This window comes from Xanthobacter nonsaccharivorans, assembly GCF_043194755.2.
Lineage (GTDB): Bacteria > Pseudomonadota > Alphaproteobacteria > Rhizobiales > Xanthobacteraceae > Xanthobacter > Xanthobacter autotrophicus_G.
Window position 1 is genome coordinate 4,990,001 of sequence record NZ_CM195526.1, and the last position, 226,621, is coordinate 5,216,621.

Annotated in this window: 203 protein-coding genes and 1 other RNA gene (2 of these 204 cut by a window edge); 109 read left to right on the forward strand and 95 right to left on the reverse strand. The window is 69.6% G+C overall.

Translation table 11 applies throughout. The annotated features are described in order from the left end of the window. The 3 genes from V5F59_RS22845 to V5F59_RS22855 form a co-directional block, all read left to right on the forward strand. Positions 1-1,808 carry the 3' portion of a M23 family metallopeptidase gene (locus V5F59_RS22845; protein WP_393982719.1) on the forward strand. Its footprint begins 214 nt before the window's first position, so only the last 1,808 of its 2,022 coding nucleotides appear in the window; its start codon lies off the left edge, out of view; the stop codon is at positions 1,806-1,808. A gap of 229 nt (positions 1,809-2,037) precedes the next feature. Continuing rightward, a complete protein-coding gene (locus tag V5F59_RS22850; RefSeq protein ID WP_393982720.1) occupies positions 2,038-2,952 on the forward strand; it encodes a hypothetical protein in 915 nt (304 codons plus the stop codon). Positions 2,953-3,040: 88 nt separating this feature from the next. Continuing rightward, the gene (locus tag V5F59_RS22855; protein ID WP_393982721.1) at positions 3,041-3,961 is read left to right on the forward strand and encodes a hypothetical protein; all 921 of its coding nucleotides are present in this window, start codon (positions 3,041-3,043) and stop codon (positions 3,959-3,961) included. Between the two features lie 94 nt (positions 3,962-4,055). On the opposite strand, the gene V5F59_RS22860 is transcribed toward V5F59_RS22855, so the two are convergent. The 4 genes from V5F59_RS22860 to clpB form a co-directional block, all read right to left on the reverse strand. Continuing rightward, complete coding sequence (locus tag V5F59_RS22860) at positions 4,056-4,475, reverse strand: DUF2267 domain-containing protein (RefSeq protein ID WP_393982722.1); 420 nt, start codon at positions 4,473-4,475, stop codon at positions 4,056-4,058. 103 nt (positions 4,476-4,578) lie between these two features. Next, the gene (gene map, locus V5F59_RS22865; RefSeq protein ID WP_393982723.1) at positions 4,579-5,343 is read right to left on the reverse strand and encodes a type I methionyl aminopeptidase; all 765 of its coding nucleotides are present in this window, start codon (positions 5,341-5,343) and stop codon (positions 4,579-4,581) included. Further along, positions 5,340-5,552 carry a ParD-like family protein gene (locus tag V5F59_RS22870; protein ID WP_393982724.1) on the reverse strand — a complete coding sequence of 71 codons (213 nt, stop codon included), beginning with the start codon at positions 5,550-5,552 and terminating at the stop codon, positions 5,340-5,342. Before V5F59_RS22870 ends, map begins: the two co-directional genes overlap by 4 nt. Before the next feature lie 214 nt (positions 5,553-5,766). Beyond that, entirely contained in the window at positions 5,767-8,406 is a 2,640-nt protein-coding gene (gene clpB, locus V5F59_RS22875) for an ATP-dependent chaperone ClpB (RefSeq protein WP_393982725.1), read from the reverse strand. Positions 8,407-8,765: 359 nt separating this feature from the next. Here clpB and V5F59_RS22880 point away from each other — a divergent pair, with 359 nt between their 5' ends. The 7 genes from V5F59_RS22880 to V5F59_RS22910 all read left to right on the forward strand — a co-directional run bounded on the left by V5F59_RS22880 (position 8,766) and on the right by V5F59_RS22910 (position 13,416). Next, positions 8,766-9,572, forward strand: a complete 807-nt coding sequence (locus V5F59_RS22880; protein ID WP_393982726.1) for an MOSC domain-containing protein — start codon at positions 8,766-8,768, stop codon at positions 9,570-9,572. A gap of 37 nt (positions 9,573-9,609) precedes the next feature. After that, positions 9,610-9,999 (forward strand): lysozyme inhibitor LprI family protein, encoded by a 390-nt coding sequence (locus V5F59_RS22885; protein WP_393982727.1) that lies wholly within the window; start codon positions 9,610-9,612, stop codon positions 9,997-9,999. Between the two features lie 56 nt (positions 10,000-10,055). Continuing rightward, positions 10,056-10,775 (forward strand): pyrimidine 5'-nucleotidase, encoded by a 720-nt coding sequence (locus V5F59_RS22890; protein ID WP_393982728.1) that lies wholly within the window; start codon positions 10,056-10,058, stop codon positions 10,773-10,775. A gap of 78 nt (positions 10,776-10,853) precedes the next feature. Beyond that, positions 10,854-11,027, forward strand: a complete 174-nt coding sequence (locus V5F59_RS22895) for a hypothetical protein (protein WP_393982729.1) — start codon at positions 10,854-10,856, stop codon at positions 11,025-11,027. Then, entirely contained in the window at positions 11,027-11,869 is an 843-nt protein-coding gene (locus V5F59_RS22900; protein ID WP_393982730.1) for a GNAT family N-acetyltransferase, read from the forward strand. The genes V5F59_RS22895 and V5F59_RS22900 overlap by 1 nt, the downstream gene beginning before the upstream one ends. A 60-nt stretch (positions 11,870-11,929) precedes the next feature. Next, entirely contained in the window at positions 11,930-12,637 is a 708-nt protein-coding gene (locus V5F59_RS22905) for a TerB family tellurite resistance protein (RefSeq protein ID WP_393982731.1), read from the forward strand. Beyond that, complete coding sequence (locus tag V5F59_RS22910; RefSeq protein WP_393982732.1) at positions 12,634-13,416, forward strand: N-acetylmuramoyl-L-alanine amidase; 783 nt, start codon at positions 12,634-12,636, stop codon at positions 13,414-13,416. The genes V5F59_RS22905 and V5F59_RS22910 overlap by 4 nt, the downstream gene beginning before the upstream one ends. A gap of 3 nt (positions 13,417-13,419) precedes the next feature. Here V5F59_RS22910 and V5F59_RS22915 read toward each other — a convergent pair whose 3' ends face one another. From V5F59_RS22915 to V5F59_RS22960, 10 genes are all read right to left on the reverse strand, one after another. After that, complete coding sequence (locus V5F59_RS22915) at positions 13,420-14,436, reverse strand: KpsF/GutQ family sugar-phosphate isomerase (RefSeq protein WP_393982733.1); 1,017 nt, start codon at positions 14,434-14,436, stop codon at positions 13,420-13,422. 53 nt (positions 14,437-14,489) lie between these two features. Further along, positions 14,490-15,104 (reverse strand): LbetaH domain-containing protein, encoded by a 615-nt coding sequence (locus V5F59_RS22920; RefSeq protein WP_393982734.1) that lies wholly within the window; start codon positions 15,102-15,104, stop codon positions 14,490-14,492. Positions 15,105-15,107: 3 nt separating this feature from the next. Then, positions 15,108-15,812, reverse strand: coding sequence for a DUF1045 domain-containing protein (locus V5F59_RS22925; protein WP_393982735.1), 705 nt, complete (start codon positions 15,810-15,812; stop codon positions 15,108-15,110). A 37-nt stretch (positions 15,813-15,849) separates the two neighbouring features. After that, entirely contained in the window at positions 15,850-16,491 is a 642-nt protein-coding gene (locus V5F59_RS22930) for an MBL fold metallo-hydrolase (protein ID WP_393982736.1), read from the reverse strand. A 96-nt stretch (positions 16,492-16,587) separates the two neighbouring features. Further along, the gene (locus V5F59_RS22935; protein WP_393982737.1) at positions 16,588-17,418 is read right to left on the reverse strand and encodes an alpha/beta hydrolase; all 831 of its coding nucleotides are present in this window, start codon (positions 17,416-17,418) and stop codon (positions 16,588-16,590) included. 76 nt (positions 17,419-17,494) lie between these two features. Then, on the reverse strand, positions 17,495-18,832 hold the full coding sequence (locus V5F59_RS22940; RefSeq protein ID WP_393982738.1) for a DUF3422 family protein: 1,338 nt from the start codon (positions 18,830-18,832) through the stop codon (positions 17,495-17,497). A gap of 198 nt (positions 18,833-19,030) precedes the next feature. Further along, the gene (locus tag V5F59_RS22945; RefSeq protein ID WP_393982739.1) at positions 19,031-19,303 is read right to left on the reverse strand and encodes a GCG_CRPN prefix-to-repeats domain-containing protein; all 273 of its coding nucleotides are present in this window, start codon (positions 19,301-19,303) and stop codon (positions 19,031-19,033) included. A 31-nt stretch (positions 19,304-19,334) separates the two neighbouring features. Further along, positions 19,335-19,817 (reverse strand): Spy/CpxP family protein refolding chaperone, encoded by a 483-nt coding sequence (locus V5F59_RS22950; RefSeq protein WP_393982740.1) that lies wholly within the window; start codon positions 19,815-19,817, stop codon positions 19,335-19,337. 181 nt (positions 19,818-19,998) lie between these two features. Then, positions 19,999-22,554: an ABC transporter permease gene (locus V5F59_RS22955; protein ID WP_393982741.1), complete on the reverse strand. Its 2,556-nt coding sequence runs from the start codon at positions 22,552-22,554 to the stop codon at positions 19,999-20,001. After that, positions 22,554-23,279, reverse strand: coding sequence for an ABC transporter ATP-binding protein (locus V5F59_RS22960; protein WP_393982742.1), 726 nt, complete (start codon positions 23,277-23,279; stop codon positions 22,554-22,556). Before V5F59_RS22960 ends, V5F59_RS22955 begins: the two co-directional genes overlap by 1 nt. Positions 23,280-23,466: 187 nt before the next feature. On the opposite strand from V5F59_RS22960, the gene V5F59_RS22965 reads away from it, so the two are divergent. Together V5F59_RS22965 and V5F59_RS22970 are read left to right on the forward strand one after the other, a co-directional pair. Then, positions 23,467-24,033: an arylesterase gene (locus tag V5F59_RS22965; protein ID WP_393982743.1), complete on the forward strand. Its 567-nt coding sequence runs from the start codon at positions 23,467-23,469 to the stop codon at positions 24,031-24,033. 175 nt (positions 24,034-24,208) lie between these two features. Further along, a complete protein-coding gene (locus V5F59_RS22970) occupies positions 24,209-24,514 on the forward strand; it encodes a hypothetical protein (RefSeq protein WP_393982744.1) in 306 nt (101 codons plus the stop codon). Positions 24,515-24,724: 210 nt separating this feature from the next. On the opposite strand, the gene V5F59_RS22975 is transcribed toward V5F59_RS22970, so the two are convergent. Then, positions 24,725-26,722, reverse strand: coding sequence for a cytochrome c (locus V5F59_RS22975; protein WP_393982745.1), 1,998 nt, complete (start codon positions 26,720-26,722; stop codon positions 24,725-24,727). Positions 26,723-26,886: 164 nt separating this feature from the next. On the opposite strand from V5F59_RS22975, the gene ligA reads away from it, so the two are divergent. The 3 genes from ligA to V5F59_RS22990 all read left to right on the forward strand — a co-directional run bounded on the left by ligA (position 26,887) and on the right by V5F59_RS22990 (position 30,249). Continuing rightward, entirely contained in the window at positions 26,887-29,025 is a 2,139-nt protein-coding gene (gene ligA, locus V5F59_RS22980) for an NAD-dependent DNA ligase LigA (RefSeq protein ID WP_393982746.1), read from the forward strand. A 49-nt stretch (positions 29,026-29,074) separates the two neighbouring features. Then, positions 29,075-29,445, forward strand: an RNA gene (gene rnpB / locus V5F59_RS22985) — RNase P RNA component class A. Between the two features lie 51 nt (positions 29,446-29,496). Continuing rightward, complete coding sequence (locus tag V5F59_RS22990; RefSeq protein WP_393982747.1) at positions 29,497-30,249, forward strand: DUF429 domain-containing protein; 753 nt, start codon at positions 29,497-29,499, stop codon at positions 30,247-30,249. Positions 30,250-30,261: 12 nt separating this feature from the next. On the opposite strand, the gene gyrB is transcribed toward V5F59_RS22990, so the two are convergent. The 3 genes from gyrB to V5F59_RS23005 all read right to left on the reverse strand — a co-directional run bounded on the left by gyrB (position 30,262) and on the right by V5F59_RS23005 (position 33,889). Further along, positions 30,262-32,703 (reverse strand): DNA topoisomerase (ATP-hydrolyzing) subunit B, encoded by a 2,442-nt coding sequence (gyrB, locus tag V5F59_RS22995; RefSeq protein ID WP_393982748.1) that lies wholly within the window; start codon positions 32,701-32,703, stop codon positions 30,262-30,264. A gap of 53 nt (positions 32,704-32,756) precedes the next feature. Continuing rightward, on the reverse strand, positions 32,757-33,506 hold the full coding sequence (gene queC, locus V5F59_RS23000; RefSeq protein WP_393982749.1) for a 7-cyano-7-deazaguanine synthase QueC: 750 nt from the start codon (positions 33,504-33,506) through the stop codon (positions 32,757-32,759). Positions 33,507-33,589: 83 nt separating this feature from the next. Beyond that, the gene (locus V5F59_RS23005; RefSeq protein ID WP_393982750.1) at positions 33,590-33,889 is read right to left on the reverse strand and encodes a BolA family protein; all 300 of its coding nucleotides are present in this window, start codon (positions 33,887-33,889) and stop codon (positions 33,590-33,592) included. A 219-nt stretch (positions 33,890-34,108) separates the two neighbouring features. On the opposite strand from V5F59_RS23005, the gene V5F59_RS23010 reads away from it, so the two are divergent. From V5F59_RS23010 to V5F59_RS23035, 6 genes are all read left to right on the forward strand, one after another. Then, the gene (locus V5F59_RS23010) at positions 34,109-34,732 is read left to right on the forward strand and encodes a J domain-containing protein (RefSeq protein WP_393982751.1); all 624 of its coding nucleotides are present in this window, start codon (positions 34,109-34,111) and stop codon (positions 34,730-34,732) included. 103 nt (positions 34,733-34,835) lie between these two features. Beyond that, the gene (gene cobS / locus V5F59_RS23015; protein ID WP_393982752.1) at positions 34,836-35,819 is read left to right on the forward strand and encodes a cobaltochelatase subunit CobS; all 984 of its coding nucleotides are present in this window, start codon (positions 34,836-34,838) and stop codon (positions 35,817-35,819) included. Between the two features lie 87 nt (positions 35,820-35,906). Further along, positions 35,907-37,811, forward strand: coding sequence for a cobaltochelatase subunit CobT (gene cobT, locus V5F59_RS23020; protein ID WP_393982753.1), 1,905 nt, complete (start codon positions 35,907-35,909; stop codon positions 37,809-37,811). Then, on the forward strand, positions 37,808-38,812 hold the full coding sequence (locus V5F59_RS23025; protein ID WP_393982754.1) for an esterase-like activity of phytase family protein: 1,005 nt from the start codon (positions 37,808-37,810) through the stop codon (positions 38,810-38,812). The genes cobT and V5F59_RS23025 overlap by 4 nt, the downstream gene beginning before the upstream one ends. A gap of 223 nt (positions 38,813-39,035) precedes the next feature. Then, on the forward strand, positions 39,036-40,031 hold the full coding sequence (locus V5F59_RS23030; protein WP_393982755.1) for an SPFH domain-containing protein: 996 nt from the start codon (positions 39,036-39,038) through the stop codon (positions 40,029-40,031). 5 nt (positions 40,032-40,036) lie between these two features. Beyond that, the gene (locus V5F59_RS23035) at positions 40,037-40,483 is read left to right on the forward strand and encodes an NfeD family protein (protein WP_393982756.1); all 447 of its coding nucleotides are present in this window, start codon (positions 40,037-40,039) and stop codon (positions 40,481-40,483) included. A gap of 136 nt (positions 40,484-40,619) precedes the next feature. Here the strand turns inward: V5F59_RS23035 and V5F59_RS23040 are convergent, their stop codons facing one another. The 4 genes from V5F59_RS23040 to V5F59_RS23055 form a co-directional block, all read right to left on the reverse strand. Then, positions 40,620-43,349, reverse strand: coding sequence for a bifunctional diguanylate cyclase/phosphodiesterase (locus V5F59_RS23040; protein ID WP_393982757.1), 2,730 nt, complete (start codon positions 43,347-43,349; stop codon positions 40,620-40,622). A gap of 125 nt (positions 43,350-43,474) precedes the next feature. Continuing rightward, positions 43,475-46,114, reverse strand: coding sequence for a TIGR02302 family protein (locus V5F59_RS23045; protein ID WP_393982758.1), 2,640 nt, complete (start codon positions 46,112-46,114; stop codon positions 43,475-43,477). Between the two features lie 197 nt (positions 46,115-46,311). Further along, entirely contained in the window at positions 46,312-47,130 is an 819-nt protein-coding gene (locus V5F59_RS23050) for an RluA family pseudouridine synthase (protein WP_393982759.1), read from the reverse strand. Beyond that, positions 47,090-47,656 carry an O-acetyl-ADP-ribose deacetylase gene (locus tag V5F59_RS23055; protein WP_393982760.1) on the reverse strand — a complete coding sequence of 189 codons (567 nt, stop codon included), beginning with the start codon at positions 47,654-47,656 and terminating at the stop codon, positions 47,090-47,092. The genes V5F59_RS23050 and V5F59_RS23055 overlap by 41 nt, the downstream gene beginning before the upstream one ends. A gap of 179 nt (positions 47,657-47,835) precedes the next feature. Here V5F59_RS23055 and V5F59_RS23060 point away from each other — a divergent pair, with 179 nt between their 5' ends. Beyond that, on the forward strand, positions 47,836-48,381 hold the full coding sequence (locus V5F59_RS23060) for a hypothetical protein (protein ID WP_393982761.1): 546 nt from the start codon (positions 47,836-47,838) through the stop codon (positions 48,379-48,381). 162 nt (positions 48,382-48,543) lie between these two features. Here the strand turns inward: V5F59_RS23060 and V5F59_RS23065 are convergent, their stop codons facing one another. Together V5F59_RS23065 and V5F59_RS23070 are read right to left on the reverse strand one after the other, a co-directional pair. Further along, positions 48,544-49,584, reverse strand: coding sequence for a patatin-like phospholipase family protein (locus tag V5F59_RS23065; protein ID WP_393982762.1), 1,041 nt, complete (start codon positions 49,582-49,584; stop codon positions 48,544-48,546). Positions 49,585-49,609: 25 nt separating this feature from the next. Then, positions 49,610-50,392, reverse strand: coding sequence for a 3-hydroxybutyrate dehydrogenase (locus V5F59_RS23070; RefSeq protein ID WP_393982763.1), 783 nt, complete (start codon positions 50,390-50,392; stop codon positions 49,610-49,612). 209 nt (positions 50,393-50,601) lie between these two features. On the opposite strand from V5F59_RS23070, the gene V5F59_RS23075 reads away from it, so the two are divergent. From V5F59_RS23075 to V5F59_RS23090, 4 genes are all read left to right on the forward strand, one after another. Next, complete coding sequence (locus V5F59_RS23075) at positions 50,602-51,111, forward strand: Fur family transcriptional regulator (protein ID WP_393982764.1); 510 nt, start codon at positions 50,602-50,604, stop codon at positions 51,109-51,111. A gap of 91 nt (positions 51,112-51,202) precedes the next feature. Next, the gene (gene ispG, locus V5F59_RS23080; RefSeq protein WP_393982765.1) at positions 51,203-52,522 is read left to right on the forward strand and encodes a flavodoxin-dependent (E)-4-hydroxy-3-methylbut-2-enyl-diphosphate synthase; all 1,320 of its coding nucleotides are present in this window, start codon (positions 51,203-51,205) and stop codon (positions 52,520-52,522) included. 106 nt (positions 52,523-52,628) lie between these two features. Further along, positions 52,629-53,453, forward strand: coding sequence for a DUF2076 domain-containing protein (locus V5F59_RS23085; RefSeq protein WP_393982766.1), 825 nt, complete (start codon positions 52,629-52,631; stop codon positions 53,451-53,453). A gap of 212 nt (positions 53,454-53,665) precedes the next feature. Further along, the gene (locus V5F59_RS23090) at positions 53,666-54,031 is read left to right on the forward strand and encodes a helix-turn-helix domain-containing protein (protein WP_393982767.1); all 366 of its coding nucleotides are present in this window, start codon (positions 53,666-53,668) and stop codon (positions 54,029-54,031) included. 185 nt (positions 54,032-54,216) lie between these two features. Here V5F59_RS23090 and V5F59_RS23095 read toward each other — a convergent pair whose 3' ends face one another. The 4 genes from V5F59_RS23095 to V5F59_RS23110 all read right to left on the reverse strand — a co-directional run bounded on the left by V5F59_RS23095 (position 54,217) and on the right by V5F59_RS23110 (position 60,300). Then, the gene (locus V5F59_RS23095) at positions 54,217-54,492 is read right to left on the reverse strand and encodes a hypothetical protein (protein ID WP_393982768.1); all 276 of its coding nucleotides are present in this window, start codon (positions 54,490-54,492) and stop codon (positions 54,217-54,219) included. A 359-nt stretch (positions 54,493-54,851) separates the two neighbouring features. After that, entirely contained in the window at positions 54,852-55,295 is a 444-nt protein-coding gene (locus tag V5F59_RS23100) for a Crp/Fnr family transcriptional regulator (protein WP_393982769.1), read from the reverse strand. A 57-nt stretch (positions 55,296-55,352) separates the two neighbouring features. Further along, positions 55,353-58,055, reverse strand: a complete 2,703-nt coding sequence (locus V5F59_RS23105; RefSeq protein WP_393982770.1) for a hypothetical protein — start codon at positions 58,053-58,055, stop codon at positions 55,353-55,355. 64 nt (positions 58,056-58,119) lie between these two features. After that, entirely contained in the window at positions 58,120-60,300 is a 2,181-nt protein-coding gene (locus tag V5F59_RS23110) for a CHASE2 domain-containing protein (RefSeq protein ID WP_393982771.1), read from the reverse strand. Positions 60,301-60,525: 225 nt separating this feature from the next. Between V5F59_RS23110 and V5F59_RS23115 the strand changes: the two genes are divergently transcribed. From V5F59_RS23115 to mraY, 7 genes are all read left to right on the forward strand, one after another. Next, complete coding sequence (locus tag V5F59_RS23115; RefSeq protein WP_393982772.1) at positions 60,526-60,999, forward strand: division/cell wall cluster transcriptional repressor MraZ; 474 nt, start codon at positions 60,526-60,528, stop codon at positions 60,997-60,999. Next, positions 60,996-62,033 carry a 16S rRNA (cytosine(1402)-N(4))-methyltransferase RsmH gene (gene rsmH, locus V5F59_RS23120; protein ID WP_393982773.1) on the forward strand — a complete coding sequence of 346 codons (1,038 nt, stop codon included), beginning with the start codon at positions 60,996-60,998 and terminating at the stop codon, positions 62,031-62,033. The genes V5F59_RS23115 and rsmH overlap by 4 nt, the downstream gene beginning before the upstream one ends. A gap of 5 nt (positions 62,034-62,038) precedes the next feature. Then, positions 62,039-62,644, forward strand: coding sequence for a cell division protein FtsL (gene ftsL, locus V5F59_RS23125; RefSeq protein ID WP_393982774.1), 606 nt, complete (start codon positions 62,039-62,041; stop codon positions 62,642-62,644). 259 nt (positions 62,645-62,903) lie between these two features. After that, entirely contained in the window at positions 62,904-64,601 is a 1,698-nt protein-coding gene (locus V5F59_RS23130; protein WP_393982828.1) for a peptidoglycan D,D-transpeptidase FtsI family protein, read from the forward strand. A gap of 91 nt (positions 64,602-64,692) precedes the next feature. Further along, positions 64,693-66,171 (forward strand): UDP-N-acetylmuramoyl-L-alanyl-D-glutamate--2,6-diaminopimelate ligase, encoded by a 1,479-nt coding sequence (locus tag V5F59_RS23135; RefSeq protein WP_393982775.1) that lies wholly within the window; start codon positions 64,693-64,695, stop codon positions 66,169-66,171. Further along, on the forward strand, positions 66,168-67,607 hold the full coding sequence (locus V5F59_RS23140) for a UDP-N-acetylmuramoylalanyl-D-glutamyl-2,6-diaminopimelate--D-alanyl-D-alanine ligase (RefSeq protein WP_393982776.1): 1,440 nt from the start codon (positions 66,168-66,170) through the stop codon (positions 67,605-67,607). Before V5F59_RS23135 ends, V5F59_RS23140 begins: the two co-directional genes overlap by 4 nt. A gap of 7 nt (positions 67,608-67,614) precedes the next feature. Beyond that, the gene (mraY, locus tag V5F59_RS23145) at positions 67,615-68,700 is read left to right on the forward strand and encodes a phospho-N-acetylmuramoyl-pentapeptide-transferase (protein ID WP_393982777.1); all 1,086 of its coding nucleotides are present in this window, start codon (positions 67,615-67,617) and stop codon (positions 68,698-68,700) included. Positions 68,701-68,781: 81 nt separating this feature from the next. On the opposite strand, the gene V5F59_RS23150 is transcribed toward mraY, so the two are convergent. After that, on the reverse strand, positions 68,782-68,997 hold the full coding sequence (locus V5F59_RS23150; protein ID WP_393982778.1) for a YgaP family membrane protein: 216 nt from the start codon (positions 68,995-68,997) through the stop codon (positions 68,782-68,784). A 186-nt stretch (positions 68,998-69,183) separates the two neighbouring features. On the opposite strand from V5F59_RS23150, the gene murD reads away from it, so the two are divergent. The 6 genes from murD to V5F59_RS23180 all read left to right on the forward strand — a co-directional run bounded on the left by murD (position 69,184) and on the right by V5F59_RS23180 (position 77,796). Beyond that, positions 69,184-70,734, forward strand: a complete 1,551-nt coding sequence (gene murD, locus V5F59_RS23155) for a UDP-N-acetylmuramoyl-L-alanine--D-glutamate ligase (protein ID WP_393982779.1) — start codon at positions 69,184-69,186, stop codon at positions 70,732-70,734. Positions 70,735-70,871: 137 nt separating this feature from the next. Further along, positions 70,872-71,774 carry a TIGR01459 family HAD-type hydrolase gene (locus V5F59_RS23160; RefSeq protein ID WP_393982780.1) on the forward strand — a complete coding sequence of 301 codons (903 nt, stop codon included), beginning with the start codon at positions 70,872-70,874 and terminating at the stop codon, positions 71,772-71,774. 118 nt (positions 71,775-71,892) lie between these two features. Continuing rightward, a complete protein-coding gene (locus V5F59_RS23165) occupies positions 71,893-72,843 on the forward strand; it encodes a bifunctional riboflavin kinase/FAD synthetase (protein WP_393982781.1) in 951 nt (316 codons plus the stop codon). A 73-nt stretch (positions 72,844-72,916) separates the two neighbouring features. After that, positions 72,917-74,167 carry an aminotransferase class I/II-fold pyridoxal phosphate-dependent enzyme gene (locus V5F59_RS23170; RefSeq protein WP_393982782.1) on the forward strand — a complete coding sequence of 417 codons (1,251 nt, stop codon included), beginning with the start codon at positions 72,917-72,919 and terminating at the stop codon, positions 74,165-74,167. Between the two features lie 15 nt (positions 74,168-74,182). Next, the gene (locus V5F59_RS23175) at positions 74,183-76,666 is read left to right on the forward strand and encodes an FtsK/SpoIIIE family DNA translocase (RefSeq protein ID WP_393982783.1); all 2,484 of its coding nucleotides are present in this window, start codon (positions 74,183-74,185) and stop codon (positions 76,664-76,666) included. Positions 76,667-77,001: 335 nt separating this feature from the next. Beyond that, on the forward strand, positions 77,002-77,796 hold the full coding sequence (locus V5F59_RS23180) for an outer-membrane lipoprotein carrier protein LolA (RefSeq protein ID WP_393982784.1): 795 nt from the start codon (positions 77,002-77,004) through the stop codon (positions 77,794-77,796). A gap of 48 nt (positions 77,797-77,844) precedes the next feature. On the opposite strand, the gene recR is transcribed toward V5F59_RS23180, so the two are convergent. Then, complete coding sequence (gene recR, locus V5F59_RS23185) at positions 77,845-78,450, reverse strand: recombination mediator RecR (RefSeq protein ID WP_393982785.1); 606 nt, start codon at positions 78,448-78,450, stop codon at positions 77,845-77,847. Positions 78,451-79,335: 885 nt separating this feature from the next. Here recR and V5F59_RS23190 point away from each other — a divergent pair. Beyond that, on the forward strand, positions 79,336-79,800 hold the full coding sequence (locus V5F59_RS23190; RefSeq protein ID WP_393982786.1) for a Ros/MucR family transcriptional regulator: 465 nt from the start codon (positions 79,336-79,338) through the stop codon (positions 79,798-79,800). 135 nt (positions 79,801-79,935) lie between these two features. Here V5F59_RS23190 and V5F59_RS23195 read toward each other — a convergent pair whose 3' ends face one another. From V5F59_RS23195 to mnmE, 5 genes are all read right to left on the reverse strand, one after another. Next, a complete protein-coding gene (locus V5F59_RS23195) occupies positions 79,936-80,856 on the reverse strand; it encodes a ParB/RepB/Spo0J family partition protein (RefSeq protein WP_393982787.1) in 921 nt (306 codons plus the stop codon). A gap of 73 nt (positions 80,857-80,929) precedes the next feature. Further along, positions 80,930-81,772 carry a ParA family protein gene (locus tag V5F59_RS23200; protein WP_393982788.1) on the reverse strand — a complete coding sequence of 281 codons (843 nt, stop codon included), beginning with the start codon at positions 81,770-81,772 and terminating at the stop codon, positions 80,930-80,932. After that, positions 81,769-82,503, reverse strand: coding sequence for a 16S rRNA (guanine(527)-N(7))-methyltransferase RsmG (rsmG, locus tag V5F59_RS23205; RefSeq protein ID WP_393982789.1), 735 nt, complete (start codon positions 82,501-82,503; stop codon positions 81,769-81,771). Before rsmG ends, V5F59_RS23200 begins: the two co-directional genes overlap by 4 nt. A gap of 57 nt (positions 82,504-82,560) precedes the next feature. Then, positions 82,561-84,429: a tRNA uridine-5-carboxymethylaminomethyl(34) synthesis enzyme MnmG gene (gene mnmG / locus V5F59_RS23210; protein WP_393982790.1), complete on the reverse strand. Its 1,869-nt coding sequence runs from the start codon at positions 84,427-84,429 to the stop codon at positions 82,561-82,563. Positions 84,430-84,553: 124 nt separating this feature from the next. Continuing rightward, on the reverse strand, positions 84,554-85,849 hold the full coding sequence (mnmE, locus tag V5F59_RS23215) for a tRNA uridine-5-carboxymethylaminomethyl(34) synthesis GTPase MnmE (RefSeq protein ID WP_393982791.1): 1,296 nt from the start codon (positions 85,847-85,849) through the stop codon (positions 84,554-84,556). A gap of 131 nt (positions 85,850-85,980) precedes the next feature. Between mnmE and V5F59_RS23220 the strand changes: the two genes are divergently transcribed. Then, the gene (locus V5F59_RS23220; protein WP_393982792.1) at positions 85,981-87,993 is read left to right on the forward strand and encodes a thioredoxin domain-containing protein; all 2,013 of its coding nucleotides are present in this window, start codon (positions 85,981-85,983) and stop codon (positions 87,991-87,993) included. Between the two features lie 190 nt (positions 87,994-88,183). Here V5F59_RS23220 and dnaQ read toward each other — a convergent pair whose 3' ends face one another. From dnaQ to V5F59_RS23245, 5 genes are read right to left on the reverse strand one after another with little or no spacing between them, the layout of a single operon-like run. After that, positions 88,184-88,900: a DNA polymerase III subunit epsilon gene (gene dnaQ / locus V5F59_RS23225; protein WP_393982793.1), complete on the reverse strand. Its 717-nt coding sequence runs from the start codon at positions 88,898-88,900 to the stop codon at positions 88,184-88,186. Between the two features lie 14 nt (positions 88,901-88,914). Further along, complete coding sequence (gene coaE / locus V5F59_RS23230; protein ID WP_393982794.1) at positions 88,915-89,514, reverse strand: dephospho-CoA kinase; 600 nt, start codon at positions 89,512-89,514, stop codon at positions 88,915-88,917. Positions 89,515-89,518: 4 nt separating this feature from the next. Continuing rightward, complete coding sequence (locus V5F59_RS23235) at positions 89,519-90,367, reverse strand: shikimate dehydrogenase (RefSeq protein WP_393982795.1); 849 nt, start codon at positions 90,365-90,367, stop codon at positions 89,519-89,521. Further along, positions 90,364-90,963 carry a Maf family protein gene (locus V5F59_RS23240; protein ID WP_393982796.1) on the reverse strand — a complete coding sequence of 200 codons (600 nt, stop codon included), beginning with the start codon at positions 90,961-90,963 and terminating at the stop codon, positions 90,364-90,366. The genes V5F59_RS23235 and V5F59_RS23240 overlap by 4 nt, the downstream gene beginning before the upstream one ends. Before the next feature lie 12 nt (positions 90,964-90,975). After that, positions 90,976-91,830 (reverse strand): pyruvate, water dikinase regulatory protein, encoded by an 855-nt coding sequence (locus tag V5F59_RS23245; RefSeq protein ID WP_393982797.1) that lies wholly within the window; start codon positions 91,828-91,830, stop codon positions 90,976-90,978. 339 nt (positions 91,831-92,169) lie between these two features. On the opposite strand from V5F59_RS23245, the gene hemE reads away from it, so the two are divergent. From hemE to V5F59_RS23290, 9 genes are all read left to right on the forward strand, one after another. Continuing rightward, complete coding sequence (gene hemE / locus V5F59_RS23250; RefSeq protein WP_393982798.1) at positions 92,170-93,216, forward strand: uroporphyrinogen decarboxylase; 1,047 nt, start codon at positions 92,170-92,172, stop codon at positions 93,214-93,216. Positions 93,217-93,242: 26 nt separating this feature from the next. Continuing rightward, positions 93,243-93,668 carry a protoporphyrinogen oxidase HemJ gene (hemJ, locus tag V5F59_RS23255; protein WP_393982799.1) on the forward strand — a complete coding sequence of 142 codons (426 nt, stop codon included), beginning with the start codon at positions 93,243-93,245 and terminating at the stop codon, positions 93,666-93,668. A gap of 249 nt (positions 93,669-93,917) precedes the next feature. Continuing rightward, on the forward strand, positions 93,918-95,189 hold the full coding sequence (gene rho, locus V5F59_RS23260) for a transcription termination factor Rho (protein WP_393982800.1): 1,272 nt from the start codon (positions 93,918-93,920) through the stop codon (positions 95,187-95,189). A 529-nt stretch (positions 95,190-95,718) separates the two neighbouring features. Next, positions 95,719-96,279, forward strand: a complete 561-nt coding sequence (locus V5F59_RS23265) for a NifU family protein (RefSeq protein ID WP_393982801.1) — start codon at positions 95,719-95,721, stop codon at positions 96,277-96,279. 101 nt (positions 96,280-96,380) lie between these two features. After that, positions 96,381-97,064: a tRNA (adenosine(37)-N6)-threonylcarbamoyltransferase complex dimerization subunit type 1 TsaB gene (tsaB, locus tag V5F59_RS23270; protein WP_393982802.1), complete on the forward strand. Its 684-nt coding sequence runs from the start codon at positions 96,381-96,383 to the stop codon at positions 97,062-97,064. Further along, positions 97,061-97,531, forward strand: a complete 471-nt coding sequence (gene rimI, locus V5F59_RS23275; RefSeq protein ID WP_393982803.1) for a ribosomal protein S18-alanine N-acetyltransferase — start codon at positions 97,061-97,063, stop codon at positions 97,529-97,531. Before tsaB ends, rimI begins: the two co-directional genes overlap by 4 nt. A gap of 125 nt (positions 97,532-97,656) precedes the next feature. Beyond that, positions 97,657-98,040: a Fur family transcriptional regulator gene (locus V5F59_RS23280; protein WP_393982829.1), complete on the forward strand. Its 384-nt coding sequence runs from the start codon at positions 97,657-97,659 to the stop codon at positions 98,038-98,040. Then, complete coding sequence (olsA, locus tag V5F59_RS23285; RefSeq protein WP_393982804.1) at positions 98,037-98,918, forward strand: lyso-ornithine lipid O-acyltransferase; 882 nt, start codon at positions 98,037-98,039, stop codon at positions 98,916-98,918. The genes V5F59_RS23280 and olsA overlap by 4 nt, the downstream gene beginning before the upstream one ends. 72 nt (positions 98,919-98,990) lie before the next feature. Beyond that, the gene (locus tag V5F59_RS23290; protein WP_393982805.1) at positions 98,991-99,857 is read left to right on the forward strand and encodes an SDR family oxidoreductase; all 867 of its coding nucleotides are present in this window, start codon (positions 98,991-98,993) and stop codon (positions 99,855-99,857) included. 3 nt (positions 99,858-99,860) lie between these two features. Here V5F59_RS23290 and trmB read toward each other — a convergent pair whose 3' ends face one another. From trmB to V5F59_RS23340, 10 genes are all read right to left on the reverse strand, one after another. Further along, complete coding sequence (gene trmB / locus V5F59_RS23295) at positions 99,861-100,547, reverse strand: tRNA (guanine(46)-N(7))-methyltransferase TrmB (protein ID WP_393982806.1); 687 nt, start codon at positions 100,545-100,547, stop codon at positions 99,861-99,863. A gap of 85 nt (positions 100,548-100,632) precedes the next feature. Further along, positions 100,633-101,826: a methionine adenosyltransferase gene (gene metK / locus V5F59_RS23300; protein WP_393982807.1), complete on the reverse strand. Its 1,194-nt coding sequence runs from the start codon at positions 101,824-101,826 to the stop codon at positions 100,633-100,635. Positions 101,827-101,961: 135 nt separating this feature from the next. Further along, positions 101,962-102,369: a helix-turn-helix domain-containing protein gene (locus V5F59_RS23305; protein ID WP_393982808.1), complete on the reverse strand. Its 408-nt coding sequence runs from the start codon at positions 102,367-102,369 to the stop codon at positions 101,962-101,964. Positions 102,370-102,467: 98 nt separating this feature from the next. After that, positions 102,468-104,114, reverse strand: a complete 1,647-nt coding sequence (lnt, locus tag V5F59_RS23310) for an apolipoprotein N-acyltransferase (RefSeq protein ID WP_393982809.1) — start codon at positions 104,112-104,114, stop codon at positions 102,468-102,470. Positions 104,115-104,118: 4 nt separating this feature from the next. Further along, a complete protein-coding gene (locus tag V5F59_RS23315; RefSeq protein ID WP_393982810.1) occupies positions 104,119-105,093 on the reverse strand; it encodes a hemolysin family protein in 975 nt (324 codons plus the stop codon). Between the two features lie 23 nt (positions 105,094-105,116). Next, positions 105,117-105,635 carry an rRNA maturation RNase YbeY gene (gene ybeY / locus V5F59_RS23320; RefSeq protein WP_393982811.1) on the reverse strand — a complete coding sequence of 173 codons (519 nt, stop codon included), beginning with the start codon at positions 105,633-105,635 and terminating at the stop codon, positions 105,117-105,119. Between the two features lie 3 nt (positions 105,636-105,638). Continuing rightward, positions 105,639-106,679, reverse strand: coding sequence for a PhoH family protein (locus V5F59_RS23325; RefSeq protein WP_393982830.1), 1,041 nt, complete (start codon positions 106,677-106,679; stop codon positions 105,639-105,641). A 104-nt stretch (positions 106,680-106,783) separates the two neighbouring features. Beyond that, positions 106,784-108,181, reverse strand: coding sequence for a tRNA (N6-isopentenyl adenosine(37)-C2)-methylthiotransferase MiaB (gene miaB / locus V5F59_RS23330; RefSeq protein ID WP_393982812.1), 1,398 nt, complete (start codon positions 108,179-108,181; stop codon positions 106,784-106,786). A 304-nt stretch (positions 108,182-108,485) separates the two neighbouring features. Further along, positions 108,486-109,637: a tRNA epoxyqueuosine(34) reductase QueG gene (queG, locus tag V5F59_RS23335; RefSeq protein ID WP_393982831.1), complete on the reverse strand. Its 1,152-nt coding sequence runs from the start codon at positions 109,635-109,637 to the stop codon at positions 108,486-108,488. Continuing rightward, entirely contained in the window at positions 109,634-110,323 is a 690-nt protein-coding gene (locus tag V5F59_RS23340; RefSeq protein ID WP_393982813.1) for a glutathione S-transferase family protein, read from the reverse strand. Before V5F59_RS23340 ends, queG begins: the two co-directional genes overlap by 4 nt. Positions 110,324-110,709: 386 nt before the next feature. Here V5F59_RS23340 and V5F59_RS23345 point away from each other — a divergent pair, with 386 nt between their 5' ends. Then, a complete protein-coding gene (locus V5F59_RS23345) occupies positions 110,710-111,516 on the forward strand; it encodes an undecaprenyl-diphosphate phosphatase (protein WP_393982814.1) in 807 nt (268 codons plus the stop codon). A 21-nt stretch (positions 111,517-111,537) separates the two neighbouring features. Here the strand turns inward: V5F59_RS23345 and V5F59_RS23350 are convergent, their stop codons facing one another. After that, positions 111,538-111,735, reverse strand: coding sequence for a DUF1674 domain-containing protein (locus tag V5F59_RS23350; protein WP_393982815.1), 198 nt, complete (start codon positions 111,733-111,735; stop codon positions 111,538-111,540). 149 nt (positions 111,736-111,884) lie between these two features. Between V5F59_RS23350 and secB the strand changes: the two genes are divergently transcribed. The 15 genes from secB (at position 111,885) to V5F59_RS23425 (ending at position 125,224) form a co-directional block, all read left to right on the forward strand. Beyond that, a complete protein-coding gene (gene secB / locus V5F59_RS23355) occupies positions 111,885-112,367 on the forward strand; it encodes a protein-export chaperone SecB (RefSeq protein ID WP_393982816.1) in 483 nt (160 codons plus the stop codon). Positions 112,368-112,588: 221 nt separating this feature from the next. Beyond that, on the forward strand, positions 112,589-114,217 hold the full coding sequence (locus V5F59_RS23360; protein ID WP_393982817.1) for a sensor histidine kinase: 1,629 nt from the start codon (positions 112,589-112,591) through the stop codon (positions 114,215-114,217). Further along, a complete protein-coding gene (locus V5F59_RS23365) occupies positions 114,214-114,912 on the forward strand; it encodes a response regulator transcription factor (protein WP_393982818.1) in 699 nt (232 codons plus the stop codon). The genes V5F59_RS23360 and V5F59_RS23365 overlap by 4 nt, the downstream gene beginning before the upstream one ends. Positions 114,913-115,372: 460 nt before the next feature. Then, complete coding sequence (gene pqqA, locus V5F59_RS23370) at positions 115,373-115,450, forward strand: pyrroloquinoline quinone precursor peptide PqqA (RefSeq protein ID WP_081437156.1); 78 nt, start codon at positions 115,373-115,375, stop codon at positions 115,448-115,450. 51 nt (positions 115,451-115,501) lie between these two features. Further along, positions 115,502-116,401 carry a pyrroloquinoline quinone biosynthesis protein PqqB gene (pqqB, locus tag V5F59_RS23375; protein ID WP_393982819.1) on the forward strand — a complete coding sequence of 300 codons (900 nt, stop codon included), beginning with the start codon at positions 115,502-115,504 and terminating at the stop codon, positions 116,399-116,401. Next, the gene (gene pqqC, locus V5F59_RS23380; protein WP_393982820.1) at positions 116,398-117,207 is read left to right on the forward strand and encodes a pyrroloquinoline-quinone synthase PqqC; all 810 of its coding nucleotides are present in this window, start codon (positions 116,398-116,400) and stop codon (positions 117,205-117,207) included. The genes pqqB and pqqC overlap by 4 nt, the downstream gene beginning before the upstream one ends. 59 nt (positions 117,208-117,266) lie before the next feature. Continuing rightward, positions 117,267-117,479, forward strand: a complete 213-nt coding sequence (gene pqqD, locus V5F59_RS23385; RefSeq protein ID WP_393982821.1) for a pyrroloquinoline quinone biosynthesis peptide chaperone PqqD — start codon at positions 117,267-117,269, stop codon at positions 117,477-117,479. Further along, positions 117,476-118,645 carry a pyrroloquinoline quinone biosynthesis protein PqqE gene (pqqE, locus tag V5F59_RS23390; RefSeq protein ID WP_393982822.1) on the forward strand — a complete coding sequence of 390 codons (1,170 nt, stop codon included), beginning with the start codon at positions 117,476-117,478 and terminating at the stop codon, positions 118,643-118,645. Before pqqD ends, pqqE begins: the two co-directional genes overlap by 4 nt. Next, positions 118,642-119,373 (forward strand): porin family protein, encoded by a 732-nt coding sequence (locus V5F59_RS23395; RefSeq protein WP_393982823.1) that lies wholly within the window; start codon positions 118,642-118,644, stop codon positions 119,371-119,373. The genes pqqE and V5F59_RS23395 overlap by 4 nt, the downstream gene beginning before the upstream one ends. Further along, a complete protein-coding gene (locus V5F59_RS23400) occupies positions 119,354-119,707 on the forward strand; it encodes a hypothetical protein (RefSeq protein ID WP_393982824.1) in 354 nt (117 codons plus the stop codon). The genes V5F59_RS23395 and V5F59_RS23400 overlap by 20 nt, the downstream gene beginning before the upstream one ends. Before the next feature lie 311 nt (positions 119,708-120,018). Next, entirely contained in the window at positions 120,019-121,338 is a 1,320-nt protein-coding gene (locus V5F59_RS23405) for a formylmethanofuran dehydrogenase (RefSeq protein ID WP_393982825.1), read from the forward strand. Next, positions 121,335-122,984 (forward strand): formylmethanofuran dehydrogenase subunit A, encoded by a 1,650-nt coding sequence (locus V5F59_RS23410; protein ID WP_393982826.1) that lies wholly within the window; start codon positions 121,335-121,337, stop codon positions 122,982-122,984. Before V5F59_RS23405 ends, V5F59_RS23410 begins: the two co-directional genes overlap by 4 nt. Before the next feature lie 26 nt (positions 122,985-123,010). Further along, entirely contained in the window at positions 123,011-123,925 is a 915-nt protein-coding gene (gene fhcD, locus V5F59_RS23415) for a formylmethanofuran--tetrahydromethanopterin N-formyltransferase (protein WP_393982832.1), read from the forward strand. 19 nt (positions 123,926-123,944) lie between these two features. Beyond that, the gene (locus tag V5F59_RS23420) at positions 123,945-124,751 is read left to right on the forward strand and encodes a formylmethanofuran dehydrogenase subunit C (protein WP_393982827.1); all 807 of its coding nucleotides are present in this window, start codon (positions 123,945-123,947) and stop codon (positions 124,749-124,751) included. Between the two features lie 71 nt (positions 124,752-124,822). Continuing rightward, positions 124,823-125,224, forward strand: a complete 402-nt coding sequence (locus tag V5F59_RS23425; RefSeq protein ID WP_509211143.1) for a c-type cytochrome — start codon at positions 124,823-124,825, stop codon at positions 125,222-125,224. A gap of 209 nt (positions 125,225-125,433) precedes the next feature. On the opposite strand, the gene V5F59_RS23430 is transcribed toward V5F59_RS23425, so the two are convergent. The 6 genes from V5F59_RS23430 to V5F59_RS23455 all read right to left on the reverse strand — a co-directional run bounded on the left by V5F59_RS23430 (position 125,434) and on the right by V5F59_RS23455 (position 133,174). Next, the gene (locus V5F59_RS23430; protein WP_393978630.1) at positions 125,434-126,453 is read right to left on the reverse strand and encodes a hydantoinase/oxoprolinase family protein; all 1,020 of its coding nucleotides are present in this window, start codon (positions 126,451-126,453) and stop codon (positions 125,434-125,436) included. Then, the gene (locus V5F59_RS23435; protein ID WP_393978632.1) at positions 126,450-127,409 is read right to left on the reverse strand and encodes an ATP-grasp domain-containing protein; all 960 of its coding nucleotides are present in this window, start codon (positions 127,407-127,409) and stop codon (positions 126,450-126,452) included. The genes V5F59_RS23430 and V5F59_RS23435 overlap by 4 nt, the downstream gene beginning before the upstream one ends. A 62-nt stretch (positions 127,410-127,471) precedes the next feature. Next, positions 127,472-128,365: a RimK family alpha-L-glutamate ligase gene (locus V5F59_RS23440; protein WP_393978634.1), complete on the reverse strand. Its 894-nt coding sequence runs from the start codon at positions 128,363-128,365 to the stop codon at positions 127,472-127,474. Position 128,366: 1 nt separating this feature from the next. Continuing rightward, on the reverse strand, positions 128,367-129,362 hold the full coding sequence (gene mch / locus V5F59_RS23445; protein ID WP_393978636.1) for a methenyltetrahydromethanopterin cyclohydrolase: 996 nt from the start codon (positions 129,360-129,362) through the stop codon (positions 128,367-128,369). Between the two features lie 96 nt (positions 129,363-129,458). Next, complete coding sequence (locus V5F59_RS23450; RefSeq protein ID WP_393978638.1) at positions 129,459-130,352, reverse strand: methylene-tetrahydromethanopterin dehydrogenase N-terminal domain-containing protein; 894 nt, start codon at positions 130,350-130,352, stop codon at positions 129,459-129,461. 356 nt (positions 130,353-130,708) lie between these two features. Continuing rightward, positions 130,709-133,174 carry a TonB-dependent receptor gene (locus V5F59_RS23455; RefSeq protein ID WP_393978640.1) on the reverse strand — a complete coding sequence of 822 codons (2,466 nt, stop codon included), beginning with the start codon at positions 133,172-133,174 and terminating at the stop codon, positions 130,709-130,711. Positions 133,175-133,557: 383 nt separating this feature from the next. Between V5F59_RS23455 and V5F59_RS23460 the strand changes: the two genes are divergently transcribed. The 9 genes from V5F59_RS23460 to V5F59_RS23500 all read left to right on the forward strand — a co-directional run bounded on the left by V5F59_RS23460 (position 133,558) and on the right by V5F59_RS23500 (position 142,497). Next, on the forward strand, positions 133,558-134,571 hold the full coding sequence (locus V5F59_RS23460; protein ID WP_393978642.1) for an ABC transporter substrate-binding protein: 1,014 nt from the start codon (positions 133,558-133,560) through the stop codon (positions 134,569-134,571). Continuing rightward, positions 134,568-135,329 (forward strand): ABC transporter permease, encoded by a 762-nt coding sequence (locus V5F59_RS23465; RefSeq protein WP_393978644.1) that lies wholly within the window; start codon positions 134,568-134,570, stop codon positions 135,327-135,329. Before V5F59_RS23460 ends, V5F59_RS23465 begins: the two co-directional genes overlap by 4 nt. Beyond that, complete coding sequence (locus V5F59_RS23470) at positions 135,298-136,041, forward strand: ABC transporter ATP-binding protein (protein WP_393978646.1); 744 nt, start codon at positions 135,298-135,300, stop codon at positions 136,039-136,041. The genes V5F59_RS23465 and V5F59_RS23470 overlap by 32 nt, the downstream gene beginning before the upstream one ends. 41 nt (positions 136,042-136,082) lie before the next feature. Further along, positions 136,083-137,057, forward strand: coding sequence for a quinoprotein relay system zinc metallohydrolase 2 (locus V5F59_RS23475; RefSeq protein ID WP_393978648.1), 975 nt, complete (start codon positions 136,083-136,085; stop codon positions 137,055-137,057). Positions 137,058-137,406: 349 nt separating this feature from the next. Beyond that, complete coding sequence (gene xoxF5, locus V5F59_RS23480) at positions 137,407-139,215, forward strand: lanthanide-dependent methanol dehydrogenase XoxF5 (RefSeq protein ID WP_393978650.1); 1,809 nt, start codon at positions 137,407-137,409, stop codon at positions 139,213-139,215. 326 nt (positions 139,216-139,541) lie between these two features. After that, on the forward strand, positions 139,542-140,012 hold the full coding sequence (locus V5F59_RS23485) for a c-type cytochrome, methanol metabolism-related (RefSeq protein WP_393979737.1): 471 nt from the start codon (positions 139,542-139,544) through the stop codon (positions 140,010-140,012). Further along, entirely contained in the window at positions 140,002-140,904 is a 903-nt protein-coding gene (locus tag V5F59_RS23490) for a substrate-binding domain-containing protein (protein ID WP_393978652.1), read from the forward strand. The genes V5F59_RS23485 and V5F59_RS23490 overlap by 11 nt, the downstream gene beginning before the upstream one ends. Positions 140,905-140,960: 56 nt before the next feature. Further along, the gene (locus tag V5F59_RS23495) at positions 140,961-141,494 is read left to right on the forward strand and encodes a PQQ-dependent catabolism-associated CXXCW motif protein (RefSeq protein ID WP_393979739.1); all 534 of its coding nucleotides are present in this window, start codon (positions 140,961-140,963) and stop codon (positions 141,492-141,494) included. 130 nt (positions 141,495-141,624) lie between these two features. Further along, on the forward strand, positions 141,625-142,497 hold the full coding sequence (locus V5F59_RS23500; protein ID WP_393978654.1) for a quinoprotein dehydrogenase-associated SoxYZ-like carrier: 873 nt from the start codon (positions 141,625-141,627) through the stop codon (positions 142,495-142,497). A 49-nt stretch (positions 142,498-142,546) separates the two neighbouring features. Here V5F59_RS23500 and V5F59_RS23505 read toward each other — a convergent pair whose 3' ends face one another. The 5 genes from V5F59_RS23505 to pedA1 all read right to left on the reverse strand — a co-directional run bounded on the left by V5F59_RS23505 (position 142,547) and on the right by pedA1 (position 147,163). After that, complete coding sequence (locus tag V5F59_RS23505) at positions 142,547-143,176, reverse strand: hypothetical protein (RefSeq protein ID WP_393979741.1); 630 nt, start codon at positions 143,174-143,176, stop codon at positions 142,547-142,549. Further along, positions 143,176-143,967, reverse strand: coding sequence for a lanthanide ABC transporter permease protein PedC (gene pedC, locus V5F59_RS23510; RefSeq protein ID WP_393979743.1), 792 nt, complete (start codon positions 143,965-143,967; stop codon positions 143,176-143,178). The genes V5F59_RS23505 and pedC overlap by 1 nt, the downstream gene beginning before the upstream one ends. Positions 143,968-144,049: 82 nt before the next feature. Further along, entirely contained in the window at positions 144,050-144,841 is a 792-nt protein-coding gene (gene pedB / locus V5F59_RS23515) for a lanthanide ABC transporter ATP-binding protein PedB/LutE (RefSeq protein WP_393978656.1), read from the reverse strand. A 37-nt stretch (positions 144,842-144,878) separates the two neighbouring features. Continuing rightward, on the reverse strand, positions 144,879-145,892 hold the full coding sequence (locus tag V5F59_RS23520) for a YVTN family beta-propeller repeat protein (RefSeq protein WP_393978658.1): 1,014 nt from the start codon (positions 145,890-145,892) through the stop codon (positions 144,879-144,881). Between the two features lie 41 nt (positions 145,893-145,933). After that, entirely contained in the window at positions 145,934-147,163 is a 1,230-nt protein-coding gene (pedA1, locus tag V5F59_RS23525) for a lanthanide ABC transporter ABC transporter substrate-binding protein PedA1 (protein ID WP_393978660.1), read from the reverse strand. A gap of 231 nt (positions 147,164-147,394) precedes the next feature. On the opposite strand from pedA1, the gene V5F59_RS23530 reads away from it, so the two are divergent. The 3 genes from V5F59_RS23530 to V5F59_RS23540 are packed head-to-tail and all read left to right on the forward strand — an operon-like array spanning position 147,395 to position 149,440. Further along, complete coding sequence (locus tag V5F59_RS23530) at positions 147,395-147,856, forward strand: DUF3280 domain-containing protein (protein WP_393978662.1); 462 nt, start codon at positions 147,395-147,397, stop codon at positions 147,854-147,856. 43 nt (positions 147,857-147,899) lie between these two features. Then, on the forward strand, positions 147,900-148,436 hold the full coding sequence (locus tag V5F59_RS23535; protein ID WP_393978667.1) for an SRPBCC family protein: 537 nt from the start codon (positions 147,900-147,902) through the stop codon (positions 148,434-148,436). Further along, positions 148,436-149,440, forward strand: coding sequence for a YVTN family beta-propeller repeat protein (locus V5F59_RS23540; RefSeq protein ID WP_393978669.1), 1,005 nt, complete (start codon positions 148,436-148,438; stop codon positions 149,438-149,440). The genes V5F59_RS23535 and V5F59_RS23540 overlap by 1 nt, the downstream gene beginning before the upstream one ends. A gap of 191 nt (positions 149,441-149,631) precedes the next feature. Here V5F59_RS23540 and fae read toward each other — a convergent pair whose 3' ends face one another. Further along, positions 149,632-150,138, reverse strand: coding sequence for a formaldehyde-activating enzyme (gene fae, locus V5F59_RS23545; RefSeq protein ID WP_393978671.1), 507 nt, complete (start codon positions 150,136-150,138; stop codon positions 149,632-149,634). A gap of 497 nt (positions 150,139-150,635) precedes the next feature. Between fae and V5F59_RS23550 the strand changes: the two genes are divergently transcribed. The 3 genes from V5F59_RS23550 (at position 150,636) to mutS (ending at position 154,844) form a co-directional block, all read left to right on the forward strand. After that, a complete protein-coding gene (locus tag V5F59_RS23550) occupies positions 150,636-150,842 on the forward strand; it encodes a hypothetical protein (RefSeq protein ID WP_393978673.1) in 207 nt (68 codons plus the stop codon). 100 nt (positions 150,843-150,942) lie between these two features. Continuing rightward, positions 150,943-151,878, forward strand: a complete 936-nt coding sequence (htpX, locus tag V5F59_RS23555; RefSeq protein WP_393978675.1) for a zinc metalloprotease HtpX — start codon at positions 150,943-150,945, stop codon at positions 151,876-151,878. Positions 151,879-152,060: 182 nt separating this feature from the next. Beyond that, positions 152,061-154,844 (forward strand): DNA mismatch repair protein MutS, encoded by a 2,784-nt coding sequence (gene mutS, locus V5F59_RS23560; protein WP_393978677.1) that lies wholly within the window; start codon positions 152,061-152,063, stop codon positions 154,842-154,844. 13 nt (positions 154,845-154,857) lie between these two features. On the opposite strand, the gene lysA is transcribed toward mutS, so the two are convergent. The 3 genes from lysA to argH all read right to left on the reverse strand — a co-directional run bounded on the left by lysA (position 154,858) and on the right by argH (position 158,006). After that, on the reverse strand, positions 154,858-156,126 hold the full coding sequence (gene lysA / locus V5F59_RS23565; RefSeq protein ID WP_393978679.1) for a diaminopimelate decarboxylase: 1,269 nt from the start codon (positions 156,124-156,126) through the stop codon (positions 154,858-154,860). Between the two features lie 78 nt (positions 156,127-156,204). Further along, positions 156,205-156,516 carry an LPS translocon maturation chaperone LptM gene (gene lptM / locus V5F59_RS23570; protein ID WP_393978681.1) on the reverse strand — a complete coding sequence of 104 codons (312 nt, stop codon included), beginning with the start codon at positions 156,514-156,516 and terminating at the stop codon, positions 156,205-156,207. Positions 156,517-156,614: 98 nt separating this feature from the next. Next, positions 156,615-158,006 carry an argininosuccinate lyase gene (gene argH, locus V5F59_RS23575; RefSeq protein WP_393978683.1) on the reverse strand — a complete coding sequence of 464 codons (1,392 nt, stop codon included), beginning with the start codon at positions 158,004-158,006 and terminating at the stop codon, positions 156,615-156,617. Positions 158,007-158,022: 16 nt separating this feature from the next. Between argH and tlpA the strand changes: the two genes are divergently transcribed. The 5 genes from tlpA (at position 158,023) to V5F59_RS23600 (ending at position 165,529) form a co-directional block, all read left to right on the forward strand. Next, a complete protein-coding gene (tlpA, locus tag V5F59_RS23580) occupies positions 158,023-158,805 on the forward strand; it encodes a thiol:disulfide interchange protein TlpA (RefSeq protein WP_393978685.1) in 783 nt (260 codons plus the stop codon). Between the two features lie 283 nt (positions 158,806-159,088). Beyond that, the gene (wecB, locus tag V5F59_RS23585) at positions 159,089-160,246 is read left to right on the forward strand and encodes a non-hydrolyzing UDP-N-acetylglucosamine 2-epimerase (RefSeq protein WP_509211144.1); all 1,158 of its coding nucleotides are present in this window, start codon (positions 159,089-159,091) and stop codon (positions 160,244-160,246) included. Between the two features lies 1 nt (position 160,247). After that, on the forward strand, positions 160,248-162,491 hold the full coding sequence (locus tag V5F59_RS23590) for a hypothetical protein (protein ID WP_393978689.1): 2,244 nt from the start codon (positions 160,248-160,250) through the stop codon (positions 162,489-162,491). 19 nt (positions 162,492-162,510) lie between these two features. Then, on the forward strand, positions 162,511-164,625 hold the full coding sequence (locus V5F59_RS23595) for a glycosyl transferase family protein (protein WP_393978691.1): 2,115 nt from the start codon (positions 162,511-162,513) through the stop codon (positions 164,623-164,625). A 34-nt stretch (positions 164,626-164,659) separates the two neighbouring features. Further along, positions 164,660-165,529 carry an alpha-amylase family protein gene (locus V5F59_RS23600; protein WP_393978693.1) on the forward strand — a complete coding sequence of 290 codons (870 nt, stop codon included), beginning with the start codon at positions 164,660-164,662 and terminating at the stop codon, positions 165,527-165,529. 19 nt (positions 165,530-165,548) lie between these two features. On the opposite strand, the gene purH is transcribed toward V5F59_RS23600, so the two are convergent. The 3 genes from purH to V5F59_RS23615 all read right to left on the reverse strand — a co-directional run bounded on the left by purH (position 165,549) and on the right by V5F59_RS23615 (position 170,500). Next, positions 165,549-167,138 (reverse strand): bifunctional phosphoribosylaminoimidazolecarboxamide formyltransferase/IMP cyclohydrolase, encoded by a 1,590-nt coding sequence (purH, locus tag V5F59_RS23605; RefSeq protein WP_393978695.1) that lies wholly within the window; start codon positions 167,136-167,138, stop codon positions 165,549-165,551. 130 nt (positions 167,139-167,268) lie between these two features. Continuing rightward, positions 167,269-169,080 (reverse strand): heparinase II/III family protein, encoded by a 1,812-nt coding sequence (locus V5F59_RS23610; protein ID WP_393978697.1) that lies wholly within the window; start codon positions 169,078-169,080, stop codon positions 167,269-167,271. A 55-nt stretch (positions 169,081-169,135) separates the two neighbouring features. After that, positions 169,136-170,500, reverse strand: coding sequence for an RsmB/NOP family class I SAM-dependent RNA methyltransferase (locus V5F59_RS23615; RefSeq protein WP_393978699.1), 1,365 nt, complete (start codon positions 170,498-170,500; stop codon positions 169,136-169,138). Between the two features lie 180 nt (positions 170,501-170,680). Here V5F59_RS23615 and V5F59_RS23620 point away from each other — a divergent pair, with 180 nt between their 5' ends. Both V5F59_RS23620 and V5F59_RS23625 read left to right on the forward strand, forming a co-directional pair. Further along, the gene (locus V5F59_RS23620; RefSeq protein ID WP_393978701.1) at positions 170,681-171,976 is read left to right on the forward strand and encodes an adenylosuccinate synthase; all 1,296 of its coding nucleotides are present in this window, start codon (positions 170,681-170,683) and stop codon (positions 171,974-171,976) included. A 39-nt stretch (positions 171,977-172,015) separates the two neighbouring features. Further along, complete coding sequence (locus V5F59_RS23625) at positions 172,016-173,332, forward strand: hypothetical protein (protein ID WP_393978703.1); 1,317 nt, start codon at positions 172,016-172,018, stop codon at positions 173,330-173,332. A 135-nt stretch (positions 173,333-173,467) separates the two neighbouring features. Here V5F59_RS23625 and V5F59_RS23630 read toward each other — a convergent pair whose 3' ends face one another. From V5F59_RS23630 to V5F59_RS23650, 5 genes are all read right to left on the reverse strand, one after another. Continuing rightward, positions 173,468-174,802, reverse strand: a complete 1,335-nt coding sequence (locus tag V5F59_RS23630) for an EAL domain-containing protein (RefSeq protein WP_509211145.1) — start codon at positions 174,800-174,802, stop codon at positions 173,468-173,470. 192 nt (positions 174,803-174,994) lie between these two features. Then, on the reverse strand, positions 174,995-177,715 hold the full coding sequence (locus V5F59_RS23635; protein WP_393978707.1) for a bifunctional acetate--CoA ligase family protein/GNAT family N-acetyltransferase: 2,721 nt from the start codon (positions 177,713-177,715) through the stop codon (positions 174,995-174,997). A gap of 80 nt (positions 177,716-177,795) precedes the next feature. Next, entirely contained in the window at positions 177,796-178,185 is a 390-nt protein-coding gene (locus tag V5F59_RS23640; protein WP_393978709.1) for a response regulator transcription factor, read from the reverse strand. Positions 178,186-178,364: 179 nt separating this feature from the next. Then, positions 178,365-179,012: a response regulator FixJ gene (gene fixJ / locus V5F59_RS23645; protein ID WP_393978711.1), complete on the reverse strand. Its 648-nt coding sequence runs from the start codon at positions 179,010-179,012 to the stop codon at positions 178,365-178,367. Continuing rightward, entirely contained in the window at positions 179,005-180,522 is a 1,518-nt protein-coding gene (locus tag V5F59_RS23650) for a sensor histidine kinase (protein ID WP_393978713.1), read from the reverse strand. Before V5F59_RS23650 ends, fixJ begins: the two co-directional genes overlap by 8 nt. Positions 180,523-180,697: 175 nt before the next feature. On the opposite strand from V5F59_RS23650, the gene V5F59_RS23655 reads away from it, so the two are divergent. Then, the gene (locus V5F59_RS23655; protein WP_393978715.1) at positions 180,698-181,360 is read left to right on the forward strand and encodes a helix-turn-helix domain-containing protein; all 663 of its coding nucleotides are present in this window, start codon (positions 180,698-180,700) and stop codon (positions 181,358-181,360) included. A gap of 215 nt (positions 181,361-181,575) precedes the next feature. Here V5F59_RS23655 and hemN read toward each other — a convergent pair whose 3' ends face one another. The 11 genes from hemN to V5F59_RS23710 all read right to left on the reverse strand — a co-directional run bounded on the left by hemN (position 181,576) and on the right by V5F59_RS23710 (position 197,570). After that, positions 181,576-182,955 (reverse strand): oxygen-independent coproporphyrinogen III oxidase, encoded by a 1,380-nt coding sequence (hemN, locus tag V5F59_RS23660; RefSeq protein WP_393978717.1) that lies wholly within the window; start codon positions 182,953-182,955, stop codon positions 181,576-181,578. Between the two features lie 97 nt (positions 182,956-183,052). Continuing rightward, positions 183,053-186,442, reverse strand: coding sequence for a bacteriophage N4 adsorption protein A (locus V5F59_RS23665; RefSeq protein ID WP_393979745.1), 3,390 nt, complete (start codon positions 186,440-186,442; stop codon positions 183,053-183,055). A 275-nt stretch (positions 186,443-186,717) separates the two neighbouring features. Then, on the reverse strand, positions 186,718-187,728 hold the full coding sequence (locus V5F59_RS23670; protein ID WP_393978719.1) for an alginate O-acetyltransferase AlgX-related protein: 1,011 nt from the start codon (positions 187,726-187,728) through the stop codon (positions 186,718-186,720). Then, positions 187,725-188,807: an alginate O-acetyltransferase AlgX-related protein gene (locus V5F59_RS23675; protein WP_393978721.1), complete on the reverse strand. Its 1,083-nt coding sequence runs from the start codon at positions 188,805-188,807 to the stop codon at positions 187,725-187,727. The genes V5F59_RS23670 and V5F59_RS23675 overlap by 4 nt, the downstream gene beginning before the upstream one ends. Positions 188,808-188,820: 13 nt before the next feature. After that, entirely contained in the window at positions 188,821-190,206 is a 1,386-nt protein-coding gene (locus V5F59_RS23680; RefSeq protein WP_393978723.1) for an MBOAT family O-acyltransferase, read from the reverse strand. A gap of 9 nt (positions 190,207-190,215) precedes the next feature. After that, the gene (locus V5F59_RS23685) at positions 190,216-190,923 is read right to left on the reverse strand and encodes an alginate O-acetyltransferase AlgF (RefSeq protein ID WP_393978725.1); all 708 of its coding nucleotides are present in this window, start codon (positions 190,921-190,923) and stop codon (positions 190,216-190,218) included. 167 nt (positions 190,924-191,090) lie between these two features. Then, complete coding sequence (locus tag V5F59_RS23690; RefSeq protein WP_393978727.1) at positions 191,091-191,996, reverse strand: hydroxymethylglutaryl-CoA lyase; 906 nt, start codon at positions 191,994-191,996, stop codon at positions 191,091-191,093. Beyond that, complete coding sequence (locus V5F59_RS23695; protein ID WP_393978729.1) at positions 191,996-193,996, reverse strand: acetyl/propionyl/methylcrotonyl-CoA carboxylase subunit alpha; 2,001 nt, start codon at positions 193,994-193,996, stop codon at positions 191,996-191,998. Before V5F59_RS23695 ends, V5F59_RS23690 begins: the two co-directional genes overlap by 1 nt. Beyond that, on the reverse strand, positions 193,993-194,769 hold the full coding sequence (locus V5F59_RS23700) for an enoyl-CoA hydratase/isomerase family protein (RefSeq protein WP_393978731.1): 777 nt from the start codon (positions 194,767-194,769) through the stop codon (positions 193,993-193,995). The genes V5F59_RS23695 and V5F59_RS23700 overlap by 4 nt, the downstream gene beginning before the upstream one ends. A 259-nt stretch (positions 194,770-195,028) precedes the next feature. Beyond that, positions 195,029-196,636 (reverse strand): carboxyl transferase domain-containing protein, encoded by a 1,608-nt coding sequence (locus V5F59_RS23705; protein WP_393978733.1) that lies wholly within the window; start codon positions 196,634-196,636, stop codon positions 195,029-195,031. Between the two features lie 244 nt (positions 196,637-196,880). After that, positions 196,881-197,570: a TetR/AcrR family transcriptional regulator gene (locus V5F59_RS23710; RefSeq protein ID WP_393978735.1), complete on the reverse strand. Its 690-nt coding sequence runs from the start codon at positions 197,568-197,570 to the stop codon at positions 196,881-196,883. Between the two features lie 516 nt (positions 197,571-198,086). On the opposite strand from V5F59_RS23710, the gene V5F59_RS23715 reads away from it, so the two are divergent. From V5F59_RS23715 to V5F59_RS23750, 8 genes are all read left to right on the forward strand, one after another. Continuing rightward, entirely contained in the window at positions 198,087-198,914 is an 828-nt protein-coding gene (locus tag V5F59_RS23715; protein WP_393979747.1) for an ABC transporter ATP-binding protein, read from the forward strand. Positions 198,915-198,936: 22 nt separating this feature from the next. After that, positions 198,937-200,886: a long-chain fatty acid--CoA ligase gene (locus V5F59_RS23720; protein WP_393978737.1), complete on the forward strand. Its 1,950-nt coding sequence runs from the start codon at positions 198,937-198,939 to the stop codon at positions 200,884-200,886. A gap of 232 nt (positions 200,887-201,118) precedes the next feature. Then, on the forward strand, positions 201,119-202,012 hold the full coding sequence (locus V5F59_RS23725) for a branched-chain amino acid ABC transporter permease (RefSeq protein ID WP_393978739.1): 894 nt from the start codon (positions 201,119-201,121) through the stop codon (positions 202,010-202,012). Between the two features lie 4 nt (positions 202,013-202,016). Then, entirely contained in the window at positions 202,017-203,087 is a 1,071-nt protein-coding gene (locus V5F59_RS23730; protein ID WP_393978741.1) for a branched-chain amino acid ABC transporter permease, read from the forward strand. A 63-nt stretch (positions 203,088-203,150) separates the two neighbouring features. Continuing rightward, the gene (locus tag V5F59_RS23735; protein WP_393978743.1) at positions 203,151-204,431 is read left to right on the forward strand and encodes an ABC transporter substrate-binding protein; all 1,281 of its coding nucleotides are present in this window, start codon (positions 203,151-203,153) and stop codon (positions 204,429-204,431) included. Positions 204,432-204,639: 208 nt separating this feature from the next. Then, positions 204,640-205,476: an ABC transporter ATP-binding protein gene (locus V5F59_RS23740; RefSeq protein ID WP_393978745.1), complete on the forward strand. Its 837-nt coding sequence runs from the start codon at positions 204,640-204,642 to the stop codon at positions 205,474-205,476. Between the two features lie 223 nt (positions 205,477-205,699). After that, positions 205,700-206,944, forward strand: coding sequence for a phenylacetate--CoA ligase family protein (locus tag V5F59_RS23745; RefSeq protein ID WP_393978747.1), 1,245 nt, complete (start codon positions 205,700-205,702; stop codon positions 206,942-206,944). A gap of 104 nt (positions 206,945-207,048) precedes the next feature. Further along, complete coding sequence (locus V5F59_RS23750; RefSeq protein ID WP_393978749.1) at positions 207,049-207,333, forward strand: hypothetical protein; 285 nt, start codon at positions 207,049-207,051, stop codon at positions 207,331-207,333. A gap of 172 nt (positions 207,334-207,505) precedes the next feature. Here V5F59_RS23750 and aceB read toward each other — a convergent pair whose 3' ends face one another. The 5 genes from aceB to V5F59_RS23775 all read right to left on the reverse strand — a co-directional run bounded on the left by aceB (position 207,506) and on the right by V5F59_RS23775 (position 214,156). Then, positions 207,506-209,116, reverse strand: a complete 1,611-nt coding sequence (gene aceB, locus V5F59_RS23755; RefSeq protein ID WP_393978751.1) for a malate synthase A — start codon at positions 209,114-209,116, stop codon at positions 207,506-207,508. Between the two features lie 93 nt (positions 209,117-209,209). Then, positions 209,210-209,845, reverse strand: a complete 636-nt coding sequence (gene thiE, locus V5F59_RS23760; protein WP_393978753.1) for a thiamine phosphate synthase — start codon at positions 209,843-209,845, stop codon at positions 209,210-209,212. Positions 209,846-210,002: 157 nt separating this feature from the next. Next, the gene (glcF, locus tag V5F59_RS23765; RefSeq protein WP_393978755.1) at positions 210,003-211,322 is read right to left on the reverse strand and encodes a glycolate oxidase subunit GlcF; all 1,320 of its coding nucleotides are present in this window, start codon (positions 211,320-211,322) and stop codon (positions 210,003-210,005) included. A 73-nt stretch (positions 211,323-211,395) separates the two neighbouring features. After that, entirely contained in the window at positions 211,396-212,607 is a 1,212-nt protein-coding gene (gene glcE / locus V5F59_RS23770) for a glycolate oxidase subunit GlcE (protein ID WP_393978757.1), read from the reverse strand. Positions 212,608-212,647: 40 nt separating this feature from the next. Further along, positions 212,648-214,156 (reverse strand): FAD-linked oxidase C-terminal domain-containing protein, encoded by a 1,509-nt coding sequence (locus V5F59_RS23775; protein WP_393978759.1) that lies wholly within the window; start codon positions 214,154-214,156, stop codon positions 212,648-212,650. Between the two features lie 159 nt (positions 214,157-214,315). On the opposite strand from V5F59_RS23775, the gene V5F59_RS23780 reads away from it, so the two are divergent. The 3 genes from V5F59_RS23780 (at position 214,316) to V5F59_RS23790 (ending at position 216,384) form a co-directional block, all read left to right on the forward strand. Next, the gene (locus tag V5F59_RS23780; protein WP_393978761.1) at positions 214,316-215,263 is read left to right on the forward strand and encodes a LysR family transcriptional regulator; all 948 of its coding nucleotides are present in this window, start codon (positions 214,316-214,318) and stop codon (positions 215,261-215,263) included. A 112-nt stretch (positions 215,264-215,375) separates the two neighbouring features. Then, on the forward strand, positions 215,376-216,086 hold the full coding sequence (locus tag V5F59_RS23785; RefSeq protein ID WP_393978763.1) for an AzlC family ABC transporter permease: 711 nt from the start codon (positions 215,376-215,378) through the stop codon (positions 216,084-216,086). Beyond that, on the forward strand, positions 216,076-216,384 hold the full coding sequence (locus tag V5F59_RS23790; protein WP_393978765.1) for a branched-chain amino acid transport AzlD family protein: 309 nt from the start codon (positions 216,076-216,078) through the stop codon (positions 216,382-216,384). The genes V5F59_RS23785 and V5F59_RS23790 overlap by 11 nt, the downstream gene beginning before the upstream one ends. A gap of 281 nt (positions 216,385-216,665) precedes the next feature. On the opposite strand, the gene V5F59_RS23795 is transcribed toward V5F59_RS23790, so the two are convergent. Next, the gene (locus tag V5F59_RS23795) at positions 216,666-217,355 is read right to left on the reverse strand and encodes a thioesterase domain-containing protein (protein ID WP_393978767.1); all 690 of its coding nucleotides are present in this window, start codon (positions 217,353-217,355) and stop codon (positions 216,666-216,668) included. Positions 217,356-217,676: 321 nt separating this feature from the next. Here V5F59_RS23795 and V5F59_RS23800 point away from each other — a divergent pair, with 321 nt between their 5' ends. Beyond that, a complete protein-coding gene (locus V5F59_RS23800) occupies positions 217,677-217,913 on the forward strand; it encodes a hypothetical protein (protein WP_393978769.1) in 237 nt (78 codons plus the stop codon). A gap of 9 nt (positions 217,914-217,922) precedes the next feature. On the opposite strand, the gene V5F59_RS23805 is transcribed toward V5F59_RS23800, so the two are convergent. From V5F59_RS23805 to V5F59_RS23820, 4 genes are all read right to left on the reverse strand, one after another. Beyond that, positions 217,923-218,606: a LutC/YkgG family protein gene (locus V5F59_RS23805; RefSeq protein ID WP_393978771.1), complete on the reverse strand. Its 684-nt coding sequence runs from the start codon at positions 218,604-218,606 to the stop codon at positions 217,923-217,925. After that, positions 218,603-220,051 carry a LutB/LldF family L-lactate oxidation iron-sulfur protein gene (locus tag V5F59_RS23810; RefSeq protein ID WP_393978773.1) on the reverse strand — a complete coding sequence of 483 codons (1,449 nt, stop codon included), beginning with the start codon at positions 220,049-220,051 and terminating at the stop codon, positions 218,603-218,605. Before V5F59_RS23810 ends, V5F59_RS23805 begins: the two co-directional genes overlap by 4 nt. Continuing rightward, the gene (locus V5F59_RS23815; RefSeq protein WP_393978775.1) at positions 220,048-220,863 is read right to left on the reverse strand and encodes a (Fe-S)-binding protein; all 816 of its coding nucleotides are present in this window, start codon (positions 220,861-220,863) and stop codon (positions 220,048-220,050) included. Before V5F59_RS23815 ends, V5F59_RS23810 begins: the two co-directional genes overlap by 4 nt. A gap of 144 nt (positions 220,864-221,007) precedes the next feature. Beyond that, positions 221,008-221,322 (reverse strand): hypothetical protein, encoded by a 315-nt coding sequence (locus V5F59_RS23820; RefSeq protein WP_393978777.1) that lies wholly within the window; start codon positions 221,320-221,322, stop codon positions 221,008-221,010. A 248-nt stretch (positions 221,323-221,570) separates the two neighbouring features. On the opposite strand from V5F59_RS23820, the gene V5F59_RS23825 reads away from it, so the two are divergent. The 8 genes from V5F59_RS23825 to V5F59_RS23860 form a co-directional block, all read left to right on the forward strand. Then, positions 221,571-222,014 (forward strand): host attachment protein, encoded by a 444-nt coding sequence (locus tag V5F59_RS23825; RefSeq protein ID WP_393978779.1) that lies wholly within the window; start codon positions 221,571-221,573, stop codon positions 222,012-222,014. Positions 222,015-222,098: 84 nt separating this feature from the next. Next, positions 222,099-222,605, forward strand: a complete 507-nt coding sequence (locus V5F59_RS23830; RefSeq protein ID WP_393978781.1) for a TspO/MBR family protein — start codon at positions 222,099-222,101, stop codon at positions 222,603-222,605. A gap of 131 nt (positions 222,606-222,736) precedes the next feature. Beyond that, the gene (locus V5F59_RS23835; protein ID WP_393978783.1) at positions 222,737-222,931 is read left to right on the forward strand and encodes a twin transmembrane helix small protein; all 195 of its coding nucleotides are present in this window, start codon (positions 222,737-222,739) and stop codon (positions 222,929-222,931) included. A gap of 10 nt (positions 222,932-222,941) precedes the next feature. Further along, a complete protein-coding gene (locus V5F59_RS23840; RefSeq protein WP_393978785.1) occupies positions 222,942-223,520 on the forward strand; it encodes a cob(I)yrinic acid a,c-diamide adenosyltransferase in 579 nt (192 codons plus the stop codon). A gap of 106 nt (positions 223,521-223,626) precedes the next feature. Beyond that, a complete protein-coding gene (locus V5F59_RS23845) occupies positions 223,627-224,358 on the forward strand; it encodes a rhomboid family intramembrane serine protease (RefSeq protein ID WP_393978787.1) in 732 nt (243 codons plus the stop codon). Between the two features lie 132 nt (positions 224,359-224,490). Beyond that, the gene (locus V5F59_RS23850; protein ID WP_393978789.1) at positions 224,491-225,240 is read left to right on the forward strand and encodes an electron transfer flavoprotein subunit beta/FixA family protein; all 750 of its coding nucleotides are present in this window, start codon (positions 224,491-224,493) and stop codon (positions 225,238-225,240) included. Then, positions 225,240-226,193 (forward strand): electron transfer flavoprotein subunit alpha/FixB family protein, encoded by a 954-nt coding sequence (locus tag V5F59_RS23855; RefSeq protein ID WP_393978791.1) that lies wholly within the window; start codon positions 225,240-225,242, stop codon positions 226,191-226,193. Before V5F59_RS23850 ends, V5F59_RS23855 begins: the two co-directional genes overlap by 1 nt. A 200-nt stretch (positions 226,194-226,393) precedes the next feature. Beyond that, a protein-coding gene (locus tag V5F59_RS23860; protein ID WP_393978793.1) for a 3-hydroxybutyryl-CoA dehydrogenase crosses the window boundary here: on the forward strand, positions 226,394-226,621 show its 5' end (the start). Its footprint extends 654 nt past the window's final position; the window shows 228 of its 882 coding nt (coding positions 1-228); it begins with the start codon at positions 226,394-226,396; its stop codon lies off the right edge, out of view.

Below are 226,621 nucleotides of genomic sequence, written 5' to 3' on the forward strand. Positions count from 1 at the left end.
TCGCGCTCATGCCCGAAAAGGTCCGCAACGTCATCCGCGGCGCCCTTGCCCTGGGCGAGCGGCCGGTGAACTCGGCGCGCAAGGGCGATCGCATGTCGCTGCTCGGCGACGCGCCGTCCGCCCGCCAGACCTTCCGCGTCTCCACGGCCACCAAGGTGGGCGATCGCGAGATCATCAAGGTTCGCCCGTTCACGCGGGTGTCCGCCAACCTGGCCATGAGCACCACCTCGGTCTCGGCCAACGTCCCGCGCTTCAACCCGGCGCAGCTCGTCAGCGATTCGGTGAACAAGGAAGAGGCCACGCCCCAGGCCGAGCCCACCGGCGAGGTCACCGTGGTGATGCGCGACCTGGGTGGACTTTCTCAGAGCGCCCGGTTCGGCGCCTCCAGCCCCATGGAAAGCGTGCTGATCAAGGTGCGCGAGGTGGCTGAGCTCTCCCGCGTGCAGCCGGGCAATCCAACGCCCCAGCCGGCGATGGCCGGTACCGCGCCCATCGCGCCCGGCGGGCAGATGCTGTCCTATGCCAACGCATCGGCGCCCCTCGGGGCGGGCCTGCCCCAGCCGATCCTTTCCGGCGTGCCGCATGCCGCCCAGCCCGACAACATCAGCTTCGTGCCGAAGACCTCCGATGAAACCCTCGGCGGCAACGAGTGGAGCGACGCCACCGTGGTGGTGAAGAAGGGTGACACCATCTCCTCCATCCTGCTCGACAACGGCGTATCGAAGGAAGATGCGCGAGCGGTGGCCGCAGCCTTCGGCCGCGGCCGCGACGGCAGCGTCAAGGACGGCCAGCGCATCCGCATGCTGCTGCAGGAAGAGAACAAGAAGGTGCGTCCCTACAAGGTCTCGCTCTTCAGCGACCTGGGGCACGAGGCCACCGTGGCCCTCACCGACCGCGACGAGTTCGTCGCCGCGCAGGAGCCATCCGAGCCGGAGGTCGCCGGCGTATCGGAGGAATCCGACGACGACAGCGGGCCCGGCATCCGGCTCTACGAGAGCATCTACGAGACCGCCCTGCGCAACGACGTGCCGCGCGCCGTCATCGCCGATATCATCCGTGTCTATTCGTTCGACGTGGACTTCCAGCGCCGCGTGCGCTCCGGCGATAATTTCGAGGTTCTGTTCTCGGACGATGCCGGCGCGTCCAACGAGGTGCTCTACGCCGCCCTCACGGTGAACCGGGAGACCCGCCGCTACTACCGCTTCCAGACCTCCGACGACGGCGTCATCGATTATTATGACGATGACGGGAAGAGCGCGAAGAAGTTCCTGGTCAGAAAGCCGCTCGCGGGCGGCATCATGCGCTCGCCCTTCGGCTATCGACGCCATCCGATCCTCGGCTATTCCAAGCTGCACACGGGCGTGGACTGGGCGGACTCCATCGGCACGCCCATCTATGCCGCCGGCAACGGCACCATCATCTATGCCAACTGGAAATCGGGGTACGGCAAGCATACCGAGATCCAGCACGCCAACGGCTATGTCAGCACCTATTCGCACCAGTCGGGCTTCGCCCGCGGCATCCGCGAGGGCGTGACGGTGCGCCAGGGCCAGCTCATCGGCTATATCGGCACCACCGGCCTCTCCACCGGGCCGCACCTCCATTACGAGGTGAAGATCAACGGCAACTTCGTCGATCCCATGCGCATCAAGCTGCCGCGCGGCCGGGCGCTGGACGGCCGGTTCCTCGCCGACTTCAAGCGGGAGCGCGAGCGCATCGATGCCTTGCTGAACCATGCCCCGGTGCCGCCCAAGGTGGCCAGCAGCTCCGGCTCCTCCGGCGGCAAGACCAAGGCCGCCAGCAACTGAGGCCAGCGGGCATCGCCCGTTGGTTCAAGCCGGCGCCGGGGGGCCCTCCTCGGCACCGGCAGGGAGCCGCAACGGCGGCATCAGCCGCACGCCACCGGAATACCGCACGCGGCAACCCGTCCGGGAGCCGCGGGAAGTCTTGGGCGCGGCCCCTATGTCCTGTTCGTGAAGTTGTGGCAAGAATGCCGGTCTCGCCTTGGGTCAAGGCCAAGCTTCACGAGCGCCCAGAATGAACCGGATCGCCCAACGCCTCGCCTGCGCCGTCTTGTTGGCGGCCACGCTTCCCCTCGCCGCCATGGCGGGGCCGGAGGAGGACTATGTCGCCGCCCGCGACAAGGCCGTCGCCGCATCGCTTGCCGCCGCCAAGGCCGGCAAGAGTTCCGATGAAGCCGTCGCCAAGCGCGAGGAAGCCGCCCTGAAGGACCTCGGCAAGCGCATGGCCGCCGTTCTCGGCCCGCTGAAGTTCAAGGGCCTCGGCACGCCCACCTATACCCTGCAGGTGCTTTCCTACAGCGAGACGGAGCCGGTCGCCCAGCTCGACGGCCTCTCCTTCGCCAACAAGGATTTCACGAGCCGCATCATCGTCACCCCGGAAGGCGTGTTCCAGGGTTGGCTCGCCGCCCGCGCCAAGGACAAGGAAGCCCCGGTGGGCTTCGCCGGCGGGCTGAAGCCGGCGGTCACCACCGACTATTTCTACAACAACGCCCTCTCCTTCGACGGTGGCGGCTACACGCCTTATGTGGCGCTTCCCGTGGCCGCGGTGCCGGGCGAGACCGCCTTCGCCATGCTCGGCCTCTATTCGGATGACGTCCCGGGCAATGCTGCGCCCGGCGATCTCGCCATCGTCCGCATCGCCGATGGCAGGGCCATGGTCGGCACCACCCAGGCCAAGCTGGACATCAAGCCCATCGCCGCCTGCGACGCCATCTGGAAGCCCTACACCGCCAAGGCGGATGCCCTGCGCAGCGCCGTGGAGAAGGAGAACAGGGAGAACGACCCGCGCTGGGACGAGATCTCCAAGACCGAGGGCGATGGCTCGGACGCCTACCGGGCCTGCTTCGCCAAGGAAGCGCCGAACCAGCCCTTCTTCGCCGCCGCGGTGAAGCAGGCCGAGGCCTTCCTCGCCACCGCGCGGGGCAAGTGAGCGCCCTGGCCTCCGCTGCCGAGGACGGCGATACCTTTTGCCATTGCCGGCCGAGGCTCCCCCGCGCCAACGATCCCGGAGACCTGACATGAGCCGCCCTGACCGACGCCGCTCGAGCGGATGCGCCCTTCTGCTCGCCGTGGGGATGGCCCTGGCACCGGCCGCCCTCGCCGGGGCGGCGCCGGCGGACGACTATATCGCGGCGCGGGACAAGGCCATGGCGGCGCTGGCCGATGCGGAAAAGGCCGGCGCCACCCCCGAGGATCTGGAAAAGCGCGACGCCGCCGCCCGCAAGACGCTGGAGCAGAAGATGAGCGCGCTGCTCGGCCCGCTCCGCTTCAAGGGGCTCACCGCCGCTTTCTCCCCCGGAACCCTGCTCGACGGCAATATCGAGTCCGGCGGGCCGGACGGCCTGCTGTTCGCCGACAAGGACTTCGCCACCCGCCTGCTGGTGTCGCCGGAGCCGGTGTTCGCCAACTGGCTGGCCGGGCGCGCCAAGGAGCAGCACGCCGCCCCGGCCCTCGGCCAGGGGATCGCGGCGGCAGCGGCGACGGAGGATTTCTACACCCTCGCCATCGGCGCCGAGGCCGCCTTCTCCCGCTACATGGAGCTGCCGCTGACCGCCCCCGAGGGCGAGACCGCGCTGGCCGCCCTCGGCCTGTTCAGCCAGGACGTGGCCGGAAACACGCTGCCCGATGCCGTGGTGATCACCCGCGTGGCCAACGGGCGGGTCGCGGTGGGCACCACCACGGTGAAGCTCGGCATCAAGTCCCTCCCCGTCTGCGACAAGGTCTGGAAGGCAACGACCGCCAGGGCCGAAGCGCTGCGCACCGCCGCGCAGAAGACGAAGAAGGAGGATGATCCGCGCTGGGAGGAGGCGAACAAGGCCGAGGGGGACGCCTGGGTCGCCTATCGCGCGTGCTTCGCCAGGGAGGCCCAGGGCCAGCCTTTCCTCGCCGCCGCCGTCAAGGGCGCCGAGGCCCTGCTCGCCACCGCCCGCGGCAACTGATCGATCCGCCGGGGTCCCCGCGCGGGCTTGCCGGGCGCCGCGCTGTCCCCGGCAGGCGGGTTCAATCCCCAACGCCTTCTGCCTGCGGCGCCCGTCACACCGCCCAGAAGGCGGCCGCACCCTCGGGCAAAGTGGCGAGGACGCGGTCGAGCCTTGCCTCATCCATGTTCCGCCGCAGGGCCCCCGCCACATCGGCGATGGCGGTATCCGGCGCGAAATTGTGGTGCCGGCGCAGGTCCTGCACCTCGACCGTCAGCGCCGCGCGATCCGCGAACGCCCGCCGCGGCTCCGCCGGATCCCAATCCGCCACGAAGATCGCCCGCAGCACCGGCGGCAGCACCCCGGCAAAGCGGATCGCCTCCGCCACCGACAACCGCCGCCGGAACACAAGCAGCACCCCCTCCGCCATGGTGTAGGCCTGATTGCGCGTGCCCAGCCCCGCCGCGTCCCGCGCATCGGCCAGGAAGCGCTCGAAATCCTCGGTGGCGTGCTGGAGGTCCAGGGGGATGGGCATGGGGGCCGGGGGTTGGGGGCGGAGAGGCACGGTAGGGGATGGCCCAAAGAGGGCTTTCGAGTTCCAGCCCATGAAAGTCCGTTCGGGGTCGTATTGCGGACGTCTAGGGCCGTGCTTCGTCCGGACGCAACGTTAACACGCGGACGCCGTCACGGGTGACCGCGACCGTGTGTTCGAACTGTGCGGAAAGCTTCCCGTCCGCGGTGACGACGGTCCATCCGTCGTCCTCTGTTCGGACCGTCCTACGCCCCTGGTTCAGCATGGGCTCGATCGTGAAGACCATGCCCTCCCGCAAAGTAAGGCCAGTTCCCGGCTGTCCGAAATGAAGCACTTGTGGCGCCTCGTGCATCTCGCGCCCGATGCCATGACCGCAGTATTCCCGCACGACCGAATAACCGTTCTGCTTTGCATGCCGCTCGATGGCGGAGCCGATGTCGCCGAGCCTGGCGCCTGGACGCACCGCGCGGATGCCCTTCCACAGGGCCTCATAGGTGGTGCGAACGAGCCGCTTGGCAGTGGGCGCCACATTCCCGATGAGGAATGTCTTGCTGGAATCCGCGATATAGCCCCCCTTCTCGAGCGTGATGTCGAAATTGACGATATCGCCGTCCTGCAAGACGTCATCCCTCGACGGCACGCCGTGGCAGACGACGTTGTTCCTCGAGCTGTTCAGCGCAAAACCGTAGCCGTACTGGCCCTTGCTGGCGGGCCGGGCTTCGAGCTGACCGACGATGAACGCCTCGACGAGGTCGTTGACCTGCAGGGTGGTCAATCCGGCGAGGGGCCGCCCATCCAGGTGCGCGAACACCAACGCGAGCAGACGGCCCGACTCCGCCAGGAGCTCAACCTCGGCCGGCGTCTTCGTCATGGAGCCACAGCCTCGGAAACAGGGGCGTCGACGCCCGCATCCTTCAACTCACGCGCCACCAGCTCCTGGAAAGTGAGGCCCGGGTTCAGCTCGCAGAGCATGCCGATCCTGATCCAGAACGCCGCCTGGGCATTGATCGACCGATAGGACACCTTGCTCGCCCGGCGCAGCTGCTCGTGCAGCTCGTCCTCGATATTTACGATTCCCACTGCGAGCCCTCGAATATACGATTCATATACGCCTCATATACGCGAACTTGAGGCGCGACAAGCGGTCCGCCGGCGGCCGCGTTGTGCTGAACGTCCGCTCGGGGTCGCGCACAGGGCATAACTCCGGACCCAAAATCCCACCAAAACAAAAAGCCCCCGGCGCATCACGCCGGGGGCCATTCTTCTCACCGAAGCTTCCGCCCCGGCCCTCGTCTCACGCCGCCTGGTCCACCTTCGCCGCCTCGCTGGCGAAAGTCAGGTGCCCGCCCTCCAGGCCCACCTTCACCTTGGCGCCGTCCAGGATCTCGCCGCCGAGGATCTTCTCGGCCAGGGGGTCCTGCACCAGCTTCTGGATGGTGCGCTTCAGGGGGCGCGCGCCATAGGCGGGGTCGTAGCCCTTTTCGGCGAGGAAGTGCCGCGCCTCGGGGGAGAGCTCGATGGTGATCTTGCGATCCTCCAGCAGCTTGCGCAGCCGGCCCATCTGGATATCGACGATGGTGTCCATCTGCTCCCGCTTCAGGCGGTGGAACATGACGATCTCGTCGATCCGGTTGATGAACTCGGGGCGGAAGTGACGCCGCACCGCGCCCATCACCATGTCGTAGGCCTCCTCGTCCGACACCACCTGGTCGCCCTCGTGGCCCGGCACCTTGAAGCCCATGGGCTGGCGGGGGTCGGCCAGGAACTCGGCGCCGAGGTTGGAGGTCATGACGATGAGCACGTTGCGGAAGTCCACCGTGCGGCCCTGCCCGTCCGTCAGCCGCCCGTCGTCGAGCACCTGCAGGAGGACGTTGAACACGTCCGGATGCGCCTTCTCCACCTCGTCGAACAGCACCACCTGATAGGGCCGGCGGCGGACCGCCTCGGTGAGCGCGCCGCCCTCGTCATAGCCCACGTAGCCGGGAGGGGCGCCGATGAGGCGGCTCACGGAATGCTTCTCCATGTATTCCGACATGTCGATGCGCACCATGGCCGTCTCGTCGTCGAACAGGAATTCGGCGAGCGCCTTGGTCAGCTCGGTCTTGCCGACGCCGGTGGGGCCCAGGAACAGGAACGAGCCGATGGGCCGGTTCGGGTCCTGAAGGCCGGCGCGGGCGCGGCGCACGGCGGTGGACACGGCGGCCACCGCCTCCGCCTGGCCGACCACGCGCTTTGCCAGCTCCAGCTCCATGCGCAGCAGCTTCTCGCGCTCGCCCTCAAGCATCTTGTCCACCGGCACGCCGGTCCAGCGGGAGACCACGCCGGCGATGTGGCCGGGCGTCACCGCCTCTTCCACCATGCCGCCGTTGGCGCCGGCCTTCTCGATCTCGGCAAGCTTCTTCTCCAGCTCCGGGATCACCGAATAGGTGAGCTCGCCGGCCTTCTGGTACTCGCCCTGCCGCTGCGCGGTGGCGAGGTCCGCCCGTGCCTGGTCGAGCTTGGCCTTGACGGTGGTCGCCTCGCCCAGCTTCTCCTTCTCGGACTTCCACTTGGAGGTGAGGACGGACGCCCGCTCCTCAAGGTCGGCCAATTCCTTCTCGGAACGCGCGAGGCGGTCCTTGGAGGCGGTGTCGGTCTCCTTCTTGAGGGCCTCCTGCTCGATCTTGCGGCGCATGATCTCGCGGTCGAGGCTGTCCAGCTCCTCGGGCTTGGAATCCACCTGCATGCGCAGGCGCGAGGCGGCCTCGTCCACGAGGTCGATGGCCTTGTCCGGCAGGAAACGGTCGGTGATGTAGCGGTTGGACAGCACCGCCGCCGAGACGAGGGCCGAGTCGGTGATGCGCACGCCGTGGTGCAGCTCGTACTTCTCCTTCAGGCCGCGCAGGATGGAGACGGTATCCTCCACCGTGGGCTCGGAGACGAAGACGGGCTGGAAGCGGCGGGCCAGCGCCGCATCCTTCTCCACGTGCTTGCGATACTCGTCGAGCGTGGTCGCGCCGACGCAGTGCAGCTCGCCGCGGGCAAGGGCGGGCTTCAGCAGGTTGGAGGCGTCCATGGCGCCGTCGGTCTTGCCGGCGCCGACCAGGGTATGCATCTCGTCGATGAACAGGATGATGCCGCCTTCCGCGCTCTCGACTTCCGAAAGCACGCTCTTCAGGCGCTCCTCGAACTCGCCGCGATACTTCGCGCCGGCGATCAGGGAACCCATGTCGAGGGCGAGCAGGCTCTTGTTCTTCAGGCTCTCGGGCACGTCGCCATCGACGATGCGGCGGGCGAGGCCCTCCACGATGGCGGTCTTGCCGACGCCGGGCTCGCCGATCAGCACGGGATTGTTCTTGGTGCGGCGCGCCAGCACCTGGATGGTGCGGCGGATCTCCTCGTCGCGGCCGATGACCGGATCGAGCTTGCCGTCCCGCACGGCCTGGGTCAGGTCGCGGGCATATTTCTTCAGGGCGTCGTAGGCGTTCTCGGCGGTGGCGGTGTCCGCGGTGCGGCCCTTGCGCAGGGCCTCGATGGCCGCGTTCAGGGTCTGCGGCGTCACGCCGGCCTTGGCCAGCAGCTTGCCGGCGTCGGTGTCCTTCTCGATGGTCAGGGCAAGCAGCATCCGCTCGACCGTGACATAGCCGTCACCGGCCTTCTTCGCCGCCTGCTCGGCGGTCTCAAACACCTTCGCCAGTTGCTGGCTGAGATAAACCTGCCCCGAACCGCCCTGGACCTTTGGCAGCTTCTTCAGGGCAGCTTCCACTTCGGCTCGCACCAGCGTGGGATTTCCGCCCGCACGCTGGATGAGACCGGAGCAAAGACCTTCGGGATCGTCCATCAGCACCTTGAGAAGGTGCTCCGGGGTGAACTGCTGGTTCCCCTCCCGCACCGCCAACGACTGGGCGGACTGGACGAAGCCACGTGCACGCTCGGTATAGATTTCGAAATTCATGCCTCTCCTCCTTCTCGCGCCCGGTACCTTCTTCACGAAGCGTAGGGGGCACGGTGGGACACGGTCCCGGCATCCCCGGCTACCGCCACGCAAGCTGGACAAGCCTGCGCCTCGGCTCATGTGGGAACGGCTTGGCAGGGAGGGAAGAGGGGCGGCGCGGATTTTGCGTGTGCCCTCAAGCCCCCCAAACGATCCCCTGTCGCCTCGCCCGGCCTTCCCGCTGGAAGCAGCTCGCAGCCTGCACCGGCGGCCGCGCCCGCGCATTGATCCAGCACGCGTCCCGGCGCCTGCCGGATCCCCCTGCCTTGACCCCGCCGCCGTCCGGTGGGACGCGTGGGACACCCGAACCGAGGAGCCCCATGCCTGGCCCTGCCCCCGCCCCCGGATCCGCCCTGCCCCCCGCCGAGGTCGCCGCTCTCTACCGCCACCCGGTGAAGGGCCTTTCCCCCGAACCCCTCGACGCGGTGGAGCTGACGGCGGGCGCCTTTTTCCCGGACGATCGCATCTATGCGGTGGAGAACGGGTCGAGCGGCTTTGATCCCGCCGCCCCCGCCTACCGGCCGAAGACCGCCTTCCTCATGCTCATGCGAGACGCCCGCCTCGCCGGCCTCTCCTCGCGCTACGACGGGACCACCACCACGCTCACGCTGGAGCTGGAGGGCCACGAGGTGCTGCGCGCGAACCTCTCCACCGCCGAGGGCCGCGCCGAGGTCGAGGGCTTCCTCACCTTCTTCATGGGCGAGGCGGCGCGTGGTCCCTTGAAGCTGCTCACCGCGCCGGAAGGCTTCCGCTTCACCGATTCCCTCCGCTCCGGCTTCCTCTCCTTGCTCAATCTCGACAGCGTGCGCGACCTCTCCGCCCGCATGGGCGCCGAACTCGACCCCCGGCGCTTCCGCATGAACCTGCACCTCTCCGGCTGGCCTGCCGGTGCGGAGCTGGAGCTTGCGGGGGCGCGTCTCACCGTGGGGGAGGCGGAGATCGCCATCCTCAAGCGCACGGAACGCTGCGCGGCGGTGAACGTGAACCCTGAGACCGCTGCCCGAGACCTCAACGTGGTCAAGGGCTTGATGGTGTCCTACGGGCATGCGGACTGCGGCATTTACGCCAAGGTGACGCGATCGGGCCGCGTGCGCGTCGGCGATCAAATTGCTGTCGCATCCGCGTGAATCATCTCGGACGGGATTCCCCTGGAGAGCGCCTGCGATGAACCGTCCGCCCCACACCCCCGCCGTCCGCTTGCGTGCCCTCTTCCTCGCCCTCGCCCTCGCCCTGTCGGTTCCCGCAGCGGGCGCCGCCCTGCCGGCCCATGCCGCGAGCTTCGGCTGCCTGGAAGCGGCGGGCGAGGACGAGGCCACCATCTGCAAGGACTGCACGCTGGCCCAGCAGGACGTGAAGATGGCGACGCTCTACGGCGTGCTCACCAAGCTCATCGGCATGGGCCAGCGGGGCGTGGTGCAATATGAGCAGCAGGTCTGGCTGAGGCATCGTGCCGAGTGCAAGACTGACCGCGCCTGCCTGGCGAAGGCCTATGACACGCGCATCGGCCAGCTCGAGGACGCCTTGAACAACATCTATTCCCGCGGCCCCTTCTGAGGCATGCTGCGGCGATCCCGGCGGGCTGCGCAGCCCGCCTTCAGATCTGGCGATTCATGAGCCCCCTGAGCCATTTCGAGGCGGTGGACACCTGGGTGTTCGACCTCGACAACACCCTCTACCCCGCCCACCACGACCTCTGGACGCAGATCGACGCCCGGATGAAGGGCTACATCTCCGACCTGCTCGGCATCGCGCCGGAAGAGGCCTTCCGCATCCAGAAGGACTATTACCGCCGCTATGGCACCTCGCTGCGCGGGCTCATGATCGAGCACGGGGTGGAGCCGGATGCCTTCCTCGCCCATGTGCATGACGTGGATCTGACAGGGCTCGACGCGTCCCCCCGCCTCGCCGCGGCCATCGAGGCGCTGCCAGGGCAGAAGCTGGTCTATACCAACGGCTCCGAGCGCCACGCCCGCAACGTGCTGGAAAAGCTGGGCATAGATGCGCACTTCGCCGCCGTGCACGACATCGTCGCCGCCGAGTTCCACCCCAAGCCCACCGAAGAGGCCTACCAGCGCTTTCTCCGCGCGCATGGCGTGGACCCGGTGCGGGCCGCCATGTTCGAGGACCTCGCCCGCAATCTGGAAGTGCCCCACCGCCTCGGCATGATCACCGTGCTGGTGGTGCCGCACGGAGAGGTGATCGCCGCCCGCGAGAGCTGGGAGTTCGAGGGCCGCGAGGACGCCTATGTGGACCACATCACGGAAGACCTCGCCGGCTTCCTGGAGACGGTTGCGCACGACGCGCCCGCGCCCGGCGCCGGCATGACATAGGACGGGCGAGCGGATCCACCTCCGGATACGACGGGGCGCCCCGGCGCGGAACGCGGCCGGCGGATTGGGGAGGCTGCGATGGATCAGGTGAGCATCCAGTACCAGAGCAGGACCGGCAACTGGACCACGGTGATGGTGGTGCAGAACCTTTCGCCCAACATCGCCATCGGCATGCAGTCGGCGGCGCGGGCCAATCCCGGCTGCCGGGTGCGGGCGGTGGATTCCGCGGGCCGCGTGGTGGACATCCTGTGATGGCCGCCGGCACCCCCCGCATCCGCCCCCTCACCCCGGCCGAGGTGGACATCGCAGTGGAATGGGCCGCCCGCGAGGGCTGGAACCCGGGCCTTGCGGATGCGCGCGCCTTCCTCGCCCAGGATGCCGGCGCCTTCCGGGGCCTGTTCCTGGACGATGAGCTCGCCGCGACCCTCTCCGCCACCACCTACGCCGGGGGCTTCGCTTTCGTCGGCTTCTACATCTGCCGGCCGGACCTGCGAGGGCGGGGTCTGGGCTACGCCTTGTGGCAGGAGACCTTCGCCGGGCTGGCAGGAACGGTGGGCCTCGACGGGGTTCTGGCGCAGCAGGAAAATTACGCCCGCTCCGGCTTCGTGCTCGCCCACCGCAACATCCGCTATGGCGGGCCGGCACCGGCGACCCCGCCCGATGCGCGCGCCACCCGCATCACGCCCGCGCACTATCCTCAGGTCGCGGCGCTGGACCGGCGCTGCTTCGGCTTCGCTCGCCCGGACTTCCTCACCGCCTGGCTTGACCCGCCCCACGGGCGGGCGCTGATGCTGGCGGAAGACGACCTCGTGAAAGGCTATGGCGTGGTGCGCCGCTGCCGGGAGGGGCACAAGATCGGCCCCCTGTTCGCGACCGACGCCCGATCGGCCGAAGCCCTGTTCGGAGCGCTCGCCGCCGAGGCCCAGGGTGGCCCGGTCTTCCTCGACGTGCCCGAGCCCAATGCCGCCGCCCGCGCGCTGGCGGACGCGGCCGGGCTCGCCCCCGTGTTCGAGACGGCGCGCATGTATCGCGGGCCGGCGCCGGACCTGCCGCTGCAGGACATCTTCGGCATCACCACCTTCGAGCTGGGCTGATCCGCCTTGCCTCCGCCGCACCCCGCCGCTACCTGAAGCGCCACGGCAACGGAGGCACAGGTGGCATACGGACTGATCGGCGGGGCGGGCGTGGGGCTCGTCCTGGGGGGCCCGCTCGGGGCGCTGCTGGGCGCGCTCGCGGGGCATGCCCTCGACCGCCTGCTGCTCGCCCCGGCCCCGAAGCCCGCCGCCTTCTCGGTGGCGCTCATCGCCCTCTCCGCCAAGATGGCGAAGGCCGACGGCGTGGTGGTGCCGGCGGAGGTGGAGGCCTTCCGCGAGGTGTTCGACATCCCGCCCGAGGATCTCGACGCCGTCGCCCGTCTCTTCAACCTCGCCAAGCAGGACACCGCCGGCTTCGAGGCCTATGCCCGGCAGGTGGCCGAGATGTTCGCCGACGACGAGGACACCCGCGAGGACCTGCTCGACGCCCTGTTCCACGTGGCGAAGGCCGACCACGCTGTGCACGAGAAAGAGCTGGCCTTCCTCGCGGAGGTCAGCCGCATCCTCGGCTTCTCCGGCGCCGCCTATGCCCGCATCGAGGCGCGGCATGTGCGCCGGCCGGACGATCCCTATGCCGTGCTCGACCTCGGCCCCGGCGCCAGCGACGCCGAGGTGAAGGCCCGCTGGCGCGCCTTGGTGGCGAGCCACCATCCCGACCGGATCGCCGCCCGGGGCCTGCCGCCCGCCGCCCTCAGGCTCGCCAACGACCGGGTGGCAGCCCTGAACGCCGCCTATGACCGCATCACCCGGGAAAGGGCGCTGCCGTGACCGACGCAGGTCCCCTCTCCATCCCCGACAGCGCGCTGGTGGACGAGATCGTCCCTTCCCCCAATTTCGGGGCGCGTCGCTCTGCCGTGGACATGCTGGTCCTGCATTACACCGGCATGGCCAGCGCAGGCGCGGCCATCGACCTCCTGCGCACGCCGGCGGCTGAAGCTTCCTGCCACTATGTGGTGCGCGAGGACGGATCGGTGGTGCAGATGGTGGCCGAGGCGGCACGCGCCTGGCATGCCGGGCTCTCCTCCTGGGAGGGCATCTCCGACACCAATTCCCGCTCCATCGGCATCGAGATCGTCAATGGCGGCCACGATTTCGGCCTGCCGCCCTTTCCCGCCGCGCAGGTCGCCGCGGTCATCCGCCTGTCGGCCGACATCATAGCCCGCCACGCCATCCGCGCCGACCGGGTGCTCGCCCATTCGGACGTGGCGCCGGGCCGCAAGCGCGATCCGGGCGAGGCCTTTCCCTGGGCCGCGCTCCATGACGCGGGCATCGGCCACCTGGTGCCGGAATCGAAGGCCGCGGGCGGGCGCTTCTTCATGCTGGGGGACCAGGGGCAGCCGGTGGCCGCGCTCAAGGGCATGCTCGCCCTCTACGGCTACGGCATCGCCCTCGACGACGTCTATGACGCGGCGACGCAGGACGTGGTGGCCGCCTTCCAGCGCCATTTCCGCCCCTCCAGGGTGGACGGCGTGGCGGACGCCTCCACCATCCTCACCCTGCGGGAGCTGATCGCCACACGGCCGGCAGACGCGCCGGCGGCGGGATGACGCTCAGATGATGCCGGTCAGCAGCAGATCGTGGATGTGCAGCACGCCCACCGGCGCCCGGCCGTCCACCACCATGAGGGCGGTGATCTTGCGGCTGTTGAGCACGTTCAGCGCCTCGGAGGCGAGCTGGTCCGGCCGCACGGTGCGCGCGCCGCGGGTCATGATCTCGTCCACGCTGCGGGCGGTGAGGTCATTGGCCATGTGGCGGCGCAGGTCGCCGTCGGTGACGATGCCGACGAGGCCGCCGGCCTCGTCCACCACGCCCACGCAGCCGAGGCCCTTGGCGCTCATCTCCACCAGCGCGCCGCCCATGAGGGTGCCCGCCTTCACCACCGGCACCTGATCGCCGGAGCGCATCACGTCGCGCACGAACTTCAGGCTGGCGCCGAGCTTCCCGCCCGGATGGAGCTGGCGGAAATCCAGCGCGGTGAAGCCGCGGCTCTGCAGCAGGGCCACCGCCAGCGCGTCGCCCAGCGCCAGCTGCATCACCGTGGAGGTGGTGGGGGCGAGGCCGTGGGGGCACGCCTCCTGCGACACCGGCAGGGTGAGCACCACGCTCGCCGAGGAGGCGAGCGCGCTCTCCGCATTGGAGGTGAAGGCGATCAGCGGCACGTCGAAGCGCCGCGAATACTCCACGAGGTCGCGCAGCTCCACCGTCTCGCCCGACCAGGAGAGGGCGACGATCACGTCGTCCGTGGTGATCATGCCCAGGTCGCCGTGGCTCGCCTCGGCGGGGTGGACGTAATGGGCGGGGGTGCCGGTGGAGGCCAGCGTCGCGGCGATCTTGCGCGCCACGTGCCCGCTCTTGCCCATGCCGGTGACGATCACCCGCCCATGGGAATTCTGGATGGTGGCCACGGCCACGTCGAAGGCCGAGCCGAGTGGCCCGGCCATGGCCTCGGCGAGGGCCTGCAGGCCGGCCTTCTCCGCCTCAAGGGTCGCAAGGGCGGAAACCACCGAGGCGGTGTGGACGTGCGGACCGTCGTCGGCCGCGGCTTTGTTCGCCGGAGAACGCATCATGGAAACTGGATAGCACCGATCGGCGGCGAAGGGGAGCGCCGGCAGGCGCGCCTTCAGCCGCCATGCTTTTCCAGGAACGCCTCGATGGGGAGGGCGCGGAAATCCGGCAAGGCGGCGCGCAGCTTCTCGTGGCTCCAGTCCCACCAGGCGAGGCGCTGGAGGCGCAGGGCGATCTCCTCCGGGAAGCGCCATTTCACGAGGCGCGCCGGCACGCCGGCAACGATGGCGTAGGCCGGCACGTCCTTGGACACCACGGCACCCGCCGCCACCACCGCCCCGGTGCCGACGCTGCGGCCGGCGAGCACCACCGCGCCATGGCCGATCCACACGTCATGACCAAGCGTGAGCTTCTGCTCGCGCCGCCACCCGAAGAATTCCACCTCGTCCGCCTCCCCCGGGAAATAGGCCGAGGCGCGGTAGGTGAAATGCGCCTGCGAGGCCCGCCAGGTGGGGTGGTTGCCCGGATTGAGCCGCGTCATGGCCGCGATGGAGCAGAACTTGCCGATCTGCGCATAGGCGATGTCGGCATCGTTCACCACATAGGAATAGTCACCCATCTCCACTTCGAGCAGCTTGGTGCGGGGCCCCACCTCGGTATAGCGGCCGAGGGTGGAGGCCTTCACCTGCGCGGTGGGATCGATCAAGGGCTGTTCGCCAAGCACCTTCATGGATCACTTTCCCCCGAGCTCAAAGCGCCGCGCCAGCCGAAAGCGCCCGCCCGCCGGCTCCTGCACATAGAGTCCCACGTCCGGCACCGGCACCGGCACGTCCGCACCGCTCGCCGCATAGGCACCGGCCAGCGCGTTGAGGGCGTGGTCGCGCTCCCCATCGGGCAAAGGACCCGTGAGGGTCATGTGGAAGCGGAACTCGTCCAGCACATAAGGATAGCCATAGGTATCCAGATAGCCACGCTGGCGGGCCGAGAGCCGCTCCGGCCGGCGGCGCGCGATCTCCTGCACGGAGAGGGGCGCACGCAAGAGGTCGAGCTCTTCCACGGCGCAGCGGGCAAGGTGCTCCAGCTTGGGCACCGGGAAGGGCGGCACCAGCGCGATGAAGGTGCCGATGGCCCGCAGCACCAGCGGCGGCAGATCGAAGGGGTGATGCTCCCGCGCGAAATCGGTGACGGCATCTTCCAGCGCATGCTCGGTGAAGCCGTCGGCCAGGCGGAAGGGCGCCTTCAGCGTGCCGTGGAAGCCGTAGCGGCGCGGCTCCTCGGTCATGGCGTGCCAGGTCTCGGCATCGAAGCCGGCGAGGACTGGCGGCGTCGGCTGCGCCCCGGTCTCGGCGTCATGGGCGAGCACCGAGGAGCCGAAGCGCCACAAGGCGCTGTCGGCGGGCGGAGCAAGATAGAGGGCGTAGCGCCGGCTGGCGGTCACGGGAAAGCGCCTCCAGGCGCGGCGTCAACGAGGCAGGTCAACGAGGCAGGAACGGATTGCGGGCCTTCTCGTCGCCGATGCTCGTGACAGGACCGTGACCGGGCAGGCAGACCACGTTGTCCCCCAGCGGCAGCAGCTTCTCCACGATGCCGGAGATGAGCTGGTCGTGGTCGCCATAGGGGAAGTCGGTGCGCCCCACCGAGCCCTGGAACAGGGTATCGCCGACGATGGCGATGCCAAGCGGCCGGTAGACGAATACGAGATGGCCCGGAGTGTGGCCGGGCACGTGCAGGATGTCGAAGGCGAGGTCGCCGACGGTCAGCGCGTCGCCCTCGTTGAGATAGCGGTCCGGCGTCACGGCGCGGGCGCCGGCGATGCCGTATTTCTCCGCCATGGCCGGGATGCCGTCCATGAGGAACTGGTCGGCGGCTCCGGGGCCCTCCACCTTCACCCCGAGGCTCTCGGCCAGCTCGGCGGCGCCGGCCGCGTGATCCACATGGCCGTGGGTGAGCAGGATCTTCTCCACGCTCACCCCGGTCTCGGCGAGGGCGGCGCGGATCTTGTCGAGGTCGCCGCCGGGATCGATCACCGCCCCCTTCATGGTCCTGGTGCACCAGACGATGGAACAGTTCTGCTGGAACGGCGTGACGGGGACGATGGCGATCTGGATCGGCTGCATCTCGACTCCGGCGAGGCTGGCGGGGCGGGTTCGGCCCGGCTCCGGAAGAAACTCTCCCCGCCGGCGCGGCGGGGCAGGCAGGCTTGGCGCGCAGGCTCACTCCGCCGCGGCGCGGGCCATCTCCACCAGGCGGCGCACCATGTGGGAGGAGGGATCGGACAAGGTGTCCACCACCGTGAAATGATTGGCCCCCGGCACCTCGTGATGGGCGGTCACCGCGCCCTGGGCGGCCCATCCGGCCGCCACGTCGCGGCCCTGGCGCAGGAATTCGGCGCTCTCCGCCGCGCCCACGAAGGCCTCGAAGGTGCGCCCGGGCGGCAGGGTCCACAGGGCCGGAGAGAGGCGGCGGGCCTCCTCCACGTCGAGGCGCAGGGCCTTGTTGATGGACGTGGAGACGATGGGCTCCACCTCGTAGACGCCGGAGATGCCGATGCCGGAGGGAATGAGGTCGTCAGGCGTGTCCACGTCGAATGCCCGCCAGGAGGTGGCGGTGAGCGCGGCGGCCAGGTGCCCGCCGGCCGAATGGCCGCAGACCGCCATGCGCCGGCCGAGCAGCCGGTAGAGGGTGATGGCGGCCGCCCGCGTCTGCGCCAGGATGGTGCCGAGGGGCGCGTGGGGGGCGAGGTCGTAGCCGGCGAGCGCCAGCGCCACCCCATGCGAGAGCACGCCGGCAGCGGCGAAGGTGAAGTCGCGCGGATGCAGGGACTGCCAGTAGCCGCCGTGGATGAAGAGGGCGATGGGCGCCTGCCGGTCGGTGGAAGGCCAGATGATGTCCAGCACCTGCCGCGGGCTCGCCCCGTAGGGCACGCCGAGATCGGCGGCCACCGCCTGCCCGCGGAAGGCGGCGGAGGAATGGGCCCAGCGCTCGAAGATGGCGGGATGGTCCGGCACGCGCGCCCGGTTGTTGTATTCGACCTCGTAGTCCATTCCGCCCTCCCACCGGCGCCGCGCCGGTGCTCATGCCACCGGCACCGGCCTTCGACCGGCGCCGAACGGATTCCCCTCAATCGTGGTCGCCGTGCGCGCTGCGGATGCGCCGCACCACCGACCACACCCCAAGGATCGACAGCGGCACCGCCAGCGCGGTCACCAGGCCCACGTCGAGGTGAATGCCCAGCATCGCCGCGTCCACGCCGCTCTCGTGGAGACCGGCCGCGAGATGGTGGACAAGGCTCACCACATAATAGGAAATCGCCGCGACCGACAGGCCTTCCACCGTCCGCTGCAACCTCAGCTGCAGGCGGGTGCGCTCGTTCATGGAGGTGAGCAGGTCCCGGTTCTGCTGCTCCAGCTCCACGTCCACCCGCGTGCGCAGGAGGTCGGCGGCGTTGGCGAGCTTCTGGGCGATCTTCTCCTGCCGCTCCTCCACCGTGAAGCAGGTGCGCATGGCGGGGGCCATGCGGCGGTCGAGGAACTGCTGCCAGGTGGGGAAGCCGGGCACCGCCACCTCCCGGATGGTGGCGAGGCGCAGCCGCACAATCTCCATATAGGCCCGGCTGGCGCCGAAGCGGAACAGGGAGGCGGTGGCCCCCGCCTCCAGCTCCGCGGCCAGCGCCACCAGCTCGTCGAGCAGGCGGTTGTTGTCGGACAGGCCCTTGGTGGCGGTCATCTCGGTGGCCGCGGTGGCAAGCCGCTGCTCGATGCGCGCCACCGCCGGGGCGAGGCGCTGCGCCTCCGGCAGGCCGAGAAGGGCGAGGGTGCGGTAGGTCTCGATCTCCAGCACCCGCTGCACCAGCGCGCCGGCCGCATCCGGCCCCAGGCCGCGGTCGCGCACCAGGATGCGCACATAGCCGGAGGGGTCGGCCTTGAAGTCGGAGGCGATCTCCGCGAAGCCGTCGTTCACGTCGGCGCGGGCGAGGCTCGCGCGCTCGAACACCTGGTCGAGGAAGAAGTCCTCGGCGCTGTCCGGCACGAGGTGGAGGTCCACCGCCACCAGCAGCGGGCCCGGCTGCGGCAGCTCACCGAAGGGGCTCGCCAGGGTCGCCGCCGGCGGCTGGAACGGCAGGCCACCCGGCGGGATGCCGGGGGACGGCAGGTCCCAGGTATAGGTGCAGAATTCGGCGTGGCTCTCCCAGCGCAGCTCCGCGCCGCCGAAGGCCACGTGGTGATATTTCGCCCCGGCCGCGGGAGCGGGCAGGCCCCGGGCATTGCACAAAGCGATGAGGGCGGCCCGGTCCCTCTGCACCCCGGCGGCATCGAGCACATAAGCCGCGTGCAGCATGCGCCGGGGCGCATGGGCGGGGGAGAAGGGACGCGCGTGCAGCTCGCGCAGCACGGCGGCGCGCAGCGGATGGGCCTCCACGAGGCGGCCCTCGCCGATGACGAGATCCGCCTCACCCATGGTCCTGATCCCTGTCATCCATGTGCGCGCCCTCCCGTTTTGCCTTTTGCAAGGTGCTGGCACGCCGGTGCCGCGGGGGTCAAGGCGCGCGGGCTGGCCTCATTCGTCGCACGAGGCGCCGGCCGGAGGTCGAAAGCCCCCAACGCGCGCCGGCCGGGCCCAGGCCCGGCCGGCGTCTCATGCTCGGAAATGCCGCCGTCAGCGGCAGACGCGCACCGGTCCGAAGGGACCCGGACGGTACCAGCAGGCGTTGGCGCCCCACGGCCCGGCGGGCGCCCACTGGCGGCGGCAGCCGCCCCAGGCGTTGCGGCGCCAGCCGATGCCGCAGCCCTGCCGCACCTGCTCCACCGGCGCCACGTCGGACGCCACCTGCCGGCCGGTAGTCGGCAGCGGGAGGCCGGCGGACGCCGTGCCCATGTCCGCGAGCCCGAAGGCGGCCGCGGCCACACCCAGAATCAGCAATTTGCGCATGGTGTTCCTCCCGAAGACGGCCGGCGGCCGATCATTCCTCTTCCTCGAAGATCCACAGCTCGGCGCTCGATGGCAGGGTTTCGGAGGGCCGCACGCCGAGGAAGGCGGGGATGCGGTTCTTCTGCGCGGGCGTCAACGCGGCGACGAGGGGCTTGGCCGCATCCACGAACTTGCGCAGGGCTTCGCCGCGGGCGATCTCGGAATCCGCCACGTGGCCGAGGATGTCGAGCACGGTGGCGGGCGGGGGAGCAGCCTCGCGCTTGTCGCGGCGGGCGGCGGCACCCTTCACCGCGTCCCGGATGGCGGCCTCCACCGGCGGCCACAGCTTCTCCTGGTCGGCCGTCAGCTTCAGGGCGGTCTTCAGGGCGGCGAGGCGCGCGTCGAGGATCGCGGCGGCATCCTCCGCCGTGTAGGGCGGATCGGCGGGCGGGTTCGCCGGCTGGGCCACGGCGGCCCCGCAGGCGAAGGACGCACCCAGCACGCAGGCGAGGGCGAGACGACGGAAAGAGCGCATTGGACGGACATCTCCCATCTTGCTGTCCGGTGGACACCGGCAGCGCATTGGCGGGACTCGCCCCTTAAGGGCGCGAGGTCGGCGCTTCGCCGATCCGCGGCAGCCGAGCAGCAAAGCCGCACTTAGTTACCAGTACACGAAGCCCCATCGTCAAGAAGAGTATGTGAACTTGGAAATATGCTTAAAGGTGACGCAGCACCTGTGCCGGCGGCGCGCCGAGGGCGCGCAGGGTGCCGACGAGGCCGATCCCGACGGTGATGACGAGGGCCCCCGCGACGGCCCCCACCGCGGCGAGCGGGGAGAAGGTGAAGGGAATCTCCATCACCAGCGTCACCACCGCCCAGGCGGCCAGCGCCCCGGCGGCCACGGAGAAGAGCGCAGTGGCAAGGCCGAGCACGGCATATTCGAGGCCATAGGCGAAGGCGAGCCGCCCCCGGGTCGCCCCCAGCGTCTTCAGGATCACGGCATCATAGATGCGCCCCTCCCGCCCCGCCGCGAGCGCCCCGGCCAGCACCAGAACAGAGGTGATGAGGGTGACGAGGCTGGCCGCGCGGATGCCCAGGGAGAGGTTGTCCAGCATGCGCCGCGCGTCCTCCAGCGTCTCCTTCACGCGGACGGTGGTGACCGCCGGGAAGCGCGCCGCCGTGGCCTTCAGCAGCGCGATCTCCCGCGCCGTGTCGCCGCCGTCCGGGAAGGTGAGGGTGGACAGCACGGTGTAGGGCGCGCCGGCGAAGGTGGCGGGAGTGAACAGCATCACGAAATTGATGCCGAGCCGCTCCCATTTCACCTCGCGCAGATTGGCGATGCGGGCGGTGATGGAGCGGCCGAGCACGCTCACCGTCACCGTGTCGCCGAGCTTCAGGCCGAGGCCGGCGGCCAGCTCCGCATCGAAGGAGACGAGGCGCTCCGTGGTGTCGGCCGGCCACCATTCGCCCTGGACCACGCGGGAGCCGTCCGGCACCTCGGTGGCGGTGGAGATGCCGCGGTCGCTCTGCAGCACCCAGGCGGCATCGGCCCGCGGCTTCACCTCCTCCGCCGGCACGCCGTTCAGCGCCGTGATGCGCCCGCGCAGCATGGGCACGGACTTCACGATGGTGCCCGGCGCCGCCTGGTCGAGGAAGGCGCGGAAGCCCTCTTCCTCGCTGGAGGGCACGTCCACGAAGAAGAAGCTCGGCGCGCTCTCGCGCATCGGGCCGGTGAGCTCGCGCCGCAGGCTCGCGTCGATGAGGGCGATGCCCACCATCAGCGACAGGCCGAGCCCCAGCGACAGCACCACCGAGGCGGTGAGCGCGCCGGGCCGGTGCAAATTGCCCAGCGCCAGCCGAACCATGGCGTCCCGCGGGCGCGGGGCGCGGCGGGCGAGCGCCATCAGCCCCGCCGCGACACCCCGCAGAAGCACGAACACCGCCACCGCCGCCGCGAGGAAGATGGCGGCGGCCCGCTTGTCGTCCGAGGTGAGGAGGGCGAGCCCCGCCAGCGCCGCGCCGAAGCCGCCGGCGAGGAGCAGCGTTCCCGCCTTCACCCGTGTCCGCCCCGCGCCGAGACTGTCGCGGAAGAGGTCGGACACCCGCGTCTCCTGGGCCCGGGCCAGCGGCAGCAGGGTGAACAGCGCCGCCACCAGCAGGCCGTAGGCGGCCGCGCCGGCGAGGGCGAGGGGATCGAGGACCGGGTCCAGCGGAAAGGGAATGAGCGCGCCGATGGCGGCCGCCGCCACGAACGGCAGCGCCGCCCCCAGCAGGAGGCCGATGGCGATGCCCGACAGGGCGATGAGGCCGATCTCCGCTCCGTAGAGCAGGAAGATGTCGCGCCGCGTGGCGCCCACCGCCTTCAAGGTGGCGATGGTCTCGCGCTTGGCGGCCAGGTGGCTCGTGACCGCATTGGCGACGCCGACGCCCCCCACCAGCAGCGCGGTGAGCGCCACCAGGGTGAGGAACTGGCTGATGCGCGTGACGTTGCGCGCCAGCTGCGGGGTCGCGCCATCGCGGGTGCGCATCTCGAATCCCGCCTCGCCGAGGCGCGGCTTCACCCGGTCCATGAAGACGCCGAGCGCGCGGGGGGAGGGATCGTCGAGCGCCACGCGATAGCTCCGGCGCACCAGGCTGCCGGGCTGGATGAGCCCCGTCGCCGGCAGCGCCGCCTGCGAGATGAGGAGCCGCGCGCCGAGGCCCACGCCGGTGGCGAGCCGGTCGGGCTCGCCGGTCAGCTCGGCGCGGATCTGGAGGGTGGCGTCGCCCAAAAGCAGGCGGTCACCCACCTTCAGGTTCAGGCGGCCGAGCAGCACCGGGTCCGCCGCCGCGCCATACAGGCCGTCCCGCGCGGCCAGCACGTCGGCGAGCGGCAGGGGCGGGGCGAGACCGGCCGCGCCGGCCAGGGGATAAAGGCCGTCCACCGCCTTCACCTCGGCGAGGGCGGCATCGCCCCCCTCGGTGCGGGCCATGACGCGCAGGAAGGCCACCGTCGCCACCCGGCCGCCGGCGGCGAGGAGGGCCTGCTCGTCCGCCGTCGCCTCCCGCTGGACCAGGGTGAAGGCGGCGTCGCCGCCGAGGATGGCCCGGCCCTCCCGCTCCAGCCCCTTGGTCAGCGCCCCGGCGAAGGAGCCGATGCCGGCGATGGCCATGACGCCGAGCACGAGGCAGGCGAGGAACACGCCGAAGCCGCGCTTCGCCCCGCGCAATTCACGCAGGGCGAGACGGACGGGAAGCGGGGCGGCGGCGCGGGCCGCGCGGAAAGCCGGCATCAGGCCGGCTCCGTCGCCAGCAGCGCATGCCCCGCGCCATCCTGCTCGATGATGCCGGAGCGCAGCCGCAGCACCCGCCCGCAACGGCGCGCCAGCGCCGCATCGTGGGTCACCAGCACCAGCGTGGTGCCCCGCGCCCGATGGGCGGCAAAGAGCAGATCCATGATCTGCCGGCCCGTGGCCTCGTCGAGGTTTCCGGTGGGCTCGTCGGCCACCAGGATGGGCGGCTCGGGCGCCAAGGCGCGGGCCACCGCCACGCGCTGCTGCTCGCCGCCGGAGAGCTGGGCGGGATAATGGTTCGCGCGGCCGGCGAGGCCCACCGCCTCCAGCTCCCGCGCGGCGCGGCCGAAGGGGTCCCGGTGGCCGGCCAGTTCCAGCGGCACCGCCACGTTTTCCAGCGCTGTCATGGTAGGGATGAGGTGGAAGGACTGGAAGACGATGCCGATCTGCCGCCCCCGGAAACGGGCGAGGGCATCCTCCGACAGGCGGGTGAGATCGCTGCCGGCCACCTCCACCCGGCCCTTGTCCACCCGCTCCAGCCCGGCCATCACCATCAGCAGCGTGGACTTGCCCGAGCCGGAGGGCCCCACGAGGCCCACCGTGTCCCCCGCCCTGATGTCGACGGAGATGTCCTTCAGGACATGCACCCGCGCCGCCCCGGTGCCGAGGGAGAGGTCCACGTGCGAAAGTGCGATGGCGTGCTGCGCAGAGGAAAGATGATCCATGCCTGAAAGTACCGTGCCCAAAAGCGCTGTCTTCGTGAAGCGGAGAAAAGTCCGTCTCCCGGCCGACGCGAACCGCCCGCCGCGGCGGCGGCCGCACCGCCCATGGGAGACGGCATTTAAGGCGCTGGCGGGGCTGCTTGCGGCAGTCGCGCTGTTCACGTTCGCGTCAGGGGCCGAGGCGCGCACGGTGCGCATCGTCGCTTTCGGCGACAGCCTCACCGCCGGCTATGGCGTGCCGCGCCCCGCCGCCTTCCCCGCCCAGCTCGAGGCCGCGCTGAAGGCGAAAGGCCTCGACGTGAAGGTGGAGAACGCCGGCGTTTCCGGCGAGACGGCGCCGCAGGGCCTCGCCCGGCTCGACTGGTCCATCCCCGACGGCACCGACGCGGTGATCGTCGAGCTGGGCGCCAACGACATGCTGCGCGGCCTCGACCCTTCGACCACGCGCAAGGCCCTTACCGAGATCGTCCAGCGGCTGAAGGGGCGCGGCATCCTCGTGCTGCTGGCCGGCATGAAGGCGGCACCGAACCTCGGCAGGCCCTATCGCGAGACGTTCGATGCCATCTATCCGGAGCTGGCCGCCGCCGAGGGCGTGCTGCTCTACCCCTTCTTCCTCGAAGGCATCGCCGGCGACCCGAAACTGAACCAGCCGGACGGGCTCCATCCCACGCCGGACGGGGTGAAGCGCATCGTCTCCGGCATCCTGCCGAAAGCCGAGGAACTGGTGGCTGGGGTCACGGAATCTAAGACGCGATAGACCGCCTCAATGAGCGGCAGGTGTCTTTTGATGCTTTTTTATGCAATTCCTGACGGCCGCATTGGCACTTGACCAATCCATAGCCACGAATCTAGATTCCGCCGCTTTTCACGGGGCGCGCCCCACATCGTTGCGTTGCGTATCGGCTTTCATCAGACAACTGCGAGAATGAACAATGGTTCGGGAATTCGAGTATCAGGGAGAGACGTTCCGCGTCACCGCCCACGGCATTCATGGTCACGAAGAGATCTTCATCGTCCATATTGAGGAAGACGGCGTGGAGGGGGCGGAAATCTCCATCGACCGCATGACCGAAGAGAACGACACCAGCGCCCCCATCGAGGACATCCTGGTGATGCTCTGCGACAAGCTCATTCCCCAGAGCGAGATCGCCGTCCAGAACCCCGCCGCCCCCTTCGCCTGGCGGCAGGGCAATGTGGTGTTCGAAGTCCACGACGGCCTGCAGGACCATCACGACTGAGCCTTGCGCCAGCGCCGCATGCCGGCGCGGGAGGGGCCGACGAGGTGACCGGGGCGGGACGCGCGCGCTCATCCCGGGTTTCGCCGCCCCGCAAGGCCCCGCTCCCGAAATGAAAACGGCCGTCCCGGAGGCTCCGGGACGGCCGTTTCATGTGAAACACGGTTAAGCCGGTGTGACCGCCGCGGCATGAGGGGCCGCGGCGGGCGGGCCTCACTTCTTCTTCGCGGGGGCGGCCGGGGTTGCGGCGGCCTTGGGCGCCGCCTCCACCACCACCTTGCGGGGCGGCAGCAGCTGCAGGGTCTGCACCACCTGGCCGGCAAAGCCGTTCAGCAGCGCATTCTGCTCGGCCACCGAGGTCTTCTGCGTCGCCACCACCCGGCAGTAGGCCGCGATCAGCGCATTCGCCACGTCGGACGAACGGGCCTTCGGGTTCTGCTGGTAGAGGGTCGTCGCCAGCGTGGCGGCGGCATCGCCGCCCACCGCGCCCTTGGGCGTGCCGAGCAGCTTGGCCGCGGCGGCCGAAAGGTCCGCCGGCACCGCCTTGCCGTCGTCGGCCGGGCAGGCGAGCGCGGCGACAAGGCTCTTCGGCTCCTTCAGCACCAGACCGTTGCCCACCGGCAGCGCCCAGGCGATGGACTGGCTGTCCACCGGGCCGTTGATCGTGCGGCGCGACACCTCAAGCGCCGCCTGCAGGGTGAAGCGGCGCAGCTCCGCGAACTTCTGCCAGTCGGGCGCCTGGCTCCTGGCCACCACCGGGCAATAAGCGGCGGTGAGGGCATCGACGATGGCGCCCGAGCCGGAGGTGGCGGAGGCGGCCTTGTAGGCGTCCACCATCATGGGGATGGAGCGCTGCCCCCCGGCCATCATGGCCGAGAGCGCCGCCACCGCCTTCGCGTCCGGCCCGTCGGAGCCGGGGGCGCCGCCCACGTCCGGGCAGGTGAAGGCGGAGGCCGCCTGCGTGCCGTAGTCCGGCACATGGGCGGTGGCCCGCCAGGCCGCGACCATGCTGGTGGTCACGTCGGCGGACGCCGTGTTGCCCCAGGAGGTGCGCACATAATTGGCGAGGTCGGCGACCTCCTGGTCGTCGAGCCGGCCGGCGAAGGAGGGCATGGCGCCATAGGTGCCGCCCGACGGCAGGCCGCCCAGCACCGCCATGACCACATTGTAGGGCTCGGCGGCGACCACGGCGGGGTTGCCCGCCAGCGCCGGCACGGTGTCGCCGCGGCCGGCGCCCTTGTCCATGTGGCAGACGGCGCAATTGTCCACATAGAGCCCGGCGGCGCGGGCATAGACATTCGCCGGCAAGGGCGAGGCGATCTGCGGGGCCGGCTTGTCCGCCGGGGGCGGGGCGTCGAACAGATAGGTGACGAGGGCGGCGCGGTCGGCATCCGTCAGCTTGCTCACGGAATCATGCACCACCTCGGCCATGGGACCGAACACGGAGGTCTTGCCCGGCGCGGAGCCGGTGGCGAAGAAGGTGGCCAGCGTCTCGGGCGTCCAGCCGTTCTTCTTGAGGGACGCCGTGGCGATGTCCGGCGCCCAGAAGCCGTCCACGTCGGCGCCGAGGAAGGCCGCCTTGGCCTTGGTGGCGCCCATCAGGTTGCGCGGCGTATGGCAGTCGCCGCAATGGCCGAGGGCGTTCACCAGATAGGCGCCGCGGTTCCATTCGTCGCTCTTGCCGGCGGTGGGATGGAAGCGCCCCTGGTCGAAGAACAACTCGCGCCACGCCAGCATGCCGAGGCGAATGTTGAAGGGGAAGCCCAGCGCGTTCGCCGGCGGCGTGTTGGGAATGGGCGGGATGGAGCGGACATAGGCCCACAGGGCCTTCATGTCGTCGTCGGTGATCTCGGTATAGGCGTCGAACGGCATGGCCGGGTAGAGATAGGCCCCGTCCTTGCGGATGCCGTTGCGCACCGCGTTCACGAACTGGTCGTAGGTCCACAGCCCGATGCCGGTGGAGCGGTCGGACGTGATGTTGGGCGAGTAGATGGCGCCGAAGGGCGTGTTCAGCGCGAGGCCGCCCGCGAACGGCCTGGACTTGTCGGCGGTGTGGCAGGGCATGCAGTCCGCCGCCTTGGCGACATATGCGCCGCGGGCCGCCAGGGCCGCATCATCCGCCGGCTGCGCCAGCGCCGGCGCGGCGGCGGAAAGGAAGCTGGCGGCCGCCAGCGCGGCAAGCCTGCGGGAATATCGGGATGCCCTGACCATTTGATCCCCCCATGGACGATTCGCGGTTGAGCCGTACCTTAGACATTTTTCAATCGGGCGACATTGGCCGAAACATCGCCATGATCCTTGCCCGCGCGCCGGGGAGTGGGGATAAGGCGGGACCGTTCGCTCCCGGGCGACGGCGCGTTCCGAAGGGGCCTTTGATGACCACTGCCACACCGCCCTTCCGCACCCAGAAGGTCGAGGACCTCTCCCCGGCCGAGGCCGCGAGCGAGCACGCCGCCCTCGCCGAGGAAATCCGGGGCCACGACGCCGCTTATTACCGCGAGGACGCCCCCGTCGTCTCCGACGCGGACTATGACGCCTTGCGCCGGCGCTACGACGCCATCGAGGTGCGCTTCCCCGGGCTGAAGGGCGAGGACAGCCTCTCCCGGAGGGTGGGCGCCGCCCCCTCCGAGAAGTTCGGCAAGGTGCGCCACGCGGTGCCCATGCTCTCCCTCGACAACGCCTTCTCCGACGCGGAGGTGGAGGAATTCGTGGCGCGGGTGAAGCGCTTCCTCAATCTCTCGGCCGAGGACGAGGTGGCCTTCACCTCCGAGCCCAAGATCGACGGCCTGTCCTGCTCCCTGCGCTACATGGAGGGCCGCCTCGCCGTGGCCGCCACCCGCGGCGACGGCTCGGAAGGCGAGGACGTGACCGCCAACGTGCGCACCATCGCCGACATCCCCCATCGCCTCCACGGCAAGGGGGTCCCGGACGTCATCGACGTGCGCGGCGAGGTCTACATGGCCAAGGCCGATTTCGAGGCGCTGAACGCGCGGCAGGCCGCGGACGAGGAGAAGATCTTCGCCAATCCGCGCAATGCCGCCGCCGGCTCCCTGCGCCAGCTCGACCCCGCCATCACCGCGGCGCGGCCGCTGAAATTCTTCGCTTATGCCTGGGGCGAGGCGTCCGACCAGGCCGCCGAGACCCAGCTCGGCATGGTGGAGGCGTTCGGCCACTGGGGCTTTGCCACCAACCCGCTGATGATCCGGGCCACCAGCGCCGCCGAGCTGATCGCCCATTACCGCAGCATCGAGGCCCAGCGCGCCACCCTGCCCTATGACATCGACGGCGTGGTCTACAAGGTGGACCGGCTCGACCTGCAGCGGCGCCTCGGCTTCGTCTCCCGCTCGCCGCGCTGGGCCATCGCCCACAAGTTCCCGGCCGAGCAGGCCTCCACCGTGCTGGAGGACATCGAGATCCAGGTGGGCCGCACCGGCGCCCTCACCCCGGTGGCGAAGCTCACGCCCGTCACGGTGGGCGGCGTGGTGGTGTCCTCCGCCACCCTCCACAACGAGGACGAGATCGCCCGCAAGGACATCCGCATCGGCGACACGGTAGTGATCCAGCGCGCCGGCGACGTCATCCCCCAGGTGGTGCGGGTGATGGAGGAGAAGCGGCCGGCCGGCTCCAGGCCCTATGAATTTCCTCATGTCTGCCCGGTCTGCGGCTCCCACGCCGTGCGCGAGGTGGACACCAGGACCGGCAAGGTGGACGTGGTGCGCCGCTGCACCGGCGGCCTCGTCTGCCCGGCGCAGATGGTGGAGCGGCTGCGCCACTTCGTCTCCCGCAACGCCTTCGACATCGAGGGGCTCGGCGAGAAGCAGGTGCGCGCCTTCTACGAATGGAACCTCATCGAGTCCCCGGCGGACATCTTCACGCTGGAGGCCCGCAACAAGGAAAGCCTCCAACGGCTGGAGAACCGGGAGGGCTGGGGCAAGACCTCCGCCGCCAACCTGTTCGCGGCGATCCAGTCCCGTCGCACGGTGGCGGTGGACCGCTTCGTCTTCGCCCTCGGCATCCGCCATGTGGGCGAGACCAACGCCAAGCGCCTGATGCGCCACTACGGCACGGTGGAGGCGCTGGAGGCCGGGGCGCTGGCCGCCGCGATCCCCGGCGAGGAACACCCCAAGGGCAACGAGGCGTGGCAGGAAATGCTGGCCATCGACGGCATCGGCGACGTGGTGGCGGAAGCTGTCATCGAGTTCTTCCACGAGCCGCGCAACCGGGAGGTGGTCGCCGCGCTCCTCGCGCACGTGCGCCCGGAGCCCATGGAGCGGGTGGCCGCGGAAAGCCCGGTGGCCGGCAAGACGGTGGTCTTCACCGGATCGCTGGAGAAGATGACCCGCGACGAGGCCAAGGCCATGGCGGAGCGGCTGGGGGCGAAGGTGGCCGGCTCCGTCTCGGCGAAGACCGACCTGGTGGTGGCGGGCCCCGGCGCCGGCTCGAAGCTGGACAAGGCGCGCTCCCTCGGCGTGCAGGTCATCAGCGAGGACGAGTGGTTCGAACTGGTGGGGTGATCGGCCCCGCCCCTTGACGCCCCGCCTCCAAACGCCCATTGCTGCCGCACCAGCCGGCCGGGCGGCCGCGGTGCGCGAGCATCGAGGAAAGTCCGGGCTCCACGCAGACACGGTGCCGGATAACGTCCGGCGGGGGCAACCCTAGGGAAAGTGCCACAGAAATCAGACCACCCGTGCATGCACGGGCCAGGGTGAAACGGTGGGGTAAGAGCCCACCGCGCGACCGGCAACGGAAGCGGCACGGCAAACCCCACCGGGAGCAAAGTCGAATAGGGACGGCACGGGCAACCAGCCCTGTCTACGGGGCGCCGTCCGGGTTGACTGCTAGAGGCGCCGGGCAACCGGCGTCCCAGAGGAATGGTCGCCACGCGGGCCACATGGCCCGCCGTACAGAACCCGGCTTACAGGCCGGCTGGTGCTTCGCTCGCAACGCGTTTCAAGACAAACCGTGCACGTGGCGGAGGCGTCCCGATGGCGTCGGTGGTGTTGGGGATCGACGCGGCCTGGACGGAGCGACAGCCGAGCGGTGTGGCCGTCGCCGTTCATGAGGATGCCGGATGGCGGCTCGCCGGCGTCTTCGGTTCCTATGCGGACTTCACCGGCCAGACTGCAGCCGCGCCGCCAGGGCATCTCATTGCCGCTTCGGCGCGTATCGCAGGTCGGCCACCCGACATCGTCGCCGTGGACATGCCTCTTTCGCGCCGGCCCATCACGACCCGGCGGGAGGCAGACAATGCCGTGTCACGGGCCTTCGGTCGGCGCAAATGCAGCACCCATTCCCCCGGACCGCACCGCCCAGGCTCTATCGGCCGGGACCTGCAAAATCATCTTTCCATATCCGGCTATCCGCTCGCGACCCTGACCGTCTCGCCGCCCTGCACCATAGAGGTCTATCCCCACCCCGCTCTGCTTGCCCTTACCGGCGCGGCGGAACGCCTGCCCTACAAGGTTGGGAAGCGGCGCAGCTACTGGCCGGCGGCCACGGGCCTCGACAGGCTTGAACGACTCTTCACGGTATGGCGCTCGATTTGCCTGGCGCTGGACGCGCAAATTGGGGGCGTGGCCGCCGCTCTCCCCCTTCCGGCGCCCGAAAGCAGCAACGCGGTCCTGAAGTCGTTCGAAGACAAGCTCGACGCAATCGTATGCGCCTGGGTGGGGATCGAAACCATCAATGGGCGAACGAAACCCTATGGCGACGCGGACGCCGCCATCTGGATTCCCTAATATCGCGCAGCCTCACACGTCCACGCTGGCGTGCAGGGCGTTCTCCTGGATGAACTCGCGGCGGGGTTCCACCGTGTCGCCCATCAGGCGGTTGAACAGGTCGTCGGCGGCGTCCACTTCCTTCACCCGCACCTGCAGCAGGGAGCGGGCGTTCTTGTCCAGCGTGGTCTCCCACAGCTGGTCGGGATTCATCTCGCCGAGGCCTTTGTAACGCTGGAGCGAGAGGCCCTTGCGGCCGGCGTCGGTGACGGCGTCGAACAGGTCCACGGCGCCGAACAGCACCTGCTCGTCGCTTCTGCGCTTCAGCGTGGCGGCGGCGGTGAACACGCCGTCGAGGTCGCGGGCGAGGGAATCCAGCCGGCGCGCCTCGGGCGCGGCGACGAAGGCATGGTCGAGCCGGGCCACCTCGGCAACGCCGCGCACGGAGCGCGAGAAGGTATAGCCGGCCTCGTCATAGATGCCGGTCCAGCCGCGCTCGGTCTCCTCCGCCAGGGCATCGAGGCGCAGCGCCACCTCGGCGGCCGCGGCGATGCCGGCGGCCTCGTCCTGGAGCACCGCGACGCGCAGCGCGCCGGCGATGGCGGCCTGCTCGGCCACCGCGCGGTTGTAGCGGGGATGAAGGCCACCCAGCGCCGCGCGCAGGTGACGCGCCGCGTCCACCACATGGGCGAGGTCGGCGCCGGTGCGCACCTCGCCGGTGGCGAGGTGGAGCGAGGCGTCGTCGAGGCCGGCGGTGATGAGGTATTCCTCCAGCGCCTTCTCGTCCTTCAGATAGGTCTCGGACTTGCCGCGGGTCACCTTGTAGAGGGGCGGCTGGGCGATGAAGAGGTGGCCCGCATCCACCAGCTCCGGCATCTGCCGGAAGAAGAAGGTGAGCAGCAGGGTGCGGATGTGGGCGCCGTCCACGTCGGCGTCCGTCATGATGATGATCTTGTGGTAGCGCAGCTTGGCGAGGTCGAAGCCGCCCGAATGCCCGTCGTCCCGGCCGATGCCGGTGCCCAGCGCGGTGATGAGCGTGCCGATCTGCTCCGAGGAGAGCATCTTGTCGAAGCGGGCGCGCTCCACGTTGAGGATCTTGCCGCGGAGCGGCAGCACCGCCTGGAAGGCGCGGTCGCGGCCCTGCTTGGCGGAGCCGCCGGCCGAGTCACCCTCGACGATGAAGATCTCGGACTTGGCTGGGTCCCGCTCCTGGCAGTCGGCGAGCTTGCCGGGCAGGGAGGCGACATCGAGCGGGCTCTTGCGCCGGGTGAGGTCGCGGGCCTTGCGGGCGGCCTCGCGGGCGGCGGCGGCCTCCACCACCTTGCCGATGACGGATTTGGCCTCCACCGGATTCTCCTCGAACCAGGTGGAAAGCGCCTCGCCCACCAGGCTCTCCACCACCGGGCGAACCTCGGAGGACACCAGCTTGTCCTTGGTCTGGGAGGAGAACTTCGGATCCGGCACCTTCACCGAGAGCACGCAGGTGAGGCCCTCGCGGCAATCCTCGCCGGTGGGGTCCACCTTCTCCTTCTTGGCGATGCCGGAGGCATTGGCATAGGCCAGCACCTGCCGCGTCAGGGCGGCGGCGAAGCCGGTGAAATGGGTGCCGCGGTCACGCTGCGGGATGTTGTTGGTGAAGCAGAGCACGTTCTCGTGGTAGCCGTCGTTCCAGGAGAGCGCGGCCTCCACGCTGATGCCGTCCTTCTCCGCGCGGATCACCACCGGCTTCTGGATCAGCGCCGTCTTGGAGCGGTCGAGATACTTCACGAACGCCTCGACGCCGCCCTCGTAGAACAGCTCCTCGCGCTTCACGTCGGGGCCGCGCGCGTCGGTGAGCACGATGAGCACGCCGGAATTGAGGAACGCCAGCTCGCGCAGGCGGTGCTCCAGGGTGGCGTAGTCGAACACGATCCTGGTGAAGGTCTCGGGCGACGGCGTGAACGTCACCATGGTGCCGCGCTTGCCGGCCGGGGCCTCGCCCGTCACCTTCAGCGGCGCTTCCGCCTCGCCGTGGCGGAAGCGTATGAAGTACTCCTTGCCCTCGCGCCAGATGGTGAGGTCGAGGGTGGTGGACAGGGCATTCACCACCGAGACGCCCACCCCGTGCAGGCCGCCGGAGACCTTGTACGAGTTCTGGTTGAACTTACCGCCCGCATGCAGCTGGGTCATGATGACCTCGGCCGCCGAGACGCCCTCCTCCGCATGGATGCCGGTGGGGATGCCGCGGCCGTCGTCGGTCACGGTCACCGAGCCGTCGGCGTTGAGGGTGACCGTCACTTCCTTGGCCCAGCCGGCCAGCGCCTCGTCGATGGCGTTGTCCACCACCTCGTAGACCATGTGGTGGAGGCCCGATCCGTCGTCCGTGTCGCCGATGTACATGCCGGGGCGCTTGCGGACGGCGTCGAGGCCCTTCAGCACCTGGATGGACTGGGCGCCATAATCGTCAGGGGACGCGGCGGGCACGGGAGCGGCCATGATGGTTCTCGAATCGTTGAGCGGCTTGTTGCAAATCTAGCGCAAAGCGGCGGTTATGTGTTGGCGGCAGCGTGGCTTTCCACCATGCGCGCCGCGCGGTAGCGCGAGAAGCCCTCCGCCCGCAACCGGCAGGCGGGGCATTCGCCGCAACCATAGCCCCAATCCTGCCTCTTGCCTCGCTCGCCGAGGTAGCAAGTGTGGGTTTCTTCCACGATGAGGTCGACGAGGGAGCGGCCGCCGAGGCGCTCGGCGAGCTGCCAGGTCTCCGCCTTGTCGATCCACATGAGCGGCGTGTGGAGGACGAAGCGCTTCTCCATGCCGAGGTTCAGCGCCACCTGCATGGCCTTGATGGTGTCGTCGCGGCAGTCCGGATAGCCGGAGAAGTCGGTCTCGCACATGCCGCCGACGATGTGCCGCAGCCCCCGCCGGTAGGCGAGCGCCGCGGCGAAGGTGAGGAACACCAGGTTGCGGCCCGGCACGAAGGTGTTGGGCAGGCCGTTCGCCTCCATGTGGACGGCCACGTCGCGGGTCAGCGCCGTCTCGGAGATCTGGCCCAGCACCGGCACGTCGAGCAGGTGATCGTCGCCGAGCCGCTCCGCCCATCCGGGCACGAGGCGGGCGATGGCTTCCCGCAGCACGGGCCGGCGCTCCAGCTCCACCGCATGGCGCTGGCCGTAATGGAAGCCGAGGGTCTCCACCCAGCCGAAGCGGGCGAGCGCCCAGGCAAGGCAGGTGGTGGAATCCTGCCCGCCGGAGAAGAGCACAAGCGCCCCCTCGCCGGAATAAGCGGCGGCCTCAGACATGAAGCCCCCGCCGGCCGGCGTGACGCATGGCGGCGCTCAATGCGGGAACGCTCATTGGCAAACGCTCATTCACCGGGCGACCTTCATTCACCGGGCGCCTTGGCCTCGATGGCGATGGCATGCAGACCCCTGGCGATCTCGCCCTCAAGCAGGCCGTTCACGATGCGATGGCGCTCGATCCGGCTCTTGCCGGCGAAATCGGGCGAGATCACCTTGACCCGAAGGTGGGTGATGCCGCCGTCGCCGCGATGGCTGCCCTTCAGCTGGTGGCTCACACCCGCATGGCCGGCGTGCTTGTGGCTCTCGTCCTCCAGCTCGAGGGAGGGGGAGGACAGGCCCGCCTCCAGCGTCTGGCGGATGGTGGAAAGGGACGTCTGGGACATCAGGAAATCCAATATCTGAAATGGAACGTTTTGAAGGCGCGCAGCGCCGGATGGCACTTGCGCGGAGGCGCCATTATATGTCTCCTCGGCGAACCCGCCTATCCTCGCGACGGCATGCCGGCCTCAGGCCGCGGCGGCGCGGGATTCAGCTCCGAATCTGGCAGGTCTGCTGCCGGGTTTCTTGCCGCGCCGCGGGACGGCGCTCATAATCATTGTGTCATGAAGCTCAACTCCCCGCTCTTCGACCGCATCCGGGTGAAGCCCGCAGACGACCGGCAGCGCAGCCGCCGGACGCTGCAGGGCTGCCAGTGGCCGGGCTGCGCCGAGGAGGCTACCCACAAGGCGCCGAAGGGGCGGCACATGGAGGGCCAGTACTGGCACTACTGCCTCGACCATGTGAAGGCCTACAACCAGTCCTACAACTATTTCTCCGGCATGAGCGACGATGCCGTGTATGCCTACCAGAAGGACGCGCTCACCGGCCATCGCCCCACCTGGAAGATGGGAGCCAAGGGCGGCGGGCATGCAGGCCGCACCTCCCGTGACGGCGGCCACGGCACCGACGGCATGCGCGACCCCTTCGGCTTCACCGCCGAGATGGGCGCCGCCTTCCGCGCCGACCGCCCCGAGCCGGACGGCCGGATCGTCCGCACCACCGAGCGCCGGGCGCTGGAGGTGATGGGCCTGGAAATGTCCGCCGGCGCCGCCGAGATCAAGGCGCGCTACAAGGAATTGGTCAAACTGCACCATCCGGACGCCAACGGGGGAGACCGCTCCTCCGAGGACCGGCTGCGCAACGTCATCCAGGCCTACAACAACCTGAAGCAGGCCGGTTTCTGCTGACCGCCCTACGGGCTGTCGGATTTCTTTGGGTGCGGCCGCCTTCTTCAGGCCGCCGCTCCGAACGAGGACAAGAGGGCGCGCCAAGCGCGCCGACGGAGGAGTCATGAGCGGTACGCAGACCATCGCGCCCACCCCGGACATGAAGGTGTCGGTGCGCCAGACATTCGGCATCGACATCGACATGGAGGTTCCGGCCTTCTCCGAGACGGACCCGCACGTGCCCGAGATCGATCCGGACTATCTGTTCGATCGCCCGACCACCCTCGCCATCCTCGCCGGGTTCGCCCGCAACCGCCGCGTCATGGTCACGGGCTACCACGGCACCGGCAAGTCCACCCATATCGAGCAGGTGGCGGCGCGGCTCAACTGGCCGTGCGTGCGCATCAACCTCGACAGCCACATCTCGCGCATCGACCTCATCGGCAAGGATGCGATCGTGGTGAAGGACGGCCTGCAGGTCACGGAATTCCGCGACGGCATCCTGCCCTGGGCCTACCAGAACAACATCGCCCTCGTGTTCGACGAATATGACGCCGGCCGCCCGGACGTGATGTTCGTGATCCAGCGCGTGCTGGAATCCTCCGGCCGGCTGACCCTGCTCGACCAGAGCCGCGTCATCAGCCCCCACCCGGCCTTCCGCCTGTTCGCCACCGCCAACACCATCGGCCTCGGCGACACCACGGGCCTCTATCACGGCACCCAGCAGATCAACCAGGCGCAGATGGACCGCTGGTCCATCGTCACCGCCCTCAACTACCTCGCCCACGACAAGGAAGTGGAGATCGTGCTCGCCAAGGCGAAGCACTTCCAGAACCCGGAAGGGCGCGACACGGTGAACCGCATGGTCCGGCTCGCGGACCTCACCCGCCAGGCCTTCGTCAACGGCGACCTCTCCACGGTGATGAGCCCGCGCACGGTCATCACCTGGGCCGAGAACACGGACATCTTCCGCGATATCGCCTTCGCGCTGCGCGTCACCTTCCTGAACAAGTGCGACGAGCTGGAGCGCCCGCTGGTGGCGGAGTTCTTCCAGCGCTGCTTCGGCCAGGAGCTCACCGAGAGCACGGTGAACATCGCCCTGTCCTGAGCGCACGAGAGCCTCTGCCGCCGCAGAGGCTCCGCAGGGCCGGCTCACGCCGGCCCCTCCCGACCCTTCCGCAACGAGACGCAGCCGATGGCCCCGACGAACCGCACCCCCGGAAAGGCGCCGAAGGAAGCGCCCGCTGAGCCCTTCAAGCGGGCCGTGGCGGGCTGCTTCAAGGCCATTGCCGGCGTCTCCGAGTTCGAGGTCACCTTCGCGTCCGAGCGCCCGGCGCTGGCCCCCGACCGGGTGCGCCTGCCCGAGCCGCCGCGCCGCTTCACCGCGCAGGATGCGGCCATCGTGCGCGGCCACGCGGATTCCCTCGCCCTGCGCCGCGCCTGCCACGACCCCGCCGTCCACCGCAGGATGCTGCCCCAGGGCGACACCGCCCGGGCCGTGTTCGAGGCGGTGGAGCAGGCGCGCGTGGAAGCCATCGGCGGCAACCGCATGCCGGGCACCAAGCGCAACCTCGCGGCCATGCTCGCCGACCGCTACCACCGCAGCAATTATGCCGACATCACCGAGCGCTCCGAGGCGCCCATCGAGGACGCCATCGCCCTCATCGTGCGCGAGCGGCTGACCGGCGAGGCCCCGCCGGCCGACGCGCGCAAGCTGGTGGACCTCTGGCGCCCCTATATCGAGGCGCGCGCCGAGGGCGACCTCTCCCGCCTCCTCGACAGCCTGGAGAACCAGAAGCGGTTCGGCGAGATCGCCCGCGACCTGCTCGCCTCCCTCGACATGGGCGAGGAAAGCGGCCTCGACACCGACAAGGAGCCCGAGGACCAGGAGAGCGAGGGCGGCGCCGAGGAAGAGGGCGGCGAGAGCGGCGACGCCCAGGAGGACCAGAGCCAGCAGGGCGCCACCGAGATGGAGGCCGAGCTCTCCGAGGAGGAGATGCCCGACAGCGCCACCGAGAGCGACGCCGCGCCGCCCGCCGAGACGCCCGATGGCACCGAGCTCGGCGACAGCGAGGAGCCGGCCGAGCCCTGGTCGCCGCGCCCGCCCGTCACCCACGATACCCGCGGGCCGGAATACCACGCCTTCAGCACCAAGTTCGACGAGGAGGTCTCGGCCGAGGACCTGTGCGACCCCGAGGAGCTGACGCGGCTGAGGTCCTATCTCGACAAGCAGCTCGCCCACCTCCAGGGGGTGGTGGCGCGCCTCGCCAACCGCCTGCAGCGGCGGCTGATGGCGCAGCAGAACCGCGCCTGGGAGTTCGACCTGGAGGAAGGCGTGCTCGACCCCGCGCGCCTGCCCCGCGTCATCATGGACCCCATGGCCGCGCTCTCCTTCAAGCGGGAGCGGGACACCGACTTCCGCGACACGGTGGTGACGCTGCTCATCGACAATTCCGGCTCCATGCGCGGGCGGCCCATCACGGTGGCCGCCACCTGCGCCGACATCCTCGCCCGCACGCTTGAGCGCTGCGGGGTGAAGGTGGAGGTGCTGGGCTTCACCACCAAGGCGTGGAAGGGCGGCCAGTCCCGCGAGGCATGGCTCGCCGCCGGCAAGCCGGCCGCCCCCGGCCGCCTCAACGATCTGCGCCACATCGTCTACAAGGCGGCGGACGCCCCCTGGCGGCGGGCCCGACGCAACCTCGGCCTGATGATGCGCGAGGGCCTGCTCAAGGAGAACATCGACGGCGAGGCGCTCGACTGGGCGCACAAGCGCCTGCTCGGCCGCACCGAGGCCCGGCGCATCCTGATGATGATCTCCGACGGCGCGCCGGTGGACGATTCGACGCTCTCGGTGAACGCCGGCAACTATCTGGAACGGCACCTGCGGCACATCATCTCCGAGATCGAGACCCGCTCGCCGGTGGAGCTCATCGCCATCGGCATCGGCCATGACGTGACGCGCTACTACCGCCGCGCCGTGACCATCGTGGACGCGGAGGAGCTGGGCGGCGTGATGACGGAGAAGCTCGCCGAGCTGTTCGAGGAGGCCGGCGCCCCTGGCGGCGGACGCGGCGGCACCCAGCGCGGCCGACTCCATTGAGGCGGCGCGGCGCATTCGCACTGACGGCGGGCGCGCTGCTCGTCGCGCTCGCGGGCGTCGCCCTGTCGAAGCCCCTGGCCCTGCCGGCCACGCCCGAGGCCATCACGGTCACGGCGCAGCCCATCCGCACCTTCCATCCCGGCGACGAGACCGCCCGCTTCGGCGCCCTCGCCTTCCGCGGCGGGCTGGTGCTGACGTCCGACTTCAGGGGCTTCGGCGGCATCTCCGGCTTCTCCCTGAGCGGCAGCGGCCGTTTCCTGGCGGTGACCGACGCCGGCGTCTTCCTCTCCGGCCACCTCGACACGGATGGCGACACGCCCACCGGCCTGTCCGAGGTGAAGGCCGCCGCCGTGCTCGACCAGGCCGGCCGGCCGCAGGCGACGCGCGGGCGCGGCGACGTGGAGGCCCTCGCCGTGGGGCCGGACGGCGTCTATGTGGCCATGGAGGACGTGAACGAGATCTGGCGCTATCCGCCCGATCCCCTCGGCAAGGCCGGAGCCATGGTGCCGGCGCCGGGGATCCGCAACCTGCGCCGCAACCTCGGCCTCGAAAGCCTCGCCTTCATCCCCTCCGGCCCGCTCCAGGGGGCGCTCGTCGGCATCGGCGAGGAAGGCGCGGACAAGACCGCGGACCTGCCGGGCTTCATCATCGGCGGACGCAAGCCGGGCAATTTCACCGTGGCGAAGAGCGGCGTCTTCAACGCCACCGACCTCGCCCTCGGCCCGGCGGGCGAGATGTACCTGCTGGAGCGGCACTATGCGGTGACCACCGGCGTGAAGATGCAGATCCGCCGCTTCCAGCTGGCCGAGGTGAAGCCGGGCACGCGGCTCGTGGGCGAGGTGCTCGGCACCTTCGACATGGGCTACGAGATCGACAACATGGAAGGCCTCGCCGTCACCACCGGCGCCGGCGGCGAGACCCTCCTGACCCTCGTGTCCGACGACAATTTCAATCCCCTCCAGCGCACCATCCTGCTGCGCTTCGCCGTGATCGCCGACTGAGCGCCCTGTCCGGGGCGCGCGTGCCGCGATGGGACGCCGGCGCGCGCACGAAGCGAACGGAAGCGGAACAAAGGGAGGGCGAATCGCTGCGCGCGCCGAGTCAGCGATTCGTTCCGGCGCCAACGTCTGACATTACCATGTTACCATGGCCTTGCCCCGCTCCCGCCTGCATGCCCATATGCCCCCAGCCGGCCACAGGGGGCCGGATCAGGGGCATCCATCCATGATCGAGATCGGCCCGAACCTTTTCGTCATCATCCTGCTTCTGCTCGCCATCGCGGTGGTGTTCGCCGGCGTGAAGACGGTGCCCCAGGGCTATCAGTTCACCGTCGAGCGCTTCCGCCGGTACACCAAGACGCTGCAGCCCGGCCTCAACCTCATCGTTCCCTTCATCGACCGCATCGGCAACCGCGTGAACGTGATGGAGCAGGTGCTCGACGTCCCCAGCCAGGAGGTCATCACCAAGGACAACGCGACCATCACCGTGGACGGCGTGGCCTTCTTCCAGGTGTTCGATGCCGCCCGCGCCAGCTATGAGGTCGCCCGCCTCGACACCGCCATCCTGGCGCTGACCATGACCAACATCCGCACGGTCATGGGCTCCATGGACCTCGACCAGCTGCTCTCCCACCGCGACGAGATCAACGTGCGCCTGCTCGCCGTGGTGGATGCCGCCGCCTCGCCCTGGGGCGTGAAGATCAACCGCATCGAGATCAAGGACATCGTGCCCCCCGCCGATCTGGTGAACGCCATGGCCCGGCAGATGAAGGCCGAGCGCGAGAAGCGCGCCGCCATCCTCGAGGCCGAGGGCCTCAGGCAGTCCGAGATCCTGAAGGCGGAAGGCCAGAAGCAGGGCCAGATCCTGCAGGCCGAGGGCCGGCGCGAAGCCGCTTTCCGCGACGCGGAGGCGCGCGAGCGCCTGGCCGAAGCCGAGGCCAAGGCGACGCAGGTGCTCTCGGCCGCCGTGGCGAGCGGCGATCCGGCGGCGCTCAACTATTATATCGCCGAGAAGTACGTGAAGGCGTTCGAGACGCTCGGCGCTTCGCCGAACCAGAAGGTGGTGCTGGTGCCCTACGAGGGGACAGCGCTGCTCTCCTCCCTCGCCGGCATCGGCGAGATCGCGCGCAACGCCTTCGGCGGCGACGGCACCGGTACGCCGAAAGCGCCCCCTCCTGGCGCGCGGCGGCCCACCGGCCCGACGACCGCGCCGGTGGCGTGACGGCCATGTCCCTCGTCGACCATCTCGGCCCCTGGGCCTGGTTCGTCATCGGCGGCGTGCTGCTGCTGGCGGAGATCGCCGCGCCCGGCGCCTTCCTCGTGTGGCTCGGCATCGCCGCCCTGGTCACCGGCGCGCTCGCCTATGCGGTGAGCCTGCCCTGGCAGGGGGAGGTGGTGGCCTTCGCCGTGCTCGCCGTGGTGGCGGTGATGATCGGCCGCAAGGTCACGCCGGCGCCGGGCAAGGCCTCGGACCGGCCGTTCCTCAATCGACGGGCGGAAGGCTTCGTGGGCCGCGTCTTCACCCTCGACGCCCCCATAGAGGACGGCATCGGCCGTGTTCGCATCGATGACACGGTCTGGCGGATCGAGGGCCCGGACCTGCCCGCGGGACAGGATGTGAGAGTGGTGGCGGCGGATGGGCCGGTGCTGAAGGTGGCCGCGGCGGAACGCTGACCCCAACCCTGCCCGGCCCCGCCTCGCGCATTTTCGATGCGCAGCAGATCCCGGCTCGCGTGAAGAAAATGCGAGAAAACAACGAGGTGGAGCATTTTCGCGATTCGAGACCCGCGGAAATGCTCCAGCCGCGCCGCTATCGCGGCGGACGGGGAACCGAGCTGAAGCGCGGCTCCGGCCGGCCGAACAGGAAGCCCTGCGCCTCGGTGTAGCCGGAGGCGATCACCGCCCGGTACTGCTGCTCCGTCTCCACGCCCTCGGCGGTCACATGCATGCTGAAGGCACGGCACAGCTCGTTCAGCGCGCGCAGCACCAGCGGATTTTCATGGGCGAGGGTATGGATGAAGCTGCGGTCCACCTTCACCCGGTCGAACGGGAAGCGGGTGAGATAATCGAGGGACGAGAAGCCGGTGCCGAAGTCGTCCATGGCGATGCTCACCCCCAGCCCCTTCAGAGCGTGCAGGGTGGCGAGCACGGCGTCGGTGTCCTTCAGCAGCATGGTCTCGGTGATCTCCAGCTCGAGCCGGCCGGGAGGCAGGCCGCTGGCGGCCAGTGCGGCGCAGATCTGCTGCACCAGGTTGGTGCGACGGCTGGTGAACTGGCCCGCGGAGAGGTTGACGGCGATGCGCCCCACCTCGGGCCGCGCCGCGGCCACCGCGCAGGCCTGTGCGAGCACCCATTCGCTGATGGGCTCGATGACGCCGATCTCCTCGGCCAGCGGAATGAAATGGTCCGGCGGGATCCGCCCCCGCACCGGGTGGTGCCAGCGCAGCAGCGCCTCATGGCCCACCACCTGCCGCGTCGGCACCGCCACCACCGGCTGGTAGTAGACCTCGAACTCGCCATTGGCGGCCGCCCGGCGCAGGTCCACCTCCAGGCTGCGACGGCGCTGCACGCTCGCCTTCATCTGCGGCTCGAACAGCCGGTAGTGCCCGCGGCCCTCGTCCTTGGTCCGATAGAGGGCGAGATCGGCGCATTTCAGCAGGTCCTCCGGGTCCGCGCCCACCAGCGGCACCTCGGCGATGCCGATGGTGGCGCCGACCACCACCGGGTGCCCGTCCAGGTCGAACGGCTCCTGCAAGGCGGCAATCAGCCGGCCGGCGAGGGCGAAGGCCTCGGCCGGCTGCTCCAGCGCGTCCTGCAGCACGCCGAACTCGTCGCCCCCGAGGCGGGCCAGCACGTCCCGGGGACCGATCACGGTGCCGAGGCGCTGCGCCACCTGCTGCAGCAGGCGGTCTCCGGCGCTGTGCCCGAGGCTGTCGTTGATGGTCTTGAAATGGTCGAGGTCGAGCAGCAGCACGGCAAACGCGCTGGACGGCGCCCGCGCCGCCACCGCCGCGTCGAGCCGCTCGCGGAACAGCACGCGGTTGGGCAGGCCGGTGAGGGAATCGTGCAGCGCCATGTGCGAGAGCAAGGCGGCGGTGCGCCGCTGGTCGGTGACGTCCTCGTGGGTCGCCACCCAGCCGCCGCCGGGCAGGTTCTGGTGCTTGATGACGAGCATGCGCCCGTCCGACAGCTTCACCGTCGTCTCGCTCTGGGCGCCGGCGGCGACGATATCGCTGCGCCAGGAAAGATATTCCTCCATCGACATGTCGGCGCACGCGCCCTGCGCCGCGCGCAGCGCCACCACCTCGGCAAGGGTCATGCCGTGGCGGATGAGCTCCGGCGACACCCGGTAGAGCTCTGCGTAGCGCGCGTTCGAGACCACCAGCCGGCTGTCGGCATCGTAGCAGCACAGACCCTGCGGAAGACCCTGGATGGCGGTGGCGAACCGCACCCGCTCCAGGTCGCGCTCGTCCTGCATCCGCTGCCGCTCCGCCGCATAGGCGAGGCGGGCCCGCGCCATGCGCTCGGCCTCCCGGGCCTCCTCCAGGGAGGCGAGGCTGCGCCGGTGCCGCGTCGCCAGCACGGCAAGGGCCCCGAGAGACACCATCAGCAGCACGGTGGCGCCGACGATCAGCCGCATCTGGAACCGCCACGGCGCCATCGCCGCCGAGAAATCGGTGCCGGCGCCGGCGTAGGCCGGCAGCGTGCCGAGGCGTCGCATCGCCATCAGGCGCTTCGTGCCGTCGAACAGCGAAATGCCCACGTTGAAGCTCTGCGGCCCCTGGCTCACCAGCATGTCGGCCGGGACCCGCTGCCCCACGAGGCCCTCCCAATGGGGGGCGCTGGCGAGGACGGTGCCGTCCGTGGCCATCAGGGCGACGCGATCGTCCTCGTTCATGGTGAACTGGGCGAGAAGGCTCTCCAGCACATCGATGCTGACCACCGCCACCACCACGCCGGTGCACACGCCCCCGGCGCCGAACAGCGGGCGCACCACGCCGAACAGAAGACCGCCATCCGCATCACGGATCGGCCCGGTGAGGCGCACATCGCCCTCCGACGAGGGCTTCAGCCGGTCGAAATGCACCTCCCGCAGCACCTTCTGCGAAAGGGTGGAGGACAAGGTGGTGGACTGGATCTGGCCCGCCCCGTCCGCCAGCAGAAGTCCGGAGACGTAAGGCAGGGCCGCGGCGCCGCCGAGCAGGAAATCCCGCGGCAGCGCCCGCGCGCCGCGCGCGAATCCCTCGACGGTGGCGATGTCCGCCCCCAGCTCGGCGATGGCCGCGGACTGGAGCGTGCTGACCGCGGAAAACGCGGTATCCGCCAGGCGCGTGGCGACGTTCGCCGTCTGGGCGATGCCCGCGCCGGCAAGGTTGAAGGCGCGCAGGTGAAGCTGGTCTGCCGACAGGACGGCGAGGGTGACAATGGCGAGGCAAAGCACCGCCGCCGCGCCGTAGATCAGCCGCGTCGTGGCGGATGCGATCTCGGCCGGCCTCGATTTCGGACCGGGCACGAGGACGTCCGCATCGGTACCGGCCATGTCATCCCGCATAACGCCACCGCAGCCCACCCCGGGCCATCCCGCTGACAATAGAGCCGAAGCCGGGTGGACAAGCCAAGCTCAAGCACAAGCCGCGGCGGAATTTCTCCTGCGTGGGTTAAAGATCAGAGGCCCTTGAGCAATCGCTCCAGATAATCGAGCTCCAGCTGCGGGCGTTCCGGCTGCTCCAGGCGGCGGCGCAATTCCTCCAGCACGCGGCGGGCGCGCTGGCTGTCCACCTCGTCGGGCACCTTCACGGTGAAGTCGTCGCCATAGTCCTGGTTGCGGAGCGGGCGGCCGAGCGGGTCGGTGCGCTGGTTGGCCTCCTCGCCCGGCCCGCCGGGACCGGGGCCGTTGTTGCCGCGCTGGGCTTCCTTCATGGCCTGGTTGCCCTGGCCCAGGGCCTGGAGCGCCCGGCCCTCGGCATCGAGCGCGTTCTGCCCGTCGCCGCGGCCCAGGGCCTCCTCCGCCTCGCGCATGGCCCCCTCCGCCCGGCCAAGGGCATCGCCCGCCCGGTCCATGGCCCCCTGGGAGGGATCGCCGTCGCCGGAAGGATCGCCAGTCTGCCCGCGGCCCTGCTCCATGCGGTCGAGCAGCTGGCGCAGGCGGCGGCGCAGCTCCTGCTGGTTCTGCTGCAGCTCGCCGAAGCTGTTCTCGCCCGGCTGTCCCTGCTGGCCTTGCTGCCCTTGCTGGCCCTGTTGCCCCTGCTGGCCGCGCTGGCCCTGGCGCTGCTGGTAGGTGCGGTCGCGCAGGCGCAGCTGCTCCTGGATCATCTTGTCCAGCTCCGACGGCTGGCGGTTGGCCTGGCGCCCCCCCGGCTTGATGTTCTCCATCAGCGCCTGCAGCTGGTCGAGCAGCTGGCGGGCGGCGTCGCGGTTGCCGGAGCGGGCGAGATTCTCGATCTGGTCCAGCATGCGCTGGAGGTCCTGGGGCCGGATCACCCGGGTCTCGGCGTCGAGCATGCGCCGGTCGGTGCCGCCGTCGCGCTCCGCCTCGCGCTGCAGCTGCTGGATCATGCGATCGAGGGCGGCGCGCAGGTCCTGGGTGAGGCGGCGGATCTCCTCCTCCGGGGCGCCGCGCTCCAATGCGTCGCGCAGGGCCTGCTGGGCGTCCCTCAAGGCGCGCTCCGCGTCGCTCAGCGTGCCGTCCTCGATGCGCACGGCCATTTCCCACAGATGGTCCACGAGGGCGCGCAGGTCGTCGTCGGTGCGTGCGAAGCGCGCCTGGGCGAGAGCCGTGCGCAGGCCGAGATATTCGCCGGCGGCCGGCTTGAACACCTCCGGGGCGAAGCTCAGCGCCTCCAACGCCCGCACGGTGCGGGGGCGGACGTTGGCATCGAAGGCGAGGCGGCGGCGCTCGTCGATGAGGGCGCGGGCCAGCGGCTTGGTGAAGGTGCGGGCGGGAAGCCGCGTCACCTTGGTCTCGCTCGAGGCGGTGTTGCCGGCCTCGTCGCGGGCGGTCAGCGTCACCTTCACCCGGCTGCCGGCCCAGGGATGGGCGACAAGGTCCTTGGTGGTCTGGGCGCTGCCGGTGCGGCCGCCGGGGGGCAGCACCAGCTTGAAGTCGGGAGGCGGCACGAGGGGGTGCGCGGCGCGCGGCGGGGCGGCGCCGGGGCGCGGGAACAGGCCCGGCTCGGCCGGAATGGCCTCGAACGTGGCCTCGGCCTCCTTCACCCCGTAGTCGTCCTCCACCTTGTAGGCGAGGCCGAGCTGGTTGCGCTGGAGGGTCTGCGGATCCTTGGTGAAGGCGATGGTGGGCTTCAGGTCCGGCACCGCCTTGAAATGCCAGGAGAGGCGCCGCTGGTCCGGGCTGAGGAAGGAGACGTCGGCGTCGCCCTTGATCACATAGCGGTGCTCGCCCGCGGCGAGGGCGGGCGCCTCCGGCCGGGCGGGGGCGGGCCTGGCGGCCGGCTTGGGCGCGGACTTGGAAACGGGAGGCGTCGCAGCGGCCGGCTCCTCGGCCTCGGGCACCACCTCGGCGATGCCGCCTTCGAGCTTCAGGGCGGTCACGTCGATGCCGGCGCCGCGCACCACCAGCACGCTGCCCGCCGGCACCTGGAGGGCGGTGGCGCTCAACGAGGTGGGATCATCCGAGCGCAGGCCGGGCAGCACCACGGGCGGGCGGCCGGTATAGGCCGGCGGGTCCACCCAGGCGTCGAGGCGATAGGGGGCGGGCGGGGTCAGGGCCCGCCAGTCGAAGGCCGCGGACAGGCGGGAGAGATGCTCGCCCGGGGCCATGAAGAAGCTCGCCACCAGCGCCAGCAGCGCCAGCGCCCGGAAGGCCCGGGGGTCGCGGCGGGCGAGGCCCGGCGCCGGCGCGCCGGCCTTCAGGACGCGCGCGGCGGCGAGCGCCCGCGACAGGTGCGCCCGCCACAGCGCGGCGCCCACCGGATCGTCCGGCCGCGTGGCGAGGGAATCGGAAATGGCGGTGGCCGGCCGGTGCGCCCGGGCGCTGTGCCGGTCGAGCCGCGCCACCGCTTCCTCCCGGCCCGGCCAGCGCAGGGCGAGGAGCGGGCGGGCGGCGAGCACGAGGAGCACGGCGAAGGCGATGACGCCGAGGATGCGCAGCACCACGGGCGCGGCGAGCCACAGGCCGGCGAAGGAGACGGCGAGGAAGGCGGCCAGCACCACCCCCACGCGCACGAGCGCGGGCCAGGCCTGTTCCCAGAACACGGCGAGGCGGGCACGGCGGGTGGCGCGGGCGAGCAGAAGACGGGCGTCGTCTTCCGGCGAACGCGGGTGCGTCCCGTCGCGTGGTGCGCTCACACTTTCCCCCTTTCCTCTCCCACGGAGATTGCGCGCGGGCGCATCCGGGCTCTCGGGGCCTTCGACGCCGGATCGGCTCCGGCGGTCACGAAAAACCAGCTTAACACAGCGCAAGGAGCGGGCCAGTGGAGGGGGGCGCCAAGGTCCTCACAACTCGGTCACGGCCCGGCCGCCCCGCGGGGCGGGTCGATCGCGCCTCAGCCCTTGCCCGTTCCTTTGCCCGGACTCCAGGCATCGGCCGCGCGGCCGATCTCGTCCGCGGGAATGCCGAGCAATCCGAGCGTCTCGCAGATATGCGGCGGCAAAGGGGCGCTCACATCCACCGGCGGGCCGTTCCTCGCCAGCGGCACCACGATGCGGCGGGAGTGCAGGTGCAGCTTCGGCCCGCCCGGCAGGCGCGAGGCGCCGCCGTAGATGGTGTCGCCGAGGATGGGGTGGCCAAGGTTCGACAGATGCGCGCGCAGCTGGTGGGTGCGCCCCGTGACCGGCGAGAGGGCCACCACGGCGAGACCGCCGGCGCGGTGGAGCACGCGATAGTCGGTGATGGCCTCCTGCGCGCCGGGCGTGCCCTTGGCCACCGCCTGCATCCACCAGCCGCGATGGGGCGAGCGCTTGGCGAGCGGCTGGTCGATGCGGCCCTCGTCCGCCTCTGGCGCGCCATGGGTGAGGGCCACGTAGGTCTTGCCCACCGCCCCGGTGGCGAACAGCTTGCCCAGCAGCGCCAGGGCCTTGGCATGGCGGCCCAGCACCAGGCAGCCGGAGGTGTCCTTGTCCAGCCGGTGCGCCAGCTCGGGCGCGCGGGGCAGGCCGAAGCGCAGGGCATCGAGATGGTCGGCCAGGGTCTCGCCGCCCTTCGGCCCGACATGCACCGGCAGGCCGTGGGGCTTGTCGATGATCAGCATCAGGCCGTCCCGATGCAGGACCGGCAAGTCCAGCGTGGGGGAGACCAGTGCGGGGGTGCCCGGCGCGGCGGCGTCAGGGGCGGGGCGCGAGGCCGAGGGCGCGGAAGGCGTCATGATGCAGGTCGGCGGTCTCTCGTGAGAAGCAGCAGAACACCACGCGGGAGACGCTGCCGGGAGCCCCAAGATGGGCGAGGACGGCGCCGACCGCCAGTGGGGCCGCGCGCTCCGGCGGAAAACCATAGACGCCGGTGGAGATGGCGGGGAAGGCGAGGGAGCCGAGGGACGCGTCGTCCGCCAGCCGCAGGCTCTCGCGGTAGCAGGAGGCGAGCAGTTCGTCCTCCCCTGCCCCGCCGCCGCGCCAGACCGGCCCCACCGCATGGATGATGTGCCGCGCCGGCAGGCGGAAGCCCGGGGTGAGGCGCGCCGCGCCCGTGGGGCAGCCCCCCAGCGTGCGGCAATGGGCCAGCAGCTCCGGCCCCGCCGCCCGGTGGATGGCCCCGTCCACCCCGCCGCCGCCGAGCAGGCTGGCATTGGCGGCGTTCACGATGGCGTCGGTGGCAAGGCGCGTGATGTCGCCCACATGGATCTCAAGGCGCGCGCCGCGGCCGGGCTCAAGGAAAAAAGCGGGGGTAGGCTGCATTCCGGTCGGGCTCGCGGACGTGATTTTCCTCGGGAGCGGGATCCGATCATATGGACCCGCGGAACGGTTCCACATGATCGATGCGTCGCCCTCGCACATATCGAAAGGGCAGGGCCCCAGGATCGTCAGAGTTGGACGGTTCAGCAAGGAACCCGTTTCAGGCACGGAGGAAAAAGAAGATGGCACACACCCGCAAGACCGAACGGCGCCTTTTGACCGACGCCGAGATGGAGTTCGTGGAGAAGGCCCGCCACCCCGTGCTCGGCCAATTGGCCGATGCCGACCTTGCCGCCCTCGTCAGGCATCTGCGCGAGCGGCGGGCGCGGGCGCTGTCCATCGCCAACGACCAGCGCCGGGCCCTGCGCGGCAAGGGCGGACGAAATTCGGGCGGGCGCGGCGAGGCCCTCTATGACAAGGCCGATTCCGGCAACCGCCAGAAGGCCGCCGTGCTCACCGACGCCCTCACCCGCGCCCGGCGCGAGGCGACCCGCCGCGAGGCGGAGGCCGCGCGCACCGAGCTGATGGCCACGGCCCAGCTCGCCCTTGAGCTGAAGCGCGATTCCAAGCGCGCCAAGCGCCCGGCCAACCTGCCGCGCGCCAATTCCGGCATGCGGGCAAAGGTGCGCACACGGCTCCACCCCATCGGCTCGGCCTCCGGGGAGGCCGGGCGCGTCACCAAGTTCGTGGCGGTGGCGCAGGCCAAGCGCGACCGGCGCGGCGACTGAAGGCGGGCGGCGCGGGCGAGCCGTAAAGGGGCTCCCCCGCGCCCGAAGGGGGATGACGGCCGAAGCTGAAGCCGCGGCGCCGTGCCGGCGACGGCCCGGGCGCATGGCCGCCTCCGGAGGTCGGCCACCGATCTGGTTGCGGTGCAATCAGATCGGCGCGCGCTAGTCCGCCAGCTCCAACCGCAGGTCGAGGGTGGAGCGGCGGCCGAGGTCGTCGAAATGCGCGTCGAGGAAGCTTCCCGCCGCCGCCCGGCCGAGGTCGCGCAGGTGCTGGAGGAACGACCACTCCGCATTCAGCTTGGAGGTGGCATCCAGCGCCTTGAGCTGGTCGGCGCCGCCGATGCGGTGCAGCCGCACGCGCCGGAACGGCGAGCCGCCCAGGGTCCAGCGGGACAGCAGCCCCTGCTCGATCAGCTTGGTGGCATGGTCGATGGCCCGCATCTGGGCGAGCAGCGAGGCGTTGAAGGTGATCTCGTTGATGCGGTTCTGGATCTCGGAGGCGGTGCGGGGCGTGGTCTCGCGCACCACCGGGTTGATCTGCACCAGGAGGATGTCGTCCGCGTCGGCCTGCTCATAGAGCGGGAACAGCGGCGGATTGCCCATGTAGCCGCCGTCCCAGTAGGGCACCCCGTCGATCTCCACCGCCTGGAACAGGAAGGGCAGGCAGGCCGAGGCCATTACCGCGTCGGCCGTCATCTCGTCGTGGCCGAAGATGCGGGCGCGGCCGGTGTGCACGTTGGTGGCGGAGATGAAGACCTTCACCTTGGATTGGCGCAGGGCCTCGAAATCCACGTGCGCTTCCAGGATCTCGCGCAGGGGATTGATGTTCAGCGGATTGAGGTCGTAGGGCGAGAAGAAGCGCGAGGCCACCTCGAAGGCGAGATAGGCCGGGTTGCGCGCCAGCGACCAGTTGCCGAGCAGCCGGTCGAAGGCGGTGCGCTGGAGCGGCGACATGCGCCCGTCCCGCGACACGTCCTTCCAGAACTGGGCGAGGGCGTGGCGCGCTTCCTCCGGATCGCCCTTGGCGAGGCCGGAAGCGAGCACCACCGCGTTCATGGCGCCGGCGCTGGTGCCGGTGATGCCGGCGACGGCGATGCGGTCGTCCTGCAGAAGCCGGTCCAGCACGCCCCAGGTGAAGGCGCCATGGGCGCCTCCCCCCTGGAGCGCGAGGCTGATCGGCTTCACGCCGTCGCGCCGGCTCACGGCCTGCGCCTCGCGCGGCCGAGCCTCACTCGGCGACCCACCCGCCGTCGATGGACTGCATGGAGCCGGTGATGGAGCGGGCGTTGTCGGAGGCGAGGAACACGGCGTAGGCCGCGACCTCTTCCACCGTCACGAACTCCTTGGTGGGCTGGGCGGCGAGGATGACGTTCTTCTTCACCTCCTCCTCGGAGATGCCGCGGGCCTTGGCGGTATCCGGGATCTGCTTCTCCACCAGGGGGGTCCACACGTAGCCGGGGCAGATGGCGTTCACGGTGATGCCGAAGGTGGCGGTCTCCAGCGCCGCGGTCTTGGTGAGGCCGGCGATGCCGTGCTTGGCCGACACGTAGGCCGACTTGAAGGGCGAGGCGACGAGCGCGTGGGCGGAGGCGGTGTTGATGATGCGGCCCCACTTGCGCGCCTTCATGCCGGGGATGGCCGCGCGCATGGCGTAGAAGGCCGCCGACAGGTTGATGGCGATGATCATGTCCCACTTGTCGAGCGGGAATTCCTCGATGGGCGCCACATGCTGGATGCCGGCGTTGTTCACCAGGATGTCGCAGGCGCCGAGCTCGGTCTCGGCGAGCTTCACCATGCCCTCGATCTCGTCGGGCTTCAGCATGTTGGCGGGCGAGTAGAGGCACTTCACGCCGAAGTCGCTCTCGATGGCGGAGCGCTCCTTCTCGATGGCGGCAGCGTCACCCAGGCCGTTGAGGACGATATTGGCGCCCTCCTTGGCGAAGGCACGGGCATAGGCGAGCCCGATACCGCTGGTGGACCCGGTGACGACGGCGACCTTCCCCTTGAGCATGGCAGTTCCCCAAAAAGGCACGGCGTGGCCCCGGACAAGGTGCCGGGGCTCACGATGTAGCGGAGCGGTGTGACGATGCTGTCACGCGCAGGCGAACCTGCCGCGGCAGATTGCAACGCTCCTTGCGGCAGCGCAACGCGCGCCGCCCGGCCCTGCACATGCAAACCGAAAAGTGGCGGTTTGCGGCCCGATGCACTAGATTTCCCGGCGTGACCGCCATCGCCCCTCCTCTTCACGACCACGACCACGGCCAATGCGTCGCCGGGGCGCTGGCGCGCGTGGAGCAGCGCTGCGCCGAGCGCGGGCTGCGGCTCACCCCGCTGCGGCGCGCGGTGATGAAGGCGCTGGCGGAGACCCATTCGCCGGTGGGCGCCTACGACATCGTGCAGCTGCTGGCCACCGCCGGCGAGCCGGTGCCGCCCATGTCGGTCTACCGGGTGCTCGACTTCCTGGTGGCGGAGGGCCTCGCCCACCGCATCGAGAGCCGCAACGCCTATCTCGCCTGCACCCACCCCCACGACGGCGAGGAGGTGGTGGTGTTCCTCATCTGCGAGCGCTGCGGGCTCACCAGGGAAGTCGCCTCCCATGCGGTCGGGCGCGACCTCGCCTGGGCGGCGCGGGCGGCGGGGTTCGAGCCGCGCCAGCGGGTGCTGGAGGTGGCCGGCACCTGCGCCCATTGCCGGGAGGCCGGCGCCGGCCCGGCGCCGGCAGGCGGTTGACGCCTTCCGCGGCGCGGCCTACTCGAAAAGCCGTCCGCGCCCGGTTTCCGCACGTATCAGCGCCTGCGGACGCCCCGTTTCCAAGGATCAGATGCCCATGACCAGCCCTCAGCCCGTGGTTCCGACCGAGCTGCTCGAGGCCGGCCCCGCCGCGCGACGCCCGACCGTCGGCGTGCCCGTGGGCCGGGTCATGGTGGGTGGCGGGGCGCCGGTGGTGGTCCAGTCCATGACCAACACCGACACCGCCGACATCGCCGGCACCGTGCGCCAGGTGGCCGCGCTGGCCCGCGCCGGCTCCGAGATCGTGCGCATCACGGTGGACCGGGACGAGGCCGCCGCCGCCGTGCCGCACATCAAGGAGAAGCTCCTCGCCCAGGGCATCGACGCGCCGCTGGTGGGCGACTTCCACTACATCGGCCACAAGCTGCTCGCCGACCACCCGGCCTGCGCCGAGGCGCTGGACAAATACCGCATCAACCCCGGCAACGTGGGCTTCGGCGACAAGAAGGACCGGCAGTTCGCCGCCATCGTCGAGACCGCCATCAAGCACGACAAGCCGGTGCGCATCGGCGCCAACTGGGGCTCGCTGGACGGCGAGCTGCTCACCCGCCTGATGGACGAGAACGCCCTGCTGCCCCGCCCCGCCGAGGCCCGGGCGGTGACGCGCGAGGCGCTGGTGCGCTCCGCGCTGCTCTCGGCAGCTTTGGCGGAGGAGATCGGCCTCGGACGCGACCGCATCATCCTCTCCGCCAAGGTGTCGGCGGTGCAGGACCTGATCGCGGTGTATGGCGAGCTGTCGCGGCGCTCGGACTACGCCCTGCACCTCGGCCTCACCGAGGCGGGCATGGGCTCGAAGGGCATCGTCGCCTCCACCGCGGCCATGGGCGTGGTGCTGCAGCAGGGCATCGGCGACACCATCCGCGTGTCGCTCACCCCCGAGCCCAACGGCGACCGCACCCGCGAGGTGCAGGTGGCGCAGGAAATCCTGCAGACCATGGGCCTGCGCACCTTCGTGCCGCTGGTGGCCGCCTGCCCCGGCTGCGGCCGCACCACCTCCACCGTGTTCCAGGAGCTGGCGCAGAGCGTGCAGGACATGATCCGCACCCGCATGCCGGACTGGAAGGCCAAGTATCCGGGCGTCGAGACCCTGAACGTGGCGGTGATGGGCTGCATCGTGAACGGGCCGGGCGAGAGCAAGCATGCCGACATCGGCATCTCCCTGCCCGGCACCGGCGAGACGCCCTCCGCCCCGGTGTTCATCGACGGCAGGAAGGTCGCCACCCTGCGCGGCGCCAACATCCAGGACGAGTTCCGCCAGATGGTGGAAGCCTATGTGGAGCGCCGCTTCGGCCTCGGCGCCAAGCTGACAGAGGCGGCTGCGGGAGGTAGCCCGGCGGACGCCGCCGAGTAGCGCCGCCCCGCCATCCCCAACGTTACCAAAATTTCATGCCGCGGCGCCCTACCGGCGCCGTGGTTGCGGGGTCATATGCGCGACGGTCCAACCACCGGAGGCGGAAATGACCCCCGAGGAACGTGCCCTGATCGACGGCCTGTTCGACCGCATGCGCGGTGTCGCGAACCAGCCGCGCGACGCGGAAGCCGAGGCGCTCATCGCGCGCCGCGTCACCGAGGCACCCCACGCAACCTATGCCCTGGCCCAGAGCGTCCTCGTGCAGGAGCATGCGCTCCAGCAGGCCTACGCCCGGATCCAGGAGCTGGAAGCCCAGCTGGAGGAGGCGCAGCAGGCGCGCCAATCCAGCGGCGGCTTCCTGGGCGGCCTGTTCGGCGGCGGCTCCCGCGCGTCCGTCCCCTCTGCCGGCGCCCGCGCCGGCGCGCCGATGGATGTGCCTCCCGGCTACGGCCAGCAGGGCTATCCCCAGCAGCCCGGCGGCTATCCCCCGCAGGGCTATGCGCAGCAGGGCGGCTATCCGCCCCAGTATCCGCCCCAGGGCTATGGCCAGCAGGGCGGTCCTCAGGGCGGCCCCTGGGGCCAGCAGCCCCCGCAGCGTTCGGGCGGCGGCTTCCTGCAGGGCGCCCTTGCGACGGCCGCGGGCGTGGCTGGCGGCGCGCTGCTGTTCGACGGCATCAAGAGCATGATGTCCGGCGGCGGTGGGGCTGTTGCCCATGCCGCGGCGGCTGATCCCTTCTTCGGCGGCAGCAGCGGCGCCACCGGCGACCTCGGCAAGGATGCCCAGAACGCCCTTGGCGGTGCCCAGCCCGCCGCCGGCCAGGACAACAACGACTTCTGGAATGCCGACCCGCAGGACCCCAACGCCGAGGACGTCAATTTCGACGATGGCGGCGACTGGGGCAGCGACAGCGGCGACGACAGCTGGACCTGAGCATTCAGGTCCCGCATCGAAGATTTCGAGACGGCGGTGCCCTGCACCGCCGTCTTGCGTTTTGGCCGCGCGCCGGCTCTGGTTCCGCCGGCCCCGTTTCCATCCGGGAGGCGGATGGGCGCCACGGCGCGCAAAGGAATTCCCTTTGCGCGAAACGCGCTCTAGCTTGCCGGCAAACGGGCGCTGCGCCCGAAACCGGGAACGACGACGCCATGACGCCCTTCGGTCGCCGCGTGCGCGACCTGCGCGCCCAGAAAGGCGTGACCCTCACCGAGATGGCCGGCGCCATCGGGGTCAGCCCCACCTATCTCTCGGCGCTGGAGACGGGCAAGCGCGGCAAGCCCACCTGGGCGCTGGTGCAGCGCGTCATCGCCTATTTCAACGTGATCTGGGACGAGGCGGAAGACCTCCAGCGCCTCGCCGAGGTGTCGAAGCCGCGCGTGGTGGTGGACACCGCCGGCCTCAGCCCGCAGGCCACGGAACTCGCCAACGTGCTGGCCCGCGAGATCGGCCACCTGCCCCCGGAAGCGGTGGCCGAGCTGCTGGGCCGGCTCAAGATCCTGCGCCGGCGCGGCTGACGGCAGCGACCGGCGCCCAACCCACCCGAGCGACTCCCCGGCCCGTTTCCCCGCTGTTCCGCGCACGCCGCGTCACGCCACGGCTTGCGCGGACGCATGCAGATGCCCCCGGCCATGACGGCCCGGGACCGGCGTCTGCACGTCGAGAGATCCCCGAGAGGCCGGGCAGGACCAGACAACGCCCTTCAGGGCTTCAGGCAGACTGCCACCACCTGCTTCACCTCGTGCAGGCATTCCACCTCCGTCCTGCCCTCCCGGGCGGAGAAGACGGCGATGTGCTGCATGCCGCGGTCGTGGTTGACGCAATAGCCGCCGATCAGGCTCTCGCCGCCCTCGCAGCTAGCGAGGCAACCGGCGGCCGGGCAGGCGGCGGCGCGCACGGTGATGTTGGCCGAGGCCGCGCTGCGGGCGCGCCCTGCGGCCCCTCGGGGGCCGGCAGGACCGGCGGAAACCCGGGGCATCCACGGGACCGCGCAGGACCAGCCGCCCCGGCGGGCCCCGCGACACCGGCAGGCCCCTGGGGACCGGCCGCACCAGCCGGCCCCTCGGGCCAGAGGGACCGGGCGCGCCTTCAAGGCGGCCGCGAGCGACGGGGCCAGCGCCACCCAGCTTGACCAAACGCACCATGTCACCCCTCCCCGCGGATGGAGCACACGGCGCATGGTGAAGCTTCGCCTCGAGGAAGAAAAAGGCCCTCTACGCCGGATTAGGTATTCCGGCGCAACAGTTTAGGGCCGCTCCGCCCCGGCATCCCGTGCTCACGCGCAGCCCTCCCGGCGACAGGGTCCGGCGCGCCATGCGCCCGGCATCGCCCGCCCGCTCAGCCGCGGGCCTTCACCAGCGCCTGCGTGGTCTGCTGGAGCCGAAAGGCCAGGTCCCGCAGCACCGAGCGGGCGAGGGAGGGGGTCTTGTCGAGCAGCGAGAGGAACAGGTCCGTCTCGATGCGCAGGACGCTCATGGTCGCGCCGGCCCGCACGGTGGCGGTGCGCGGCTCCCCGGTGAGGACGCCCATCTCCCCCACCACGGTGTCGCGGCCGAGCCGGGCCACCTCATGGGCCGCGCCGCCGGCCGAGACCTCGATGACGGCGGTGCCGTCCAGCACCACATAAGCGGCGTCGGGCGCCTCGCCCTGCTCGAACAGGACGTCGCCGACGGCCACGTCCAGCCGGGTGGCAGAGAAGGCCAGGAGCCGCAGCTGGCTCGGCTCCAGGTCACGGAACATGGGGATGCGCGCCAGCGTGCGGGCTTCGTCTTCGATGCTCATGTCTCGACCCCCTCGCGTCCGCGCGGGCAGGAGCCCGGCGCACGCCTGGTCTTCAGCTCAGGCCCGGGCCGCCTCAAGCGGCGCTTCCCCCGCACCGGGCACGTCGATCCGCTCGATCTGGCCATGGGTCATCACGATGACCGCGCTGAACAGATGAAGCGGCTCCCCCGCATCTAGGACGACAAGGGTGGTGCGTCCAGTGCGGCGGGCCAGGACCGCCTCCAGAAGCTGGCTCTGCTCGGACGGCGCGAGGGGCACGAGCGCATCGTCGATGACGAGAATGGTGGGGTCGGCCACGAGGCAGCGGGCGAGGGTGAGCTTGCCCCGCTCCGCCGCCGCGAGCGGCAGGCCGCCCTCGCCCACGGTGACGTCGAGGCTGAGGCGCTCCACCTGGCCGATGAGCCCTTCCTGCGCCAGGCAGCCGCGCACGATCTCGTCCACCACCGCCGCCGCCCCGGCCCGGTCGGCGGCGATGCGGCCGAACAGCAGGTTGTCGCGCACGGTCAGGGCCTGGCAATAGGCATCCGGCTGGTAGCGGGCCAGCGCGATGCCGGACACCGCCCTCAGGTGGGCGAGCTGGGCGCGGGCGGAGAGCGCGCGTTCCTGCCAGCCTTCGTCCACGAGGCCGAAGCGGTGCCGCGGCTCGCAATAGCGGCCGGCGATGCGCACGAGCAGCATGCGCTCCTCGGCGGAGAAGATCTCGTCCGCCCTGGTGGCGAGGAGGCCGGCCGCGCGCATCTCCTCGGCGCGGATGAGGCCCTTGGTGTCGATCCCGGGAAGGTCCTCCGGCCCCCCGGCCAGGTCCGTGAGGATGCGCAGCGCGGCAAGGCCGAACCGCCGCAGATCGTCGGCGAGGCCCACCTTCTCCAGGAGCGGCGCGAGGCCGGGGTCGCACAGCAGGGAGGCGGCGCCGCGCCCGTCGTTCACCGGGGTCGCGAACAGAATGTTCTCGGCCAGCGTCATCCAGCGGTTGAAGGCGGCGAAGCGGAACGGCTCCATCAGCACCCGACCGGTCTCCGCCTGGCGGCGGGCCACCGCATCGGTCACCACGGCGCGCAGCGTCACGAGGCGTTCGGTGAGCGCCGGGTCGCGCTCGGGATCGAGCCGCCGCTCCAGCCCGAGCCGCACCACCAGGTCGCCCAGCCCCCCCAGCGACAGGGCCGCGAGCACGTGGCGATCGAGGGCCGCGGCGTCCGGCAGGCCGAGGCTTTCGAGGTCGAGGCCGGCAAGGGCGACGCCGGACAGATCGATGGCCCGGCCGGAGGCGTGCCAGGGCCGCCGCCGCACGGCGCAGACGAGGTTCTCCCGGAGCGTGCCGTTGATGACGATGGGCTCGCCCCCCGCATAGGCCACGTGGCGGCCGTAGAGCGCCTCCGGCATGGCGGCCAGGTCGTGCCCGCCCAGGCGCACGGCGCCGGTGTAGAGGGAGATGGCGCGCCCGCAGACCTTGGCCACCGCATGCTTGCCGCCGGCATCCGGCCCCTTGAGGGCGACCGCGGTGCCCGGGGCGATCTCGAAGCTCACCCCCTCCATCACCGCGCCGCCGGTGGCATCCGCAATGCCGAGGTCGGCCGCGCGCACGGACCCGTCGAAGGCCGGCGCCGGCCCGGCGGGCACGTCCTGCACCCCCTCGGGCCACACCTCGCGGGTCTCCAGGTAATAGCGGGCGAAATCATAGCGCACCTGGGCGACAAGGCGCTTCTCGTCCCAGTCGATGATGTCCTTCAGCGGCTCGGGAATCTGGCTGTAGGCCGCCACCACCGCCACCAGCTGGCCGATGTTGATGGCTCCCGACAGGGCCAGCCAGCCGCCCACCGCGTAGAAGACCAGGGTCGGCACATCCGACATGAGGAGGTTGAGCACCCGGTCGGTGGCGGTCTGCCGCTTCATGTTGAGGCTCGCCTCCGAGACGATGGCGAGGCGGTTGTCCACCTCCCCCCGCTCGAACGGGCTGGTGGCGAAGCCATGCACCAGCGGCAGCCGGTCGATGCCGGACATGATCCTCTTGCCGAGCGCCACCGCCTCCCGCTGGTAGACCTTGAGCTTGTGGGCATTGTCCCGGCGCTGGATGCCGAGCAGGAGGTAGTTGAGCGCCAGGATGCCGATGGCGCAGCCGCCCAGCGCCGCGTTCTGGGTGAAGATGAGCAGGGTCGCCGAGCCGATCAGCCCGGCGGACTTGGCCGGCTGGGCGAAGGCCATGCCGGCGAAGGGGGAGATGGGCCCCACCTCGAACCGCATCATGTTACCAACTTCGAGCGCCTTGCTCTTCATCGGCGCTTCCGGCCGCAGGCGCTGGATGATGTCGAACAGTTTCTGCCTGAGACCGACAAGGATGCGCTCGCCGAGCCGGGCCTTCGCCATCTCGATCAGCCGGGAAATGTGCTGCTGTATGAGCTGGAGCGCGAGCAGCACCGCCGCGAGGCCGATCAGCAGCTCAAAGCCGGAGACCTCGAATCCGCCAAAGTTCCAGAACACCGCGCCGCCCAGCGCATCCGGCACGGCGAGGTCGAATTCCAGGAAACGGGGCACCTTGCCGGAGATGGCGTCGGTCACGCCGTTCACGATCAGCCGCGGCAATTCCAGCGAGGCATAGTTGAACGGCAGCAGCAGAAGAACCAGCGCGAACAGCTTGATATGGCTCAGGGGCGCGGCCCGCCACAGGTAGGCCAGCATCTCCCGCGGCAAGCCCGGTCCCGGCCCCGCGCCGCCATGGGCCGGAGGCTCCGTTCCACCCGGCACGGACGGGGAAGGGATGCTCATGCCGTCTTTCTTGCGGGCCGGCCGCGCCGATGACAAGCCCCCAAACAGGGGAAGACATCTGAATTCAGGCACTTCCCGCGGGTGCTGGCCGCCCGTCCCGGCAGCGCTCCACATACAGGCGGTAGAATCGTCCCAGCCGCTCCGGCGCGCTCCGCTCCAGCGCCTGCGCCCGCGCGGCCGCCGCGTCGAGGGCGCCGGCGCCGAAGTCGGACATGAGCGCCCCATGGGCCTCCACCAGCGCCGCGAAGTCCGCCGTTCTGGCGAAATCCTCATCTCCGGCAAGGAGATAGAGCTGGCTTGCCCGGGACTTGCCCTTGAGCATCAGCAGGTCCGCCTCCAGGAAGGCGAGGCCTCCCGCCGCCTGCATGGTCGCCTCGGAGACGAGGATGTCGACCCGCATGTTCTTGGTCGCCCCCTCGATCCGCGAGGCCAGGTTCACGTCGTCGCCGAGGCAGGAATATTCGAGCCGCTGCTCCGAGCCGAGATTGCCCACGCAGCAAGGCCCCGTCGCCAGCCCGACGCCGCAGCGCACCGGCGCGAAGGCCCGCCCCGCGGCCTCCGCCTCCCGGCGCCAGCCCTCGTTCAGCTGGTCGAGCCGGCGGGACATGGCGAGGGCGCAGAGGGCGGCGTTGCGGGCGTGGTGCGGGTCGTCCACCGGCGCGTTCCAGAACGCCATGATGGCGTCGCCGATGTATTTGTCGATGGTGCCCCCGTGGGCCAGCACCACCTCGGTCATGGGGGTGAGATAGGCGTTCATGAAGCGCGTAAGCGCCTGCGCATCCATGGTTTCCGACAAAGAGGTGAAATCGCGCAGGTCGCAGAAGAGGATGGTGATCTCCCGCGTCTCCCCGCCCAGCACCAGGCGCTCGGGGTTCTCCGCCAGCTTCTCCACCACCTTGGGCGAGACGAAGCGGCCGAACACCGAGCGCACCCATTTCTTCTGCTGCTGCTCGTCGCGATAGAGCGCGAGCACCCCCATGAGATAGACGCCGAGCACCACCGCCCCCGGCCCCATGGGATCGAGCAGCAGGTCCAGCCGGGTGAAGGCAAGCCACGCCCCCGCCGCCAGCGCCGCCACCACCAGCGCCCCGGCCAGGCCCGCAGCCGGCGCCGAGACCCGCGGCAGCACCAGGGCGAGCAGAAGCCCCAGCAGTGCGGCAAGCACCATCTCCGCGCCTCGCGCCCAGTCCGGCCGCACGAGGTTCGCCCCCGTCACCACATGCTCGATGAGCTGGGCCTGGACCTCGACGCCGGCCACCGCCGCATCCAGCGGTGTCGCCCGCGTGTCCATCAGCCCCGCGGCGCTGGTGCCGACCAGGATGATGCGGCCATCCACCTCGCTTCTGGCAACGCTGCCGTCGAGCACCGACGCGGCGGAAAGGAAGCGGCGGGGAGCGGTGGGGGTGAAGCGCACCCGCACCTCGCCCTGGGCGTCGGTGGGCACCTCCAGGGCGCCGATCCTCACCGCCGTGATGCCGGACTGGGTGCCGAAGCCCGCATCACCCGAGGCGTTGGAGGCGCGCACCACGTAAGTGGAGGCCCCCTGCGCCACGCGGAGCGCCTCGGCTCCAAGGCCGGGCACGATCTTACCCTCAAGCCCCAGCAGCAGCGGCACCCGCCGCACCACCTGGTCGCGGTCCGGCAGCCAGTTGAGCGCGCCGATGCCCCAGGCAGCGGCCGCGAGCGCCGGCAGTGGCGCCACCGCGCCGGAAAAGCGCGGCAGGAACACGCCGGGATCATCACCGGCAGTGGCGAGACCCCATTTCGCTGGATAGACGCCGCCCGCCCGCGCGTCCGTCAGCACCGCGCCGAGCACGGAGGGCCCGGCGCCGAGCCTGCGGGCAAGCTTCTCGTCATTGCCCTCGCGGCCGGCCAGGGCCGCCTGCACCGGGGCGCGGACGTCCTCCGGCAGGAGGCCGGCGACGGCGGCGGGGTCGAGCCGGTCGGGCTCGGCAAAGACCATATCGAACGCGATGGCGGCGGCGCCAAGGTCCGTCAGCCGCTCCACCAGCTGCGCCACCGTCGCCCGTGGCCAGGGCCACTGGCCGATGCGGGCGAGGGACGCCTCGTCCACGTCGACGATGCGCACCGGCAGGTCCGGATCGTAGGGGCGGGGCGCGGCGCGCTGGTAGAGGTCGAACAGGCCGTTGCGCGCATCCCTGAGCGGGCCGGGATCCGTCCCCATCACGAGAAGGCCAGCGGCGAGCGGGCCGCCCACGGCGAGCCAATAGAGGCGGGACCACATGCGGCAATGAGCTTCCCTTGCAGGCGCCGGAGCCTAGCGCGCGGGCCGGCGGCGTGGAAGCGGCCTCGGGAAGGCCCGCTCGAAGCACCAGCCCACGCCATTCCGTTGACGCCCATGCTATCCCATGTTAGCCCATTATTACCCATAAACACGTTGGACGGCTTTCCGCCGTCGCGCGGTGGGGGCGCCACGGCGTCCGCCGCAGAATGAGGACACCCGGGCGCCATGGACCGCTTCGTGTCCACCTACACGATGCGCCTCGACGCCAAGGGCCGGGTCTCCATCCCCGCGCCCTACCGGACGGTGCTCGCCAAGGACGGCGCGGAGGGGCTCTACTGCCATCCGAGCCTTGCGGAGCCCGCGCTCGATGCGGGCGGGAACCGGCTCATCGGCGAGATCGACACGCTGATCGCCCGCTACCCGCCCTATTCGGAGGAACGGGAGGAGCTGGCCGCCGCCCTCTACGGCACCAGCGAGACGCTACGCATCGACCCGGAGGGCCGGGTGGTGCTGACGGAGACACTGAAGGCCCACGCCGAAATCACCGACCAGGTGGCGTTCGTGGGACTGGGACACAAATTCCGGATCTGGGAACCGGAGCGGCTGAAGGCGCATCTCGCGGAGGCCACCCGAAGGGTGCGCGAGCTGCGCAAGGCCATCGGCTCCCGAGCCGAGACCACGCGGGGCGAAAAGGAATGACGACGGGCCACGGGGTCGGCCCCGCCGACGCCGCTGGCGGACCGGCCCGTCATCTTCCGGTGATGCTCCGCGAGGTTCTCGCGCACCTCGCGCCGAAGGAGGCCGGCCGCTATGTGGACGGCACCTTCGGCGCAGGAGGCTATACGCGGGCGATCCTCGCCGCGGCCGACTGCCGGGTGCTCGCCATCGACCGCGACCCCACCGCCATCGCCGCCGGGCAGGAGCTGGTCGCCGCCTCCGGCGGGCGGCTGCTGCTGGCCCACGATCGCTTCTCGCGCCTCGACGAGATCGCCGCCGAGCGGAATTTCGCCCCCCTCGACGGGGTGGTGCTGGACATCGGCGTCTCCTCCATGCAGCTCGACGAGGCCGAGCGCGGCTTCTCCTTCCGCCGCGACGGGCCGCTCGACATGCGCATGGCGGCGAGCGGCCCCTCCGCCGCCGACCTCGTGGCCGAGCTCGACGAGGTGAGCCTCGCCCATGTCATCTGGTCGCTGGGGGAGGAGCGGCAGTCCCGCGCCATCGCCAAGGCCATCGTCAAGGCCCGCGCGGAGGCGCCCATCACCCGCACGGCCCAGCTGGCGGAGATCGTGTCACGGGTGGTCTGGTCGAAGCCCGGCGAGGTGCACCCGGCCACCCGGACCTTCCAGGCGCTGCGGATCGCCGTGAACGAAGAGCTGGACGAGCTGGTCCGCGCCCTCGCCGCCGCCGAGCGCGCCCTGAAGCCTGGCGGCCGGCTGGTGGTCGTCACCTTCCATTCCCTTGAGGACAGGATCGTTAAGACTTTTCTGTCACACCGGGCTAAGGCACCGTCCGCCTCGCGCCACCTGCCGCAAGCGGAAGGACCGGAGCCCTCCTTCCGCCTTGTGGCGAAAGGCGCAGTGGAGCCGGGTCCCGACGAAGTGGCAGGAAATCCGCGCTCCAGGTCCGCGAAGCTTCGCGCGGCCGAACGCACGGAGGCCCCGGCGCATCCGGGCGGTGACCTGATGGGGCTGCTTCCGGCCCCACCACCGCAACGCCACGGGCGGAGACGCTAGAGAAGATGTTCCGGGTCGCCAACGTCGTGATGGTCGTCGCGCTTCTGGTGACCGCAGCCGTGGTCTACCAGCTCAAGTACGCCTCCACCGCCGAAGCCGAGCGCCTCGCCAGCCTGCGCGCGCAGATCCGCAAGGAGCGAGACGCCATCTCCCTGCTGCGCGCCGAATGGGCGCGCCGCACCTCGCCCATCTACATCCAGGGCCTGGCGGAGCGGCACCTCGACATGAAGCGGCTGGACGTGGATTCCATCTCCAGCCTCGATGACCTGCCCGAGAAGCCCGCCAACAATGACGACGGCATCGGCGGCATCCTCGAGGCCCTCAGCGATGCCCCGCTGGTCACCTCCTCCACCGGCAAGGTGAGCGGCTCGGCCACCGCGCCCATCAGCTCCGGCGGCGCGACCGTGCCCGCCACCTCGGCCCTGCGCCCGGCCCATCCGCCGGCTCCCAAGCCGGCTTCCACCGCGGCGGCAACCCCCGCGAGCCGGACACAGACCCGGCCGGCCATGCCGCCCCAGCCGCTCCCCGCCGCCCCTGTGGCGCCACCCACCCAGCCGCAGCCCGAAGCACCGTCCAATCCTCTGGAGCGCTTCTTCTCCGGGTTCCATTGAGGAGGCCGCCATGGATGACATGAACACCTTCTCCGCCCGCGCCGCCCGCATGGGCGGCACCGCCTGGTCCGCCACCCTTCGCACCCTCGACCGGTGGGACAAGGCGTGCGGTGTCTTCCTCGCCGTCTGCGGCCGCGTGTCGGGCCAGGGTGCCCGGGTCGCGGCCCGCTGGGGCGGCAGGGCCACCATGGCCACGGCCCGCATCATCCAGAGCCTCGCCCTCGCCGGCGGCCACCTCGGCTATCGCGGCGGCCGGCATATGGTGCGCGGCCTGTTCGGCCTCGACCGCGGCGATGCGGACACGGTCGCGCGCAGCCGGATCAAGCTGATCATGCTGGCATTCTGCGGCGTGTTCGTCGCCATCGCGATCCAGCTCTCCCACCTCGCCGTCACCTCTGATCCCGGTGGCACGCGCGGCCGCGGGACCGACGCCGTCGCTTCGGCGCGTCCGGACATCATCGACCGCAACGGCGACATCGTCGCCATCGACGTGAAGTCCCCCTCCCTCTTCGCCGAGCCCAAGCGTCTCATCGATCCGGACGAGGCGCTGGAAGGCCTGCTCAAGGTGCTGCCGGACCTCGACGTGGCCGAGGCCCGCGCCCGCCTCAACTCCGGCAAGGGCTTCGTTTGGCTGAAGCGCGAGATCACGCCGTCGCAGATGCGGGCCATCCACCGGCTCGGCATCCCGGGCATCGGCTTCCTGAAGGAGAACCGCCGGATCTACCCGGACGGCCCCATCCTGTCCCATGTCATGGGCGGCGTGAACGTGGACAACCAGGGCATTTCCGGCATCGAGAAGTGGATCGACGGCCGAGGCCTCGCCGAACTCCACCTCGCCGGCTTCGCCACCGACCGCCGGCAGGAGCCGGTGCAGCTCTCCATAGACATGCGCGTGCAGCATGCGGTGCGTGACGAGCTGGTGCGGGCGAAGAACAAGTTCTCCGCCCTCCACGCCATGGCGGTGGTGACTGAAGTGAACACCGGCGAGATCATCTCCATGGTCTCGATTCCGGACTTCGACCCCAACGTGTCCGGCAATCCGAAGGACGACGCCTACCTCAACCGCCTGACCACCGGCGTCTACGAGATGGGCTCCACCTTCAAGGCGCTGTCCTTCGCCATGGCGCTCGATTCGGGGAAGATCGGGCTGAACTCCTCCTTCGACGCCCGCGGCGCCCTGCACTTCGGCAAGTTCGCCATTCACGACTACCACGCCGAGAACCGGGTCCTCAGCGTGCCGGAGATCTTCCTCGTGTCGTCCAACGTGGGCACGGCGAAGATGGTGCTCTCCCTCGGGGTCGAGGCGCACAAGACCTTCCTCAAGAAGATGGGCCAGCTCGACCGGCTGCGCACCGAGCTGCCGGAAAGCTCCGAGCCCATCGTGCCGAAGCGCTGGGGCGAGCTGAACTCCGCCACCATCGCCTTCGGCCACGGCCTCTCCGTCGCCCCGCTTCAGGCGGTGATGGCGGTGAATTCCATGGTCAACGGCGGCTTCCTCATTCCACCCACATTCCTCAAGCGCTCCCAGGAGGATGCGCAGAAGGTGGCGGTACGGGTGCTGAAGCCCGAGACCTCCGACAAGATGCGCTACATCATGCGCCTCAATGCGGAGAAGGGCACCGCCACCAAGGCGGAGGTGCCGGGTTATCTGGTGGGCGGCAAGACCGGCACCGCCGAGAAGGTGGTGAACGGCCGCTACGCCAAGAACAAGCTGCTCACCTCGTTCACGGCCGTCTTCCCCATGGACAAGCCGCGCTACCTGGTGCTGGTGATGCTCGACGAGCCGAAGGCCACCTCCGAGACCTACGGCTTTGCCACCTCCGGCTGGAACGCGGCGCCCACCACCGGCAAGATCGTGGAGCGCATCGCGCCCCTGCTCAACATCGCCCCCCGGCAGAACCTGCCCAACGCCGAGCAGCTGCTGCGGATGCCGCTGAAGGTGGCCGACCGGAACTGACCGGCCGGCCCCGCACATGGATACCACCTGCCACGGGGCGGCCGTCACGGCAGGGTGACAACCGGTGCGCGTGGATGCCAAAAGAGGTCCGATGACCCATCAAACCCTCGGACAGATCCTCGACAGCCATGCTCGCGTTCTGACGCCCGGCGCGGACGGGGACATCATCACCGGCTTGTCCGCCGACAGCCGCAGGATCAAGCCCGGCGACCTGTTCGTCGCCATCCCCGGCACCCATGCGGACGGCAGCCGCTTCATCGCCGATGCCGTCGGCCGCGGAGCCGCCGCGGTGCTGATGGAGCCCGTCGCCCCTCGCCCTGCCCTTCCGCCGCAGGTGGCCTTGGCCTTCACCCTCGATGCGCGGCGCTCCCTGTCGCTGGCAGCGGCGCGCTTCTATCCGCGCCAGCCGGCGACCATCGCCGCCGTCACCGGCACGGCTGGAAAGACCTCGGTCGCCTTCTTCCTTCGGCAGATCTGGGAAAAGCTGGGCCACAAGGCCGCGTACCTCGGCACCATCGGTCTCGTCGCGCCCGACGGATCCACCTACGGCAGCCTGACCACGCCCGATCCGGTCGAGCTCCATGCCACCCTGGACCGGCTGGCGGAGGAGGGCGTCACGCACATGGCGCTCGAAGCCTCATCCCACGGCCTCGACCAGAAGCGACTCGACGGGGTGCGCCTCTCGGCCGGCGGCTTCACCAATCTCGGCCGCGACCATCTCGACTACCATCCCACCATCGACGCCTATTTCCGGGCGAAGCTTCGCCTTTTCACCGAGGTGATGCCCACCACGGCACCCGCGGTGGCCGTCACGGCCGCGCCCTTCGCCGCCACCGCCCTCGCCTGGGCGCAGACGCGGGGCCTTGCGACCCTTCCCATCGGCGAGGGGCAGGCCTCCGGCCTCGACATCTTCGGCGTGACCGGCGCCGATGCCGGACAGAAGGTGATCTTTGCGGACGGCACCAGCGCCGTGGTGCCCCTGGTGGGCCGCTTCCAGCTCGACAACGCGCTGCTCGCCGCCGGCCTCGCCATCGCCAGCGGGGCGGGACGAGGCGAGGCGCTGAAGGCCCTCGCCGACCTGAAGGGCGTGCCCGGCCGGCTGGAGCGCATCGGCAACGATCCCCGCCGCCTGGTGTTCGTGGACTACGCCCACAAGCCGGAGGCGCTCGCCACCGTGCTCGATACCCTGCGCGCGGCGATCCCCGGCCGGCTCATCGCGGTGTTCGGCTGCGGCGGCGACCGGGACAAGGGCAAGCGCCCCATCATGGGCGCCATCGCCGCCATGAAGGCGGACCTGGTGATCGTCACGGACGACAACCCCCGCAGCGAGGATCCGGCGGTGATTCGCGCCGAAATCCTCGCCGGAACCCAGGGCGCGGGGGGAACCGGCGCGGAGGAGATCGGCGACCGCGCCGAGGCCATCCGGTCAGCCGTGGCCCGGCTCCAGCCTGGGGATGCGCTGCTTGTTGCCGGCAAGGGTCACGAAACCGGCCAAATCATCGGCGACCGGACATATCCATTCTCGGACGCGGCAGAGGTGCGCGCGGCCATGGGAGAGGAAGCGGCATGAGCACGAGCGGGCGGGTCCTCCACTCCGTCGCCGAGATGCAGGCGGCCATGGGTGCCGACGTGCACGGCACGCCGGCCGATGCGACCGGAATCTCCATCGACAGCCGGACCCTCGCGCCCGGCGACGCCTTCTTCGCCATTGCCGGCGAGAACAGCGACGGCCACGCTTATGTGGCAAAGGCCCTCGATGCGGGAGCTTCCGTCGCCGTTGTGGCGCGGGAGAAGGCGGATGCCTTTCCCGAAGGCGCCCCGCTCCTGGTGGTAGATGATGTGCTGGACGGCCTCGCCGCTCTCGGCCGCGCCGCCCGCGCCCGCTCGGAGGCGGGCATCGTCGCGGTGACGGGTTCGGTGGGCAAGACCACAACCAAGGAGGCGCTGCACATCGCCCTCGGCGCGGACGGGCAGACCCACGCCTCCGCCGCCTCCTACAACAATCACTGGGGCGTGCCCCTCTCCCTCGCCCGCCTGCCGCGCGAGGCGCGCTACGGCGTGTTCGAGATCGGCATGAACCATCCCGGCGAGATCACGCCCCTGGTGAGGATGGTGCGTCCGCAGGTAGCGGTAGTGACCACCGTGGAACCGGTGCACATCGCCCAGTTCTCCTCCATCGAGGAGATCGCCGATGCCAAGGCCGAAATCTTCGATGGGGTCGAGCCCGGCGGCGCCGCGGTGCTCAACCTCGACAACCCGCGGTTTCCCCGCCTCAAGGCGGCGGCGGAGGCGCGCGGCATCGCCCGTATCGTCAGCTTCGGCGAAAGCGCCGGCGCGGACGTGCGGCTGAAGGAGGCCGCCCTCCACTCCTATTGCTCCGTCGCGGTGGCCGACGTGATGGGCATGCCGGTGACCTTCAAGGTGGGGATGCCGGGTCGCCACATCGTGCAGAACATGCTGGCCGTGCTGGCCACAGCCAAGCTTCTGGGCGCGGACATGGCGCTCGCCGCCCTCGCCCTCTCCCGGCTGAAGCCGCCGCCGGGGCGCGGGGTGCCACTCCAGCTGCAGGTACGGGGCGGGCAGGCGACGCTGCTGGATGAAAGCTACAATGCCAACCCCGCTTCCATGCGTGCCGCCCTTGACGTGCTGAGCCGCACCCCCGTGGGGCCGCGCGGACGACGCATCGCCGTGCTCGGCGACATGCTGGAGCTGGGTGTGGACGGCGAAGCCCACCACGCCGGCCTCGCCGAGGCCATCCGGGTGGCCAAGATCGACCAGGTCTATTGCTGCGGGCCGCTGATGCATGCGCTCTGGCAGGCATTGCCTTCCGAACGGCGCGGCGGCTATGCCATCCATGCGACCCATCTCGAACCCATGGTAGCCGCCGCCATCAGGGCCGGGGACACACTCATGGTGAAGGGATCCAACGGCAGCCGCATGGGCCCCCTGGTCAAGAGCCTCGCCGAGCGCTTCCGCGCGGGCGAGGATGCGCTCCTCGAAGGATAACCCCCTTATGCTCCAGTGGCTTACTGAGTTCCACTCGTCCTTTTCGGCCTTCAACGTCTTCCGCTACATCACCTTCCGCACCGGCGGGTCGGTGGTGACTGCGCTGATGTTCGTGTTCCTGTTCGGCCCCGGCATGATCTCCACGCTGCGCCTCAAGCAGGGCAAGGGCCAGCCGATCCGCACCGACGGGCCGCAGTCGCACCTTCTGACCAAGAAAGGCACGCCCACCATGGGCGGGCTGATGATCCTCTCCGGCATCCTCGTCGCCACCCTGTTGTGGGCGAACCTCTCCAACATCTATGTCTGGGCGGTGATGCTGGTGACCCTGGGCTTCGGCCTCATCGGCTTCTACGACGATTATCTGAAGGTGACGAAGCAGACCCACAACGGCCTGTCGGGCAAGACCCGCCTCGCCATCGAGGCGGTGATCGCCGGCGTCGCCGTGGTCATCATGATGACCTACGGCAAGTCGGGCCTCTCCACCTCGGTCGCCTTCCCCTTCTTCAAGGACCTGCTGCTGAACCTCGGCATGTTCTTCGCCATCTTCGGCATGTTCGTCATCGTGGCGGCGGGCAATGCGGTGAACCTCACCGACGGCCTGGACGGCCTTGCCATCGTGCCGGTGATGATCGCCGCCGGCTCCTTCGGCTTCATCGCCTACCTCTCGGGCAACGTGGTGTTTGCCGACTATCTGCAGATCCACTACGTGGCCGGCGTCGGCGAGCTGGCGGTGGTGTGCGGCGCGCTAATGGGCGCGGGCCTCGGCTTCCTGTGGTTCAACGCCCCGCCCGCCCAGGTGTTCATGGGCGACACCGGCTCCCTCGCGCTGGGCGGCCTGCTGGGCACCGTCGCCGTCGCCACCAAGCACGAGATCGTGCTGGCGGTGATCGGCGGCCTGTTCGTGCTGGAGGCGGTCTCCGTGATCGTGCAGGTGGCGTCCTTCAAGCTCACCGGCAAGCGCGTGTTCAAGATGGCGCCCATCCACCACCATTTCGAGCAGCTCGGCTGGACCGAGCCGCAGGTGGTCATCCGCTTCTGGATCATCGCCGTGGTGCTGGCCCTGGCCGGCCTCGCGACGCTGAAGCTGCGGTGAGGCACGGGGGAAGCCACTGAATAGAAAAGGCCCGCGGGGACATCCCCGCGGGCCTTTTTCATGCCGGTGCCCGCGTCCGCTTCACCGGTCGCAGGTCTTGATGCCGAACGGCACATAGGCCGGGCAGAAACGGAAGACGGCGGTGAGCAGCATCACCAGCCCCACCGCGCCAACCACCCAGGCCCAGACGCCGAGCCCAGACAGCGCCGCCACCGAAGGCGCCACGAACGGCACGACGATGAGAACGATCCCCACGATGAACCGCAGCACGCGGTCCATGCCACCAACGTTTGCCATGCCCTCAACCTCCTAAGGAACCGGACCTCGACCCTACCTACATTCAATGTTCTGAATGTAGGTTCAGGTCAAGCGCGGGATTTCCCGTAAGGCCGCTGTGGTTGCGAAAGGCGTTCGCACTTTCCGCGGCTTTGCTCTAGACGGGGAGGCGAGCTTCCATTGCCTCCCCGGAATTTTCGCACCGCCATGATCCCCGTCACCACCTTCAAGGATCAGACCGTCGCCCTTTTCGGGCTCGGCGGCTCCGGTCTCGCCACCGCGCAGGCGCTTCTGGCCGGCGGCGCCCGTGTCGTTGCCTATGATGACGCCGAAGCCTCCCGCCGCAAGGCCGGCGAGGCGGGCGTTCCGGTCCAGGATCTGCGCTCCATCGACTGGACCGTCGTCGCCGCCCTCGTCCTTGCCCCCGGCGTGCCCCTCACCCATCCCGATCCGCACTGGTCGGTGAAGCTGGCGCGCGCCGCGGGCGTCGAGGTGATCGGCGACATCGAGCTGTTCTGCCGCGAGCGGCAGGCCATCGCCAGGCGCTCGCCCTTCATCGCCATCACCGGCACCAATGGCAAGTCCACCACCACCGCGCTCATCGCCCACATCCTTCGGGTGGCCGGGCGCGACGTGCAGCTGGGCGGCAACATAGGCACCGCCATCCTCTCCCTCGCCCCGCCGAAGCCGGGCCGGGTGCATGTGATCGAGTGCTCCTCCTACCAGATCGACCTCGCCCCGAGCCTCGATCCGTCCGTCGGCGTCATGCTCAACGTGACGCCCGACCATCTGGACCGCCACGGCACCCTCGAGAACTACGCTGCGGTCAAGGAGCGCCTCATCGTCGGCGTCGAGGGCGGGGGCACCGCCGTGGTCGGTGTCGACGATGATTTCTCCGCCGCCATGGCCGACCGGGCGGAGCAGGCCGGCACCCACGTGGTGCGCATCTCCGTGGTACGGCCCCTGCCCGACGGCATCTGGCGCGACGCGGAGACGCTGGTCGTCTCCGAGGGCGGCGCCGAGCGCTTCCGCCTGCCCCTGGCCGGCATCGGCTCGCTGCGCGGCGCGCACAATGCGCAGAACGCCGCCGCGGCCTTCGCCACCTGCCGTGCCCTCGGCGTCGCGCCGGAGGTGATCACCGTCGCCATGAAGCGCTTTCCCGGCCTTGCGCATCGCATGGAAGAGGTGGGCAACAAGGGCAAGGTGCTGTTCGTCAACGATTCCAAGGCCACCAACGCCGATGCCGCCGAGCGCGCGCTCACGAGCTTCACGGACATCTTCTGGATCGCCGGCGGCAAGCCGAAAGCAGGTGGCATCACGCCGCTGAAGCCCTGGTTCGACCGCATCGCCAAGGCCTACCTCATCGGCGAGGCGGCCGGCGACTTCGCCGCGACCCTCGGCGCCGACGTCCCGCACGAGATCGTCGGCACGCTGGACAAGGCGGTGGAAGCCGCCGCCCGCGACGCGGAAGTGTCCGGCGCCGACGAACCGGTGGTGCTGCTCTCGCCCGCCTGCGCCAGCTTCGACCAGTATCCCAACTTCGAGGTGCGCGGCGATGCCTTCCGCGCGCTGGTGCGCGCCCTTCCAGGCATCGCCGCGCGGGAGAAGTCCACCCAGCCGGCGGCGCAGGTGGAGCAGCCGAAGGGGGGCCATCCGCACGGCATGGGAATGGGCAACCCCCATGCAAACCCTCATGCAGGCAGCCACCCCCATGGCGCCAATCCCCACGGCGGACATCCCGGCAAGGGACATCCGTAGCCCGCCCACACCAGCCCTCACCGGGGCCGGTCGTTCCCGGCGGCGCCATGCGCTTCCGCAGCCGCCCATCCGCCTCCTCGCCCTTGTGGTCGCCTCCGTGACGTGGCACCTGTGCGCCGCACACAGGAGAGGACGACATGGCCGAAGGCACCAACGGAACGCACACCCAGCGCCACCACGCGCCGCCCGTGGTGTCCGGGCTCTCTGCCTTCGCCGGTGATTACGACCTCATCCTCTGCGACGTGTGGGGCGTGATCCACAACGGCCTTGCCGCCTTTCCCGCCGCCTGCTCGGCCCTCGGCCAGGCGCGGGCCGGCGGGGCCACGGTGGTGCTCGTCTCCAACGCCCCGCGTCCCAACCGGTTCGTCGGCCAGATGCTGGACGGCTTCGGCGTGCCCCATTCCTCCTACGACTCCATCGTCACCTCCGGTGACGTGACGCGGGAGGTGCTGGCGGCCCGGCCCGGCGTGCGCATGTTCCACCTCGGCCCGCCGCGCGACCTCGGCACCTTCGAGGGGTTGAACCTCGTCCAGTCCGGCCTCGAGGAAGCCGAGGTGATGGTGTGCACCGGCCTCCTCGACGACGACGTGGATACGCCGGAGGACTACCGCGGCACCCTGGAGACCATGAAGGCACACAACATGCCTCTCATCTGCGCCAATCCCGATCTGGTGGTGGAGCGCGGCGAGACGCTCATCTATTGCGCCGGGGCCATCGCCCAGCTCTATGAGCAGATGGGCGGCGAGGCCATCTGGTGCGGCAAGCCCTACCAGGCCATCTACGAGGTCGCCCTCGGCCGGGCCGAGGCCATCCGTGGCAGGCCCATCGACCGCAAGCGCGTGCTCGGCATCGGTGATGCCCTGCGCACCGACATCGCCGGCGCCAACGATGCGGGCTTCGACAGCCTGTTCATTTCCAGCGGCATCCACGCGCAGGAGCTGAAATCCCTGGACGGCGCCATTCCGGACACCGAATCCCTCGCCGACCTGTTCTCCGGTCACGCCCATCCGCGCGGTGTCATGCCCCGCCTCGCCTGGTGAGGCGGCAAGCGGACCGCCCCGGAGCGCCCTTGACGCCCCCGGGCTACAACGCCTAGTTCCCACAGGCAGGACACCGCCTCGCACCCGCCGAAGCCGCAGGCAAGGCCTTAGCTCGCCGATGACACAAGCCCCCTCTCCCGAATTCGTCCTGGTCCGCGGTGCCGAGCCCCTTCCGCCGGCTTTCACGCGCCCGGTGGTGGCCATCGGCAATTTCGACGGGGTGCATCGCGGCCACCGGGCGGTCTTCGACACCGCCCGCGCCATGGCGCGGGAGGCAAAGGTCGCGGCCCTGGCCCTCACCTTCGAGCCGCATCCGCGCACCTTCTTCAATCCCGCCAACGCTCCCTTCCGCCTGACGCCGGAGGCGGCAAAGCTCCGGCACATTGCCGAGAGCGGCCTGGACGGTGCCATCGTGCTGCCGTTCGACGCCGCCCTCGCCTCCCTGGAGGCGGAAACATTCGTGCGGCAGGTGCTTGTCGAACGGTACCATGTGACAGGTGTGGCGGTCGGGTTCGATTTCCATTTCGGCCGCGCCCGGGCCGGCTCACCGGCCTTCCTGGAGGATGCCGGGCGGCGTCACGGCTTCAAGGTGCAGGTGGTGGAGCCCATGCGGGACGAAGGCGACGCCATCTCTTCCACCGCCATCCGCAAGGCCCTGGCGGCCGGACAGGTGGGCCATGCGGGGCATATGCTGGGCCGGCCCTTCGCCGTGGAGGCGCAGGTGATCCATGGCGACAAGAGGGGCCGGACCATCGGCTTTCCCACCGCCAACCTGGCCTTGCCCGAGGACCTGGACCTCGCCTTCGGCATCTATGCGGTCAAGGCCCGCACGCCCCTGGGCCAGTTCGGCGGGGTGGCCAATTACGGGCGGCGGCCCACCTTCGACAACGGCCGGGCGCTGCTGGAGGTCCACCTGTTCGACTTCGCCGGCGACCTCTACGGCCAGACGCTGGAGGTGGAGTTCCACGCCTACATCCGGCCCGAGCTGAAGTTCGACGGCATCAACGCCCTCGTGGCGCAGATTCGTCTCGATGCGCACCAGGCGCGCGAGGTTCTCGCGAAGCTTTGACGGTGTCAGCGGCGGCGGCTTCGAATCTGAGTTAGCCGCACCTTAACCGGCATGCCCCATTCTGGCGCGGATCATGATCGCCGCCAGAAAAGACCCATCCGCCGTGCCATCCCTCCCCGCAGCGCCCCCGGAAGATCGCCGCTCGCCCTTCATCCGCCTCGCCGACCTCCTGGCGGGGGTCGAGCCCGGCCGCCAGCCGCTCAGCGCGGCAGTGGGCGAGCCGCAGCATGCCATGCCGGAGTTCGTCGGGCCGGTGCTGGCGGATGCGCTCCCCGGCTTCGGCCGCTACCCGCGGGCCGAGGGCACGCCCACCTTCCGCGCCGCCGCCGCCCGCTGGCTGGCGCAGCGCTACGATCTTGCCCGGCCCATCGACGCGGACCGCGAGGTGCTGGCCCTCAACGGCTCGCGCGAGGGCCTGTTCTCCGCCGCCATCGTGGCGCAAAGGCTGGCCGATCCGAAGAAGGGCGGGAAGGGGCGCCCGGCCATGCTGCTGCCCAATCCCTTCTATGCTGCCTATGCGGCAGGGGCGGAGGCGGCGGGATGCGAGGCGGTGGTGGTGCCCACCACCAAGGACAGCGGCTGGCTGCCGGACCTCGACGCCCTCGACCCGGCGCTTCTGGAACGCACGGTCGCCCTCTACATCGCCTCCCCCGCCAATCCGCAGGGCTCCATCGCCTCCCCCGACTATCTCGGCAAGGCGCTGGAGCTGGCCCGCCGGCACGGGGCGTTCCTGTTCTCGGACGAGTGCTATTCCGAGATCTACCTCGGCGCCGAGAAGCCGGCCGGCATCCTGGAGGTGGCGGGCACCGACTTCACCCGCGCGGTGGCCTTCAACTCCCTCTCCAAGCGCTCGTCCCTGCCCGGCCTGCGGTGCGGCTTCTGCGCCGGCGACCCGGCCTTCCTCAAGGATTTCCTCGCCTTCCGCTGGGTGGCGGCGCCCCAGGTGCCCGAGCCGTTGCAGGCGGTGGCCGTCGCCGCGCTCGAGGACGAGGCGCACGTGGCCGCTTCCCGCGACCTCTACAAGGCCAAGTTCGACCTGGCCGACCGGATGCTGGCCGGCCGCTTCGGCTACGCGCGGCCGGGCGGCGGCTTCTTCCTCTGGCTCGACGTCTCCCACCTTAAGGACGACCGGCTCTCCGGCGGCGAGGCGGCGGCGGTGAAGCTGTGGCGCGAGCAGGGCCTGCGCACCGTGCCGGGCGGCTATCTCGCCCGCCGCGACCTCACGGGGGCCAATCCGAGCGCGGACTTCCTGCGCGTCGCCCTGGTCCAGGACCTTCCCACCTGCGAGGAGGTGCTCGCGCGCCTCGTCGCCGCCCTTTCCTGAAGGAGGCTCGCGCCGATGCCGATGGCCCGCCGCCGCCCTGCTGCAGACGCCGTGCTGCACACCCGGCCGACGACCCCCGCGATGCGGTTCGACCTCATTCCGGAAGGCATCCGCCTCGCCGTGCGGCGGCGCGGGCGCGAGATCACCGGGACGCTGGTCATCATCGGCGTGCTGGCGGCGTTCGTCGCCCTCGGCTCATGGCACGCGACGGACCCGAGCCTCTCCAACTCCACCAGCGCGCAGGTGCAGAACCTGCTGGGCCGGCCCGGCGCCGTGGTCGCCGACCTCCTGGTGCAACTGTTCGGCCTCGCCGCCCTCGCGGTGCTGCTGCCGCTGCTCTATTACGGCTGGCGCCTCGTCACCCACCGGCCGTTTGCCCGGGAGCGCATGCGCTTCTGCTTCTGGATCGTCGGCGTGCTGGGCGCCACCGCCTTCCTCGCCGCCGTGCCGGCGCCCGTGGCCTGGCCGGGGCTCACCGGCCTCGGCGGGGCGCTGGGCGATCTGTTTCCCCGCGCCCTGGGCGTGATGCGGGCCGGGGCGGAGACCACCCTCGACAGCCTCGTCGCCGGCGCGGTGGGGCTCGCGGTGGGCGTGCTCGGCCTGTTCTTCGCTCTGAGCGGCGGCCGGCGCACGCCGCTGAAGGCGGCCCCCGCCAGCGAGATTCCCGGCGAGATCGGTGACGATGACGAGGAGGAAGATGGCACCTCCATCTCCCTCGGCGCGCTCACCCACACCATCCTGTCCTGGCGGGCCCGCCTCGGCAGCGCCGGCCTGTTCGGCAAGCGGCCGGCCAAGCCCGCCGCCGTCGATCCGGCCGTGCTGGCCGAGCGGGCGGCCCGCGCCGCCGGCCGGACGGAGCCGCGGATGGGCAGCGTCTCCAGCGGCGGCGCCGTGCCGGATGCCCTGCGCGAGGCCGAGGCGGAGCTTCCCGCCGGCAGCGCCCGCGCCGGGGCCCGCAAGCGCGGCGGCCGCCGCGCCGGATACCAGTTCCCCTCGCTGGAGCTGCTTGCCCCGGCGCCGGTCACCAAGCCCGCCGCCGTCGCCAATCCCGAGGCCATTGCCGGCACCGCCAAGGAACTGGAGGCGACCCTGCAGGATTTCGGCGTGCGCGGCGAGATCGGCCAGGTGCGCCCCGGCCCGGTGGTGACGCTCTATGAGCTGGAGCCGGCGCCCGGCATCAAGTCGTCCCGCGTCATCGGCCTTGCCGACGACATCGCCCGCTCCATGAGCGCGGTCTCCGCCCGCGTGGCGGTGGTGCCGGGCCGCAACGCCATCGGCATCGAGCTGCCCAACCAGAAGCGCGAGAAGGTGCTGCTGCGCGAGCTGCTCGCCACCAAGGACTTCGGCGATTCGGGCCACAAGCTCGCCATCGCGCTGGGCAAGACCATCGGCGGCGACCCGGTCATCGTCGACCTCGCCCGCATGCCCCACCTGCTGGTGGCCGGCACCACCGGCTCGGGCAAGTCGGTGGCCATCAACACCATGATCCTCTCCCTGCTCTACCGGCTGAAGCCGGAGCAGTGCCGCCTGATCATGGTGGACCCCAAGATGCTGGAACTCTCCGTCTATGACGGCATCCCGCATCTCCTCGCGCCCGTCGTCACCGACCCCAAGAAGGCGGTGGTGGCCCTGAAATGGGCGGTGAAGGAGATGGAGGACCGCTACAAGAAGATGTCGAAGCTCGGCGTGCGCAACATCGACGGCTTCAATGCCCGGGTGCGCGAGGCCACCGACAAGGGCGAGAGCCTCGCCCGCACGGTGCAGACCGGCTTCGACCACGACACCGGCGAGGCCATCTACGAGCGCGAGGAGATGAACCTCGAGCCCCTGCCCTACATCGTCGTCATCGTCGACGAGATGGCCGACCTGATGCTGGTGGCCGGCAAGGACATCGAAGGCGCCATCCAGCGCCTTGCCCAGATGGCCCGCGCCGCCGGCATCCATCTGGTGATGGCGACGCAGCGGCCCTCGGTGGACGTCATCACCGGCACCATCAAGGCCAACTTCCCCACCCGCATCTCCTTCCAGGTGACCTCGAAGATCGATAGCCGCACCATCCTGGGCGAGATGGGCGCCGAGCAGCTGCTGGGCCAGGGCGACATGCTCTACATGGCCGGCGGCGGGCGCATCTCCCGCGTCCACGGCCCCTTCGTCGCCGACGAGGAGGTGGAGAGCGTGGTGAAGCACCTCAAGGCCCAGGGCGCTCCCTCCTATGTGGAGGCGGTAACCGCCGACCTGGACGAGGACGGGGAGGGCGAGGACGGCGCCGTGTTCGACAAGGGCGGCTTCGGCGGCGAGGGGCAGGACCTCTATTCCCAGGCGGTGGCGGTGGTGATGCGCGACCGCAAGTGCTCCACCTCCTACATCCAGCGCCGGCTACAGATCGGCTACAACCGCGCCGCCTCCCTGGTGGAGCGCATGGAGAAGGAAGGCCTGGTGGGCAGCCCCAACCATGCGGGCAAGCGGGAAATCCTCATGCCGGAGGAAGCCGCCGAGTAATTCGCCCCCCCTTGTTCCGGCGGACTTGCAAGCGCACGCGCCGGGCCACAGGATCGCCATAGGCTGGCGCTAGAGCATGCGCCAGGCGGGTTGCTCCGCGATCTGATCGGGTAACGCATTCTCTATCTTGAAGTTAGAGGGTGATTAACCGGACAGGTTGATTCAATCTGCTTGGATCGCGCTCCAGAAAGCCTTTCCTCTTCGCCTGCCCAGACTGCCTCGCGCCAGAGAAATCCATGATGCCGAGCCGCCCTTCCGTCCGCCTGCCCTTCCCGTCCGGCCGAGCGCCCGTTCTGCGCCGGGGGAGCGGCCGCAGCGGATTGTCGGGGGGATGGATGGGCCTCGCGCTGGCGCTGGCGCTCGTTCCCGGCATGGCCAGCGCCCAGGCGCTGCTGCCGCCCGGCGACCTGATGCAGCCGCAGAAGCCGGCGCAGAACAGTGCGTCCGCCGCCCCCGCGCCGCTCCCGCCCCACCGGCCCGCCGGTGTCCAGCAGGCGCAGGCCGGCGGCCCCGCCCCGCAGGTCGCCCAGGCGAAGCCGCAGGGCAAGCCCGCCGCGCCGGCCGCCGCCTCGACCCCGGCGACGCCCGATGGCCGCGCCTCGCGCTCCACCATCGACCGGGTAACGGCCTACTATAATTCGGTGCAGTCGCTCACCGGCACCTTCACCCAGGTGGACCCGGACGGCACCAAGCGCACCGGCGACGTCTACATGCAGAAGCCCGGCCGCGTGCGCTTCCAGTACGATCCGCCGAGCCCGGTGGAGCTGATCTCCAACGGCCAGTCGGTGGCGGTGCGCGACCGCCGCCTGAACACGCAGGACATCACCCCCCTGTCGCAGACCCCCCTGCGCTTCCTGCTGGCCGAGCAGATCGACCTCGCCACCGAACCGCACGTGTCGGCCATCTACCAGGACGACACCTTCATCTCCGTGCTGATGCAGGAACAGGTGCCCATGATCGGCACCTACCGGCTGCTGATCCTGTTCGATGCCAAGACCTCGGCCCTCAGGCAGTGGATCATCACCGATCCGCAAGGCTACGACACGCAGGTGACGCTTTCCAACCTGCAGGTGAACAAGCGTCCGGATCCCAAGCTCTTCGTCATCAACTTCGAGCGCATGCTCCAGTGACCAGATCCCCCGCCCCGGCGGGGGATTTTGTTTCGGCAGCCTGTTGCCCTACATCTGCGTGCGCGAGCGGATCGCCGCCGCGAGCGTTCCCTCATCGAGATAATCGAGCTCGCCGCCCACCGGCACACCCTGGGCGAGGCGGGTGACGCGCACCGGCAGGTCGCGCAGAAGGTCCGTGATGTAATGGGCGGTGGTCTGCCCATCCACGGTGGCGCCCAGCGCCAGGATGACCTCCGACACCTCCTCATCGTGCACGCGGGCGACCAGCTTGCCCAGGTTCAGGTCGTCCGGCCCCACGCCGTCGAGGGGCGATAGCACGCCCCCCAGCACGTGGTAGCGCGCATTGAGCGCGGCGGCCCGCTCCAGCGCCCACAGGTCCCCCACGTCCGCCACCACCACCAGCGTGTGGTTGTCGCGGGTGGCGTCGGTGCAGATGGTGCAGGGATCGCAGACGTCCACGTTGCCGCAGCGCCGGCACTCCACGATCTTGCCCAGCGCATCCGCCAGCGCCGCCGACAGGGGCGCCATGAGCGCCTCGCGCTTCTTGATGAGATGCAGCGCCACCCGGCGCGCCGAGCGGGGGCCGAGCCCCGGCAGGCGGGCGATGAGCTGGATGAGGCGCTCGATCTCGGGTCCGGCGACGGCACGGGGCATGGGACGTCAGGGCTCCTGTTCAACACGCCGATGGGCGCGAGCGCGATTTGAGCAAATTGAGACCATTCGCCCGGTCGACCGCCCTCTGAAATCAGACGAGAGAACGCGCGATCCGATCGGCGCGTGCTCCGGCAGCCCCCATGTGGCGCGGCCGGCGGCCGGCGGCAAGTGTTGCGACAAGTCTTGCGACAGGTGTTGCGACGGATCCTGCGTCGCGCAGCTCGGCTGCAACAGCCGCCGCGACCGCTCCCGCGGCTTCGCCGGGGGAGGGCACGCGCACAGGCCGCCGCGCCTCGCATCCGGGGGCGGGCGGCCAGACGGGAACCAGCATCCCGCGCGCCATTTCTGGAGAAGGCCGGCGCGCCAGTAAGTCCACGGCCTGAATGCTGGATACTGCCTGGACTTCCGCCTGCCGAAATAGAACTCACGCAAGCGCTACCGGGACAGCGCTTCAGCGACCCATGAGAGCCAAGAGAACTCAGCTGCGACCGCCAGTTGCGGCAGCTGCAAGCTGTACTCAGCCGACGGGTACCAAGAAAAAGCCGTATTCCCTCCAGGGATGGGAGGCATCGGTGCCGCTGCTGCCGCGTCCGTGCGAACGGTGCTCCGCCGAACACCTCTGAGCATCGAAGATTTCAACTTGAAGCGGCTCGAATCGCTGTTCCGGGAAGGATCAAATCGCCCGGCAGCGCGCCTTCCGGCAGGCATCAAAATGGCCGGAAACCCGCATTATTGCTAGGTCTTCAAGAGTTTTTACAGGCCCGATTGTATTTCTTTCGGCAGGTGCTATACACTATTTTTGAAAGTTCAGATGCCGGTAAAGGCATCGGTCGGGAGCGATGCTCGGCTCCGACCATTGCAGCGAATAAGCAGAAAGGGACTCCCGTGAGCGACTCCGCCTCCAATTCTCCGTCGCCGAGCTTCATCGACTTCACCGCGGACATCGTCGCGGCCTATGTGAGCAACAATTCCGTGGCCGCCGCCGAGCTTCCCGCCCTGATCGAGTCGGTCTATCGCGCCCTCGGCTCGCTCGGCACCCCGGCCGCCCCGGCGGTGGAAGAGCAGAAGCCCGCCGTGCCGGTGAAGAAGTCGGTCACGCCCGAATACATCATCTGCCTGGAAGACGGGAAGAAGTTCAAGTCGCTGAAGCGCCACCTGCGCACCAGCTACGGCATGACCCCGGACGTCTACCGTGAGAAGTGGGGCCTGCCGAAGGATTATCCCATGGTCGCCCCGGCCTATGCTGCGGCCCGCTCCGAGCTTGCCAAGAACATGGGCCTCGGCCAGACCCGCAAGAAGGCGGCGCCCGCCCCGGCCAAGAAGCCCACCCGCCGCAAGACCGCGGCCTGAGGCTGAAAGCGCGCGCTGAAGAACGGCGCCGCACCGAAGACAAAGGCCGCGGTGCGCAAAGCACCTGCGGCCTTTTCTATTGCACGAGATCTGGCGGTCCAGCGTCATATTGAGCGCTCGCTCAGCGGCGCCCGTTCAATCCAGCCCCAGCCGGCGGCAGACCTCGTCCAGCTGGTCGAGGCTGGCGTAGCGGATGCGCAGCTCGCCCGTCTCGCCCTTGCCCTCGATGTTCACCGCGAGGCCCAGCGCATCGGTGAGGCGTTTTTCCAGCGCCCGCGTGTCCGCGCTCTTGCGCTCCGAGGCCGGCGCACCCTTGCTTTTGCCGGGCGCCTCGCCCCTGGACGGGGCAGGGGCCATGAGGGCTTGGCGCGCCTTGGAGAGGGCCTCCACGTCACGCACGGTCAGCCCCTTCTCCACCACGTCCCTGGCCATGCGCTCCGGCTCGGCGCAGGCGAGCAAGGCGCGGGCGTGGCCAGCGGTGATCCGCCCGTCGGCGAGATAGGCCTTCACGCTCTCCGGCAGCTTCAGCAGGCGCAGGGTGTTGGCGATGTGGCTGCGGCTCTTGCCGATCACCTTGGCCAAATCGTTCTGGTTGTAAGTGAATTCGTCCATCAGGGCCTCATAGCCCTGGGCCTCTTCCACCGGGTTGAGGTCGGAACGCTGGACATTCTCGATGATGGCGATCTCGAGGGCCTCGCGGTCCGTCAGCTCCAGCACCACCACCGGCACCTCGTGGAGCGCCGCACGCTGCGCCGCGCGCCACCGCCGCTCGCCGGCGACGATCTCGAAGCTGTCGGAGGCCTTCAACGGCCGCACCACGATGGGCTGGATGATGCCCTTCTCGCGGATGGAGGCGGTGAGGTCGTCCAGCCCGTCCTCCAGGAACACGCGGCGCGGATTGCGCGGGTTCGGGCGCACCTGCTCGATGGGCAGGCGGCGGGGCCCGCCGCGCCTGTCCCCCGCCGTCCCGCGCCCGGCCGGGGCCTGGGGCTCTCCCATCTCCCCGATGAGCGCGGCAAGTCCCCGGCCGAGCCGGGAGCGCTGTTCGTCCGCCATGTCGTTGTCCGTCGTCTTCCTGCGCCGAATTGTTCTTGTCTTGCGTCGTTTCGTGCCGGCTCGCCTTGCGACGTCAGGCCGCCGCCTCCGCCCGCGCCGCCCGCTCGCGCTGGATCACCTCCGAGGCGAGCCGCAGATAGGCCTGCGAGCCCACGCACTTGAGGTCGTAGAGCAGCACCGGCTTGCCGTAGGAGGGCGCCTCGGACACGCGCACATTGCGCGGGATCACGGTGTCATAGACCTTGTCGCCCATGAACTGGCGGACATCCTGCACCACCTGCTCGGAAAGGTTGTTGCGCCCGTCATACATGGTGAGCACGATGCCGTGGATGGTGAGGTTGGGGTTCAGCCCGGTGCGCACCTGCTCCACCGTCTTCATCAGCTGGGAGAGGCCCTCCAGCGCGAAGAACTCGCACTGCAGCGGCACCACTATGGCATCGGCCGCCGCCATGGCGTTGACCGTCAGCAGCGACAGGGACGGCGGACAATCCACGAGCACATAGGAGAAGCGCGGCGCGCGCTCGTCCTCGGCCATGGCCTTCAGCGCCGTCCGCAACCGGAAGGCGCGGTCGCGCTCGGCGGCGATTTCCAGCTCCAGTCCAGACAGGTCGAGGGTGGAGGGGGCCACATACAGATGCGGCACGCCGGTCTCCAGCACGGTCTCGCGCATGGAGGCCTCGCCGATCAGCACGTCATAGGTGGAGAGGTTGCGCTGCCGCCGGTCGATGCCGAGCCCGGTGGAGGCATTGCCCTGCGGATCGAGGTCCACCACCAGCACCGTCTCGCCGATGGCGGCCAGCGCCGTGCCGAGATTGATGGCCGTGGTGGTCTTGCCCACGCCGCCTTTCTGGTTGGCGAGCGCCAGCACCCGCGGCGCGGCAAGGGGGGCAGGGAAGGGGGAGAGCGTGTCGGTCATGGCTTTGTCCTCGACGCGTCGGGTCCGGAAGGGCCGCCCGCGGCATGGGCCGCGACACCGGGCGTGGTGACGGTGGTCTCAGCTCCCCGCCGCGCATCCTTCACCAAGAGGATGCGCCCTTGGGGGTCGCTCGCGCTGGGGCGGAGGTCAAGGTCGAGTGTCCAGCCTTTGCGGGCGTCGGTCAATTCGTGTTCGGCGTCGCGGCCCTTCGGAAACAGGCCGAGCGCGCCCGCGGCAAGGAAGGGCGCCGCCAGGTCCAGCAGCTTGGGCAGGGGCGCCAGCGCGCGGGCGGAGACCACCTGGGTCCCCGGCGCCAGGCGCTCGGCCACCTGCTCGATCCGCTGGGCATGGACCGTCACCGGCAGGTCCGCCACCCGCGCCGCCTCGCGCAGGAAGGCGGCCTTGCGGGTGTCGCTCTCCACCAGATGCACGTCCGCCCCCTCCCGCCCGGCCAGCGCCGCGCCCACCACGAGGCCCGGGAATCCCCCGCCGGAGCCGAGGTCCACCCACTTGCGGGTGTTTTCGGGAACATGGTGAATCAATTGTAAAGAATCGGCGATGTGGCGCGACCATAGGTCGGGCAGGGACGCGGGCGCCACCAGATTGATGGTCTTCTGCCACTTTACCAGAAGCTCGGCGAGCAACGTCAGCCGGTCCAGCGTTTCACGTGAAACAATGGCGGCGACGGCATCGCGCCCCGCATCATGGCTCTCGCCCTTGCCCGTCTTCATGCGCCGGCTCCGCGTGCACGCGCCGCACTCATCCCCGTGATCCACATGCCTGCGCCCTCACCGGCCCGCCCGGCGGGCGTGGGTGGCGAGGAGGGCGAGCGCCGCCGGCGTCATGCCCTCCATGCGCCCGGCCTGGCCCACCGTGCGCGGGCGCACCCGGGCAAGCTTCTGCTTCAGCTCGTTGGAGAGGCCCGGCAGCGCCCCATAGGCAAGGTCGTCTGGCAGGGCCAGCGCCTCGTCCCGCCGCAGCATGTGGATGTCCGCCTGCTGGCGCTCCAGATACACCGCATATTTCGCATCGATCTCCACCTGCTCCGCCACCGCCGGCGGAAGCGCCGACAGCTCCGGCCAGATGGCGGCGAGGCGCGCCATGTCGATGTCCGGATAGGCGAGCAGGTCGAAGGCGCTGCGCCGCTGGCCATCCTTGTTGACGGAAAGCCCGTGCCGCTCCCCCTCGTTGGGGGTCAGGGAGAGGCTGCGGGCCAGCGTCCGCGCCGCCGCCAGCGCCTCGGTGCGCCGGGCAAAGTGCGCCGCCCGCTCCGCCCCCACGAGGCCAAGGGCCCGGCCCCGCCCGGTGAGGCGCTGGTCCGCATTGTCGGCCCGCAGGGTCAGGCGATATTCGGCGCGGGAGGTGAACATGCGATAGGGCTCGCTCACCCCGCGGGTGACGAGGTCGTCCATCATCACGCCCAGATAGCCTTCCGCCCTGTCGAACACCACGCCATCCGCCCCGCCGGCGCGGCGGGCCGCGTTGAGGCCGGCCACCAGCCCCTGGGCCGCGGCCTCCTCATAGCCGGTGGTGCCGTTGATCTGCCCGGCGAGGAACAGGCCCGGCGCCCGCTTGGCCTCCAGCGTGGGGTCGAGCTCGCGGGGGTCCACATGGTCATACTCGATGGCATAGCCGGGCCGCAGCACCGCCACCCGCTCCAGCCCGGGGATGGTGCGCAGGAAAGCCGTCTGCACCTCCTCCGGCAGGGAGGTGGACAGGCCATTGGGGTAGACGGTGGGATCGTCGAGCCCCTCCGGCTCCAGGAAGATCTGGTGCCCGTCGCGATCGCCGAAGCGGACGATCTTGTCCTCGATGGACGGGCAATAGCGCGGCCCCGTGCTCTCGATACGGCCGGAATACATGGCCGAGCGGGCAAGGTTCGCGCGAATGAGGTCGTGGGTGGCGCCGGTGGTGCGGGTGATGCCGCATTCCACCTGCGGGTTCGGCAGGCGGGTGGTGAGGGCGGAGAAGGGCTCCGGCGGCTCGTCTCCCGCCTGCATCTCAAGGCTCGCCCAGTCGATGCTGCGCCCATCCAGCCGCGCCGGCGTGCCGGTCTTCAGCCGGCCCAGCGCAAAGCCCAGCCGGGCGAGGGCAGGGGAGAGGCCCAGCGCCGGCTTCTCGCCCATGCGCCCGGCGGGAAAGCTCACCTCGCCCATGTGAATGAGGCCATTGAGGAAGGTGCCCGTGGTGAGCACCACCGCCCCGGCCGCCAGCTCCCGCCCGTCAGCGAGGCGCACGCCGGTGACACGGCCGTCCCGGGAGAGCAGGTCATCCGCCTCGCCTTCGACGATGCACAGGCCCGCCTGCTCCGCCAGCGCCTGCTGCATGGCGCGCGCATAGAGCCTGCGGTCCGCCTGGGCACGGGGGCCACGCACCGCGGGCCCCTTGCGGCGGTTGAGCACGCGGAACTGGATGCCGCCCTGGTCCGCCACCCGGCCCATCAGCCCGTCCAGCGCATCGATCTCCCGCACCAGATGCCCCTTGCCCAGCCCGCCGATGGCGGGATTGCAGGACATGGCGCCGATGGTGGCGCCGGCATGGGTGACCAGCGCCGTGGCCGCGCCGAGCCGGGCCGCCGCGGCGGCGGCTTCGCATCCGGCGTGGCCGCCACCCACGACGATCACGTCGAAGGCGCGGGGGGAGGGGGTCTCGTTCATCATGATCCGGGGCAGGGAAAGCGGCCGGTGCCGCGCCCCTTCTGGAAACGCCGACTTTCAGGCGGCGTCAAGGCCGGAAGGGCCGGGATGTTTCACGTGAAACATTCTGATGCCGGCGCTCCGCTCATTTTCCGATGCAGAAGGTGCGGAACAGCGCATCCAGCACGTCCTCCACGTCCACCCGGCCGATGGTCTGGTCCAGCGCGCGGATGGCGAGGCGCACCTCTTCCGCCCGCAGCTCCTCGCGCCCGCCGAAGTCCTGGAGCGCCCGCTCCAGATGCACGGCCGCCGCCTCCAGCCCCAGCCGCTGGCGCTCGCGGGTGATGAGGGCCGGCTCGCCGCCGCCCAGGGCCGCCGTCCGGGCCTCGATCGCCGAGACCAGCCCATCCAGCCCCGCGCCGGTGGCGGCGGAGATGCCCAGCCAGCCCTCCGGCGCCGCGCCGCCCTGGTCCATCTTGGTGCGGACCCTGAGCGCCGAGGCGAAGGCCGCCGGCGGCGCCTCCCCGGCATCGCAGAGCCAGAGCACCAGGTCCGCCGCCTCCGCCCGGGCATGGGCACGGCGCACGCCTTCCGCCTCCACCAGGTCCGCCGTCTCCCGCAGGCCTGCGGTGTCGAGCAGGGTGACGGCCTGTCCGGCCAGCTCCAGATGCACCTCCAGCACGTCCCGCGTGGTGCCGGGAACTGGAGAGACGATGGCGGCCTCCCGCCCGGCGAGGCGGTTCAGCAAGGTGGACTTGCCCGCATTGGGCGGGCCGGCGATGGCCACCACCAGACCGTCGCGCACCCGCTCACCCCGCGCGGAATCGGCCAGGGCCGCCATCAGCTCCCGCTTCAGGCCGGAGAGACGGGCGGTCGCCTGCGCGGCGAGGTCGTCCGGCACGTCGCCTTCCTCGGCGAAGTCGATGGCCGCTTCCAGCAGCGCCAGCGCGCCGACCAGTCCCTCGCGCCAGCTCTCCATGCGGCGGGAGAGGGCGCCGGCGGCGAGCGCCAGCGCCTGCTTGCGCTGGGCCTCGCTTTCGGCGGCGATCAGGTCGGCAAGGCCCTCCACCTCGGCGAGATCCAGCTTGCCGCAAGCGTGGGCGCGCCGGGTGAATTCTCCCGGCTGCGCCGGCCGCAGCCCCGGCAGGCGGGACAGCACCCGCAGCACCGCCGCCACCACCGCCCGGCCGCCGTGCAGGTGCAGCTCCACCACATCCTCGCCGGTGGCGCTGGCGGGGGAGGGGAAGAAGAGCATCAGCCCCTGGTCCAGCGGCGCGCCGCTCGCGGGGTCCTTCAGCACGCCGTAGCGGGCGAGGCGCGGCGGCGGCAGGGTCCCGCCCAGCGCCAGCGCCGCCGCCGGCGCCTCGGGGCCGGAGATGCGCACCACGGCGACGCCCGCCGGCAGGCGGCCCGAAGACAGAGCGAAAATGGTGTCCGGCATGGTCACGCCTCCCCGTTTGGCTGCGGATTTGCAGGGCATAACCGCAAACCGGTGCCCTGTCGCTTCCCGAACCTTTGGTCGCCAGAACCGTTGTCCCACAGCCGGCCCCGCCGCCATAGGATCCTGACGTCATGAGCGAGAACCGCCTGTCCCGCGAGACCAGTCCCTACCTGCTCCAGCACAAGGACAATCCCGTGCATTGGTGGCCCTGGGGGGAGGAGGCGTTTGCCGAGGCGAAGGCCAGCGGCAGGCCCATCCTGCTCTCGGTGGGCTACGCGGCCTGCCACTGGTGCCATGTGATGGCCCACGAAAGCTTCGAGAGTGCGGACATCGCCGCGCTCATGAACACCCTGTTCGTGAACATCAAGGTGGACCGGGAGGAGCGGCCGGAGGTGGACCAGATCTACATGGCGGCGCTCCAGCAGATGGGGCAGAGCGGTGGCTGGCCGCTCACCATGTTCCTCGATCCCGAGGGCCGGCCGTTCTGGGGCGGCACCTATTTCCCGCCGAGCGCCAGCTACGGCCGGCCCGGCTTCGCCGATGTGCTCCAGCAGGTCTCCACCGTCTTCACCGAAAAGCATGAGACGGTGGAGAAGAATGCCGCGACCATCCTCGCCCGCGTGCGCAAGGCCGGGGCTCCCCAGGCAGGCGTCGCCATCAGCGCGGACGACCTGGCCGAGACGGCCGCCAAGGTCGCCGAGCGGTTCGATCCGGTGAACGGCGGCCTGAAGGGCGCGCCGAAATTCCCCCAGTGCGGCCTCATGGAGCTGATGTGGCGCATGGGCACCCGCCGCCGCGACGACAGGCTGAAGGCCACCGTCGCCCACACCCTCAATCGCATGTGCGAGGGCGGCATCTTCGATCATCTCGGCGGCGGCTTCGCCCGCTATTCGGTGGACGAGATCTGGTTCGTCCCCCACTTCGAGAAGATGCTCTACGACAATGCCCAGCTGCTGGAGCTGCTGGCGCTGGCGTATCGCGACACCGGCGACGGCCTGTTCCTGCGCCGGGCGCGGGAAACCGTGGGCTGGCTGCGACGGGAGATGCTGACCGCCGAGGGCGCCTTCGCCGCCAGCCTCGATGCGGATTCGGAAGGCCATGAAGGGCGCTTCTACGTGTGGTCGGCGACGGAGATCGAGGCGGTGCTGGGGGCCGAGGACGCCGCCGTCTTCAACCGCTTCTACGACGTGTCCCGCGCCGGCAATTGGGAGGCCGGCAACATCCTGAACCGCACCGACGCCGGATTCGTGAGCGCGGCAGACGAGGCCCGGCTTGATCCCCTGCGCCGGAAGCTCCTGGCCGCCCGCGAGAATCGCGTGCGCCCCGGCCGCGACGACAAGGTGCTGGCGGACTGGAATGGCCTGATGATCGCCGCGCTCGCCCGCGCCGGCGCCTTCCTGGGAGAGGGGGATTGGATCGCCCTGGCGCAGGCCGCCTTTGCCGCCGTGCGCACCCACATGGTGGCGAACGGGCGGCTCGCCCACTCCTGGTGCGCCGGCAAGAAGGTGTTTCCCGGCCTCGCCTGCGACCTCGCGGCCATGGCCCGCGCGGGTATCGCGCTCCATGAGGCGACCGGGGAAGGGGAGGGGCTGGAGCAGGCCACCCTCTTCCTGGAGGCCCTGGAGCGACACCATCTCGACCCCGCCACCGGCACCTATTTCCTCACCGCCGACGATGGCGACGCCCTGGTGGTGCGGCCCCACGCCACCCATGACGAGGCCCTGCCGAACTACAACGCGGTGGCGGCGGATGCCCTCGTCCGCCTCGCCGCCCTCACCGGCAAGGATGCGTTCCGGCTGCGGGCGGACCGGGTGCTTGGCGGCCTCTCCGGCGCGGCGGCGCGTAATGCGCTGGCCCATGGGGCCGTGCTCAACGCCATCGACACGCGCCTCGGCCTCGCCGAGATCACTGTCGTGGGCCGGCAGGCCGACCGGTTTGCCGCGGCGGCGCTGAACGTGCCCTTCCCCCTGCGCGCCGTGGTGCGGGGAGGCGGGTCCGCGGCACCGGTCGGCAGCGTGATGGCCGCCCGCCTTGCCTCCGCTCCGGCGGAGGGAGCTGCCTTCGTGTGCGTGGGAGAGCGCTGCTCCCTGCCCATCACCGATCCGCTGGCGCTACCGGCCGCGGTAAGCGAAATGCTGGCCTGAAACACCCTCTCCAGCCGACGCGCAAAGGCGACACCTTCTCAAATCGCTTCAGGAGGCCATGGGCCGATTTCATTCGATGGATGAAGAATGGATCGAACCGGGAGCGATTTTCCCCTCCAGAGGCCTCCCAATCGATCAACCTATGATTGTTTTATGGTTGTAAAACGCTCCATGCGCGTCCTGAGAGGGGTCAGCCTTCGGCCTTCTCCGGCGCCTCGGCATATTTCAGCCAGATGGCCTTCTCGCCCATCATGGCGATGAAGGCGGCATGGGCCTCGGCCTCCGACGGCGTGATGCGGGAGGGAAGCGGCACGGGACGCGGGTGGGCGGCACGGGCGGCCACCACGAGGCGGGGCGCCTCGGTGGTCTCCTCCACCAGGCCGATGAGGCTCGCCTGCTTACCGCCGAGCAGCTCGCCATAGACTTCCGCCAGAAGCTCGGCATCGAGCAGCGCCCCGTGCTTCACCCGGCGCGAACTGTCGATGCCGTAGCGGTTCATCAGGTCGTCGAGGCGATTGCCGCCGCCGGGATGCTTGCGCCGGGCGAGCGCCAAGGTGTCGACTACCCGGTCGCGGGCGATGGTGGTCCGGCCGAGGCGCTCCAGCTCGGCATTCAGGAAGCCGATGTCGAAGGCCGCATTGTGGATCACCAAAGTATCTTCGGCGATGAATTCAAGAAATTGATCGGCGACTTCCGCGAACTTCGGCTTGTCGGACAGAAATTGCGCCGACAGGCCGTGGACGTTGAACGCCTCCACCGGCATGTCGCGCTCGGGGTTGATATAGACGTGGAACACGGTGCCCGTGAGGATGCGGTTGACCATCTCCACGCAGCCGATCTCCACCAGCCGGTCGCCGCCGTAGGCCTCAAGGCCCGTGGTCTCGGTATCGAGCACGATCTCGCGCATTCCTGTCCCTCACCTCAGCCGGGCTGCCGCCCCGGCCCCGCCAGCGCGCGCACCACCCCCGCCACCTGATGTTCCGCCGCCGCGAAGCCGCGTCCGGTGTCGATGACAAAATGGGCGCGCCGGCGCTTCTCCGCATCCGGCATCTGCTTTGCGAGGATGGCTGCGAATTTCTCTTCCGTCATGCCCGGCCGGTCCAGCACGCGAGTGCGCTGCACAGCTTTCGGCGCGCTGACCACAGCGATCGCATCGACCCGCTCCCGCCCGCCCGTCTCGAACAGGAGGGGAATGTCCAGCACCACCAGCCGCGCCCCCGCCGCCCGCGCCGCCGCAAGGAACGTTTCCTCCTCCCCCCGCACCAGCGGGTGGACGATGGCCTCCAGCCGCCGCATGGCCTCAGGATCGTTCAGCACCCGGGCGCCGAGGGCAGGGCGGTCGATGGCCCCGTCGCGGGTCACCCCGGGAAAGGCCGCTTCCACCGGTTCCACCGCCTTGCCGCGATAGAGGGCGTGCACGGCGGCATCCGCATCATGCACCGGCACCCCCAGGGCGCGGAACAGGCGCGCGGTGGCCGACTTGCCCATGCCGATGGAACCGGTGAGGCCGAGGATCCACATCGCGTCAGGCCTCCAGCTGGCCCTTGGCCCGCAGATCCTCGATGAGCAGGGCCCGCAGCTCGTCCGTCACCTGCGGCCGCACCCCGAACCAGCGCTCGAAGCCGGGCACCCCCTGGTGCAGCAGCATGCCGAGGCCATCCACGGTGCGGATGCCCCGGTTTTCCGCCAGCTTGAGGAGCGGCGTCTGCAGCGGCACATAGACGATGTCGCTCACCACCGCCTCCGGCCGCAGCCGGTCCAGATCGATGGACAAGGGCGCCGCCCCTTTCATGCCGAGGGAGGTGCAGTTCACCAATATATCCGCATCGCCCATCACCCCGCCGGCCTTGTCGAAGGCCAGCGGCACCACGCGGGGGCCGAACAGGGCGGCCACCGCCTCCGCCCGCTCCAGCGTGCGATTGGCCAGCACCACGCGCTCGAACCCCCGCCCCACCAGGGCATGGACGATGGCGCGCGAGGCGCCCCCCGCGCCGAGCACGAGGGCGAGCTTGCGCTCCCCATCCCAGCCCGGGGCGCTGGCATCGAGATTGGCGATGAAGCCGTAGCCGTCGGTGGAGGCGCCGCAGAGCCTGTCGCCCTCGAACCAGAGGGTGTTGGCGGCGCCGAGCACGGCCGCGCTCTCCTCCGCCGCGTCCAGCACGGAGAAGGCGATCTCCTTGTTGGGCGCGGTGACGTTGCAGCCCGCATAGCCACGGGCCCGCAGGGAGCGGTAGAAGTCCGCGGCGGTCTCCGGCGGCACCTCCTCCCGGCCATAAGCGCCGTCGATGCCGTATTTCTTCAGCCAGTAGCCATGCAGCATGGGCGAGCGGGAATAGCTCACCGGCTGGCCGGTGACACAGACGCGCACGGTCACGGCAAGAGTCCCTGCTCGCGGAAGAACGGCAGGACCTGCAGGAGCGGCAGGCCCAGGATGGTGAAATGGTCGCCATCCACGCGGGTGAAAAGATGCACCCCCACCGATTCCAGCTGATAGGCGCCCACCGAGGTGAGCACCCGCGGGCCGGCCGCGAGCAGATAGGTGCTCAGTGCCTCCTCGGTGAGGGGCCGCATGGTGAGAAAGGCGCTGACCACCGTCTCGAACACCACCGCCCCGTCGATGGCCACCGCTACCGCCGAGTGGAGCGCATGGGTGTGCCCGGCCAGCTCCTTCAGCTGGGTGCGCGCCGCCTCCAGGCTCTCGGGCTTGTGGTAGATCTTCGGCCCCAGCGCCAGGGTCTGGTCGGCGCCGAGCACGATGCGCCCGGGCGCCGCCTTGGCACCGGCCAGCGCCTTCGCCCGCGCGAGGATGAGCGCGATGCGCGCCGGGTCGATCTCGCCGGCTTCCAGCTGCACCGCCCGCTCGTCCACATCCGCCGCGATCGTCTCCACGGGCACGCCCGCATGCACGAGAAGGGTCAACCGCGTGGCGCTCTTGGACGCGAGCACGAGCGGCTGTTCACCACGCCACACTATCGAACCTCCTCATGTTTCCGCGATCTCGCGGCGCCGGCGCTCGCTGTGGAGCGCGTAGATGGTGGCCGCCGTCTCCTCGATGGACCGTCGCGTCACGTCGATGAGCGGCCAGCCGTTGCGGGCGCACAGACGGCGGGAAAAGGCGATCTCCTCGCTCACCGCCTCACGGTCCGTGTAGGAGGTGCCGGCCTCCACCGCATTGAGACTGAGGAGGCGGTTCTGCCGGATCTCGACGATGCGCTCCGGGCTCGCCACCAGGCCCACCACCAGGGGCTTCTTCAGCTTCTCCACATTGGGCGGCAAGGGCACGTTGGGCACCAGCGGAATGTTGGCGGTCTTGATCCCCCGGTTGGCAAGATAGATGGAGGTGGGCGTCTTGGACGTGCGCGAGACGCCGAGCAGCACCACGTCGGCATTCTCCAGGTCGTCCGTCATGTGCCCGTCGTCGTGCATGACGGTGAAGTTCAAAGCGTCGATGCGCTTGAAATAGCTGGCATCCAGCGAGTGCTGGCCGCCCACCCGCGGGGTCGGCTCGCCGCCGAGGTAGGACTGGAACAGCTGCACCACCGGCGCCATCACCGAGAGATAGGGCACGCCCAGTTCCCGGCAGCTCGCCTTCAGCCGCTCGCGGATCTCCTTGTCCACCAGCGTGTAGAGCACGATGCCGGGATTGCTCTCGATCTCGCTCAGCACCCGGTCCAGCTGCTTCATGGACCGCACGAGCGGATAGACGTGCTCGATGGGCAGCACGTTCACATATTGCGCGCAGGCCGCTCGGCCGACGTTGATGAGGGTTTCGCCCGTGGCATCGGAAACGAGATGCAGATGGAAGTAGCTCTCGGCCGGCGATTTCGTCGATGACACTTTTATCCACCGCTCCTGTGGAACGCTGTTGAAAAAGGCACGGCCCCGCACACGACGCAAGTGGGGTCTTGGGACAACCCGGATTTCCATCCACATGCAGACCCCGCGGGACAGATTCCGGAGGGCCCCTGTGTGGCAATGTGGACAGTCTTAACGAAGGGTTACATTAATCCTTTGTTAACCGGCCTTTCGCGCCCTTTCGCACCTGCGGCAAGTGCGCCCTTCCGAACCGGTCGATCTGTGGATTGGTTGTCGAGGGCCCGGTGAGTGGTTAATCAACCGTTAAAGACACTAAAGACTCTCTCTTTAAAAATATCTTTCATTGATTGAAGGGACGGGATGGACCGCGCTCAGCCCACACGATCCGCTTTCCTCGACGTGCTCGACGGAACGGTGGTGGATCCCCCGCCATTCTGGATGATGCGCCAGGCGGGCCGTTATCTGCCCGAGTACCGGGAAGTCCGGGCGCAGGCCGGTGATTTCCTCACCCTGTGCTACACGCCGAAGCTCGCCGCCGAGGTGACGCTCCAGCCGATCCGGCGCTTCGGCTTCGACGCGGCCATCATCTTTTCCGACATCCTGGTGGTGCCCCACGCGCTGGGCGCCCAGCTCACGTTCGAGGCCGGGGAAGGCCCCCGCCTGTCGCCGGTGGCGGACGCCGCGGCGCTGGCCGGCCTTTCGGACCGGCTCGATCCGGCGAAGGTCGAGCCGGTGTACGAGGCGATCTCCATGGTTCGCGCCGCGCTGTCGCCCGAGGTGGCGCTGATCGGCTTCTGTGGCGCGCCCTGGACGGTGGCGACCTACATGGTCGCGGGCCGGGGCACGGACGACCAGGCCCCCGCCCGCCTGCTGGCCCTGCGGGACGAAGCCCTGTTCCAGCGCCTCATCGACATGCTGGTGGAAACCTCCATTGCCCATCTCGCCGCCCAGGTGACGGCCGGGGCGCAGGCGGTGCAGATCTTCGACACCTGGGCCGGCGTGCTCGACCCCGCCTCCTTCGAGCGCTGGTGCGCCGAGCCCCTGCGCCGCATCGTCGCGGGGCTGAAGGCGATCCATCCGGATGTGCGGGTGATCGCCTTCCCCAAGGGCGCGACGCTGGAGGCGCTGGAGCGGCTCGCCGATACCGGCATCAACGCCATCGGCCTCGACTGGTCGGCGGACCGGCCGGCGGCGCGGGCCCGGCTTTCGGGCAAGGTAGCGCTGCAGGGCAACCTCGACCCCCTGCGCCTTATCGCCGGCGGGGCGGCCCTGGAGGCGGAGGTGGCGCGCATCCGCGCGGATTTCTCCGGCGCGCGGCACATCTTCAACCTGGGCCACGGCATCCGTCCCGAGACCCCCATCGCCCATGTGGAAAAGCTTGTGGAAGCGGTGCGCCGGGGGCGCTGAGGCGCGGGAAAAAGGCAGGAATGCCAATGCTCTATGATTGGATCAAGGCGCTGCACGTCCTCGCCGTCATCTCCTGGATGGCGGGAATGCTGTATTTGCCGCGCCTCATGGTCTACCACGCCGCCGCGCAGGCGGGCTCCGAGGCGTCGGAGACCTTCAAGGTCATGGAGCGGCGGCTCCTGAAGGCGATCATCAATCCGGCCATGGTCGTCGCTTGGCTCGCCGGCCTGTGGCTCGCCTATGAGGGCGGCTGGTACCGCGCGCCCTGGTTCCACGCCAAGTTCGCGCTGGTGCTCGCCATGTCGGCCATGCACGGGTTTCTGGTGCGCTGGGTGCGGGAGTTCGCCGAGGACAGGAATACCCGTCCGGCCCGTTTCTATCGCATCGCCAACGAGGTGCCGACGCTCCTGATGATCGGCATCGTCATTCTGGTGGTGGTCAAACCGTTTTGATTTCGTCTGCCTCACAAGGAGGGCTTGCGCGGCACCGCCGGCGCACCTATCCTCTCGTCGCTTTCCTCAACGCAGGCAAATGCGCTTCCTGAAGTCCGGCGCCGTTATGGGACCGGTGGGAGCGCCAGGTGGCAGCTGCGTGCCCCGGCTTCTCCTGAAGACCTGCGATCCCCACCGCCCCCCACCCCGCCGGCTGCGATCCGTCCGCGAACGCTCCGGCGCACTCAAGACCCATCGAGGCTTTCCCTTATGCGGGAAGTGAAACTTCAAGACCTCAAGTCCAAGACTCCCGTCGAGCTCCTTGCCTTCGCTGAGGAGAATGAGGTGGAGAACGCCAGCACCCTGCGCAAGCAGGAGCTCATGTTCGCCATCCTCAAGCAGCTGGCGGCCACCGAGACGGAGATCATCGGCGAAGGCGTCGTCGAGGTGCTGCAGGACGGATTCGGCTTCCTGCGCTCTCCGGAGGCCAATTATCTCGCCGGTCCGGACGACATCTACGTCTCCCCCTCCCAGATCCGCCGCTTCGGTCTGCGCACCGGCGATACGGTGGAGGGGCAGATCCGCTCTCCCAAGGAGGGCGAGCGCTATTTCGCGCTGCTCAAGGTCAACACGATCAATTTCGAGGACCCCGAGAAGGCGCGGCACAAGATCAACTTCGACAATCTGACGCCGCTCTATCCCGACGAGCGGCTCAAGCTCGAGCACGACGAGCCGGCCGGCAGCAAGAAAGACTTCTCGCCGCGCATCATCGACATCGTGGCGCCCATCGGCAAAGGCCAGCGCGGCCTCATCGTGGCGCCGCCCCGCACCGGCAAGACGGTGCTCCTGCAGAACATCGCCAAGTCCATCACCGCCAACCATCCGGAATGCTTCCTCATCGTGCTGCTCATCGACGAGCGGCCCGAGGAAGTCACCGACATGCAGCGCTCGGTGAAGGGCGAGGTGGTCTCCTCCACCTTCGACGAGCCCGCCGTGCGCCACGTGCAGGTCGCCGAAATGGTGATCGAAAAGGCCAAGCGCCTGGTGGAGCATGGCCGCGACGTGGTGATCCTGCTGGATTCCATCACCCGCCTCGGCCGCGCCTACAACACCGTCGTGCCGTCCTCCGGCAAGGTGCTCACCGGCGGTGTGGACGCCAACGCCCTCCAGCGGCCCAAGCGCTTCTTCGGCGCGGCCCGCAACATCGAGGAAGGCGGCTCCCTCACCATTATCGCCACCGCGCTCATCGAGACCGGCTCGCGCATGGACGAGGTGATCTTCGAGGAGTTCAAGGGCACCGGCAATTCGGAAGTCATCCTCGACCGCAAGGTCTCCGACAAGCGCGTGTTCCCGGCCATCGACATCACCCGGTCCGGCACCCGCAAGGAGGAGCTGCTGGTTCCGTCCGACACGCTCAAGAAGATGTATGTCCTGCGCCGCATCCTCAATCCCATGGGCACGGTGGACGCCATCGAGTTCCTGCTGGACAAGCTGCGGCAGACCAAGACCAACCAGGACTTCTTCGATTCCATGAACACCTGACGGTGCGCCGTGGCCGGGCCTGTCCCGGCCCGGTCCCTCCGGAACGAAGCCGCAACAGGCGCGCGAAGGCGATTCGCGCGCCTTTTGTTCGTCTGCTGTTCGGTGCGGCAGCCGCGCATCGCTCCGGAATGGAACATGGCCGGGCCAAGCCGACGGGGGCACTACCGGCGGTTCTTCCGGAGCGTCAGACCAGCCTTCAAGACGGGATTGCGGGGGACGCCCGGTGGGCATCCCGTGAGGAACAGACGGCCAACTTGGCTCCGGCAGCGATTCGCGCGCTTTTCGTTCCCCGGCTGTTCAGCCTGCGCTTCGCCATCGTCCCGAAATGGGACAAGCGAGAACAAAGGCAAAACAGGGTGCCGCGTCCGATTCGCCCCCATTCCGTTCCGGTGGTGTTCACGGACCTGGGGCGCCTGTGTCAATTCGGGGCGATGCCAGAGGCGCTCTTTCGGTTTGCCGGGGGAACTCCTATCTTTGAGGGCAGAAAGCGGGCTTGCCCTGCACGCAATTTTTTCGAGGATTGAGTGTCATGTTCATTCAGACGGAAACCACGCCGAATCCGGCGACACTGAAGTTCCTGCCCGGCCGTTCGGTGCTTGGGGAAGGCACGCTCGACCTGCGTTCGGTGGAGGATGCGGACCTTTCCCCCCTCGCCCAGCGCCTGTTCGACGTGCGCGGCGTCGCCGCCGTGTTCCTGGGCTCGGATTTCGTGACCGTGACCAAGCGGGATGCCGAGTGGCCGCAGATCAAGCCGGCCATCCTCGGCGCCATCATGGAGCATTTCATGTCCGGCGCTCCTGTCCTCTCGGAGGGCGTGAAGCCGGACACCTCCGATCTCGACGAATTCTTCGAGGAGAAGGACGCCGAGGTGGTGTCCACCATCAAGGAGCTGCTCGACACGCGGGTGCGCCCGGCGGTGGCCAATGACGGCGGCGACATCACCTTCCGCGGCTTCAAGGACGGCACCGTGTTCCTCAACATGAAGGGCTCCTGCTCCGGCTGCCCCTCGTCCACAGCCACGCTGAAGAACGGTATCGAGAACCTGCTCAAGCACTTCGTTCCGGAAGTGGAGCAGGTGCAGGCGGTATGACAGAACCGCGTCGTTAACCTTTCGGCAAAGTGAGCGGGGCGGGTTGCTTCCCCCCGTCGCGGTTTCGGTTGATCGTGGCGGCGATTGGGGCACCCGCGTACATGTATGTCCTTGCCATAGACACGGCGCTCGCCGCCTGTTCCGCCGCGGTGCTCGACACCGAGACGGACAGCATTGTCTCCGGTGATTCGCTGCTCATGGAGCGCGGTCACGCGGAGGCGCTCATCCCGCTCGTGGAGCAGGTGATGGCGGCGGCCGGGCTCGATTTCGAGCATTTGTCCCGCATCGCCGTCACCATCGGCCCGGGCAGCTTCACCGGCCTGCGCGTGGGCCTTTCCGCCGCGCGCGGCTTCGGCCTCACCGCCAACCGGCCGGTGGTGGGCGTGACCACGCTGGCGGCGCTTGCCGCTCCCTACCTTGCCCATGACGATGCCGTGCCGGTGGTGAGCGCCATCGATGCCCGGCACGGCCATGTGTTCCTGCAGATGTTCGGCGTCGGTGCCCGCACCCTCATCGCCCCGCGGGTGACCAGCGTGCGCGAGGCGGCGCGCTCGGTGGCGATCGGCGCGGTGCGCCTTGTCGGCTCCGGCGCCCAGCTGGTGGCGGATGCCTGGCCGCCCTCCGAGAAGGAGCCCTTGTCCGTGGACGACACGCCGGCGCCGGACGTGGCCTGGGTGGCCCGGCTGGGGGCGGTGGCGGATCCCGATGCGGCCGAGCCCCGCCCGCTCTATCTGCGCGCGCCGGATGCCAAGCCGCAGGACAAGGCCCGCGTCGCCCGCCGATGAAACGCCTGATCGAGTTTCTCTTCCCGCCCCGGCCGCCGCGTCTTCGGGATGCGGTGGCGGCGGATGCGCCGCAGCTTGCCGCCATCCACGCCCGCGCCTTCGCCCGTGGCTGGGGGCAGGACGAGTTCGAGCGCCTCATCGCCGAGCGCACGGTGCGGGCCCATGTGGCCTGCCTCGGCCGCAAGCCGGTGGGCTTCATCCTCTCCCACGCGGTGCCGCCCGAGGCGGAGGTGCTCACCCTGGCGGTGGTGACGGACCGGCGCCGGCGCGGCATCGGCCGGGCCCTGCTCGCCCATCACCTCGGCCGGCTCGCCAGCGAGGGCATCTCCACCTCCTTCCTGGAGGTGGAGGAAGGCAACACGGCGGCCCTCGGCCTCTACCGCTCCATGGGCTATGCGGAAGCGGGCCGCCGCAAGGGCTATTATTCCGGCGGCGCCGACGCCCTGATGCTGCGCCGGGATTTCTGAGGCACCGCGCCCCTTGCGGTGCGCGAACGGCGGGGCGATAAGGCGGATGTTGGCCCGCCCGTCCGGAGGTTACCCGCTTGAGCGGCAAGATCAGCGTCATCGAGGAAGCCTGCCTGGCCAAGGGCATGCGGATGACGGAACAGCGGCGCATCATCGCCCGCGTGCTGTCCGGCGCGCAGGACCATCCCGACGTGGAGGAACTGCACCGCCGCGCCGTCGCCATCGATGACAACATCTCCATCTCCACCGTCTACCGCACGGTGAAGATGCTGGAGGACGCCGGCATCATCGAGCGGCACGATTTCGGCGACGGCCGCGCTCGCTACGAGCAGATGCCCGACGAGCACCACGACCACCTCATCGACCTGAGGAGCGGCCGGGTGATCGAGTTCCAGAGCAAGGAAATCGAGGCGCTCCAGGAAGCCATTGCCCACAGCCTCGGCTTCAAGCTGCGCGGGCACCGGCTGGAGCTCTATGCCGTTCCCCTCGACGAGGACGACAAGCCGTGACCTCGCCCGGCGGGCCCCCGGGCCGGCCTGCGCCCGGCGACGGACAGCCGGTGGACGCGCTGGGGCCGGAGCGGCCCCTCTGGTCGCGCCTCATGGACCGCATCCGCCTCGGCGGCGTGCTGGCGGTGGTGGGCGTGGTGACGGCGGTCGGCATTCCCGCCCAGTGGCTGTCGCTCAAGGCCGGCCTGCCCACGCGCCGGACCATTCCCACCCTCTACCACCGCATCCTGCTGCGCCTCATCGGCGTGCGGGTGAGGGTGCGGGGGACGCCGGCCACGGGGCGGCCGCTGCTGGTGCTCGCCAACCACGCCTCCTGGCTCGACATTCCGGTGGTCGGCTCGCTCACGCCCCTGTTCTTCGTGGCGAAGAGCGAGGTGGGCACCTGGCCGGTCATCGGCCTTCTCGCCAGGTTCCAGCGCACGGTCTTCGTGGATCGCCAGCGCCGGCATGCGACCGGGGCGGTGAACAGGGAGATCGCCGACCGCCTCGGCCAGGGTGACCCGGTGGTGCTGTTCGCCGAGGGCACCTCCAGCGACGGCAACCGCGTGCTGCCGTTCCGCACGGCCCTGGTTGGGGCGGTGCGCGAAGCCTTCGCCACCACCGGGGAGGTGATGGTTCAACCTCTTTCGGTCGCTTACGTGCGCCTGCAGGGCGTGCCCATGGGCCGCTCCCATCGCGCAGTGGCCGCCTGGTTCGGCGACATGGATCTCGCGCCCCACCTGCTGGACGTGCTGCGCCATGGCGCCATCGACGTGGAGGTCAGCTTCGGCGCCCCGGTCGCCCTGGACGACACCCATGACCGCAAGAGCGTCACCCGCGCCTGCGAGACGGCGGTGCGCACCCTCACCGCCCGCGCGCTTGCCGGCCGGGTGGACTGAGCGGACCGCCGCGCCGGATTTCGCGCCCGGTTCGCCCTTGTGCCCGGCGGTCTCCTGCGGCATCACCGCACCATGACTTCCCTTGCCGCCCTCGGCTTCGGCTATTGCGCCCGCCATCTCCTGGCGGCCCATCCCGGCGCCTTCGCCCCCGTCATCGGCACCGCGCGCACGCCGGACCGGCTCGCCGACCTGCCGTCGGGGGTGGTGCCATTCCTGTTCGATGGCGAGGGCCTCTCCGCGCCGCTTGCCGCCGCCCTTGCGGGCACCGAGGTGCTGCTGGTGTCCGCTCCGCCGGACGAGCGGGGCGACCCGGTGCTCCGCTGCGCCCGCCCCGTGCTGGAGGCGGGCCGGCTGGCGCAGGTGGTCTATCTCACCACCCTCGGCGTCTATGGCGACCATGGCGGCGCCTGGGTGGACGAGGCGACGCCGCCCCGCGGCGGCAGCCTGCGGCTCGAACGGCGGCTGAAGGCGGAGGAGGAATGGTTCGGCTTCGGCCAGGCGAAGGGCGTGCCGGTGTCCGTGCTGCGCCTCGCCGGCATCTATGGGCCGGGGCGCAATGCGCTGGTGCAGCTGAAGGCGGGCGAGGCGAGGCGCATCGACAAGCCGGGACAGGTGTTCAACCGCATCCATGTGGACGACATCTCAGCCACCATCCTCGCCTGCGTGGCGAAGCGCTTCGACGGCGTGGTCAACGTCACCGACGACCTGCCGGCCTCCCCGGCGGACCCGGTGGCGTATGCGGCCGAGCTGCTGGGCCTGCCGGTGCCGCCGGCCATTCCCTTCGCCGAAGCGGCGAAGACCATGAGCCCCATGGCCCTCACCTTCTGGGCCGGCAACAAGCGGGTCGCCAACCGCCGCCTCAAGGAAGAGCTCGGGGTACGCCTTGCCTTTCCCACCTATCGCGAGGGGCTGGCGGCGTTGCGGGACGCGGAGCCGTGACGCTCAGGTTCGCTTGAAGGTGAGGTAGGTGGGCGTGCGGCCGCAGTCCATGGCCCATGCCTCGTAACGGGTGCCCGGCCAGTGGGGATAGGGCGTGCGCCAGTCGTCGGCGGTCTCCGCGGTCCAGCGGAAGGCGCCATGGGCGCGCACTTCGGCGAGCGTCCAGCCTACGTAATGGGGCACGTCCGAGGCCACCCGGAAAGTGCCGCCCCTGCGGATGACGCGGGCGAGGCGGTCGAGATTGTCGGCCCGCACGAAACGCCGCTTCCAGTGGCGGCGCTTGGGCCACGGGTCGGGATAGAACAGGTCCGCGCCCTCCAGGCAGCCGTCCGGCAGCCGGTCGAGCAGGAGGGCGGCATCCATGTCGAACAGGCGGATGTTCGCGAGGCCGGCCTTCTCCAGGTCCACCAGCATGCGCGCCATGCCATTGATGAAGGGCTCGACGCCGATGAAGCCGAAGCCCGGCCGCCGCGCCGCGTGGGAAAGCAGGTGCTCGCCGCCGCCGAAGCCGATCTCCAGCCACAGGCCCTCCGGCGTGTGGGGGAACAGGGCGGTGGGCGTCGCCCCCTCGTCCAAGGAGAGACGGTAGCGCGGCAGGAGGCGCACCATGGCATCCTGCTGGGCGCCGCGCAGCGACTTGCCGATGCGCCGGCCATAGAAGGCGCCGCGGCGTTCCTTGTCTTCGGTCATGGCGTGCATTTTATGCAGGTGATCGTAACGCAAGACGGCGGGCCCGATGAGCCCGCCGCCGCTTCGTGTGCTGGATGATCGCGGCTCAGCCCACGGCGGACTTGAGCGCGTCCACGAGGTCGGTCTTCTCCCAGGAGAAGCCGCCGTCCGCTTCCGGCGCGCGGCCGAAATGGCCGTAGGCCGCGGTGCGGGCGTAGATGGGCTTGGTGAGGCCGAGGTGCTCGCGGATGCCGCGGGGACGCAGGTTCATCACCTCGCGCAGCACCTTCTCGAGCTTGGCCTCGTCCACCTTGCCGGTGCCGTGCAGGTCCACATAGACCGCGAGCGGGTCCGACACGCCGATGGCGTAGGCGAGCTGGATGGTGGCGCGGTCCGCGAGGTCGGCGGCCACCACGTTCTTGGCGAGGTAGCGCGCCGCATAGGCGGCCGAGCGGTCCACCTTGGTCGGGTCCTTGCCGGAGAAGGCGCCACCGCCGTGGGGCGCCGCGCCGCCGTAGGTGTCGACGATGATCTTGCGTCCGGTGAGGCCGCAGTCGCCGTCCGGCCCGCCGATCACGAACTTGCCGGTGGGGTTCACGTGCCAGATGGTCTCATTGGAGATCCAGCCGTCCGGCAGGGTGCTGCGGATGTAGGGCTCGACGATGGACTTCACGTCGTGGGACGAGAGGTTCTCGTCCAGGTGCTGGGTGGACAGCACGATCTGGGTGACGCCCACCGGCTTGCCGTTCTCATAGCGGACGGTCACCTGGCTCTTGGCGTCGGGGCCGAGGGCATGGGTCTCGCCGGAGTGGCGGGCCTCGGCCAGGCTCTTCAGGACCTTGTGGGCGTAGTAGATGGGAGCCGGCATCAGCTCGGGGGTCTCGCGCACGGCGTAGCCGAACATGATGCCCTGGTCGCCGGCGCCTTCATCCTTGTTGCCGGCGATGTCCACGCCCTGGGCGATGTCGGCGGACTGGGCGTGCAGCAGCACGTCGATGTCCGCATTCTCCCAGTGGAAGCCTTCCTGCTCGTAGCCGATGTCCTTGATGGCGAGCCGGGCCGCGTGGGAAATGAGGTCCTTGGTGATGGAGGACGGGCCGCGCGTCTCGCCGGCGATCACCACCTTGTTAGTCGTGGCCAGGGTCTCGCACGCGCAACGCACGACGCCGGGATCCCAGCCTTCCGCCTCCGCCGTGCGGAAGAAGATGTCCACGACCTCGTCGGAGATGCGGTCGCAAACCTTGTCGGGATGGCCTTCGGAGACGGATTCACTCGTGAAGAGGTAGGACTGGCGCGCCATTGCTCGGCCTCATTTGCGTCCGCACCGCGTTGCGGGGTCGTGCTCTTTTGGCAACGCGGTTGCGAACGGTCAAGATCGCCTCGGCGAAAGCGTTCGGTAAAACGAACGTTATGATGAACGCCGGGGCGATGCGGCCTACGCTTCCGCCTCGCCGGCGATGGCGATGACGAGATCCACGATGCGACGCCGAACCTTAGGGTCGGAGATCCGCATGAAGTTGCGCGTCAGCGTCAGGCCGTCGGAGGTTGCAAGGAAGTCGGAGACATAAGCGGGAGACTGCTCTTCCGAGAAGCCCTCGCCTTCCGGCCCCACCGTCGGCGCGCCTTCAAAGAAGAAAGCCACGGGAACACCGAGGACGGTGGAGATCTGCTGCAGACGGCTGGCCCCGATGCGATTGGTGCCCTTTTCGTATTTCTGGATCTGCTGGAAAGTGATGCCGAGGTGCTCGCCCAGCTTCTCCTGGCTCATGCCCACCATCATGCGGCGCATCCGCACGCGAGAGCCAACGTGTTTATCGATAGGATTCGGCGCCTTCTTGACCATGGTCTCTCCGGCTGTGTCGGAAAAGATTACTCGATACTTCGCAAAGCGAAGGCTGCCCTGATCGCCGGGAACATAAGGACACATTGCGCGAGCGTCGATCAACTTAAGCGTGTAGCACAACCGCAAAGGGGTGCTGCCGCAAGCGTGAGCGCGGCCAGTAGGAGCCCGGCAAGGATGGTGCCGGCAAAACGTCCCGCAATGGGAACCGTTTCCAACGCATTGGGCAAAGGACCGTCCACGACCCCTTCGTCACCGAGCGGGAGCGATGCGACGATTCGCCCTACCGGATCGATGATCGCCGAGATGCCGGTATTGGCCGCCCGCACCAGGGGAAGCCCCTCCTCCACCGCCCTCAGGCGGGCCTGCGCGAAGTGCTGGTAAGGCCCGGGCGTTTTTCCGAACCATGCGTCATTGGTCAGGTTGAGGAGAACGCCGGGCCGCGGGCCGGACGGAATTACCTTTCCGGGAAAGATAATTTCATAACATACAAGCGGTGACGCTAGGGGCAGCCCCGGCACCCTCAGGGGCTGGAGCGTCCCGCCGGAGGAAAATCCGCCGCGTACACGCGTAAGTTGTTCAAGCCCGAGACGTTCCAAAGTGGCCTGGAGGGGCAGGTATTCCCCGAACGGCACGAGGTGAACCTTGTCCGTGGTCTCCAGCACCCGCCCGTGCGCATCCAGCACGCGGATGGAATTGAAGAACGGGGAGACCTGCCCTTCGGGCGGCTGGTCGTAGCGGATGGCCCCCGTCACCAGCGTCACGTTCGCCGGCAGCGTCTCCGCGACGTCCGCCGCCGCCCAGGGCTCCCGCTCATAGATGAAGGGGAAGGCGGATTCGGGCCAGACCAGCACGCTCACGTCGTTCAGCCCGGCGGGATAGGCCGGGCTCGGCCGGGTGGAGAGCTTCAGGTAATTCAGAAGGATCTCCCGCCGGCGGTCGTAGGCGAACTTCTTGTCCTGCGGCAGGTTCGGCTGCATCACCCGCAGGGCTACGCCGGGAACGTTGCCCACCTGCGTCACCGCAAGCCGATGGGCGCCCCAGGCCGCCGCGCCGGCCATCACCACCGCTGCCAGCGCCGCCGCTGCCACGGCCCCGCGGCCGCCGGGCCGCAACAGGAGCGCCGGCGTTGCCAGCAGCAGCACCGCGAAGAAGGTGAGCCCATAGACGCCCACCACCGATGCGCCCTGCATCAGCATGAGGGATTCGGAGAAGGCGTAGCCGTAGGTGTTCCAGGGAAACCCCGTGAGCACGTGCCCGCGCAGCCATTCCGCCCCGGTGAGGCCGAACGCCAGCGCGAACACCCGGAGCATGGAGCGCGACCACAGCAGCCGGGCCATCACCGTCCCGAGCGCGGTGAAGAGCGCCAGGCCCGCCGGCATGGCGATGACCGCGAACGGCAGCAGCCAGCCGAACACGTCGGCTTCCACCAGCAGCGCGTCGCCGATCCACCACAAGGAGGCGACGAAATAGCCGAAGCCGAACCACCAGCCGATGCCCGCCGCCGCCATGAGGCGCTGCCGCGGCGGTCCGCGGGTGCCGTCGAGGAGGATGACCAGCGCCGGAAAGCTCAGCGCCAGCACCGGCCACAGGCCGAACGGCGGCATGGCGAGGGACCCGAGCGCGCCCGCGCCCCAGGCGACGAGGCGCCGGCGCCAGCCTCCGGCGAGGCCGAGCGCGAGCAGGCGCTGGCGCAGGGTGAGCCGGGGGCGCGGGGATACGAAGGCTGCGGTTGGGTTCAATGCCACGTCTTCAGGCTGGCGGCGGCTCGTCCGCATCCGACGCGCCCATGGGCTCGGCACGCGGGGGGATGATGCGCAGCTTCTTCACCCGGCGGGGGTCGGCCTCCAGCACTTCCGCCTCGAAGCCGCCCGGCAAGGCGATCAGCTCCCCCTGCCGGGGCACGCGCGAGGCGATGGAGACGAGCAGGCCGCCCAGGCTGTCCACCTCCTCCAGCGCCTCTTCGGTGGCGAACGTGGGCCCCAGCACTTCCACCGCCGCTTCCAGCGGCGTGCGGGCATCGGCCAGGAAGCTGCCGTCCGGCTGGCGGGTGAGGAGCGTCTCGGCCGCCTCGTCGTGCTCGTCCTCGATCTCGCCGACGATCTCCTCCACCACGTCCTCGATGGAGACGAGGCCGTCGGTGCCGCCGTATTCGTCGATGACCAGGGCGAGATGGGTGCGGGCCGCCTGCATGGACACCAGCAAATCCACCGCCGGCATGGAGGGCGGCACGTAGAGGAGGCGGCGGATGAGGCCTGCGTCCTCCAGCGAGCGGTCGAGGTTCACCACGCCGAGGTCGAGCTTGCCCGTGGGCTCGTTCGCCACGTCGCCGGCAAGGACGGCGATGAGGTCGCGGATGTGGACCATGCCCACCGGGTCGTCCAGCGTGTCGTCATAGACCACCAGCCGGGAATGGCCGACGGAGACGAAGAGCCTCAGGAGCTCGCCCAGCGACACGTCCTTGCGCACGGCGACGATCTCGGCGCGGGGCACCATGATGTCGCCGATGCCAACCTCCTTCAGGTGAAGGATGTTGCGCAGCATCTTGCGCTCGGACGGGGTGAATTCCCCTTCCTCCTCGGGCGCCTCCGCCGCGTCCAGCACCTCCACGAGGTCGGTGCGGAGCGAGCCGTGCGGACGGAACGTGCCGAGGAGGGCACGCAATCGATCGAGAAAACTCTGCGGCTCCGAAGAGCTGACCTCGGTCGGTTGGTCGATGTTGGACATGGCCTCGTCTTCGCTAAGGTCCGTCAGTCCTGCGGCAGCGCATAGGGATCGTCGATCCCGAGCCCCGCGAGGACCTGCCGTTCCAGCGCCTCCATTTCCTCTGCTTCGTCGTCTTCGATGTGATCGTAGCCCATCAGGTGCAGCGTGCCATGCACCACCAGGTGGGCGAGATGGTTGCCGGGCGTCTTGCCCTCGTCCGAAGCCTCGGCTTCGAGCGTCTCCAGCGCGACGATGATGTCGCCGAGCGGCTGGGGCGCGTCCACGCCCTCCGGCAGGTCGGGCTGGGGGAAGGAGAGGACGTTGGTCGGCTTGTCCTTGTCGCGCCAGTCCCGGTTCAACACGCGGATGCGCGCGTCGTCGGTGAGGGTCACCGACACCTCGCAGGGCAGCGGCACGTCCTCCCCGCAGGCGGTGAGCGCGGCTTCCACCGCGCGGATGGCGATGGCCTCCGCCTCCGGCAGGGCGGACCAGCCGTCCGCCTCCACCAGCACGTCGACGGCGACGGCGGGCTCGTCCTCGGGCACGAGGGAAGGGGCAGCCACGGCTCAGGCCCCCGTCCGCGAGGTGCGCGCGACGGCGGCTTCCAGCTTCGCGGCGTCGAGCTTCTCGTAGGCGGCGACGATGCGGCCGACCATCTCGTGGCGCACCACGTCCTCGGCCTTGAAGTGGCACACCCCCACGCCCTCGATGCCTTCCAGCAGGCGCACCGCCTCGGACAGGCCGGAGACCTGGCCGGCGGGAAGGTCGGTCTGGCTGGCGTCGCCGGTGACGATCATGTGCGAGTTCTCGCCCAGGCGGGTGAGGAACATCTTCATCTGCATGGAGGTGGCGTTCTGCGCCTCGTCCAGGATCACCGCGGCGTTGGAGAGGGTGCGCCCGCGCATGAAGGCGAGGGGTGCGATCTCGATCTCGCCGGACTGGATGGCCCGCTCCACGAAGGGGCGGTCCATGAGGTCGTAGAGCGCGTCGTAGATGGGGCGCAGGTAGGGATCCACCTTGTCCTTCATGTCGCCGGGCAGGAAGCCGAGCCGCTCGCCCGCCTCCACCGCCGGTCGCGAGAGGATGATGCGGTCCACCATCCGCCGCTCCAGCAGGTGCACCGCATAGGCCACCGCCAGCCAGGTCTTGCCGGTGCCGGCGGGCCCGGTGCCGAACACCAGGGTGTGGCGCTTCAGGGCGCGGATATAGGCGTCCTGCGCCGGGGTGCGGGCCCGCACGGGCCGGCGGCGCAGCTGGATCTCGTCGAAGGACTGGCGGTCCTCGGAGGGGTCGAAATCGAACAGGGAGCCCTGGGAGGTGACCTCACGGATGGCGCCGTCCACGTCGCCCTGGGCGATCTCGCGGCCCTTGCGGAGCGCGTCGTAGAGGTGCTCCAGCACGGCGCGGGCCTGCTCGCAGGCATCGCGCGCGCCTTCCAGCGTCACGTGGTTGCCGCGGGAATCCGCCTTCACCCCGAGCTTGCGCTCGATGAGGGCGAGGTTGCGCCCGTAGTGGCCGAACAGCAGCGTGGCGAGCCGGTTGTCGTCGAAGGCCAGCACCACATGGGCCGGGCCCTCGTCCTCCAGACTCGCCCACGGGGCGGTCACGGCCGCGCGCGCCGGGCCGGTGGGGGCCAAGGGGCGATCTTGGGGGCGATCTTGGTGGCGATCGACGGGGCGGTCGCGCTGGTCGCTGCCGGGTCTGCGCAAGCTCAGGCCTCCATGGCCGCAAGCGGCCGGGATAGGACGGACGAAGGGGAAGTCCCGGCCTCACCCACCGGCACCCCCGCGAGGCTGTTCGGCCCCACGTCGGTGATGGTCACGGTGAGGAGCTCGCCGACATGGGCGGGCGGATCGTTCACCACCACGCTCTGCAGATAGGGCGAACGGCCGATGAGCTGGCCCGGCTGGCGGCCGGGCTTCTCCAGAAGGATCTCGAAGGTCTTGCCGCGGCAGGAGGCGTCGAACGCCGCCTTGGAGGCCTCCAGCAGGTGCTGCAGCTCGGCGAGGCGCTCGGCCTTCGCCGCCTCGGGCACCTGCGCCTCGTGATCGGCCGCCGGGGTGCCGGGGCGCGGGCTGTACTTGAAGGAATAGGCGCTGGCGAAACCCACCCGGCGGGCCAGGTCCAGCGTGTCCGCGAAGTCCGTCTCGGTCTCGCCGGGGAAGCCGACGATGAAGTCCGAGGACAGCGCCATGTCCGGCCGCGCGGCGCGCATCTTCTCGATGAGGACGAGATAATCCTCGCGCCCGTGCTTGCGGTTCATGGCGGCGAGGATGCGGTCCGAGCCCGACTGCACCGGCAGGTGCAGGTAGGGCATCAGCTGCGGCAGGTCGCGGTGGGCGGCGATGAGGTCATCGTCCATGTCGCGGGGATGGGAGGTGGTGTAGCGCAGCCGGGCGAGCCCCTCGATGCCGGCCATGCGCTCCATCAGCAGGGCGAGGCTCCACACCGTGCCGTCCGGACCCTCGCCGTGGAAGGCGTTGACGTTCTGGCCGATGAGGGTGATCTCGCGCACCCCCTGGTCCACCAGCCGCGCCGCCTCGTCCAGGATCTTGCCGACCGGCCGGGACAGCTCGGCGCCGCGGGTATAGGGCACCACGCAGAAGGTGCAGAACTTGTCGCAGCCCTCCTGCACCGTCACGAACGCCGCCGGCCCACGGGAGCGCGTCGCCGCGCGGGTGGGGGCGGGCAGGTGGTCGAACTTGTCCTCGACGGGAAAATCGGTGTCCACCACACGCTTGCCGGCCCGGGCGTCGGCGAGCAGCTCCGGCAGGCGGTGGTAGCTCTGGGGGCCGACCACCAGGTCCACCACGGGCGCGCGGCGCATGATCTCCGCGCCCTCGGCCTGGGCGACGCAGCCGGCCACCGCGATCATGGTGTCGGAGCCGGCCTCCTGCTTCTGCTTCCTGAGGCGCCCGAGCTCGGAATAGACCTTCTCGGCGGCCTTCTCGCGGATGTGGCAGGTGTTCAGGATGACGAGGTCCGCCTCGGCGGGATCCTGGGTTTCCACGAAACCCTCGCGTGCCAGGGTGTCCGCCATACGATGGGAATCGTAGACGTTCATCTGGCAGCCGAAGGACTTGACGTAAAGCTTGCGGGGCTCGTGCATGTCGCCTGTTCTGTCGTCCTGATCCTCGCGCATGGGCGCGACGCGATCGTGACGCCAGCTGTTCTCGCCCCCCTTGTGGATCCGTGAAGAAACAATCCTATCGGCAAACGGCGGGATTGGGAACAGGCCGGGACTTGAGCCTGTCGAATCTCCGCGCCCGAAGGGTCGGCCCGGGCAGGCCGTCTCGGACTGTCGTCACCCGCCGGCCTGTCCGGCGGGTCCGCCGCGCCGCTCGCTCTCCGTCCGGGAGCGCGGAGCCACCCGTGGGCGCGCCGGCCAAGCCGGGGCATGACGTGCGTGAGGATCATCGAGGGGGTGCGAGGACGGTCCATTCCGCCCGCACATCCGCGTCGTCCTCCCGGGAAAGATGCTGTTGCTTCAGGCGGTGAACCGCCTCCGCCTCCGCCAGCTTCCCCAGCGCCCACACCGCCGCCCCGCGCACCAGCGGTTCGTCGTCCGCGAGCCGCGCCTCCACCCGTGGCAGGAAGCCGGCATTCCCGGAGTTTCCCATGGCAATCAGAACGTTGCGCACGAAGCGCGCGCGCCCCACCCGCTTGATGGGGCTCTTGGGGAAGCGGGCGCGGAAGGCGGCATCGTCCAGCCCGGCCAGATCGGCCAGCGGCGGGGCGTCGTTCTCCGCCCGCGCCGCCAGCTTCGCCTCCCGGCCATCCTGCGCGAACTTGTTCCAGGGGCAGGCGGCCAGGCAGTCGTCGCAGCCATAAATGCGGTTGCCCATGAGCGGACGCAGGTCGGCCGGGATCGGCCCCTTGTGCTCGATGGTGAGGTAGGAGACGCAGCGCCGCGCATCAATGACGTAGGGGGATGGAAAGGCCCCGGTGGGGCAGGCGTCGAGGCAGGACTGGCAGGAGCCGCAATGATCCCCTTCGGCTGCGGTGGGCTGCAGCTCCAGCGTGGTGGCGATGGCGCCGAGGAACAGCCAGGAGCCGAAGTCCCGCGACACGAGATTCGTGTGCTTGCCCTGCCAGCCGAGGCCCGCCGCCGCTGCCAGCGGCTTCTCCATGAGCGGGGCGGTATCCACGAACACCTTCACGTCCCCAGAGAGGCCGCGGCTGCCCGCCTCGGCGAGGAGCGCGCGGGCGACGCGCTTGAGCCTGGGCTTGATGATGTCGTGATAGTCCTCCGCCCGCGCATAGACGGAGATGGCGCCGGCGGTGCGCTGTTCCAGCACCTTCCGGGGGTCTTCGGCCGGGCCGTAGTTCAGCCCCAGCATGATGACCGAGCGGATCTCCGGCCACAGGGTGCGGGGATCGGCCCGGCGCTCCAGCGTCTCGGCCATCCAGCCCATGTCCCCATGGGCGCCCGTCGCCACCCAGGCCTTGAGCCGGGGGGCGGCCGCGGCAATCGCGTCCGGCCGGGCGATGCCGAGGGCGTCGAAGCCCTCCCCGGCGGCAAAAGCCGCGAGGCGGGCCTCGAGCCCGGCGGGGGGAGGGGTCAGAAATCCAGGTCCGCGTAGGTCTTGGAGGGGGGCATCCCCGGGATGCTCTCGTTCAGCAGGGCGCGGAAGGTCGGCCGCGACTTGATGCGCGCATACCAGTCCCTCGCGTGCTCGTCCTCGTCCCACGGTACGTCGCCCAGATAGTCGGCCACCGACAGGTGCGCGGCTGCGGCCAGGTCCGCCTGGCTGATGCGCTCCCCCGCCAGCCATTTGCGGGCCTTCGCCAGCCAGCCGATATATTTCAGATGATAGCGCAGATTGCTGCGCGCCATGCGCAGGGCCGTGGCGTCCGGCGGGCCGCCCCCCTGCTCGCGGTTCATGTAGCGCTTGTGGATGCGCTCGCGCACCAGCGGCTCGGTGGCCTCCACATACATCTTCTCGTGGAACCACTGGGTCAGCCGCCGCACCTCCACGCGCCCGGCGGGATCCTCCGGCAGCAGGCGATGCGGGGCGAGGGCGAGGCCGCGGGTCTCGTCGAGATATTCGGCGATAATGGTGGCGCCGGGCACGGAGGCCTGCATCTCTTCCACGATCACCGGCGTCTCGCCGGCAGGATTGAGGGCAAGGAAGCCGGATCGGCGTTCCCACACGCGCTCCTCCACCAGCTCCGGCTCGAGCCCGTATTCGGCGAGCAGCAGGCGGACAAAGCGGGAATGCGGGCAAAAGGGATGATGATGCAGATACATGGGCCGATTTGCGCCGGGGGTCGAAGGGGAGGAGGCCAGTCGCCCGGCTTCCCCATTCTTAGAGTCCGATCCTTTCCGATTGGTTCCATCGCGCTGCATCGCATCCGTAGTTTCCCGATGCCGGCAGCGGGGCGACAAACATCGTGAAGGAATGACGAAGGGCGTACCGCAATCTTCCCCAACGTCGGCTGGGGACAGGGAATTTCTGGAACCCGGCGCGGGTAGGCGCGTGCCGCCGCCGCTGTTGCAGCCGGGCAACAGGCGGCGCACAAATGGCGCTGCATTGCGCTCCGGAAGCCCGGTTCGCCGCCGCGCCTGATTGCACCTGCGAAGGCGTCGGAACAGGATGGCGGCCCACCCGAACCGCTTCCCCGGAACTGCACGACATGACCCTCGGCGACATGCTCGAAGCCCTCGCACTTGGCCTGCTGGAAGGGTTGACGGAGTTCATCCCGGTCTCATCCACGGCGCATCTTCTGCTCGCGGGCCACTTTCTCGGCTTCGAGAGCAACGGCCACACCTTCGAGGTGCTGATCCAGCTCGGCGCGGTGCTCGCCATCCTTACCGTCTATTTCCAGCGCTTCCTCCATGTGGCGCAGCAGCTGCCCACCAATCCGGGGGCGCGGCGCTTCGTCATCGGCGTGCTGGTGGCGTTCCTGCCGGCGGCGGTGATCGGGGCGCTGGCGCACGGCTTCATCAAGAGCGTGCTGTTCGAGACGCCGGCCCTCATCTGCGGCACGCTGATCTTCGGCGGCATCATCCTGCTGTTCATCGACAAGGTGGTGCCGGAGCCGCGCTACAACAATGCCATGGGGCTGCCCTGGCACATCGCGCTCATCATCGGCTTCTTCCAGTGCCTCGCCATGATCCCCGGCATGTCGCGCTCGGGCTCCACCATCGTCGGCGCCATGCTGATGGGCGTGGACAAGCGCGCGGCGGCGGAATTCTCCTTCTTCCTGGCGCTGCCCACCATGCTGGGGGCGTTCGTCTACGACCTCTACAAGAACCGCAGCAACCTGTCCTTCGACGACGGGCTGCTCATCGTCATCGGCTTCGTGGCCGCCTTCTGCGCGGCGGTGCTGGTGGTGAAGTCGCTGCTCGATTTCGTCTCCCGCCACGGCTACGCGCCGTTCGGCTGGTGGCGCATCGCTGTGGGTGTGGCCGGCCTCGTCGGGCTCGCGCTGGTGGGCTGAGGCGGTCGCCCGGCGGCCGTCTCAGAAGTCGCTGGCGATGCCGCCGACTTCCCAGTCGCCGTAGCGCACGGGCTCCGGCCCGTCGCGGCCGTTGATCTCCTTCGGCCGGTCCTTGACCGCGGCGTCGATGGCGGCACGGCGGGCCTCGGCCTCGGCAAGGGCCCGCTTCGCGGCCTCGCTCAAGGGCTTGCGGGCCGGCTGCACCTTCTCCTCGTCCATATCGCATCTCCATCGGACAGGTTGCGGCGGCGCCCCAACCTTTCCCCATTCTTGCACCCGCGGCGCAAAGCATGCTAGCTGCGCCGCGCCTTTCAAGGCTCGACCCTCGTTCGGGCTCGTCCGATCAACGCTTTCAAATGGAGATGCGCATGGCCACGCAGAATGGCGGCCCCAACCCGAATGCGGCGCCGTCGCTGAACGTGCTCGCGCAGTACACCAAGGATTTCTCGTTCGAGAATCCGAACGCGCCGCGCTCTCTCGCCGCGCCGCCGAGCCAGCCGGACGTCAACATCCAGATCCACGTCAACGCCAAGCCGGGCGGCAATGGCGAGTTCGAGGTGGAGCTGAAGATCGACGGCGGCGCGAACGTGAACGGCGAGACGCTGTTCGCCTTCGAGCTCGTCTATGCGGGCATCTTCCGCATCCTCAACGTTCCGGAGCAGAGCCTGCAGCCGGTGGTGCTCATCGAGTGCCCGCGCATCCTCTTCCCCTTCGCCCGCCAGATCATCGCCGATGCGGTGCGCAATGGCGGCTTCCCGCCCCTGATGATCGATCCGGTGGACTTCGCCGCCCTCTATCAGCAGCGCCTGCAGGCCGAAGGGCAGCAGCGCTTCCAGGCCGGCCAGGCCTGAGGCTGGCGTCGCGAGGCCTTCCGGGGCTCCGCCTCCCGTGTTTCCGCCGCTGCGAGCGCCCGCTCGCGGCGGCGTTGTTTTTTCCGGCGGGGTGCTGGCGTATCCTCCCGCCGTACCGCCCCGGTGGGGTGAGATGACATAAGAGCGTCGACACCCGGCAAGGGTGCGCAATGGGCGCGCGCAACGAACGCGCGCCTCGGGAGAGAAACCTGCGGACGGCGATGAGATCCATTCGCTTCAGGCTCGCGGCCCTGACCGGGGCGGCGGCATTCTTCGCCGTGCTTGCGGCGCTGGGCGTGCTCCTGGCGGCGGGCGCGGCCGACCGCGCGCTGGAGGCCGCCATTGCCGCGCAGCAGCGGCTCGACCTGCTCACCGAGATGTCCGCGCGCCTGTCCGAGTTCGGCCTCGCCGCCGTGGCCGATGCTGAGCACCCCACCGCCGACCGCGCCCGGATCGAGGAGGCGCGCTCACGCGTGTCGGGGCTGCTGGAGGCGGCCACCGTGCGGGCGGCCTCCGCCGGTCCCGACGTGGTGGGGCAGGCCCGCGAGAGGATGACGGCGCACCTGCGCGCCGATTTCATCGTGCTCGACCGCCAGATCACCACCGCTCTCGCCGAACCTGACGGGACCCGCCGCACCGACCGGGTGCGGGGCGCCCTCAACGCCTTCGCCGCCGCGGTCGGGCCCACCCTGTCCCTGCTGGTGGAGAGCGAGCGGCGTGGCGTCACGGCGGCGCGGGAGGAGGCCCTCGCCCTTTCCCTGCGCCTGCGCATCGGCGCGGTGGCGGTGGCCGTGCTGGTGCTGATCGCGGCCCTGGTGCTGCACCGGGCCCTCGCGCGCCCGCTCCTCGGCCGCCTCGCCGAGATCGACCGGGCGGCGGCGGCCATCGGCCATGGCGATCTGGGGACGCGCCTTGCCATCGGTCCACGGGACGAGCTCGGCCTGCTGATGGCGCGCTTCAACCGCATGGCCGCAAGGCTCGGCCGGCGGGAGCGGCGGGTGGCGGACGACCGCGCCATGCTGGAGAAGACCATCTCCGAGCGCACCGCCGACCTGACTGCCGCCAACGCCCGCCTTGCCGCCATCGACGCCTCGCGGCGGCGCTTCTTCGCCGACGTGAGCCACGAGCTGCGCACGCCGCTCACCGTCATCATCGGCGAATGCGACGTGACCCAGCGGGCCGCGGCCATCCCCGAGGATCTGTCGCGGTCGGTGCTCACCACCATCCGCAAGCGCGCCGGCGGGCTGCATCGCCGGGTGGAGGATCTTCTGCGCGTCGCCCGTTCGGAGAGCGGCGAGATCGATCTGGTCTTCCAGGACGTGCTGCTCGCCCCGCTGCTCGCGGAGGCGGTGGCCAGCTTCGAGACGCCAGCCCGGCGCCGCAACGTGGCGCTCAGGCTCGACGGCGACGCCCGGGACGTTCTGGTCCATGCGGACCGGGAATGGCTGCGGCAGGTGGTCGAGGGCCTCATCGACAATGCCCTGCGCCATGGCGGCCCGGTCCGGACCATCGTGGTGGCCCATGCCGTGGTCACGGGGGAGGGGCCCCCCGCCTTGCGCATCACGGTGACGGACGACGGGCGCGGCATCCCGTCGGAGGCGCGCGCGCGCCTGTTCGAGCGCTTCGCCCGCGGCGAGCGGCTGGGCGACGGCACGGGCTTCGGCCTTGGGCTGGCCCTCGCCGAATGGGTGGTAACGCGTCACGGCGGGCGTATAACACTCGAGGACGCGGAGGGCGGCGGAACGCGTGTCGCCATCGTGCTGCCGCACCCCGCCGCCGCCATCGGCGGGCAGGGGGCCGGCCTGCCGACGGATGCCGGGGACGGGGCGGACGGACTGGAGACAAGATGAACATTCTGGTGGTCGAGGACGACAGCGACATCGGTGCCATGCTGAGCCGCGGCCTTTCCGCCGAGGGCTTCGACGTGACGGTGGTGGGTCGCGCGGACGAGGCCCTCGACACGGCGCGCCAGTACAATCCCTGCGCCGTTCTCCTCGACATCATGCTGCCCGACGGCTCCGGCATCGATGTGTGCCGCGCCCTGCGCGATGCCGGCCATTCCGGACCGATCCTCTTTCTTTCGGCCAAGGACGAAGTGCACGACCGCGCCGAGGGCCTCTCCGCGGGAGCGGACGACTACATCGTGAAGCCGTTCGTGTTCGGCGAGCTGGTGGCGCGCCTGCGCGCCCATCTCATGCACCGCTCGGGCGGCGCGCAGGACCGGCGCATCATCGCCGGCCGCCTGGTGCTCGACCTTTCCACCCGCACCGCCATGTTCGGCGAGATCCACGTGCGCCTCACCGAGCGCGAGGCGGAACTGCTCGCCCTGCTCATGGGCAGCCCCAACCGCCCGGTGCCGCGCGGCGAGATCTTCGACCGCCTGTGGGCCAACCAGGGCGGCGCCTCGCTGAACGTGGTGGATGTCTATGTGGGCTACCTGCGCACCAAGCTCGCGCCCATCAGCAAGGCCGGCGGTCCGCAGGTGGCGACCGTGCGCGGCCGCGGCTTCATGCTGGACCTCGCCGGCTCGGCTCCCGCGCACTGACCCGCTTCCGGGCGGCACCGGGCGGCAGACGGAATCCGCCGCCCGGGCTACCGGCTCCGGTCAGGGCTTGGAGCAAGCCGTCAAATCTTCATGGGGGGTTGCACAACCGCCTAGAGCCAGTTCGTGTTCGAACATGCGATCCAGATCGGCCGCAGCCGGGGGGCATTTTTGTTTCACCCTTCAAGGGACCCTTGCCCATCGCCCCGGTCTTCGACCGGTGTCGGTCGGGCCCGTCCCTGTGCCGCGCGGGCTTGGCACGGCCGCTATTGGTATGAGCGCCCCTTGATCCTGAAGGCGGTTTTGGCGCCGTGCCGTTTCGTGTGCGGCGCAGCATCATATTTTGCTTGCGGGACAGAGGTAGAGTGACAATATTTGAAATCACTGTAGTGAATTTCATCATTACAGTGCGTTCTTAGGATCTTCTTATGAAGATCAGGGGCGCAACACAGGAGGAAGCATCATGCGTTGGAACAAGCCTCAGGTGTGCGAAGTCTGCGTCGGCATGGAAGTCACCGCCTATCTGCCGGCCGACTTCTGATCCAGGGTGGTCGGTGACCGGGAACGGGGAAGCAGGAGCGTTCGACGCGTCATGCAGGTGATCGTTCTCGGTTCAGCGGCCGGCGGCGGCGTTCCACAATGGAACTGCCGCTGTCCGGTGTGCCGGCTGGCGTGGTCCGGAGATCCGCGCGTCGAGCCGCGCACCCAGTCGAGCATCGCTGTCTCGGCGGGGGGCGGCGCGTGGGTCCTCCTGAACGCCTCGCCCGACCTTCGGGCGCAGATCAGCGAGACACCTGCCCTTCATCCCAGATCGGGCGACCGCGACAGTCCCATCCGCGCCGTGGTGCTCACCAATGGTGACGTGGACCATATCGCGGGCCTGCTCTCCCTGCGCGAGAGCCAGCCCTTCGATGTCTACGGCACCGCCGACACGCTCGGCCTCATCCGCGAAAACCAGGTGTTCGACGTGGTGTCGCCCGCCTTCGTGGGCCGGCACACGGCTGAGTTCGGGGTTCCTTTCTCGCCCGCGACGGGGCTGGAGATGGAATTCTTCACCGTGCCGGGGAAAGTGCCCCTCTGGCGCGAGGATGCCTCCCTCGTCATCGGCGAGGAGAGCGGCTCCACCGTGGGCGTGACGGTGAAGGCCAACGGCCGCAGGCTCGTCTATGTGCCCGGCTGCGCCGCGGTCACGCCGGCCCTGCGGGAGCGTATCGCCGGGGCGGATCTCCTCTTCTTCGATGGCACGCTATATCGCGACGACGAAATGATCGCCGCAGGCGTCGGCACCAAGACCGGCGCGCGCATGGGGCACCTGTCCATGGCCGGGGACGGCGGCACGGTGGAGCTCCTCAAGGATGTGCCGGTGGAGCGGCGCGTCTTCATCCACATCAACAATACCAACCCCGCCCTCATCGACGGATCGCAGGAGCGGCGCGCCGTGGAGGCCGCCGGCTGGACCCTCGCGCGGGACGGGATGGAGTTCTCCCTATGACCGTCCTTGCCGTAGCCACGCCGCCGCTCGTTTTCCCGCCGCTACCCTCGCCCCGCGAGCCGCTTTCACCCGAGGGGCTGGAGGCGGCCCTGCGCGAGGTGGGTGCCACCCGCTACCACAACCTCCACCCGTTCCATAAGCTGCTGCATTCCGGCAGGCTGAACCGGGATCAGGTGCGCGCCTGGGCGCTCAACCGCTATTGCTACCAGTCCGCCATCCCCCGCAAGGACGCGGCGCTCATGAGCCGCTGCGACGACCGCGAGCTGCGCCGCGAATGGCTGCACCGCGTCACTGACCATGACGGCTTCGGCGAGGATTCGGGTGGCATCGAGCGCTGGCTGGTGCTCACCGACGGGCTCGGCCTCGACCGCGACTATGTGGTGTCGAAGGAGGGCGCGCTGCCGGCCACCAAATTCGCGGTGGAGGCCTATGTGCGCTTCGTCGCCGATCACTCGCTGCTGGAGGCGGTGGCCTCCTCCCTCACCGAGCTGTTCGCCCCGGGCATCCATGCCGAGCGCATCTCCGGCATGCTCGCCAACTATGACTTCATCAACGAGCGCGTCGTCGCTTATTTCCGTCGTCGCCTCGATCAGGCGCCGAAGGACGCGGACTTCGCCCTGGACTACGTGAAGCGGAATGCGCGCACGGCCGAGCAACAACGCGCCGTCATCCGCGCCCTCACCTTCAAGACGGAAGTTCTCTGGGCGCAGCTCGATGCGCTTTACTTTGCGTATGTGGAGCCCGGCTGGCCCGCCCCCGGCGCCTGGCGCCCCGGCGTGGCGGTGAGCGAGGCGACCCATCCATGAAGGCCGAGGAGACCGACGTTCCCCGCCTCCCGCGTGGCGTGAAACTGAAGTATGATCAAGTGCGTTCCCGTCACGTGCTGCTGGCGCCGGAGCGCGCCTTCGACATCGACGAGACGGCGGCGACGGTCCTGGAGCTGGTGGACGGCACGCGCACCTGCGGCGAGATCGTCGATGCGCTGGCCGCCCGCTATGACGAGAAGCGCGAGGTGATCGCCGACGACGTGCGGGACATGATCGGCGACCTCATCGCGCGACGGGTGATCGAGCGATGACTATCGAGACCGTGCAGCGGGAGCCCGGCGCCGCGCCGCGGCCGCAGGAGGCCCCACCCGTGGGCCTGCCCATCGGCATCCTGGCGGAGCTGACCCACCGCTGCCCGCTGCGCTGCCCCTATTGCTCGAACCCGCTGGAGCTGGAGCGCCGCGAGGCGGAGCTGGACACCGCCACCTGGAAGCGCGTGCTGAGCGAGGCGGCCGCGCTGGGCATCCTGCATGTCCATCTCTCCGGCGGCGAGCCCACGGCCCGGCCGGATCTGGTGGAGCTGACCGCCCATTGCGCGGCGGAGGGGCTCTACACCAATCTCATCACCTCCGGCATCGGCCGCGCCAGCGGGATGATCGGCGCGCTGGCGGACGCCGGGCTCGACCACGTGCAGGTTTCCCTGCAGGGGGCCACGGCCGAAACCGGCGACCATATCGGCGGCTACAAGGGCGGCCACGCGGCGAAGCTCGAATTCGCGAAGCAGGTGACCGACCTCGGCCTGCCGCTTACCGTCAATGCCGTCATCCATCGCGGCAACATCCACGAGGTGGAGGCCATCATCGACCTCGCCGTGGCGCTGAAGGCGCGGCGGCTGGAGGTGGCGCACACCCAGTATTACGGCTGGGCCTATGCCAACCGCGCCGCACTGATGCCGGCCCGCCCCGACGTGGACCGCTCCGTCGCCCTGGTGGAGGCGGCGCGCAAGCGGCTCGAGGGCGTTCTGGTCATCGACATGGTGATTCCGGACTATTACGCCCGCTATCCCAAGCCCTGCTCGGGCGGCTGGGGCCGGCGCACGCTGAACGTGACGCCCACCGGCCGCGTGCTGCCCTGCCATGCGGCGGAGAGCATCCCGAACCTCGAATTCTGGAACGTGCGCGAGCATGCGTTGGGCGACGTCTGGCGCTCCTCGCCGGCGTTCAACGCCTTCCGCGGCACCGCATGGATGTCCGAGCCCTGCCGCAGCTGCGAGCGGCGGGAGATGGACTTCGGCGGCTGCCGCTGCCAGGCCATGGCGCTGCTGGGGGATGCCTCGGCCACCGATCCGGCCTGCGCGAAATCGCCGTTCCATGCCCGGGTGGAGGCGCTGGCCAATTCCGAGGCGGCGGCGGTGCCGCCCGATTATATCTATCGCACCATCGGCGGCGCGCCGACGGTGCGCACGGAGGGTGCATGAGCGCGCGACGCTTCCTCGGCCTCACTCTGGCGCTCGCGGGCGGACTGTTTGCGGCGGGCCTCCTGGTGGAGCCGCGCATCGCCGGGGCGGCCGAGGGCGCGCCCCAGTCCGCTCCTCAGCCCGCTCCTGCCGCGCCCGAGGCCGCCGATCTGCTGTTCGAGACGCCGCAGCTCGTGAATGCGCCGGCGGACCAGCCGCTGATCTATCGCTACGTTCGCAAGGTGAGCGATCCGGAGCTGGGTCCCTCGTTCGAGGACGTCATCCGCCTTCAGGTGGCGCCCGCCGCCCAGGGTGGGGATGCGCGGGACGTCACCGTCCAGCTCTTCACCGGCGAACACCGCCGCGCGGCCGGGCCGTTCGAGGGCGTCACCACCAATCCGGCGCTGATGCTGTTCCTGGAATCCCATCTGGTCGAGCTGTCCGGCCGGCTGAAGGGCAATCCGCGTTATTTCAAGAACACCATCCGCGCGGGCCTGCGTGACAAGGCCACCGTCACCCCGGCGGAGTTCACCGTCGACGGGCGCACGCTGAAGGGCTGGCGCGTCAGCGTGAGCCCCTTCAGGGGCGACCCCAATGCGGTGCGCATGCGCGGGCTCGACACCCTGACCTATACGTTCGACGTCTCCCCGCAGGTGCCGGGGCAGCTCGTGAAGATCGACATCGCAGCCGACGCGCCCGGCGGGCGGCTGTGGGAGGAGAGCATCGCCTATGATCCGAAGGGCTCCTGAAGCCGCGCTCCTGCTGCTTCTCGCCGCCGGTGCCGCGCATGCCGCGCCGGCGGTTGAGAACGACTATCCCACGTCGGCGCGCGTCGATTACGTCATCGGCTGCATGGCGGCGAACGGCCAGTCGCGCGAGGCCATGACGCGTTGCGCCTGCTCGGTCGACACGCTCGCCTCCATCCTGCCCTACGACCGCTACGTGGCGGCGGAGACGATCCTGTCCATGCGCCAGGGCGTGGGGCAGGCGGCGAGCATCTTCCGCAACACGCCCCAGTATGACGACGTGATCGCGGACCTGCGCCGCGCCCAGGCGGAAGCCGAGGTGCAATGCTTCAAATAGCGCGTTTCGCAGCGCACAACATCTGCTCGCATCTGCCGCACAAGTGACGGGTTTTCTGCCCCTCGCGCCTATGTTAGCTTGCCATTCAAGAACAGACGCATGGCGCACGGAATCTTTCCTCCGAAGCGCACTGCAACGACAAGCGGGCAACCGCCGCGGCGTCTTGATCGGGACCTTCAACCCCCAAGGCAAAGCCATGGCCAACGACCGCTACCAATCCGTCCGTCTGCTCTCGCTCCCACCCATTCTGGCTGGAAAACGCGTCGCGCCTGTGCCGTCGCCGTCCAGCCTACCCGCGCTCGGGTGACATCATGACATCGGGTGACCTGACAACTGGCGATGCCCCGCGCATCGTGCGCGATGTCGTGTGCGGCTTCTGCGGCCTTGGCTGCGATGACCTGGAGGTGTCCGTCTCCGGACGCGTCATCGTGCCGAAGAAGGCCTGCGCCGACGCGGCGCGGCTGCTGGCGCGCGGGGATGTTCCGCCGCCTTCGCCACGGGTGAACGGCAAGGCCGCGAGCCTGGAGGAGGCGGCGGTCGCCGCGGCGCGGCATCTCGATGCCGCCCATTCGGCGGTCTTCGCAGGCCTTGGCGCGGACCTCGAAGGCCTGCGCCGCCTCTACGACATCGCCATGGTGCGCGGCGCCAGCATCGACCATGCGGCCTCGGGCGGCCTGTTCGCCAATCTGGAGCGTCTCGCCCGGCGCGGCTGGATCGCGGCCACTCTGGCCGAGGTGCGCAACCGCTGTGATATCCTGGTGCTGTTCGGCGGCGACCCGGCCCCCGCCTTCAGTCACTTCTTCGAGCGGGCGTTGCCGGTGGCGGCGCCGGGCGCGGCGGACGCCGCGCCGCTGTTCGTCGCGGCGCCCGGCCAGCGGCGCGTGGTGGTCATCGGCGGCCCGCTGTCGGAGGCTTCCCGCCGCGTGCTCGCCGGCCACCAGATCACCGAGATCGCCGTGCCCGAGGGCGAGGTCGCCACCGCAGCGGCGGTTCTGGTGGCCTATCTGGCAAACCGCGACGTGGAGATGATCCCCGCCGTGTCCGGCATCGCCGGCGCGGCGCTGGCCGAGCTTGCGGATGTCCTGAAGGCGGCCCGGTACGGTGTCTTCACCTGGAACGCCGCGACCCTCGCGCCGGACGAGGCGGCGGCCGTCGCGGGCGCGGCGGCGGAGGCGGTGGACCTGCTTTCCGTCACCACCCGCGCCGCGGTGTTCCCGCTCGGCGGGCGGGACAATGTGACGGGCGCCCACCAGCTCGCCCTGTGGCGCTTCGGTTATCCGCTGCGCACGGTCGTCGGCGCCGGCACGGCCCGGCATGTGCCGGAGCTCTATGCAACCGCGGTGGCGCTCCGGGATGCGGACCTGCTGTTGCACGCCAATGCCTTCCGGCCCGAGCCGCCGCCCGCCTTCGACCGCGGGCCGGTGATCGCTTTGGCCCACGCGGAGACCGTATTCGCGCGCGAGCCGGAGGTGTTCATCCCGGTGGGCACGCCCGGTGTCGACCATGGGGGCCACGTGTTCCGCATGGATTCGGTGGTGTGCCTGCCGCTTCAGGCGCTCAGGGAGAAGGAGCTGCCCAGCCTCGCCGAGGCTGCGGCGGCCATCCTCAAGGCACTCGGGGGGGCGGCATGAGAACGCGCATCACCGGCGGACGCGTGTTCGACCCCGCCAACGGCATTGCGGACGAGGTCCGTGACATCCTGATCGAGGGCGGGCGCATTATCGCCGATGCGCCGCGCGCAGCCGGCGAGGAGGTGGTGGATGCTTCCGGGGCCATCGTGCTCGCCGGCGGCATCGACCTGCACAGCCACATTGCCGGCGGCAAGGTCAATCTCGGCCGGCTGCTGATGAACGAGGACCGGACGCTCTATCCCGAGCCGCTCGGCGATTTCTGCGGCTGCGGCGGCGGCCGGGCCGCGCCCACCACCCATGCCACCGGCTGCCGCTACTCGCAGATGGGCTACACCGCCGTGTTCGAGCCGGCGGTGGTGGGGGCCAACGCCCGCCACGCCCACCTGGAGATGGCGGACATCCCCAATATCGACACCGGTGGCTTCCTGGTGCTGGGGAACGATGATTTCCTGCTGCGCCTCATCGCCCAGGGCGAGGGCCAGCAGGCGGTGAACGACTATGTGGCCTGGATGCTCAAGGCCACCCAGTGCTGCGCCATCAAGATCGTGAACCCCGGCGGCATCAACGCCTTCAAGTTCAACGGGCGTGCCCTCGATCTTGACGAGACCGGGCCATTCTACGGCCTCACCCCGCGCCGAATACTCAACACCCTCCAGAGGGCCGTGACTGAACTCGGCGTGCCGCACCCCATCCACCTCCACGGGTGCAATCTCGGCGTGCCCGGGAACGTGAAGACGACCCTCGCCACCATCGGGGCGACGGAAGGCTTCCCGCTCCACCTCACCCACATCCAGTTCCATTCCTATGGCACCGAGGGCGACCGGCACTTCTCGTCCGGTTCCGCGGAAATCGCGGAGGCGGTGAACGCCAATCCGCACATCTCGGTGGACGTGGGGCAGATCATGTTCGGCCAGACGGTGACCGCCTCGGCCGACCTCATGTCCCAGTATCGCAACCATGGCATCGCCGATCCCAAGAAGTGGATCGGCATGGACATCGAGATGGATGCCGCCTGCGGCGTGGTGCCCTTCAACTATCGCGACACCTCCTTCGTGAACGCGCTGCAATGGGCCATCGGGCTGGAGCTGTTCCTGCTCATCGAGGATCCCTGGCGGGTCTACCTCACCACGGACCATCCCAACGGCGGGCCGTTCACCTCCTATCCGCACCTCATCCGCCTGCTGATGGACAAGCCTTTCCGCGACGACCACCTCTCACGCATCCACAAGGCGGCGCGGGCGCATACCCGGCTCGCCGAGATCTCCCGCGAATACACGCTGGACGAGATTGCGGTGGTCACCCGGGCGGCGCCCGCCCGCACCCTCGGCCTCAAGGACCGCGGCCATCTCGGCCCCGGCGCCCGGGCGGACGTGGTGCTCTATGTGGAGCAGCCGGATCGGGAGGCCATGTTCGCCGCCCCGCGGCTCGTCCTGAAGGACGGGCAGGTGGTGGTGCGGAACGGCGAGATCGTCGCCCTCACCCAGGGGCGGACCTATGCGCTGCATCCCCCGTCCGACCCCCTGATGGACAAGAGGCTGGAGCGCTGGTTCGACGAGGCGGTGGGGCTGAAGGCGAAGCACTACCAGATCGCCGACGGGGAGATCCGTGGCGGCGAAGGTCCCGAGCTGGTGGAGCTCAACCCATGACCGCACCCGCATCCCCGGGCCCCGAGATGATCCTCAACGGCGTCGTGATCCGCGACAGCTTCGCCGAGGCGTTCCCCATGGCGGGCACACGCCTCCTCGTCACCGCCGACACGACGCGCTGGGCCCACACCGCGGCGGCCAGCATGACGGGCTTTGCCACCTCGGTCATCGGCTGCGGCTGCGAGGCCGCGATCGAGCGCGCGCTCTCCCCCGAGGAGACGCCGGACGGGCGGCCGGGCTATTCCGTCCTCATCTTCGCCATGTCCCTCAAGGACCTGAAGAAGGTGGTGCCGCTGCGGGCCGGCCAGTGCGTCCTCACCTCGCCCACCTCGGCCTGCTATTCGGGGTTGGACGGCGGCACCGCCGTCCCGCTCGGGCGGGCTTTGCGCTATTTCGGCGACGGCCACCAGATTTCCAAGTCCATCGGCGGGCGCCGCTTCTGGCGGGTGCCGGTGATGGAAGGCGAGTTCGTCTGCGACGAGGTGGTGGGCTCCACCACCGCGGCGGTGGGCGGCGGCAACTTCCTCATCCTCGCCCGCTCGCGTCCGGCGGCGCTCGCCGCGGCTGAGGCGGCGGTGGCGGCCATGGCCAAGGTGGAAGGGGCCATCATGCCCTTTCCGGGCGGCGTGGTGCGCTCCGGCTCCAAGGTGGGCGCCAAATATGCGGGCATGATCGCCTCCACCAACGATGCCTATTGCCCCACCCTGCGCGGCGTTTCCAGAAGCGCCCTCCCGCAGGAGGTGGAGAGCGTGCTCGAGATCGTCATCGACGGCCTCTGCGAGGCTGACGTCGCCGCCAGCATGCGGGCGGGCATCTCCGCCGTGTGTGATCTGGGGGCGGCGGCGGGCGTGGTGGCGGTGGATGCCGGCAATTATGGTGGCAACCTCGGGCCGTTCCATTTCAAGCTGCGCGAGCTGATGGCCGCGCCGGCGCAACAATGAGCGGATGCGGAGACTTCGGATGAGCGGATATCGTCTCACCCTGCGCGCGCCGCTCGGCGCCCGGGTCGATTTTTCGGCCGTCACCCCGGCGGTCCTGTCCCTGCTCTCGGCGGAGGAAGCGGCGCGGCTGCCTGTGCCCTACGGCACCGGCACGCGCCTCCTCGGCGAGCTGTTCACCGTCACCCCGTCCGGGAGCGACGCCCTGTTCGTCTCCGGCGATGCGCGGCTTGATTTCGCGGGGGCTGGCCTTGCCGCCGGCGAGATCGTTGTGGAAGGCCCGGTGGGCGTGCTCGCCGGATCCGGGATGAGTGGCGGCCGGCTGGTCATCACGGGCGACGCGGGCGACGGTCTCGCCGCCGGCCTTACCGGCGGCCGGGTGGAAGTGGCCGGCTCCGCAGGCGCCCAGGTCGGGGGTCCCCTCGCCGGCGACCGGCAGGGCATGAAGGGCGGTGTCGTCCATGTGGCCGGCAATGTGGGGGCGGGCCTCGGCGCGCGCCTGCGCGGCGGGCTCATCCTGGTGGGCGGCGATGCCGGCCCGCGGGCGGCCGACGGCCTCATCGCCGGCACCATCGCGGTGGCCGGCCGGCTCGGCGCCGGTGCCGGTCGCGGCATGAAGCGCGGCACCTTGCTGCTCGCGCGGGAACCGGAGGCGCCGGCCCCCGGTTTTGTCGCCACCGGGCCGCAGGATTTCGTGATGCTCGCACTTCTGGGGCGCCGCGTGCCGGAGCTTGCCGCCTTGTTCGGCGGGCGGCTCGGGCCCCGGGCTGAGCGCCTTGCGGGAAATCGCCTCGCCGGCGGCGAGGGGGAGATGATCATCCTTCAATGACCCGCGGCCGGCCGGCTGGCCGCGCCCGGATATCAGCTGGACCAACCAGCCCTGAAAGAGAGGAATGCCTGATGCGAGTTCTGTTTGCCTCCGCCTTGCTTCTTGCCGCGACCAGCGGGGCGGCCCTCGCCGATGGCGACGTCGCCAAGGGCGAGACCCAGTTCAAGAAGTGCATGGCGTGCCATGCCATCGGCCCCGATGCCAAGGTGAAGGTGGGCCCGCCGCTGAACGGCATCGTCGGCGCCAAATGGGCGCATTTCGAGGGCTATGCCTACTCGCAGGATATCAAGGACGGCGCCGCTGCCGGCAAGGTGTGGGACCTGGCCACCCTCGACGACTATATCGAGAACCCCAAGCACCTCGCCCCGAAGGGCAAGATGGCCTTCGCCGGCATCAAGAGCGGCGACGACCGCAAGGACCTCATCGCCTACCTCGCCACCTTCGGCGCCGACGGCAAGCCCGCCGCCAAGTGATGGCAGGGTGATGGCCCGGTGGAGCCACGGCGGAAGCTGATGACGAAACTGAATATCATCGGCCCTGGTCTTTGACCGGGGCCGAGCGGGCCGCTCTAGCGCCGCGCGGGCTTGACCGAAGACCCGGGAGGCATGCTCACGGACCCTCAGTGTGAGACAGGCTCCAGCCATCTGCCCTCAGGCCGAGCGCTCCGAAAACAAGTATCCGGCTAAGCAATGGCGAGATGCCCCACCGCGACGGCGGGTGCGCAATCGGCGGCGGCCGAAGCGAGGGTGGTGGTTCCCGCAAGAACCAGCCCCCCATCCAGATAGGGCCGGCCGCTCCGCACGGCCAGTTCCCGCACCAGGAAGCGTCCGACGCCGGCCCCGACCAGCGGGGCCCCGAGCGGCACCGCGCCGGCGGACAACACCAGGGCCAATGCCCTGTGCAGCCGGTGCAATTGCATCTCTGCCGCGGATGCGGCGAGCCGCTCCGCCTCCTCCAGCGTGGCAGGGCCTAGGTCGCGGCCCACCATGCGCAATAGCCGACGGGCACTGGCTTCCCGCGTCTTCGGCCCGCCATCCGCGGTGGGGTGGAGGTCCGCCCCCTCGGGCAGGGCCCCGGTGAGGCGATGGATGTCCGCGGTGGTGGCGAAATGCTCCGCCATCAGCGGCACCGGCCGACCACGGAAGGGCAGGGTGGCGGCCAGCGCCATCACCGGCGTGCGCACAGCGCCGCTGTAGACCAGCTCACCGCTCTCCAGCCGCTCGCAATCTGCATAGCCGCGAAAGCAAATGTGTTTGCCGGCAAAATGAATGATGTCGCTGGTGGTGGAGCCGATGTCCATGAGCACGCCGTCGCCCAGCAGGCGGGCGATGGCGGCGCCTGTGGCGTGCCAGTTGGCCGAGGCCACATCTCCGGCGTGCGCGGCCGCATCGGTTCCGCCGATGAAGCCGGCGCGCCCGGCATAGATGCGCAGGTCCGGCCCCAGCCGCTCCACCAGCGCGGCCGAGAGGCCGGCGACCCCGGTGGCGCGGTCCGGCCAGAGGTCGGTGAGCTCCCCCGTCATGGTGGCAACGGAGCGGCCCGCCACCGGCGGCAGAGCCGCCATGGCGATGTCCAGCTGGTCGAGGCCCTGCCACAGCGGGCAGGCGGCCATGTCCACGGACAACAGCGTGCCGTCGGGCGCCAGCACCGCCCGCTTCAGATGGGCGCCGCCCACGTCCCAGCCGAGAATGAGGTCATTCATGCCAGCGCCAGCTCCACGGCCCGCGTCTGTAGCACGATCCCGGCCCCTGCCGGTGCAGCGAGCTCCGCGAGCAGGGACGCCGGGTTGAGGCCCAGGGCCTCGCCGAGGCCGGCATAGGCGGTAGTGAGGCGCGGGTTCACCTCCACCACCACCGGCCCCTCGGCGGTGAGGAGGATATCGATGCCGAAGATACCGGCGAGGCCGGGAAAGGTGGCTGCCACCTCCCGCGCCAGCGCCGCCAGCCGCCCGTCCGTGTCGGCGATGCTGCCGACCGTGAGCCCGGCAAGGCTGACATGCCCGTCGACCAGGCGGATATGCTGGCGGTTGGCGGACAGCAGGCGTGCGTCGCCCTGCTGCGCCAGAACCGTCAGGCTCGCCGCCTCTCCCGCCACATAGGGCTGGATCACGAGGCCCTGCGGGCGCTCGGGCGTCGCCGGCGTGCCGTCTGGCCAGAGGCGGGTGTCGTCGCAGCCGGCGCCGTCGTCCGGCTTGGTGATGCGCGGTCCGGCCATCTGCGGCGCGGCCTCGAACGCGAAGGTGGGGATATGCGGCAGCCCGGCGCGCGCGAGCCGGCGGGCCGTCTCCAGCTTGCTGGTGGCGGCGCGGATCGCCTCGGGGCGGGAGGCGAGGACATGCGCGCCCGTGCCTTCCAGCATCTCCACCAGCCGGCCGAGGACGCCGCCGGTCTCCGGCGCCACGGGCCAGACCAGGTCGGCGCCGGCAGCCAGCGACCGCCACAGCGCCCATGCGTCCGCCCGTGCCCCGACAGGGGTGGCCCCGGGCGGCAGGGGCAGGCGATCGTCGCCGGTGAGATGAACGTCGATTCCCTGGGGCAGCGCCGCGAGATCGCGCAGCATGGCGTCTCGGATCAAAGTGGCCTCAGCGACGAGGCTCGGCGGCAGGACCTCGCCCCGCATGCCGCCGGAGGTCACGAATTCCAGCACAAGGACGCGCATGTCCCCTCCATTTCACCGCCCGGCCGGTTCCGGCCGCACCGCCGCCACCCGTGCGCGAAGCGTCACGCCGCCACGGTCTCGCCCACGAGATGGGCCATCAGCGGCTCGGCCATGTTGCGGCCGGTGGCATCGAACAGGCCACGCCAGGCGGGCATGGAATTCACCTCCAGCACCATCAGGCGCCCCTCGGCGTCGGCGATGAGGTCGACGCCGGCATAGGCCGCGCCCACCGCCGCCGCGGCCCGCACCGCGAGGTCGGCGACCTGCCCCTCCGCCGGCACGGGCGCGCCGATGGCCCCCTGGTGGATGTTGGTGATCCAGGAGGAGCTGCGCCGCGCCATGGCCGCCTGCGCCCGGCCACCCACCACGAACACGCGGAAATCCTCGTGCATGCCGATGCCGGCGCGCTGCGGGGCGCGGACGAAGTCCTGAAGGTAGTAAACGCCGCCCACCTCCTCCGCCTCCGGCACGGGGGCCTTGGGCGCGAGGCGCGCGAGGCCGCGTCCCTGGGCGCCGAACAGCGGCTTCAGCACGCTGTCGCCGGGGGCGGCATCCACCAGCATCTGCGCCGTCTCCCGCGCCTCCAGCACCAGCGTGCGGGGGGTGGGCAGGCCGGCGCGCGCCAGCAGGAAGGTGGTGGCGCTCTTGTCCACGCAGCGCTCGATGGCGCGGGCGTCGTTCATCACGCGCACGCCCAGCTCCCGCAGGGCATGCAGCACGCCGAGCCGAAGCGTCACCTGCTCCAGCGTGCCGGCGGGCACGGACCGCACGAAGCAGGCCTCGGGCAGGTCCTCGGCGAAGCCGGGCAGGAGCAGGCCGTGGGCCGTTTCGCCCACCGCGAAGCCGCAGGACTTGAGCGATACCACCTTGGCCTTCGCCCCCCGCGCCTTCAGCGCCGCGAGCAGGGACCGGGTGTGCCAGTCCACCCGCTCGGCGAAGAGGACGAAGCCCGCCACCTCAGCCTCCGAACGACCGGGAGATGAGGATGGGGTCGAAGCCGCCCGCGGTGAAGGAGAGCCCGTGGTCGAGGGCGGTCACCGTCACGCGCGCCGGTGAGAACAGCAGCGGGTCCACCTTGTAGAAATCGCAGTCGTAGCCGTTGAAGATCTCCGCGAACGGCCGCCCGTAGTCGCGCGAGGCGAGGGAGGGCAAGCGCGCCGCGAGGTCCTTGGCCGCGTCCGCCGGGCCGCGCACGAACAGCTGCACGTCGCCGCCGTAGAGCACCGCATCGTTGGTGCGGCCCATGGCGGTGAGGAAGTCCGGGGAGGGCGGGGAGACCGGCGCCGAGCCGATGCCGTCCACGATCTGGTCCAGCGGGAAGTGGATGGCGTGCGCCTTGTGCAGCGCCACCTCCAGCACCCGGGAGACGATCTGCACCGTGCCGGCCAGCGAGCTGGTGGGGGTGAGGATCAGGGTGATGTCGGAGGGATCGACGGCACACTGCTTCGCGATCTCGTCCACCACCTCGGCCGGGGGCACGACGGAGGTTTCCAGCACCAGCGCCACCTTTTCCGCCGGATCGCGGTAGCCCAGCTCCTCGAACAGGGTCTCCACCGCCGCCGTGGCGCGGCCGGGCCCGGAACCGAGGGCGAAGAAGTCGCCAGATGCAAGGCTCCAGCCCGCATACTGGCTGCCGAGGCAGGCGAGCACGGGGTCGGAGGTGGAGACGCTCACCAGCGTGTCCCACGGCGAGAAGCGCCCGCCCGGCCCGAGGGAGACGCGGCCGAGGCCGCCGAGGCAGATCTCGGCGATGCGCCGGCCCGCTTCGAGCCCGCCCGGGGTGGCGATGCCGGCGTCGACGATGCGCACGTCGCGCGGGCCGCGGGTCACCTTGAGGCGCAGGGCGACGGCATCGGCGACGAGGGCCTCCACCAGAGGCGCGACGGCGCGGGCAAGGCTGGGGCGCGGATCGGCGGACGCCGGGGCGGCAACGGAGGTGATGGTGGATGTCATGGCCGTGCCTCCTGGCGCAGGCAAAGGCGGATGATGCCCGCGCGCGGCGGGTACGGCCGGGCGGGGGTTCGGACGGGTGCGGGCATGGGGGCCGCCTTAGGCGTCGAGCTCGCGGGCGAGCTTGAAGATGGCGGGAAGGTCGATGAACAGCGGCACGGTGGTCTCGCTCATGCGCCGCAGCCAGGTGTGCTGCACCGCATACTTGAGATTGCCGATGGCGAGCGCGCCGATGCCGATGCCATGGGGCAGCTCGGCCGCGGCGTCATGGGCGCCGATGCCGGCGATGCCGGCGGGCGGCACGGCGTTCACGTCCGCCGCGACGAGGAGGCGGGTGGCGACCTTGAGATGATCCTCGGTCAGGATCTGCACGCCGGCCTTGCCGGCGGCAAGGATCACCTCCGCATCCGGCACCAGCCGGGCCTTGGCCTCGTCGGTGGCGGCGGCGGCGCAGGAGAGGTCGAGGCCGAAGCGGGCCTTGATGTCCTTCGCCTTCTCCTCCACGGCGCCGATCTCGCGATGGCTCACCAGCGTGACCTTCGCTCCCCCCTGGGCCGCGATCACGGCGGCGATGGACCCCACCACGCCGGTGGCGCCATAGATCTGCACGCTGGCACCCGCCAACCCCTCGGGCCGGGTCTTCAGCAGCGCCTGCTCCACCTTGGCGATCATCGCCGCCGCGGTGGTGAAGGAGCCCGCAGGATCCGGGAAGATGGAGATCTCGAACGGCGGGAAGATGGAGGCCTTCGCCTCGGCGGCCATGTCGAGGGCGAGGGCGGCATCCTTGCCGCCGATGAACAGGCCCGTGCGCGGAGCGAAATGGGGCGGGCGCGAGAACATCATGTCCTGCGTCAGGTCCCGCACCTCTTCCAGCTTCACGCGCGAATAGGGGGCGATGGTGGCATAGCCAGCATCCACCGCCATGTTCACGTCGAACGGGCTCACATGCGCGAGCGGGGTGATGATGTGGAGAATGGGGGCGGAATCCGCCATGGCGCAGCTCCGTGCTGAGGGAAACATTTAGCGGGTGGCTTCGCCCCGGCTTTGCACCCGGCGCTCGGCGGTTGTTTCCCCGCACGCGGTCGAACGGAACAGACTTTTGACCGAAGGCCCCACTTTGCGCAAGGGTCTTCCTTCCTGACTTACTCGGGTATTGCAGGGCGGAGCCGCGCGAAAGCCTGCCGACGTCTTCCGTCATGCTGCATTGCCGCAGGCGACGTCGCGCCGCACACGCGCCTGCGCCGGTCATTCCGGTGCGCGAGGCCGGTTCCGGGACCTTGTTCAGAGCCTGCGCGAGGCCACCGCGTGGCGCCGCCGGCGCGCGGTCGTTCAATCCCTTCGAGGGGCGGTCAGAAGGTGGCCTTCACGCCGGCATAGGCCGAGAGCGGCTGGCCGGGGCTCTGCATCTGCGCATTGCTCAGGCCGAGGTATCCGGTATCGAAGAAGGTGCCGTAGGTGGCGTACCTGGCGTTGAACAGGTTGTTGACCAGGCCGAAGACCTGGATGGTGTCGGTCACCTGGTAGGTGGTGCGGATGTTGGCCACCCAATAGCCGGGCAGCATGGGATTCTGGTTGGCGTCGTCCCCCACGTAGTACTGGCTGGACACGGCGATGATGTCGCCGCCCACCTTCCACTTGGGGGTCACCATGTAGTCGAGGCCGAGCTTGAGGGTCTGGGCCGGGATGCCAGGAATGTGGTCGCCCGGCGTCACCAGGATCTCGCCGTCCACCGCCAGCGGATTGTTGGGCGAGGCGAGCAAGCCGGTGAACTGGTAGGTCGCGTCGATGAAGGCGTAGTTGGCGTAGAACCTCCAGGGGCCCGTGGCGTATTGCACCCCCGCCTCGAAGCCCTGCCGCCGGGTGGCGGGCACGTTGGTGTAATAGCCGTATCCGGTCTGCTGGCTGGCGAGGGCGATGATGTCGTTGTCGCTGTCCACCCGATAGATGCCGAGCTTCCAGCTCACGTCACCGCCGAGCAGCTTGCCTGCGCCGCGCAGGCCCGCCTCGTAGGTGTGGGACACCACCTGCTCCAGCGGCGGATCCGCCACCAGCGAGTTTTCCAGGAGGCACGGCCGGTTGGGATCGGCGCAGTTGAGCTCCAGGGGGGTCGGGGCCCGGTTGGATTCCGAATAGCCCGCATAGGCGGTCATTTCCGGCGAGAGCTTGTAGGTGAGGCCAGCCAGCGGATTGATGCGGGCGAAGGTGTAGTCGCCGTTGAGCTGCGGGCTCGTGCCGGTGGCGTCCTGCATGGAGATCTGCGCGATGTTGAGGCGCGCGCCCACCGTGAGGGTGGCCCGGTCGGTCAGGTCGAAGGCGTCGGTGGCGTAGAGGCCGTAATAGGTGGAGGTGGCATTGAGGTCCACCGGCAGGTAATAGACCTGGTACTGGTCCGGCAGCGAATAGTCCGGTTGGTTCCGCAGGTAGATGCCGGTGCCCACCACCTGCAGCGTGTTGGTATTGGTGATGCCGAGCTCGGTGTTGGAGCGGAAGTTGACGGTGCTGTAGTCGACGCTGCCGCCCACGACGAAGTAATTGTCATGCCCGATCAGCTTGTCGGTGCTGGTCGCCTGCACCGAGCCGCCATAGGTCGTGGTGTCGGTCCAGGTGCGGTTGATGACGCCGTAGAGCTGGTTGTCGCCGAGGGCAGTGAAGGGAATGGTGTTGCCGCTCTGGTCGTACAGCACCATCTGGCTGCGGAAGGCGGCATAGGCGGGATTGGTGGCTGGGGTGCCGCCGCCGGCCGGGCCGCTGAACTGGTCGTCCTCCAGGCACATCTTGGTGTTGCCGACGCCGGGATTCCACGTGTTGCTGCAGGCCCCGAGGTCGGCGTCGTTGCCGTCCACGTGGGACTGGCTGAACTTGCGGGCATAGACATTGCCCTGCAGCTGCCAGGTGTCGGTGAGGTCGTAGCGTCCGTTGAGCGCCAGCAGGCCCATGTCGTTGTTCGTGGTCTGCGGCCACGTGTAGACGGAGGCATAGTCGACGTTGAGCAGCTCCACCGGTGTCGGGCCCACCACGCCGAGGTGGTTGCTCGCCGCGCTGGCGATGATGTGGACCTCCGCCTTGTCGCCCTTCCAGCCGAGGTCGCTGTAGAAGCGCGCGAGGTCGGAGGGTGAGTGCAGGCGCCAGCCGTCGTCATGTACCGCGTCCACGGCGATGTAGACGCCGAAGCCGTCCTTCTCGCCGCCGTACTGGATGGAGCCGCCAATCTGGCCGAAGGAGCCGCCCTGCAGGCTCCCCTCGAAGCCATGGTAGGTGAAGCCGTTCTTCATCTGCAGGGAGACGGCGCCGCCCAGCGCATTGAGGCCGAAGGCGGGGTTGTTGGAGAACACCTCGGCGCGGTTGATGGCCACTTCCGGGATCAGGTCCCAGTTCACCGTGTCGCCGAACGCCTCGTTGAGGCGGATGCCGTTCTGGTAGACCGCGATGCCCTGCGGCGTGCCCTGCAGGGGGGAGGCGGCAAAGCCCCGGTAGCGGAAGTCTTGGAAGAAGGCGTTGCCCTGCACGTCGGTGGTGCTGGCGCTCGGCGTGTACTGGAACAGGGCGTCGGTGGTGGAGAAGGAGAAGAGCCGGTCGAACTGCTCCGACGAGATGGAGGTGACCGCGCCCGGCACCTTGTCGGCATCGATCCCGGTTCCCGACAGCGGCGTGGTCGCCACCACTTCCACCGTGTCGAGCTGGACGGTGCCGCCGCCGGCCCCGGCGGGCGGCTCCTGCGCCAGCGCTGGCCCGCTCGTGAGCAGCGCGGCCGCAGGCAGCGTGGCGCAGATGCCGAGAGCGGCGGCAATGGCGCGCCAGGACGTCTGCGCTGTCATGGGCCTTGTCCTCCCCAGGTCCCGCGGCGCGCGGGCCTCCCCATCTTCTGATGATTGTTTTGCCGCCCGGGCCGGCGGCAACGCCCTGTCGCAAGGCGCACGCAGCATCCGGATCCCGATACTACGGAAGCATAGTGTGACAAAATCAGCAGTCAATCATTCAGATACCTAAGAGATATTTGAGAAACAGGCTGAAAGCACGGCGGTGCGCCAATTCTCCGGGGTTTTCGGCGAATCTGAGTGTTGAATCGTGCTGTTGAGTTTCATTTTATCTTGCCTTCCCATTCCCGGTCGACGTATTCGCGGTGGACAGGCATTTGAAATCTCATCAAGCTGCCGGCCGCACGAATGCCGTGCCGCGCGCCGAAGGAGGGATGTTGGCGATGCTCACCCGCCGCCGAATGCTGGCGCTCACGGGGGCGACCGCTTCCCTCGCCGCGTCTGCCGCCGTGCCGTTCGCGCACGCCGCCGCGCCGGTGCTCCGCCTCGGCATCCTCGAATTTGGCTCGGCGGCGTGGGAAATCGCGGCCATGACCGCGCTCGGCCTGGATGCGAAGGCGGGAGCAACTCTCTCGGTCCAGCGATTCGCCACCAACGACACCGGCCGCATCGCCTTCCAGGCGCAGGCGGTGGACGCCATCGTGACCGACCTTTTGTGGGCCGCGCGGGTGAAGGCGGACGGGCGCGACCTCTTCTATCTGCCCTTCTCCTCCGCCGAGGGAGCGGTGATGGTCGCGGAGGGCTCGCCCATCCGCACCGTTGCGGATCTCGCCGGCAAGCGGCTGGGGGTGGCCGGCGGCCCCCTCGACAAGAGCTGGCTGATGCTGAAGGCCCATGCGCAAGCCCGGGCGGGCCTGGATCTTGGGACCGCAGCGCAGCCGGTGTTTGCCGCCCCGCCTTTGCTTGCGGCGGAGCTGTCCCAGGGCCGGCTCGACGCGGCGCTGCTCTATTGGACCTTCTGCGCCCGACTGGAGCCGAAGGGCTTCCGTCCGCTCATCAGCGTGGAGGAGGTGGTGATGAGCTTCGGCGTGCCGCACGAGCCGACGCTGGTGGGCTACGTGTTCGACGGCGCCTTCGCCCGCGCCAATCCGGAGACGGTCAACGCCTTCGCCCGTGCCTCGCGCGCCACCAAGGCGGCGCTGGGCGCGCCCGCGCCGGCCTCCGATGCCGCCTGGGCGGCGGCCCGCCCGCAGATGCAGGCGCCGGACGATAGCGTCTTCGCCGCGCTGCGCCGGGGCTTCGTGTCCGGCATCCCGCGCCTCCCGCTGGCCGAGGACCGAGCCGCCGCCGCCAGGCTCTATGCGATGCTGGCGCAACTGGGCGGAGCGAGCCTCGTCGGCCCGGCCACCAGCCTGCCGCCCGACCTGTACTGGACCGGCGCGGACGACCCCCGATGAGAGGGGCCTTGCCCGGCATTGCGGTGCGGGCCGGCTCCCTGGCGCTGCTGCTGGCCCTGTGGCAGGCGGCCGCCAGCCACGTGCAGAGCCCGTCCCTGCCGGCGCCCACGGCGGTGTTCGCGTTCATCGGCCACGAGGCGGTGAAGGGGCCGCTCCTGTCCAACATCGCCATCACGCTGGCGCGGGTGGCGGTGTCCTTCAGCTTCGCCATGCTCATCGGCTGCGCCCTCGGCCTTGCCTTCGGCCGGCTGAGGGGCCTCGACCGCGCCTTCGATACCTGGCTGGTGGTTCTGCTCAACACGCCGGCGCTGGTCATCACCGTGCTGTGCTACATCTGGCTCGGGCTCACCGAGACGGCGGCGGTGCTGGCGGTGGCACTCAACAAGATCCCCACCGTGGTGGTGCTCCTGCGCGAGGGGACGCGCGCCTTGTCCCCGGAGCTCGACGAGATGGCGCAGGCCTATCGCCTCTCCTTTCTCGACCGGCTGCGCCACGTGGTGTTGCCGCAGCTTCAGCCCTACGTGGCCGGGGCGGCGCGCTCCGGCCTCGCGCTGGTGTGGAAGATCGTGCTGGTGGTGGAGCTGCTCGGCCGGCCGAACGGGGTGGGCTATGCCATCTCCATCTACTTCCAGCTGTTCGATGTCCGCGCGGTGCTCGGCTATTCCCTCGCCTTCATGGCCGTGATGCTGGCCATCGAATATCTCATCCTGCAACCCTTCGAATCCCATGCACGACGCTGGCGCCTCGGCGCTGCTTGAGGCCCATGTCGCCGCCAAGACCTACCTGCGGCCCGACGGGACCGCGACGGAGGCGGTGCGCGACCTGTCCCTGCGCCTGGCGCGGGGCGAGTTCGTCTGCCTGCTCGGTCCCTCGGGCTGCGGCAAGACCACGACCCTGCGGATCCTCACCGGGCTTGACCGGAGCTTTGCGGGCCACATCTCCCCCGAGCCGGCGCAGCTGCGGATCGGCATCGCCTTCCAGGAGCCGCGCCTGCTGCCGTGGCGCACGGTGGAGGAGAACATCCGCCTCGTCCTGCCGAAGGCGCAGCGTGGCCGGGACCTCTCTGGCCTCATTGCGCGGTTCGGGCTGGAGGGCCATGCCGCGCGCTACCCGGGCGAGCTCTCCCTCGGCCTGGCGCGGCGGGTGTCGCTGGCGCGGGCGCTGGCGGTGGAGCCGGACCTGCTCGTGCTCGACGAGCCTTTCGTCTCGCTGGATGCGCAGGCCGCCGCCGAGCTGCGCCGCTACGTGGCCCTCGCCGCCGCGCAAAAGGCGATGGGCGTGCTCATGGTGACGCATAATCTGCGTGAGGCGCTGGAGCTTGCCGACCGGCTCGTGCTGCTCGCGCCCCGCCCCGCTCATGTGGTGGAGGAGGTGCGGCTGGACATGCCGCGCGCCGGGCGCACCATGGCGTGGGTCGAGGCCGAGCGGGCGCGGCTCGCGGCGCGCTTCGCCCTTCTGCGCGAGACCTGAGCCGCCCCGGTTCCGGAGGAGGACTGCTCATGAGAGCGAGAATGACACGCGCCGCGGCAGGCCGGATGCGGATCGGCCCCATCGTGCGGCTGCTCGCCGCACTCGCCGCCCTCCAGGCGGGCGTGGCGGCGGCTGGGGATGCTGCGCCGCAACCTGAGGCCGAACCGCTGCCGGTGGTGGAGGTGGCGGCCGGCGTCTTCGTCCATCAGGCACCCTATGCTCTTGCCCTGCCGAAGAATCTCGGCTTCGTCGGCAATGCCGGGTTCATCATCGGGCGGGATGCGGTGGCGGTGGTGGACACAGGCGGCAGCTTCAAGGCCGGCGCGCGGCTGAAGGCGGCCATCCGCGCCCGCACCGCCTTGCCGATCCGCTATGTCATCAACACCCATGTGCATCCCGACCACGTGCTCGGCGACGCCGCCTTCGTGGGGCCGGGCGTCACCTTCGTCGGCCACAGGAATCTGCCGGAGGCGCTGGCGGCGCGTGCGGAAAGCTATGTTTCCGCCACCGAGCGGCTGGTGGGCGCAAACGCCGCCGGCACGCGCGTGATCCTGCCGGATGTCACCGTGGCCGACGCGCAGGTGATCGACCTCGGCGACCGCCCGCTGCGCCTCGAGGTGTGGCCCACCGCCCACACCGCCACCGACCTGACGGTGCTCGATGAGACCACCGGCACCTGGTTCCTCGGCGATCTCCTCTTCCTCGGCCACGTGCCGGCGGTGGATGGCAAGGTGGCGGGATGGATCGCCCTTCTCGATGATCTGAAGCGCCGGCCGGTGGCCCGCGTGGTGCCCGGCCATGGGCCGACCTCGGCCCCCTGGCCGGCGGCGGCGGAGCCCACGGAACGCTATCTGAAGCGCCTCGCGGGCGATGTCCGCGGCATGATCCGGGCGGGTGCGACCATGTCGGAGGCGGCGGGAGAGGCGGGCCGCTCCGAGGCGCCGAACTGGCAGCTGTTCGATGATTTCAATGCCCGCAACGCCACCACGGCGTTCCACGAGTTCGAGTGGGAATGACGCGTCGGTAGCCTCGCGGCGCGCACTTTTGCGCTGCAACACGAATGACGCCCCGTTACTTCGCAGGCGCAGAATAACTCGCCCGGGGGTGCAGACATTTGGCGTATTGCGTCTGACGAGAACATTGCTTACGTTCCTCTCAGCTTCGGCTTCAACAACTCCGTGCGGGGAACGCGGGGTTGGTTCGCAGGCCTGCGGGACGCTCGTCACCGCAAGGCTTCTAGGGCATCACGCCGGTCGTGACACGCTGCCGAAGTAGATGGAGTCCCCCAAGGCGAAAACAACGCTCAGTGCGTTTCCCGATCCACATCGCGTGGAGGCGGGCGCGCATCCATCGGAGGAAGCCCGGATGAGACGTCTTTTTGGTTTGACCGCTGCGGCGGCGGTGACCGCTTTTGTCGGTGCGCCCGCGCAGGCGAATGATAGCGTTCTGAAGCTGACCCAGGACCCGAACCAGTGGGTTCTGCAGACCGGCGACTATGCGAACACCCGTTTTTCCAAGCTGAAGCAGATCACCACGGACAACGTGGGCAAGCTGCAGGTTGCCTGGAGCTTCTCCACCGGCGTGCTGCGCGGCCATGAAGGCTCGCCGCTGGTGGTGGGCGACGTGATGTACGTGCACACGCCGTTCCCCAACATCGTCTACGCCCTCGACCTCAACAACGAAGGCCGGATCATCTGGAAGTACGAGCCGAAGCAGGATCCGAACGTGATCCCGGTGATGTGCTGCGACACGGTCAATCGCGGCCTCGCCTATGCCGATGGCAAGGTCTTCCTGCATCAGGCCGACACCAAGGTGGTGGCCCTCGACGCCAAGACCGGCAAGGTCGCGTGGTCGGTGGTGAATGGCGATCCCAAGAAGGGTGAAACCAACACCGCGACCGTCATGCCGGTGAAGGACAAGGTGCTGGTGGGCATCTCGGGCGGCGAGTTCGGCGTGCGCTGCCACGTCACCGCCTACGACATCAACTCCGGCAAGGAAGTCTGGCGCGCCTATTCCATGGGCCCGGACAACGAGATGCTCTTCGATCCGGAGAAGACCACCTCCCTCGGCAAGCCCGTGGGCAAGGATTCTTCGCTGAAGACCTGGCAGGGCGACCAGTGGAAGACCGGCGGCGGCTGCACCTGGGGCTGGTATTCCTACGACCCGCAGACGAACCTCATCTACTACGGCTCCGGCAACCCCTCGACCTGGAACCCGAAGCAGCGCCCCGGCGACAACAAGTGGTCCATGACCGTGTTCGCCCGTGACGCCGACACCGGTGTCGCCAAGTGGGTCTACCAGATGACCCCCCACGACCAGTGGGACTATGACGGCATCAACGAGATGGTTCTCGTCGATCAGGAGATCGGCGGCCAGAAGCGTCCGCTCCTCGTCCACTTCGACCGTAACGGCTTCGGCTACACGCTGGATCGCAAGACCGGCGAGCTGCTCGTGGCGGAGAAGTATGACCCGGCGGTGAACTGGGCCACCAAGGTGGACATGGACAAGAACAGCCCGACCTTCGGTCGTCCGCTGGTCGTGGACAAGTATTCCACCGAGCATAACGGCGAGGACGTCAACACCACCGGCATCTGCCCCGCGGCGCTCGGCACCAAGGACCAGCAGCCGGCCTCCTTCTCGCCCGATACCGGCCTGTTCTACGTGCCCACCAACCATGTGTGCATGGACTACGAGCCGTTCCGCGTTAGCTACACCCCCGGCCAGCCCTATGTGGGCGCCACGCTCTCCATGTTCCCGGCCCCCGGCAGCCACGGCGGCATGGGTAACTTCATCGCGTGGGATGCCCGCCAGGGCAAGATCGTGTGGTCCAATCCGGAGCAGTTCTCCGTGTGGTCCGGCGCGCTCGCCACGGCCGGCGGCGTGGTGTTCTACGGCACCCTCGAGGGCTATCTGAAGGCGGTGGACGCCAAGACGGGCAAGGAACTCTACAAGTTCAAGACCCCGTCCGGCATCATCGGCAACGTGATGACCTACACCCACAAGGGCAAGCAGTACGTGGCCGTGCTCTCGGGCGTCGGCGGCTGGGCCGGCATCGGCCTCGCGGCGGGCCTCAACGACCCCAACGCCGGCCTCGGCGCGGTGGGCGGCTATGCGGCCCTGAGCAACTACACTGCTCTGGGTGGCCAGCTCACGGTCTTCGCCGTCCCGCAGTGAGGCGGGATGGTTTGAACCGCGGGTAGCGTCCTGCGCGAACACGTGGAAACGGGCCGGCACGCCGCTGAAAAGGTGTCGTGCCGGCCCTCTCGTCACCGCTTCGCGCAGCCCGTTTTCCGGCTTGGTCCGGACGGACGCAGCAACCGATAGCATGCGCCCCTTTTGACGAGTGAGAGACGGGTTTCCCCTGCCCTCGGGCACGTCCGGGTCCGGCTCCGGTGCTTCGTCTGCCTTTTTGGAGAGATCGAGTGGTTTCTACAGTCAAACTGAAGCGCGTCGGCGTTTTTTGCTTCACGGCGTTCAGCCTTCACCTTGCCGCAGCAAGCCTGCCCGCGTTCGCGGAAACCACCCCGCCGGGTAATCCGAAGGCGGTGAAGGAGGAGGACGGCAAGTATTTCGACGCCTCCGGCGCTCCCACCTACAACATCAAGCCGGATGGCACGGTGGATTGGTTCACCTATTCCGGCTACCGGCGCTATCACGCCGAATGCCACGTGTGCCACGGGCCCGACGGCATGGGCTCCACCTACGCGCCGGCGCTGGTCGATTCGCTCAAGGTCATGAACTACGACCAGTTCCAGGAAGTGGTGGTGGGCGGGCGCCAGAACGTGGGTGGCGGCAACGACAAGGTGATGCCCTCGTTCGGCCTGAACAAGAACGTCATGTGCTACCTCGACGACCTGTACGTCTACCTCAGGGCCCGTTCCGACGATGCCCTCGGCCGCGTGCGCCCCCCCAAGCGGGACGACAAGACGCAGGGGACCATCAATGCTGAAAAGACCTGCCTTGGCGAGTAAGGAGCGGTTCGCGCCGATCCTTGCATCCCTCGCCACCGGAGCGCTCGCGGCCATCCTGCTGCTGACGCCCTCCGGTGCGGGCGGGCAGCAGATTCCCGACCAGGTCTCGGCGGATGCGCTCAGGGTCTGCGCGGATCCCGCCAACATGCCCTATTCGAACACGGCCGGCGAAGGCTTCGAGAACAAGATCGCGGAGATCGTCGCCGACGAGCTCAAGCTGCCCGTCCGCTATTACTTCATGCCGCAAGGCCCGGGCTTCGTGCGCAACACCCTCGGCCTCCGGCTGTGCGACGTGGTCATCGGCTATGCCGCGGGCGCGGATCCCGTGCTGCACACCAATCCTTATTACCAGTCCGTCTACGTGATGCTGGTGAAGGCGGGCGGGCCGCTCGACGGGGTGGAGAGGATGTCCGATCCGCGCCTCAAGGGCCGGCGCATGGGCGTGATGGCCGCGACTCCTCCGGCCGATCATCTCCTCGAATACGGACTGCTTCCCACCGCGCGCACCTATTCGCTGCTGGTGGATCGCCGCTTCGAATCCCCGGCCGAGCAGATGGTCGACGACCTCGCGAAGGGCGAGATCGACGCCGCCCTGCTGTGGGGCCCGACGGCCGGGCTCTTCGCGGCCCGGGCCGGCGCGCCGCTCAAGGTGGTGCCTCTGCTGCAGGAGGGCCCGCGCCCGCCCATGACCTATCGCATCACCATGGGCCTGCGGCAGACCGACCACCAGTGGAAGCAGGTGCTGAACCGCGTCATCGCCAAGCGCGCCGACGATATCGAGAAGGTGCTCCTCGCCTATCACGTGCCGCTCCTCGACGACGAGGACCAGCTCGTCGCCGGATCGAGCCCGGCGAAGACCGCCGCCCAGCCCGAAGGGAGCCGGCGGCCTTGAGCGCCGGGCGGCTCCGGGGCGGGGTGGTCCGGCTCGCGGCTGGTGCGCTGCTCGCCATGCCGCTCCTCCTGCCTGCCGGCGCGGCGGAGCCGCCGCCCGAGCCGTCGGACTATCGGATGGATGCCTATCGTGCGCCCGTGCCGGCGACGCTTCAGGGTGCGCGCGTCATCGATGCGGCTGCGGCTGCTGCTTTGTGGAAGGCTGGTGGGGTCGCCTTCATCGACGTCCTGCCACGCCCGCCGCGCCCGTCCAACCTGCCGGCCGGCACCGTGTGGCGCGATCCGCCCCATTCCAGCATTCCCGGCGCGGTCTGGCTCGTGAACACGGGCTTCGGCGCCCTCAATGCGGAGACCGAGGCTTACTTCCGCGCGGGGCTCGCCGCTGCCTCTCGCGGCGATGTGAATGCGCCTCTCGTCATCTTTTGCCAGCGTGCGTGCTGGATGTCGTGGAACGCGGCCAAGCGCGCGCTCTACGATGGCTATCGCAACGTGTCCTGGTTTCCCGATGGTGTCGACGGGTGGCAGGAGGCGGGTCTGCCGCTTGTCGCCCTGGAGCCGGCACCAGCCGGATCGCGTCAATCAGGTCAGTGAATCGGTTTCCCAGCCCAGGGCGGAGCGCGGGTTCCGCGATCTGCTTGCGGCCGGTGCCGATCGGCTCATGCTTCGCGAAGAAAGCCCTGGGGCCGGCACCGCCGGGCACGAAAAAACAGGAGGCAACGCCATGCTCCATCCGAACGCCCACCCAGGCGCGCGCCGATCAACGGCCCGCCCCGGCCTACCCACGCGCCTCATCGTCGCTGCCCTTGTCGCCAGCGCGCCCCTCGTTGCGCCGGCTTTCGCTCCGGCGGCTCTGGCGCAGGGGGTTGCCGCGGACGAGCCGAAGGAGACCACCTGGGCCGCCATCCGGCCCGACATCTTTCCCGGCAAGCCCATCGCCGATGCCGCTGGCCTCGTCACCCTCACCGCGCCCGGCCGGGCGGAGGATGCGGCGCTGGTGCCCATCTCCATCGCCATCGCCCTGCCGCCGGGTGATCCGCGCACGGTGAAGGCGGTGACACTGGTGGTGGATGAAAACCCCGCGCCAATGGCGGGTCGCTTCACCCTGGGCGAGGGGCTCAAGGATTTCACGATTTCGGTCCGGGTGCGCGTGAATTCCTATTCCTACGTCCGTGCCGTGGTGGAGACGAGCGATGGCGCGCTCCACATGACCAAGGCCTTCGTGAAAGCGGCGGGCGGCTGCTCCGCCCCGGCCACCAAGGACACGGCCGAATCGATCCAGCATCTGGGCGAAATGCGCTTCCGCTCCTTCGCCGAGGCCGGTCGGCGCGAGGCGCAGGTGCAGATCCGCCACCCCAATTTCTCCGGCCTGCAGATGGATCCGGACACCCGAGGCTATACGCCTGCCTGGTTCGTGCGGGAAATGGAGGTGCGCCAGGGCGACAAGCTCGTCTTCGCCATGGAGGGGGGGATCTCCATCAGCGAGGACCCGACCTTCCGCTTCAGCTATCGGGCCTCGGCAGAGCCGGTGACGGTCAAGGCCGAGGACACGGAGAACAAGGTCTTCACCAAGACCTTTCCCGGCGGCGGCAGCTGAGCGGCCGGCCGCTCCCTGACCTGCGGATGATGGCGCAGCGCGCGGCCCCTCAGCCCGCCTTCATGTGCGCCGCGATCTTCTGGCCGATCTCATAGGCCCGCTGCTCCATCAGCACCGGCGTTTCGCACACGTAGATGAGCGACTTGGCGCGCTCGTCGAAGATGCGGACGTCCCAGGTCAGCTGTTCCTGAAGCGTCTTCGTCTCCGGCGTCTCCGGAGCGGCGGGCGAGGGCTTCGCCTTGCTGAGCTCGTCGCCCTCCTGCCGGACCCGGTCGGCGAGGCGCTGCTGGCCGCGGGCGTAGCGCTCGATGCCGTGGATGAGGCGGGCGCGCTCGGAGCTGATGATGTCGTGGACCCCTGCCATCACCCGCAGCAGCCGCGTGTTGGCCTCGTTTCCGGCCTCTTTCACGAAGGCGTCGAGCAGGCTGTCCATCTCCTCGAACCGGGTGCGGCGGGAGGAGAGCTTCTGTGCCAGGGTGGCGGCGTCCTGGTCGTCGGTCCAGGTGCCGGCTGAGGCCGGGTCCGGCCCCGTCCACACCTGCGCGAGGTCGAGCTCCGGGGCCTTGCGCTGGGGGCACGGCCAGTCCGGATCGGGCTTCGGCTGCGCCGCCGCGGGACCGCACAGGAGCAGCGCCGTCCCCATGAGGCAGCCAAGGGGGACAATGCGGGATGGACGCATCACGAGGCTTCTCCTTTGGGGCCGCCCCGCCGCCCGATCACCCCCCGGCCCGGATCGTAGGCGATGACGGCAAGGGCGAAGAACATGACGGCCGTGGCGAGCACGACGGTGAAGGACACGGGTTCGAACACGCCGTAGAGCGCGTTGCGCCCCAGCTCCACCGCATGGGTGAAGGGGTTGAGGAGGCAGACGATGTAGAGCGCCTCGCTGGCGTCCCGCACCCGCCACAGCGGGTAGAGGGCGGAGGAGGCGAAGAACATGGGGAAGATGACGAAGTTCATCACGCTCGCGAAATTTTCGAGCTGGCGGATGAGCGAGGAGATGACGAGGCCGATGGCGCCCAGCATCAGCCCCGTGAGCACGAACGCCGGCAGCGCCGTGAGATAGCCCATGGGCGGGATGTCCACCTCCCAAAGCCGGGCGATGGCGAGGAAGACGTAGACCTGCGCCAGCGACACGGCGACGCCGGCCACCAGCTTCGACAGCAGCAGGAACCAGCGGGGGAAGGGACTCGTCAGCAGCACGCGCATGGAGCCCACTTCCCGGTCGTAGACCATGGAGAGGGAGGACTGCATGCCGTTGAACAGCTGGATCATCACCGCGAGGCCCGGCGTCACGTACACCTCGTAGAGCACGTAGGTCTCGTAGGGCGGGATGATGGAGACGCCGAGGGTGCTGCGGAAGCCGGCGGCGAAGATGAAGAGCCACACCAGCGGCCGCACCAGCGCGGAGAGGAAGCGCTCCTTCTGCTGCACGAAGCGCAGCAGCTCGCGGCTGATGATGCCCCACATGCACACCGCATGTCCGGCGGCACCGAGAGGGCGGTGGGGATGGGCTGCCTCGCTCATCCGGCGGTCCTCGTCCGAAGGCGCTTCATGCTGCGTCCTCCGCGCGGGCGGCGATCATGGCGCGGAAGGCGGCTTCCAGCGCCGCGGTGGCGCCTGACGGCATGTCCTCCGGCTTCGGCCGGGCGAGATGCGCGCCGGTGACCTCGCCGGCGGTGCCGTGGGCGATGATGCGGCCCTTGTCGAGCACGTAGATCTCGTCGTCCGCGCGCACCTCGTCGAAGATGTGGGTCGCCCACAGCACGGCAAGGCGCTCCTCCTCCACCAGGCGCCGCACGATGGCGACGATGGCGGAGCGGGATTCGAGGTCGAGGCCCACGGTGGCCTCGTCCAGCAGCAGCAGGCGCGGGCGATGGATGAGCGCGCGGGCGATCTCCACCCGCCGCGCCTGACCGCCGGAAAGGGTGCGTACCTTCTCGTCCGCCCGCTCGCCCAGGCCGACGAGGGCGAGCAGATGGACGATGCGCGCCCTGGCCGGTCGGCCGGCCAGCCCGTGCAGCGCGGCGTGATAGGCGAGGTTCTGGCGGACCGAGAGGTCGAGGTCGAGGGTGCGGCTCTGGAACACCACGCCCAGTTCGGCCAGCGCCGCGGAGGGCTCCCGCGCCAGGTCGTGGCCGAAGATGCGCACGCGCCCTTCGCGGGTGGTGTAGAGCCGCGTCGCGAGGGAGAAGAGGGTGGTCTTGCCGGCTCCGTTCGGCCCCAGCAGCGCGACGAAGCGGCCCGCCGGAACCGTGAGCGACACGTCGTCCAGGGCCCGCCTCTTGCCGAAGGCGTGGCTCACCCGGTCAATCTCGAGCGCAGGCGCATCCATCTCGTTCATGCCACCTCGAAAGCCCTGCCAGATGCGAGAGTGGCACCTATTGCGGCGAGACCACAACGCCCCATGGGGCACCGCCGACCTTGATGGACTTGACCACCTTCAGCTCCGGCACGTCGATGACGGAGACGTCGTTGGAATTGCCGTTGGTGGTGAAGAGCAGCTTCTCGTCAGGGGTGAAGGCGAGCTGCCAGACCCGCTGGCCGACGAGCAGATACTTCTGCACCTCGAAGGTCTCGGCATCCACCACCGCCACGCGGTTGGCCGGGCCGAGGGCGACGAAGGCGGTCTTGCCGTCCCTGGTGAGGCGCACGCCCACCGGCTGGATGGATTCCTTCGAGACACCGGGAATGGCGAAGGTGATCTTCCTGATGATGCTCCGCGTCTGCGGGTCGATCACGGAGACCGTGCCCCCCACCTCGGCGGAGACCCACAGGCGCTTGCCGTCCGAGGAGAATTCGGCGAAGCGCGGGCGGGCGTCCACCAGCACGTTGCCGATGATCTTGTAGGTCTTGGTGTCGATGAAGTGGGCCATGTTGGTGGTCTCGGAGGTGGCGACCAGCGTGCCGCCGTCCGGGCTGACCGCCATGCCTTCCGGCTCGGTCCCCACCGGCACCTGGGTGATGACCTTGTTGGCCTCCACGTCGAGAATGGTGACCTGGTTGTCGTCCTCGTTGGCAATGTAGAGCGGGTTGCCGGTGGGATGCAGCGCGAACAGCTCCGGATCGGGTCCGGACTTCAGCTTGCGCGTCACCTTCATGGTCGCCGGATCGATGGCCTGCACCGCGTGCTCGTCGCTGGCGCAGAGATAGAGGACCTTGCCGTCCGGGCTCATGGTGATGCCGCGCGGCCGGCGGCCCACTTTCACCGTCTGCTTCGCTTCCAGCGTGGTGGAATCGATCACGGTGACGGAATTGCCGCGCTCGTTGGAGACATAGACCGTGTAGGCGGATGCCGCATCGGCGGCGATCAGGGTCGCGGCGCCGGCCAGCAGCGGCAGGATGCGGCGGGCGAGCGCCCTGGGCGCAGGGCGCGGGGGAGCGAGGGTGGTCATGTGGGCGGGCCCTCCAGGGTTCCGGCGCTTCGCGCGCTCATTCATTTGAGCCGGCACTTCGACTCGCCTTCGTCGATGCCGAGCGTGTCCAGCGGCGTGCGCTGGTGCAGGAAGCCGTCCTGTGGCGCCACCGAGACGACGCCGAGGGGCTGGGCGATGAGCAGCGGCTGCCGCAGCTGCTGGTCCCAGGGGCGGATGCTCACCGGCACGCCCTTGAAGGCCGCGAGGCTGAAGTCGGGGCCCCTGAGAAACCCGGCGATGGTGGCGGCGTCGCCCCCCTTGGTCCGGGTGGCGGCCTCGCCCACCATGCGCACCGCGACCCAGGCCTGGTAATCGGTGGGGCGCATGGTGCGGGAGGCCGAGCGCAGGAAGCGGCTCTGCAATTGGGCCGATCCCCAGGCATCCTGAGCCTGGTGCCAGGTGGAGGCGGTGAGGCCCTGCGTGCCCACCACCAGCCGCGGCTCGAAGGTGCGGAACGGAATATAGTTGCCGAAGTCGTTGGCCTCGTCCGCCACCACGATCACATCGGCGTCCACCCCGCGGCTGAACACCAGAGCGTCGGAACGGGTGATGCTGTCGGAGCGGTCGCGCCCGAGGGGGCCGAAGGTCCACGGCTTGTCGGCGACAATCTTGAGCCCGAACTTCCTGGCCGAGCGGCGCAGCGCCTCGGCATAGAGCTGGTCCGCCGGCTGCGGGCCGACGATGAGGAACAGCCTGGTCCAGCGCTTGGCGGCGAGAAACTGGGCGAGGGCATCGGTGAGCATGGCGCGGCTCGGCGCCACGTGGAACACGTTGGCCCGGCAGGCCTCCTGCCGCAAGGCGTCGTCCGTGGCGCCGACATTGAAGACGACCGTGCCCTTGTCCTTCACGGCATCCGCCACCTTCAGGAGCTCGTCGCCCGGAAGGTTCACGATGAGAAGGCGCTGGCCCCCATCCACCAGCTTGCGGGCGGCCTCCACCGGCTCCTCGTCCTCGCCGAGGGTCACGGTCTCGAGCGTGAAGGTCTGGCCGGTGAAAAGCCCCGTGGTGTTGTTGTCCTTCACGGCAAGCTCGGCGCCCGCCGTCGCGTCGTCCTCCGGCACTGCCAGAAGATCATAGAGTGGGGGCGGCGGGACCTGCCGGGTGAGGAGGCCCATGCGGATCTCGACCGGCTTCTGCTCACCCACCGGCGCGGCCGCGTCCTGCGCCGCCGGCTGGGCCAGCGCCGGCAAGGCGAAAACCGCCGCGAGCGCGGCAGCCGGCAGGAGGTGACGCAGGGGCTTGTTCGCCATGGCGCGGGGGCAGTCACGAAGCAGAAAACCGGGAAGATCTAGACACCATCCCCGCGCAGAGGCAATCGAATAGATCTAAGAAAACAATAAGATGATCTTGCCTTGCCACGCGCCGTGCGGCTGTGACACCCTGCGCGCACGAAAAGGTTCCCGATCATGCGGCTCGCGCACGTTTTCTTGTTCTTTTCCGTGCTCGTCGGACCGGGAATTGCCGGAACGGGAACCGTAGCCTTGGCCGCTCCGGTGCCGACGGCGATCTTCGGTTTCGAGTTCTTCGACGACACGTTCGACACGCGTGAAACCGTGAAGTCCGAGCAGGACGCGCGCATCAAGCTGGTGAATGCCGAGCTGGTGCGCCTCCTCACGGAAAGCGGGGAGATGGCGCCGGTGGACCTTTCCGCCGAGGCGGCGAAGATCGACGAGCTTGCCCCCTTCTACAAATGCAACGGCTGCGAGGAGGGCATCGCCAGGTCGGCGGGCGCGCGCCTTGAGGTGCTGGGCATGGTGCGCAAGATGTCCAACCTCATCCTCACCTTCACGCTGATCGTGAAGGAAGTGGACGGCAATGAAAAACTGGTGCGTTCCGGGCAGGTGGACATCCGCGGAAACACGGATGAATCCTGGCTGCGCGGGACGCGCTACCTGGTGAAGAACCGCATTCTGGCGTCGGGCCAGCCGGCGCTTCCGCAATGAAGACGGCCCGAGGAACGGGCCAAACCATCGGAGGATCGTTTTCATGAAGATTTTAATGGCTGCGATGGCTGCGGCGGCTGTCGCCCTTCTTCCCGTGGCGGCCGACGCGCATGGCCCCACCCGCAAGAAGGTGACCGAGACGGTGGATATCAATGCGCCCGCCGACAAGGTGTGGGCGGCCATCGGCAATTTCCAGGACATGAGCTGGCATCCGGCCGTGGAGAAGAACGAGGGCCAGGGCGGCAATGCGGTGGACGCCACCCGCAAGCTGACCCTCAAGGGGGGCGGCACCATCGAGGAAGTGCTCTACAAATTTGAGCCCGAGCAGAAGAGCTATTCCTACCGTATCCAGCAAGTGGACGTGAAAGTTCTGCCCGTCACCAATTACTCCTCGACCATCACCGTCATTCCGGTGGACGCGACCCACTCCAAGGTGGAATGGCGCGGCGCCTTCTATCGCGGCTATCCCAACAATGACCCGCCGCCGGAGCTGAGCGACGAGGCGGCCATCGCCGCCGTCACCGGCGTGTACCGCGGCGGTCTCGACGCACTGAAGGCGAAGCTGGAAAAGGGCTCCTGATGGGGCTGCGGGCAAGGGCGGCGCGCGCCGCCGCCGTCGCGCTCCTTCCGGCGTTTTTGCCCGCCTTCTGCGCCCCGGCGTGCGGCGAGGAAGCCTTCGTCACCAACCAGCCGGCGAACGAGGTCGCGGTCGTGGACCTCGGCCCCTCGGACACCGGAGCGCCGCAGGCGAAGCCCCGGCTCGTCGCACGCATCCCCATCCCGGGCGAGCCGGCGGGCGTTGCCGTGACGGCGGACGGGACCCGGGCGTACATCACCAGTCCGGAAGACAAGGCGCTCTCGGTGATCGATACGGTTGCGCGCAGGGTCGTCTCGCACATCGAGCTGAAGGGCGGTCCGCTCGGCGTCGCCGTGGCGCCGGTCGGAAAGCCCGTCTACGTGGCGGACTGGTATGGTGCCCGCCTCTTCGTCGTGGACCCGGACCATCCGGAAGCGATCCGCACCGCGCCGGCCGGCGCTTCTCCCTCGGGGGTGGCGGTGACGCCGGACGGGGCTTTCGTGCTCACCGCCGACCGGGACGACGACAGCGTGTCCGTCATCGATGCGGCATCGCTCACCCGCGTCGCGGTCATTGCCGTGGGCAAGCGCCCGTTCGGCATCACCCTCTCGGGGGATGGCAAGCGCGCCTACACCGCCAACGTGGGCTCGGATGACGTGAGCGTCATCGACGTGCCGGCGCGCCGCGTGGTGGGCACGGTGAAGGTGGGGGAGCGGCCCTATGTGGTGGCGCTCGCCGGGGGGCTCGCCTTCGTCACCAACCAGTATGCGGGAACGGTCAGCGTGTTCGACGTGGAGAGCCTCGCCATCAAGGGCCTCGTCCCCGTGGGTGAATATCCCGAGGGCGCCGAGGCTTCGGGGGACGGGCGCTTCGTCTATGTGGCGAACTGGTTCGACAATTCCCTCTCGGTCATCGACACCGGCACCCTGAAGGTCGTGGCGAGCGTGCCGGTGGGGGACGGCCCGCGGGCGTTTGGCGCCTTCATCCGGAGGGGTCGGCAGCCCTGAGGCCCGGAGCCGGATCGCGCGTCTGGCGCTTCAACGACAGCCCGGAAAAATGAAAACGACCGGCGGTGGCCTCACCGCCGGTCGTATTTTTGTGGTCCTCAACGACCAAGAAAAAGGGCGGCCAACCGCTGGAGCAGACTCTTCGGCATAGGAGGCCGAGGGTCGCCGCTCTGCCCAGGGTGGTTTCCGCTCTAGGCCGCGAAGGGGTGCTTCACGATATCGCGCTGATCGGTCGCTTCCTTGGCCGTGGGCTTGCCGGTCACGGCGCGCTCGATGGAGAGCTTGGTCGCTTCGTAGTTGTACTGCTGGATCTTCGCGTCGTCCGCGGCTTCCCAGTGGATGAACACGCCGACGCAGATGAAGATGTCGTCAGCCTCTTCCAGCGGGATGGTGCCTTCGGCGACCGCATCCTGCACCGCCTTGGCGACGCCGCGCTGGGCCGGGCCGAACATCTGCACCGCCTGCCGCGCGTCCTTGATGGTCACCTTGTTGAACATCATGGTGTTGGGCTTGCAGGGCATGTTCGGAGCAAGCACCGCGAGAAGCGAGGTGAAGCCGTCCTTGTTGTTGGTCAGGCTGTTGCAGAACGCCGTCTCGGCGGCGCTGCCGCGCGGGCCGATGATGAGGTCGATGTGCGCCACTTCATTGCCGTCGCCGACAAGCGCTTCACCCACCAGAACCTTGCTGATCTTAGCCACCTTATGTCCTCCCTCGTAGACCGAGCAGGGATGACCGCTCCCGAAGACATTCCGGATAGCGGTCCTATGTGCCGCCTACCCTTGTTGTCAGCGCCCGGCTGTTTGCCGAACCGGTTCACCAGATAGCGCGCGGAGCCTAGCCGAGGCGGGCTCCGCCAGCAAGGCGCACGAAGTGCGAACAGCTGCCACGCCCAGGCGCCCCGGAATGGCGCGTCCCTTGCTCCTGTTGAAAGATCATTTTACCGTCACAACAGAGGCAATCGTCAGATGTCTCCCTGTGGGAGAGAGGTAATCCCGGCCGCTTGGCTGCGCGGCTCTTAGATCCCTCTTAAAGTTTCACCATTTCTGGCACTTGTTTTGCTTTTCTCTTTTCATGTGGCGAGGAACGTGAGCCAAGAACGATCTCGCACGTAAATGGACTGCCCCTGTGAAAGGGGCGGGTGGGGAAGGAGACCGAAAGGGAAGGCAGGCTCGTCCAGATCGAGGAAGCTTTCGACATGTTCATTGTGCTCTACGCGTGCCTGATCAACGCGCCCACCACATGCCGCGAGGAGCGGATAAGCGTCTCGGTGGAGGCGACTGCGCCCACCGCATGCGTGATGTCTTCTCAGTTTACCATCGCCCAGTGGAGCGAGGAGCATCCGCAGTGGCAGGTGGGGCGCTGGAAGTGCGTGCCCGGCAACCGGCTCTTCCGCGATATCTGATCTCATGTCCGCGCCGCCTGCCCTTGCGGCGCCTTGATCCCATGCCCATCCTCTAGGCGTGGCGCAACGGCAGACGCATGCCGGCGTCGGGAGGGTAGGCATGAATTACGTGAAGACCGCGATCCTGCTGGCCGGTCTGACCGCCTTGTTCATGGTGGTTGGCTTCGCGCTCGGCGGTCGCGGCGGCATGATGATCGCGTTCGTGGTGGCTGCGGGCATGAACCTGTTCAGCTACTGGAATGCGGACAAGATGGTGCTCCGCATGTACGGGGCACGCGAGGTGGACGAGACCACCGCGCCGGAGTTCGTGCGCATGGTACGCGAGCTCGCCCGGCGGGCGGAACTGCCCATGCCGCGCGTCTTCATCATGGACAATCCGCAGCCCAACGCGTTCGCTACCGGGCGCAATCCCGAGCATGCGGCCGTCGCGGCCACCACGGGCCTGCTGCAGACTCTCACGTCAGAAGAGGTGGCGGGCGTGATGGCGCATGAGCTGGCGCACATCAAGCATCACGATACCCTTACCATGACCATCACCGCCACCATCGCCGGCGCCATCTCCATGCTGGCGAATTTCGGCCTGCTGTTCGGTGGCGGGCACCGGGACAACAGCAGCCCGTTCGGCGCCATCGGCACCATCCTCATGGTTATCCTGGCGCCGCTTGCGGCCATGATCGTGCAGATGGCCATTTCCCGCTCGCGGGAATACGAGGCGGACCGTGGCGGTGCCGAGATTCTGGGCCGGCCCATGACGCTCGCCTCGGCTCTGGCGAAGATCTCCGGCACCGCGCATCAGGTGCCCAATTATGAGGCGGAATCCAACCCCGCCACCGCCCACATGTTCATCATCAATCCCCTGTCCGGGGCGCGCATGGACAACCTCTTCTCCACCCATCCGGCGGTGGAGAACCGGATCGCGGCGCTGCGAGAGCTGGCGCAGCGGATGGGGGGAGGCGGATATGCGCCGCCCGGTGCCGCCCCCGGCCCGGCGTCGGGCGCGCCGTGGGGCGGGCAGCGCCGCGGCCCCTGGGGCTGAGGCACCCACCATAGTCCCGCTGCACGGTGGCCGTCTCCAGCGCGGCGGTTCGGACGCTGACTTTACCGGGCGTCGGCGCGGCGGACGCGAGGGGCCCAAAACCTGCGGGAATTCCCTTATTTCCTGTCGATCGCCGCTCGGCCCGCGCTGACATTGCCGGCCCCGCCCGGTACCGTGCGGCCATGAGCGCCAGCCCTGCCAATGCCCCAGCCCGCGCGGCTGCCCCAGACGTCGCCGACGATGCTGCCGCCGCATCCGATGCGCCCGCCCCTGCCATGAAGGCGGAGGACCAGCGGGTCACGCCCATGATGGCGCAGTATCTGGAGATCAAGGCCGCCAATCCGGGCAGCCTGCTCTTCTACCGGATGGGTGACTTCTACGAATTGTTCTTCACCGATGCCGAGCAGGCCTCCCAGGCGCTGGGCATCGTGCTGACCAAACGCGGCAAGCACCTGGGCGAAGACATTCGCATGTGCGGCGTGCCCATCGAGCGGGCCGAGGAATATCTGCACAAGCTCATCGCCCTTGGGTTCCGGGTGGCGGTGTGCGAGCAGCTGGAGGATCCGGCCGAGGCGAAGAAGCGCGGCGCCAAGAGCGTGGTGAAGCGAGACGTCACCCGCCTCGTCACCCCCGGCACCCTCACCGAGGATGCCTTGCTCGACGCCCGCAGGGAGAATGTGCTCGCCGCCCTCGCGCGGGTGCGAGCCGGCTCCGGGCCGGACGACTTCGCCTATGCGCTCGCCTTCACCGACATGTCCACCGGCGCCTTCCGCGTGGCGGCCACGAGCCGGCCGGACCTGCCCGGGGACCTCGCCCGCATCGAGCCAGCGGAGATCCTCGTCTCCGATGCGCTGCTGGATGACGGCGAGTTGCGTGCCCTCCTGAAGAGCTTCCCGGCGGTGACGCCACTGCCGCGCCAGTCGTTCGACGGTGCAGGAGCGGAGAAGCGGCTTGCGGACTTCTTCGGCGTCGCTGCCCTGGACGCCTTCGGCGCTTTTTCCCGCGCCGAGCTGATCGCCGCCGCCGCGGTGGTGGCCTATGTGGATCGCACCCAGCTCGGTGCCAAGCCTCTGCTCTCCCGCCCGCAGAAGGAGGCGGAAGGCGGCATCATGGCCATCGATGCCGGTACGCGGGCGAACCTGGAGCTGGTGCGCACCACGTCCGGCGAGCGGCGCGGCTCGCTTCTGGCGGCGGTGGACCGCACCGTGACGGCGGCGGGCGCGCGCCTGCTTGCCCGCCGCATCGCCGAGCCCCTGACTGACCTTGCCGCCATTCGCGCCCGGCACGACGCGGTGGCCTTCCTCGCGGAGGAGGGGGCGCTCCGGAAGGAGCTCCGCGAAAAGCTCGCCCGCGCGCCCGACATGGCCCGCGCCGTCACCCGCCTCGCCCTCCAGCGCGGCGGGCCGCGGGACCTTGCCGCGGTGCGCGACGGGCTTGATGGGGCGCTCATCCTCTCGACTCTCTTTGGTCCCCAGCCGCCCGCCGACATCGCTCGCGCCACCGCGGCGCTGGCGCGGGTGCCGCACGCCTTGGTGCTCGACCTCTCCGCCGCGCTGGGGGAGGCCCTGCCACCCTACCGGCGGGACGGCGGGTTCGTGCGGGAGGGCTACGACCCGGAGCTTGATTCCACCCGTGCCCTGCGCGACGAAAGCCGGCGCGTGGTGGCGGCTCTGGAGCGGCGCTATGCCGAGGAGACGGGCGTCCGCTCGCTGAAGATCCGGCACAATGCCGTGCTCGGCTATTATGTGGAGGTCACGGCCCAGAACGCCGACCGGCTGCGGGAAGCGCCGCACAACGCCATCTTCGTTCACCGCCAGACCATGGCGGGGGCCATGCGTTTCTCCTCGGTGGAACTGGGGGATCTGGAAAGCCGCATCGCCAGCGCGGGAGAGCGGGCGCTGGGGCTCGAGCAGGCCATCTTCGATCGTCTCGCTGCGGCCGTGGTGGCGGATACCGCCACCATCCGCGCCGCTGCCGACGCTCTTTCGGACCTCGATGTCACCGCTGGCTTTGCCGAGCTCGCCGTGACCGAAGCCCATGTGCGTCCGCAGATGGAGGAAGGCGTCGCCTTCGCCATCGCGGGCGGGCGCCATCCGGTGGTGGAACAGGCTCTGGCGAGGGAAGGTGGGCCCTTCGTGCCCAACGACTGCGACCTCTCCCCGCCCGAAGGCGCGGACGACGGGCGCATCGTGCTGGTCACAGGCCCGAACATGGCGGGCAAGTCCACCTTCCTGAGGCAGAATGCGCTGATCGCCGTGCTGGCCCAGGCCGGTGCCTTCGTGCCGGCGCGGGCCGCGCGAATCGGCGTGGTGGACCGGTTGTTCTCCCGCGTCGGCGCGGCGGACGATCTGGCCCGTGGACGCTCCACCTTCATGGTGGAGATGGTGGAGACCGCCGCCATCCTGAACCAGGCGACGGAGCGTTCCCTCGTCATCCTCGACGAGATCGGCCGCGGCACGGCCACCTTCGATGGCATGTCCATCGCCTGGGCGAGCCTGGAGCACCTGCACGAGGTGAACCGGTGTCGCGCCTTGTTCGCCACCCATTTCCATGAGCTGACCGCGCTGTCGCAGCGCTGCAAGCGCCTCTCCAACGCCACCGTGAAGGTCACGGAATGGCACGGCGACGTCATCTTCCTGCACGAAGTGGTGCCGGGAGCGGCGGATCGGTCCTACGGCATCCAGGTGGCGAAGCTCGCCGGCCTGCCGGAGGCGGTGATTGCCCGGGCGCGGGCGGTGCTGGCGGAGCTGGAAGCGGCGGAACGCGCCTCGCCCGTGCAGCGCATGGTGGACGACTTGCCCTTGTTCGCCGCCCACCCGAAGGCGACGCCCGCTGCTGCTTCTGCTGCGGATCCGGTTGCGGAATCCGTGCTCGCGGCGCTCGACGATCTCGATCCGGACGCGCTCACCCCACGCGCCGCCCTTGACGCGCTCTATCGCCTGAAGGGGGTGAGGCAGGGCCGCTGACGGCTGCCCCGGCTCACTTCAGCCAGGGCGCGGTCCGGTCGAGGGCGATGATGGCCGCCGGATCGAGGCGTGGGCGCACCACCGCCGCCTGCGGACCGCGCACCAGCACCTCGGGCACGAGGCTGCGGGTGTTGTAGGTGCCGGACTGCACGGCGCCATAGGCGCCCGCCGTCATCACCGCGAGCAAGTCCCCCGGCTTCACCTCCGGCAGCGGCCGGTCGAGAGCGAGGAAGTCGCCGGTCTCGCACACGGGGCCCACCACGTCCGCCACCCGCAGCGGCGCGTCCGCCGCGGGTTCGGCCACGGGGATGATATCGTGGTGCGCATCATAGAGGGTGGGGCGGATCAGGTCGTTCATGGCGGCATCCACCACCACGAAGGTCTTGCCCTCGCCCTGCTTCACATAGATCACGCGGGTGACGAGGATGCCGGCGTTCGCCACCAGCATGCGCCCCATCTCGAACACCAGAGGCAGGCCGATATCGCCCAGCGCCTGCGTCACCACCTCCGCATAGGCCTTCGGCGCCGGCGGCACGGGATCGGAGGCCGCGTAGGGCACGCCGAGGCCGCCGCCGAGGTCCATGTGGTGCAGCTTGTGGCCGGCCGCCATCAGGTCGCGGGCGAGTTCCGCCAGCAGCGTGACCGCGTTGGCGAACGGCGCCATGTCGGTGATCTGGCTGCCGATATGCATGTCCACGCCGGTGATGGCGAGACCCGGTAGCCGTGCGGCGTTGTCGTACACTTCCCGGGCGCGGGAGATGGGGATGCCGAACTTGGTGGCCGACTTGCCGGTGGAGATCTTCTTGTGGGTCTTCGCATCCACGTCCGGATTGACGCGGATGGAAACCGGGGCCTTCACCCCCTTGGACAGGGCCACCTCGGAGAGGGCCGCAAGCTCCGGCTCGCTCTCCACGTTGAAGCAGAGGATGCCGGCATCGAGCGCCGCCGCCATCTCATCCCGCGTCTTGCCGACGCCGGAGAAGACGATGCGCTGCCCCGGCACGCCTGCCGCACGGGCGCGCATCAGCTCGCCGGCGGAGACGATGTCCGCCCCTGTTCCGAGGCGGGCGAGGGTGGAGATGACCGACTGGTTGGAATTGGCCTTCAGCGCGTAGCACAGGAGCACGTCGCGCCCCGCGAACGCGTCCATGAAAACCTGGTAGTGCCGCTCCAGCGTCGCGGTGGAATAGCAATAGAAGGGCGTGCCGACTTCTCCGGCGAGGGGGATCAGGTCCACGTCCTCGGCGAACAGGCGGCCGTTGCGATAGTCGAAATGATGCATGGGATCGGGGCGGTCCGGGACGCCGCCCCGGCGCCCTTGAGGGCCGGCCCGGAGACGGCCAGGGTCAGAAACGGCGTGTCAGAGCAGGCCGTCGAGGATGAAAGGCTGCTTCGGGCGGTCCACGCCCTGGAGCAGGGTACCGCTGCTGCCGGCGCCGCTGCCGGAGCTCGAGCTTTTCTTCTTCGCCCACTCCGCCGTCGGGGTGGCCGAATTGATGAGGTCCGCCGTGCTCTTGGGAGCGACGTACCCGTCCGAGGTGGCGGCGGCGGACTGTTTCGGCGGCGGGGCAGCGACGTGGGCGCCCGGCGGCGGCTCCAGCGGGCCCTTCACGCCGCACGCGGCGACGGCCAGGGTGGCGCCGAGGGCCAGGAGAAGTCGAAGGGGTCGCATCGCGGGCTGAGCCGTTCCTGAAAAATTCGCCGCCACTATAGCCCGCGCCGCAGCAAAGGCGAGCCCCCCGCCGCCCCACGGGTGGCGGGGACGAAAGTTCACGCCGGCGTGTCGCCCAAACGCTTCAGCCAGCGCCGGGCCTGCGCTCGCACCCGGGCGGGTGCGGTGCCGCCGTAGCTCATGCGGCTGCGGACCGAGCGGACCACCGAGAGCACGGAGAACACGTCGTCGGTGATGCGCTTGTCCACCGCCTTCATGTCCGCCAGCGGCACCTTGTGCAGCGCGATGCCCCGCTCGGACGCCAGCGCGACGATGCGCCCGGTGATGTGATGCGCCTCGCGGAAGGGAATGTTCAGCGCCCGCACCAGCCAGTCGGCGAGGTCGGTGGCGGTGGAGTAGCCCTGGCCTGCCGCCTTCTCCATGCGCTTCTCGTCGGGCACGAGGTCGCGCACCATGCCGGCGGCGGCCGCCACCACGAGGGAGAGGGCCGAGAAGGCGTCGAACGCGCCTTCCTTGTCCTCCTGCATGTCCTTGGCATAGGCCAGCGGCAGGCCCTTCATCACCACCAGGATGCCGGTGAGCGCACCGATGATGCGCCCGGCCTTGGCGCGCACCAGCTCGGCGGCGTCGGGATTGCGCTTCTGCGGCATGATGGACGAGCCGGTGGTGAAGGCGTCCGAAAGCTTCACCAGCGCGAACGACGGCGAGGTCCAGATCACCACTTCCTCCGCGAAGCGCGAGAGGTGAACCGCGCAGATGGAGGCGGCCGAGAGGGTCTCCATCACGAAGTCGCGATCCGACACGGCGTCCAGCGAATTGGCCGTGGGCCGGTCGAAGCCCAGCGCCTTCGCGGTGGCCTCGCGGTCGATGGGGAAGGAGGTGCCGGCCAGTGCCGCCGAGCCCAGCGGGCATTCGTTGAGGCGCTTCCGCGCATCGGCGAGGCGGCCGCGATCACGCGCCACCATCTCCACATAGGCCATCAGATGGTGGCCGAAGGTGACGGGCTGGGCGGTCTGGAGATGAGTGAAGCCGGGCATCACGGTGGCGGCGTGCGCCAGGGCCTTCTCGGCCAGCGCCCGCTGCAGGTCGGCGAGCTGGGTGTCGAGAGCATCCACCGTGTCGCGCACATAGAGGCGGAAGTCGGTGGCCACCTGATCATTGCGCGACCGGGCGGTGTGAAGGCGGCCCGCTGGCGCGCCGATGAGCTCTGCCAGCCGGGATTCCACGTTCATGTGGATGTCCTCCAGCTCGCGCCGGAAGGTGAACTTGCCCGCCTCGATCTCTGACAGGATCGTGTCTAGACCCTTGGTGATCTTCTCGGCATCTTTCGCCGCCACGATGCCCTGGGCCGCGAGCATCTTCGCGTGCGCCTTGGAACCGGCAATGTCCTGCGCATAAAGACGCTGGTCGAAGCCGATGGAGGCGTTGATCTCCTCCATGATGGCATCGGGGGCGGATGAGAAGCGGCCGCCCCACATCTTGTTGCTCATGACGGACCCTCCGGTGATGACCAAAGCCGACCAGCCCCTCGCGACCCGTGACGACGAGACCGCCCCTGTCCCCCCTGCCGGCGGACGCGGCGGGAGGTTCGGGACGATCGGCCTGATCGCGCTGGCGACGGCGGCGGGCGCCGTGGCCGGCGCGCTCGCCCTATACGGGATGAACCGGCTCCACGGCAATGCACCGGCCGTGCAAACCGCCGGTGCCGTCCCTGCTGCCGCCGCCGCGACGGATCAGGCGTGCAAGGGCGCGGTCGAGGCCGCCGCTTCACTGAAGGGGCTGGCGAAGGGGGAGATCGCGGCCATGGCAGTGGCCACGGAACCGCGCCGCCTGCCACCGCTCACCTTCGCCGACGCGGAAGGCAAGCCGGTGAGCCTTGCCGACTTCAAGGGGCGGCTGCTGCTGGTTAACCTTTGGGCCACTTGGTGCGTGCCTTGCCGCAAGGAGATGCCATCCCTCGACCGCCTCCAGGGGACTCTCGGCGGGCCGGATTTCCAGGTGGTGGCCATCAATCTCGACACCAAGGGTCCGGAGAAGCCCCGCGCCTTCCTCTCCGAGATCGGCGTGTCGCACCTTGCCTTCTTCACCGACCCCGCCACCAAGACCTTCCAGGCGCTGCGCGGTGTCGGTCGCGGCGTCGGTCTGCCCACCACCCTCATCGTCGACCGTTCGGGCTGCGAGCTTGCCTATCTTGCCGGGCCGGCCGAGTGGGCCAGCGAGGAGGCGCAGGCCTTCGTGAAGGCCGCGGCAGAGGTCACGCGTTCTGGGGTTGTATCCCGGCCGAACTGAAAGCCGGAGCGTGCATCGCACACGCCATGTGCCACGCTTAAGTCTCCCGCAACTTTCTGTAACCATAGTCGCCCCGGCATCGGGGGATGCTGGCTCCATGCGCATGGCGGTACTTTGTTCCGGCGTTCTGCGCCTTTGCGTGCGTGCTTCACACAAATTTATTGCAAATGCGAATGGTAGTATCTTGACATCTTCCAGTTGCGCCTTCATCCAAAATCGAATCAGCGGTGATTGACCCTTGAGAATATTGTCGATTTTCGGCACACGGCCTGAGGCCATCAAGATGGCGCCGCTGGTCCAGGCCCTCGGGCGGGAGCAGGGCATCGCCTCGTTCGTGTGCGTGACCGGGCAGCACCGCGAGATGCTCGACACCGTCTTGCGGCTGTTCGACATCCAGCCCGACTTCGATCTCGGCCTCATGGCCCACAACCAGGGCCTCAACAGCCTCGCCGGCGCCGCGCTCTCCGCGCTTGATCCCGTGCTCACCGAAGTGGCGCCGGACCGGGTGCTGGTGCACGGCGATACCACCACCGCCATGGCGGCGGCCCTCGCGGCCTTCCATCGCAAGATCCCGGTGGGTCATGTGGAGGCGGGCCTGCGCACCTACCATCTCGACCAGCCGTTCCCGGAGGAGATGAACCGCCGCGTGGTGGACCTCGCCAGCGACCTCCTCTTCGCGCCCACCGCCCGCTCCCGCACCAACCTCGCCAACGAGCGGCTGGAAGGGCGCATCGTCGTGACCGGCAACACGGTGATCGACGCGCTGCAGGCGACCCAATCCCGTATCGAGGCCGACCCGAGCCTTGCCGCCGAGCTCGACGCCATGCTCCCGGCGCTCGATCCCGCGCGCCGCATTCTTCTCGTCACCGGCCATCGCCGGGAGAATTTCGGCGACGGCTTCCGCAACATCTGCGACGCCCTGGCTGAGATATCCCGCCGCGACGATGTGGAGATCGTCTACCCGGTCCACCTCAATCCCAATGTGAAGGGGCCTGTGCACGAGGCCCTGAGCGGACGCGACAACGTGCACCTCGTCCCGCCTCTCGATTATCTGCCGTTCCAAAGGCTGATGCAGCGCGCCTACGTCGTGCTCACCGATTCCGGTGGTGTGCAGGAAGAGGCGCCAGCCCTTGGCAAGCCGGTGCTGGTGATGCGCGATGTCACCGAGCGGCCGGAGGCTCTGGAAGCCGGCACGGTGCAACTCGTGGGCACGCGCCGCGCAGCCGTGGTGGATGCGGTCTCGCGCCTTCTCGACGATCCGGCGGCTCATGCCGCCTACGCAAACCGGATCAACCCCTACGGCGACGGGCATGCCTGCCGCCGCATCCTTGACTGCATCTGCGGACGCCCGGTGCAGGAGTTCTCGTCCCTACCCCTTCCGCCCGCCGCGCTCGCGCCTCTGCGTTCCGCCGGCCTCGACGCCATGCTCGTGAGAGACTGACATGAGACACGAACCCGCATTTCGCACGGCGTTCGGCAGGGCCGCGGGCCTCCTGCCCGCCGGCCTGTTCGCCTTTTCGCTGTTGTCCGGCGCTGCCCATGCCCAGGCGACCGCACCGGTGCCGACGTCCGATCCGATTCTTGCCGCCGTGCAGGAACGGGCGGCCGACACGCGCGTGACGCGCACCTATACCCTCGGTGACCTCGGCATCGACGATCCGGTGGTTCTCCAGGGTATGGACGCGCGCCGCGATATCTATCTGCCGGTGCCGGCGGGCGTGCCGCTGCAGGACGCCAGCATTGCCGTGGAAGGCGAATATCTGCGCGGCGACGGCGGCCGAACCACCATGCTGCTCTCGCTGGAGGGCACTCCGGTGTTCTCCCGGCGCCTCGAAGGGGACAGCGGCAGCGCCTCCACCGTTTTGCCGGTGGACGGCAAGCCGCGGGAGAGCGGCTTCGTGCGCTTCGGCACCGCCTGGTCCTCGGTCATCGGCGAATATCTCTGCGCGGACGAGCGTAGCATCGGCAACGTGCTGAAGCTCAGCCCGAAGACCCGCTTCACCTATTCCTACGACGCAAGCCAGGTGCGTGACCTCTCCACCGCCTGGACCGCCATGCCCGGCTCGGGCTCGGTGCTGGTGGCCGGCGGCGCCCTCGCCAAGGACACCTACGACACCGCCTGGCGCCTCGGCCTTGCCCTCGAGGCGGCCGGCAAGCGCGTGTCGGTGAAGACCCTGCCCGCGGTCGGCGACGAGGTGGACCTCTCCGCCCTCGACGTGCCGGCCGCCCTCAAGGTGGTGGCGCCCTTCTCCAACTTCGTTGGGGCGAAGGCCTACCGCATCAAGGACGCGTCCGAGATCGGCGCGCTCCTGGTGCTGCCGGGCTCGCCCGTCGGCGCCGACATTGCCGTGGCCGACGGGCCGCTGCTGTCGGCGGTGCGTGGCGCGCTCGATGCGCTGGCTGCACGCCTCGGCACGGCGGGCTCCGCCTTCGCCGAATGGCGGGGCAAGTCGGCGAGCCTCGGCGGCGTCAGCGTCGCCGGAGACGAAATCTCGCTCCAGTCCCTGGCGGGCCGACCCATCATCGCGGTGGGCGGAGCGGCGGGCGCCAAGGCGACCCAGCTGTTCGACAGCTTCTGGCGCTCCACCCTCGCCGCCAGCACGGTGACCGTGCGCGCGGTGGATGCCGTGCCGGAGAAGCCCAACTCGGTGCCGCTGTCCCGCCTCGGTCCGGCCCAGAGCAACCTCGACGTGCTGGCGCGCGGGGACTGGGTGATTTCCTTCGATCTCGCCTCGGCCACCGGCGGCAGCAGCCTGCCGAGCCGCCTCAACCTCGACGTGGCGGCCTCGCCGGGCGCCTCCACCTCCGACCCGGTGGTGGCCGTGTTCCTGAACGACGTGCTGCTGGCCGCCAAGCGCCTCGAGGCCAACGGCCATCCCGAGCACCTCTCGGCCGCCGTGCCCACCTATGCCCTTGCCGCCCGCAACGTGCTGCGCGTGACCTTCCAGCGCCAGCCGGTGAGCGACAAGTGCCGCGAGACGCCCCAGGCCTTCCCGGTCTCGGTGCTGCCCACCAGCCATTTCGAGCTCGGCGGCTCCGCCCCCGGCGGTGACTTCCTGGGCATCATCTCGGCCATGGCCTCGGGCGGGCGCCTCGTGGTGCCGGACACCTACCTGTCCACGGCGAAGTCCAGCCTGCCGCGCGTGGTGCGTGCCGCCGCCGCCGCCGGCCTTCCGGCCGCCACCAGCACGTTCGACGTGACACCCTCCGGCAGTCCCTTCCGGGCCGCGGGCAGCTTCCTCGCCCTCGACGTGCCGGTCCAGGGCGTGACGCCGAAGGCCCGTGTGGACGGCGACCGCCTCATCGTCGGCACCGACGAAAAGGCGCGCCTGCTCGACATCACCGGCCTGAAGAACGTGGCCCTGGTGCAGGCGGTGCGCGGCGACGACGCCCGTGGCATCATGTGGCAGAGCATCGGCCCCGTGCCCGTGACCCCCGCCAAGCCGGTGCGCCTCTCGCGCGGCGACGTGGCCCTCGTGGGTAGCGACGGCACGTTGACGGAGCTCTCCGCGTCCGGCGCCGCGCCTGGCACGGTCCGCGTCGCCGACACCGATGGAGCGGCGGGCACGCTGCAGCGCCTGTGGCAGAGCTCCGCCGACTGGGGCCTGCCGCTGGGCATCGGCGCCGCCGCCCTGTTCTTCCTGCTGCTGATCCGCGCGTCGCACGTGCGCCGTCGCGGCAACTGACACGTCGGGAACCGCCACCATGTCTCTCTATTGGCCCTTTCTCCTGGCCGATTACATCCGCTTCGTCGAATACGCGGCGGCCGTGGTGGCGGTCATCATCCTGATCTCCTCGCTCGACGACCTCTTCGTCGATGCGTGGTACTGGGGGCGGCGGATCTACCGCCGCTTCGTCATCGAGCCGTTCATCCGCCCGCTCACGCCCGCAGCCCTCTACCAGCGGGACGAGCAGCCCCTCGCCATCATGATTCCCGCCTGGCTCGAATCCCCCGTGATCGCCGCCATGATCGAGAACATGGTCAGCGTGATGGACTACCGGCGGTACATGATCTTCGTCGGCACCTATCCCAACGACCCCGACACCATCGCCGAGGTCGAGCGCATGCGCCGGCGCTACAAGCAGCTGGTGCGGGTGGACGTGCGCAACCCCGGCCCCACCAACAAGGCCGACTGCCTCAACCACATCGTGCGGGCCATCTTCCAGCATGAGCAGATGACCGGCACCGAGTTCGCCGGCCTCGTGCTGCACGATGCGGAGGACGTGCTGCATCCGCTGGAGCTGCGCTTCTTCAATTACCTCTTGCCGCGCAAGGACCTCATCCAGATCCCGGTGCTGTCGCTGGAGCGCCACTGGTCGGAGCTGGTGGCCGGCATCTACATGGACGAGTTCGCCGAGTGGCACGCCAAGGACCTCGTGGTGCGCGAGAGCGTCGCCGGGTCTGTGCCGTCCGCGGGCGTCGGCACCTGCTTCTCGCGCAAGGCCATCCTGCACCTCATGGACGAGGGCGAAGGCGAGGTCTTCAACACGGCGAGCCTGACGGAGGACTACGACATCAGCTCGCGGCTCTATCACGCGCGCATGCAATCCATCATCGCCCGCCTGCCGGTGGAATACCGGGTGACGCGCGAGAGCCTCTTCGGCTTCGGCAAGCCTAAGGAGGTTTACCTCGCCATGCCCCTGTGCGTGCGCGAGTTCTTCCCGGATACCTTCCGCACCTCCTACCGGCAGAAGGCGCGCTGGACCCTCGGCATCGCCTTCCAGGGCTGGCGTCACTCGGGCTGGGAGGGGAACTGGGCGACCAAGTATTTCCTGTTCCGCGACCGCAAGGGAATCGTCACCTCCATCGTGGCGGTGCTGGCCTATGTGGTCGCCGCGCACTTCCTGCTCATCTACGGCGCGGAGAAGCTCGGCCTCCTGCCGGTGCGCTTCCCCTCCATCTTCGCCACGGAGGCGTGGCTGCTCGCCGTGCTCACCGGCAATGCCGTCGCCTTCGCGCTGCGCCTGGTCCAGCGATTCTACTTCGTCGCCTCGGTCTATGGCTGGGAGCAGGGGCTCATGTCCGTGCCCCGCGTGGTGATGGCCAATTTCGTGAACTTCGCCGCGACCGTCCGTGCCTGGCGCTTGTTCCTCGGCCACACCTTCCTCGGCCGGCGCATCGTGTGGGACAAGACAACCCATGACTTCCCGGATGCCGGCGAGCTCGGCCAGCAGCGCCAGCGCCTCGGCGAGCTGCTGCTGTCCTGGCAGGCGGTGCTGCCGGAGCATGTGGAGGAAGCCCTTGCCACCCAGGACGAGCGCCAGCAGCCCCTCGGCCGCATCCTGGTCTCCCGCGGCTGGCTCGACGAGGAGACGCTTGCGGAGGCCATCGCTTTCCAGTCCAACCTGCCGCGCACCCACGTGACGCCGCACATGGTGCGCGAGTTCCACGACCTGCTGCCCATTGACCTGATGGTGCGCCGGCGCGTGCTGCCCATCGGCAGGGACGAGACGGGCCGCCTGGTGATCGCGGTGGCGGCACCGCTGCGCGACAAGGCACTGGAAGAGGTGCGGGTGGCGGTGGGCGATGTGCCGCTCCAGCGCATCGCCCGCGAGAGCGAGATCAACGATGGCCTGCGCCTGCTGCGCGGCGTGACCCCCGGCATGGAGGGGCACCAGTCGCCGCCGCTGATCGGCGACCTGCTGCTGGAAAAGGGACTGATGCAGCGCGAGGCCTTCGATGCGGCCATGGAGAATTACCATCCCGACGTGGACGGCCGCATCGGCGAATATCTCGTGCGCTGCGGCATCGTGAAGGAAGAGGCGTTGCTCGCCACCGTGCGCGAGCAGGAGCGCCATCTCGCGGTCGTTCCGGCATGAACGGCCGCGGTCGTTCCTCCGGAACCGTCCGTTCATGTCTGCGCTGAGCCGGCGCGTCGCCCTCGCGGCTGGCGCTGCCGCGGTCGCGGCGGCGGGGCTGGGGACCGTCGACCTGCTGCTGAACCGGCTTCATCGCAACCGTTCCGGCCTTATCGACGGTGTCGTCTGGCAGCTGCATGGCGGCGCGCTCGACCCGCGCGGCGACTGGGATTTCCTCGGCGCGCGTGGCCTGCTCATCCAATGGCTGGTGGCGGATGGTACGGCCTTCGTGCCCTTGCCGGACCTCGGCCTGCCGCTGATCCAGAACGCTCCCAACTGGAAGCGCATCGCCCGCGAGCCGTGGGCGGAGGAAATCATCGCCGGGCTCGCCAGCCATTTCAGCGAGCAGAAGGCGCGGCAGGAGGTGCTGGCTCTCGGCGCCTTGTCGGCCCGGGTCGCCCGGCAGGCGCTGCCGTTCCGGCCCGCCGGCTTCTATTTTCCTGTGGAGGCTGATCCCACCTGGAAAGACGTGGGCCGCATGGGGGCTGCGGTGGCCGACATTCCCCGGCCGCTGTGGGTGAGCGCCTATGACAATTCCAACGTGGGGGCGGATGCCTTCGCCGATTGGGTCGCGGCCTGGCTTCCGGCGGACGTCGGATTGTTCTTCCAGGATGGCGTGGGCGTCTACACCCGCGCGCCGGAGGCGGCGCGGCTCTATGCGCAGGCCCTGACCCGCCGCCTGGGAGCCTCACGCTTCAAGCTGATCGCCGAGGCTTTCCGCCCCGCCACGGGCGGCGGCTTCCGCGCTGCCGCCGCGTCGGAGCTGCTGCCGCAGCTGAAGGCATACGAAGGGTTCGACGTCTTCGTCTTCGACGGCCCGCATTATCTGGATCGCATCCTGGTGCAGGAGCTGCTTGCCGGATAGGGGCGTCGGGGCTGGCGGCTCAGTGGCGGAAGTGGCGGACACCTGTGAAGACCATGGCGAGGCCTGCCGCGTCGGCGGCGGCGATCACCTCCGCGTCGCGCATGGAGCCGCCCGGCTGGATCACCGCCGTGGCACCCGCCTCAACCGCGGCCAGGAGGCCGTCGGCGAAGGGGAAGAAGGCGTCGGAGGCCACCACCGAGCCCTTGGTGAGCGGCACGGCGAGGCCCGCCGCCTCTGCCGCGTCCAGAGCCTTGCGGGCGGCGATGCGGGCCGAATCCACCCGGCTCATCTGGCCGGCGCCGATGCCCACGGTGGCGAGGTCCCTGGCATAAATGATGGTGTTGGACTTCACATGCTTCGCCACGCGGAAGGCGAAGCGCATGTCGGTGAGCTCCTGCTCGGTGGGCGCGCGCTTGGTGACGACCTTCAGATCGAGGTCGTCGGCATTCGCATTGTCACGGCTCTGCACCAGCAGGCCGCCGGCCACGGTCTTCACCGTAAGGCCGGAAGCACGCGGATCGGGCAGGCCGCCGGTCAGCAGCAGGCGCAGGTTCTTCTTGGCGGCCACCACCGCGATCGCTTCCTCGGTGGCGTCGGGGGCGACGATCACCTCGGTGAAGATCTCCACCATGGCGCGGGCGGCGTCCGCATCCAGCGTGCGGTTGACGGCGATGATGCCGCCGAAGGCCGACACCGGATCGCAGGCGAGCGCCTTGGCGTAGGCCTCGGCGAGGGAGGCGCCTTCGGCGACGCCGCAGGGGTTGGCGTGCTTCACGATCACCACCGCCGCGGTGCGGGCGGGATGGAACTCGGCCACCGCCTCGAAGGCGGCGTCGGTGTCGTTGATGTTGTTATAGGAGAGCTGCTTGCCCTGCACCTGCTTGGCCGTGGCGACGCCCGGGCGGATCTCGTCCGAGGCGTAGAAGGCGGCGGTCTGGTGCGGATTCTCGCCGTAGCGCAGCGCTTCGATGAGCTTGCCGCCGACGGCGCGGAAGGCGGGGGCCTCCTCCTTCAGTTCGCGGGCGAACCAGTTGGAGATGGCGGCGTCATAGGCCGCGGTGCGAGCATAGGCCTTCTGCGCCAGCTTGCGGCGCAGCGCCAGCGTGGTGCCGCCATGCTCGGCGATCTGATGGAGCACCGCGTCGTAGTCCGCGGCTTCCACCACCACGGTCACGTCGTCATGGTTCTTGGCCGCGCCGCGGATGAGGGCCGGGCCGCCGATGTCGATGTTCTCGATGGTCTCCTCGAAGGAGGCCTTGCGGGCGACGGTGGCCTCGAACGGGTAGAGGTTCACCACCACCAGGTCGATGGGGGCGATGGCGTGCTCGGCGAGGGAGGCCTGATGTCCGGCGTCCGAGCGGATGGCGAGGATGCCGCCGTGCACCTTGGGGTGCAGGGTCTTCACCCGGCCGTCCATCATCTCGGGAAAGCCGGTGAGTTCGGACACGTCCTTCACCGGCAGGCCGGCCTCGGCGATGGCCTTGGCGGTGCCGCCGGTGGAGACCAGCTCCACCCCGTGCGCGACAAGCGCGGTGGCGAACGGCACGAGACCCGTCTTGTCGGACACCGAGAGAAGGGCGCGGGTCACGGGACGGATATCGGCGGTCATCGAGCGGCTCCGGTGAAAGGAATTGCCGCTCGCCTACCACCATTGGCGGCGTATCGCCAGCCATGGGCCGGCCTCGTGGAGCATGAGGGGTATCGCGAGGCGGCATGGCGCCCCGCTCGAGCGGCTCCGCCTATCCGCGTCCCGACCGCGCCGGCGGCACGCTCTGGGCTTCCCGCGTGCGCACGAAGGTCCACACCACGCGCGGCGTGCGGGTGACGTCCCCGGCGAGCACCAGCTGGGAGGTGCGGCGCGGCGCGCCCGCGGCGGCAAGATAAACGCTCTCCTCGATGCCCAGTGGCACGTGGGGGGCGGCGAAGGCCCAGGCCTCGCCGTTCGGCAGGCTGAGGAGGGCGGTATGGGGATCATCCAGCCGCTCCACAGACACCGCCGGATGGAGGTGGAAGCGGATGGCGAAATTCTCGGCGGGCAGGGTGCCGCCCTCTTCGGCGGGGCGGAACACGTCCTCGCCGTCGAGCCGGTTGCCTTCCACGGCAAGGCGCCACGAGCGCTGGTGGATGATGCCGAAGGCCTCGGCATAGCCATCGTGGCTCGCCCGCAGCAGCAGCGCGTTGTTGCGGGTGCCGCGCTGCACCTCCACGTGCTTCGGCCCGGACACGATGGGCGCGCCGAAGATCCGCGTCATCGAGCCGCCCTGCAGGAAGCGGCAGGAGGAGGTGTCGGCGATGACGGCGGTGGAATGGGCCGCGGTGGAGCGCGCCACCTGCCGCCACATCTCCCGGTGCACTTCCGGCACCCCGCAATTGATCACGATGCGGTTGCGAGCCGAGGAGAATTCGAAGGCGAGGCAGCTCGCGTGCGCCTCCCAGCTCGCCCGCGGCGGGGGCGGGGGGCCGGTGTCGGCGATGAGCAGCAGCGCCTTGGCGTCGAGCCGCTGGTAGCCGGAATAGGGGGCGTTCGCCACCGGCGCGCCGCGCGCATCGTCGAAGGCGAGGATGGTGGCGAGCTGGTCCGCGGCCGTATGCCCCATGCCGTGGAAATGGGCGAAGGCGCCGTCGCCATGCCGGAAGAAGCGCAGCATGGGCATCATCCGGTCCACGGCGTTCATCAGCGCGGGTGGGGCCTGGTGGTTGCGGGCGCTGAAGGCCTGGCGCAGCGGCAGGAGATCCAGCAGCAGCTCGATGAGCATGCCGGGATTGCGGTTGAGCGGTCCTCCGTCCGGCAGGATCTGGCGGTCCAGCTCCTCGGCGAGGCGTTTTTGGGCGGCCTTCAGAAGGCTGGCCTGGTCGGACATGCACAGGCCGGCGAAGACCAGGGCAGTGACCGCCAGCATGCGCGGATAGCCGTCCGGCGCGTCGCCGGCCATGCGGCGCAGCTGGCGCACCTGCCGGGCGAGGGAGCGCATGAAGCGGCGGTAGAAGTCGTGGTCGGCGTCCTGCAGCAGGAAGGTGGCCTGGGTGAGCCAGGAGATGATGCGCCGGGCCGCCACGTCCGGCCGGGCGGCGATGGCCCTGGCCTTGCCGGGGTCGCGCATGAAGTCGCCGACGATGGCGCGGGCGTTGGCGCGGGCGATGGTGGTGCCGGCGGCCTTCAGGTGGCGGAGCCAGCCGAAGCCGTGCAGCGCCTCCGCCCATTCCACCGATGGTGGCACCAGCTCGAACGGGGTGCGCCCGTCCAGCATCATCACCTTGCCGGCGAAGGCGAAGCGGCCGGCGTAGATTTCGGCGGCGAGGGTGGCGTCGCCCGTGCGCAGGTCCTGCGGGGCGATCAGGAGACGTTCGGGGACCGGAACGGGCACGTAGCCGAGGGCCGTCGCCCGGCCGCCGATGCGCGCAAGCACCGTCTGCGACCAGAGCTCCGCCAGGAGGGCCGCCAGGCGAGTACGCTCGGCAAAGCTGCCTCGGCTCACAGATCTCCCCGGGTTGCGGGCGAGGCCCTTCGCCACGGCCTGAAGGGGCCCCGCCGATCCATTCCAAATGCCCATGCGCTTCGTCTTCACCGCCTCGTTGGCCTCTGGCGGGAGCCCGCGCCGCGCCCCTTCAGGCGATCCGGCGAAGGCGGGCTGCGAAGAAGCCGTCGAGTCCCGACCGCTCCGCCTCCCCCCGCATCCAGTGACAGGGAAGAGTGCGCACATCCCCTTGAGGAGTTATGAACGGATCGAGACCTTCCACCTCGCCGGGGCGTAAAGGCACGCGTTCCATGTCCTTTCGGGCGGAAAGAAGCCGTTCCACCTGGGCCTCGCCCTCCTCCGGCTCCAGCGAGCAGGTGGAATAAACGAGGAGGCCGCCCGGCTTGAGCAGGTCGGCCGCGTGGTTGATGAGTCGGGCCTGGAGCGCGGCAAGCGTCCCCACGTCGGCGGGGCGCTTGGAGACGGCGATGTCGGGGTGGCGCCGGAGCGTGCCGGTGGCAGTGCAGGGGGCATCCAGCAGCACCGCGTCGAACGGCCCGCCGGAGAAGGTGGCGGCATCCGCCTCCACCACCCGGGCGGAGAGGCCGAGACGATCCAGATTCTCTTTCAGGCGGGACAGGCGGGCGGCAGAGCGGTCCACCGCCGTGACCCGCGCCCCGGCTACCACCAGCTGCGCCGTCTTGCCGCCAGGGGCGGCGCACAAATCCGCCACGTCGCGGTCCTTCACCTCGCCGAGCAGGCGGGCGGGAATGGCCGCGGCGGCGTCCTGCACCCACCAGGCGCCCTCGGCGAAGCCCGGCAGGTTGCGCACGGGCCCCGCCTGGAGAATGCGGATGGTGCCGGTGGGCAGGACCTCGCCGGAGAGCTTCTCGGCCCAGGACCGGGGGTCCGCCTTCGCGGTGATGTCGAGGGGCGGCTCCACCTTGTGCATCGCCGCCATCGCCCGGGCCGCCTCCAAACCGTAGGCGGCGATCCAGCGAGGGCGCATCCAGTCGGGCGTGTCGGCAAAGTCGGGGTCGAGGCCGGCCATGAGCCCCTCGTGCTCGCGGGTCAGCCGGCGCAGCACGGCGTTGACGAGGCCGGCGAAGCCCCCCGTCGAGCGGTCAGCTCGCGCGAGATCGACGCTGAGGCCGACCGCCGCATGGTTGGGCACGTCCATGAAGAGGATCTGGGTTGCACCCGCCAGCAGCACGGATTCGAGGCGCGGGGCCGATTTCGGCACGCCGCGTTCCATCAGCTTGCCGAGCAGGGCGCGCAGGGTGCCGATACGCCGCAGCGCTGTGGCGACGATGCGGTAGGCGAGCGCCCGGTCGCGCGGGTCAAGCCCTTGGGGGGCGCCGTCGAAGGCCTCCTCCAGCGCGGCACCATGGCGCAGGACCGCTTCCAGGGCGTCCACCGCCAGCGCGCGGGCAGCGAAACCGGGCCCGGCGGTAGCCAAAGACGGCGACGGTCCGGGGCGGCGGGGCGGTCGGGAGGCGCGGGACGGAGCTTTCATCGCGCAAGGTAGAGCACGAACCGCCGGCCCCTGCCAACGCCTTTGCCTTGCCTCCCAAGCCCCGATCCCGTAAGACGCTTCGGTAACGCCCCGGACCAAAGCCGGGGCTTTCCTTTGTGCGCGTGGGTCCCGCCGGTGAAGTCCGGATGCCACCCGCGCCGGTCGAGGAGGCATCTCCGCGTGGCCAATGTGGTCGTGGTCGGCTCCCAGTGGGGCGACGAAGGCAAGGGCAAGATTGTCGATTGGCTCTCCGAGCAGGCGGACGTGGTCGTCCGCTTCCAGGGCGGCCATAATGCGGGCCACACCCTTGTGGTCGGTGGCGTCACTTACAAGCTCTCCCTTCTTCCATCGGGCGTCGTGCGCCCCGGCAAGCTTTCGGTGATCGGCAACGGCGTCGTGCTCGATCCGCAGGCGCTGGTGGATGAGCTCGCCCGCCTTGCCACGCAAGGCGTGGAGATCGGACCGGACCGGCTGCGCATCGCCGAGACCACCCCGCTCATCCTGCCGCTGCACCGCGAGCTCGACGCGCTGCGCGAGAGCGCCACCACCGAGGGCGCGCGCATCGGCACCACCAAGCGCGGCATCGGCCCGGCCTATGAGGACAAGGTCGGCCGGCGCGCCATCCGCCTCGTGGACCTGTCCGACCCGCAGACGCTGCCGGCCAAGGTTGACCGCCTGCTGACCCATCACAACCTCATCCGCCGTGGTCTCGGCCTGGAGGAGGTCAATGCCGGTGCGCTGGTCACCGAGCTGCTGGCGCTGGCCCCCAAGGTCCTGCCCTTCATGGACCGGGTGTGGGAGCTGCTCGACAAGGCGCGGCGCGACGGCAAGAAGATCCTGTTCGAGGGCGCGCAGGGTGCCCTGCTCGACATCGACCACGGCACCTATCCCTATGTGACCTCCTCCAACACGGTGGCGGGCGCAGCCGCGGCGGGCACGGGCATCGGTCCGGGCGCGCTGGATTATGTGCTTGGCATCACCAAGGCCTATACCACCCGCGTGGGCGAGGGGCCGTTCCCCACCGAGCTCACCGACGAAGTGGGCAAGACCCTGGGCACCAAGGGCCGGGAATTCGGCGTGGTGACGGGCCGGGCGCGCCGCTGCGGCTGGTTCGACGCGGTGCTGGTGCGCCAGACCGTCCGCACCTGCGGCATCCACGGCATCGCCCTCACCAAGCTCGACGTGCTGGACGGCTTTACGGAGCTGAAAGTGTGCGTGGGCTACAGGGTGGACGGCAAGGAGGTGGACTACCTTCCGGCCGAGAGCGGGGCGCAGGCCCGCGCCGAGCCCATCTACGAAACCATGGACGGCTGGCAGGATTCCACCGCTGGCGCCCGGTCGTGGGCGGATCTGCCGGCCGAGGCGGTGAAATATGTGCGCCGCGTGGAGGAGCTCATCGGCTGCCCGGTGGCGGTTCTTTCCACCAGCCCGGAGCGCGACGATACCATTCTCGTGCATAATCCGTTTCAGGCATAATGAATGAGCCCCCGGCTCGAAGGCGAAGCTTAGGCTCCGATGGCTGACTACTACCCGCTCCTGGTCCGCGCGATATCGAGCCTGCCCCAGAAGACGGCGGAAGGCCGCAAGGCAGTCTATGACCGCGCCCGCACGGCACTGATGCGCCAGTTGCGAGGGGTGGACCCGCCGCTGCCCGAGGGCGAGATCACGCGGGAGCGGATGGGGCTCGAAGAGGCGATCCGGCGCATCGAGGCCGAGTACGCGCAGGACAATGAGGAGCCGGTTGTCGAGGAGGCGCCTGAGCCCCCCGCTTCGCCTGCGCCTCCTCCGGTTGCCCCGCGCCCCGCCGAGCCGCCGCGCGAGCGTGACGCCGAAGCCGCGCCCCCGCCGCCCGAGGCCTCCGCCCGAAGCGAGCGCCGCGGCCTGCCCCTGCGCACCCGCGAGGAGGAGAGCGAAGAGGCCGCGGACCGCCGCCCGCCCTTGCGACGGGGCGAGGTCCGCAGCCGGAGTGGCGCGGCCAACGGCAGCGGGCGACGGCCCACCCGCAAGGAGGGCGGGCCGTCCTGGCAGAAGTTCATGTTGTGGACCCTGATGGTGCTGGTGGTGCTCGCCGGCATCGCCGTGGCCGTCATCAACCGCGAAGCCATCTTCGGCGGCGGCGGGGAACCGCGCCCGGCGGCGCCGGCGGCCAGCTCCTCGTCGGGCGAGCAGCCCAAGAACGCCGACCGTGTCGCGGCCTCCTCCAGCGAGGCTGCGCGCCGCGTCCCGACGCCGCCGCGGGCGACGGCGTCCGGCGTCGGCCGCGCCCAGCTCGTCGAGGAAAGCACCGGCAGCTCAACGCCGCAGACCTTCGAGGGCACCATCACCTGGAAGACCGAGACGGTGAACGCTGGCCCCGGCCTTCCGCCGGACATCGCCCTGCGCGGTGAAATCACCATTCCTGAGCGGCAGATCGCCCTCAGCTTCGTGTTGCGGCGCAATACGGATTCGACCCTGCCGGTGTCCCACACCATCGAGCTGGACTTCAAGCTGCCCGAGAACTTCCCCTTCGGCGGCATCGCCAATCTCGTGGGCGTGCGCATGCGGCCGAACCCGCAGGCACAGGGCGCGCTGCTCGCCGGCATCCCGGTGCGGGTGAACCCCACCTCCTATCTCCTGGGACTGTCGCAGGAGCCGGCGGACCGCCAGCGCAACCTTGCGCTTCTGCAGGGCATGCCCCTCATCGACACGCTGTTCGTCTACACCAACGGCAAGAAGGCTTTCATGACCTTCGAGAAGGGGATGGCGGGCGACCAGGCGTTCAACGATGCCTTCTCCGCCTGGGGCGAGCTGATGCAGCGGCCCGAGCCGCCCGCGCAGAACAACGGCGGCTGAGCCGAGCCATCCGCATCCGGGCCTTTGCGGCGATGGGACGGGTGCTGTGAAACGGCATCGCCTGGCCCGTTCCGCTATGCGGCGGGCTGAGGCCTGAAATCCCTGACATGACGCCCTGAACCGGGTGTGGCGGCGTCAGCTCACTAGGCGTCGCTCGGCGATGAAGGCATGCAGCGCTTCTTCCGTCATCGGGCGCCCGAGGTAGAAGCCCTGCACTTCGTCGCAGGAATCCGCCTTCAGGTAATCCAGCTGGCTCTGGGTCTCCACACCCTCCGCCACCACCTGCAGCCCCAGCGCCCGTCCAAGGCCGAGGATGGCCTGCACGATGGCCAGCGCCCCCTTGCTGTGGTCGAGGTCGCCGACGAAGCGGCGGTCGATCTTCAGGGCATCGAAGGGGAAGGTGCGCAGATAGCCGAGGGATGAATAGCCGGTGCCGAAATCGTCCATGGACAGGCGCACGCCGAGGCTCTTCAGCCGCCCCAGCACGTCGAGCGCCTTCTCGGTGTTCTCGATGAGCACGCTCTCGGTGATCTCCAGCTCGAGCCGGCTGGGCGGGAGGGCGGTGGTCTTGAGAACCGATTCCACCGTCCCCACCAGCTCGCCGCCGCGGAACTGAACAACCGAGACGTTCACCGAGACATTCAGGTCCGGCAGGCGGGAGATGGTGTCGCACGCCTTGCGCAGCACCCATTCGCCGAGGGGAATGACGAGCCCGCTCTTCTCGGCGATGGGCACGAAATCGTCGGGCACCAGCCGGCCGAGCTGCGGGTGGTCCCAGCGGATGAGCGCCTCCACCCCCAGCAGCTCCAGCGTCTTGGCATCGCACCGGGGCTGGAACAGCAGCACGAATTCGTCAGCGGTGATGGCACGCCGGAGATCGCCTTCCAGGGATCGCCGACCGGTGAGCTCCTCGTTCATGTCGGAGGAGAAGAAGCAGCAGGCGCCCGGGCCGTCGTCCTTCGCGCGCATCAGGGCGAGGTCGGCGCATTGCACCAAGGCTCCGGCTTCCGACGCGTCGAGGGGGGAGAGGGCGATGCCGATGTCCGCCTGCGGATAGGCGACGGCCCCCGATGGCAAGGTGACGGGCACGCTCAGCGCCGCCTGGAGCCGGGTGTAGAGCCCCTCGACCGCCTTGGCGCCGGCAAGGCCGGTGGCCACCACCACGAACTCGTCCGCCCCCACGCGGGACACGAGGTCGTTGTCGCGGACGCAGCGACGGATGCGCCGCGCGGTCTCGGCAAGAATCAGGTCGCCGGCGGCGAGGCCGAACGTTTCATTGAGGTGCCTGAAATTGTCGATGTCGAGGGCGAACACCGCGAGCGAACGCTGCCCCGCCTGCGGCGAACTCAGCGCCCCTGCGAGGAACTCCATCATCAGGAGGCGGTTGGGCAGGCTGGTCACCGGGTCGTGCAGGGCAAGATATTCCGATTTCCAGGGGCCTCCCGCAGCATCGTCGGCGTCGGTCACCATTCCTTCAAAGCCAATCTTCCATCGGCCGGGACCCGCCGCCCGCCTGCGCGATGCCGCCGGTCACCGGCCAAACTGCCCTTTCCGCCCGGGCTGGCGCCGCGAACCTGCGTTCTCCGCTCCTAGCACCCTCGATAATCTGCGACCTGAGCGCGCAGGCCGCAACTCCGATATCGCCTCAAGGTGAAGGTCAGGTCAAGGTCCGGCCGGTGCCGGAGCGACCTCAAGGGGGGCCCGCCTGGCTTCGGCGGCGAGGTCCAGCACCACCCGCATGACCGTGGGGTCGTCGCTCGAGGGCCCGACCTTGAAACCCAGGTCCTCGGCGAGATGGAGCATCGGCCCGTTCTCCCGCAGCACGTCCCCGAACACCTTGGACAGGCCCCGCTTGCGGGCGTGGGTGAGGATCTCCGTCATGAGGCGGTAGCCGAGGCCTTTGCCCTTCATGTCCGAGCGCACCATGATGGCGTATTCGGCGGCTTCGTCGTCGGGATCGGCGATGATGCGCACCACGCCGCAGATGTCGCCGCTTTCCTCCACAGCCACGTAGGCCATCTCCCGGTCGTAGTCGATCTGGGAGAGCCGGGCGGCCATGAGGTGGGGGAAGTCCTTTACCGATCCGAGGAAGCGCATCCGAACGTCCTGCGGGTCGGAGCGGTGCACCACCTCCACGAGGCCGGGCTCGTCCTCGGGGCGGATAGGCCGCAGCCGCACGGTCGAGCCGTCGGTGAGGTCGAGAATCCGCTCCTGCCCGGCGGGGTAGGGCTTGATGGCGAAGCGCTCGGTGCCCTCCACCCGCGCCTCGTGCACGACGATGCGGGCATCCAGGGCGATCACGCCATTCTCGTCCGCCAGCAAGGGGTTGATGTCGAGCTCGGCGATCTGCGGCAGGTCCGCCAGCAGCTCGCCGATCTTCACCAGCGTGCTGGCGATGGCCTCCATGTCCGCCGGCGGATGGTCGCGATACCCGGCCAGCAGGCGTGACACGCGGGTGCGCTCGATCATCTCGCGTGCCAGCACCCCGTTGAGCGGCGGCAGCGCCACAGCCCGGTCGCCGATCACCTCCACCGCGGTGCCGCCCTGGCCGAACAGCACCACGGGGCCGAAGGTCGTGTCGTAGGCAATGCCGGCGATCAGCTCCTGGGCATTGGGCCGCCGGATCATGGCCTGGACGGTGAAGCCCTCGACACGTGCCTGCGGGCGCTTCTCCGCCACCGAGGCGATGATGGCGCGGCAGGCTTCCTCCACCGCCGCAGACCCCCGCAGGTCGAGCCGCACGCCGCCCACGTCCGACTTGTGGGTGAGGTCGTGGGACAGGACCTTCACCACCACCGGGCCGCCGATCTCGGCGGCGAGCCGCCCGGCCTCCTCCGGCGAGGCGGCGACGCGGGTGTCCACCACGGGAATGTCGTAGGCGGCAAGCACCGCCTTCGCCTCGAACTCGCTGAGGGCGCTGCGGCCTTCCTTCAGCACTTTCTCCACCAAGGCGCGGGCCTTCGCCCGGTCCGGCTCGTCGAAGGTGCGCGCCGGCGGGGTTTCCATCAGCAGCGTCTGGTTGCGCTGGTAGGAGACGAGGTGGCCGAAGGCGCGCACCGCCTCTTCCGGCGTTTCGTAGGTGGGGATGCGGCGGGAGGCGAAGCGCCGGCGCGCCGTGGCGGCGCCCGCCTCGCCCAGCCAGCAGGTGAGCACCGGGGCGCGCTGACGGGTCTCCAGCAGGGCGATGAGGGCCTCGGCCGTCTGGGTGCTGTCGGAAACGGCGGTGGGGCAGTTCAGCACCAGAACCGCGTCCGATCCCTTGTCGGCGAGCAGGGCGGTGAGCGCCTCGGTGTAGCGGGCGGCATTGGCGTCGGCGCGGATATCCACCGGATTGGCGAAGGAGGGCGCCGTCGGGAGCAGCTTGTCCAGCGTCGCCACGGTTTCGGGGGTGAGGGTGCCGATGCGGCCGGCGATGCCCTCCAGGGCGTCCACTGCGGCAACGCCGGGTCCGCCGCCGTTGGACAGCACCGCGAGGCGATCCCCGGCGAGGCGGATGCCGGCGGAAAGGGTCGTCACCGCTTCGAACAGCTCGCGCAGCTCGTGCACCCGCAGCATGCCGGCACGGCGGAAGGCGGCGTCAAAGACAAGGTCGCTGCCGGCGAGCACACCGGTGTGGGAGAGGGCGGCCTTCGCGCCGGCCGCGCTGCGCCCCGCCTTGATGACAATCACCGGCTTGGCGCGGGCGGCGATGCGGCCGGCGGACATGAACTTCCGGGCGTCCGTCACGCTCTCCACATAGAGCAGGATGGCGCGGGTGGTGTTGTCGAGGGCGAGATAGTCCAGCATGTCGCCGAAGTCGACATCCGCCTTGTCGCCCAGTGAGATCGCATGGGAGAAGCCGAAGCCGCGGGCGTGGGCCCAGTCCAGCATGGCAGCGGTCATGGAGTCCGACTGGCTGACGAAGGCCACGTCGCCGCGCGCCGGCATCAGATGGGCGAGGCTGGCGTTGATATGTCCCCGGGTGGAGATGAAGCCGAGGCCGTTGGGCCCGATGATGCGCAACAAGGCGGGGCGCGCCGCATCCAGCATCTGCTGCCGCACCTCGGGGCTGAAGGTGCGCTCGCCGGGCCCGAAGCCGGCCGGCAGCACCACGGCGGCACGGCAGCCCTTCTTGCCGAGCTCGGCGATGACCTGCGGGACGGCATCGGGCAGCGCCGCGACGACGGCGAGGTCCACCTCGATGGGAAGGTCCGCCACCGCCGCGTAATTGAGCGAGGAGCGGATCGCCCGCTCCTTCGGATTGACGGTGAGGATCGGCCCCTCGAACCCGCCCTCGAACAGGTTGCGCGCCACCAGGGCGCCCACCGTTCCGGTGCGGTTGGAGGCTCCGACGAGGGCGATGGAACGCGGGTGAAACAAAGCGTCGAGATTGCGCGTGGTCATGAACGGCCTCGATGCTGCTGCGTCCGGGGCTGTGTGATCCGGGACCGGATCAGCTTAACGATGGTTGTGACGGGAGGAAGTCAGCACAGGCGGGAGCGGGCAAAACTTTCGCGCACCGCCTCGCTCAGCTGGTTGCCAAGCAGGGGCTTCTCGATGATGGCGACGCCCTGGGCGCTCGCCCGGCGCCGCACATGCAGGGCGGGATTGCTGGTGATGAGGAAGGCAGGCAGGTGAACGTCGCGCTCGTTAAGCTCGCTGAGGAGCTCGAGACCGTTGAGGCCCGGCAGATTGTAGTCCACGATCATGCATCCACCGCGGGAAAAGTCCGCGGCGAGCACCTCTTCCGAGCGTGAGTAGGTGCGCACGCTGAAGCCGTCGATCTCGAAGGCGAACTTGAGCGAGCTGCAGACCGCCGGATCGTCGTCGACGATATGGACGACCCACGCCGGCGGCTGTTCGGATGCGATCATTGCCAAAGCCCTCCCACGACCCGCTCGTGGGTCCACGTGGTCGGTGCCGGCAATCTACTTTGGGATGAGGTCCTGCGCCTTGCGGTAAATCAAGCGCAAGCGCCCGTTTACGGGAGCCTTTTCCCGCGACTGTCAGGTGTGAAAGGCAGGCCGCGCGGATTGGCCCCTGTCCCCGCCACTCACGCGGCGGTGGGCGTGATCCCGGCCAGAAGCGCCATGCGCACCAGCTCCGAGAGGCTTTGCGCCTTCATCTTGGTCATCACGTTGGCACGATAGACCTCCACCGTGCGCGGGCTGATGCCGAGCTCGTAGGCGATGGTCTTGTTGGCCTGCCCGGCCACCAGGCATTCCAGCACCTGCCGCTCGCGCTGCGACAGGCCTGCGATGCGGTCCGCCACCTCGCCGCGCAGGGCGTCGTGATGGTGGTCCTTCTCCCGGCGCGCCAGCGCGGCCTTCACCGTGTCGAGGATGGCCACGTCGTCGAACGGCTTCTCCAGGAAGTCGGCGGCGCCGAGCTTCATGGCCTCCACGGCGAGCGGCACATCCCCATGGCCGGTGACCACGATGACGGGCACCGAGGACCCCTTGTCCTTCAGATGCTGCAGCAGGTCGATCCCGGTCATGCCGGGCATCCGCACGTCGGTGATGATGCAGGAGATGTTCGGGTCGGTGCCCGGCAGGCCGGCGTCCACGAAATGGCGGGCGGAGGCGTGCTCCTGCACGGTGTGGCCGGCGGTGGCCAGAAGGAAGGAGAGCGACTGGCGCACGGCCTCGTCGTCGTCGATGACGTGGATCACCGCCCCCTCGAAAATCCTGGCCTCAGTCATGGAGCGCGACCTCTTCCCCCACCGCGCGGAGCGTGAAGCGGAAGACCGCGCCACCCCCCGGATTGGGCTCCGCCCAGATGCGCCCGCCATGGGCCTCGATGATGGTGCGGGAGATGGACAGGCCCACCCCCATGCCGTGCCGCTTGGTGGTGACGAAGGGCGTGAACAGCTGCGGGCCGACCTCGGCGGAGATGCCGTGACCGGTATCCGAGACGCTGATCATCACCATGTCGTCCTCCGCCGCCTCGGTCTTCACCAGAAGCTGGCGCCGCGGCGCCTCCATCATTGCCTCCAGGGCGTTGCGCATCAAGTTCAGCAATACCTGTTGCACCTGCACCTTGTCGGCGAGCACGAGGTCGCACTTGGGGTCATACTGGAAGCGCACCTGAATACCGTGCTCCTTCGCCCCCACCAGCGCAAGCGCGCTCGCCTCCTCCACCAGCTTGGAGAGACCCTCCACCCGCCGCTCGCTTTCCCCACGGGAGACGAAGTCGCGCAGCCGGCGGATGATCTGCCCGGCGCGCAGCGCTTGTTCGCCCGCCTTTTCCAGCGCGCCCTGCAGCATCTCCACCTTCAGCGGGCCGCTGGCATCCAGCAGGCGGCGTGAGCCCTTGATGTAGTTGGCGATGGCCGACAGCGGCTGGTTCAGCTCGTGGGCGAGGGTGGACGCCATCTCGCCCATGGCGGTGAGGCGGGAGATGTGCACCAGCTCCGCCTGCAATTCCTGCAGGCGCGCCTCGGTCTCCTGCCGCTCGGTCAGGTCGCGGATGAAGCCGGTGAAGAAGCGCTCGGAGGCGGAGCGCATCTCGCCCACCGCCAGCTCCATGGGGAAGGTGGTGCCGTCCTTGCGCTCGCCCACCACCACCCGGCCGATGCCGATGATTCGCCGCTCCCCGGTGGAGAGATAGCGGGTGATGTAGCCATCGTGCCCCTGCCGGTGCGGGGCGGGCATGAGGATGGAGACGTTCTGCCCCACGGCCTCCGCCGCCGAATAGCCGAACAGGCGTTCCGCGGCGCTGGAGAAGGATCGCATGATGCCGCGTTCGTCGATCACCACCATGGCGTCGGGCACGGTGTCGAGGATGGAGGAGAGGTGCGCTTCGCGCGCGAGGAGGTCGCGGTTGCGGGCGGCGGCATCAAGCCGCGTCTTGCGCAGCCGCTCGCCGAGCACGGCCATGCCGAGCCCCACCGCGAGGAAGAGGAGGACGGGCGCCACAAGATCGAGCCCCTGCGGCTCCCGCCGCAGAAGCGTGAAGCCGACTCCGGCGAGGAAGGCGGTGGCGACCGCGCTGCCGCCGGCGATGAGCCCGTGCCAGCTCACGAAGAAGACGGCGGCGAGGGATATCATCAGCCCTTCCGCGTGAAGCGGGCCGATGCCCGCCAACCGGCAGGCGCCGAAGGCGACGGCCGCCGCGGCGATGCCGCGCAGCGCCTCCCGCGCGACCGCCGGCGCACCCTGGTGGGCATGCGCCGGATACGTGCCGTCTCTCTTTCTTGCTGCGCCCGTCACGCCCCGTCCGGCCCTGCGCCGGCCTCCGTAAATGTACCTAAGGGGACCGACTTAAGGGTTCGATCCGAATTTTTCTCGCGTCCCCCGCCGGTTATCCCTTTCTCAACACAGATGGAAGGGTCCACCGATGCCGAGCCCCGCTGCAGCGACCGCCCATAACGCATATGCGCATGCCATGCCCGCCGGAAGGTGGTCCGAAGAAACGGAATCCCGCTCCCCCGTCGATGTGGTGGCCCGCCTCGGCGTCGTGACCTCTTATGCCCGCAATGCCGAGATCTTCGGAGAGGATCAGGCGGCGGAGCACGTGTATGTGGTTTTGTCAGGCGCGGTGCGCATCTGCAAGTTGCTCGGTGACGGCCGCCGCCAGATCGAGACCTTCTGCCTGGCTGGCGACGTGTTCGGCTGGGAGACCGCGCCGAAGCATCGCTTTTCCGCCGAGGCGGTGAGCGAGTGCAAGGTGATCCGCGTCAAAAAGTCCATCCTGTTCGCCCGCGCCGCGGATGATGCCGAGCTGTCCCATGCCTTGTGGGCGCTGACCGCCGCTGAGCTCAGCCGCACCCAGAATCATCTCCTCGTCCTCGGCCGCAAGACCGCGCAGGAGCGCGTCGCGACCTTCCTGCTCGACATGGCGAGCCGGGCCGGCACCAGCCAGGGTGCCGTGGGGGTCGAGGTGACCCTGCCCATGTCGCGGCAGGACATTGCCGATTTCCTTGGCCTCACCATCGAGACCGTCTCGCGCACCCTCACCCATCTGGAAGAGACCGCGGCCATCGCGCTGCCCTCTTCTCGGCGGGTGGTGCTGCGCGACAGCGTGGTGCTGAAGCGCCTGAATTCCTGAATTTCCCCCGGCACGCCGCGGGAGTCCTCCCCGCTGCGTCCTCCTTCGGCACGCCCGGTTTCCGCCGCGGCGTGCCTTTTCTTTTCAGGTGCCCAGAAGCCGAGCCGTGCCATCCCTTCCGCGGCTGGCGATGCCGCGGGAGGCGTTGGGTGCTCGGCGTGTCCCCCAAGGACAAGCGGGGGTCTGGACAAGCGGACGACGCTTGGTTGTCCGGGTCAGACCGCTGCGGCGTGTCGCTTCTTTTCCGGCTCGGCCGCCCGGCTCGCCGCGAGCCGGGCGTCGAACACGGCGCAGACCACGCGGGTGAAGGGGCGCGCCGCTTCCGGCACCTCCACCACCGCCCCGTGGCGCACCGCGAGCCCGTCGTCCACGAGGTCCGCGAGACGGTAGATTTCCGGGGCGAGGGTGCCACGGGGAAAGCCGAAGCGGGCGCACGCCTCGTCGAGGTCCACCGCAAGGTCGCACATGAGGCGCTCGATGACGTGGCGGCGCAGCCGGTCCTCCTCCGTCAGCGCGATGCCGCGGGCGATGGGCAGGGTGCCGGCTTCCACCGCCTTGTGCCACTGGGGCGTGGCGGGAAGGTTCTGCACATAGCCCTGGGGCAGCGCGCCGATGGCCGAGGCGCCGAAGCCGATCAGCACCGGCGCGTCGTCGGTCGTGTAGCCCTGGAAGTTGCGCTTCAGCGTGCCCTCCGCCGCCCGCTGCGCCATGGGATCGCTGGCCCGGGCGAAATGGTCGAGCCCCACGGGAGCGTAGCCGTGGGCCGCAAGCAGCGCCCCCACTTCCTCCGCCTGGGACAGCCGCTCGGCGGCGTCGGGCAGGGCGCTTTCCGGGATGAGCGCCTGGTGTTTCTTCATCCACGGCACATGGGCATAGCCGAACACGGCGATGCGGTCCGGATCGAGGCCGAGGGCGGTCTCCACCGTGTTCAGCACGGACGGGGTGTCCTGGTGGGGCAGGCCGTACATGAGGTCGAGGTTGAGGGCGGTGATGCCGGCGGCGCGCAGGGCGTCCGCCACCTCCTTCGTCACTTCGTAGGACTGGTGGCGGCCGATGGCCTTCTGCACGGCGGGATCGAAATCCTGCACTCCGAGGCTGGCGCGGTTGAAGCCTTCGCGGGCCAGCACGGCCACCTTGTCCGCATCCATGACGCGCGGGTCGATCTCGATGGCGATCTCCGCGTCCGCCGCAAAGGCGAAGGTGGCGCGCAGGGCGCGCATCACGGCGGCGAAGTCCTCATCCGCCAGCATGGTCGGGGTGCCGCCGCCGAAATGCAGGTGGCTGAGGGTGACGCGCTCCGGCAGGTGGCGGGCGACGAGGCCGATCTCCTCCACCAGCCGCTCCGCATAGGCCTTCACCGGCGACCGGCTGCGGGCGACCGCCGTCTGGCAGCCGCAATAGAGGCAGAGCTCGGCGCAGAAAGGCACGTGCACATAGACCGACACGCGGCTGGCTGGCGGCACGGCGGCGAGCCATGCGCCATAGGTCGCGGCGTCGACGGCTGGCGAGAAATGGGGCGCCGTGGGGTAGCTGGTGTAGCGCGGCACCGGCTGCCCGTAGCGGGAGAGGAGGGTCTGTGTCTCGGGGCTGATCATGATGCTGGACCATGGCCCCCGGACCCTTGCCACGCCTTGATGTGGCGCAAGGGGCGGCATCGCCGCCCCCGGTCCGTATGTCGCGGCGCCGGCCCCGTCAGTAGGACAGGAACGCCCCGGCGAAGATGCCCTCGGCGCGGTCGTCGCCGGCGAGCTTGAAGCGGTACTGGAGCGTCAGGTCGAGATAGGACCGCGGGGCGGTGTATTCGTCCTCGTTGAACCAGTAGCGCGCCGTGATGCCCGGCCCGGCGCCAAGGGCGAAGGGCGTGGCATAGGCCGTGTCGTAGCCGCCGCCGATGGCGAGGTAGGGCCACAGCACCAGATGGTCGGAGAGGGCGTCCATGCGGAAGGCATGACCGTAGCGCGCCTCGAAGGTGGCAACGGTCTCCGGCAGCATCACGAAATAATTGTAGTCGGCATAGATCTGCCAGGCCCGCCAGTTGTCCACGTCCACCCGCAGGTCGGTGCCCTCGGCCTTGGAATAGGCGGCGCGCAGCATCACGTCGTCGCGGGAAAACTGCCCCACCGGGAAGAGGTAGGAGATCTCGAACACGAGGTTCTCCGTCTTCAGCGGCTTCCAGCGCGCACCGACGCTGCCCTGGACGGTATCGAAGCCGGTGGCGCCGCCATTGTCGGAATAGAGCGTGCCGAAACCACGCACGAACAGCTCGAAGATGGAGCCGTCGCGATAGCCGATGCCCGGCGGCCGCCAGTAGATTTCGCCACCCGCCCCCACCGTGTGGTTCGCGTTCCCGGCGGGCGGCACGAGGTAGGAGCCGGGGGCGACGCCCACCGGGCCGTAGCTCACCGAGGCATAGGCGCCCCAGGTGCGGCTCAGCTGCTCCACCTCGCGCCGCAGCCCGAAGAGATATTGCGGATCGAGCTGGAGCTTGCCGGAGCGCGCCTCGTCGATGGCCGCCTTGAAGTAATCCACGGCCTCGGCATTGTGGTAGCTGTGCCGGGCATTGTAGGCGGCATTGATGAGGTTGGTGCCGCGCAGCTGGAAACGGCTGTTGGCCTCCGAGAAGTATTCGTAGGCCAGATCGTCCTCGCCCGCGGTGCTGGCGAGAACCGCGAGGTCCACGGTCTTCATGCCGCGCAGGGCGCCGCTGTTGTAGGCGTCGAGAAAGAGCTGGCGTGCCTCGTCCTTGCGGCCGAGCTGGGCAAGCACGCCGATGCGTGCCGTCAGCATCGCCATGCGCTCCTGCCCGTTGCGGGCGCCCGCCGCCGCCCGGCTGAAGGCCTGGAGGGCGGCGTCCTTGTCGTCCAGAGCGAGATAGGCATAGCCGAGGCGGGCCTGGACCTCGTAACTGGTCTCGGCTCCATAGGGCTCCAGCGCCTGGAGCGCCATCTCCGGCTGCTTGGCGGCGAGCGCCGCGTCAGCGAGGCTGAGGCGCACGTTGCGCACCTGCCCGGCCGGCAGGGTGGAAGACCCCAGCGCCGCACGGAAATCCTGGATGGCGCCGGCATAATCGTGCGCCCGCACCCGAAGGTTCGCACGCTGGATCAGGAGGGTGGCGTTGCGGCCGTTGCCGGCCAGCAGGCGGTTCGCCACCGCCTCCGCCTCGGCGTAGCGGCCGGCGGAGGTCAGGGCGTTGAGGAGGAGGAGCTGGTAGTTGGTGTTGCCCGGCTCCTGGTCCACCGCACGGCGCGCCTGGGTAATGGCGGTGGCATAGTCGCGTTTCGCCATGGCGGCATAGGCGGCGCTTGCTGCCGCATAGCCGGGGGCGGCGGGATTGAGGCCCGCGGCGCCGGCGAGCTGCAGGGCCTGGCCGGCGAACACCGAGCAGATCACGCCGTAATTCGTCGGCTGGCACAGCACCGTCGGCAGGGCGAGGGCGGGCTTGGCAGCGGTGGGCGTCTTGGCGAGCGCCTCCGCCTGCTTGCGCAGGGCCGCGACCTCCTTGTTCTTGTTGCCGTCGAGGGGCTCCAGGACTTTCAGCGCCTCGTCCGGCTGACCCGACGCCAGCGCCGCGTTGCCGGCAATGAGGCGATAGTTGAGGTCCTCGAGGTCGGTGAGGAGGTTGGAGCCGATGGCGGCGTCGAACTCCTTCAGCGCCTCGTCGCGCTGGCCGAGCTTCTGCAGCAGCCAGCCGCGCAGGATGCGGGGCAGGGGTTCCTTGCCATTGTCGGCCACCGCCGCCGTGGCGGCGGCTTCCGCCTCCTGGAACTGGCCGGCGGCCATGAGGGCGTTGACGAGGACGATCCGGTAGATGAGCGCGTCCGGCGCCCGCTCCACGGCCTGCCGGGCGGGGGCGATGGCGGCCTGGGGCTTGCCGCGGCCGATCTCCTTGATGGCCTGTACGGCTAGCGGCTCGGCGAGCTGCTTCTCGTTGGCCGCGCGCAGGGCGAGCAGGGTCGGGTCGTTGTCGCCCTGGGCCATGGCGTCGCGGATGGCGGTGTCCAGATCCTTGTACTTCTTGGCCCGGTCGAGGGTGTCCACCAGCAGGCGGCGCCAGGTGGCGTTGCCGGGATTCTCCTTCAGCGCCTCACGGATGCGGGTCTCGGCCAGGGCGTTGTTGCCGTCGCGATAGGCGGCGAAGGCTTCGAGGGCGGCGTCGTAGCCGGGAGTGTCGCTCACTCCGCCGCCGGGCGGGGTCGTGGCGGGCACGAGGCTGCAGGAGGGGCCGTAGGGCGTGTCCACGCACCTCTGGAAGGGGACGGGCAGCGTCTGCCACGCCTTGTCGGGCACGCTCTTGGGATTGCGCTCCTGGCCGCGGGCGACGCGCACCCGCGCCGCCACGCCGGCGTCGTTCTGGTCCGCCGGCTCCAGCAGCTTCAGGGCGCGCTGGGGGTGGCCGGCGGCGATGGCGGCATCGGCCATGATGATGCGCACGTCGCGTGCGGTGGGGCCGGTCAGGACCTCGTCCTTGAGGGCGGCGTCGAAATCCTGCTCCGCCTCGGCGGTGCGGCCGAGGCGCTCGCGCAGATAGCCGCGCAGGGTGCGGGGCAGGAACGACTGGGGATCCGTGTCCACCGCGTCGGTGGCGGCTTTTTCCGCCGCGTCGATCTGGCCGTCGGCGATCAGCGTGTAGACCAGGAGCATGCGGTAGGAAAGATCGTCCGGCACCAGCGCGACCGCCTTGCGGGCATAGTCCACGGCGACCTTGGGGTTGGATGCCTCCAGCGCCTTGTTGGCGGCGAGGGAGGGAGCCTGGGCCAGCACCTTGCTCTGGGCGCGGACACGGGCGGTGAGCGCCTGATCCTTGATGCCCGCGGCGATCGCCTCGTTGCCGGCGGCGACCGCTTCCGCCGTCTTGCCCTGGGCTTCCAGCGCGTCCATCAGCAACAGCCAGAGCCGCGGCACGTCGGGCCTGAGCTTCAGCGCCTCGCGGACATAGGTGACCGTGTCCGAATACTTCTTGTCGCGTTGCGCCGCATAGGCCCGGTCCGCAGCGGTCCAGGCCGCGCCGGTGAGCTCGGGAGGATCGGCGAGAGCCGGGGTCGCGCCGGCCAGCGAGAGGGTGCTCGCCGATGCCGCCAGCATCAGACCCAAGGCAATGCGCCTCAGGAGCCTCGTCCGGTCCCGAAGGTCTGCGGGAGTGTCAGCGGTGCTGAAGTGAATCGCGGTGCTCATGGCGCCACGATGCCAAGCATTACTTAAATGCCAGTTAACCTTAACGCGAGCGGTAAAAATAGTATGCGTGTAAAGATTTCATTTACTTTAGTGATAAAGGTAAACAGATCGTAAAAGCACCCGTGCCACGTCCCGCGGGAGGGGCCGTGGCACGGGGTGTCCGGGGTGATTGTTTTTAATATCAATCACTTATTGATGGAGGCGAGCATCCGGCTCCGCCAGCTGTCTCGGCTCATGATGGAGGGAGCGTCCCACTGGTCGGTGGCCTGGGGTCCCGAATGGAAAGGACCTTCGTTAAACTGCCAGAGGAGCACCTGCGGTGGCGTCTTGGCGAAATCGGGGGAGCCCACATATTGCAGGAACGTCGCCCACGGGCCGACGTTGCCGGGGTTCCAGGTGAGGGACACCGGCCGGTCGAGGGCATTGGAGAGCTTCTGCGGGAAGCCGAGATAGGGCTGCACGAAGCTGTTGCCCACGATATGCACCGGCGCGGGGCCGGAATCGAGCAGACCGGCCTTCGCCGCCGGGGGCGTGCGGACGGTGTAGAGGTCCGGCCCCACCTGCTTCTGCTGGTCGGGGGTGAGGAAGCGCTCGGCGAGGTCGCCCAGATGGCGCTGGGTGACCCACTCGCCCAGCTTGTCGCCGGGAGGGCTGCCGGCGAGCTTGGAGATCCTGGCCTTGATGGCCTGCGCCACAGCGTCCGCCGCCGCTTCCGAGGCCCAGGCGGTCCAGTGGTAGTCGGCGCGGAAGAAGCTGGTCTGGCGCCCCGTCTGCACGGCCTTCAGGGGTGCGCGCAGGTCCACCGTCTCGATGCCGGACTTCTTCAGCTCGCCGAGGATGGCGTCATACTGCCCCGACACGTCCGCCGAGAGCGCCGTGCCGTCGGGCAGCTTGTCCTTGTAGAAGCTGGCCTTCAGAGGCACCACCATGACCACGAGCAGGATGTTGCGGGCGGCCAGCGCCGTGCTCGCATCCTTGATGAGGCCCACGTTGGCGGTGATGCCGGCCTTGTCCAGCACCGTCAGGCTCTCCCAGCCGGGGAACAGCCAGCCGTCCTTGCCAATGACGATGGTGGGGCCGTCCGCGGCCCGGGCCGCGGGGGCGCCGATGCCCGCCAGCGGTCCGGCGAGGGCCAGCGCTCCGGCAAGGGCCGAGCCGGCAAGCAGCCGGCGGCGGGTGAAGCCATGCTCGATCATGTCGCATCTCCCAGAAAGCGGCGTTCGGCGTCCGACAGCGGGCGGGTAAGCGCCCGCATGGGGAATTCCCACACGATGAGGCGGGTTTGGGCGAGGATTTCGCTCTGATCCATCAGGATTTCGAGAAGCTGGCCGGCGAAGCCCGAGCCGTCGCGGCTGCGCTGCGCCACCTCCCCGCCGGTCCCGGCCTGAAGGAACTCGAGAAATCCCGAGTTGCGGGAAAAGGAGGAGCCGGCCAGCACCACACGCGGGGCCGGCACGTCGTCGAGCAGGCCGCCCGAGCGGGCGATGGTGGCGGACACCTCGGGCTCGCGGTCGGGCTCGGGGCCGGACCAGGTCCAGGCGCGCTCCAGGCCGGCGAGGCGGATGAGGTCGCCGACGCGCAGCTTCGGCGCCGTCTCCTCCTGCCTCACTGTCCCCTCGCCCTTGCCGATGCTGTTGTTCACCGCGTCCGCCACCCGCGCGGCGGCAAGCCGGGCGCCGGGCACGTTCCAGTGGGTGTCGGTGCGCAGGAAGCCGTCCGCGGCGGGCCAGCCGGGGGCGATCTCCACCTGCGCGAGGCCGAGCGGCCGGCTCCCGGCCCACCAGGCATCGAAGCGCCAGCGCGCCTGGTCGGAGACCGGCACGCCGCACAGCTTCTCGCCGGCGAGGAACGCCTTGTCCGGCACCGGCAGCACCACGAGGGCGACGTTCTTCGCCTTGAGCGCGTCGCGGATCTTGGCGGCGATCTTCAGCCGGGCGTCGAAATTGGCGCGGCCGCCCGGGGTCTCGATCAACTCCTCGGAATAGAACAGCCAGCCGGGGCAGCCGGCGCGCACCAGCGCCCCCGCATCCCCGAGCAGCCGATAGGAGAGGCCGGAGACGAGGTCCTCGAAGGCCGTCATCTTGGGCAGGGACGCCACCACCTGCTTGTCGAGGAGCGCGGTGAAGCGGCCCTTGAGCACGTCGCCCGGCGTGGCGGCGGCAGCCAGCTGGTCGCGGGCCTCCGGTCGGGACAGGTGCGCCGCCACGTGGCCGAGGCCTGCGAGCATCAGCGCCAGGAAGGCGAGGGTGGCGAGGGTGCGGGCGAGGGATGTCATGGGCTCGGCCGCATCAGAACTGGAAGTAGAGGAAGGGCACGACGATCCGGCCCTGCAGGACCAGCACGGCGAACAGGAACAGCGGCAGCGCCATCCAGGCCCTGAGCGCGTGGCCCGGGTTTGGCGCGGAAGGGTCGATGCGTATCACCTTGGGCAGATAGACGAGCCCGGTGCCCAGCGCGAGGGCCAGGATCTCCACCGGTCGGATCGCCGCGCCCATGGCCGGCGAGAGGCCGAGCCCGTTGCCGCCCGCAAGGCCCGAGAAGATGATGCGGGCCTCCTCCCAGCTCTGCGCCCGGAATAGCGCCCAGCCCGCCATCACGAAGGCAAGGGTGAGCACATGGCCCATCAGCGCCCCGGTGCCCGGCAGGCCGAGATTCTTCCACACCCGCCCCACCATGAGGCCGAGGCCGTGCCACAGGCCCCAGACCAGGAAGGTCCAGCTGGCCCCATGCCACAGGCCGCCCAGGCCCATGGTGACGAGGAGATTCATGGAGACGCGGCCGGTCGAGCCCTTGTTCCCGCCCAGCGGGATGTAGAGGTAGTCCCGTAGCCAAGTGGAGAGCGAGATGTGCCAGCGCCGCCAGAAGTCCGAGAGGGACGCGGCCAGGTAGGGGTTGTCGAAATTCTCCGGAAACTTCAGGCCCACCATCAGGCCGAGGCCGATGGCCATGGCGCTGTAGCCGGAGAAGTCGAAATAAAGCTGGAGCGTATATCCGCCGACCGCCAGCAGCACGTCGACGGTGCTGGGGTGAGCGATGGCATAGCCCGCGTCCACCATGGGGGCGAGGGTGTCGGCGATGAGCACCTTCTGGGCGAACCCCAGCATGAACCTCTCGACGCCGAACATGAATTCGGCGCGGTGGAAGGTGCGTTCCTTCAGCCTCTGGGCCACCCACTCGTAGCGCACCACGGGGCCAGCCACGAGGTGGCCGAACATGGACTGGTAGGTGGCGTAGTTCACGAAGGAGGGCTCGGCCGGAACCGTCCCGCGGAACACGTCGGTGGAATAGGAAATGGCGCCGAACACGAAGAAGCTCAGGCCGATGGGCAAAAGCACATCCTGCCAGCCCCAGACGGATGCGCCGAGCGCTCCCGCCGAATGCACGAGCATGTTGGCGTATTTGAACCAGACGAGCGATGCCAGCGGCCAGACGATGCCGGTAACGAGGGCCCAGCGCCGCGCCGGCCCCTGCGCCCGCGCGATCCACAGGCCGGTGGCCCAGGACCACACGGCGATGGAGACGATGAGCGGCAGGAAATCCGCCCGCCACCAGGCATAGAACAGCCAGGAGAAGGCAAGGATCGCCAGGTTGCGCGCCGCGCCCGGCGTCAGCGCGTAGACGATGAGGAAGGTCGGCAGGAACAGGAAGAGGAAGCTGTCGGAAGCGAAGACCATGGCGCGGCGTCAGTTGCCCTGGCCGCGGTAGGGCTCCGTCTCGTCCCTCTGGCCGGTGAGCACCGGACCGGCGGGGCCGTTCATGAGGAACAGGCTGTAGTGGTCCCCGGCCTTGAGTGGCGGCAGGGTGAGGGGCGCCGCGGCCGTCTCGCCGCACCGGGCGGCGAGCTTCGCCTCGATGGGATTGATGGCGCGTTGGCGGGTGTCGTTGGTGGCGACGCCCTCGAACACAACGGGTCCGCCATCGGCGACGGCGACGGAGCCGGGGCAGCCGGGCACCAGATTATAGAAGCGCAACTGGGCCTTGAGGTCGTTGCGCCCCTCGGTGGGGTCGGCGATGACCGTCGCCGGGCCGCCGGCCGGCACGATGATGGTGGAGAAGGCATCGGCTGCGGGCATAAGGCTGCCGGCCGCCGGCTTGCCGCCGATGGCAATGGTAAGCGGCGCGCCACCTTTCACCACGCGGTAGATGGTGGCCGTGTCGCCCTGGGCGACGGCCGCGGCGGGGGCGCTGCCGATGGCGATGGGCGCGCCGGAACGGGAGAGGTCCAGCACCCGCACATAAGCCGACCCGGCCGGGGGCTTCGGCGCGTAGAGCCGGGTGAGCTCCTGGGCGGATGCCCCGGAAAAGGCCGTGAGCGCAAGGGCTGCGAACGTAAGGCCTGCCAGGGCGAGGCCGGGTGCAGGCCGTCTTCCGATGCGGCGGGACGCGGGCATGAGCGGGGACCCCGAAGTCTGGCCTTATTCGGCTCGAACGCTGCAACAGTTACGGGCTGCACCTGCGCATGGCAACGCCTGCGTTCCCGCGATATCCGGTTAAGGTTTACCGGAAGGCGCCGCCGCTTACCATCGGCCGAATGCGCGCAGCGTTGCGGGGGCTTCGCCTATCCCGCCCTGGCCGCGAGCGCCTGCGCCACCCGTGAGGCCGGGGTGCGGCCGAGGGCGGCGGTGATGGCGCGGCCGGCGGCGGCGAGCTTTTCCAGGTCCACCCCGGTGCGAATTCCCAGGCCGTCCAGCATGTAGACGAGGTCCTCCGTGGCGAGGTTGCCGGAAGCACCCTTGGCATAGGGGCAGCCGCCGAGGCCCGCCACGGAGGCGTCCAGAGTGGCGATGCCGAGGTCCAGGCAGGCGAGCACGTTGGCCAGCGCCTGGCCGTAAGTATCGTGGAAATGCAAGGCGGTACGCGCGATGCCGATGTTGTCCGCCACCGCCTTCGCCATGGCCTTCGCCTTGTCCGGCGTGCCCACCCCGATGGTGTCGCCGAGGGAGATTTCGTAGCAGCCCATGGCCACCAGGGCCTCGGACACCTCCACCACCTTGGCCACCGGTACCTCACCCTGATAGGGGCAGCCGAGGACGCAGCTCACATAGCCGCGCACCGCCACGCCCCGCGCCCGCGCGAGGTCGAGCACGGGGGCGAAGCGCTCCAGGCTTTCGGCGATGGTGCAGTTTATGTTCTTGGCGGAAAAGGCTTCCGAGGCGGCGGCGAACACCGCCACCTCGGTGACGCCCGCCGCCAGCGCCAGCTCCAGCCCCTTCAGATTGGGGGTGAGGACGGGGTAGCGGACCCCTTCCTTCGGGCTGATGCCTTTGAGAACTTCGGCGGTATCAGCCATCTGCGGCACCCACTTCGGCGAGACGAAGGAGCCGGATTCGATGACATCAAGGCCGGCCTCGGCGAGCGCGTCGATCAGCGCCACCTTGGCGGCCACCGGGACGAGGCCGGGCTCGTTCTGCAGCCCGTCGCGGGGGCCGACCTCGACGATGCGCACGGATGAGGGGCGGGCCATCAGGCGTCCTCCAGGACCAGCAGCTCGGCGCCCTCGTCCACGAGGTCGCCGACGGCGAACTTCAGGGTCTTGACCTTGCCGTCGCGCGGAGCGGCGACGGTGTGCTCCATCTTCATGGCTTCCACCACCACAAGGGCAGCGCCCTTGGCGACCTCCTGCCCTTCCGCCACTGCGATGCGGATGATGGTGCCGGGCATGGGGGCCACCAGCCGGCCGGCGGTGCCGGTTGCGGCCTGGGAGGCGACGCGGGGGTCGATGAAGTCGAGCGCGTACTCCCCTCCGCGGACGAACACGGTGAGGCGCGCGCCGGTACGGATCACCCGGGCGGTGAGGGTCACTCCGTCGAGCCGGGCGCGGATGGCGCCGTCGGCCTCAACCTCGCCCTCCACGCTCCTGTCCCCGCCGGGCAGGGACAGGATGAAGCCGCCCGGCCGGAAGTGGGCGCGGATGGACAGGCGGGCCTCGCGGTCGGCGAAGGCGAGGTCCACATGGGCGTCGCGGTTGAGCCGCCAGCCGGGGGCGAGGCCCCAGGGCGACCACGGATCGGCCGCATCCACGGTCTCGGCGGACTGGCGGGCCTCCTCCTTCAGGATGGACAAGGCGGCCAGCGCCAGCACCGTGTCGTCCGCCGGTGCCGGCGGCGGCAGGAGCTGATCCTGGTGGCGGGCGATGAAGTTGGTGTCGAGCTCCGCCGCCGCGAACGCCGGATGCGCCGCGATGGCCTTCAGGAACACCCGGTTGGTGGCAAGGCCCACCACCTCGGTGGCGGCCAGCGCCGCCTCCAGCCGCCGCACGGCTTCGAGGCGATCGGCCCCCGCGACGATGATCTTGGCGATCATGGGATCGTAATGGATGGACACCGTGTCGCCGGCCCGCACGCCGGTATCCACGCGGGTGCCCGGCAAATGGGCGGGCAGCACGAGGTGATCGAGCCGGCCCACCTGGGGCAGGAAGTCCCGCGCCGGGTCCTCCGCATAGAGCCGCACCTCGATGGCGTGGCCCTTGAGCGGAATCTCCTCCTGGGCGAGCGGCAGGGCCTCGCCCTCGGCCACGCGGATCTGCCACTGGACGAGGTCCTGCCCGGTGATGGCCTCCGTCACCGGGTGCTCCACCTGCAGGCGGGTATTCATCTCCATGAAATAGAAGCTCTCGCCCTCGGCGATGAACTCCACCGTGCCGGCGCCGCGATAGCCCACGGCCTTCGCCGCATCCACGGCGGCCTTGCCCATGGCGGCGCGGCGCTCGGCGGTCATGCCGGGGGCGGGCGCCTCCTCCACCACCTTCTGATGGCGGCGCTGGATGGAGCAGTCGCGCTCGTGGAGGTAGACGCAATTGCCGTGGCTGTCGGCGAAGACCTGCACCTCGATATGGCGCGGCGTGGTGAGATACTTCTCCACCAGCACCTTGTCGTCGCCGAACGCGCTCTTCGCCTCGCGCTGGGCGGAGGCGAGGGCCTCGGGGAAGTCCTCCGCCGCGCGCACCACCTTCATGCCCTTGCCGCCGCCGCCGGCGGAGGCCTTAATGAGCACCGGGAAGCCGATGCGCTCCGCCTCGCGGGCGAGCAGGCCTGCGTCCTGGTCCTCGCCGTGATAGCCGGGCACCAGCGGCACCCCTGCGGTTTCCATCAGCGCCTTGGCCGCGCTCTTGGAGCCCATGGCGCGGATGGCCGAGGCCGGCGGACCGACGAAGACGATGCCGGCAGCCTCGCAGGCATCCGCGAAGGCGGCGTTCTCGGACAGGAAGCCGTAGCCGGGGTGGATGGCGTCCGCCCCGCTTTTGCGCGCCGCGTCGAGGATGGCGTCGATCCTGAGATAGCTCTCGCGGGCCGGCGCGGGGCCGATGGGATAGGCCTCGTCCGCCGTCGCCACGTGCAGGGCATCGGCGTCCGCCTCGGAATAGACGGCCACGGTGCGGATGCCCATGGCCTTGGCCGTGCGCATCACGCGCACGGCGATCTCGCCGCGGTTGGCGACGAGAAGGGTGCGGATCGCTCTGGTCATGCGGCCCCCCAATTGGGTTTTCTTTTTTCAAGGAAGGAGGAGACGCCCTCGCGGCCGTCGGCGCTGGCGCGCTGGTCGGCGATGCGGCGGGCGGTGTCCTGCATCACGCTCTGGTCGAAGGGCCGGTCCACGGCCACCACCAGCGCCTTGGTGGCGGCGATGGCCATGGGGCTGCCGGCCTTCAGCGCCTTCAGGTGCCTCGCCACGGCGGCATCCAGCTCCGCGGCCGGCACCACCTCGTGCACGAGGCCGAGGGCGAGGGCGGTTTCGGCGGAGAAGCGCTCGGCAGTGAGGAAGTAGCGCCGCGCCTGCCGCGCGCCCATGGCCCGCACCAGATAGGGGCTGATGACCGACGGGATGAGGCCGATGCGCACCTCGGTCACCGCGAATTCCGCCTCCGGCACCGCCACCGCGATGTCGCTGGCGGCGATCAGGCCGGTGGCCCCCGCGAAGGCCGAACCGTGCACCCGCGCCACGGTGGGCTTGGGCGAAAGGTCGATGGTGCGCATGAGGGTGGCGAGCGCCATGGCATCCGCCAGGTTCTCATGCCGGGTGTAGCCGGCCATGCGGCGCATCCAATTGAGGTCGCCGCCCGAGCAGAAGACCGGGCCGTTGGCCTTCAGGAGGATGACGTGGACGCCGGGATCGACAATGGCCGCCTCATAGGCGCGGGTGAGCGCCGTGATGAGAGCATCGTCGAAGGCGTTGCGCACCTCCGGCCGGTCGAGGGTGAGGATGGCGACGCCGTCCTCGATGGTGGTGAGGAGACTCATGGGGCTATCCTGCGCGGCGTCCGTGGGCGTGGTTCTGACCCGCCCCTGTTCTCCGGACAAGCGACAGCGCAGCTGGAGCGCCGATCCGGGGCCCAGGGGACAAGTCGGCGAAGCCGGCGAAATCCAACATGTTCTCCGATCAGGCCGCCTGCGGCGCACGCTTCCGCTGGGCCCCGGCTCTCCTTCCACTGCGTTCCGTTCCGTTCCAGTCGGCCGGGGCACGAGGGGGTACCGCGGGCCGGCATGCGCAAGGGCGCCATCACATGCGGAACACGCCGAAGCGCGTCTCCTTCTCGGGGGCGTTGAGGGCGGCGGACAAAGCGAGGGCCAGCACCATGCGGGTGTCGGCGGGGTCGATGACCCCGTCGTCCCACAACCGGGCGGAGGAATAATAGGGGTGGCCCTGCACCTCGTACTGGGTGCGGATGGGTGCCTTGAAGGCTTCCTCCTCCTCGGCCGGCCAGGTGCCGCCGCGCGCCTCGATGCCGTCGCGCTTCACCTGGGCGAGGACGTTGGCCGCCTGTTCGCCGCCCATCACCGAGATGCGGGCGTTGGGCCACATCCACAGGAAGCGCGGGTCGAAGGCGCGGCCGCACATGCCGTAATTGCCGGCGCCGAAGGAATTGCCGATCACCACCGTGAACTTCGGTACGCTGGCGCAGGACACCGCGGTGACGAACTTGGCGCCGTCCTTGGCGATGCCGCCCGCCTCGTACTTCCGGCCCACCATGAAGCCGGTGATGTTCTGCAGGAAGACGAGGGGAATATTGCGCTGGCAGCACAGCTCCACGAAGTGCGCGCCCTTGAGCGCGCTTTCGGAGAACAGGATGCCGTTGTTGGCGATGATGCCCACCGGATAGCCGAAGATGCGGGCAAAGCCGGTCACCAGCGTCTGGCCGTAGAGCGGCTTGAACTCGTCGAACTCTGAAGCATCGACGATGCGGGCGATGATCTGGCGCACGTCGAACGGCTGCTTCGGGTCGGCCGAGACGATACCGTAGATCTCCTTCGGATCGTAGAGCGGCGCGCGCGGCTCGCGGATGTCGAGGGAATGGGCCTTGGTGGTGTTGAGGTCGGCGACGATGGAGCGGGCGATGCCCAGCGCATGGGCATCGTTCTCCGCCATGTGGTCGGCGACACCCGAGGTGCGGGTGTGCACGTCCGCGCCGCCCAGCTCCTCGGCGGTCACGACCTCGCCGGTGGCCGCCTTCACCAGCGGCGGGCCGCCGAGGAAGATGGTGGCCTGGTTCTTCACCATGATGGACTGGTCGGCCATGGCCGGCACATAGGCGCCGCCCGCGGTGCACGAGCCCATGACCACCGCGATCTGCGGGATGCCTTCCGCCGACATGTTGGCCTGGTTGAAGAAGATGCGGCCGAAATGCTCGCGGTCGGGGAACACCTCGTCCTGGTTCGGCAAATTGGCGCCGCCGGAATCCACCAGATAGATGCAGGGCAGGTGGTTCTCCTGCGCCACCCGCTGGGCGCGCAGGTGCTTCTTCACCGTCACCGGATAATAGGTGCCGCCCTTCACCGTGGCGTCGTTGGCGACGATGACGCATTCCCGGCCCGAGACGCGGCCGATGCCGGTGATGATGCCGGCGGCCGGCACCTCGTCGTCATACATGCCGAAGGCGGCGAGCTGGGAGAGCTCCAGGAACGGGGAGCCGGTGTCCAGCAGGGTGCGGATGCGGTCCCGCGGCAGGAGCTTGCCGCGCTTCAGGTGCCGGTCGCGGGCCACCGGGCCGCCCCCCTCGGCGACGCGCTCCACCTTGTCCCTGAGGTCGGCCACGCTCGCCGCGAGGGCCTCGCGGTTGCGGCGGAATGCGTCGGAGCGGCGGTCCACCGCATCCTCGATGATCGCCATGAGCCCTCTCGCTCCACACTGAACCCGCCCGCGGGCGCGGGCTGAAACGCACTGTTGCCGATGGCCCCGGAGGGTGGCGCGCGGGCCCGCGGCGCGACGGGCGCGGGCGGCTCAAGGCGTCATCCTCCGGTGCCGGTCAGCGCCGGCTTGGAAACGATCGTACGTTTTTTTCCGTGGCGTGCAAGCGCTATTCGGAAGGGGATTTCACGATGCCGCCTCGCGCCTGGGGGCAGGGCGGGGCGCCTCAGGCGCGGGCCTTGGTCCGTGACTTGCGCGGCGGGGCGGCGGGAATCTCCCGCGCCAGCTCGGGCGCTTCGGGCGCCAGGCGTGGCGCGAGGGGGCCCGGCCCGGTCACGCCGTCCACCACGAGGCCGGTGTAGATCGCCACCAGCTCGTCCTGGGAGAGGCGGCCGCCCGGCCGGTACCACATGCAGATGCCGGTGAGCATGGAGATGATGGCGTAGGTGGCGACCTTCGGCTCGGCGACCTGGAACACGCCCTCGTCCGCCCCCTGCCGCAGGATGCCTTCCAGCAGCCCCTCGTAGCGCCGGCGCAGGGCGACGACCACGGCGCGGTGCTCGTCCTCCAGGCTGCGGATCTCCATGTTGGCGATGAAGACATGGGCCATGCGCGTCATGTGGTAGCGCAGGTGGAAGGCGGCGAACGCCTTCAGCCGCGCCAGCGGATCGCTCACCCCCTCGAGGTCCGCCTCGGCCTTGCCGAGCAGGTCCTCCATGTGGTCGCGGACGATGTCGAACAGCAGGTTCTGCTTGTTCTCGAAATATTTGTAGAGCGAGCCGGACTGCAGGCCCACCTCCGCCGCCAGCTGCCTGAGGCTCATGGCCTCGTAGCCATGCTTGTAGATGAGCTTGACGCCCGCCTGGCGGATGGCTTCGGCGGTGCGTGCGCCGTTGGAACCGATGGTGCGCGCCATGGCCTTCCAGGACAACGAGCCGGCCGCGACGCGGGCCGGGAAAGGGAGACGTTCGGATCGCGGAGCCGGCCGCAGGGGGATCGAGCCACGCCTGCCGCCGCGCGAAGCGGGACCATCCTGCGACAAGGCGGACCGCTTGGCCAGATAAAATAGAACGCTTGATTGTTTTACGCGCGGGGCCTCCGGACCTTCCGGATGGGAATCCGCGCACAGCCCGCGTGCGCCGATTGAGATGCTGCGCAAAAAACGCAAGTGTATCGTGCGTCAACCGGCCGGGCCGGCGGCCCGCGTCGCGGTCTACGCCAAAAGCACGCTTGACCGGATAAAAAAAGAACGCTTGATTGTTTCCTGATAACCGGCGGAACGACCGGACAAGGCGCCGAGCCAACCGCATCATGCGGGGCGCCATAAGGGGGAAGGGCAAAGCCTTCATCCCCCGCCAGACATAGGGAGGGGATGGGCTTGAGCACCACCACGGTGTCTCCGCAAGCCGCCCAGGAGGTGCGCCACGATGGCGTGCACGCCCGTGCGGGCGGAACTCTCCTCGGCGTCGAGAACATCTCGCTGCGCTTCGGCGGCCTCAAGGCGCTGAGCGACGTGAGCTTTCACGTCGACCGCGGCGAGCTTTTCTCCATCATCGGGCCGAACGGCGCCGGCAAGACCTCGATGCTGAACTGCATCTCGGGGCGCTACACGCCGAGCGACGGCCGCGTGGTGTTCGATGGCTCGGACGTCACCCGGCTGAAGCCCAACCGGCGCGCCGCCATCGGCATCGGCCGCACGTTCCAGAATCTGGCGCTGTTCAGCCACATGAGCGTGCTCGACAACATCATGGTCGGGCGCCACCATCTTTTGAAGAACAACTTCCTCACCGGCGCGCTCTACTGGATCGGCGGGGCGCAGAAGGAAGAGCTGGAACACCGCCGCAAGGTGGAGGAAGTCATCGACTTCCTCGACATCCAGCACGTGCGCAAGGCCACCGCCGGCACCCTCTCCTACGGGCTGCGCAAGCGGGTGGAGCTCGCCCGCGCCGTGGCGCTGGAGCCGAAGCTCATCCTCCTCGACGAGCCCATGGCGGGCATGAACCTCGAGGAGAAGGAGGACATGGCCCGCTACATCGTCGACCTGAACGAGGAGTGGGGCATGACCATCGTCATGATCGAGCACGACATGGGCGTGGTGATGGACATCTCCCACCGCGTCATGGTGCTCGACTTCGGGCGCAAGCTGGTGGAGGGCGAGCCCGCGGAGGTCCTTGCCGACCCGCATGTGCGCAAGGCCTACCTCGGCGAGGAGGACCTTGAGGTGGAAGACGCGGCGGCATCCGCCGCCATGACCGCGTGATGCAGACCGCGTGAGGCGCGCCATGGCCCCTGTTCCCGCCTATCCGGACGTTCGCGTCCACGACACCCTGCCGAAGCTGCTGCGGCTCCACGCGCAGAGCCACCCGAACGACGTGTGGCTGCGCGAGAAGGACCTGGGCATCTGGATTTCCTACACCTGGGGCGAGGTGGCGACGCGGGTGCGCGACATCACCCTCGGCCTCACCACCCTGGGCGCCCGGCGCGGCGACGTGGTGGGCCTTCTGGGCGACAATCGTCCCGAATGGCTGATGGGCGAGATCGCCGCCCATGCGCTGGGCGGCATGAGCCTCGGCATCTATCGCGACGCGCTCGCCGACGAGGTCGCCTATCTCGTCACCTATGCGGACGTGGCGGTGATCTTCGCCGAGGACGAGGAGCAGGTGGACAAGCTGCTCTCCCTCGAGGAGAAAATCCCCACCGTCCGCCACATCGTCTATGCCGACCCCCGCGGCATCCGCAAATATGACGACCCGCGCCTCATCTCCCTGAAGGAGCTGGAGAGGCGCGGTGCCGAGGTGGCGGCGCGCGACGCCGGCGCCTACGACCGCCTCGTGAGCGCGGGCCAGGGCGCGGACGTGGCCATCCTGTGCACCACCTCCGGCACCACCTCGCACCCCAAGCTCGCCATGCTCACGGGCGGCGCGCTCCTGAGGCATTGCCGCGCCTATCTCGACATGGATCCGCGCTCGGCGGAGGACGAATACGTCAGTGTTCTTCAGATGCCGTGGATCATGGAGCAGATCTACGCCTTCGGGCAGGCGCTCATCTCCCGCATGAAGGTGAACTTCGTGGAGGAGCAGGAGACGCTCATGGCCGACATGCGCGAGATCGGCCCTTCCTTCGTGCTCTTCGCCCCCCGGGTGTGGGAGCAGATCGCCGCCGACGTGCGCTCGCGCATGATGGATTCCTCCGCGTTCAAGCGGGCCATGTTCGACCTGGGCATGAAGCTGGGCCTGAAGGCGCTGGACCAGGGCCGGCGCTCCCCGCTCGCGGATTTCATCCTGTTCCGCGCCCTGCGCGACCGGCTCGGCTTCTCGCACCTGAAGTCCGCCGCCACCGGCGGTGCGGCGCTGGGGCCGGACACCTTCCGCTTCTTCCTCGCGCTCGGCGTGCCCATGCGCCAGCTCTACGGCCAGACCGAGCTGCTCGGCGCCTACACCCTGCACAAGGCGCACGACGTGGATTTCGACACCGTGGGCGTGCCCTTCGACGGGGTGGAGATCCGCATCGACGATCCGGACCCGAACGGCCTCGGCGAGGTGGTGACGCGCCACCCCAACATGTTCACCGGCTATTTCCGCAACGAGGAGGAAAGCGCCAAGTCGTTCGCGGAAGAGGGCTGGATGCGCACCGGCGACGCCGGCTTCTTCAACGGCAAGGGCCATCTCGTCGTCATCGACCGCATCCGCGACATGGCGAAGACCGCGGGCGGCGACCGCTTCTCGCCGCAATATATCGAGAACAAGCTGAAATTCTCGCCCTACGTGGCCGAGGCCGTGGTGCTGGGCGACGGGCGCGACAGCCTCGCCGCGCTCATCTGCATCCGCTTCTCCATCGTCTCCAAATGGGCGGAGAAGAACCGCATCGCCTTCACCACCTATACCGATCTCTCCGCCAAGCCGGAGGTCATCGCCCTTCTGAAGAAGGAAGTGGAGGCGGTGAACGGGACGCTCGCCGAGAAACAGCGCATCGGCCGCTTCCTCCTGCTCTACAAGGAGCTGGACGCCGACGACGGCGAGCTCACCCGCACCCGCAAGGTGCGCCGCGGCGTCATCAACGAGCGGTACGGGCCCATCATCGACGCCATGTACGCGGGTGAGAGGGTGATCGACGTGGACACCACCATCACCTTCCAGGACGGCACCCGCCAGCGCATCAAGACGAAGCTCGACGTGATCGACCTCGGCGCCCCGAAGCCGGTGAACGACGACACCAAGCGGAGGGCCGCGTGATGGGAGCTGCAACGCAACGCGCGTTCGCGCCCCGGACAAGCGACGGCGCAGCCGGAGCGCTGATCCGGGGCCCAGGGGAAAATGCGGCGAAGCCGGCAAATTCCTTGGCGGTCCCAGATGAAGCCGCCTGCGGCGCACTCTTGCGCTGGGCCCCGGCTCTCCTTCCGCTCGCGCTCCGGTCGGCCGGGGCACGTGGGCGGCGTCTGACCTTCATCGCGACGGAGCCTGCCTGATGCAATCCCAGCTCCTGCTCCAGCTCATCATCAACGGGCTCATCATCGGCACGCTCTATGGCGTGGTGGGCATGTGCTTCGTGCTCATCTACAAGGCCTCGCAGGTGGTGAACTTCGCCCAGGGCGAGTTCCTGCTCATCGGCGCCTGGACCTGCTGGTGGCTGCTCACCGCGTGGAACATCCCCTTCTTCTGGGGCTTCCTCATCGCGGTGTGCTTCATGATGGTGTTCGGCATCGCTGTGCAGATGGTGGTGCTGAGGCCGCTGATCGGCGAGCCGATCATCTCGGTGATCATGGTCACCATCGGCCTGTCCATCTTCTTCCAGGCGCTGATGAAGTGGATGTTCGGCACCTTCGCCCAGCCGTTCCCGCCCATCTTCAGCGTGGACAAGGTGAACATCCTGGGGCTCCAGGTGCAGACGGCCTACCTCATGTCCACCGGCGTGAGCCTGGCGATCATGGCGGGCTTCGCCTGGTTCTTCAAATATTCGCGGCTCGGCCTCGCCATGCGCGCCACCGCCTTCTCCCAGCAGGTGGCGCAGTCGCTGGGCATCTCGGTCCGGCAGGTGTTCGCTTTGTCCTGGGGCATCTCGGCGGCGGTCTCGGCGGTCGCCGGCGTGGTGGTGGGCATCGTCAACGGCGTGTCGTCGGCGCTCTCCTACTTCGGCATCAAGGTGTTCCCGGCGGTGATCCTCGGCGGCCTCGACAGCGTGTTCGGCGCGGTGGTGGGCGGCCTCATCGTCGGCCTGCTGGAGAACCTCGGCCAGTACGTGGACAGCCAGTATCTGAAGTGGGGCAATCTCTACGAGATCATCCCCTTCTACGCCCTCATCATCATCCTGATGATCAAGCCCTACGGGCTGTTCGGCACCCGCGACATCGAGAGGGTCTGACGCCATGGCCATCGACACCATGCGCCCGTGCGGGGACTACCGCACCAGCTACCGGGCCGACCAGACCATCTTCGCGACGCGCCTCACGTGGATCTTCTGCGTCGCCGCCGTGGCGCTGCTCTGCCTCGCGCCGCTGTTCTTCTCGCGCTACGTGCTGAGCCTGATGATCCAGATCGGCTATCTCGGCATCGCCGCGCTGGGGCTGAACATCCTCGTCGGCTTCTCGGGGCAGATCTCCATCGGCCACGCGGTGTTCTTCGGCTTCGGCGGCTTCGCCTCCGCCTTCCTCGCCGACAAGGGCGTGCCGGTGCCGCTCGCCATCGTGCTGGCGGGGCTGTGGACCACGGTGGTCGGCCTCATCTTCGGCCTGCCGGCGGCGCGGGTGAAGGGGCTCTACCTCGCCATCGCCACGCTCGCCGCGCAGTTCATCCTGCAGGATTTCTTCGTGCGCGCCGAATGGTTCACCGGCGGCACCCACGGGGCCATGGCCGCGCCCTTCACCCTGTTCGGCTTCGACCTCTCCGGCGACGACAAATACTTCTACGTGGTGCTGTTCTTCGTGGTGGTCATGTATCTCGGCGCCGCCAATCTCATGCGCAGCCGCGACGGGCGGGCGCTGATCGCGGTGCGCGACCATTACCTCTCCGCCGAGATGATGGGCGTGAACCTCACCAAGTACCGCACCATGGCGTTCGGCATCTCGTCCTTCTATGCCGGCATCGGCGGGGCGCTCTACGCCCACTATGTGGGCTTCATGTCGGTGGAGGGGCTGGACATCCTGTTTTCCATCCAGTTCCTCGGCATGATCATCATCGGCGGGCTCGGCTCCATCATGGGCTCGCTCATGGGCACCATCTTCATGGTGCTCCTGCCCGAGGCCACCGGCTGGCTCGCCGCCGCCCTCCAGGGCAGCGCCATCGACCATGCGCTGCACCTGAAGGACGGCATCACCTACATGCGCGAGATGCTGATCGGTGCCACCATCATCCTGTTCCTGATCTTCGAGCCGGACGGCCTCGCCCACCGCTGGCGCCTGATCAAGGCCTATTGGAAGCTCTACCCCTTCTCTTACTGAGTTGAGTGCGCCGAGGCGGCACAGAACCGCCCGGTGAAACAAGGAAACCCAAGGAGAGACCTGATGAAGCGGATCACCCTTTCCCTCGTCTCGGCGCTGGCGATCACCGCCGCGGCGCCGGCGCTCGCCCAGTCCATCAACATCGGCCACCTCGCCGATTATTCGGGCGGCACCTCGGACGTGGGCCAGCCCTACGGCCAGGCCGTGCAGGACACCATCGCCTGGATCAACAAGAACGGCGGGGTGAACGGCAAGCCCATCAATTCCGACTTCAACGAATACGGCTACCAGGTGCCCCGCGCGCTGGCCGCCTTCAAGAAGTGGGTCGGCTCCGACAAGGTGGTGGCCATCCAGGGCTGGGGCACGGCCGACACCGAGGCCCTGGTGCAGATGGTGACGAAGGAGGAGATCCCCTATTACTCGGGCTCCTACTCCGCCTCCCTCACCGACCCCAAGGGCAAGGTGAACGCGAAGAGCGAGCGCGCCGCCCCCTTCAACTTCTTCTATGGCCCGTCCTATTCGGACGCCGCCCGCGCCATGGTGCAGTGGGCCGCCGACGACTGGAAGAAGAAGGGCAAGCCCGGCAAGCCCAAGTGGGTGCACATGGGCGCCAACCACCCCTATCCCAACTCGCCCAAGGAGGCGGCGGCGGAATATGCCAAGGAGCTGGGCTTCGAGGTGCTCGATCCCATCACCTTCGCCCTCACCCCCGGCGACTACACGCCCCAGTGCCTGACGCTGAAGCAGTCGGGCGCCAACTATGCCTATCTCGGCAACACCGCCGGCTCCAACATCTCGGTGCTGAAGGCCTGCAAGACCGCGGGCGTGGACGTGCAGTTCCTCGGCAACGTCTGGGGCATGGACGAGAACGCCATGAAGGCCGCCGGCGAGGCGGCGAATGGTGTCGTCTTCCCCGTGCGCACGGCCGTCACCTGGTCCGGCTCGGCGCCCGGCCTCGCCACCGCCAAGGAGATCTCCAAGATGTCCGACGCGTCGGGCACCGCCTACCGGCCGGTGCACTATCTCGCCGGCATGTGCACCGTGCTCTACATGAAGGAAGCCATGGAGTGGGCGGACAAGAACGGCGGCGCGACCGGCGTGAAGATCCGCGACGGCATGTACCAGAAGAAGGACTGGGTGCCGAAGGGCACGGACGGCGTCTGCAAGCCCTCCACCTGGACCGCCGCCGACCACCGCCCCACCACCAGCGTGGACCTCTACCGCGCCGTGGTGAGCGGCCCCACCGACGCCTCGGTGGCCGACCTGGTGAAGGCCGGCACCATCAAGCTGGAGAAGGTCGCCACCGTCGACCTGCCCCGCAAGACCGAGCTCCAGGGCTGGTGAGGCGCGCCACGCCTCCTCGCCCGCGTGGGTGAGGGGCCGGGGGGAGGGGCAGGCCTCGCCCCCCTTTAGCAACGTCATGCCCCGGCTCGTCCGGGGCATCCACTCATCCGCCGTGGCGGCGGTCGTCCCTGGAGGACGGCCCCGCCTCCGGGGTGGATCCCGCGGACAAGCCGGGGGATGACGGTCTGGCAAGGAACTGGAGACCGCCATGGCAGAGGCCGCACTGAAGTTCGAACCCGCCGTGGACGCGGCCGCCCCGCTGCTCTCGGTGGACAATATCGAGGTGGTCTACAACGACGTCATCCTGGTGCTGCGCGGCCTCTCCCTGAAGGTGCCGAAGGGCCAGATCGTGGCGCTGCTCGGCTCCAACGGCGCCGGCAAGTCCACCACGCTGAAAGCCATCTCCGGCCTGCTCCGGACCGAGGACGGCGAGATCACGCGCGGCGACGTGACCTTCATGGGCCAGCGCATCAACGGCATCGAGCCGGACCAGATCGTCCGCCGCGGCATCTTCCAGGTGATGGAGGGCCGCCGCATCATCGCCGACATGACCTGCCTCGAAAACCTCCGCCTCGGCGCCTTCACCCGGCGCGACAACGAGGTGAAGAGCGACATCGAGCGCGTCTACGACTACTTCCCCCGCCTCAAGGAGCGCACCGGCCTCGCCGGCTATCTCTCCGGCGGCGAGCAGCAGATGCTGGCCATCGGCCGTGCCATCATGTCCCGCCCCAAGCTCATCCTCATGGACGAGCCCTCGATGGGCCTGTCGCCGCTGCTGGTGAAGGAGGTGTTCTCCATCATCAAGAAGCTCAACCAGGACCTGGGCGTCACCATCCTCCTCGTCGAGCAGAACGCCCGCGTCGCGCTCTCGGTGGCCGACTACGGCTACATCATGGAACAGGGCAAGATCGTGCTCGACGGCACCGCGCAGATGCTGCAGACCAACGAGGACGTGAAGGAGTTCTACCTCGGCCAGGGCGGCGGCGAGGAGCGCAAGAGCTTCAAGAACCTGAAGAGCTTCAAGCGCCGCAAAAGGTGGCTGTGAGGGGGCCTGAAGGACCGCGCCTCGGACAAGCGACGGCATAGCCGGAGCGCCGATCCGGGGCCCAGGGGAAAAGTCGGCGAAGCCGGCCTCATCCAGCGAGGGGGGGGCGGCTAGGCCGCCTTAGGCGAACCATTGCGCTGGACCCCGGCTCTCCTTGCGCTCACGCTCCAGTCGGCCGGGGATCAAAGGCATTTCTCGATTGGTTTCAGACACAGGCCCGACCATGACCGATCCGAACCGCCATTACGACGCCAGCGAGACCCGCGACCCCGAGGCGCGCGAGGCAGCGCTGCTTGCGGCGCTTTCCGCGCAGGTCGCCCATGCGAAGGCGAAGGCGCCCTATTTCGCCGCGCTGTTCAAGGACGTGGACCCGGCCGCCGTCACCACAAGGCAGGCGCTGGCGCAGCTGCCCGTCACGCGCAAGTCGGACCTCCTCGAGATCCAGCCGAGGAGCTATCCGTTCGGCGGGCTCAATGCGGTGCCGCCGGGCCGGCTTGCCCGCATCTTCATGTCGCCCGGCCCCATCTATGACGTGGAGGGCCACGGCCCCGACTTCTGGCGGTTCGCCCGCGGCCTGTTCGCGGCGGGCTTCCGTGCCGGGGACATCGTGCACAATTCCTTCTCCTACCATCTCACCCCGGCCGGCTCGATGATCGAGGGCGGCGCCCATGCGCTGGGCTGCGCGGTGGTGCCGGCGGGCGTCGGCCAGACCGACCTGCAATTGCGCGCCATCGCCGACATCCGGCCCCAGGGCTATGGCGGCACCCCGTCCTTCCTGAAGATCCTGGTGGACAAGGCGCGGGAGACCGGCACCGACATGTCTTCGCTGAAGAAGGCGCTGGTGACGGGCGAGGCCTTCCTGCCCGCCCACCGCGCCGAGCTGAAGGCCGCCGGCATCGCCGCCCGCCAGTGCTACGGCACGGCCGACCTCGGCCTCGTCGCCTACGAGAGCGAGGCGGAGGAGGGGATGATCGTGGACGAAGGCTGCCTTGTGGAGATCCTGCGCCCCGGCACCGGCGATCCGGTGGAGGCCGAGGGGGAGGTGGGCGAGGTGGTGGTGACCCTGTTCGACAAGGACTACCCCCTCGTGCGCTTCGCCACCGGCGACCTCTCCGCCGTGCTGCCGGGCCTGAGCCCCTGCGGGCGCACCAACATCCGCCTCAGGGGCTGGATGGGCCGGGCCGACCAGACCACCAAGATCCGTGGCATGTTCGTGCATCCGGTGCAGGTGCAGGCGGCGGTGAGGAAGCACCCCGCCGTGGCGAAGGCGCGCCTCGTGGTGGGGCGCGCCGGCGACCAGGACGACATGCTGCTGGAGGTGGAGGTCCCCGACGCCGCGGCACTGTCGCAGGAGGCGCTGCTGGAGGACCTGCGCGCCGCCACCAAGCTGCGCGGTCGCCTCGCGCTGCTGGCGCCGGGCACGCTGCCGGAGGATGCCAAGACCATCGAGGATCGCCGGCCGGTGTAGGGCCGGAGGCTGATAGTGCCTCAGTATGAAATCCGGAGGGCTTGACCGGGGCGTTGCCGCTGCTTCTAGCTACCTAAATGCTTAGCAAGAAGAATGGGGGCACGATGACGCTTGAGCAATTCATAGATGAGTCGATTCAGGTTTCAAGAACTAAGGGTTATCATCCAACCACGTTCATGCGCATGCGCGCTGATTATGGAACGGTCGGAGCCATTCGGAGGCTTGTTGAGACAGGGGAAAAGCAGAGTGGCTTCGTAAGGCTTCGCGAGCTTGGACTGTTAGATTGGTCATTGGAAGCGGCTGTGATCAAGTTCCCTGATGAGCCGGGGTTTACCCGAACGACAATCGCCTATGCGGAAGCGCGTCTTCAAGGGATTCTTGATGCCTAAAGGCCCTAAAGGGAAAAGCGCCCCGCCGACGTGATCGGCAACGCCGTCCACGTCATGCGTATAGCCACCGGCGAGATCGAGGAAGGCGCGGCTGTTAATGACGGGAAGGTCCCGGCTTGCAAGGGCGCGGAAGCCTTTCCGCGCCCTTGTCCGTTTCAGATGTCCGGCCGTCTCACGCGATCAGGCGGTAGGCCGGCAGGGTGAGGAACTCGTCGAACGTGTCGGCGAGGGACATGTCGGAAAACAGCTTGATGGCCTCCGGGAAGCGGCCGGCGTCATAGGCCTCCGCTCCGAGCACCGCGCGCAGCTTGGTCATCTCGTCGTCCAGCAGGGCCTTGAACAGCTCGGCGGTCACCGTGCGGCCGTCCTCCAGCTTGGCGCCGAGGTGGATCCACTGCCACACCTGCGCGCGGCTGATCTCGGCGGTGGCGGCATCCTCCATGAGGTTGTAGAGCGGCACCGCCCCGCGGCCCTTCAGCCACGCCTCGATATACTGGACGCCGACACGGATGTTCTCGCGCAGGCCGCCTTCGGTGCGGGTGCCGGCGTGGACCTTCAGCAGGTCGTCGCGGGTCACGTCCGCCTTCGGCTTCACCACGTCGCGCTGGTTGGCGTTGGGCATCAGCCGGTCGAACACCTCCATGGCCACCGGCACCAGGTCGGGATGGGCGACCCAGGTGCCGTCGCAGCCGAGGCCGGCCTCGCGCTCCTTGTCGGCCTTCACCTTGGCGAAGGCGGCGGCGTTGGCTTCCGCATCGCCCTTCACCGGGATCTGCGCCGCCATGCCGCCCATGGCGAAGGCGTTGCGGCGGTGGCAGGTCTCCACCAGCAGCAGGCAGTAGGCCTTCAGGAAGGCCTCGCTCATCACCATGCGGCCGCGGTCCGGGGTGAGGAACTGCGGGTTCTTCCCGAGCCGCTTGATGAAGGAGAAGATGTAGTCCCACCGGCCGAGGTTGAGGCCCGCCATGTGGTCCTTCAGCTCGTAGAGGATCTCGTCCATCTCGAACACGGCCGGCAGGGTCTCGATCAGCACCGTGGCCTTGATGGTGCCGTGGGGGAGGCCCAGCGCCTTCTCGGCGAAGGTGAACGCCTCGTTCCACAGCCGCGCCTCGAGGTGGCTCTCGGTCTTCGGCAAATAGAAGTACGGGCCGGAGCCCTGGGCGAGGGCCGCCTTGGCGTTGTGGAAGGCGTAGAGGCCGAAGTCGAACAGCGCGCCGGAGACCTCTTCCCCGTCGATCAGCAGGTGGGCTTCCGGCAGGTGCCAGCCGCGCGGGCGGATGATGAGCACGGCCGGATTGGCGCCGAGCTTGTAGGACTTGCCGTTGTTCGCATCGACGAAGTCGATGGCGCCGGCCCAGCGGTCCTTCAGGTTGATCTGGCCCTCGATCATGTTCGGCCAGGTGGGGGAGGAGGCGTCCTCGAAGTCCGCCATGAACACCTTGGCGCCGGAGTTCAGCGCGTTGACGATCATCTTGCGGTCCACCGGCCCGGTGATCTCGACGCGCCGGTCGAGGAGGTCGGCGGGCAGGTCGGCGATGGTCCAGTCGGCGGCGCGGATGCCGGCGGTCTCGGGCAGGAAATCGGGCAGCACGCCGGCGTCGAACTCGGCCTGGCGCGCGGCGCGGCGGGCGAGGAGCTCCTTGCGGGTGCCGTTGAAGGCGCGGTGCAGGGTGGCGACGAAGGCGAGCGCCTCGGGGGTGAGGATCTCGTCGAAGCGGGGACCGAGGGCGCCGGTGATCTCGACGCCCGTGGACGGGGCGGCCTTGAGGGCGGGGGACGACATGATGTCGGTTCTCCTGTGAACGCGTGGCTCGTTACAGATCGGCGGAGTACGGGCGGGCCGGGCGCCTCAGGCGCTTCGGGCCGGCCGGGTGCGTCAGCGCGCGGCCGTGATGGCGGCCTTCAGCGCGCGGGCGGCGGTTTCGGGATCGGGGGCGGCGCAGATGGCGGAGACGACCGCCACCCCGTCCGCTCCCGCGCGGATGACATCGGATGCGAGCCCCGCATCGATGCCGCCGATGCCGACGATGGGCAGGCGCGTGAGCGCCCGGATCGCCGTGACGCCTGCCGTGCCAATGGCGGCGCCTGCATCGGCCTTGGTGCCCGTGGCCTTCACCGGCCCGACACCGAGATAGTCGACGACGGACAGGTCCGAGGACGCATGTTCCGCCGGGTTTCCAACCGAGAGGCCGAGGATGCGGCCCGGCCCGAGGAGGGCGCGCGCGTCGCCCGGGGCCATGTCGTCCTGGCCGAGGTGCACGCCGTCGGCCTCCGCCGCCACAGCCACGTCCACCCGGTCGTTGATGATGAGCGGGATGCCGAGGGGCGCCAGCAGCGCCTTCAGGGCGCGCGCCTGCTCCACCAGCATGCGGCCATGGGCCTGCGGGTCCCGCAGCTGGACGATGGTGGCGCCGCCCTTCACCGCCGCGTCCACCGTCGCCAGAAGGCCGCGCGCCGCGACGAGGCGCGGGTCGGTGACGAGGTAGAGGGCGAGGTCGAAGGGCTTAGCCATGTTCGAGACTCAAGGTTCGTGACGCGAAAGGGAGCGAGGGATGAGCGCCGGCGCGCCCGGCCGGGGCGGAAACGTTTCCCGCCCGCTCTAATGCAACGCCGCCCGGCGGGAAATGGTGCAGTGCCGCATATCGTCTTTGCCGGAACGGCAACAATGTTCAGGCCGCCTTTGCCGAGCCGCTCATGCCGGCCGGCGCCGGACCGCCGGTGGCCCAGTCGATCAGCTCCACCGTATGGACCACCGGGACGCCGGTGCCGGAGCCGATCTGCGTCATGCAGCCGATGTTGCCGGCGGCGATGACGTCCGGGGCCAGCGCCTCCAGCGTCGCGACCTTCTTCGCCTTCAGCTGGCCGGCGATCTCGCTCTGGAGCATATTGTAGGTGCCGGCCGAGCCGCAGCACAGATGGGCATCGAACGGCTCCACCACCTCGAACCCGACGGCCCGCAGGAGGTCCACGGGCGGCCCCTTCACCTTCTGCCCGTGCTGGAGCGAGCAGGCGGCATGGTAGGCCACCTTCCTGCCCAGCGGCGCGGCGGCCTTCGGCATGTCCAGGGTGGCGAGGAATTCGCTGATGTCACGGGTGATGGCGGAGACCCGCGCCGCCTTCTCGGCATAGGCGGGGTCGAGGCGCAGCATGTAGCCGTAGTCCTTGATGGGCGTGCCGCAGCCCGAGGTGGTGACGAGGATGGCGTCGAGCCCCTTCGTCTCCATCTCGCGGGTCCACACGTCCGCATTGGTGCGGGCGAAGGCATGCGCCTCCTCCTCCCGTCCCATGTGGTGGACGAGCGCGCCGCAGCAGCCCTCTCCCTCCACGCGGACCACCTCCACCCCGAGGCGGGTGAGCAGGCGGATGGCCGCCGCGTCGATGCCCGGATTGAGCACCGGCTGGGCGCAGCCGCGCAGCAGGGCGACGCGGGCGCGGCGGGTGCCCTGGGCCTTGTGCACGCCGGGCGCCTCGGCGGCGGTGCGGCCGTGGGGCATGCCGGGCGACAGGCGCAGCATGGCGGCGAGCGGTTGCAGCGCCGGCACCTTGGCCAGCAGGCCGGCGAACGGCTTGCCGGCCAGCGCGCCCATGAGCGCAAGGCGGAAGCGGTCGGGATAGGGCAGCACCTTCGCCAGGAGGTCGCGGATGAGGCGGTCGGCGGCGGGGCGCCTGTAGGTCTTCTCGATATGGACGCGGGCCTGGTCCACGAGGTGCATGTAGTTCACGCCCGAGGGGCAGGTGGTCATGCAGGACAGGCAGGAGAGGCAGCGGTCGATGTGCTTCACCTCCTGCTCGGTGGCCGGCCGGCCGCTCTCCAGCATGTCCTTGATGAGGTAGATGCGCCCGCGCGGGGAATCGAGCTCGTCGCCGAGCAGCACATAGGTCGGGCAGGTGGCGGTGCAGAAGCCGCAATGCACGCACTTGCGCAGGATGGCGTTCGCCGCCTCCACATTGGGATCGGCGAGCTGGGCGAGGGAGAAATGGGTCTGCATCGGTGCGCGTCCTGGTGCGTGTCCCGGCGCTCAGCCGTGAAGAGGAAGCGGAAGGGCGGGGAGGGGAGGCATCTCACATCCCCGCATGCATGCGGCCGGGGTTGAGCACGAGGCCGGGGTCGAAGCTCTCCTTCACCCGGCGGGTGAGGGCGGCGAGCGCGCCGTCGAGGGGCTGGAACACCGGCGTGCGGGCGCGCTCCGCCGCGCTGGCGCGCACCAGCGTCGCATGGCCGCCGAGGGGCGCGAGCGCCGCGCGGACCTCGGCCCCGTGGGCGGCCTCCCCCGGCAGGCAGAGCCATACGAGCCCGCCCGCCCAGTCGCAGAAGGCCTCGCCGCCGAGATCGGACGCGAGGCGCGCCGCGAGCGCCGGGCCGCCCGCTGGCGCGGTGGACAGGCGCCACACGGCCCGCTCCCCGCTTTCCCAGAAGGGCGCCACGTCGCGCACCGCGCGCCACAGGGCGCGGGAGGGCTCGGTGTCCAGCACCTCCGCGGCGCCATGGGCCGCGAGCACCGTGCGCAGCATGGCCCGCCGCGCGGTGACGGACGGCAGCACGCCCTCCAGCCGGAGCAGGACGACCGATGCGGCGCGCGGCAATCCCGGCACGCGGCTGGAGATGCCGGCCGGCAGCCAGGCGGCGCCGGATACCTCGCTGGACGAGCCCATGGCGGCGCACAGGGCCATGGAGGCGGCCTCGGGCGAGGCGACCTCCACCACCACCGTCTCTTCCATGGGCGGGCGGGGCAGCACCTTGAGCGTGATCTCGGTCGCGACGGCGAGGGTGCCGAAGCTGCCGGCCATGAGGCGCGGCAGGTCGTAGCCGGTGACGTTCTTCACCACCCGTCCGCCGGACTTGAAGGGCTCGCCGCGCCCCGACACCGCCTTGATGCCGAGGGCATGGTCGCGCACGGCCCCGTGGCTGATGCGGCGCGGGCCGGCGAAATTGACGGCGAACAGGCCGCCGAGCGTGCCGGCGCCCGCCGGAGCGCCGAGGAGGGGGCCCAGGTCCATGGGCTCGAAGGCGAGCATCTGCCCGCTCGTCGCCAGCATCTCCTCGATGTCGGCGCCGGGCGTGCCGGCGCGGGCGGAGAGCACCAGCTCCTCGGGCTCGTACAGGGTGACGCCGACGAGGCCGGAGAGGTCCAGCGTGACGCCCGCCTCGACGGGCCGGCCGAGGGCACGCTTGGTGCCCCGCCCGGTCACCTCGATGGACTTGCCGGCGCCGAGGGCGGAGCGGACGGCTTCCGCGACCTCGTCCTCGTCGCGCGCTGCGATGATCTCGCTCATGGAATGGCTTTCGCTTCGGGTGGCTGTCCCGGTCCGCGCGTCAGAAGCGCGGCAGGTCCGGGAAGGGCAGGGCACCGCCCGACACGTGCATGCGGCCGAGCTCGGCGCAGCGGTGAAGGGTGGGGAACACCTTGCCGGGATTGAGCAGGCTCCTGTCGTCGAAGGCGCACTTGAGGCGCAGCTGCTGGGCGAGGTCCACCTCGTTGAACATGGTGTCCATGAGGTCCCGCTTCTCGACGCCCACGCCGTGCTCGCCGGTGAGGACGCCGCCCACCTCCACGCACAGGCGCAGGATGTCGGCGCCGAAGCTCTCGGCTGCGTGCAGCTCCCCCGGCGCGTTCGCGTCATAGAGGATGAGCGGGTGCAGATTGCCGTCGCCCGCATGGAACACGTTGGCGACGCGCAGGCCGTATTGCGCCGACAGCTCCCGCATGCGGGCGAGCACGAAGGGCAGCTGGCGCCGCGGGATGGTGCCGTCCATGCACAGATAGTCCGGCGACAGGCGCCCCACCGCCGGGAAGGCCGCCTTGCGGCCGGCCCAGAAGCCGAGGCGCTCCTGCTCGCTGGTGGAGACGCGCAGGGTGACGCTATTGCACGCCTGCGCGATGGTCGTGACCTCCTCGAGGAGGTGCGCGCACTCCGCCTCCGGCCCGTCCAGCTCGACGATGAGGAGGGCCTCCACATCCAGCGGATAGCCCACGTTCACGAAGGCCTCGGCGGCGGCGATGGCGTCCTTGTCCATCATCTCGATGGCGGCGGGGATGATGCCGCCGGCGATGATCTTCGCCACGCACGCGCCGGCATCCTCCGAGGTGGGGAAGCCGACAAGGAGGGCGCGGGCGGTGTCCGGCTTCTTCAGCAGGCGCACGGTGACTTCGGTGACCACGCCGAGCAGGCCTTCCGAGCCGATGACCACGGAGAGCAGGTCGAGGCCCCCGGCGTCGAGGTGCTTGCCGCCCAGGCGCACGGTCTCGCCGGTGATGAGCACCATCTCGACGCCCAGCACGTTGTTGGTGGTGAGCCCGTACTTCAGGCAGTGCACCCCGCCGGAATTCTCCCCCACGTTGCCGCCGATGGAGCAGGCGATCTGCGAGGAGGGGTCGGGCGCGTAATAGAAGCCGAGGTGGTCCACCGCCTTGGAGATGCCGAGGTTGGTCACTCCCGGCTGCACCACGGCGCAGCGGTTGGCGGTGTCGATCTCCAGCACGCGGTTGAACTTGCCCATGCCGAGCAGGACCGCATCCTGCAGCGGCAGGGAGCCGCCGGAGAGCGAGGTGCCCGAGCCGCGCGGCACCACGCGGATCTCGTTGTCGTGGCAGTATTTGAGGACCTTGGCCACCTGCTCGGTGGTGGAGGGCAGCACCACCACGAGGGGCAGCTGCCGGTAGGCGGTCAGCGCGTCCGATTCATAAGGGCGCATTTCCCGCTCGTGGGAGATCACACCCTCGCCCGGCACGATGGCCCTGAGGTCGGCGACGATGTCCTCCCGGCGCGCCAGCACCCGCGCGTCTGCTTCCGGAAGCCTGAGGCCCGGAGCCGTTCCCGTCATGTCCGCGTTCCTTGAGGGCGTTCTCGTTGGACGGACTATAATCGGTTCATCGGGAAAAAACGTCGCGGATTGTTTCCAATCCGGATAAAGTCGCATGCGGCATTCAAAACAATCGGGGCCGGGTGCGCAGGCCCCCGCAGGGCGGAGGCGAGCCGGCGGATGATCGGCAATCTGGGCGATCTGGAGATCTTCGCGCGCATCGTGACGGCGGGCAGCCTTTCCGCCGCGGGGCGGGAGATGGGCCTCTCCCCGCCGGTGGTGTCGAAACGGGTGCAGCGGCTGGAGGAGCGGCTCGGCGCCCGGCTGTTCCAGCGCACCACCCGCAAGGTGACGCTCACCGAGGCCGGGCAGGGCTTCTACGAGCGGGTGGTGGCCATCCTCGCCTCCATCGAGGAGGCGGAGAGCCAGCTCGCCCGCAAGTCCACGGAGGCCCGCGGCCTGCTGCGGGTGTCCGCGCCTACCTCCTTCGGGCGGCTGCACATCGCCCCCCACCTGCTGCCGCTGCTGAAGGCCAATCCCGACCTCACGGTGGACCTGGAGCTGTCCGATTCCTTCGTGGACATCGTCGGCGAGGGCTTCGACGTGGCGGTGCGCATCGCCGACCTCGACGATTCAAGCCTCGTCGCCCGCCGCCTCGCCCCGGTCCACCGGGTGCTGTGCGCGACGCCGGAATACCTCGCCCGCGCCGGCGAGCCGAAGCACATCTCCGACCTTTCCGGCCACGTGCTGCTCGCCACCCACGGGCAGGACCCCTGGCGCCTGGAAGGACCGGACGGGCCGGTGACGCTGCGCGTGCATTCGCAGCTGCGCACCAATTCCAACGAGGTGGTGCGCGAGGCGGTGCTCGCCTCCGTGGGCATTGCCCTGCGCTCCACCTGGGACGTGGGGCCGGAGCTGCGCACCGGCGCGCTGCAGGTGGTGCTGCCGCGCTGGCGCGCCTCGCACCGGGTGGGGCTGTTCGCGGTCTATCCCTCGCGCCGCTTCCTGCCGCAGAAGGTGCGCGTGTTCATCGACCATCTTGCTGCGCTGTACGGGCAGGGGCACGGCGGGGTGCCGCCGTGGGACGAGGGCCTTTCCCATCTCATGGAGCCGGTGCCGGCCGCGTGAGACGCAGGCCTTTTCCCGGAGCCGCCCGCGAAAACGGGTTGGCCTGGCGGTCGCGAGCGGCCATAAGGCGGTATTCCCGGCATCATGCTGTTGATCCTGCCCGCCCTGCCCCATGACCCGTCCCCGTCCCGTTCCCCTCACCCTTGCCGGCACGCTTCTCGGCGTGCGGGCCATGATGCCGCTGATGCCGGGCATCGCCGCCTTCGGCGCGGCGTTCGGCGCTGCCTCCGTGCAGAAGGGGTTCTCGCTTCTGGAGGCAAGCCTCTCCAGCGGCCTCGTCTTCGCCGGCCTCGCCCAGATGGTGGCGCTGGAAGGCTGGACCGACCGCTGGACCCCGGCGACGCTCCTCGCCCTCGGCTTCCTCACCTTCACGGTGAACATGCGCCACGTGCTGATGGCGGCCTCGCTCAGGCCGTGGCTCGGCACCATGCCGGCCTGGCAGATCTATCCGGCGCTGCTGCTGCTGGCGGACAACAACTGGGCCGCCTCGCTCCGCTATCACACCGAGGGCGGCGACGACGCGGGCTTCTTCATCGGTTCCGGCCTCGTCACCTGGGCCGTGTGGATCATCGCCACCATGGCCGGCCACGTGATCGGCGGGGGCATCCCGGATCCCAAGGCCGTGGGCATCGATCTGGTGGTGCCCGCCTTCTTCGTCGCCATGCTGCTGCCCAACTGGAAGGGGCGTCGCGAGGCGGTGGGATGGGGCGTCGCGGCGGTGGTGTCGGTCGCCGCGTCCTACCTGCTGCCGGGCTGGTGGTTCATCGTCATCGGCGCCCTCGCGGGCGCCTTCGCAGGCGGGTTCACCGACGATGAGCGCTGACGCCGGAACCCTCATCGCCATCCTGGTGATGGCGCTTGCCACCATGTTCAACCGCACCGCGGGCTTCCTGCTGATGCGGCTGATCCCGGTGACGCCGCGGGTGCGCCGCGTGCTGGATTGCCTGCCGGGGGCGGTGCTGGTGGCGCTGCTGGCGCCGGGGGCGGTGCACGGGGACCGCGCCATGTGGGGTGGCCTCGCCGCCGCCTTCCTTGCCACCAGGCTCACCGGCAGCGATTTCGCCGCGGTGGTGGCCGCCATGGCGGTGGCCGCCGGCATGCGGGCTTTCGGGATCGGCTAGAACCCGCGCCGACCGGATGGCGATCCGGTCGGATCACGCGCTCTCCTTCCCGGATCTGCCCGGTGAATCGCGCCCTGGAGCGCGCCGGTCAACCGTCCCGCAGGCACGCCGGGCGCGGCCTTCTTGTTCCGTGCCGGGGCTGGGGCGAATTCCCAAAAGCGGCAAACCCGCCCGCGGCATATGCGGAGGCGAGCCGGGGCCGGATCACGGACGGGCAAACGAAAAACGCCGGCCAGAGAGGTCCTGGCCGGCGTTTTCGTCTTTCAGGGATGCGGCCTGCCTCAGCCCGGCGCGCCGGGTTTGGCGGCGGCCTGGGTTCCGGGAGCCGTGGCGGGCGTGCCCGCCGGCGCCGCCGGATCCACCGGCTTGGGCTTGGGCTTCGGCTTCGGCGTGGTGACCGAGCGCACCTGGGTGATGACTTCCTCGTGCAGCCGCGGCGACTTCTCGATGTTGAAGTGGTCGATGTTGCCGATGGCGTTGAGGTTGCGGTTGACGATGTTGCCGCGGAAGCCGGCACCGGCCGTGAGGCGCTTACCGTAGCCGTTGTTGGACTGGTAGTAGTTCACGAAATAGCCGGAGGCGGCGCTCACCTGCGTCACGCCCACGGGGTCGAAAGTGACGATGAGCTTGGCCGGGGTGCCCAGCGCGGTCAGCCGCTCCGCCATCTCCACCGCGGCGTCCGCGCCCAGCGAGTGGCCGACGATGACGATGGGCGCATTGCCGTGCGCGCGGCTTTCGGCTGCGGCGGCATCGGCCAGGGAGGCCCACTGCCCGTATTCGTGGACGCTGGCGGGAATGCCGCGCGCGTTCAGCTTGTTGGCCAGGTCGTCCATGCCCAGCGAGAAGACGTTCGCGAGCCCGCGGAGCAGATAGACATGCCCCCGGTTCTGCTGGGCCGCCGCCGGATACGCGGCACAGAGCAAGACAAGCGCTGCAAGCAGCGCCTTGGCGAAGCGCAAGCCAGACTTCATCGTATCACCGTCCTTGATCGTGGCCGAGTTCTGCCGCCAATTCGCCGGATCGGCAACAAGGGAATGTTTCTCCAGCACGACATCCCCCACCGGCAGCTGCATTTTTCCCCCGCGCGTGACCGTTCTGCATCACGAGCGTGGCGGGGGATTAGGACCAAAAAAGAGCGACGGTAGGTAAAGGAGGCCCACTCCTGCATCTTGTAATTGCGTAATGTACAACCAGTTGGCATCCTCAGGTCAGGGTGAGGAGTGCGTGTTGTGCAAAACGCGTGTGGTGCAAGGGGTTGGGGGAGAGGCTACGCGCTGGTACCGCTGCCTTCCGTGCTGGAAAATGTCAGGCATCCGGTCGAGGAGGAGGTGGTCAAGCCGTCGCCCAAGCCCGAGCAGCCCTATGCCCGGCCGCCCGGCGGCATCTTAATCGTTGCGATTCTGTCGGCGGTGTCGGGCGCCATCATGGGATTCGTGTTTGCGGGCTACCTTTCCCTCGCGCTCACCATGCTGGCGGCGACGTCCCTGGGCATCGCCATCGGCATGTGGGTGCGCGGCCTGTCGGACTGACGGCGGCGTTCAGGCCGCCGCGCCCACCAGCAGCACGTGCAGGCTGCGCGGGCCGTGGGCGCCGAGCAGCAGCGTCTGCTCGATGTCCGCCGAGCGGGACGGTCCGGTGATCCAGTTCACCGTGCGCGGCATCACCCCCTCGCCGAAACGGGCGCGGATGCGCCCCCACACCGTCTCGTAGTCGGCGGCGATGTCGGCCGCCTCCACCATCACCAGGTGGTGGTCGGGCAGGAGGTTCAGCGTCGACGGATTGTCGGGGCCGGAGAGCATCACCAGCGTGCCGGTTTCGGCGATGCCGGCGAAGGCGTGGGAGAGGCCCGCCAGCTGCCGCCCGTCCGAGGGGCCGATCCACACGTCGAGGTTCGGTTCCAGCCCCCACGGCAGGGCGGCGAGGCGCGCGTCCGCGCCGCGCAGCAGGGTCGGGGGCAGGTTGCGGGACCTGAGATAGGCGGCGATCGCCCCGGGGACCTGATCGAGGGACGCGAGGTGATCGATGCTCGCGGCCGCCGCCACCACCATGTCCGTGAACAGGGCGAGCCGCTCGGCGGGCGGCTGCTGGCCGCGCTCCGGCACGAGGCCGCGCGGGTGGTTCGAGAGGCGGTCCGCCACCTCCCGCCGGCGCGGCGCCTCCTGCGAGGTAACGCCGAGCGCCCGGCGGACGGAGGCGAAGACGATGTCGCGGGAAGAGGTCATTGGCCTGCGCCTCCGCTGGCGCGCGCCTGTCGGCGGGCGCGCCACTGGGCCTGGAAGGTGTCGCCCTGCGGGGCGGGGAAATCGCGATGCTTCGTCCAGCCGCCGGCCAGCGGCAGGGACGAGAAGCGCCCCTTCTTCCTGCCGATGAGCGCGAGCGCGCCCATGGCGAGGCGCGTCGCCGGCCGGTAGAGCCAGCCGTTGCGGGCGAAGAAGCCCCAGACGGCGAGGCCGAAGCGCTGCGGGGCGGGGGTCAGGTGCCGCTCGAATTCCTTCTCCCGCCAGTGCCGCATGAGCTTGGGCAGGGGGATGCGCACCGGGCACACCTCCTCGCACCGTCCGCAGAAGGTGGAGGCGTTGGGCAGGTTGCGCCCCTTCTCGATGCCGATGAGGGAGGGGGTGAGCACCGCGCCCATGGGGCCGGGATAGACCCAGCCGTAAGCGTGCCCGCCCACCGCGTGGTAGACCGGGCAATGGTTCATGCAGGCGCCGCAGCGGATGCAGCGGAGCATCTCGCGCAGCTGGCCGCCGAGCATGCCGGAGCGGCCGTTGTCGAGGATCACCACATGGTATTCGCCCGGCCCGTCCGGGTCGCCGGGGCGGCGCGGGCCGGTGGAGAAGGTGGTGTAGACGCTCATCTCCTGCCCGGTCGCCGAGCGGGCGAGCACGCGCAAAAGCTGGCTCACGTCCTCCAGCGTCGGCACCAGCTTTTCCAGCGAGGCGAGCACCACATGCGCCTTCGGCAGGGTCTGGGTGAGGTCGCCGTTGCCCTCGTTGGTGACGATGATGGAGGTGCCGGTCTCCGCCACCAGGAAATTGGCGCCGGTGAGGCCCACGTCCGCGGCCAGGAACTTCTGCCGCAGCTCGCCGCGCGCCTCGGCCAGGAGGGCGGTGGGCTCGGAGAGGTTGCGCTCCGGCGGCAGGTGCGTGTGCACCCGGCGGAAGTCCGCCTCCACCTGCTCCTTGTTGAGGTGGATGGCGGGGGCGATGATGTGGGAGGGCGCCTCGCCACGGATCTGGATGAGATATTCGCCGAGGTCCGTCTCCACGGGCTCGATGCCGGCGGCGGCGAGGTGGTCGTTGAGGCCGATCTCTTCCGAGATCATGCTCTTGCCCTTGGTCACCGTCTTCGCGCCGAGGCGCTTGCAGATGTCGGTGACGATGTCCCGCGCCTCCGCCGCGTCCACGGCGAAATGCACGTGGCCGCCGGCTGCCTTCACCTTCGCCTCGAACTGCTCGAGGTAGAGGTCGAGGTGGGCGAGGGTGTGGTTCTTGATATCCCGCGCCGAGTCGCGCAGGGCTTCGAACTCCGGCAGCTTCTCGGCGGCCGCCGCGCGCTTGCCGATGAAGCCGGGCCCGACCTTCGAGAGCGCCTGCTGGAGCGCTGAATCAGCCATCGCCTCGCGCGCGTTCTCCTTGAAGCGGGGGGAGGTGATCTCGACGCTCATCGCCCGGCCTCCTTCGGCTTCCCGTCGTGCTGCGGCGCGCCGATGGGCGCCTCGTCGCCCATGCCGGCGAGGACCTCGGCCACATGGCGCACGGCGATGTCGCGCCCCTCGCGCTGGAGCTTGCCGGCCATGTTCATGAGGCAGCCGAGGTCGCCGGCCAGCAGCGTGTCGGCGCCGGAAGCGGCGATGTTTCCGGCCTTCTTCTCCACGATGGCGTTGGAGACGTCCGGATACTTCACGCAGAAGGTGCCGCCGAAGCCGCAGCAGGTGTCCGCATCCTGCATCTCCACGAGGGCGAGGCCTTCCACGGACGCCAGCAGCTGGCGCGGCTGCGCCTTCACCCCGAGCTCGCGCAGGCCCGAGCAGCTGTCGTGATAGGTGACGGCGCCGTCATAGGCGGCGTCCACCCGGGTCACGCCGCGCACGTCCACGAGGAAGGAGACGAGCTCGAACACCTTGGCGCAGAAGCGGTCCACCCGCGCCGCCCAGTCCGGTTCGCCGGCGAAGAGCTCCGGATAGTGGGTCCGGATCATGCCGGCGCAGGAGCCGGAGGGGGCGACCACATAATCGAAATTCTCGAACGCCCGGATCACCTGCTCCGCCAGCGCGCGGGTGGTGGCGCGGTCGCCGGAGTTGAAGGCCGGCTGACCGCAGCAGGTCTGGAGCGGCACGTCCACCTCGCAGCCGGCGTCCTCCAGCAGCTTCGCGGCGGCGAAGCCCACGGAAGGGCGGATGGTGTCCACGAGGCAGGTGCAGAACAGGCCGACACGCGGCGGGGAAAGGGCCGCGTCGAGAGGCGTTTGATGGGTCATGGCAGCCCGGACGTTTCCACCCGCGGGAGCGTTGCGGATGCTTCTTTGAAACGTTCTATATCACCGGGCCGGAGCGGGCGGAATGCGCAAGGCGCGCGGCATCCACCATCGCCGCGCGACCGGGGCGGAAGAACGCTCCCCTCTTCAGCGGGCCCCGGGGGTGCGGGGCGCGGCGGCGCGGGCGTAGCGGGGCACGAGGCGCGACAGACGGATGCGCCTGCCGCGCGGAGGCTCGTCCTTGTCGCTCATGAGCATCACCGCAAAGCCCATCTGCACGCTGCCGAAGGTGACCCCAAGGGCGAGGGTGAGCACGGTCACCGCCAGCAGGCCGTCCGGCGAGGTGAGGAGCAGGGTGCGCAGATGCACCGCGTCGAAGGCGACGAGGAGAGCGACGAACAGGGCCGCCACGCCGACGCCGATGCCGGCGTGCCGCACCAGGAATCGCACGAGAAACGGCATGGCGAGGTCTCCTTCCCGAAGGGCCCTGAAGGCACGGCGCAGGCGCCTTCCGGAACCCGATGCTTTCCGAGCGGGGTCGGCCGCCCGGAAATCGCTGAAGTGTGATGCTCTCATGCGTGCCCGATGGTGACAATCGCCGGATGCTGCGCACACGGTCGCAGGGGAAGTCGATGTTGACGGCGGTCAAGGCGCCAGTCGTCCCCTGCCCCGAGAGTGAAGTGCTCGATCAACGAAAACGGGAGGCATTCATGACGAAGCTCGATAAGGCGAACCGCCTCGTGGTGGTGTGCGACGGAGCCAAGGCCATCCTCCTCGCGGACGTCGGCATCGCGCCCGCGCCCCGCCTGTCTGTGGTGGAGAGCTTCGCGGAGCCGCATCCCGGCACCGTCGCCCTTGGCACGGACCGTCCCGGCCGGGTACACGAATCCGCCACCACCAGCCGCAGCGCCATGGAGCAGACCGACCTGCACGCCCAGGCCGAGGCCGCCTTCCTCGGTCGCGTGGCGGGCCGGCTCGGCGAGCTCGTGAGCGCGGGCGAGGCCTCCCGCATTCTGCTCGTCGCTCCGCCCAAGGCCCTCGGCACCCTGCGCGACGCCTTGAGCCCGCAGGTGCGCGGCTGCATCGACGGCGAGATCGCCAAGGACCTCGTGAAGCTGCCGGTGGAGGAGATCGGCCGCCATATCGCCACCTGAGGGGGCGTGGGGCGGGGGCCGCCCGGGTGAAGCGATCCGCCGGGGCTCCGCGTTCGGATAAGGTGCGACACGCGGAGCGTTCTCATGTCCCCGCTCTCAACCGCCTCCCTCCCGCCCTGCGCCGTCTCGCGCCTGCGCCTCCTCGCCTGCCTCGCCCTCGTGGCGACGGTGGCCGCGGTGGGCGGCGCGGTGACGGCGCCGGCCATCCAAGGGTGGTACCAGGGTCTCGCGAAACCCGGATGGATGCCGCCCAACGCGGCCTTCCCCGTCGTCTGGACGGTGCTCTACCTGCTGATGGCCCTTGCCCTCTGGCGCCTGTGGGACCTTGTGCCGTCCTCGCCCGCGCGGCGCGCCGCCATCGGCCTGTTCCTGGCGCAGCTGGCGCTCAATTTCCTCTGGTCGCCGGTGTTCTTCGGCCTCCACGCGATCGGTGCCGGGCTCGGCATCATCCTCGCCCTCCTCGTGGTGCTGGGCCTGGCGCTCTGCGCGGCCTTCCGGGTGGACAGGGTGGCCGGCTGGCTGCTGGTGCCCTACCTCGCCTGGGTGTGCCACGCCTCCACGCTGAACGCGGCCATCGTGCTCCTCAACTGACGCGGTGGCCGTGCGCCGGAGCATTTTCCGCTCGCCTTGGCCGAGGGAACGCGCTCTAGATGACTGAGCTGACGCGTCTTCTTCGCGCACGCGGGCATGCGCTGCGCTCGAAGACGCTCCAAAGGTGTCCCATGCTTCACTGGTCCATCTATCTCTTCATTCCGCTGGCGCTCGCCCTGGTGGCGGGGGTGCTGTTCCTCGGCCTGTTCAACTTCGCCTCGGGCGGCTCGCCGCAGCGCTCGCAGAAGCTGATGCAGATGCGCGTGCTGTTCCAGTTTCTGGCGATCATCCTTGTCATGATCACCGTCTACGCCATGGGGCGGTGAAGGCACGGCCATGGTCAAGCTGAACAAGATCTACACCCGGACCGGCGATGACGGCACCACGGGCCTCGGCACTGGCGCGCGGGTGCCCAAGTACGACCTGCGGGTGGATGCCTATGGCGCGGTGGATGAGGCCAATGCGGCCATCGGCATCGCCCGCCTGCATGTGGGCGCCGATGCCGTCCTCGACGCCATCCTGACGCGCATCCAGAACGACCTGTTCGACCTCGGCGCCGACCTCTGCGTGCCGCCGGCCGCGCACGAGCCGCCGGGCACGGCGCTGCGCATCGTCCCCGCGCAGGTGGCGCGGCTGGAAGAGGACATCGACGCGCTGAACGCCGGTCTCACACCCCTCACCTCCTTCGTGCTGCCGGCCGGAAGCCCCGCCGCGGCGCATCTTCACCTGGCCCGGACCATCTGCCGGCGGGCGGAGCGGATCATGGTGGAGCTCTCCCACCAGGGGGACGGGCAGGTGGGGGCGCCGGCCATCCAATATGTGAACCGCCTGTCGGACCTGCTCTTCGTCGCCGCCCGCCACGCCAACGCCCGCGGCGCCGGCGACGTGCTCTGGGTGCCGGGGGCGAGCCGATAGCGCCTCTCATCGAGATCCGGGGTGCCATCCGGCCGGTCGGGCTCTAAGCTCCAGCGTGGGGCCGGGCGGCGGGGGTGCCGGGCGGGTCCCGCCGGGACAGGCCGCCATGTTCGTACCCATCGCCGACGCCAATCCGCTCGAGAACATCGTGCGCCCTTATGTCACCTGGGGGCTGCTCGCGGTGAATGTGCTGGTATTCGCGGTGCTCCAGCACGGGGCGCTCGGCGAGGTCAGCGAGGCGGGCGTGCTCGGCTACGGCACCATCCCCGCCGTGGTGACGGGCGAGGCGGTGCTGCCCCCCGGCTACGAGCGCCTGCCGCCGCTCCTCACCCTCGTCACCTACATGTTCCTGCATGGCGGCTGGCTGCACCTCATCGGCAACATGGCCTTCCTGTTCGTGTTCGCCGACAATGTGGAGGACGCCCTGGGCCACTGGCGCTTCCTCGCCTTCTATCTGCTGTGCGGCATCATCGCCGGGGCGGCCCATATCCTCGCCGATCCCGCCTCGGAGGTGCCGCTGGTGGGGGCCTCGGGGGCGGTGGCCGGCGTGATCGCCGCCTATCTCATGCTGCACCCCAACATCCGCCTCTGGGCGCTCCTGCTCATGAAGATCCCGCTTCGGGTGCCGGCCTATTGGGTGATCGGCGCCTGGTTCACCCTCCAGGTCTGGCAGGTCCTCGCCGCCCACGACCAGGAAACCGCGTGGTGGGCTCACCTTGGCGGCTTCCTGTCCGGTGCGGTGCTGGTGGCGGTGATGCGACAGCCTGGGGTTGTGTTGTTCGATCGCGATCCCTCCGGCGTGCCGAGCCGGCCGGCGCCGCGAAGAAGCGAGCGTTGACACGCTTTCTGCCCCCTCCTACGTTGCGCGCCCGCAAGAAATGCTGCATCGCAGGGAACAGGCGGAAGTCACGGCGGCGGAGGCGATTTTTCGACTTCCGGTCGCAATTTCGGGAACGGGGAGCACGCCTCTATGAAGATCCTGGTGCCCGTTAAGCGGGTGGTGGATTACAACGTGAAGGTCCGGGTGAAGTCGGACGGCTCTGGCGTCGAGTTGGCGAACGTCAAGATGTCCATGAACCCGTTCGACGAGATCGCCGTCGAGGAGGCGCTCCGCCTGAAGGAGGCCGGCAAGGCGACGGAAGTGGTCGCCGTGTCCATCGGACCGGCCCAGGCGTCCGAGACGCTGCGCACCGCGCTGGCCATGGGCGCCGACCGCGGCATCCTGGTGAAGACCGACGCCACGGTGGAACCGCTGGCCGTCGCCAAGATCCTCAAGGGCGTGGTGGGCGAGGAAGCCCCCGGCCTCGTCATCCTCGGCAAGCAGGCCATCGACGACGACTGCAACCAGACCGGCCAGATGCTGGCGGCGCTGCTCGGCTGGCCGCAGGGCACCTTCGCCTCCAAGGTGGTGGTGGAAGACGGCGGCTTCGCCATTACCCGCGAAATCGACGGCGGCCTGCAGACCGTCCAGCTCAAGGGGCCGGCCATCGTCACGACGGACCTGCGCCTCAACGAGCCGCGCTACGCTTCGCTGCCCAACATCATGAAGGCGAAGAAGAAGCCCATCGGCGAGAAGACCCCGGCGGACTACGGCGTCGACGTCGCCCCGCGCCTCACGGTGCTGAGCACCGCCGAACCCGCCGGCCGCAAGGCGGGCGTGAAGGTGGGCTCGGTGGCCGAGCTGGTGGCGAAGCTCAAGGATGAGGCGGGGGTGATCTGATGGCTGTTCTGCTCGTTGCCGAACACGACAATTCGGCTCTCAACGGCGTCACCGCCAAGGCCCTGACCGCCGCCGCCGCCATCGGCGGCCCGGTGCACGTGCTGGTGGCCGGCAAGGACGCCAAGGCCGTCGCGGATGCCGCGGCCAAGCTCTCGGGCGTCGAGAAGGTGCTGCTGGCGGACGACGCGCTCTATGCGCACCGCCTCGCCGAGCCGCTCGCCGCGCTCATCGTGTCGCTGGCTCCGGCCTATGACGCCATCGTCGGCCCCTCCACCGCCATGGTGAAGAACGTGCTGCCGCGCGTCGCCGCCCTCCTCGACGTGATGCAGGTGTCCGACATCACCAAGGTGGTGGCGCCCGATACGTTCGAGCGTCCCATCTATGCCGGCAACGCCATCCAGACGGTGAAGTCCGGCGACGCCAAGAAGGTGGTCACCGTGCGCACCGCCTCCTTCGCCGCCACCGCCGAGGGCGGCTCCGCGGCCGTCGAGGCCGTCGAGGCCGTCGCGGCCGTGGCCGATCCGGCCGTCTCCACCTTCGTGGAGGAGGCCATCGCCGCTTCCGACCGTCCGGAGCTCACCGCGGCGAAGATCATCGTGTCGGGTGGCCGCGCGGTCGGCTCGCGCGAGAAGTTCGCCGAGCTCATCGAGCCTTTGGCCGATGCGCTGGGCGCGGCGGTCGGCGCCTCCCGCGCCGCGGTGGACGCCGGCTATGCGCCCAACGACTGGCAGGTGGGCCAGACCGGCAAGGTGGTCGCCCCCGAGCTCTACGTGGCGCTCGGCATCTCCGGCGCCATCCAGCACCTCGCCGGCATGAAGGACTCCAAGGTCATCGTCGCCATCAACAAGGACGAGGAGGCGCCTATTTTCCAGGTTGCCGACTACGGCCTGGTGGGCGACATCTTCTCCGTGGTGCCCGAGCTCAAGGCGGAAATCGCCAAGGTCAAGGGCTGAGCACGCGCCGGCCGGCGCGCATGGCGAGCCGGCCGGGTGCGATCCTCCATATCGAGTTTGGAGACGAATTCACCGATTCGGCGCATTTAGCCGAACCGGATCCGGCTCTAAGGTAGCGCAGGCAGTGGCCGGCCGATTCCGGCCGCGGCCGCAGGGGCGCCGGCTCCTCCCCTCCGGCAGCAAGGCGAAACGAGAGAACCATGCCGCTCGAGATCAAGAAGGTCGGGGTCATCGGCGCAGGCCAGATGGGCAACGGCATCGCGCATGTCTGCGCGCTCGCCGGCTATGACGTGGCCCTCAACGACGCGGATCCCGACCGCATCCGGTCCGGCCTCGCCACCATCAACGGCAACATGGCCAAGCAGGTGTCCAAGGGCACCGTGAACGAGGCCGACCGACAGGCGGCCCTCTCCCGCATCGCGGCGGCC

Excerpts from the sequence above, each read along its gene's own strand:
- V5F59_RS22850 (WP_393982720.1), top strand. The coding sequence starts at position 2,038 with ATGAACCGGATCGCCCAACGCCTCGCCTGCGCCGTCTTGTTGGCGGCC.
- V5F59_RS22855 (WP_393982721.1), top strand. The coding sequence starts at position 3,041 with ATGAGCCGCCCTGACCGACGCCGCTCGAGCGGATGCGCCCTTCTGCTC.
- V5F59_RS22860 (WP_393982722.1), bottom strand. The coding sequence starts at position 4,475 with ATGCCCATCCCCCTGGACCTCCAGCACGCCACCGAGGATTTCGAGCGC.
- map (WP_393982723.1), bottom strand. The coding sequence starts at position 5,343 with ATGACGAAGACGCCGGCCGAGGTTGAGCTCCTGGCGGAGTCGGGCCGT.
- clpB (WP_393982725.1), bottom strand. The coding sequence starts at position 8,406 with ATGAATTTCGAAATCTATACCGAGCGTGCACGTGGCTTCGTCCAGTCC.
- V5F59_RS22880 (WP_393982726.1), top strand. The coding sequence starts at position 8,766 with ATGCCTGGCCCTGCCCCCGCCCCCGGATCCGCCCTGCCCCCCGCCGAG.
- V5F59_RS22885 (WP_393982727.1), top strand. The coding sequence starts at position 9,610 with ATGAACCGTCCGCCCCACACCCCCGCCGTCCGCTTGCGTGCCCTCTTC.
- V5F59_RS22890 (WP_393982728.1), top strand. The coding sequence starts at position 10,056 with ATGAGCCCCCTGAGCCATTTCGAGGCGGTGGACACCTGGGTGTTCGAC.
- V5F59_RS22895 (WP_393982729.1), top strand. The coding sequence starts at position 10,854 with ATGGATCAGGTGAGCATCCAGTACCAGAGCAGGACCGGCAACTGGACC.
- V5F59_RS22900 (WP_393982730.1), top strand. The coding sequence starts at position 11,027 with ATGGCCGCCGGCACCCCCCGCATCCGCCCCCTCACCCCGGCCGAGGTG.
- V5F59_RS22915 (WP_393982733.1), bottom strand. The coding sequence starts at position 14,436 with ATGATGCGTTCTCCGGCGAACAAAGCCGCGGCCGACGACGGTCCGCAC.
- V5F59_RS22920 (WP_393982734.1), bottom strand. The coding sequence starts at position 15,104 with ATGAAGGTGCTTGGCGAACAGCCCTTGATCGATCCCACCGCGCAGGTG.
- V5F59_RS22930 (WP_393982736.1), bottom strand. The coding sequence starts at position 16,491 with ATGCAGCCGATCCAGATCGCCATCGTCCCCGTCACGCCGTTCCAGCAG.
- V5F59_RS22935 (WP_393982737.1), bottom strand. The coding sequence starts at position 17,418 with ATGGACTACGAGGTCGAATACAACAACCGGGCGCGCGTGCCGGACCAT.
- V5F59_RS22940 (WP_393982738.1), bottom strand. The coding sequence starts at position 18,832 with ATGGGTGAGGCGGATCTCGTCATCGGCGAGGGCCGCCTCGTGGAGGCC.
- V5F59_RS22945 (WP_393982739.1), bottom strand. The coding sequence starts at position 19,303 with ATGCGCAAATTGCTGATTCTGGGTGTGGCCGCGGCCGCCTTCGGGCTC.
- V5F59_RS22950 (WP_393982740.1), bottom strand. The coding sequence starts at position 19,817 with ATGCGCTCTTTCCGTCGTCTCGCCCTCGCCTGCGTGCTGGGTGCGTCC.
- V5F59_RS22955 (WP_393982741.1), bottom strand. The coding sequence starts at position 22,554 with ATGCCGGCTTTCCGCGCGGCCCGCGCCGCCGCCCCGCTTCCCGTCCGT.
- V5F59_RS22960 (WP_393982742.1), bottom strand. The coding sequence starts at position 23,279 with ATGGATCATCTTTCCTCTGCGCAGCACGCCATCGCACTTTCGCACGTG.
- V5F59_RS22970 (WP_393982744.1), top strand. The coding sequence starts at position 24,209 with ATGGTTCGGGAATTCGAGTATCAGGGAGAGACGTTCCGCGTCACCGCC.
- V5F59_RS22975 (WP_393982745.1), bottom strand. The coding sequence starts at position 26,722 with ATGGTCAGGGCATCCCGATATTCCCGCAGGCTTGCCGCGCTGGCGGCC.
- ligA (WP_393982746.1), top strand. The coding sequence starts at position 26,887 with ATGACCACTGCCACACCGCCCTTCCGCACCCAGAAGGTCGAGGACCTC.
- V5F59_RS22990 (WP_393982747.1), top strand. The coding sequence starts at position 29,497 with ATGGCGTCGGTGGTGTTGGGGATCGACGCGGCCTGGACGGAGCGACAG.
- gyrB (WP_393982748.1), bottom strand. The coding sequence starts at position 32,703 with ATGGCCGCTCCCGTGCCCGCCGCGTCCCCTGACGATTATGGCGCCCAG.
- queC (WP_393982749.1), bottom strand. The coding sequence starts at position 33,506 with ATGTCTGAGGCCGCCGCTTATTCCGGCGAGGGGGCGCTTGTGCTCTTC.
- V5F59_RS23005 (WP_393982750.1), bottom strand. The coding sequence starts at position 33,889 with ATGTCCCAGACGTCCCTTTCCACCATCCGCCAGACGCTGGAGGCGGGC.
- V5F59_RS23010 (WP_393982751.1), top strand. The coding sequence starts at position 34,109 with ATGAAGCTCAACTCCCCGCTCTTCGACCGCATCCGGGTGAAGCCCGCA.
- cobS (WP_393982752.1), top strand. The coding sequence starts at position 34,836 with ATGAGCGGTACGCAGACCATCGCGCCCACCCCGGACATGAAGGTGTCG.
- cobT (WP_393982753.1), top strand. The coding sequence starts at position 35,907 with ATGGCCCCGACGAACCGCACCCCCGGAAAGGCGCCGAAGGAAGCGCCC.
- V5F59_RS23030 (WP_393982755.1), top strand. The coding sequence starts at position 39,036 with ATGATCGAGATCGGCCCGAACCTTTTCGTCATCATCCTGCTTCTGCTC.
- V5F59_RS23035 (WP_393982756.1), top strand. The coding sequence starts at position 40,037 with ATGTCCCTCGTCGACCATCTCGGCCCCTGGGCCTGGTTCGTCATCGGC.
- V5F59_RS23040 (WP_393982757.1), bottom strand. The coding sequence starts at position 43,349 with ATGGCCGGTACCGATGCGGACGTCCTCGTGCCCGGTCCGAAATCGAGG.
- V5F59_RS23050 (WP_393982759.1), bottom strand. The coding sequence starts at position 47,130 with ATGACGCCTTCCGCGCCCTCGGCCTCGCGCCCCGCCCCTGACGCCGCC.
- V5F59_RS23055 (WP_393982760.1), bottom strand. The coding sequence starts at position 47,656 with ATGCAGCCTACCCCCGCTTTTTTCCTTGAGCCCGGCCGCGGCGCGCGC.
- V5F59_RS23060 (WP_393982761.1), top strand. The coding sequence starts at position 47,836 with ATGGCACACACCCGCAAGACCGAACGGCGCCTTTTGACCGACGCCGAG.
- V5F59_RS23070 (WP_393982763.1), bottom strand. The coding sequence starts at position 50,392 with ATGCTCAAGGGGAAGGTCGCCGTCGTCACCGGGTCCACCAGCGGTATC.
- ispG (WP_393982765.1), top strand. The coding sequence starts at position 51,203 with ATGCCCATGACCAGCCCTCAGCCCGTGGTTCCGACCGAGCTGCTCGAG.
- V5F59_RS23085 (WP_393982766.1), top strand. The coding sequence starts at position 52,629 with ATGACCCCCGAGGAACGTGCCCTGATCGACGGCCTGTTCGACCGCATG.
- V5F59_RS23090 (WP_393982767.1), top strand. The coding sequence starts at position 53,666 with ATGACGCCCTTCGGTCGCCGCGTGCGCGACCTGCGCGCCCAGAAAGGC.
- V5F59_RS23095 (WP_393982768.1), bottom strand. The coding sequence starts at position 54,492 with ATGCCCCGGGTTTCCGCCGGTCCTGCCGGCCCCCGAGGGGCCGCAGGG.
- V5F59_RS23100 (WP_393982769.1), bottom strand. The coding sequence starts at position 55,295 with ATGAGCATCGAAGACGAAGCCCGCACGCTGGCGCGCATCCCCATGTTC.
- V5F59_RS23105 (WP_393982770.1), bottom strand. The coding sequence starts at position 58,055 with ATGAGCATCCCTTCCCCGTCCGTGCCGGGTGGAACGGAGCCTCCGGCC.
- V5F59_RS23110 (WP_393982771.1), bottom strand. The coding sequence starts at position 60,300 with ATGTGGTCCCGCCTCTATTGGCTCGCCGTGGGCGGCCCGCTCGCCGCT.
- V5F59_RS23115 (WP_393982772.1), top strand. The coding sequence starts at position 60,526 with ATGGACCGCTTCGTGTCCACCTACACGATGCGCCTCGACGCCAAGGGC.
- rsmH (WP_393982773.1), top strand. The coding sequence starts at position 60,996 with ATGACGACGGGCCACGGGGTCGGCCCCGCCGACGCCGCTGGCGGACCG.
- ftsL (WP_393982774.1), top strand. The coding sequence starts at position 62,039 with ATGTTCCGGGTCGCCAACGTCGTGATGGTCGTCGCGCTTCTGGTGACC.
- V5F59_RS23130 (WP_393982828.1), top strand. The coding sequence starts at position 62,904 with ATGGTGCGCGGCCTGTTCGGCCTCGACCGCGGCGATGCGGACACGGTC.
- V5F59_RS23135 (WP_393982775.1), top strand. The coding sequence starts at position 64,693 with ATGACCCATCAAACCCTCGGACAGATCCTCGACAGCCATGCTCGCGTT.
- V5F59_RS23140 (WP_393982776.1), top strand. The coding sequence starts at position 66,168 with ATGAGCACGAGCGGGCGGGTCCTCCACTCCGTCGCCGAGATGCAGGCG.
- mraY (WP_393982777.1), top strand. The coding sequence starts at position 67,615 with ATGCTCCAGTGGCTTACTGAGTTCCACTCGTCCTTTTCGGCCTTCAAC.
- V5F59_RS23150 (WP_393982778.1), bottom strand. The coding sequence starts at position 68,997 with ATGGCAAACGTTGGTGGCATGGACCGCGTGCTGCGGTTCATCGTGGGG.
- murD (WP_393982779.1), top strand. The coding sequence starts at position 69,184 with ATGATCCCCGTCACCACCTTCAAGGATCAGACCGTCGCCCTTTTCGGG.
- V5F59_RS23160 (WP_393982780.1), top strand. The coding sequence starts at position 70,872 with ATGGCCGAAGGCACCAACGGAACGCACACCCAGCGCCACCACGCGCCG.
- V5F59_RS23165 (WP_393982781.1), top strand. The coding sequence starts at position 71,893 with ATGACACAAGCCCCCTCTCCCGAATTCGTCCTGGTCCGCGGTGCCGAG.
- V5F59_RS23170 (WP_393982782.1), top strand. The coding sequence starts at position 72,917 with ATGATCGCCGCCAGAAAAGACCCATCCGCCGTGCCATCCCTCCCCGCA.
- V5F59_RS23175 (WP_393982783.1), top strand. The coding sequence starts at position 74,183 with ATGCCGATGGCCCGCCGCCGCCCTGCTGCAGACGCCGTGCTGCACACC.
- V5F59_RS23180 (WP_393982784.1), top strand. The coding sequence starts at position 77,002 with ATGGGCCTCGCGCTGGCGCTGGCGCTCGTTCCCGGCATGGCCAGCGCC.
- recR (WP_393982785.1), bottom strand. The coding sequence starts at position 78,450 with ATGCCCCGTGCCGTCGCCGGACCCGAGATCGAGCGCCTCATCCAGCTC.
- V5F59_RS23195 (WP_393982787.1), bottom strand. The coding sequence starts at position 80,856 with ATGGCGGACGAACAGCGCTCCCGGCTCGGCCGGGGACTTGCCGCGCTC.
- V5F59_RS23200 (WP_393982788.1), bottom strand. The coding sequence starts at position 81,772 with ATGACCGACACGCTCTCCCCCTTCCCTGCCCCCCTTGCCGCGCCGCGG.
- rsmG (WP_393982789.1), bottom strand. The coding sequence starts at position 82,503 with ATGAAGACGGGCAAGGGCGAGAGCCATGATGCGGGGCGCGATGCCGTC.
- mnmG (WP_393982790.1), bottom strand. The coding sequence starts at position 84,429 with ATGAACGAGACCCCCTCCCCCCGCGCCTTCGACGTGATCGTCGTGGGT.
- mnmE (WP_393982791.1), bottom strand. The coding sequence starts at position 85,849 with ATGCCGGACACCATTTTCGCTCTGTCTTCGGGCCGCCTGCCGGCGGGC.
- V5F59_RS23220 (WP_393982792.1), top strand. The coding sequence starts at position 85,981 with ATGAGCGAGAACCGCCTGTCCCGCGAGACCAGTCCCTACCTGCTCCAG.
- dnaQ (WP_393982793.1), bottom strand. The coding sequence starts at position 88,900 with ATGCGCGAGATCGTGCTCGATACCGAGACCACGGGCCTTGAGGCCTAC.
- coaE (WP_393982794.1), bottom strand. The coding sequence starts at position 89,514 with ATGTGGATCCTCGGCCTCACCGGTTCCATCGGCATGGGCAAGTCGGCC.
- hemE (WP_393982798.1), top strand. The coding sequence starts at position 92,170 with ATGGACCGCGCTCAGCCCACACGATCCGCTTTCCTCGACGTGCTCGAC.
- hemJ (WP_393982799.1), top strand. The coding sequence starts at position 93,243 with ATGCTCTATGATTGGATCAAGGCGCTGCACGTCCTCGCCGTCATCTCC.
- rho (WP_393982800.1), top strand. The coding sequence starts at position 93,918 with ATGCGGGAAGTGAAACTTCAAGACCTCAAGTCCAAGACTCCCGTCGAG.
- V5F59_RS23265 (WP_393982801.1), top strand. The coding sequence starts at position 95,719 with ATGTTCATTCAGACGGAAACCACGCCGAATCCGGCGACACTGAAGTTC.
- tsaB (WP_393982802.1), top strand. The coding sequence starts at position 96,381 with ATGTATGTCCTTGCCATAGACACGGCGCTCGCCGCCTGTTCCGCCGCG.
- rimI (WP_393982803.1), top strand. The coding sequence starts at position 97,061 with ATGAAACGCCTGATCGAGTTTCTCTTCCCGCCCCGGCCGCCGCGTCTT.
- V5F59_RS23280 (WP_393982829.1), top strand. The coding sequence starts at position 97,657 with ATGCGGATGACGGAACAGCGGCGCATCATCGCCCGCGTGCTGTCCGGC.
- V5F59_RS23290 (WP_393982805.1), top strand. The coding sequence starts at position 98,991 with ATGACTTCCCTTGCCGCCCTCGGCTTCGGCTATTGCGCCCGCCATCTC.
- trmB (WP_393982806.1), bottom strand. The coding sequence starts at position 100,547 with ATGACCGAAGACAAGGAACGCCGCGGCGCCTTCTATGGCCGGCGCATC.
- metK (WP_393982807.1), bottom strand. The coding sequence starts at position 101,826 with ATGGCGCGCCAGTCCTACCTCTTCACGAGTGAATCCGTCTCCGAAGGC.
- V5F59_RS23305 (WP_393982808.1), bottom strand. The coding sequence starts at position 102,369 with ATGGTCAAGAAGGCGCCGAATCCTATCGATAAACACGTTGGCTCTCGC.
- V5F59_RS23315 (WP_393982810.1), bottom strand. The coding sequence starts at position 105,093 with ATGTCCAACATCGACCAACCGACCGAGGTCAGCTCTTCGGAGCCGCAG.
- miaB (WP_393982812.1), bottom strand. The coding sequence starts at position 108,181 with ATGCACGAGCCCCGCAAGCTTTACGTCAAGTCCTTCGGCTGCCAGATG.
- V5F59_RS23340 (WP_393982813.1), bottom strand. The coding sequence starts at position 110,323 with ATGTATCTGCATCATCATCCCTTTTGCCCGCATTCCCGCTTTGTCCGC.
- V5F59_RS23345 (WP_393982814.1), top strand. The coding sequence starts at position 110,710 with ATGACCCTCGGCGACATGCTCGAAGCCCTCGCACTTGGCCTGCTGGAA.
- V5F59_RS23350 (WP_393982815.1), bottom strand. The coding sequence starts at position 111,735 with ATGGACGAGGAGAAGGTGCAGCCGGCCCGCAAGCCCTTGAGCGAGGCC.
- secB (WP_393982816.1), top strand. The coding sequence starts at position 111,885 with ATGGCCACGCAGAATGGCGGCCCCAACCCGAATGCGGCGCCGTCGCTG.
- V5F59_RS23360 (WP_393982817.1), top strand. The coding sequence starts at position 112,589 with ATGAGATCCATTCGCTTCAGGCTCGCGGCCCTGACCGGGGCGGCGGCA.
- V5F59_RS23365 (WP_393982818.1), top strand. The coding sequence starts at position 114,214 with ATGAACATTCTGGTGGTCGAGGACGACAGCGACATCGGTGCCATGCTG.
- pqqA (WP_081437156.1), top strand. The coding sequence starts at position 115,373 with ATGCGTTGGAACAAGCCTCAGGTGTGCGAAGTCTGCGTCGGCATGGAA.
- pqqB (WP_393982819.1), top strand. The coding sequence starts at position 115,502 with ATGCAGGTGATCGTTCTCGGTTCAGCGGCCGGCGGCGGCGTTCCACAA.
- pqqC (WP_393982820.1), top strand. The coding sequence starts at position 116,398 with ATGACCGTCCTTGCCGTAGCCACGCCGCCGCTCGTTTTCCCGCCGCTA.
- pqqE (WP_393982822.1), top strand. The coding sequence starts at position 117,476 with ATGACTATCGAGACCGTGCAGCGGGAGCCCGGCGCCGCGCCGCGGCCG.
- V5F59_RS23395 (WP_393982823.1), top strand. The coding sequence starts at position 118,642 with ATGAGCGCGCGACGCTTCCTCGGCCTCACTCTGGCGCTCGCGGGCGGA.
- V5F59_RS23400 (WP_393982824.1), top strand. The coding sequence starts at position 119,354 with ATGATCCGAAGGGCTCCTGAAGCCGCGCTCCTGCTGCTTCTCGCCGCC.
- V5F59_RS23405 (WP_393982825.1), top strand. The coding sequence starts at position 120,019 with ATGACATCGGGTGACCTGACAACTGGCGATGCCCCGCGCATCGTGCGC.
- V5F59_RS23410 (WP_393982826.1), top strand. The coding sequence starts at position 121,335 with ATGAGAACGCGCATCACCGGCGGACGCGTGTTCGACCCCGCCAACGGC.
- fhcD (WP_393982832.1), top strand. The coding sequence starts at position 123,011 with ATGATCCTCAACGGCGTCGTGATCCGCGACAGCTTCGCCGAGGCGTTC.
- V5F59_RS23420 (WP_393982827.1), top strand. The coding sequence starts at position 123,945 with ATGAGCGGATATCGTCTCACCCTGCGCGCGCCGCTCGGCGCCCGGGTC.
- V5F59_RS23425 (WP_509211143.1), top strand. The coding sequence starts at position 124,823 with ATGCGAGTTCTGTTTGCCTCCGCCTTGCTTCTTGCCGCGACCAGCGGG.
- V5F59_RS23430 (WP_393978630.1), bottom strand. The coding sequence starts at position 126,453 with ATGAATGACCTCATTCTCGGCTGGGACGTGGGCGGCGCCCATCTGAAG.
- V5F59_RS23435 (WP_393978632.1), bottom strand. The coding sequence starts at position 127,409 with ATGCGCGTCCTTGTGCTGGAATTCGTGACCTCCGGCGGCATGCGGGGC.
- mch (WP_393978636.1), bottom strand. The coding sequence starts at position 129,362 with ATGACATCCACCATCACCTCCGTTGCCGCCCCGGCGTCCGCCGATCCG.
- V5F59_RS23450 (WP_393978638.1), bottom strand. The coding sequence starts at position 130,352 with ATGGCGGATTCCGCCCCCATTCTCCACATCATCACCCCGCTCGCGCAT.
- V5F59_RS23455 (WP_393978640.1), bottom strand. The coding sequence starts at position 133,174 with ATGACAGCGCAGACGTCCTGGCGCGCCATTGCCGCCGCTCTCGGCATC.
- V5F59_RS23460 (WP_393978642.1), top strand. The coding sequence starts at position 133,558 with ATGCTCACCCGCCGCCGAATGCTGGCGCTCACGGGGGCGACCGCTTCC.
- V5F59_RS23465 (WP_393978644.1), top strand. The coding sequence starts at position 134,568 with ATGAGAGGGGCCTTGCCCGGCATTGCGGTGCGGGCCGGCTCCCTGGCG.
- V5F59_RS23470 (WP_393978646.1), top strand. The coding sequence starts at position 135,298 with ATGCACGACGCTGGCGCCTCGGCGCTGCTTGAGGCCCATGTCGCCGCC.
- V5F59_RS23475 (WP_393978648.1), top strand. The coding sequence starts at position 136,083 with ATGACACGCGCCGCGGCAGGCCGGATGCGGATCGGCCCCATCGTGCGG.
- xoxF5 (WP_393978650.1), top strand. The coding sequence starts at position 137,407 with ATGAGACGTCTTTTTGGTTTGACCGCTGCGGCGGCGGTGACCGCTTTT.
- V5F59_RS23495 (WP_393979739.1), top strand. The coding sequence starts at position 140,961 with ATGCCGCTCCTCCTGCCTGCCGGCGCGGCGGAGCCGCCGCCCGAGCCG.
- V5F59_RS23500 (WP_393978654.1), top strand. The coding sequence starts at position 141,625 with ATGCTCCATCCGAACGCCCACCCAGGCGCGCGCCGATCAACGGCCCGC.
- V5F59_RS23505 (WP_393979741.1), bottom strand. The coding sequence starts at position 143,176 with ATGCGTCCATCCCGCATTGTCCCCCTTGGCTGCCTCATGGGGACGGCG.
- pedC (WP_393979743.1), bottom strand. The coding sequence starts at position 143,967 with ATGTGGGGCATCATCAGCCGCGAGCTGCTGCGCTTCGTGCAGCAGAAG.
- pedB (WP_393978656.1), bottom strand. The coding sequence starts at position 144,841 with ATGAACGAGATGGATGCGCCTGCGCTCGAGATTGACCGGGTGAGCCAC.
- V5F59_RS23520 (WP_393978658.1), bottom strand. The coding sequence starts at position 145,892 with ATGACCACCCTCGCTCCCCCGCGCCCTGCGCCCAGGGCGCTCGCCCGC.
- pedA1 (WP_393978660.1), bottom strand. The coding sequence starts at position 147,163 with ATGGCGAACAAGCCCCTGCGTCACCTCCTGCCGGCTGCCGCGCTCGCG.
- V5F59_RS23535 (WP_393978667.1), top strand. The coding sequence starts at position 147,900 with ATGAAGATTTTAATGGCTGCGATGGCTGCGGCGGCTGTCGCCCTTCTT.
- V5F59_RS23540 (WP_393978669.1), top strand. The coding sequence starts at position 148,436 with ATGGGGCTGCGGGCAAGGGCGGCGCGCGCCGCCGCCGTCGCGCTCCTT.
- V5F59_RS23550 (WP_393978673.1), top strand. The coding sequence starts at position 150,636 with ATGTTCATTGTGCTCTACGCGTGCCTGATCAACGCGCCCACCACATGC.
- htpX (WP_393978675.1), top strand. The coding sequence starts at position 150,943 with ATGAATTACGTGAAGACCGCGATCCTGCTGGCCGGTCTGACCGCCTTG.
- mutS (WP_393978677.1), top strand. The coding sequence starts at position 152,061 with ATGAGCGCCAGCCCTGCCAATGCCCCAGCCCGCGCGGCTGCCCCAGAC.
- lysA (WP_393978679.1), bottom strand. The coding sequence starts at position 156,126 with ATGCATCATTTCGACTATCGCAACGGCCGCCTGTTCGCCGAGGACGTG.
- lptM (WP_393978681.1), bottom strand. The coding sequence starts at position 156,516 with ATGCGACCCCTTCGACTTCTCCTGGCCCTCGGCGCCACCCTGGCCGTC.
- argH (WP_393978683.1), bottom strand. The coding sequence starts at position 158,006 with ATGAGCAACAAGATGTGGGGCGGCCGCTTCTCATCCGCCCCCGATGCC.
- tlpA (WP_393978685.1), top strand. The coding sequence starts at position 158,023 with ATGACCAAAGCCGACCAGCCCCTCGCGACCCGTGACGACGAGACCGCC.
- wecB (WP_509211144.1), top strand. The coding sequence starts at position 159,089 with ATGGCGCCGCTGGTCCAGGCCCTCGGGCGGGAGCAGGGCATCGCCTCG.
- V5F59_RS23590 (WP_393978689.1), top strand. The coding sequence starts at position 160,248 with ATGAGACACGAACCCGCATTTCGCACGGCGTTCGGCAGGGCCGCGGGC.
- V5F59_RS23595 (WP_393978691.1), top strand. The coding sequence starts at position 162,511 with ATGTCTCTCTATTGGCCCTTTCTCCTGGCCGATTACATCCGCTTCGTC.
- V5F59_RS23600 (WP_393978693.1), top strand. The coding sequence starts at position 164,660 with ATGTCTGCGCTGAGCCGGCGCGTCGCCCTCGCGGCTGGCGCTGCCGCG.
- purH (WP_393978695.1), bottom strand. The coding sequence starts at position 167,138 with ATGACCGCCGATATCCGTCCCGTGACCCGCGCCCTTCTCTCGGTGTCC.
- V5F59_RS23610 (WP_393978697.1), bottom strand. The coding sequence starts at position 169,080 with ATGGGCATTTGGAATGGATCGGCGGGGCCCCTTCAGGCCGTGGCGAAG.
- V5F59_RS23615 (WP_393978699.1), bottom strand. The coding sequence starts at position 170,500 with ATGAAAGCTCCGTCCCGCGCCTCCCGACCGCCCCGCCGCCCCGGACCG.
- V5F59_RS23625 (WP_393978703.1), top strand. The coding sequence starts at position 172,016 with ATGGCTGACTACTACCCGCTCCTGGTCCGCGCGATATCGAGCCTGCCC.
- V5F59_RS23630 (WP_509211145.1), bottom strand. The coding sequence starts at position 174,802 with ATGGTGACCGACGCCGACGATGCTGCGGGAGGCCCCTGGAAATCGGAA.
- V5F59_RS23635 (WP_393978707.1), bottom strand. The coding sequence starts at position 177,715 with ATGACCACGCGCAATCTCGACGCTTTGTTTCACCCGCGTTCCATCGCC.
- V5F59_RS23640 (WP_393978709.1), bottom strand. The coding sequence starts at position 178,185 with ATGATCGCATCCGAACAGCCGCCGGCGTGGGTCGTCCATATCGTCGAC.
- fixJ (WP_393978711.1), bottom strand. The coding sequence starts at position 179,012 with ATGACTGAGGCCAGGATTTTCGAGGGGGCGGTGATCCACGTCATCGAC.
- V5F59_RS23655 (WP_393978715.1), top strand. The coding sequence starts at position 180,698 with ATGCCCGCCGGAAGGTGGTCCGAAGAAACGGAATCCCGCTCCCCCGTC.
- hemN (WP_393978717.1), bottom strand. The coding sequence starts at position 182,955 with ATGATCAGCCCCGAGACACAGACCCTCCTCTCCCGCTACGGGCAGCCG.
- V5F59_RS23665 (WP_393979745.1), bottom strand. The coding sequence starts at position 186,442 with ATGCTGGCGGCATCGGCGAGCACCCTCTCGCTGGCCGGCGCGACCCCG.
- V5F59_RS23670 (WP_393978719.1), bottom strand. The coding sequence starts at position 187,728 with ATGATCGAGCATGGCTTCACCCGCCGCCGGCTGCTTGCCGGCTCGGCC.
- V5F59_RS23675 (WP_393978721.1), bottom strand. The coding sequence starts at position 188,807 with ATGACATCCCTCGCCCGCACCCTCGCCACCCTCGCCTTCCTGGCGCTG.
- V5F59_RS23680 (WP_393978723.1), bottom strand. The coding sequence starts at position 190,206 with ATGGTCTTCGCTTCCGACAGCTTCCTCTTCCTGTTCCTGCCGACCTTC.
- V5F59_RS23685 (WP_393978725.1), bottom strand. The coding sequence starts at position 190,923 with ATGCCCGCGTCCCGCCGCATCGGAAGACGGCCTGCACCCGGCCTCGCC.
- V5F59_RS23690 (WP_393978727.1), bottom strand. The coding sequence starts at position 191,996 with ATGGCCCGCCCCTCATCCGTGCGCATCGTCGAGGTCGGCCCCCGCGAC.
- V5F59_RS23695 (WP_393978729.1), bottom strand. The coding sequence starts at position 193,996 with ATGACCAGAGCGATCCGCACCCTTCTCGTCGCCAACCGCGGCGAGATC.
- V5F59_RS23700 (WP_393978731.1), bottom strand. The coding sequence starts at position 194,769 with ATGAGTCTCCTCACCACCATCGAGGACGGCGTCGCCATCCTCACCCTC.
- V5F59_RS23705 (WP_393978733.1), bottom strand. The coding sequence starts at position 196,636 with ATGGCGATCATCGAGGATGCGGTGGACCGCCGCTCCGACGCATTCCGC.
- V5F59_RS23710 (WP_393978735.1), bottom strand. The coding sequence starts at position 197,570 with ATGGCGCGCACCATCGGTTCCAACGGCGCACGCACCGCCGAAGCCATC.
- V5F59_RS23720 (WP_393978737.1), top strand. The coding sequence starts at position 198,937 with ATGGCCCCTGTTCCCGCCTATCCGGACGTTCGCGTCCACGACACCCTG.
- V5F59_RS23725 (WP_393978739.1), top strand. The coding sequence starts at position 201,119 with ATGCAATCCCAGCTCCTGCTCCAGCTCATCATCAACGGGCTCATCATC.
- V5F59_RS23730 (WP_393978741.1), top strand. The coding sequence starts at position 202,017 with ATGGCCATCGACACCATGCGCCCGTGCGGGGACTACCGCACCAGCTAC.
- V5F59_RS23735 (WP_393978743.1), top strand. The coding sequence starts at position 203,151 with ATGAAGCGGATCACCCTTTCCCTCGTCTCGGCGCTGGCGATCACCGCC.
- V5F59_RS23740 (WP_393978745.1), top strand. The coding sequence starts at position 204,640 with ATGGCAGAGGCCGCACTGAAGTTCGAACCCGCCGTGGACGCGGCCGCC.
- V5F59_RS23745 (WP_393978747.1), top strand. The coding sequence starts at position 205,700 with ATGACCGATCCGAACCGCCATTACGACGCCAGCGAGACCCGCGACCCC.
- V5F59_RS23750 (WP_393978749.1), top strand. The coding sequence starts at position 207,049 with ATGACGCTTGAGCAATTCATAGATGAGTCGATTCAGGTTTCAAGAACT.
- aceB (WP_393978751.1), bottom strand. The coding sequence starts at position 209,116 with ATGTCGTCCCCCGCCCTCAAGGCCGCCCCGTCCACGGGCGTCGAGATC.
- thiE (WP_393978753.1), bottom strand. The coding sequence starts at position 209,845 with ATGGCTAAGCCCTTCGACCTCGCCCTCTACCTCGTCACCGACCCGCGC.
- glcF (WP_393978755.1), bottom strand. The coding sequence starts at position 211,322 with ATGCAGACCCATTTCTCCCTCGCCCAGCTCGCCGATCCCAATGTGGAG.
- glcE (WP_393978757.1), bottom strand. The coding sequence starts at position 212,607 with ATGAGCGAGATCATCGCAGCGCGCGACGAGGACGAGGTCGCGGAAGCC.
- V5F59_RS23775 (WP_393978759.1), bottom strand. The coding sequence starts at position 214,156 with ATGACGGGAACGGCTCCGGGCCTCAGGCTTCCGGAAGCAGACGCGCGG.
- V5F59_RS23780 (WP_393978761.1), top strand. The coding sequence starts at position 214,316 with ATGATCGGCAATCTGGGCGATCTGGAGATCTTCGCGCGCATCGTGACG.
- V5F59_RS23785 (WP_393978763.1), top strand. The coding sequence starts at position 215,376 with ATGACCCGTCCCCGTCCCGTTCCCCTCACCCTTGCCGGCACGCTTCTC.
- V5F59_RS23790 (WP_393978765.1), top strand. The coding sequence starts at position 216,076 with ATGAGCGCTGACGCCGGAACCCTCATCGCCATCCTGGTGATGGCGCTT.
- V5F59_RS23795 (WP_393978767.1), bottom strand. The coding sequence starts at position 217,355 with ATGAAGTCTGGCTTGCGCTTCGCCAAGGCGCTGCTTGCAGCGCTTGTC.
- V5F59_RS23805 (WP_393978771.1), bottom strand. The coding sequence starts at position 218,606 with ATGACCTCTTCCCGCGACATCGTCTTCGCCTCCGTCCGCCGGGCGCTC.
- V5F59_RS23810 (WP_393978773.1), bottom strand. The coding sequence starts at position 220,051 with ATGAGCGTCGAGATCACCTCCCCCCGCTTCAAGGAGAACGCGCGCGAG.
- V5F59_RS23815 (WP_393978775.1), bottom strand. The coding sequence starts at position 220,863 with ATGACCCATCAAACGCCTCTCGACGCGGCCCTTTCCCCGCCGCGTGTC.
- V5F59_RS23820 (WP_393978777.1), bottom strand. The coding sequence starts at position 221,322 with ATGCCGTTTCTCGTGCGATTCCTGGTGCGGCACGCCGGCATCGGCGTC.
- V5F59_RS23825 (WP_393978779.1), top strand. The coding sequence starts at position 221,571 with ATGACGAAGCTCGATAAGGCGAACCGCCTCGTGGTGGTGTGCGACGGA.
- V5F59_RS23830 (WP_393978781.1), top strand. The coding sequence starts at position 222,099 with ATGTCCCCGCTCTCAACCGCCTCCCTCCCGCCCTGCGCCGTCTCGCGC.
- V5F59_RS23835 (WP_393978783.1), top strand. The coding sequence starts at position 222,737 with ATGCTTCACTGGTCCATCTATCTCTTCATTCCGCTGGCGCTCGCCCTG.
- V5F59_RS23840 (WP_393978785.1), top strand. The coding sequence starts at position 222,942 with ATGGTCAAGCTGAACAAGATCTACACCCGGACCGGCGATGACGGCACC.
- V5F59_RS23845 (WP_393978787.1), top strand. The coding sequence starts at position 223,627 with ATGTTCGTACCCATCGCCGACGCCAATCCGCTCGAGAACATCGTGCGC.
- V5F59_RS23850 (WP_393978789.1), top strand. The coding sequence starts at position 224,491 with ATGAAGATCCTGGTGCCCGTTAAGCGGGTGGTGGATTACAACGTGAAG.
- V5F59_RS23855 (WP_393978791.1), top strand. The coding sequence starts at position 225,240 with ATGGCTGTTCTGCTCGTTGCCGAACACGACAATTCGGCTCTCAACGGC.